We start from the raw sequence: 230,686 nt of genomic DNA, 5'->3' as shown, positions 1-230,686 counted from the left end.
TGATTTTAAAGGCCAGCGGGTTGCCGTGCTCGGTGGTGGTAATTCGGCACTCGACAATGCCAAGATGCTGGCAGAGGTCGCCGAACAGGTCACCCTCATCCACCGCCGCGACCAGTTCCGTGGGCACGAGTTAGTGGCCGACCAGCTGCGGGCAATGGATGGCGTTGACATGATGACGCCATTTTTACCGCGCAACCTGGAGGTCAATGATGACCAGTCACTGACCCTCTCGCTAAAGAAGATGCGCAGCGATGAGGAACGGCAACTGACGGTGGATAAATTGGTGGTCAATTATGGCTTTACTTCTAATAACGATGCCCTGAGTAATTGGTCATTGCAGTTAGCCAGTGACCACCACCAGATTAAGGTTGACCAGCAGATGGCGACCAACGTGCCTGGCGTGTACGCGATCGGGGATGCGGTCACCTATCCGGGGCGGACGGCGTTGATTGCCACCGGCTTTGGCGAGGCGCCAATTGCCGTCGCTGCGTTGGCTAAGCGTCTTTACCCGGAGAAGTCGATGGCGATTCACAGTAGTTCGTTGAAGATTAACTAGTTAGGAGGCAAGCAATGGATTCATCACGGGATACAGTTATTGAGTGGGCCATTCGACTGCAAAGCATTGCCCAAAATGGGCTCGCATATTGTTCAAATAAGTATGACCGACAACGTTATGAGGAGTTGCGAAACCTTGCTGCCGAAATGATGGCAGAGAAAAGTAGCGTTTCTCTTCAAAAAGTGAAAGATTTATTCTGTTGTGAGAAGGGCTACCAAACACCGAAAATAGATACCAGAGCAGCGATTGTTAAAAATCAGCGGATTTTATTAGTTGAGCAGGATGGGAAGTGGTCGTTACCAGGTGGTTGGGCTGAAGTAAATCTCTCTGTTGCGGAAAACTGTCTCAAAGAAAACAAAGAAGAAACCGGCTTGGACACGGTGGTGGATAAAGTGGTGGCGCTTCAAGAGTATAATTTGCATAATCAGCCACCGCTCAGCCCGTTCGGGATTTGCAAAATCTTTTTTCTTTGTCATGCAATCGCCGGGCAATTCCATCAGAACATCGAGACACAGGGTTATGATTATTTTTCTTTTGACCAAGTGAGCCGGTTAAACTTGAATACTAGACGTAGTACCCTTGAACAAATTAACATGTGCTTTGCTGCTGCCAAGGACCCTTACTGGTCGACCAAGTGGGATTGATCATGGCAAAACATAACGGGAGACACGTAAACGTGCCTCCCGTTTTCTGCTACTAAATGTCACAGCTGAGTTTAATCATGTCCTTTAGTTGGATGCCGTGTTCGTACAACGGCAATCGATAATTGCGGATGAAAAAGTCGCGGTCAACGTCAACAACGCGGAAACCACACTTTTGGTAGAGGAGGAGGGGTTCAACACTCGTGGAACCCGTTCCGACGACCAGGGAGGTCGCACCATGCAAGCGGGCATACCGCTTGGCAAACTTGACGAGGGCCATCCCGTAGCCGTGGTGTTGGAACTGCGGGTCAATGGAGAGGTTCTTAATCTCGACCGTTTGTTTATCCTGGGGCGTTAAGAGAATGACACCAACTAGCTCGTCATCAACGCGTAATTCGAATGGCGAACACCGCGGCAGGTACTGTCTGACAAGCTTTTCGTCTGGGTCGGCATTTAAGTAAAGCTTGAGGTGTTGTGGGGTCATCTGACCAGTGGGGATAATCATAATGTCGTTGTTCATAATGCGCCTCCCAAGCATTTTCTTTTTTCCATTCTACTACACAAAAGGGCGTGCCAGCCATCGGCGCGCCCCTTGTCGTTAGTTTTTCGAATTGTCCGGGTTGGTAATCTTAATCCGGTTGGAATCCGTTGATTTGTGGTTCTTTTCTGGAGCGTCGGTTGAATAATCATTGACCGTGCTCTGGTTGTTGTTCCGGCTAAAGATGCTGGTCGACTTCTTACCCAGTTTCCGCTCGATTCGTTTCTCCCGTTTTAGTCCGTTGGCGTAGTTGTAGTCAGCCGGGTCAACGGCTTTGAAGCCTTTCGGGTGGTAGAACCGTAGCAGGTTTTTCTGGTTCAGTGAGTCAGACAGGCGCAACTCCTTGTTGACAAGGTGAGCATCATCGGCGACCCGCTTCTTCTGCTTCTTGGTCAACTTAGCTTCCTTGCCGGTAGCGTTATCGTAAATCGTCCCGTTAATACTTGTGTATTTCGGCGTAACGAAGTCTTCGTTGCGGAAGGCTACTACCTGGTCGTGCTGCTTGGAGAAGAGGTCGGTCCCAAACTGGATATAGCGTTTGGAGCTGATTCCTAGCAGGTGTAAGAGGGTTGGCAAAACGTCGATTTCACCACCATAGACGTGGGAAATGTAGCCATGGTTGCCAGCATTGGGGATGACAAACATCATCGGCACCCGCTGCAGCTGGGCGTTGTCAAAGTCGGTCCAGTCGTCCGATGACTTGCCCATTACCGGTGCCAGGTACTTGTTTTCCGTGTTGGAAATCCCGTAGTGGTCCCCGTAGATCATGATTATCGAGTTGTTGTAAACCCCGGTCTTCTTTAAGTAGTTAAAGAATTCTTGCAGTGACTGGTCGAGGTAGTGGGCGGTGACAAAGTAGTTATCGACGGTCGAATCACCAGTATCCGTGGTCTGGAAGTTCGGGTCCTTATCCTCGTCATCGAGGTCGAACGGGAAGTGATTCGTCACCGTCAGGTACTTGACGTAGAACGGCTGCTGGAGGTTTTGCAGGTAGTTGATTGAGTTATCAAAGAGCAGCTTATCCTTCAAGCCGTAGCCCATCGCCTTGTCGCCGGAAGTGTCAAAGTAGCTGGCGTCAAAGAAGTACTGGTAGCCGAGGTTCTTGTAGACGTTGTTCCGGTTCCAGAAGCTGGCCACGTTGCCGTGGAAAACGGCGCTGGTGTAGCCAGCCCGCTGTTTCAGGATTGCTGGTGCACCCTGAAAGGTGTTGTCGGCGCCGAGCGTCGCAAATAACGATCCCTGTGGCAGACCAAAGGTACTAGTTTCCAACATATTTTCGGCATCAGAGGTCTTCCCCTGGCCAACCTGGTGGAAGAAGTTATCAAAGGCGTACGTTTCGTTGCTGTGGTAAAGCGAGTTTAAGAACGGCGTCACTTCTTGACCGTTGACCTTTTTGTCGATGATGAACTGCTGGAAACTTTCCAGGTGAATGATGATGACGTTGCGGCCCTTGGCAATTCCGTACATTTTCTTGTTTGGTGCAGCATAGTGCTTTTCCGTAAAGCGGTGGACAGCGTCGAGTTGCGACCGGGTTGCGCTTTTCCGCATGTTGTGGATGTGCTGGGACTTGACCAAGTCGTAGCCGGTAAAGAAGTCGATCCCCATGTACTTGACGATGTAAGTCCGGTCAAATGTCCGGTCTAACAGTTGCGGGCGACTCATTTCAGCAAACGTCAGGTTTAACCCGCAGATGACCAGTGACACGGAGGTGAAGGCGAAGGCCAAGCGGGAGCCAATTGCCCGCGGGTCGATACGGATTTTTTTAAACAACATCAGGAGCAGGATAACGACCAAATCCGTCCAGTAGAGGAGGTCATGAACGTTAGTCAGGGCTAATGAAGACCCCGATAGCCCCTGGTTAACCTTGGAATAACCGGTCATCGTGGCGATGGTCATGAAGTCGGTGAATTCCCGGAAGTAAATGACGTTGAGGTATAACAAGAGGGTGTTGAGCCCGTCAATCAACAAAATTACCGGATAGAAGAACCGTGATTTCTTGAAGTAAAAGGCAATCCCAAACAGCAACATCGTCGTTCCCAACGGGTTGAACAATAAGATGATGTACTGCCACAGGGTCGTCGCTCCTAGTTTAAAGTCGGTAAAGTAGGCTAAGAGTGTTTTTAGCCAAAAAAAGACTACCAGGAGAGTGAAGAACCCAATCCTCGTGTTTACGAATTTACTGAGTCTTTTCATTGAGACAATGAACCTCGTTTATCTAAATTCTAGTGTTTTGTTAGTGTGGTCGCCGTGTTGACTCGGCAACCTGGCAATATTTCATATCATTTTAGCACAATCGCCCAGGACATTAAATTTTTGGTCCGCGTGAATTAAAACTGGCTCCAGACCCAGTGGGTGGAGCCAGTCAAAAAGATTAACGTGTAGTAATTATTCAATTGCGGTGGCTGGTGTTTTCAGCCAGTCAAAACGGAAAAAGTGCTTCAGCTTCGTGTTGACCGGGATCCAGATGCCTTCGCGCCAAATATCTTTGAGGGACGCAATCATCAATTGGTCATGCTGGTTATTTCTGGTCAGGGGGATTCTGATGTAGCGGCCACGATCGGTGACAACGGTGACCCACTTACTAGACATGCCGACAATCTTCGCTGCGACAACGTTCTGGTTTTCTGATCTGAGAGCCATTAGCAAAGCCCCTTTCTATTATTCAAACACTAGCTTAATCTTAACGTTAGTTTATGAAGAAGTTGTGCTGAAACTGTCATTTACCGGTAAAATAAGGGGGAGGAGGAAAACAAATGGCAAAATTAAATCTGTATTTGGTCCGACACGGTCAAACCTATTTCAATATTTACAACAAACTGCAGGGGTGGAGTAACTCACCGCTGACCGCCAAGGGAAAAGAAAACGCGGTCCACGCTGGTGAGATGCTACAAAAGGTTCACTTTGCAGCGGCTTTTTGCAGCGATACGACACGGGCGCAGGAAACAATCAGCAAGATCCTCGAATTAAACCAGGCGGATTCGGTCAAGGAGGCCGTTTACTCGCCATTTTTCCGGGAAGAATTTTACGGGGTCTTCGAGGGGACAAACATGGATCTGGCATGGAACATGGCCGGGTTGCCACACGGTTACTCGTCATTTAAAGAGATCGTCAAGGCCCACTCGATTGGGGTTGCCAAGGATTACCTCCACGACGCGGACCCCTTCCATCAGGCAGAAAATAACGAGATGTATTGGCAGCGGGTTAATAAGGGGCTGGCGTTGATCAAGCACGCTGACTTGCATGACGGCGACAACGTTTTGTGGGTTACCCACGGCAACACCCTGTTGAGCCTGGCGGAACGGTTTGGTCACGGCAAGTACGATGTGACTGAGCGACCGGCAAATGGTAGCTTGACCAAGCTGTCAATGGACGGTGATCAGGTTGAGATTGTGGCCTACAACCAGACGGAACTACCGGCTGATTAATCAGGGTCGTACACTAGCGCCAATTTCGGTATAATTAACGAAATTTACGCAGAAAGGAAATCGTCAATGAGTTATTATCTCGGTGTTGATGTTGGAACGACCACGACGCGGGCCATCGTTTATGACCAAAATGCCCGTAAAATCCAGGAGGCCAGCCAGACCTACCCCCTGTACCGGCAGGCCGACGGAATGGCCGAACAAGAACCGCAACAGCTAGTCGACGCGGTGATAGATGTTATTAACCAGGCGGTCGACGCTGCGGGAGTTTCCCAAAGTGATTTAACCGCGGTTGGCTTTTCCAGTTCTAACCAGAGCGTGATTTTGCTAGATAAGCGTTACCAACCACTAAGTCGGGTGATCACCTGGGCCGACACCCGGGCCGCCCGGGTGGCTAAACGGGTGCAGCAGTCATTAACGGCCCAGCCGCTTTACTCGCGGACGGGGACCCCGGTCCACCCGATGTCGCCCTTGATCAAGCTGATGTGGCTTCAGGAAGAACACCCGGCTTTGATGACGAAGGCCGCGCATATTGGTGATGTTAAGTCCTTCCTCTTTAACCAGTTATTCGGTTGTTTTAAGGTGGACATTTCGATTGCCAGTTCGACGGGGATGTTCAACATTACCAAGTCGGAGTGGGACAGCGAGGCGTTGAAGATGGCCAAAATCAGCGCGGACCAGCTGCCACAGGTAGTTAACGCCACCGCCCAGCAAGTTGGCCTGTTACCAGCGATGGCAAGCCGGCTGCACCTACCCGCTAACATCCCCTTTATCTTCGGGGCCTATGACGGCGCAATGACCAACATAGGAGTCGGCGCAACGGCTGAAGATACCGTCGCCATTACCATCGGCTCTTCTGCCGGGGTGCGGGTAATCACCGACCACCCGGTCATTGACCCTGAGCAACGGCTATTCTGCTACTGCCTGGACGAGGGCAAGTGGGTAGTTGGTGGCCCCTTAAACAACGGTGGTGCGGTCTTTGACTGGGCCGTTCGCCACATGGTCGATACCAATGCTGTCCGTAATAGTGGTGGTGACCAGTTTGGCGTTGCCAACAGTGTCATCGCCGAAACGCCAGTTGGGGCCCACGGCTTGATTTTCCACCCCTTCCTCGGTGGCGAGCGGGCACCGCTGTGGGATGCTAACGCCCGGGGGAGTTTCTCCGGCCTGACGCCACTCCATACCAGGGCCGATATGCTCCGGTCGGTGATGGAGGGCATTACGATGAACATCGCAACTGTTTTCCAGGTCCTGTGCGAACTGGTTGGCCGGCCAAAGAGCGTCACGGCGACGGGCGGCTTTTCGCGGTCACTCGTGTGGCGGCAGATGCTAGCCGACGTGTTAAATACCAAGGTGAAAGTTCCCCAGCATTTCGCAGCGGCAACCCTGGGGGTAGCAGCAATGGCAATGAAGAGTACCGGACTCATTGATAAAGCGGCGACGGTGGCTAACCACGACATGACGGTGGAAGAATACCAGCCGCAAGTTGCGGCAGTCGATATCTACCAGCAGGTTTTGCCGATCTTCACCCAACTGGAAGGGTTCTTAGCACCATCTTACCAGTCACTGGCGGCGCTGCAGGAGCGGTTAAGCCACTACCAGGAATAGCGATGGCTAACTAGGTAAATAATCACGGCAATGATGACGAGGACTCCACCGTACAGGGCAAACGGTGAGGCAAGCCCGGAGCCACTCAGCGGTTGGCCTATGAGCTGGTTTGCCCAGGCACCAATGGTTGGTGAAAAGAAGGCGCCGAGGTTAAAGCCAACGAGGCAGATGGCAGTCGCCGTTGTTTGCCGGTTAGCTGGCGCGAGGGTCGGTAGGAGGTTGAAGACCAACGGTGACAGTAGCTGGTAAGGAAAACCGATCAGCAGGAGCCCGGCAACCGCAAAGAAAAAGTGGTGACTAGCCAGGCTAAAGAAAAAGTTAGCGAGCGCCATTAAGCCCAAGCCGAGGTAGACGGTCGCGAAGCCGAGCCGGTCGTAAAGCCAGCCGTAGCAGAGGCCACCAATTGTTGCGCCGCCGAGCATCATCGCCAGGAACAGCGGGACACGGTGGCTGGCCTGAAACGCTGCCGCAAGGGAAGCAAAACGGTTTTCCATCCCGACATAATCGATAACGAGAAGAAAGGCCAGGAATGCTAACAAAAAGACGGCGGGACTGATTTTTTGCGGGGCAGCGAGGACTTCCTGGTCGGCAGTCTGGTGACGCAGCGGCTCCTGATGCTGGTGGTCGTCCGGCACCTTGAAGGCAAAGAAAAAGAGGATGGCCAGCGCTAGCAAGTAGACAGCAAACGGGGCGTGCCAGCCAAAGCTGAAGAAGAGCAGTGAGGCTAGCCACACCGTCAACGCCTGGCCAATTTGTTCGGCGGCCGCGTGCCAGCCAATCATCATTGCCTGCTCGCTACCGCAGTACCAGTGAGTAAGAATGGAAATGGCCTGTGAATTGTAAAGGCCGATGCCGGCACCCAGGACTAGCCGAGAACTGATGATCAGCGGGTAGCTAGCAGTGAAGAGCGGGACTGCCCCGGCCAAACCGAGCAGGCTGACGCCGACCATGATCATCTGCTTATCTGAACAATGAAACCAGTTCTGCAATAACGGCGATAAAACGACCATCACCATGACGGCAATGGACGGGGTCGTCACCAGGTATTCGGCTTGCTGCTGGCTGAGGTTTAAGGCGGCCTTGAGTTGTGGTAATGCCCCCTGAATTGCGTAGGCGCTGGTGAGAACCAGTGACACTGAGAGGAAGGCTATTTTCGTCGTTGCATGGTGTGGATTATGCATCTTCAGTTCTCCTTGCAGGGAATTTTTAATTTGGCCGAACATTACAGGATTCCAATGCCCTTGTCAACTTTTTGGTGGGGCGCTTTCACTGACTGCCAGCATTGGCAGCCTTTTTGTTGTTAGTAACCATTCAAAAACGCGTATAATGAACCTTAAATACATATGGAGATGACAGTTCAATGGCAAAGCGCTTATTAGAGACATTTGTTCCAGAAGACTACCTGGTGAAGATCGACATTAACCGACAAGCCAAGACAATTGACGGGCAGGTCACGGTCCAGGGGAAGAGTTTGGTGGATCAGTTTGCTCTCAACCAGAAGTTCTTGACGATTGACAAGGTGACGGTTGATGGTCAGCCAGCTGACTTCCAGGTTGATGATGACCAGGAATTGTTCACTGTTAAGGCCCACCAAGGACAGTTGACGGCGGTGGTTAACTACCACGCCAAGCTGACTGACACGATGATGGGAATTTACCCGTCGTATTACACCGTTAACGGCGAGAAAAAGGAACTGATCGGAACCCAGTTTGAAACGACGGCGGCCCGGCAGGCGTTCCCGTGTGTCGACGAACCGGCAGCCAAGGCCAAGTTCACCCTGGCAATCAAGTTTGACGAACACGAGGGTGAAACAATTATTGCCAACATGCCGGAAGATCACATCGAAGACGGTTACCACTACTTCCAGCAGACCGTCCGGATGTCGTCTTACCTGGTAGCATTTGCCTTTGGTGAAATGCAGTCCAAGCTGACCAAGACGAAGAGCGGTGTTGAAGTCGGCGTCTTTGCCACTAAGGCACACCAAAGCAAGGAACTCGACTTTGCCCTGGACATTGCCAAGCGCTGCATTGAATTCTACGAAGATTACTACCAGACTCCGTACCCGTTGCCACACTCCTACCAGCTGGCTCTGCCAGACTTTTCAGCCGGTGCAATGGAAAACTGGGGACTGGTAACCTACCGCGAAGTTTACCTGATGGTGGATCCAGACAACACCACCCTCGAAAACAAGCAGGTAGTAGCTACTGTCATTACCCACGAACTGGCTCACCAGTGGTTCGGCGACCTGGTCACGATGAAGTGGTGGGACGATTTGTGGTTAAACGAAAGTTTTGCCAACATGATGGAATACGTCTCTGTCGACGCCCTGCAGCCTGACTGGCACATCTGGGAACTCTTCCAGACGACCGAATCGCCAATGGCCCTTCAGCGTGACGCCACTGATGGTGTTCAAGCGGTGCACCAGGCCGTCAACGACCCGGCGGAAATCGACTCCTTGTTCGATGCTGCCATTGTCTACGCCAAGGGGTCACGGATGCTGGTAATGGTCCGCTCCCTGCTTGGTGATGACAACTTGCGGAAGGGATTAAAGCAGTACTTTGCCGACCACCAGTATGGCAACGCCTCTGGTGACGACCTCTGGAAGGCACTGGGAGACGCATCTGGTCTTGATATTGGCAAGATCATGCATTCCTGGCTGGAACAACCGGGGTACCCAGTGGTGAGCGTCAAGGTCAACGACCAGGGACAAGTAGTCCTTCACCAGCAACAATTCTTCATCGGTGAGCACCACGACCAGGGACGCCTGTGGCAGATCCCGCTGAACTGCAACTATGACCAAGCGCCGCAACTTATGACTGACCGTGACCTGGTTATTGGCGATTACCAGCAGCTGCGTCAGGACAATGGCAAGCCACTGCAGCTGAACGTGGGTAACAACTCGCACTTTATCGTGGATTACGATGACCAGTTAGAAAACGACCTGCTGGACCACCGCGACCAGTTGACACCAATTGATGAACTGGCATTGCTCCAGGATGGACGGTTATTAGCTGAAGGTGGACTGCGCTCATACGCCGCTCTGGTGGTACTGATTGCCCGCTTCAAGGACAGCAAGTCAGCCGTGGTTGCCAACGCCTTATACCGGATTGCTAACTACCTGAAGAACTTCGTTACCCCAGGATCGGCAGAAGAAAAGCAGTTGAAGCGGTTCTTTGCCTTGCTGAGCAATAAACAGGAAGAACGTCTTGGCTGGACACCGGTGGCTGGTGAACCCAACGATGATCAGCTCGTGCGGCCATACATCCTCAGTGCCAGTCTTTACGCTGGCAACCCGGATGCCCAATCACAGGCCCACCAGCTCTTTGCCAGTTACCAGGATAAACTGGCGGACTTGCCAGCGGACACCCGGCCATACATTTTGAAGAACGAGGTTCAACAACACCCGAGCCAGGAGTTGTTTGACCAGCTGCTTAACCTGTACCGGGAGACGGCTGATGGTGGACTGAAAGAAGACATCTGCTTTGCCTTGACTAGCTTGCCTGATAAGGACCTGCTGGGACAGTTAGTGCGCCAGTACTTCCAGGATGCATCGACAATCAAGCCGCAGGACTTACGGGCATGGTACCGTGGCGTCCTGGCCAACAATGATGGTCAACAGCTTGCTTGGGACTGGTTGCGTGACAACTGGGATTGGCTCGATAAGACGGTTGGCGGTGATATGGAATTTGCAACTTACATCACCGTCACAGCCGGGGTCTTCCATACGGCTCCGCGGCTGAACGAGTTTAAGGACTTCTTCGAACCGAAGCTGCAAACGCCGGGACTGACCCGTGAAATTGAGATGGACATCAAGATTATCAGCGGGAAGGCCAACCTGGTTGCCAAGGAAGGCGCCGCGGTTAACAAGGCGGTTGCCAATGAAGTGAAGTAATTCATCATTAAGCTAGAAAGGGTGCTAGAAAGCACCCTTTTTGTTTAGCATTAATGTGGTGTTGCCGGTTGGCCAATTTGTTTTCTAGGCCAGAATTATGTTAGCCTCTTTATACTGAACTTTTTTGAGGAGGTATCAATTTTTTGGCTAACTAAGGCCAAAACCCAATGAATTATACGAAAAAAGACTACAAAAAAGCACCATTATCAGCAGTTCACCTTAAGATCTACCTGACGTTAATCCTCGGCCAAATTGCCTGTGGCTATGCCCTCGGGGTAATTGGGACGGGGATGGCCAAGGCCCAGCAAGTAATAACCATTAGTGATTTTTGGGTCGGCTTAGTCGGCGCCGGGAGCCTGCTCGGCTTGGCAGGTAGTGCGCTGGTGGGCAAACTCGCTGACCAGCTTGGCCGCCGGCGAATGTTGATGATGAACATGTACTTATTTAGTATTTTCTCGTTACTACAGTTAGTAACCGCGAACATGTTTCTTCTTTTTATTTTGCGGTTGTTAATCGGGTTGATGGTTGCCATCGACTACACCGTGGGAAATGCCTGGCTGGTCGAATGGCTGCCAGCTAAGCAAAGTGGTAAGCTGCAGAGTCAGTTAATTATCTACTGGACGCTCGGCTTTATCGCTTCTTACCTTGCCGGGACAGTTATTAGCGGGCTGGGGAGTCACACCTGGCAGATCATTCTGGCAACCAGTGCAGTGCCGGGTATCATTACGGCAATCTATCGCTCCTTATTTGGGCTGCCGGCTTCGCCAAGTTGGCTGGCCAGTCAAGGAAAAAACCAGAAAGCACAAAAGGTGATTCAAAAGCACCTCGGCAAACGTTGGGGGCTGTCGCTCAAGCAATTGCGGAGTAAAGCACCGGATGATGTGGGGATTAAAACACTTTTTAGCCCCACTTACCGGCGGCGGACAATTGTTGGCGGTCTCTTCTACGCTTGCCAGGCCTTTTCCTTCTTTGGTGTTTCTATCTTCCTACCAATCTTGTTAACCAGCATGCACCTGGGTAATGATTCCTTGTCAGGGATTATCTACAACGTCTGCGTCTTTGTCGGGGTCCTGCTGGGTATCTGGTTATTCCGGAAGATTAGTCGCCGGGCGTTTCTGATGGGAACCTTTTTCCTGTCAGCTTTGGCAATGGCGCCCTTAGTTACCAGCTGGCAATTGTCATCACTAGTTCAAATTAGCCTGTTCGCGGCCTTTGCTATTATGCTCTCGGCGGGCTTAGTGTTGGACTACCCGTACCCGACCGAGCTCTTTGACATCAAGGTCCGGGCCACCGGGGTCGGTGCCTGCATTACCATCAGCCGGTTTGGCGCGGCCGGCGGGACGTTCTTGTTGCCGGTCCTAACCAACGTTGGTGGGGCCCGGCTAGCGATGGTTGTTTGCCTGGCTGTCCTCCTGATTGGTGGGGTAGTTTGCTTGCTATGGGCGCCAGAAACGTCACCGCGGTTTCGTGACAAAAATTAATAACTGATGAGCAAGGAGAGTGGTTGTTGATGATCACCCGTGAATTTTTAACTAGTTTAGAGAAAGATAGCCGGTTAAATATTGAAAATCTGGTTATTTTAACCTGCGCGATTTTTATTGCTAGTATCGGTTTAAATATGAATTCTACGGCCACCATTATTGGTGCAATGTTAATCTCACCATTGATGTCGCCATTGCTGGCCATCGGGACGGGAATTGCTACGTATCAAACCGACTTAATGAAGACGGGAGCGTTTTCTCTCTTAGCAGAAGTAGCGATCAGCCTAGCAGCCTCAACCACCTATTTTTTCCTGTCACCATTGACTTTCCCCAGTCAGGAAATTCTTGCCCGGACAAGTCCAACAATTTGGGACGTCCTAATTGCCTTTTTTGGGGGAATTGCCGGGATTATTGGTGCTACGAAGAGGGGAGCCAACAACATAGTTCCCGGAGTAGCTATTGCAACGGCGCTGATGCCGCCGCTGTGTGCTGCCGGTTATGGGTTAGGGACTAGCCACCTTCATTTCTTTTTTGGTGCTTTCTACCTCTTTACCATCAATGCCATTTTTATCATGTTAACCGCCTTTGCTGGGGTTAAGGTAATGAGATGGCTTAGTCAGTCGAATACCGACCTTCCCCATCTTTGGCGGCTGCCTGTGTATCAAGTGGTTTTGTTTGTGGCGGCCATGCTGGTACTGATTGTACCCAGTGTTTTTTCTACGCAACAATTGGTTCAGCGGTCAATGGCTGAAAATAATGTTCATCAATTGGTGGCGACCGAATTCCCTAACGATACGATCATTAAGGAAGAAGTTAACAATAGTTCCAAGGTCATTAACCTGACTATTTCAGGATCGCGTGAAACTACCCAGCGGGTTAAACGGCTTAAAAAGCGTTTGGCAGATTACCACCTGACCGGTTATTCGTTGAATGTTATTCAGGTGGCCCGGTTGGATGCCGCAACGGAAGCGCAGTTGAATGCGCGAGTGACTAACATTGTTAACCGGCAGCGGCAAGCGGCTGATGATAAGGAAAAGCGGCGGTTAGCTAAGCAGGAAAAACGCAACAAGAAGATTGCGGCCTTATCAGAGGATATTTCCACGGTGACCGCAGTCAGCAACGACCACCAGCAAGAAACGGTCATTGTGGAGTTGAAAAAACAGTTGAGTCAGCGACAGCAAGTGCAGCTGACGACGCAAATTAAAAAGCATTATCCAGCGATTGACCGGATCGAATACGTCGTCAAGGCGGATTAATCACGATGTGGTCAAAGAGGGCCGGTGAAATAACGTTGCCCATCTGTAAGGGAGGAAGCAGTGAATGGAGAAAAAGCTTGAAAAGATTATTGCGGTGGTGGTTGAGGTAGCTGCCGCCCTGTTAGTCCTCTGGCTGCTCGGGTCGCTGGCCGACCTAGTCCTGAAAGTGGTAGCGGGAACTATTAGTGCAGTCGTCGGTTTCTTTAGTGGTCTTTGGGAAATGATTGAATTTTTCGCCTTTTGCCTGGTCGTTTTTTATGTGGGGCGAATTGTTGCTGGCCGGGGAGTCGGCAACTGGTTCTTTCCGAAGTTTGAAGACCCGAAGAAGAAGTATCATTGGCACCGGCCTGATAGCGGTGACCACGTCCGGGTTAGCCATCGGGCACTCGGTGACGATGGCTACTACCACACGATTACGACCAACCGTGGCGGTGGCGATGCGCGGGACGCACATGGGGCGCGGATCCATTACCACGATCACCGCTTCCACCGGTAAAATGAATCAAAAAGCTGTTGCCCAGTTCAACTGAGCAACTGCTTTTTTGCTTTTTTAATTTTTCAACAGTCCGCCAACTTTATCCGCGATTGCCGGGTAAATCGGCATAACATTTTGCTGCCAAGCGGCGCGGGTGGTTTGCAAGCCGATGACCGGGACGAGGTTGTTGATGTCGTCAGCTGCGGTCGCCCCAATTTCGCTGGCACCGACGAGCTGGTCATCTTCGTTATAAACGAGCGTTAACCGGGCGCCCTTTTCGTTCAGACCAGCATAGAGACTGCTGCCGCCAAGGGACCGTTCCTCAGTTCGGTAGTGGGATTCGTCCGCGGCCACGTCTGGGTTCACCCCAACTTGAGCAATCTCTGGGAAGGCAAAGGCTGCCGTACCAATTGTTGGGTAGTGAATTGGCGCGGTTTGTCCATTCTCAAAGGATTGGTAGAGGTAGTCGGCGTCAAACTCCGCCACCGTGGTTAATTTAGGCACCGGTTGACTAGTAATGTCGCCGATTGCGTAAACGTCAGCATCAGTAGTTTGCAGGTGGTCATCAACGTCGACGCCCTTAGGAGAATAATTAATGCCGGCAACCGACAAATTCAGCTTTTCAATGTTGGGAACCCGGCCACTAGCATCAACGACGTAATCCGTGTTGATGGTGGTGTCCTGGTTAGTAGTAACCTGGTAGGTGTTATCAACTGCTTTGACTTCCGTGGCACTAGTGTGGAAGTGGAAAGTGACACCCTGTTTTTCTAGTGCCTTGACCATTGCCACGGCATACTTACTATAAAAGCCACGGAGGATACGTTCGGAACGAATCAGCATCTCCACTTTTGTCCCAGCAGCTGCCAGGAAGGAGGCCAGTTCAATCGCCACGTAGCCACCACCGATGAAGACGACGCGGTTAGGCCGGTGAGCGAGGGAGAGAACGTCAGTACTGTCGTGCATCAGTTCAGCACCGGGAATAGTCAAGCGGTGTGGCCGGTGAGCGAGGGAGAGAACGTCAGTACTGTCGTGCATCAGTTCAGCACCGGGAATAGTCAAGCGGTGTGGCCGGTGCCCCGTGGCAATAATAATTTTCTTCCCCTGGTATTGATGGCCGTTGACCTCAATCGTGTGGGGGGCAACAAACTGACCGTAACCCACCGCGACGTCACACATTTTTTCGTAAATGGCCTTGGTTTCGCCTGGCCAGGAGTCAAAGCGCGCCTTTTTGGTAGCCATTAACTGGTCCCAGTCAAGTTGGGCGGGCTGACTAATGCCGCGGCCGACTAATTGACGGCTAGCCTGAGCCACGTGGACAGCGCCGGACAAGAAGATCTTCGGTTCACAGCCAACGTTGGGGCAGGTGCCACCAAAGAGGCCGCCTTCGACCGCCAAGAGTGATTTGCCAGTTTTGGCTAAGAGACGCGCCAGTTTATAGCCGGCGGGACCAGTACCGAGGATAATGTAATCGTACTTTTTCATCAGAAAGACCTCCTACCGTTCGAGTTACTTAGTTATTCCTATCATAACGGGAAACGGGAGGGAAGAGAAGTCAAGTGCCTTCGCGTGAGGTTAATAAATAACTACTGGTTCGCCCTTGAATAAAGCATGGTAACCAGCTCCGGCGTTCGATGGCTTCATGTTAATGCAACCGTGTGAGCCACCACCTGTTTCTTTGTAGGCTTTTTGGGACCAATCGTGTCGCCAGCTGGCATCATGAAAGCCACAGCCCGACAGAGTAAAAGGCGACCAGTACTTAACGGGGCTACTATATTTGGACCCATCATCATTATTACCCCGCAGGACTGATGGTGATTGTTGGTACATAATGTACCAGACACCCTTGGGGGTCCGGTTTTGGGAATCATTCGAGCCACTGACGATATTTGTACTTAAGACACACTTACCATGGCGGTAGAACCAGGCATGCTGATTGGTTATCGATACTTCGACATAGCTTTTGCCAATCCCGTCGTTGCTAGTCACGTTATACCCAGTTCCGAGGTGACTGTAGCCTTTCCCGTATGTGTCATTAATAGCGTCCACCTTTTTTTGCTTCTTCACGATGGCGTTAGCTAATGTTTGGCCTGCCTGCTTAGCGCTAATTTTCCAGCCATAACTACCGTGCCTAGCGGTTCTGATAGTTTTTCCGGATGCAGTTTTAAATTGAAAACTTTTTCCCAGAGTGGCTTGGCGAGAGTTAATCTTCTTAATTTTTGGTTTAACTCGTGCAGTGTTGAACACAAAGTGATTCTTGTGGTATGTCGCCTGAGTGATAACAGCATCAGTCTTAAAATGGTAATTGGTGTTTTGGACGTGGTATGTCACGGTCTTATTCAGTAGCTTATCCAGTTGCTTTTTCTCATTACGTACCTCCTTGCTGTTTTTGTCTAGGGGTTTGGCGATCACAGGTTTGATCCGGATCGTGCCATTGACGAATTGCTCGTTAATCGTTTTGTTAATTCCCTGATAGCTAAATTTGGTACCGTAAACTGCTGGCACAATCGTGACCTTACCATTCCGATAAACAGCGTATGCATCATGGGACGCCTTCCTGTGATCATTCAGCTGTTGGATGTGGTTGTCAACGGCAGTAATAATATTGGCGATTGATGACTTATCCAGGCTAGCTGGTTCGACTAGTAAGTTTTCGCGCTGGTGAGAAGGAAAGAGGGTGTACTGCTGATGCAAAGCCTTAGTAATCCGTCCCTTGTCCTGGGTAGTGAATCCAGAGCTAGTGATTGGTCCGCGATAGACTAATTGGTTATTGACATAGATTTTTGATTGGCGGCGAGTTCGTTTCACTTTTTTGTATGCTTGTTCAACATTTAGCCCGCCAACGGGGATGTTATTGATGCTGACATTCTTATTAAAGTGGGTTCGTTGGTAAATATGCATTGATACTAATAACGCTATTATCAATACAAAGCAGACAATGATTATTTTGTGGGTAAAGTTTTTATGCATCCTTAATCATCTACCTTCTCAAATAAAGTAAGCTAATGCTGCTTTTTAAGTTGATATTCGTAGTAGGCTTCTAAGAAAGTGTTGATGGCCAGACATAAGTTCATCAGCAGAAATATTTTTAAGAAGAAATGAAGGCTAATCGGCTTAAGGCTGAAGTGCAAAAGATTATAAAGAAACGTTAGTACAATAAACAATAAGTTGGCACGTAAAATATCCTTTGACCATTTATGTTTAATAATATAATTCCAGCAGCGTTGTAACATTGACTTGACCTCACGAAAAATTTGCGCAAAAGACTGCAACAAGGAAAAAGAAAATAGCGGTTAAATACGAAAGTTTCAGATTGTTTCTCATATGAAGACCTTCTCTTCTTGAAATGCTGACTAGAGAATTTATAATTAGGACGATAATAGCTACCGATCAGTTGGAAAATTCAATGGGAGGGATAGCAAAGTGAAATTAGCGATGCGTAATGGGATCTATGTTGCTATTTGTCTGGTAGTAGCAGCTGCTGGAGTATGGCCTGACCTGCATCACCATCAAGGTACCCGACAAATTGAAGTCGCAAGAGCTAATAATCAGAGTACTGAGAATAATTCCAGGGAGGGCGCTGATAAGCATATGCGCCAGCCCATTAACTGGCGAAAGTCTTCTGAAACGATTCCTTATCCGGACTTAGCTAAGGCCCAACACCTGTGGATTAAGGTTAGTTTGAAAGGAAACCGTACCTACATTTACGATGGTGACAAGCTGATTTATACGATGTATAGCACGGGTGGAATGTACAAGAAGGACCATTCAACGGGTAAGGTAAAGAGCATGACCCCCACGGGGACCTTCTATTCGCAAGCGGAACGTGGCGACAACTTCTATAACCAACAGTTAGGTGAAGGGGCCAACTACTACGTTTCCTGGTTAAACCATGGCGAATATTTGTTCCATAGTGTCCCGACGAAGAGCGATGGCTCATACAACGTGAAAGAAGCCAAAAAATTGGGCAAGTCAACGGGATCGCATGGTTGTATCCGTCTTTCTGTTCCGGATGCTCAGTGGTTCTCATCAAACCTACCGGTTGGCACCAAAATTGAAATTGTTAACTAGTTTGATTATTACTAGACAAGTATCAATGATGACAAACATTAAAATACCAGCGCCTAGCCTGATTCGGTTGACGGGAATTAGCCAGCTGAGTAGGTTGTAGCCTAATAAAGCAAGTAAAAGAATGATATCGGTAACGACAATATGTTTAACAAAATGCGGAGTGATTTGACCTTTCATTATTGTGAACTCCTTATTTGATAACGATACCAGTGCCCTGAGGCAGCTTTTGCAACCAAGCGGCATCCTTTTTCGATAATTCAATCGTGTTTAGGATCCGGTATTTCTTTTTAACCCAGTTGCCCCTAACGGTGTGTTGATTCACTTTTAACGGGGACTCAAGATATCCATCCTGGCCAATACTCGTCCAGGCAACAGCGGAGCTTCCCTGACCATTATTCATATGGAAACTTTTCTCGCCGCGAGCATCATTAACCGCTAATGCCCGTGGAGTAAAGTTAATAAGCGCATGGGCGATATACAGGACACGACGATGGTCGAGCACATAAAGAAGGTTGTTTTGTGGCACGGCAATGACTTTAATGCCTTTTTTGTGCTTTAGCGACGGGTATTTTCCTCTTTCTGATGGTCGACGAATATTGGGAGACCTGAGCCGGTTAAGTGCCATTGTTTGGCTAGCATAGGTTCCCTCACTAATATATAATTGCTTTTTTGAATGAATAATATTGTTGCAAACGACGAGTATTAGTAATAAGCCGATTGCAGTGTAGATCATTACCTTTAATTCTTTATTCATTGCTGTCAATTCCTTAGATTCGGGTGATTTTTGTTTTGAAAAAAGTAATCATTGCTATTATTCTTCAGCTACTTATTGTGGGGGGGTAACGACTCCTGTCAATGCTGATGAGGCAATAAATGCTAAATCAGCGATTATGGTGGATGCCTCGACGGGGCAGATTATTTATGAACAAGACGCTAACCAAAAATTGCCGATTGCTTCCATTAGTAAATTGCTGACGGTTGCAGTTATTCACGATGAGCTGAAAAAGAACGCCATTAGTGCCTATACCAAGGTGAAGGTCACGTCAGATATTAGTGAAATATCCAATGACCCTAACTATTCAAGTATTGGCCTGCAAGAAGGGCAATCTTATTCGGTGATCGAATTATTAAACGCAGCGATGGTTAAGTCAGCGGATGGGGCAACGGCTGCACTAGCCACGGCTGACGGTAGTTCACCCGATGCATTCGTCTTGAGTATGGATAAAAAGGCAAAGGAAATTGGCCTTACTAATGCCAGTATTATTAATCCCACAGGTTTAACTAACGGAGAGATGAAAAACCTTTGTTCAGACAGCGTTAGCGATGACGCCGAAAATGAAATGACGGCAAGAGATGTGGCATTACTGGCAAGGTATTTAATTCATTCATACCCAGCTTTGTTAAAGGTCACGGCGCAGAAAAAGGCCAACTTCTTTATCAGTAAAGGCAATACTAAGTCAGTGAAAAATCTGAATAAGATGTTGCCGGGTTGCTCATACACAGTTCCGGGAGTGACCATTAGCGGACTGAAAACGGGGACGTCTGATAAAGCCGGCGCCTGTTTTGTGAGTGTTGGCAAATATAGGGGTCACCAAATTATCACGGTCGTATTGCATGCCAATGGTGAAAACGATGATAGCCGGTTCATCCAAACCCAGAAGCTTTACCGGATGTTAAAAGATGATTATTGTTTACAAACGGTTGATTTGACGTCGAGCATGAGTAATGTTCAAATTGCTGGTGGCAATCGCAAGACAATTGCCACCAGTCCTAAGCAGTTGACTGTCTGGGGAAAGAAACGATTAAAGTCATATACCATTGCGCAAAGTCTTGAGCATCGATTGGTGAATAAACGGCAACAACTTTGCGATCCAGTCAAAAAAGGCCAACGAATTGGCAGTATTCGTCTGACGAGCAAGCAACTAAGAACCGTTTCTGGTGAGCCGCTAACGTACCCGCTGAAGAGTGATAATGCAGTTGGTAAGGGAACCCTAATAACTAAGTTGTTTAACTAAAAAATAGCGAGACAAAAACTCCTGTTGATGGGTTACTCAAGTAGTAATCTGTCAACAGGAGTTTTGCGTAGAGAAAGAAAAAGTCATCGCTGGTCCCAAACAGGTGAACCAGGATGGCTTCTAGTAACGATTTAATCTGCTTTGCCAATGCTATGTTCTAATCAAACAATGCCCGCGCGGTCCCAGGTGATTGACGACCTCAACTGGCTCCTTGGCAGGCATTATCTGACCCCATAATATTTTCTAATTTTGACTTGGGCGGTAAAGTTAATTTTTCACCAAATGTCGTTTTTTGGACACGACCAATCAACTATATTTGTCGGGTGTCAAAAATGGAATTTCGTAAAAACTCCTGCCACTTCACGGTGGCAGGAGTTAATTACGTTAGGAATCCTTTTTATAGGTTGTCGCCCATTTCGTACTGGTACTTGGAACTCAGTAAGGTCTGACGGATCAGCGAACTGAGCAGCAGGCGGGTGCGGTGGCTAATTTCGTTCCCCGTGGCGATGCTTTCCTTCGTCAGGTAAGCGGTCAGTTCGTCGCCAGACAGATCCTTGGCCTTGGCATCGATGGCATCAATCCGCGAGAGACCGTAGCTTTGGCAACCATCACGGAAGGCGTTTACCTCGTTAATGAACTGGTGGTAACGTGGTTCAACAACGACTTCGAGTAACTTGTGCATCCAGTAAGCGGAGTCGGCAGTTACTTCCTGGCTAGCAACCTTGTAGTTAGCCGGGGTGTCGGTGATGTTAGTGTAGAACGGGACATACGGGCTGTAAGCGTAGAAACCGAAGTTGACCCACTGAATAGCTGAGAATTCAGCTGGGACGTCATTACGCAGCTGGAGAATGCATGACGACTGGTTCCGGTCGAGGGCAATTGAGCGGAACTTCTTTTGCTGCTTTTCATCGCCAGAAGCGAAGGTGTTGAACGGGTCGTATTCGGTCCCGTTGTAGTGGGAGGACAGGAACTTTTCCACGTCTTCGACCGCAATCTTCTTTTCTGGCTGACGGAGCCATGGCATATCCTGGCTGGTCGGGTCTTGTTCAATGCTGGGGTTGAACAGCTTCTGACCATACCATGTCCGGGGGGTGTTGTAGTAGGCATCGGCTTCGCTCTGGGTCCCGAAGATGTTGCGGTAGTTAAAGCTTTCTGGTGTTGGGTTTAGGTGATACTTTTCCACGAAGCTTTGCAGGTTCGGGTCGAACATGAAGTTGTCCGGGTCGTTGAAGTCAATCTCTTCAATGCACATGATGTTTGGGCAGATGGCATAAGAATTGTCCGGAATCCGTTGTGCGGCCCAGTGGTGACCAGCACCCGTTTCCAGGTACCAGATTTCGTCATGGTCGGAGAAGGCGATCCCGTTGCATTCGCCGGTCCCGTACTTTTCAATTAACTTCCCGAGGCGAGCCACCCCTTCGCGGGCACTCTTGATAAATGGCAGGACGACGGACAGCATGGCGTCTTCGTTCAGCCCGTTCTTGACCAGCGGGTCGTGGCCGAGACAGCGGGCATTCGTCCCTTCAGTTTCGGTCGAACTCATGGCGACGTTGTATTCGTTAATCCCCTGTTCACCCCAGATACCTTCGCTGGGATCACCGTTCGGGGTGGCAGTGTAGCGGCAACCGTCACCCTTCAGGTCCATTTCAAAGCCGTTGTACTTGGAAACGAAGTGTTCATCGTAGTGCTTAGCTGGAACAACGGTGAAGGTCTTCGGGTTGACGCCATCATAGCCGTCTTCGTCACGGGCAATGATCGTCGAGCCGTCCATCGTTGCGCCCTTACCAACCAGAATTGCAGTACAGGAAGATAGTTTCTTCTTTGTCATCAATAATCGCTTCTTTCAATCTGTCTTTGCTCATTGCTGTTGTCAACAATTTTATACCAATAAGAAAACGCGGGCAACGTTTCAGAACGCGTCCCCGATAAAAATAGTTATTTCCAGAAATGGTGGTTAGTAATCAAGATGAGGGTAATCAGGCTGAGGATCAGCATGATCAACAGGGTGATTTGCCAGGAATAAGCAAAGTTAGCCAGCGGCAACTTGACGTTTTCACCATAGAACCCGGAGACAATCGTCGGAATGGTCAAGACCACTGAAATGATCGTCAGGAGCTTCATCGTCTGGTTTAGGTTGCTATCGAGGACCTTACTGTAGGCGTTAGACACCCGCTCGGACACGTCGGACGTCATCTGGGCCATCTCCAGCCCCTGCTGGGCTTCGACAATCACGTCGTCGAGGTCGTTTTGCTGCTTTTGGGAAAGGTTCTTTAGCCGCCGTTTCATTTCCTGGAGAAGCGAAACGTTCCCCTTGAGGGAGGTCAGGATGTAGACCAGTCCGGTTTCAATCTCCATGAACTCGGTAATGGCCTTGCGTTCGGTATGACTCTCCAGGTTTTCCTGGATCTGCTGGCGTTGCTGGTCGGCCCGGCGAATCGGCCCAAAGTAGGCGGTCGACAGACGGTAGAGGACCGGCAAGACCAGGTCAATCCGGTCGTTAATTGGCCCCCGTTCTTTAAGCGCCTGGAGCTGTTCGACCATCATTCCGTTGACGAAATTGGTCTGCGCGTTCGTAAAGGTAATGATGTTGTTGGCGGTTAACATGAACCCAACCTGCGCGGTTTGTGCTGACGAAACGGTGTGTGTCGGGACATAAACGTCAAAGATCAGTAAAATGATCCCGGCGTTGGGGTCGACTTCCACCCGCGCCTTTTCATAGGGGTCAATGGCGTAACCCAGCAATTCCGTCGTGACCTCGTACTTATTAACGAGGTCTTCCTGTTCGTTGGGCAGCGGCTCGAAGACGCTAATCCACTGGCTGCGGTGGTTGATTTTTTCGGCACTGAGCATGGCGGCCCCATCCTTTCTTAATTCTCACTACCTATTGAACTATTTAATTTACGAAAAGTAAAGTGACTTCACGACCGTTAACGTAATGAAATAAGGTATAATGACCGTCAGGAAGAGGGGATGAGGATGAAACACTGGCAAATCGTCAACCAGTTAGCAGTGGACCAACAACCGCGACCGTTGCGGGAACTGCTGGAACAACAGTGGTTGCTGCCGCGACGTTTCGTGCACTATTTGCGAACGCGGCGCAATGTCCTCGTGAATGGCCACTACGTACCGGTCAACACGGTGGTAGGGCCTGGTGACCAGGTGACTCTTCGTTTCTGTGGTGATGAGTTTCGGACGGGGGAGTCATCGTACGTGCCGGCCAACAAACCGCACCTGACAGTGTTATTCGAAAACCGTGACCTGCTGGTCGTTAATAAACCAGCAGGGCAGAAGTGTCACCCCAATTATCGTGGCGAAACCGGAACGGTGATGAATGACGCGGCGGGTTACTTAGCTGGAACAGGGAGCCAAGCATTCATGGTCCACCGGATTGACCAGCAGACGAGTGGCGCGTTGATTATCGCCAAAAACCCGGTGGTTGTTCCCATCCTCGACCGGCTGATTAGTGCAAACCAAATTCACCGGACCTACTTGGCGCTGGCAGATGGGCAGGTGACACCGGCTGATGGCAGCTGGCGGTGGTCTATTGGCCGCGACAGCAATGATAAGCGTAAACGGCAGGTAGGTGGGGTGCAGGCGCAGATGGCCTGGACGGATTACCAAACCTTGGCAGGCAACGAGCAGGCTTCGTTGATGAAACTCAGTCTGCATACCGGGCGAACCCACCAGTTACGGGTTCACTTGGCTCATGCTGGTCACCCCATTATTGGTGATCCCCTGTACAATCCGCATCATGATGAACCGCCCCTGCTTCTCCACGGGGCCTGGTTGCGACTGGTAGTGCCATTCTCCGGGGAAACCCAAATTATTCAGGCGCCAATTGCTAACTATTTTCAAGAAAATTTGCTAAAATACCACTTAGGAAAAGTTTAGGAAAACTAAAATGAAGGAAGGGCACTGATTGTCACTTTTAGTTAAGCTTTACGGGCCGTTTTTCAGCTTAGAGAATTGGCAAAACGTCATTACGTCCGGCCAGGATTGGTTGATTATTTTTTCGCTGGTCATGATTGAATGTCTCTTGTCAGTCGACAACGCGATTGTGTTAGCCGCTCAAACACGGGTACTACCGTCGTTAAAGGAGCAGGAAGAATCGCTATTTTACGGCTTGTGGGGTGCTTATATTTTCCGCTTCCTGATTATCGGGATCGGGACGTTTTTAATCCACTTCTGGGAAATTAAGGTAATCGGTGCGGCCTACCTGCTGTACCTGGTTTACCGGTTCTTTCGTTTCAAGTTCGTTGGTAAGCAGCCGATGCGGAAGAGTCATAAAAGAAAGACCCAGTTGACGGGGCGGCGGCTTTTTTGGTTTGTCGTCTTACAAATCGAATTTATGGATATCATCTTCTCGGTTGACTCGGTATTGGCATCACTCGCCATCTCCAATAACCCGGTGATTGTGCTAATCGGGGGGATGATCGGGATCCTGTGTATGCGGGGAATTGCCGAGATCATTATGCAGCTGATGCGCAAGGTGCCTGAACTAGAACCGATGGCCTACGTTCTGATTGCGGTAATTGCCGTCAAGCTCTTCTTGACCATTCCCGCCATCGATATTGAAATCCCGTCGAACTGGTTTGGAATCTTTATCTTAGGTGTCTTTGCCGTGACCATGATTATTCACGTTATTCGGAAGAAGAAAAAGTCGGCAGCGACAAAGGAGGATGCTAATAGTGGCAACGATCGCCAATAATGATAACTTCCAGCAGGCCATCGCTGGACCACTCACGGTTGTTGACTTCTGGGCACCGTGGTGCGGACCATGTAAGATGATGGTACCGACGATGGCTAAATTAGAAGAAAAGTATGGGGATCGGATTAAGTTCGTCAAGTACAATATTGACCAGCAGACAGAGATCCCACAGCAATATAAGGTGTATAGTATTCCATCACTAGTCGTTTTCCGGGACGGTGTCGGCAAAGAGAAAGTGACGGGTGTGTACCCGTTTGAGAAACTAGACCACTACCTGCAGCGGCAGCTGGCCCAGTAGTTAGGTAGCGTGCGGCCAGTTGGCGGTGCGCTATTTTTAATAACAGTTGCTTGCAATCGATTTCAAAACATGTTATGTTAAACTAGAATTAGTACGTAAAACGATTTACAAAGCATTGCTTCGCAGTGGACTTGAAGGAGGAATTTTTAATGAGTAACAAGATTGCGATTCTCGGCAGTATTAACGTTGACACTACTTACCACGTAGAACGTTTCCCGCAACCGGGCGAAACGATCTCTGCGATCAGCAAGAGTTCTGCACCTGGTGGCAAGGGCGCTAACCAGGCGGTTGCCGCAGCTCGTTCTGGCGCCAAGACCTACTTTGTTGGCAAGGTTGGTGACGACAACGAAGGTAAGTTCATGCTGGAAGCACTGAAGGAAGAACACGTTGACACTGACTGCATCGTGATCGACAAGGTTCACGGGACCGGGACGGCTATGGTAACCCTTGATGTTAACGGCCAAAACCACATCATGGTTTACGGTGGTGCTAACCAGGCCTTGCTGAAGGAAGATTTAGAGAACACTGACAAGGTGCTTGATTCTGCCGACTTCTTAATTAGCCAGTTTGAAACGCCACAAGACGTGACGGCAGCTGCCTTCAAGGAAGCAAAGAACCACGGCGTGATTACTTTCCTGAACCCTGCACCTGCTCACGAGATTGACCCTGAAGTACTGAAGTACACGGACATCATTGCACCAAACGAGACAGAAAGTGCCATTTTAACTGGTATTAAGCTGAACGGTGAGGATTCGATGCTGAAGACAGCTGAATACTTTGCTGATAAGGGTGTTGACAACCTGCTGATTACTCTCGGCTCCCGTGGCGTCTTCTATTCCACGCCGAATGGTCACGGCTTAGTTCCGGCCTTTAAGGTCAAGGCGGTTGACACCACTGCTGCTGGTGACACCTTTGTTGGGGCGATGGCTTCCCAGCTCCACACAAACCTCGACAACATTGAAGAAGCACTGGTTTATGGTCAACGCGCTTCTAGCCTGACGGTGCAGAAGATGGGCGCAATGCCATCGATTCCGTTTGGTGACCAAGTTGAGGAAGCATTGAACGAAAACTAATCATTAACAGCCTGACTGCCAACGGGGTGGTCAGGTTTTTGATAACCAAAAGGGGCCGTGACATAATCACCCCTCTCTATACTAAAAGTTAACAAGCGGTACAACAATGGCTCCTAACGTTCTGGCAAAGCCGAACGCTAGGAGCCGCCTATTGTTGCTCGCAGGGGCGGCAGATATCCTAGCTGCGCGTCATGACTACGAAGTCATAAATGACTTCTTTCACGCTCTCAAAGTCCCTGGGAGCATGTTCGACCTTAGCTCTATCTTTAGAGTAACAAAAAAGTTCAGAGCGACTTAAAATCGTTCTGAACTAATCTTAGGTTGTTTAATATTAAATCTGAATTAGTCTTCAGAAACTAATTCGTATTCTTCAGTGGCCGCGTTGAAGCGGAATTCACACCGGCGTTGGTCAGTTTCAACGTAAATCTTGTTGTAAACCGGCTTGAAACCATGCTTTGTCAATTCAACAGTTACCGGGCCGTTTTCGGCAACTTCAACGTAGTAGTCGTTGTATTCACCCTGCTGGTAATTGAAGTCCAGACCATTGTCCTGGTAGTGGGTGGTCGAACCACATTCACCAAAGAGCCGGAAGGTCATGACCTTTTCTGGTTCGTCACTGACGTGCATAACCTTGTTGCCCCATGGCAGGATGGTGTTCTTCTTGACGAAGAGCGGCAGCTTGCTCAGTGGAGCGTCAACCATGATGTACTGCTGGCCGGCATACTCAGCGTTGTTCCAGAAGTCAACCCAGTCGCCAGCTGGCAGGTAAACCAACCGCTTTGTAGCTCCCTGGTTGACGATTGGAGCGACGAGAATGTTGGTGCCAACCATGTATTCGTCATTGAGATTGCGAGTTTGTTCATCGTCAGGGTAGTTCAGAACTAGTGGCCGCATTACCGGCAGACCAGACTGTGTTTCGTGACGGAACTGGTCATACAGGTATGGAATGAAGCGGTAACGCAGGTTCAGGTACTTGCGGTAAATGTCCAGCGTCTGCTTATTAAAGGCCCATGGTTCCTGGTAACGCGACCCCAAAATGGAGTGGTTCCGGAAGAGGGGAATAAACAGTGAGGCTTCAATCCATCGGGTCAACAGTTCCGGAGTAGTGTCCTCCTGGAAACCACCGATATCGGTACCAGCGAAGGCAAATCCACTCAGGCCTAACCCGTTCAGCTGTGGAATAGCGAGCTGCAGGTGTGACCAAACGGCGGTGTTGTCACCAGTCCAGACAGTGGAGTACTTCTGTGTGCCGGCATAAGCGGCCCGGGTAATGATGTACGGCCGCTTGCCAGTAGCGTTCTTCATTCCCTCGTAAGTAGCCTGAGCCTGGAGGTGACCAAAGACGTTGTGCATCTTGGCGTGGGTGCTGATGTTGGTACCATCGTGGAAGACCAGGTCATCTGGCAATTGCCCTTTTGCGCGGAAGTTGGCTGGTTCGTCCATGTCGTTCCAAACACCGCAAGCGCCCATGTCGGCGAAGAACTTAACATGCTTTGCCCACCACTTGCGGACGTCTTCATTACCGAAGTCTGGGAAGACGGAATCGCCTGGCCAAACTGAACCAACGTAGACACTGCCATCAGGGTTAGTAACAAAGTATCCCTTTTCCATCCCTTCCTTGTAGATGTCGTATTGGTCGTCGACCTTGACACCGGCATCGAGGATTGGCATCAGGCGAATGCCGCGCTTTTTCATCTTAGCAACGAAGGCTTTCGGGTCCTTGTACTTGGTGGTGTCCCAGGTGAAGTCGCGGTAGCCGTACATATAGTCAATATCGAGGTGAATAACGTCGATCGGCAGGTTGTGTTTTGCAAAGCCGTCAGCAATGCTCTCCACCCGCGTGTCACTAGTACTGTAGCCCCACCGAGACTGCTGGTAACCCAACATCCACTTTTGCGGCAGTGGAGTAACACCCGTCAGGTAAGTGTAGTTAGCCACCACATCCTTGAGGGTGTGCCCACCGATGACGTAGTAGTCAACGTTGCCACCAACGGCAGAGTAGAAGTAGTAGTTGTCGCTTTCCTTGCCGAGGTCAAAGTGGCTTTTGTAGGTATCATCGAAGAAGAGACCGTACGGGTGACCGTTCTTCAGACCGTACATGACCGGAATTGACTTGTAAAGATGGGTTTCTGTTTCATTGTGGAGAACCGGGACGTCGGTATTCCAGTTATCGTATTCGTAACCGCGCTTGTTCAGGAAGCCGGTTTTCCCGCCCAGGCCGTAGAAGACTTCATCAGGGCTCAGTGACTTAATGATTTCAAAGTTGACGTTATCCGGGTTAGCCTTAGCGTGAACGGCGTGTCCTTCTGACATCACGGTCTTACGGTGTTCGTCGTCCATATCGGTTGGCAACGGCTTGCGCTGACCACGGTAATCCATAACTAGCGGGTTGCCATCACCATCATAAACGTCAATCTTGGCGTCATCGTAGGCTTTGATCAGCAAGCCACTAGTGGTAATTTCCACATGGTCACCCTTGTCGCTGACCGTGTATTTGGTTGTCCGCTTCTTGTCGCCCTCGATGGCGTAGGAGTTGGTTGGGCAGCCGTGGTCCTGGAATACTTCGACAATCTCGCTGGTTAAGATCTTTAATACCAGGTCCTTGCCTTCCGCGAAGTTCAAGATGATCTGTTGGTCGTTATCCTGGTAGCCAGTTAGCTGATTACTCATAGTGAGAAACTTCCTTTCAGTGAATACGAAGTTACGTAATCTTATTACACTACTTACTTTATCACTTTCCGTAAACGTTTACAATAAGATTCCGACGTTGGTGTAAACGCTTGCGTTAGGGCAGAAAAATTAGCTATAATAATGCTGATGTTAAACGGGAAAGAGTGATGTACATGAAGGCAACAATCAAGGATGTCGCCAAAGCGGCCCACGTCTCCACTGCCACGGTTTCACGGGTCCTCGCCAATAAGGTGGGAACCTACAGTGAAAAGACAGCCAAAAAAGTTCGGAAAGCTGCCGCGACAATGGGATATCGGCGTAATATTTCCGCGGCACAATTAGCGGCCAGGGAAGCGACCACCATTGCGATTATCATTAACGATACGAAAACCAACTTCTGGCAAGAGGTCCTTGATGGGATCCAGGAAGCAATTGAAGAGCAGCACCGTGATTCGATTATTTTTTACGCGGGTAATAATGAACCAGCAAAACTAACAGCGGCGATTAATTCAGCTTTAGCGCGACCAATTGCTGGTCTCTTGTTAGTTGCGGCCAAGGCCAATGCCCAGCAACGCCGATTACTGGATGCTTCGGGGTTGCCATACCGTTTCGTGTCGATTTATGGCAGCAATGACGAGACAGAAAAGTTTACCAGTTCTAACAACATTGAAATTGGCCAGTTAGCGACCCGTTACTTGATTGATCGTGGACACACGCGGATTGGTCTTGCCGGGATTGATAAGTCGACGACTGGTCTGCAACGATTGCTGGGGTACCAAAAAGTAATGACGGCCGCCAACTTGGTGGTTGAGCCGGGCTGGGTCCAATACGGTGATTACAGTTTTACCAACGGGCAACAGCTCTTTCAGCAACTTTATGACCAGCACCTGACGGCAATTATAGCGGCCAGCGATATGACCGCTGCGGGGTTGGTGAAGGCGGCTCACCAGGCGGGGTTAACACTGCCAACTGACCTGTCAATTATCAGTATTGACGGGACTTTTATTTGTGACATCACCGCCCCGCAACTAACAAGTGTATCCCAGGACTTTCATTTGATGGGGAAACGCAGTGTTGCCAACTTGCTGGACGACGATGATCCGGTCTTTATTCCGGTTAAGATTGTCGAGCGGGAAAGTGTTCAACAATTGTAGAAAAAAGCTGCGAGATCACGCGACCTCGTAGCTTTTTGCGTCATTACTTATCTAATAAGTGGTGGCTGACAAGGTAGTGGTGAGCAACCTTGGCAGCACTCTTCTTTTTGACCGTCACTTCGTAGTTCATTTCCTGCATATCTTCAGTGGTGATCTTCCCGGCTAACTTATTCAAGGCTCTCACAATGCGGGGGTTCTTTTTGGCAAAGGATTCTTTCATGAGTGGTGCTCCTTGGTAAGGCGGAAAGAAGTGCTTGTCGTCTTTAAGCATGACGAGGCCGTATTGTGGAATTTGCGGGTCGGTGGTGTAGCCGTCAACCACGTTTACCCGGTTATTGGCAATGGCCTTGTAACGAATGGACGGGGCCATTGTTTTGATATCCTTAAAGTGGTAGCCGTATGGTTTCTTGAGCCCCGGGTAACCGTCGTGAAGCTGGTAAAAGTCAGGGTCAAACCCGGCGGTAATCTCATCGTTATAATTAGCTAGTTGGCTCATCGTCGTTATCTGGTGTTCTTTGGCAAATTGTGAGCTGACGGCCAGGGCATAGCCGTTTTGGTACTTCATCGGTTTGAGGTATCGCATCTGGTAGCGTTTAGCGAGCTGGTCCTTAGCAAGCTGATAGGTTTTTTGCGGGTTGCTGCCAGTTTTTACCTTTGACTTGATAATTTGCTGGTTGACGGTCCCGGTAAACTCCGGGTAGATATCGATTTGACCACTTTGCAGGGCTTTGAAGAGGAAGGTCGTTCCACCAAAGTTGGGTTTCAGCGTGACTTCGGCGTGAGGGTCCGCTTCTTTAATTAGGTCTTTGTACATGTGAATGAGGATGTCAGGTTCACTCCCCATTTTGCCAGCGATAACCACCTTCGTCGGTGCCGGGCGTACTGCCTGATAGAGCTTGGTTCCACCCAAACCAACGAGGAAGACGGCAATAATGCCGAGACTGACTTTGAACCGCCGTCCATTTTGACTGATAAACTTGAGCAACCAACTGAAAAAGAAGGCCAGGGCCGCCGACAAAACCGCCCCGATAATAACGTCAGCGTTGTTATTCGACTGGATCCCGGTCAGGATAAAGGTCCCGAGACCGCCGCCACCGATGAGGGCGGCCAGAGTGGCCGTTCCAATGATCATTACCAGCGAGATACGGATTCCGGAGAGGATCATCGGCATCGCTAACGGAAGCTCGAGACGTTGCAGCTTTTTCCACTTGGTAAGACCAAAGGCGGTAGCCGCTTCTTCGAGGTTGGTGGGGATGTCGGTTAACCCGGCATAGGTGTTTTGAAAAATCGGCATGATCGCGTAAAGAACAAGAGCGATGATTGCCGGAACCGTCCCGATCCCAACCAGTGGAATTAGAAGCCCCAGGATAGCCAGACTTGGAATCGTTTGGATGATGCCGGCCACTTGTAAGCATCCCTCGGCAATCTTTTGGTGGTCCTTGAGGAGGATGGCCAAGGGAATAGCGATCGCCATTGCGATGAGCAGCGAAATAAGTGATATTGTGATGTGCTGCTGGGTCGCTTTGAGAATGGCATCTGATTGGCTATGGAAGGTGTCAACGATGGTATTAAGCACGTTCTTCCTCCCTTCGGATTAGGTAGTCCCAAACACTTTGCCGGTCAACCAGGTATGACTGCTGGTCACATTTCACAACGAATTGACGGTCATCATGATCACGGCAGAAGGTTAAGAGGTCTTCAACTTTTTGACAAGTGGCAACTTTCAGGTTGAGTTTCTCGTCCGGGATGACTTGTCCCAGTCCGTCTGTCAAGAGATCACCCAAACTAAAGTGAAAGCCATGGCCGCGGAAAAATTGCCGGACAAAGTCAGTAGCCGGGTGGTTGATGATTTCTTGCGGTGTGCCAACTTGCTGGAGAACACCGCTTTTTAAGACGGCGACCTTGGTACCAAGGCGCAGGGCCTCGTGCATGTCATGGGTGACAAACATAATGGTAGTTTGGGTCTGCTTTTGTAGTTTCAGCACCAAGTCCTGGAGCTGTTTGCGAACCACCGGGTCAAGAGCACTGAAGGGTTCGTCCATCAAAATAACGGCTGGTTTGGCAGCCAGCGCACGAATAATCCCAACCCGCTGCTGTTCACCACCAGACAATTCGTCAGGCATCCGGGTGGCATAAGTGGCGGGATCGAGGTCAACGGCCGCTAACAATTCACGGGCTCGTTGGTGACGTTTTTCTTTATTAAGGCCCTGTTGTTCTAGCTGGATAGCAATGTTGTCTTGGATATTCAGGTTAGGGAAAAGACTGCTGTCTTGAAGCACATAACCAGTGGCTAAGCGTAGTTTCTGCAAGTCGTAATCTTTAATCTTTTTTTCCTGGTAATAGACATTGCCGTTTGTCGGAACGGTCAACCGGTTAAACATTTTGAGGAGGGTGGTCTTTCCGCTGCCGCTTGGACCAACGAGGACAACGAGTTCTCCCTGATTAACGGTGAACGAGACGTCCTTGATGACGGGCTCATCGGTGTACGTTTTTGCCACGTGATCGTATTTAATCATTGTTTCCTCCCTGATGTAATTTAATAAGTTACGCTAAGAGTAAATCATTGCCCAAAAATTGTCAATATAAATGCCGTAGCTGTAACTTGATAAATTACAATAGTCGGGGTATATTATAAAACAAAAAGATGGGAGGCAAACAAGTTGAAAATCTCCACCCGTTATAGTGATGCGATTCATATCCTGGCCTATTTAAACATTTATCAGCAGACCAAACTATCTAGTGAAAACATCGCTGCCAGCGTCATGACTTCGCCAGTGGTGGTCCGCCGCATTATGGTTGCGCTTCAGAAAGCAGGCATTATCACGACCGTCCAGGGTTCTCCTAACCCGCATTTATCGAAAAGCCCGGACCAAATCAGCTTGCTAGATGTTTATTACGCGGTTGAAGGAAATAAGAAATTATTTACTGTTGACGACAAAACCAATCCACAATGTATTGTCGGTGGCAACATTCAAAAGGTGCTTAGCAATTACTATCAAGAGGTCCAAAATGCCGCCATGGGACGCTTGGCACGGATTACGTTGGATGACGTCATTAACGACATCTTGGTCGCACATGAAAAGAAGGAGAAAAAACAATGAGATACTTGGTAACTGGTGCTAGTGGTCACCTGGGACAACGGGTGGTCCGGCAATTATCAAACTTGATTGTTGGCGGACAACTACGGGCGGGTGTCCATAGCATAGAAAAAGGCAAGTTATTCGATGGTAAGCAGGTTGAGGTTTCCCACTTGGACTACTTTGACCAGGGTTCCATTGATCACAGTTTAACCGATGTTGATGTTTTAATTTACATTCCCAGCATTACCTATAATTTGGTACGGCGGGTTCAGGAATTTGAGAACGTTTTGGCGGGGGCAAAGCGTAACCACGTCGACAGTTTTATTTTTGTGAGCTTCTTTGCTGACCAGGGCAATAACCCATTCCAAATGTCCCCGTTTTACGCTTATGTTCCCCGACGACTTGCAGGTAGCGGGCTGAATTATGCCTACGTCCGTAATTCACTTTATGCTGATCCGCTCGTACCGTATTTGCCGGAACTTGTCGAACGTGGCAACCTGATTTATCCAGTTGGTGACCACGCACTGAGTTTTATTAGCCGCGAGGACAGTGCGAGGGCGATCGCTAGTTTAGCGGTCCAGCCGATGATGCGCGATCATGGTCAAAGCTACCTTCTTTCAATGACAAGAAATTACAACATGGTGGAGCTAGGAAAACTAATGTCGAAAGTTACCGGGAAGCACATCGGCTATCAACCAGTGACGGTTGAAGAATTTGGAAAACTTTACCCTGATGACGGCGGGGCTAAACTGGCTTCCATGTATGCTGCTGGCGGTATGGGCCTCTTGGCGGAAACGAGTGATGACTACCATCGCTTGACTGGTGAGGAACCGTTGGCAATGGAAGACTATCTCCGTGCCCATTATCACGCTTAAACAATCGCAGAGAAAAAAGGGGCTTGAACCAGTGGCGGTTCAAGCCCTTTCTAATTACTTAGAGATCATTATTTAACTTCGTGCGCTGCGACACCTTCGTGAATCTGGTGAACCGCAACGGCACCGATCAGCATGGAAATGCCAGCGATCAGCATCATCGTTGGTTGGTTCTTGCCAGTCATCGGGAAGATGATAAAACTGAGCAGGGAAGCAACGATTTGTGGCAGGCAGATACCGATGTTGAATAAGCCCATGTAGGCCCCTTCGTTTTCGCCGTTAAGTGAAGATGTCAGCAGGGTGAACGGGATGGTGTGAACGGTAAAGTAGGAAATTCCGAAGAGAATAAAGGCCAAAACAGTCAGTGCTTGGCTGTGAGCCAGGGAAACCATGATCAGGCCGACACCACCAAGGGTTAAGCCCAGTGCGTACCACTGCTTACGTGAGTTGGACTTGGACTTGGAGTAGAGGAAGCCCCAGCAAATACCGGCCACACTGAGAATGGCAGTTAAGACACCGTACCAGTTACCAGCGGCCTGGAAACCAGCGCTCGTTGGGTTAGTGGTGCGCCAAACGTTCTTGGCCAGCGTCCCGGTAGAGTAAGTCCAGACGTACATAACGCCGACCCAACTGAAGAACTGAACCAGACAAATTTCGTAGAAAGCCTTTGGGGCAGTCTTCAGTAAGTGCCACAGGGAGACCGACTTTTTGTTAGCGGCCGGGTCAATCCCGTGGTACTTAGCGTACGTTGCTGGATCGTATTCCTTGACGTTGAAGACGGTCCACATACTAGTTAAGAACAAAACTGCAGCGGCAACGATGTAGGCCCAGATGACAGTGTTCGGGACGACACCCTTCTTGGCGGTGTTGTGCATCCCAAAGGCCGTAAAGATAAACGGCATCAGAGAGGCCAAAATACCACCAGTGTTAAAGAAGATCTGCTGCCATGACCAAGCAAAGTTCTTCTGCTTGTTATTGACCATGTCCCCGACAATCATGCGGAATGGTTGCATACAGATGTTGTTGAACAGGTCCATGAAACAAACGGCAAAGGCGGCAAAGACCATTGCGGCCATTGAACCGTAGCCAAAGCCCAGTGAACCAGAGAATGGCAGCATTAACAGTACTAGGGATGCGATTGGGGCACCAAACAGCAGGTATGGCATCCGCCGACCAAAGCGGTTCCACGTGCGGTCAGAGTATTTCCCAATCAGTGGCTGGACGATCATCCCCATTAATGGTGGGAAAATAAAGAAGAAGCCGAGGGTGTTAGGGTTAGCACCGATAGACTGAAAAATCCGGCTCATTTGGGAACTCTGCAGCGAGAACCCCATGTTAATTCCTAAGAAACCAAAGGTAATGGCAAAAATAACCCGCTTGGACAAATCTGGTAGTCCGGCGTCCAGGTCCACCCGTTTTGTCTGGTGGGACTCAACGTGGGGTTTTTGCTGCCCCTGATGTGACATATCCATAATTACACTCCATCGAATAATAGCAGCTATCTCGTTAGCCAGCAGGAACATCTGGTGGCTAATAAGATCACAAAGAACGTCGCTTTTTGTAAACGTTTACATTTAATACACTTCAAATATTAGCACCTTTTGACAAATTTTCAAGGACTTTTTGTAAACGTTTACGACACTGAATTGTCGCTCATTATTTCACAATAATTATTTTGTGGCTAAGCCAGGTTAGTTAACCTTAAGGGATCAGGGTTGTGAAAGAAGACGCAAGGCCTTGTCCAACAGTTTACTTCGCTAAAATGGTATACTTGAAAATATAAGAGGTGTTTGGAATGGAGAAACAAATAGTAACATTGAGTAATGGCGTCAAAATGCCGAAAGTGGGGCTAGGTGTCTGGAAGTCGACTAACGACGAAGCTCGTCAAATGGTAGAGGATGCCCTGAGTAATGGCTATCGTTTGATCGATACGGCCAAGCAGTACGGTAACGAAATTGGTGTTGGTGAAGGACTTGCCCAGGGGCTGAAGAAGAACGGACTCAAGCGGCAAGACGTCTTTTTGACGACCAAGATTTTCAATGGCGACCAGGGCGACTACAACCGCGTCCGGATGGCCTTTAATGAACAACTGGAACGTCTGCAGACGGACTACGTTGACCTGCTCTTGCTACACTGGCCAGTTTATAACAAGTACAACGAAAGCTGGCGGGCCCTGCAAGCAATCTATGAAGAAGGGCAAGCACGTGCCATCGGGGTTTGCAACTTCGATGTTGAACACATGACGAAGCTGATGGATAAGGCCATTACTGCGCCAATGGTCAACCAGATTGAATTTAACCCGCGGATTCACCAGCCGGAGACGGTGGCTTTTTGCCAAAACCACCAGATCCAGTTAGAAGCATGGTCACCACTGGGTAACGGTAAGTTACTGGACAACCCAGTCATTAAGAAGATCGCTGAGAAGTACAAGAAGACGGTTGCCCAGGTCGAACTTCGGTGGGAACTTCAGCAGGGACTGGTTGTCATCCCGAAGACGACCCACGTTGCCCGGATGAAGGAAAACATGGACATCTTTGACTTTGAACTGAACGCCGATGAGATGGAAGCCATTGCCGAGCTGGACGAAGAAAAGCACGCAATTTGGTACGACAAGTTTAAGTGGTCTGGTAATCCGGACGGGATTGATGATTACATCGCTACTCCTGGTAACTACTAATTATTAGTGATAAGAAAAAACAGCTCCGCATGATTTTTGCGGGGCTGTTTTGTGTCTACTGACTAATCTGCCCATACCTTTTTAGCAACGTTAAATGCCGACCAAGCATTTGGCCAGCCAACGTAAAAGGCGAGCTGAGTGATTATTTCGGCAATCTCTTCCTTGCTAATGCCGTTTTGCTTGGCAGTTTGCATATGGTACGGTAGTTGTTCAAACGCTCCCTTAGTAATCAGCGCGGTGACCGTCAAGAAACTGCGGTCACGCGGGCTGAGTTCTTTTTCCCGTGACCAAACCTGACCGAACAAAACATCGTCGTTTAATTCCGCAAACTTGGGAGCAAAGTCCCCTAGTTGATCGCGGCCCGCAGTTTGTTTCTTTACCATTGTCAAAACCTCCTAGTTGCTTAACTGTGCGTACTCTTCGTCACTAACTTCCTCACACCATTCGCTAGTGCCCTTGGTGATCGCAATGTGGGAAAACCAGGAATCCTTGGTGGCACCGTGCCAGTGCTTAACTCCTTCGTGGATGGCTACCACGTTACCAGGATGCAAGAGTTGGGCCGGTTCGGTTTGCCTTCTTCCTGGTACCAGCCTTCACCGGCGGTTACAAGTAAGATTTGGAAGCCGTTGTGGTGAATATGCCAGTTGTTGCGACAGCCAGGTTCGAAGTTGACGTTGGAAACATTGACGTCAACATTATCGTCCGGCTGAACGAGACCATTCAGGTAACTAGTGCCGGTAAAGTACTTCGCAAAAGCCACGTTTTTGTCACCAAAACCAAACAGATTGTGTTTGACCGATGTTTCGTTGTTTGCCATTGGTTATTCCCCCTTGAGTTTTTCTGTCTTAATTATGGTTAGTTTATTTGATGATGTAAAATACCTATTTCGATTGGTTGCTCATTCAAAAAATGAATTGATATGCGGGGCTTGTCCTTGGGAAAGAACACCGTATAATTAACTAAGCGGAGGAAGATTATTATGAACGAACGCTATAAGAGTGTTTTTGACATTATCGGGCCGATCATGATTGGCCCGTCGAGTTCCCATACAGCCGGGACCGTCCAAATTGGCCGGATGGCGCGGGCGGTCTTTGGCGGAACACCGGCCGAACTAACGGTCCACTATTATGAATCGTTTGCCCATACCCATGCGGGTCACGGCACCGATTATGCCATCGTCGCCGGGGTGATGGGAATGGCGACCGATGACCGACGAGTGCCAATGGCCACCCGGATGGCGCGCACTAGTGGGATGAAGGTTTCCTTTATTGAAGAAAATGTTCCGAGCCCGGTGGGCCATCCGAATACGGCTCGCCTGCTGCTTGCCAACCAGGACCACAGTTTGAACGTGGAAGTAACTGGTTGTTCAATTGGTGGCGGGACAATTGAAATTCGTCACCTGCGCTTTAATGATGTTGAATTTGACCTACCAGGGCAATTACCGGTCATTATTTTTCGTGATACCCGGCAAAACAGCCGCCTTCACACTAGTTTGATGAGGTTGATTGATAAGCTGGCGCCATTCACCAGTCAACAGACAGCGCGGGGCAAGCGGGCGACCGTCTATGCCTTTACCCTGAAAAACCGGTTGACGCCCAAGGTAATGGAGCGGTTAAAAATGGTTGTCCCTGACCTGATTTTTATGCAACCGGAGGATTAACAATGTACCAGTCAATCAAGGAGCTAATTGACACAGCTACCGTCACCAATAAACCAGTGTCGGAGCTGATGATTGAACAAGAAATTGAGACTTCCGGGGCTAGCCGGGAAGTGATTTGGCAAAAGATGGAGCGAAACCTCCGGGTCATGGAGGATGCCGTTGCCCGTGGTAAGAGTGGCGAAGGGGTGCATTCCCCAACGGTGTTGACTGGCGGGGAGGCCGTTAAGATCAAAAACTACGCCGAAAACCACCAGCCGTTAAGCGGTAAAGCGATGATGGGGGCAGTGGCAGATGCGATTGCTACCAACGAAGTCAACGCTGCGATGGGGATTATTTGTGCTACGCCAACGGCCGGCTCGTCAGGAACGATGCCTGGAGTTCTTATGATGCTGGACCACCGGTTGAAACTCACCCACGAGCAAAAGGTTCGTTTCCTCTTTGCGGGTGGGGCGTACGGTCTTATTATTGCTAATAACGCCTGCATTGCGGGTGCCAGCGGTGGCTGTCAGGCGGAAGTGGGGAGTGCCTCGGGGATGGCGGCTGCAGCGGCGGTTGAAATTGCTGGCGGAACCCCTGTTCAGTCGGGTCATGCCTTAGCGATTGCCCTTGCGAACCTACTCGGGTTGGTGTGCGATCCAGTGGCCGGACTGGTGGAAGTGCCATGCGTTAAGCGTAATGCCATTGGGGCGGGCAATGCCCTGATTTCAGCTGACATGGCCCTGGCAGGATGCACCAGCAAAATCCCGGTCGATGAAGTGATCGCTGCCATGAACCGGGTTGGCCGGTCAATGCCGGCGGCCTTGCGGGAAACCGGCTTGGGTGGCATCGCCGGCACACCAACTGGTCAACGGCTGCGGCGAAAGTTGTTTCATGAAGACTAATGTGATATGTGGCAGCTGACCTAGTCGAAGTTGACCTGGTCCAGGCCGAGATACTTGAGGGTCATTGCTTGCTGGAATGGTTGAGAAGTTGCAGGACGAGGCCGATATTATAGTTGGTTTGGACATAAACTCGATAGGCACCGGTTTTCCGCATCGTATGGGTTCCCAGGTAGTCGATACCGAGCAGGTCGCCGGTCTTGTGCATAATTTTGTAGAATTGCTTTTCGGTGATGTGTCGATCGTGATGAGTGGTCGATGGGAAGAGCCGTACAATACCCCTTAGGGTTGACACTTTAAATAATAAAAGTGTCATCTCTAGGGGGTGTTTTGAATAGGAACATATTCAACGACGGAAAAATTAAGGTTACTCAGTAATTACCAAGATTCAGACTACTNCGCTCGGGCGTACAATACCCCTTAGGGTTGACACTTTAAATAATAAAAGTGTCATCTCTAGGGGGTGTTTTGAATAGGAACATATTCAACGACGGAAAAATTAAGGTTACTCAGTAATTACCAAGATTCAGACTACTCACTCGGGGTATACGCGGATTATCACCAGGTGCGGACCTCTAGCCTTAACAGATGGATTAAACAATTTTTAACGGCTGGTTTGGCTGGATTGATTCGCCCTGAACACAATCACAGGTACACACTTCAAACCAAGCGATTAGCCGTTAAAGCTTACCTTTCAGGTACCCTGTCAGGCCAAGCAATTCTCAATAGATATCAAATTCGTAGTCTTTCCCAACTACATCAATGGATTGTCCGGTACAATAGTGGACAATTAAGTGTTGCTTACGCAACAAGAAAGCGAGCTAGGAAAGTGGGCCGAAAAGTTACTTTTGAGGAGAAACGGCAAATTACTCAATGGACAATTGATCACGAGTATAACTATCAAGCCGCGGCAGAAAAATTTAATGTCAGCTATCAACGGGTCTATTCATGGGTACGAAAGTACCAAAGAACTCACGATTGGGAATCCCTTCAGGATAACCGGGGTCGCCATAAAGGCAAAACACCAACCAATGAAGTGGAAAGATTACGACAAGAAGTAAGGCAGCTGAAAGCTAAAGCGAAGGAACGGGAGGTACAGATTGCCTTCGCAAAAAAATTGGTCGAAATACACAATCGGGAGGTGGAACGGCCGGACGATATCAAGCGATTCAGGAAATGAGCCAAAGTGGGTATAAGGTATCTGATCTAGTTAAAGCAGCCGGGGTAAGTCGGCAGGCTTACTACAAGTGGCTTACCCATGAACCGACGGTTCATGATATTCAAGATCAAGAAATTCTAAAGCTCGTTAAACAGTTAGAAGCACAACATAAACACTGCGTTGGTTATGACAAGATGACCCGTTTAATAAAGCGGGAAAGATTATCATACACAGTTAACAAGAAGCGCGTCATGCGCATTATGAAGGAACACAGTATTAAAGCGGACTATCGTCAGCCTAAGAGAAAACGTGTGCAGGAGCAGGAAACTTATGAAGCACAGAATACCCTGANAAACTGAAACTTGAAAGTATGAAGACAGACTGATCCCTTGGTATCACAGGGCATATTTTAATTAATTTAACCATTTAGCTTGCTGTTAACAGCGAAACTAACCGTTTCGGCAAAAATGTGAAGAACTGATTCATCATCTGAATAATTTGGGCTCTTCTTGCATAAACTTCATGATTAATAATCGTTTTTAACGAATTTAGAAGCCATACCAGTGCTTGAGACAACTCAATATCTGGCATGGCTTCGTTCATTATAAAGAATAAATCCCCAATGGTGCGATCATCCTGATTTTGCCGTTCCTGCCAAGCTAATAGGTCATAAGTCATCATGACAATTGCTAAATGGCCACAAAGCCCGTCATAATTTTGAACTTGTGATTTGTCGAGCCGCAAGTATTGCTTGGCAACTTTAAAGTAATTCTCAATTTGCCATCTTCGGGCGTATAGTTGAATGATCGCTTGTGGCTGAAGGCCTAACTGAGTCGTTGCCAGTACTAGGTAGTCATCTTGACGGGCCCGATTAGCCACAAATACCAAGCGAAGCTTGAATTTTTGGTTCCCGACGTGCGCTTCGACAAAGCAGCTGTATTGATAAGCTTGCTTGGGTTGATATTTTGAGGCCTGCAGTCGCTTGTATAATGCTTTAACTGAATATTGCCGTCCGCGATATTGATAGTAAATTTTGCTGGATCGTTTAAGCATGCCCACGCCGTTTAATCCCAACTTGGTTAATTCATAGAACATTTTTGGTGAGCTATACCAGCTATCAAATAACACATAGTCAGCTAGAACGCCATTTGCGAGGGCTTGCTTGACAAGTTGCAATGAAACGAGGTTCATTTTTTGCTGTGCTTGGCGACGTCTCCGGCCAGCAATTGTTCGTTGATCGGTTGTTTTAGCTGATTTTCCAAGGACGTTTTGTGGCTTCTTGGAAGACATTAATGCAAAGTTGATCGGTAAGAATGTATTGGCGTCACTCCAACCCAAAGTTAAAGCCCGGTATCCCTTAATATATAACTGTTTGTCATGGTCAAAGACTCGCGCTAGTAATTCGGTTTGGGTGGCGTACTCACGGGAAAAGAGTGTATCGTCAATGATCAATGCTAACCGCCGCCGGCGGTCAATAAACGGTCGTAAATGCTTGATTAAATGACTCCCAACTTGACAAATCAAGCGTTGCCAATTGATCCGGCCATCGTTCAAATTATTTCTGACGGTGCGACTGGTAAAGTTAGGTGTTTCATGGGCTCGATAAAGCGAGCGTCCCAGGAACTTTGTCGTGAGCAGCCATTCAATGACCTTCATCAAGCTGATTTCTGAATTCCGGCGATAATTCACCAACTTGGTGAGTTTAGATAGACCAATGAGGGAAGTAAATTGATGAACAATATTGTGAAGCTCGTTTTCTGTATTTTTTTGTCTTATAATATTCATGACGTAAGTCTCCTTTGTATCTTGGTTTTGGTCGACTAAAGTATACAACGCAGGAGAGCTTGCGTTTATTTTTTTGCCAAAAAAGCCAATAACCACACGCCTTTGGCGTGATTATTAGCTTTCAAGTTTCAGTTATTTAATGTGTCAACTTGACAGGGTACAGTACCAGCCATCCTGAGTCGATATTTTTGTCTTGCAGCCACTGATAATATTTTTCGAGGTCATCTTTGACGGGCTTTAAGTACAAAGTGTTCTGTTTTTGGGTCTTCTGATCGACGATATAAGCGTTCTTTCTGATGGGATCCATCGTCTAAGTAAATAGATTTGCGTCTGAGAGCCAATAAATCTGATACCTGAAGCAGGGTTGCCTTGCCAACTTGGAAAATTGTGTAATTTCGGCGTCCAAAGCGGAAGTTGTTGAGCAATGTGTTTTCAACTTCATGGAGAATGTTGCTGTCTTTGATTGGCAGGACGAGTTGTTTCATGAGATTTTATCTCCTATAAGAAAGTGTGTGGGCGCAATAGCCCCTGATCTACCTTAAATTGGGGTTATTAGCTCTCCGATTATTGCACTGGATTATTTCCGAAAAAACAATGGACCTAATTAATTACTAGGAAAGCTGTTTTGGAAGCTAGCAGAAATGCCGGCTTTTTTTGTTTTAGAAAAATTTGTGCCACCAGAATTTAATGCCACCATGAAAGCCGCAATCACCACTACAATTAGAAACCAATAATCTTCTAAAAATTCTCCCAAAGAGTATCCCTTATTTTCCTCATTGATTTTTACTATTTCCTTTAGCAGCTTTTTGTTGGAAATATCTTTCTTTCCATTCTCCTTCGGTCAATACCTAGGACTAAATTATCAAGGCTAACATCAAATAGCTCGGCTAGTTTGACAGCAGTGGCTAGGTCAAGTGTGCTGTCACCAGATTCCCATTTGGAAATTGACTGTCGGGTAACGTGAACGGCTTTAGCAACATCTTCTTGTTATAGGCCATCACGATTCCTTAATTGTTTAAGTTGGGTTGAAAATTCCATAAGTTGTTCTCCTCATTTTAGTTTACTTTCATTATGAGATTGCTTAGGGGCGATAATAAAGCAAATATCGCTTATAAAACCGCAACTATTAGCATACATTCATGTTAATTTGAGTTGCATTGTTGATTTGGCGCGGTTTGGAAGGCCTTTGTTTTGAAAGGTGCCATCCTTTCATCACTAACTGATGGATGTACTGGCTATCATTAGGATTAATATTTTTGCCAAGTTCAGTCAATTCAGTAATCCCCCTTTTGGGATGTTTAATCAATTGTGCTTTGCTAAGTGATGTGAGGGCAAAGCTGAGTCGTCTCATGAATGGTTGATATTCATTACCTGTTTTTTGGGACTTTACATATTTCAGTGAATCATTAGGAATAGCATCTATATTAGTTACTAGATACTCTGCTAGTTGAGGACGCGTCATTGATTGTTTCTTTTGCTGTAAGCTAAGCATTTGAGGATTTTCACTTCCAGGAAGTCTTCTTCTTTGTAGTTAGTTAGCTTTGTGTATTCGCGCATAATATGCTCCTTAATTAAGGGCGATAATTAATCAATTGAAAGAAATGACCCCTATATTCTGATTGTAGGATACAGGGGCTTGGTATATCAAGGTTGCTTTGGAGTTATTTAATAGAAATAGACCTTGTTTCTAAATAATTATTAATAAGTTGGCTCACATTTGATTCTCTACACATCTGCTCAATATGAGAACTTTGCATTTCAGGATCATCATTTTTGAAATCCATTGAGAGCGCACCTTTACATAAGTTCAGTTGTTCGTCTGTTGGTGTACACATTTGCTTAATAGTTTTATAATGCTGATTCAAATCTGCTGTAACTTTATTGAGATGTTCATAATCTTGAAAAATTACAATTCGTTTCAATAACTGCATTCTACTTCCGTAATCGGGGGAGATTGCTGGTTTATGCATTTTTAAGATTAGTTTTTCAACAGCGAAATCCAATGATCCTGCTAAATAATATTGGAATGTAAGCGAATAATTAGAGAATTTATCTATAGAGTTTAAGGCGGGAGTAACTGTCATAAAACGACCACCATCCATAGCTACCACAAGTAGCTCCTTGATAGTCCTATCTCGATATTTAAGTGTTAGTGTATACCAAGACATATTCATTCGAACTTGTCCTAAGGCATATGACTCTACTTTATACCTAGGAAAATCATCCTTTGTAAGGTACATACAATAATCTGGATCTACATCATATATAAACCCAGTTTTATCCATCTCAAAATATTCCCAGTTGTTTACATCTGCTAATTTAATCTTATATTGTTCCTGAACTGGAAGGTCTAATCCAAATCTTTTCTTCCAAAGGCGTTCAACTTGGTAATCACTTGCCGAGGCGCTAATAGCTGTATTTGTGTCATTTTCTCGTGTAAATATTTGTCCAGCATGTATAGGACGGTTAGCTTTTTTGGGGCGTTTATCCTCATCAAGATAGACAGGAACATCTAACGTATCTTTGATTGTAATTACATCTACTGTATGTTGCCCCATTTGGATAGGAGTAACGATCACTTTTGGCGTATGCGAGTTCGCGATGGGTAATGAATGCAGGAAATCAGTTAAATTTTGTGTATTCAACCTATTATCATCGTTCTCTACACCACTAACATTGTGATTGTCGTCCACACCGATGATTAAGTAGCAGTCTTTATGATGGGCAGTATTAACGAAGCTAAAAATATCCTTTATTAATTCTGTTTTCTTATTTGGTGCATACCATTGCTGCTTAAAATCATGATATTCGTCTTCAGGGGCGGATAATAAATCTTCTAGTGGGATCATATAAGTCCTCCTATAATTATTCTGTTATACTTAGTAAGTCATTCGTCACCCTTTGGATATATGGGAAGGAGGGTGTGAATGTTGCGCTTTCAAGACTATTTCTTTCAGCTGGTTAATGCATTACTTGTAACCTACTTTGGTTGGTGGCTGAACAACCACAAGAAGCATTAATTCAGTAATCGAACGGCAATTTCGCCCACAAATAAAAGCCTCTCACTACTTGCACTAGTGGGGGGCTTTTGTGGTTGAAGTACGTTTGCACTTCGACTATTTCTTTCTATAAGTATTATAGCACGTTTGCCTTGGAATACTAATATTACGTTTGCCTAGTAGATGCCTGCTATTTTTACTAGCACTTTTTATTTTTCCTACCATTCATGCTATACTTTGTTCGAGCAATATGCGAACAAACGTTCGAAAAGGATGAATTGAATGGTGAGATATTTTCGTTTACGTAATATGCAAAACCAGCGTTATTTTGGTATTCGCAACACTGATGTTTTTGAGACGGAACGCAAACACGCCCTCATTTATCGTGAGAGCGTGGCAGATTGGTTATTAAGTTATGCTAATCGGATTGGTGAACAGATGGCGCAAAGTCGCGGCGAAGAATTTACCGGCTATGTGCTGGAGCCTGCGTCATTGAGCGAGATTAACTTCAGCAATCAAGAACGAGACCGGGTTAATTACTTAGCGCGTAATCCCGAAGTGACCTATACGGACGCGATTTCGCAAGTCCAGCAGGAAATTGCCGACCAATACGAGGACTGGGCGACGTATAAGCCGTATGTGTGAGAGAGCTATTCTCTTGCCTTTTTCTTGTTTATGTATGCTATGACCGTAGAAATAGTCGTAGCGATGATACATAGAATAGCAGTAACGATAAAGAGCGTATATTCCAGGTAATTAATCGCTTTATCTAATTGTTTCCCAGTATAGAAATAGAGTGCGGTAAATATAATTAAAGTACATATTAAGAATATAGTTACTATTTTTGGAATTAGCTTTTTAAGAAGACGATTATCTGATATATATGTACTAAAGCGACTTGCCACAAGGGTAATTAAACCATTCAAGATTAAAATAGCAATAGTAAGTGGCGCAACCATTGGTTTGTTAAAAGCAGTGGTGTCGGCAATAAGCATAATTAGTAATACGACAAGTAATCCAAAAATTGATAGTAGGCTACTTAAGATATCAAATTTCTTTTGTACAGTATCGCGTTCAAGTGACTTTTTCAATTCCTGGTCCTCCCTTAGTAAAGAGTCGATTGAAACGTGATAGAAATCGCTGATTTTAATCAGTGTACTTAGGTCAGGGTAGCTTTTACCTTTTTCCCAGTTCGAAATCGTTTGTCGAGTGGTAAATAGTTTTTTAGCTACATCGGCCTGAGTAAGTTGCAGCTGATTTCGTTGTTCCTTAATGCGTTCTCCGAAGATCACGTTTCTCATCTCTTTTCGTTGGGATTAGCGTATGATATCAGGGGTCATAAGTCTAGCAAAGGTTCTTTGCATTGTTGATATGAAGGCATTTATAACCTGTCGAGAAAAAAACTCTCACAAGAAAAATGTGAGGTTTTTTTGCATTGGATTAATCAATCTTTTTGCGCAAATCGTCCATCATATGATGAAGGTCTTGATGTCCTTTATCATCTTCAACGTAGAATTTTACCCCGTACAGTTTTACGTTGTCAGTTTCGCCGAGGATAACAACATTTTCTGGATTGATCCGACTGAGTAGTTCTTCTTTCCATTTATCTTTTTCGAGAAGCTGCTGCCCTTTCGGTTCCAGATAAATTTGGTAAATGTAGTCTTTGTTGTCGAGGTAAAGGACAAAGTCGGGCATGTAGCCTTCATAACGATAAACCTCTTCACCAAAATCATGAAGTTTAAAGTCAGTATTGCGTTCGTCAATTCGTAATAAGTAGGCGTTCTTGAATTTTTCTTTGATGTGTGGAATTTCTGCACCGATTTTGTCAATAAAGTTCTTCTCTAAAATGTCGACAATTGCGTAATCGTAAACGAACCAGTCTTTGCCTTTCATCGGGTTTGGACCAATTTGTGCCGTGTGAGGATCGTTAAAAGCATCACGAACCCGCTTAGTGTAATCTTTAATGACTTCGTGAACGGCTACTGGTTGGAATTCATCAGTCCCTTTTGAACGTTGGAAATTATGAACGAGGGCATTGTTGACCCGTGTTAGATATTTCTCAACTGCCCGTAAGCGTAACTGTGGAGTGATTTTTGCTCCGACGGCAACCCGGGCTTGCACAACTGCATGTCCCAGCCACTTATCACTCGTCAATAGTTCTCGAACACTAGTTAGTGTTGGACATTGCTTTTTCAGCTTATCAAATCTGAAGAAATCATTGAATGAGATAGCAGTATTAATCAGGGCTCTATCGGATGGGTTAATAAATGAAGCCACGTTGACTAATTCTGTCGAAGCTTGATCGTTCCGATCAGCGCCAGTATTAATTTGTCGTTCTGACGTTGTATTAATCAAATCAATCGGCTCGGTCGTGGAGGGATCGAAGCCGTATTTTTGAATACAATCGTAATGCGATGCTGGTACGGTTTCTACCTTGTTGTAATAGATATTACCGTGACGATATGTAGCAGTGCGTTTGAATGACTTTTTGACGTTGGCAGTATAAAGCTTAAACTTAGTATCTTCATTAACCGGTAAATCAATGGCATCTAGGGACTTCCGCAGGTTTTCAAGGTACTGTGGATTGTTAATGGTGTGGTAGTAAAGCCGCTCCAGAAGCTGAATTTCAGGTTTCCGGTCGTCAAAGCGGCGAACATAAGACTTCTTCCCCTGGTAAATAAAAGGATTATAGCGGGCACCACGGCCAATTAACTGGGCTTCGGCATTAGTGTCTTTTGGCTTAATATTTTTTTCGCCAATTCGGACAATGTCGTATAGGTTCAGAACGTCCCAACCTTCACTTAACTTGGCAACGGCGAAGACTGAGCGAACTGGATTATCTGGGTTTTCCAGATTATTTAACTTGGTGGCGACGTTAGAATGATAAAGCAGTCCCTTAGATCCTGGGTCGTTGGCGTTGACTGTCGTCAGTTCACGGAAGTCATGCTTTAACTCCGCCACTGTTTCACCAAAGCCCTGCTTAAGCCAGTAATCATAGGCCATACTGAGGGCTTCACTCTGGGTAGATTGGTTTTGAGACTGAATAAATTCTTGCAAAGACTCAGCAGATAAGCTGTCAATCATCGTGAGGAATTGTTCATTAACTGACTTAGATTGGGCAATTGTGTTTGATTTAAACAAAATAACCGGCTTAAAGTCAGGAATACCCATGTTCTGAGCAATTCGCTTCCGATATTGTGATAATAAAACAGCGTTGAGCATTTTATCCTTGTCACTATTGTTGGCCTGCAATCGGTAAACTTGCTTGGAATACCCATCGTTAATGAAGCGGCTGAGATCATACTGGGCGATTATCTTGTTCTGATATTTGTGATAGATATCAGGGTTATGTAGGTCGATTGTTGCCGTAAATTCCAATTGCTGGTTTTGTGGATTTAGTCCCCGAATTTCATCGAGTAGTGATTCCCAGCTCTTGCTTTCAGCATTAGCTTTCTTACTCCGTGTACCAACGTTAAAGTGGTGTGCTTCATCGGCTAAAATCACCAGTTTATGGCGACTGAGGGAATCTCGTGTAATACCATTCTCTCGTGGTACATTGAAGTCGTTTGATAACTGTTGAATACCGGAAAACTTGATATAGATCGTATTCTGTTCCAAAGTTACTGGAAAATCATTGGTTTGCTTAATCGTTACCCGTTGACCGTCGATGGTTAACGGATCTTGGTATAGGTACTTGGGAGAAGCATTGTTGGTCAGATTATCGATGGTTTTGCTGACAACGGCTGTGGTGTTTGTAGTAAATAAGAAACATCGATACCCCCAAACATGATACATGTACAAGATAATTGCAGCCATGATATCAGTCTTTCCCGACCCAGTGGCCATGTAAAACATGAGCTGATTATAGTTGCTATCATTACCAAACCGTCTTTTAACGGCGTCTAGGTTATGGATGGCAGAAAACTGGTAGTCACGGAGTTTGTGCTTGAGGTTTTGACTGATATACAGCGGTAACCGTAGCATACCTTCATCTTGGCTAAAAAACGACGTATCATTTAGCCAATTTAATAGTTTGAGGTCGATTTTTTCTTGCGGGATCGATTTCTTGCGAGCCATTATTCTGACTCCTTCCCGTAGAAACTCTTATTGAATTGATAATCACTATTGGAAATCAGATCGCGGACATCAGCATCATCAATGTTGGCTTCATTGTAATAAAGCTGGTTTTTGTCCAGCAGCTTAATGAGTAATTTCTTTTGGCCCTCAAAGGATAGTTTTCTCCGATCAGGATCATCTTCAAATTTAGCCAGGTCAACCCGGAAATCAAAGTCGGCACCGGCTTTCATACGTTGGAAAATAGCGTCTAATTCATCGAAAGTCGTGGCTTTCTGTAGATCTTTCAAGTATCCCTGATTCTTCTCCATCAATTCAGCGTAGACGAAGGAACCACCGCCTTGCCAGTTTACTTTTTTTGAAATTCCTTCTTGGCTACCCTTTATAACCTTTTGTAGGCGAGGAACCGAAATGGTATTAATATAATTCATTTGCTCAATACCAATAAAACGTCGCTTCATTTTCATTGCAACAGCTTGTGTTGTTGCGGATCCCATGAAGGAATCTAGAACTAAGTCATTTTCTTTCGTTGTGGCCCCTATAATCCGTGCTAATAGTCTTTCAGGCTTTTGAGAGTTAAATCCCATCCTTTCTGGGTCTTTTTGTTGCAAGATCGATATATTCCAGACATCATCTGGTGTAATTAAATCGTTTTCATAATACTTATATATTTTACCTGCTGATTTAATTGAATAGTAAACCCTCCCATCCTCATCGACATTCCTTTTCATATTATTTCGCTTTTTAGTTCCTCTTTTTTCGCCAACCATTTTATTATCAGGAAAGTACTTATAATTTGATGTTTTAGAATACCAGAAAATAGTATCATGCTTCTTAGCAAATGAATTTTTATAACTACCACCGGAACCATAGTGCCAAATAATTTCATTAATAAGATTATCTTTCCCAAAAATTTCGTCCAATAAAATTCTTAAGTAAGCATCCTCATGCCAATCAATATGTACGAAAATGCTACCAGTATTTGTTAACAAGTTTTTTGCGATTCTTAACCTATTTTGAAGAAAAGTAAGCCACGTTGATCTATTATATTTATCATTATATGGGAAGTCGTTACTTGTATTAAAAGGTACATCAAAATAAATTAAATTAACTTTACTGGAGTATTTTTCTTTTAAGCTATGTAATGCAACAAGATTGTTTCCCTTGATAATCAAGTTATCTTGATCATCAAAACTATTTGCCTCATGTTCACCATCTTTATCATAGCGCTTGGCGTTGATTAAAACTTTTGGTTCCAAGAGCTCACTAATTTCCGCATGAGCTAATGTTTCATTCAGGAATGGTTCATCAGCCCCAACCTCGGGATCAGCGTCTTCCTTATCCATGCCAGCTTTGAGGACAGTATCTTTATAAGGAAAATCGAGGACGACATCAGACGAATCTGAGATGAATTTGCCTCCGCTAGCTAGACCGATTTTGTCGGTATATTTAGTGAAGCTATCCTCCCAGAAATCCTTATATTCAAACATCTCGATAAACTTGTTTAGCTTGAAGATTTCGGTGCCGGCGATCATCTCGGTGTAATTATCATGAATGAGCGGATTGGCTAAGAGAGCAGCCATTAATTCACGATCATACTGATCGAGGTCATTAATGACGTTACTACGCTTCAACTCGCCTGATTCCGTAAGATATTTAGTGCCAAATTGCTTTAAGACAGACTTAACTTGCTCAATAATTTTGGGTTCGACTTTCATTTTTACTTCTCTTTCTTTTCAAACATTTCCAACCACAGCTTATACGACCGCATCTCATCCGTGCTCAGTGACCGCAGCACACGATCAATCGCCTGGTCAACAGTTTCATCTTGTGTTTTGATGCTCAAAGCATTTTCCGGTGCATTAATCTCCAAAAAAGTTTTTTTGCAGACGAACCGTCTGGTAGGTTTAACGCTTGCTTTTAGGTCGACCTACCCGGCGTTTTTTGTTTTCCATTCAGAAGCATAAATTTTTATAGATTAAAGCGGCTTATTCTTAAAGAGGCCTTTGAATCTATGTTTATCAATTCCTCTAGCGTATCTATGATAATATGTACGCATTTTTATTGTAAATATCTTTTTAAGATTAAACTTAATTGTGATGGAAAAAGTTAGTAGGGAATTGATGCATACTAGGTTTTGTATTTAGGAATATAAAAAAGGAGAGGTGACTACGTTAAGATCCAGATACTTGTTTATCAAATCAGAGTATATAATTTGATAACACAGTAACTGTATCATGAATTTCTTAAGACATAAATTGTTGAACGAGCAACAAAAATACGGACTTGCTTCCTTAACGAAACAAGCCCGTATTTTTAGTCCTCAAAAAAGTCATATAGCTGGTCAAGGGTCAATTGTTGCTTTTCTTTACCGGCAAAGTCAGCCACAATCTGACCGGCCTTTAAAACAATCAACCGGTTGCCATAGGTCAGGGCGTCCTCCATCCGGTGGGTAATCATCAGAGCCGTTAAGTGGTCCTCGGTAATCCGCTGGTTGGTGGCGTGAAGGAGCGACTGACTGGTATGGGGATCGAGGGCGGCGGTGTGTTCGTCCAGCAATAAGATATCTGGTCGTTTGATCGTTGCCATCAGGAAACTGAGTGCCTGTCGCTGACCGCCGGAAAGGTTGCCAGTAGCGGTGTTAAGGCGCTGTTCCAGCCCGTTGTTCATCGAGGCGGCGAGCTGTTTGAGTTCCGGCAGGCGCTGTTTGAGGTGTCGCGGAATAAGGTGACGTTTTTCGCCCCGCTTAGCCGCTAACAGCAGATTTTCGGCCACGGTCATCCGCGGGGCCGTCCCCATTTTGGGGTCTTGGAAGACGCGGCTGAGGAAACTAGTCCGCTGTTCTACGCTCATTGTGGTAATGTCGACACCCTGGTGAAACAGTTGTCCACTAGCAACCGGCAAACTGCCGGCAATCACGTTAAAGAGGGTGGACTTCCCAGCCCCGTTGGTCCCAATGATGGAGATGAAGTCACCATCGTTGATCGTCAGGTTAATCTTCTTCAAGATCGTGGTTTGGTTGGGCGTTCCCGCGTTGACCACCGTGGAAACGTCTTTTAGCTGTAACATTGGTTCGCGATTATTTGTCATGACTAAGACCTCCCTTGACGAATGGTTCTTTGATGTGCAGGACGTTGTTTAGTCGTGGCAGCATCATGCATAGCGCCAGAACAATTGAAGAAATCAGGTTCAAGTCGTTGGTGGAGAAACCAAGCTGGAGGACGGCTAAGAGGATCAGCCGGTAGATGATACTCCCGAGGGTGACGGCGACTAACCGCTGGTTGAGGGTAAGGTCACCGAAAGCCACTTCCCCAATAATGATTGAGGCGAGGGCGATGACGATCGTCCCAATTCCCATGTTAATGTCGGCGTAACCGTTGCTCTGCGCAATTAAAGCGCCGCAAAGGCCAACCAGGGCGTTGGAGAGCATTAGGCCAATGATGACCATTGAGTCGGTTTTAATCCCGAGCGACCTGGCCATGACCGGGTTGTCACCAGTAGCGATAAAGGCCTGGCCAAAGTCGGTTTGGAGGAAGAAAATCAGACCGGCCGTAATAATCAGAATGACGATCAGCCCCAGAAAAACGCTGTCAAAGTATTGGGGAAGATTCCGGAGCGGCGTCAGCAGGGTTTGCTTACCGAGCAGGGAAACGTTGGATTTCCCCATGATCCGCAAGTTGACGGAATAAGCAGCGGTCATGGTTAAGATTCCCGCCAGCAGGCTGTCAATTTTCGCCTTGGTGCACAGTAAACCGGTAATCAGCCCGGCAGCCATTCCGGCAAGGGCGGCGAGAACCGTTGCCCCTAGTGGCGAGATACCGTGAGTGATGGCGGTTACCGCGACGGCAGCCCCGAGGGGGAAGGTTCCTTCAACCGTCATGTCGGCAAAGTTGAGAATGCGGAAGGTCAGGTAAAGACCAATTCCCAGCAGGGCCCATAATAATCCCTGCCCGATTGCTGAAGTAATTAAGTTCATTATTTAAACACCTGCCCTTTCGTTTCTGCTTCGTGTTCAAAGTGCTTTGGTACCGTCAGACCCAACTTATGAGCTTGTTTGAGGTTCAAAACTGGTTCACCGTGCCGCGAAAAGTCAATCGGCATCTTCGCGGGGTTCTCCCCTTTCAAAATTTTACCGGTCATCCGGCCGCCACGGACACCAAGGTCGTACTGGTTGATACTGTAGGTGGCAACCCCGCCTTGTTTAACCATCTGGGCGACTGCCGGGAAGATTGGCTTGTTAACAGCGTTAGCGTTTTTAACTAGGGTCTGCATTGCGCCGGCAATGGTGTTATCAGTCGGGACGATTAAGGCATCGTTATTATTTAGCGCCGTTTGGGAAACCTGGTTGAGGTCGTTGCTATTAGCAATGGTGTACGACTTCAGGTTGACGTGTTGCCGCTTGGCTTCCTTAACAAAGAGGGCGTGTTCGGTTGATGCGGAGTTATCGCTGGAGGTATAGATGATTCCGATGCTTTTGGCATGGGGAAGAAACTCTTTGACCAGCGCCAGTTGCTGAGCTACCGGTGCTTGGTCGGAAACCCCGGTAATGTTGCCGCCAGGGTGGTGGTTATTTTTAACCAGCCCAGCCCCCTGCGGATTGGTTACGGCCCCGAGGATGATCGGTATCTTAGTTGTTGAGTTGGCAACCGACTGGGCTGCCGGGGTGGTGATGGCAAAGATGGCGTTGTCGTGCTCGTTGACTAGCTTATTGGCCATCGTCTTGAGGGTACTTTGATCACCCTGCGCGTTCTGGTAGTCGATTGTTAGGTTCTTTCCTTCATGAAACCCTTCGTCTGCCAAACCAGCAATAAAGCCGTGATGAATTTGGTCGAGCGAGGGGTGGTGCATTAATTGCAATATCCCGACGGTGGGGTGCTTACTTTGAGACACACCGTTGTTTTCCCGAAAGAAGGCCACACCGAGGAAGACAAATAAAACGGTGATGAGGGTATACATTCTTTTCATTGACATTTCCTCCCAGTAGTTAGCAAAAAGAAAAAGGAGCCCGCTACACGGACCCCTTCTCTTCAGGATGCCCGCAATGATCTTGCTTCACATGCGGGCACTAAGTATTAATTGGATGCCAGCACGGAATTAACCCGAATTGTGTCAGGCTGATTCCGACCGGAGTCAACCCGAGCTACTGGCTTTGCCAACGACGCATCATCTGTAATTGTTGGATAAAGTTTTTGCTCATGATTGACACTCCCTTCGTTGATTTGTCTGTAAGTATACCGGCAGGACCAACGACTGTCAATAAAACATTAAAAAAATCTCATAAATAGTTAAGCGGAAGTACTGGAGGCGTCAAAGCTTTTGCCCAGCTCAAAGGCCATCTGGGGATAAAACCGCAAGTGGTCGGTACTGGTTTTCGCTGCCAACACTTGGCCGGCGTAAGTCCAACCCATGTGGTCAACGATTGCTTTAAACTCGGATTTTAGCGGGTCAAAGTCATCATTTTGCGACGTTGCGAGTAGAATTGCTTGTTTGTCGCCATGAAGTTCTTCATCACGTTCTGCCATGTGGTCGACAACGGCCTTAAGCTGAGCAGACATCCCAAAGTAGTGCATAGGGGTAGCGAAGGCCAAAATGTCAGCGCTCACCATCTTATCCAGTAAACCTTCAACACGATCATCTCCGGGCAGGAGTTGGTTATCAGCGTTGAAAGCGAGCGGTGAAACCGGGTGGAGACCAGCGTCGAACATCTCGACGGTATTTCCCGCTTCTTTGGCACCCTTAGCCAGTTGCTCAGCAAGCTGCGTCGAAGCGCCTGGCTGATGGGCACTTCCGGTAATTACCAAAAATTTCATTATAATAAAGGCCTCCCAGTTTATCTGCACATGTTGCATTAATAATTATAACACAATTATGAACTAAGAGGTTGCTAGAAGGCTGGCAGTATGTTTTCAACCTATAAATAAGTCAATGTAAATTGACACCATTACTTGTGAGATTTTTTGTTGGAATACAGCTGGTGCTGATGAAGTTGGTGGTGAAGAGCTGATAAGTGCGGTGCTTCTTTAACTTTTAATGTCGGATAGTTATGCATCATCCGCCGTTCGTTCCAGGTCGGGTGGACTAACTGAACCAACCGGGCACGCCGCTGGTGCTGGTTGAGCCGGTGCTGATCCATTGCGTCAAGCAGCTGAACGTGCAGCCGTTGGTTTTCTGCGTGAATCCGTTGTTCCCAAATGGCAGCGTGTTCCTTAAACTGAACGGTGTCAAGGATGGTCATGACCGCGTCAGTGCTCATCACTAGCGCGACAGCGATGGCTGCCCAGTGAGCTGTCTCATACTCGACAAAGTTAATGAACTTCAGGACGGCAGGTTGGACGTCACGAACGAGAAAAACCGTCCCAACGCCCCAAAAAAGCGAGATGGCTGGCGCAACCCGCCCCTGGAGGTTACCCCAGTGGTTGGAATAGTCCCAGAGTTTCATGTGGAACGCCTTTTCAAGCAACAGGCTGGCAAAAAACTCGAAAATGGTGGCTACCAAACAGCCCATGAAGAAAAGGGCGATGAGGTTATTATTAAAGTTGTCAGTGCAGAGAATGATCGTGACAATAGCAAAGCCATAAACGGGACAGTAGGGGCCGATTAAAAATCCCCGGTACTGGAGAGCTCGTTGCCTCAGGGAACAGTAGATCGTCTCCCAGAGCCAGCCGATGAACGAGTAGCAGAAAAACATCAGAATGATGTCATCAATGGTGAATCTCATTTGTTATTCCTCCACCCGGACGCCCTGGTCGTCGATGGCTAACTGCCAGAGTGGGGCAGTGAGACCATGCAACCGCAATGTCCGACTAAAGAGATCGGTTCCGTTATGCGGGATCAGGGTCATCACCGTTGGACCAGCGCCACTGAGGTAGGTTGCCAGCGCCCCGCAGCGGTGACTGAGCCGGCGAATAGTGTGTAATTCTGGTACCAGCTGTGCCCGGTACGGTTCGTGAAACAGGTCAGCTTCCATCATTTTTCCGACTACCGGATAGTTGCGGGCAAAGAGGGCGGCCACCAGAGTATTGGCAATTGCGCTAGCGTGAGTTGCTCGCGGATAGAGCATTGTGGCTGGCAAAGCTGCCCGCGAATCCGCGGTCGCAAGGTTATAGCGGGGAATGTATGCCGCAAGGGCGTATGGCGGTTCAGGTGCTTTGACGGCATAGAACTGTTCGTCGATACTCGTGCCGACCACAATTCCACCCATAATGGCAGGAACAACGTTATCCGGGTGTCCTTCCAAACGAGCCGCTGCCTGGACCTTTTGTTCGTCGGTTAAATTCAGCTGGTTGAGCTGGTTAGCGAGTTCGACTCCGGCAACATTGGCACTGGAGGAACTGCCCAGCCCGTGCGACAGTGGAATATTGCTAACGACGGTCAACCGGTGGGGAACCAGGGGCGTCGGGCTAGTTTTAATTGCTGCCTGAACAATCATGTTGCGCTCGTCATGAGGGATGTTGGGCAGGTCGTGATCAACTTGCCACCGGTCTGTTTCTTCGCCCACCGTCATTGTCAGGTAGCGGTTGACGGCGACACCAATGGAGTCGAATCCCGGCCCCAGGTTAGCACTGGAAGCCGGCACAATAATTCTCATCATTAATTCCTCCTTACTTATCTAAGACCTTGTAGGCCGCCTTCAGTTGCAGAGAATGGTGGGGTGATTTATCAATCGCGGCCTGGAGGTCAAGCAACTGGCGACGCGTCATTGAGTGGGTGACAATTGCCAGTTTGGCCAACCCTGCAGTAGATGATGATTGAACGATGGTTAGGAAACTAGCGTTGATGTCCGCAAAAATCTTCGTTAAACGAAGCATCTCACCAGGAACGTCCTTCATCGTCAGTGAGAGGTAGTAACGGTAACAAATATCATCCAGCGAGGTTGATTGGTAGTGCTGACGGTAATTATTGAACTGGTGACCGGTGGTGCCGGTCGCAATGTTTTGGGTGACGGCAATAATGTCACTTAAAACCGAGTTAGCCGTTGGCAGTCCACCAGCGCCGGGACCGTAAAAGAGGACGTCGCCGACAGCCTGGCCGGTCACCATCACGGCGTTGCGTTCGTTATTAACGGTGGCCAGTGGGGTCCCCTTTGGAACGAGGACGGGAGCCACTTCGGCAAAGACCGATTCTTTCACCCGCCGGGCAATCCCGATGAGTTTAATGATGTAACCAAAGGCGTCTGCTTGCTTGATGTCCTCCCGGTTAATGTTTTCAATTCCCTCAACATGCAGGTCATCAATGGTTAAGCGCGTGCCAAATGAGAATTGGCTAAGGATAATCATCTTGTAGGCCGCGTCAAAACCGGCAACGTCATTTGTTGGGTCGGCCTCAGCAAATCCCAGGTCCTGAGCCTGCTTGAGGGCTTTTTCGTAACTGAGGTGGTCGGCATTCATCTTGGTCAGAATGTAGTTGGTGGTACCGTTGACAATCCCGCGAACTTCCAGAATCTTATCAGCCGGGAAACTATTGGCAATCGTCCGTAAGATTGGGATCCCGCCAGCCACACTTGCTTCGTAGACGAGGTCAACGCCGTTATCTGCCGCCAACTTCGTTAACTCGGGCCCGTCAGTAGCAATTAAATTCTTGTTAGCAGTGACCACGTGCTTTTTGGCCTTGAGGAGCGCCGCAATCCGTTCTTTGGCCGGATGAATGCCGCCCATCACCTCAACAACAATTGGAATCTCCGGATCGTTGAGCAATTCATCAAAGTTGTTAGTCAGGTAGGTATCCCACAGCGGGACTTGCCGCCGTTTGCTCGTGTTGTGAACGACAATCGTTTTGACGTGCAACCGGCAACCGGTTATATTCAGGATCTTTCCTTCGTTATCCTGAATCATCTTTAAAACACCGGAACCAACCGTTCCCAGGCCAATCATTCCGATCTGGATTTCTCTCATCTATGACGCGCTCCTTCCAAAGATTAGGTTTTCTCTCATTATTCTATCATAATCCAGTTAAAGTGCGGTATAATGGGCGCATCAAATCTTCTTAAGGAGGGCCTATCATGCAATACCGGAGTACTCGGGGAACTGTCGCCAACGCCAAAAACGCCGCAGAAGCGGTGATTCAGGGACTTGCTCCTGACGGCGGCCTTTACGTCCCCGTTGACTTTCCTCACCCAGAATTTTCACTGGAACAATTGAGTGGCATTACACTTCAGCAGGCATCGTCGCTGGTGTTGTCCTGGCTGATGGACGACTGGTCAGCTGAGCAGCGGACGGCTAGCATTCACCGTGCTTACTGTAGTCAGTGGGATGATCCGGCAATTACCCCGCTGACCAAGAAAGTAGGTGGCAATTACTTCCTGGAGCTCTTCCACGGACCAACTTTGGCCTTTAAGGATGTTGCTCTTCAATTGTTACCACAGCTGATGACGCGGGCGGTCAAACTGATGGGGCTCGATCGCAAAATCGTCATTCTAACGGCAACCTCTGGCGATACCGGTGGCGCTTCGATGGATGGGTTTAGCAACGTGGACGGGACCCAGGTGGTTGTCTTTTACCCGCACCATGGGGTGAGCCCTGTTCAGCTCCACCAGATGCGAAGTCTGCCCGGTGATAACCTAACTCCGGTAGCGGTCGATGGTAACTTTGACGATGCCCAGCAAAACGTTAAGCAAATTTTTAATGACCCGCAATTACGGGCTGAATTAGCGGCTCACCAACTGCAATTCTCTTCGGCTAACTCGATGAATATCGGGCGGCTAATTCCCCAGATTGCTTATTACTTTTATGCTTATGGACAGCTGCTGGCCCGCCACGACATAAGTGCCGGAGACCAGGTCAACTTTACGGTACCAACTGGCAACTTTGGCGATATCCTTGCCGGTTATTACGCACAAAAACTGGGACTACCCGTTCACCGTCTGGTTTGTGCCTCAGACCAAAATAACGTCTTAACTGATTTCTTTACGACTGGTAAGTATGACCGCCGCCGTGATTTTACGGTTACCAATTCACCATCGATGGACATCTTGGTTTCCAGCAACCTGGAGCGGCTATTATTTGACACTGCCAACGGCGATGACCAGCGAGTAGCTGCATTAATGTCCCAGCTGCAACGGCGAGGCTTCTACCAGGTTAGTGATAGTGAAAAAGATTTCTTGGACAGTCATTTTGCGGCTGGCTACGCGGATGAGCAGCTGGTTAGAGACGAAATTCACCGTTCATACCATCAGGATCACTACGCCATTGACCCGCATACTGCCGTGGCGTCGGCGGTCGCTCGCCAGTACCAGGAAGATAGTGGTGATGAAACCCCAATGGTCATCATTTCGACGGCTAGCCCGTTTAAGTTCCCGGAGACGGTTTACTACTCCATTACTAGTAAAGCAGTGGATGAGCCGGGACTGCCAGCTATCCGTCAACTACAACAGTTGCTGGGCGGTTCGCTGCCCCGTGGTGTGGCCAACCTCTTTAATCGCCAGGACCGGCCGCAGCGCGTTGTTGATCCGGCAGCCATGAGCGGCTTGTTGGAGACGATCCTTTTCTAGGATAATTAATTTGCCCTTCGTACTTGGTTTTGGCCGAGAACGAGGGGCTTTTTATTGTTCAACAGCAGGGATGTTTCGAAATTAACGGGTGGATTATGCTACTATTAGTGGTGGTATAAAGGAGCGAAACAAATGAGTTTATTAGAAGTCAGCGGGCTGACAATGAGCTACGCCGATAAGGAACTATATAACGATGCCAGCTTCCGGCTGGAAAAGCACGAGCACATGGGGATTATTGGGCAAAACGGTGCCGGGAAGAGTACCCTCATCAAGATCTTAATCGGCCAGGTCCTGCCAGTTGCTGGAACCGTTAGCTGGCAGCCGGGAACAACCCGCGGTTACCTTGACCAGTACGTGGACATTCCCCAGGATGAGACTCTCTTACAGTTTTTACACAGTGCGTTTGCCAAGTTGTACCAAACGCAGGACAAACTTACTAAGTTATATGCCGACCCTCGCGCCATGACCGATCCGAAACAACTGGAGAAGGCTGGCCAAATGCAGGATTACTTGGAGTCGCACGGGTTTTACGACATTGACACCAAGGTGGCTGAAGTAATGTCTGGTCTGGGATTAACGGAACTGGGCGAGGACCGCCTGGTAGGCAAGATGAGTGGTGGTCAGCGGTCAAAACTGATCCTGGCTAAGCTCCTGCTGCAAAATCCTGACGTGATCTTATTGGATGAACCCACTAACTACCTGGATACGGCGCACATTGCCTGGCTGGTTGACTACCTCAACGACTTTGACGGGGCGGCCATGATTATTTCTCACGACTACGACTTCCTGGAAAAGGTGACGGCCACCATCTGTGACGTCAGTTTTGGCAAGATTACCAAGTACCGTGGCAGTTTCCAGCAGGCGATGCGGCAGAAAGCTGAACGCCAGGAAGCTCAAGAGCGGAAATACGAAAAGCAGCAGGAAGTAATTGAAAAGGCGACCCGTTTTATCCGGAAGAATAAGGCCGGTCGGAATTCCAACATGGCCAAGTCCCGGGAGAAGATGCTGGCCCGGATGACAAAAGTGGAGCCGCCGTCGACGAACCTCAAGGCGACGTTCCATTTTCCGTACGAAGAAAGCGGGTCGGCCAACGCGCTGCGGGTTGACCACCTCAGCGTGGGCTATAACCGACCGTTGCTCAAACCAGTTACTTTCTCGCTGACAATGGGCGAGAAGATGCTCTTTAGTGGGTTTAACGGGGTGGGGAAAACGACGCTGATTCGGACCATCCTCGGCGAACTCCCGGCTAAGGGCGGCACGGCAACGTTATCTCCGTCGGCCAAGGTCAACTACTTTGACCAGAACCTGACCTGGGATAACCCCAGCCTCACGCCGTTGCAGACGATCCAAAACCTGTTTCCGACGATGCAGCCCAAGACGATTAGAACCAAGCTAGCGCGGGCAGGGATTAACGCTGCCAATGCGGCCAAACCACTTCACCAGCTTTCTGGGGGCGAGCAGACCAAGGTTAAAATCGCGGTGCTCGAACTGACACCGTGCAATTTCCTGATCATGGACGAACCGACTAACCACCTGGATGACGAGACGAAGGAGGGCCTGAAGCGGGCTCTGCAGGAGTTCCCGGGGAACCTTTTGCTGGTGAGCCACGAAGAAAGCTTTACAAGCGGTTGGCTCGATAAGGTCCTGAACGTTGAAAAGCTTAGTTTGCGCAAGTAGTGAGGAATGACTATCATGGCAAAACAATTAATCAAGGTATTTTCGCACAACGACCTCGACGGTTTCGGCGGTCCAATGCTATTGCAGAGCGTCCAGCCAACCGTCTTTTCCAGCGTTGAATTTGACGTCGAACATATCGGGGCGGGACAAATTGACGCTACCCTGGACCACTGGTTTAACTCGCCGTCGTTAAATAATTACAGTGACGTTTACATCATGGATATGACGCCGGACTCGGAGAATACCTTTAAGGAGCTAAACCAGCACTTCGCTAACCACTGGCTGGTCTTTGACCACCACGAATCCGAAGAAGACCAGCGGCGGCGTTATGCTGCCAATACGGTTGCTCCCCATGGCGAGATGGTTCACGCTAGTGCTACTAGCATCGTGTGGGACTGGCTCCAGCAACAACCGGGGATGGATCAGCTGGACAGTCAGCGGCGACAGCAGTTAGCTCAGTTAGCAGAGCTAATCCGGGCATACGATACCTGGGACTGGCAAAATGATCCCGAATTACCGACGTCAGTGAGTGAGGGCGCTGACCAGCTCAACGAATTGTTCTGGTTTTACCCGAAAAAACGGGCCGGAGAGTTCATGGACCACGTCTTTGCAGCCGGCTGGGATGCTTACTGGCAGGATAACGAACTCCTGGTCCATACCCTGATGGAGCGGCGGGCAGCGTACATCAAGCATCACCTGAAGGATGTTTTGGAGACGACAGTTAATGGGCACCGCTTGGGTGTCGTTTACGCGAGCGACTACCAGTCACAGTTGGCCCATGACCTCCTGAAAGACCAGCCAGAACTTGATGCGGCCTTGGTGATCGGCGCCATGCGGATTTCGCTGCGGAGTAATGATAAAATGGATGTAGCTAAGTTTGCTGAGCAGTATTATCAGGGTGGTGGTCATGCCAATGCCGCTGGTGGCCGGCTGACGATCAACCCGGTGAAAATTGGGGAGCAGGCGGTTATTGACCAACTGGTAAGTGCGACCAAGGCGGTCCACGAAGAAAAGCAGGATAGCGAACATACACTTGCTGATGACCTAGACCCAGAAGTAGCCGGTAAACTGGCAGCATTGTTGAAGCAACAGCCTGATGAGGAGAACAAGAATGGCAATTAAAAACTTCATTTTTGATATTGATGGGACAATGATTGACACTTTTGACGTTTATATGCCGGTGCTGTTCGAGGTCCTAGCTGATTTTGGTTATCACTACACCCCGGAAGAAGAGCAACGTTACAGCAAAGAGGTTTTTGGGATTCCGGGAACTGAATCGCTGGAGTACATTGGCATTAAAAAGGAAGATTTTCAGGCGGTTTCCGATGCCTGGGACGAGGCTGCCAGCAAGCGGCAAAAGGATGCGACCGTCATTGACGGCGTGCCGGAGATGCTCGCTGAATTGTCAGCCCGGCCGGATGTCCAGCTGGGAATTGTCACTTCCAAGGTCCGTGACGAGTATGAGCAGTACTTCCGCCAGGCATTTCCTATTGCTAAGTACTTCTCCTTTGCGATCACCGCGACTGACACTGTCCGTCACAAGCCATATGGCGACCCGTTGGTCAAGGCGATGGAAGACCATGGCTTGAAAGCAGAAGAAACGATTTACGTTGGTGACACCATCAACGACCTGAAAGCTGCCGCTGACGCTCACACGCACTTTGCGGGGGCGGTTTATGAGTCGGCAATGCCAGAAAAGCTGAAAGATAGCGAGTTTCTGTTAAAGCGTCCAGCGGACTTGTTGAACGTTCACTAAACAGGATAAAAATTAAAAATAACGAACCGGTAAGAAGCTTGATGATGAGCTCCTTGCCGGTTTTCTTTATGCAATAAAAATTATATTACTCTCATTTTCTGACCGTCACTGACGATTTTGTTCACTCAGAGCATTGACAATCAAGCATTCTCGCTGTTTAATGATTATTAAAATCTAATGAGAGAAGGGGTTAGCGATGCGAATTGGGATTAGTGCAGACGCGGATTTGGAGCCAACGGAGATTATTAATCTGCAGTTAGCACACTTTGCACCAAAGCCGTTAGTCGACGTGTTAGTGAAACACCAGGTGGTGCCGGTGATCCTGCCGATCGTTCCTGGTGAGATGGCATTAGCGTCTCTTCAGGGATTAGATGGTTTGATTATTCCTGGCGGCCATGACATTGCACCAGAATACCTGTCAGCAAACCCGAGCAGGTTCATTGGACCGACTTATTCACCCCGGGACGCCTTCGAGTTTCCCCTGGTAAAGGCGGCGGTCAAACTACACCTACCCTTGTTTGGGATTTGTCGCGGCATTCAGGTAATTAACGCGGCACTTGGCGGTTCAGTCTACCAGGACCTGCCAAGCGAGTATGAGGCAGATAACCTGCTACCCCACTCACAACGGAGTCGCGGTGACTTGCCAACCCACCGCGTCAAAATTGATGGTGATAGCCAGCTGGGGCACGCCGTTGGTGAAACCGCCCTGGTGAACTCCCGCCACCACCAGGCGGTTAAAGACGTTGCGCCGGGATTACACGTTGTGGCAACGGCTCCTGACGGGGTGGTTGAAGCAGTAGAAAACGATGACGCATCAATTCAAGCAGTTCAGTGGCATCCGGAAAATCTTTGGCAAAACAGCGAACAGCAAGAACGCATTTTTACCGCGTTCTTTGACCGCGTAGCAAAGGGGGAAGACTAAATGGAAGAAGCTAATAAACAAAAGATGGGAATGGGGAGTGTCATCCTCTTCGGAATCAACGGAATTATCGGGACGGGGATTTTTCTGTTACCGAGTTCTGGAATGAAATTATTTGGTCCGGCTAGTTTGCTCTCGCTAGCGTTCGACGGCCTCCTGGTATTCTTGATTGCACTTTGCTTTGCTGAGTGTGCTGGCTTGTACGGAACGAATGGGGGGCCTTACCTATATGCCCGGGGAGCCTTCGGCAACTTTGTCGGCTACGAAGTTGGATTTATGACCTGGGTAGTACGGATGATTGCCGAAGCCACCTTATACGTCGGTTTTGCCACGGCGGTTGGCGGGATTTTTCCGGCGCTGAACACCCCCTTTATCAAAAACGCGATGGTAACCGTGTTAGGTATTTTCCTGATGCTGCTCAACATTGCAGGGGTCCGGTTAACCACGAGGCTAAACGATATTATGACTGTTGCCAAGCTGGTTCCGTTGCTGCTGGTAGCGTTGTTGGGGTTGTTCTTTCTGCATCCAGCCAACTTCCACCCGTTCTTTGTGCCAGGCAAGGCTTCAACTGCCAACTTTGCCCAGACAACTCTGACCCTCTTCTACGTGTTCAGTGGTTTTGAGGGACTAGTTGTGGCTGCTGGGGAAATGCGTAACCCGAAACGCAATCTTCCCAAGTCACTGCTGATTTCGCTGAGTGCTGTTGTTGCGATTTACATGTTGATCATGGTTGCCTGCATTGGTGTCTTAGGGACTGGCCTGATGAAGTCGACTGTCCCGGTTCAGGATGCCCTGCAGCGAATGGTCGGCGAATGGGGGAGCGTCCTGGTTGCTGCAGGAACGCTTTGCTCCATTGGTGGAATTTGCGTGGCTTCCTCCTTCATCACCCCGCGTTCCGGGGAAGCACTGGCAGAACACCAGATGATGCCAGCAGTGCTCGCCAAGAAAAATCGCTGGGGTGCACCTTACGTGGCCATTATCGTCTCAACTGTCGTCGGCTTGTTGTTGGCCTACACGGGAAGTTTTGCTAAGCTAGCGATGATCTCGGCCATTTCCCGTTTTGTTCAATACATCCCAACCTGTTTGGCTGTTATTGTCTTCCGGCGGACTAAGCCGGAGGCAGTGCGGAGCTTTAAGGTGCCATTTGGCCCGCTGATCCCCCTGCTCGCCTTAGCGGTTTCTGGCTGGTTATTGTTCCACACGCCAGCAGAAAACCTTCTCTGGGGCTTTGGAGCATTGCTGATTGCGGTACCATTCTACTTCATCACTGGCCGCCATGCCGACGCTGAATTTAGTTAATGATGAAATTCAATAAGAAAGAAGGCAACGTTCATTCATGAGCGTTGCCTTCTTTATTTGTACTCTGATTAAGCGTTGAAGCGGTCTTCTTCGACTTCCTTAATGAAGTCGGCCACGTGCTTGTAGAAGACACCAGGGTTATCAGTCATCTGGTGGTGACCAGCACCAGGCGTCGTTACGAACCGCGCGTGGGGGATCAGTTCGGCCATCTTCTTACCAGTCGGAATTGGCATCGATTCATGACCACCGTAAGTGATTAACGTTGGCATGGTGATGTTCTTCAGGTGGTCGCGGAAGTGCCAGCTAGCTAATTTACCGGTAATGACGAACTCGTTATCACCCTGGAAAGTGTTGTAGATTGTCGGGTCGGTTAAGTCCTGGAGGTGTTCCAGCTTGCTTGGCTGCCGCCGATCAATGTAGCCCTTGTTAAGGACGTCGACGCATTTTCGGTAGCGGTCGTTGTTGTAGTCGTTGTTGGCTTCACATTCCTTCATGAAGGCCACGTCGTCAGCCGGCAGGACCGTTTCCCGGATGTGGTTAATACTCTTAACGTAGTCGTCAATGTCGTCAACCATCCCGGAAATGATGGCCCCTTTAAGGTGTTGACCATACTTTTCGGCGTAGAGTTGGACGAGCAGGCCGCCCCAGCTTTGCCCCATCAGGTAGAAGTGGTCAATTCCCAGCTTTTGGCGGACTTCTTCAACTTCATCGAGGAAGTAATCGTAAGTCAGGACCTCATCGCGAACTGCCGGGTCGGAAAAGTCCGGCGTGTCAGAGTACAGTGAGCCCAGTTGGTCGTACATGTGAACCTGGACATTTAGTCCCTGCTTGGCGAGTTGCGTTGCGGTGTCTTCCCAGTATTCGTGGTTGGCCCCAGGACCACCGTGAAGGCAAAGCAGGTGGATGTTGCCTTCACCCTGGGTGTTGGTCCAGAGGTGGTAGCCATTGTGCAGTGTAATAATGGTTGTTCCTTTTTTCATCAAAATCCCTCCGTTAACTTGTTTTAGTGATATTGATATTCTAACGCGTTTCTCATTCTTCTCCAAGAAAAATTATAGGGCACTCATGTCCGGGATGACCAGTGAACTGCGACCGAGGTCGACCTGGTATGTCAGGTCCTCGTTTCCCCGCAGGGTCATCCCAAAGTCAGTACTGAAGATTACCAAGCCAAGCTGGTGGCCGGCTAACAGGTGGTGGAAGACTGGCTGCAAGAGCAAGCGGACGTTTTCAAAGCGGTTGGGCCGGAGGCGGTTAACGTTTCCGGCTCCCTTGATATTTTGCAGGTTAATGTGTCCGTATGAAATGACCTTAAATGGTGTCGGCTGTTTAGCCAGCTTGAATTCCCGCAAATCGTCATATTTCCAGTGGTAGCCGAGCGGGAGACCACCCTTGTTAATTAACTGCGGACTAGTGGTTAGGCGACGGTCTTGACCAAAGTCAACCAGCTGAGCAGAAATCATTCCGTGGTCACGATCGACAGCCACCCGTAAGTTGACCTGCGGTGTTCCTCGCAAAAGCCACTCGTTACTTGCCGGCTCGCTCAGCAGGCGGAGACTGAAGTCGTTGTCGTCCGCCAGCATTGCATGCTGCCAGCGGGTTGGTTGTTGGCACCACTGCTTAAACGTCTTCTCGTCCTGGCGGTCATTGAAAGTGGCGAGGCTGCTTTGGCCAATGTTACTGGTTGACAGGATTTTGCTGCTGAGGTAGTAGGTCCGTTTATTCCCCGTGCTCCAGTTACGGTGAGCGTGCCAGGTCTCTGGCTGGGCGTTATCCTGGACTAACACGTGGGGGATGGCCAAGTCGGCATTATTATCAAGCCCCCAGAGCTTATTAGCAAACCAGAGGTTGATCATCTCGGAAAAATCCAGTGACTGGAAGGCATTGATGTAAATGTGCTGACCCTGGTGTAGGATCAGGTGGCTAGCAACCGGCAGTCCCTGGACTGCATCAAATAAGCGTTTAACATTGACTGGTTTAACGTTCCAGTCATTGAGACCGTGAACCATCATCACGTCAGCCCGGATGTTGTCAAAGTGACGCCGGTAGTTGCGGGCTATCCAAAACTGGTTATAGTTCCCGGTTTGCCGATCCTGAGCGACGGTCATCTTTTCCAGGTAGTCACGGTTGGTTTCTTCAATTCGCCGGTAGTCCGCCGGGTTCTTGGTGCGGCTAAATGTTTCCGCTGCCAGGACATCGGCGTCTTCCCCCTGGAAGCCGCCGGGAGCCATGACGAGTCCACCCTCGCGGTAGTAGTCGTACCAGCTAGAGATGGCCGCTTCACTGACGATGGCCTTGAGGCCGGCAACGCCAGTGGTAGCGACAGCAGTTGCCAGGGTGCCTAAGTAGGAGCGGCCCGTCATCGCGACATTACCATTACACCACCAGGCGTGAATTTCGATGCCGCTGGTCCGGTCAGTGAAGGCTTTTCGGTCACCATGGAGCCATTCAACGACCGCCTTCATCGAGTCGGTTTGTTCTGGTGAGCCACACGTTTGCAGCCCGTCTGAATCTTTAGTACCGATGCCGGCAGCGTAAACGATGGCGTAGCCGCGGACGGCCAGGTAGTCGTTGAGGGTGTAAGTACTAGTTTCACTAAAAGTTTGCGTCGCCTTCGTGGCGTGGCCGTTTACCTGCTGGTGATAACGGGGCGCAGAGAAGGTCGCTTCTGCTGGTGACTTGACACGGCCAGTCTTCTTAGCAACTAGTGGCTGGTTGACGTCGTGGGTGATCTTCTCTCCCCATTGATCGTTTGTCCCCTGGTTGTACGGACTGGCAGTAAAGACAGCGGGAACCTTTAAGCCGTCATTGGTGTCGGCTGGGCGGATGATTTCGGCTTTGACCAGGTCGGCGTAACCGTCGGCATCGGTATCGAGGTCAGTTTCGATGTAAACAACCTCGCGAATTAACTTCGCCGGATCAAAACAGGCCACTGACTTGCCGTTGAACCACAGCGGCTTGTCCTGGGCCGGCAGGTCGTAGGTCCAGGCAAACAGTCCCTGGCTGGTCAGGTAGTCAAGGTAATTTTGACCGTTCTTGTTCCTGGTCACCATTAACCGGTACCAGGAATCGATGACGTCCTCACTCGTCCATTGCTGGTAAAACTTGTGCGGCAGGTGAATCTTCGTCACAGCTCTCAGGGGATCATCCAGCTGAAAGTCAAGTGCGGGTTCGAATTGCAAAAGCTGGAGCGCCACTAGGTAAAAGACCTCGTCGGTTAGCTCTTGTCCGGAATCCAGCCAAGCGGCCAGGTCTTCATCGGGGGTGGCTAACAGCTGGTGGAAGTTATAAGTGATGGTGGCTGGGTCGTGACCGTTAGTCATCGTGGTGGTCAGTAGCTTCCTAAAGAGGTCGACTGGCGCAAGCTTGGTGTCCCCATCATCGAGGAGGTGAAGAGATACTAGTTCGGCGACCTCTTGCTTGAATTTGACGTCAACAATACTGAATTGGTTGTCAATCATGGTATGAAACCGTTCCTTTCGTCTGACTTAGTGAATAACTTTATTTTACCATTAAACAAAAAAGACCCCGTCACGAGTTAGTGACAGGGAAATTATGACAGTGATGTTAGTCACGGTCTTGGTTTAACTTGCTGTGGCGGTAGCCGTAAAGGGCATAGATCAAGAGTCCCAGGCCAAACCAAATACCGGCACCGAGATAGGTTTCTTTCGACAGGAGGGTCATCATCCACAGGCAGGCAAGACCAGAAATAATCGGTAAGACGGGATAGAGGGGAACTTTGAACCCACCCTTGTTACCAATGTCATGACGTTTACGCAGTGGAATAATCCCGAAGGAAACAAAGGTAAAGGCCAGCAGCGTCCCGATGTTAACCAGGTTGGTGAGTTGATCCAGTGACACCAGACCACCAAGGATCGCAATGATGAGGCCGACAACCCAGATGGCGTGTTGCGGAAGACCTTGCTTATCCAACTTGCTGAGCTGTGATGGCAACAGACCGTCACGGCCGACGGAGTAAACTAGTCGGGAACTGGAGTAGGTCATTGTGACCATCATGGTGAACATCCCGACCAGCGCCCCAATGGATAAGAGGCCAGCCATCCAGTCCTGGTGGACAACCTGGAGGGCAAAGGAGACGGGGTTGGCAACATCTAACTTAGTGTAAGGGACCATCCCGGTTAAGACGACGGAAACGCCCATGTAAAGAATGGTGGCGATGATTAAGGTGCCAATGATCCCGAGCGGCATATTTCGTGACGGGTTCTTAACCTCGGCGGCCGAACTAGAAACGGCATCGAACCCGAGGTAAGCGAAGAAGACAACCGTCGCGCCGCGGAAGACCCCGTGAAGGTGGTAGGGTAAAAACGGGTGATAATTCGTTGGCTTGATAAAGAAGATACCGATGCCTAAGAAGAGGAGAATAATGGCGATCTTTAAGACGACGGCGATGTTGTTAATCCGCATGGAAGTCTGCATCCCGTGAGAAAGCAACGCCACGACGACCAGGACGATCAGGACCGCCACCAAGTTAATGTACGTACCATGCGCCGGGTCAAAGGGACCAGAAATTGCTTTGGGGATGGTAATCCCGAACCCTTGCAGGAGTGACTGAAAATAGGCTGCCCAGCCAGTCGAAACAGAAGCAACGGCCAGCATGTATTCAAGAATTAGCGCCCAGCCAAGGATCCAGCCAAAAATTTCGCCAAAGACGACGTTACCATAGGAGTAGGCACTTCCGGCGACCGGCAGGGCCGAGGAAAATTCGGCGTAGCACATGGCCGAGAGGGCACAGACGATGGCTGACAGGAGAAAAGAGAGCGTGACCCCCGGGCCGGCGGTTTTGGCCGCAACAGTCCCGGGCAAGATAAAAATCCCCGTCCCAATAACTGCACCAACGCCCATTGCAACGAGGTCGAAGGCTGTCAGGGACTTGACAAATTTCTTGTCCGCACCAAGATAACGGTCGAGGCTCTCTTTTCGAAAAATATTTCCACTCATTTAGTCAACCACCTTTGTTATACTATATTGGTTAACGTCCATCATATGGGGCAAACGATTAGAAGTCAATGAGAAAAATTAAAAAATAGGGAGGAACCTTCTTCATGGCAACAGAAATTACTAGCGGAGCGGTTGTTTACCGTTATAATCAGCAGCATCAACTAGAGTACTTATTACTTGAAAGCCAAAACAAGGGCCACTTTTGGGGATTTCCTAAGGGCCACGTTGAGGACGGTGAAGATCTGGTCCAAACTGCTCAGCGGGAAATTCGGGAAGAGACTAGTCTGAACCTGCCGATTGACACTAGCTTTGCCGTCAAAACCGGCTACGACTTGCCAAATGGTAATTACAAGGAAATGACCCTTTACCTGGCAGAAGTGACCGCTGAACACCAACTTCAACTGCAGGCTGAAGAAATCAAGAATGCTGGCTGGTTCACTTATGAGGCGGCGCGTCAGCGGCTCACTTACGATAATTTAAAGCAGTTGCTCGACCAGGCTAACGAGTACTTAACGAAATAAGATGGGACAAGAAAGAGTTTATGTTATCACTGGCCCCGCGGGAGCGGGCAAGACGACGGTGGCTAATTACCTGTGCCGCCACTTCGGTTTGCACCGGGTGGTGACCCACACGACGAGACCACCACGGCCCGGTGAGCGTGACGGAGTGGACTACTACTTTGAAACGCCGACGAGCATGGCTAAGCTGACCTTGCTAGAACAGGTAACCTATGACCATCACCAGTACGGTTCGTCCATGGAGGGGCTCGTTGCCGGTTGGCAAACTGGACATAATAACGTGATCGTCCTCGACACTATCGGGGCGGTTACCTATAAACAAAAGTTGGGCGACCAGGCAGTGGTGATTTACTTAACGGTCTCGGTACTGGATGCTTTGGCAAAGCGCATTCAGGCACGTGGTGACCGTCGTCATGCGATCAAGTCACGGCTCAGGAGTCAGGAAAACCAGCGAGATATTAGTTTGCCTGACAAGTTGCGCCAAACTGCCTACGTGGTAGTTAACGATTACTGGCCAAAGACGGAGCGCCGTCTGAACCGGTTGCTGACCGCTTTTGGCGAATCACAGACGAACTTATAACTTACTTAACTTGTCGTGGGAACAATTTGCGGTATGATTAGTAAACAGTGAAAAGGAGTGTGTCTAAATATGGCATCAAAAACGCCGCCGTTCGTGACGCCGTTTGCTCTCGTGTCCATTGTTCTGGCACTCGGCGCAACTAACGTCGTGGTCAACAAGACCACCCATACCAACGAAGGAGCACGGGTTTCTACCGTCTCCCGCCGTGATTCGTCAACGACTAGCTCTGAAGTCCATAGTAGCAGTTCGTCAGAAAACAACGACGATAACAGCGAGTCTTCGAGTTCAAGTCAACGTGACAACCAGCAAGCAAACGACGACCAAGAAACGAACGATACGCAGGAAAGTACAACTAACAAGAAGCAAACTACTAATAATAACAATAACAACAATACGACTAACGGGAACCAAACCAACAATAATACTAATAATAACCAGACAAATGCTGGCAACACTCAGGGAACTGTACAGCAATAAAAGGGGGGGCTGACAATTGTTTAGTTTCTTGGACTTAATTAACCAATCGCTGAGTTACTTTAACATCAATACCCGCTTGAAGAACCGGGTATATACCTTGGTAGCCCTGCTGGGGGATGGTTATCTCATCTACGTGACTGCTCGTCTTTTGGCTAATCACGTTTGGCTACGGGGATTGCTTTACTGTTTAGCCGTGATCTTTGTTACTTACTTTGCCTACCTTAACATTATCTTTTTCTTCTTAGGGCGCACCTCGAAGTTTGACTTTTTGTCACCGTACATTCGGCCACTGGTGGTTGACGATGACGGTCAGCCGACTCGCCGCCAAGCTGGACAACCACGTCCGGCAGCGTCCAACGGAATTTATCACAACACGGAGACAATTCCGGCTCACTTTGAAGCCGACCCGTTGGAACAACGGAACCTAAACAAGGTTGTCCGTCGGCTATTGGATGCGGAGTTGGTAACGGCAAACTTCAACGGCATGTCCGGAAAAGAAGTAATTGCCCAGTACGAAAAAACAGGGCAGCCTGTTCACGCCATCGATGATAACCAGGTGCCGCCTTACTTTGAATTGATCCATGACCAGGGAAAACACCGGATGGAAATCAGCATCGGGGTGAACCAGATGGAACGGCTGGCCGTGGGTCACATTACCCAGGTGGGATTAACTGATATCCACACGGCTCATGATAAGTACAAGCTGTACCTCGCTAACGTCACGATTGTCGGCGGTCCTTACAAAATTCCGGGACGAAATGGTTCCACGATCATGATGAATGGTGACTACCGGTTGGCAGTGCAAGTTGCTTACCGGGACCGTCAAGAGAATAACTGACAAAGTACCTCCAGCTGCCGGAAAATCCGGCGGCTGGTTTTTGTGTGGTGTAACTAATATAATGGTATTAATCAGACATGACAGGGGGAATGCAAGTGGCAAGGGTGAACCGCACCGTGCGGGACTTTGAAAACGGGCTGATCTCACTACTGGAAAAAGTACCATTTGACCGGATCACAGTAGACCAGATTTGCCAGGAAGCGATGCTACACCGGAGCAGTTTTTACCGTTATTTTCACGATAAGTATGACTTGCTGGCCCAAACTATTGATGGACAGCTGAATAAGCTGATTAGTAACCAGCAGACGACTGACGGTATCGTGGACGCGATATTAAATTATGTTGACCATCACCAAGAATTGTTCCACCACCTGGTGGCCACGAAGGATCGGCCGGGCATTCATGCAGAAATTTTGCAAATTATCAGCGACCTGATCCTCCATCGCAGTCAGCGTGATAATAATGACCTGGTCCTGCAGGCCGTTTCCCAATCTGACCAGCCAGAGTTAATGTCTTACATGATCGGTGGGTCAATTAATGGCGCCTTTATGTGGTGGCAGAAACATAATTATGACGTGTCACGAGAGGAAGTTGCTAAGTTCTGTAAACAGCAGATTCATAATATCTCGAATAGTGGCCGGTTAGTTTAGCTGATTTCGTGCTTGTCATGATTAATTTGGGTACAATGTTGGTAGTGTGAGTTATGAAAAGATAAAGGAGCGTACGCCAATGAAGATTATTATGTATAACGTTCGTCAAGATACGGAAGGACGTTTTGTTCGTGAATGGGCAAAAGAAACGGGCAATGAAGTCAAGGTTGTTCATGAACCGTTAAGCGCCGACAACGTTAACCTAATGAAGGGCTGCGACGGCCTCGATATTCTGCAGACGATGCCCATTGGTGACGAAGCAGTTTACAAACAGATTGCCGACATGGGAATTAGGCAGATTACTTGTCGGATGGTCGGGATCAACATGATTGACCTGGCTGCCTGCAAGAAATACAACCTCAAGGTAACCCACGTGCCGGTTTACTCGCCACGGGCAATTGCCGAAATGGGGGTCGCACACGCAATGTACCTCCTGCGTCGGATTGGCGAATACCGTTACGAAATGGACCATAACGCCGACTTTAGCTGGCCTGCTAACCTGATGAGCAACGAAATCTTCAACCTGACTGTTGGTTTGATCGGGCTGGGAAACATTGGGTCGGCAACCGCCCAGATTTACAAGGCCTTGGGTGCAAAGGTGATTGCCTTCGACCCGTCGTATAACCCGGCAGATGAACCATTTGTGACCTACGTTGACAGTGCCGATGAAGTGATTAAGAACGCCGACATTTTGAGTCTTCACGTTCCGCTGCTGCCAAGTACTAAGGGAATGATTGGCGCAGAACAATTGAAGATGATGAAAAACTCGGCTTACCTGATTAACATGTCGCGGGGTGGCTTGGTTGATACTGAGGCCTTGATTCAGGCACTGAAGAACCACGAAATCGCCGGTGCCGGCCTGGATACTCTGGCTGACGAAACGACCTACTTTGGTAAGAAGGTTACGCCAGCGGATGTTCCAGCAGACTACAAGGAACTGGCAGCAATGCCTAACGTCACCATTACACCGCACTCGGCCTTTTTTACCGAAACCGCGGTTCGCAACATGGTGCGGATTGGTTTGAATGACGTAGTCACCATCGTTAACGGCGGCCGCAGCCGTAACGAGGTCTTTCTCGGTTAAAAAAAGAGAACAAATAATCTAAAAACACCACCTGTGAAGTGAACCCTGTAAGTTGGACACTTTAATTTAGGCAACTTTTTCTAAGGCAAGATTTCGATATTCAATCGGAGTCTTGCCTTTTAATATGTGCTTGATTCGATTCCGATTATAGTATTCTATCCACTCCTCCNTGTGAAGTGAACCCTGTAAGTTGGACACTTTAATTTAGGCAACTTTTTCTAAGGCAAGATTTCGATATTCAATCGGAGTCTTGCCTTTTAATATGTGCTTGATTCGATTCCGATTATAGTATTCTATCCACTCCTCCATGGCTTTAATCAATTCCTGCTTGGTTTGATAATGATGTCCATAATACATTTCAACCTTCATCGTGTGAAAGAAACTTTCCATTGGCGCATTGTCTAAACAGGTCGCCCGGCGTGACATGCTTTGAAAAATATGGTTTTTCTTTAGTGTTTGACGCCAGGCATTCGTTTGATATTGGATTCCTTGGTCACTATGGACGGTCATGCGGTAGTTAAGCTTAGGTCGCTTATTAATTAGCTCGATTAGCGGTTTCATCACGAAATCAGTAGTAGGGTGGTCGCCAATATTGTAACTAACAATTTCACCAGAACATAAATCTTTAATCGGTGAAAGGTAAACTCGCTCATCCTGGCTCATATTGTCATAGCGGTATTCGCTCACATCAGTCGCCATTTTTTGATATGGACGCTCAGTTTTAAAACGGCGATGAAGACGATTCTTGGCTTTCTTACCTTGAGGACCAATCGACGAATCATATTTCCGAGTTTGACGATTATACATCTGTGACGATAAACCATTCTCACGCATTAGACGGCTAACTCTTTTATGATTAACCTTAATTCCACGACGATGTAGCTCATCTGTGACAGGTCGATATCCGTAGCCAGGATTCTGTTGCTTGATATCTTTAATGAGTCGAAGCAGTTCTTTATCATCTGCGGCTTCGTGGCGATGGGCTTGATAATAGAATGTACTTCGCTTAATGGTGGTGTATGATAGAATCTCCGTTAAGCTAAATCCGAATTCTTGCCTTAGTTCTTGGATGATTTGGTATTCTTCTTTGACTGTCCGCGGTGTTGAACTAAGGCGTCGAGTTTTTTTAAGTATTCGTTCTCTACTTTCAAAGCCCGATTCTCTGCTTTCAACTGTTCTAACTCTGATAGTTGTTTACTAGCTTGGTGATTATTATTAGTAGTCATGTGCTTTGCCCGTCCTCTTCTGGTAAACAAATCCTCAGTTCCATGCTCCTTAAGTTTCTTTTGCCAGTTAGCGATTGTCCCTGGATTACTAATATCAAATTGAAGTGCTGTTCGTCGGTACGAGGCTTTGTGTTGTTTTTTCCAGTTTAAGACTTTCAGCTTAAAATCACCATCATAATCATACTTTGACGAACGAATTTCTAGGCCTTGAACACCATATTTTCGATAGCGAGCTATCCATACTAACACGTTACCTTTACTTCTTATACCCAATCGTCGGGCGATAGTCGTTGAACCCATTCCCGATAAATACATTTGAACTGCTTTCAGTTTAATTTCTAAACTAAACTTAGTCATAGTAAAACCCCCATAGTTGGAATTCCTTGTCCAACTATGGGGGTTCACTTCACCTGTCATTTTGTTAGCAGGTGGTGTTTTTTTCAGGTTCTACACTATTCGGTACTGATGGAATTTTCCATCGGTACCGTTTTTCGTTTATGATGACAATAAAAAAAACGGACAATCACCCCAAAGCCTAAATCGTGGTGATTGTCCTCCAGAAAGGAAATTAATCCTCATGACTAATGATATCAACTTTTTAACCGGAATCCAAGACCCAGGGCTTCAGCTGGATAAAGANACAATAAAAAAAACGGACAATCACCCCAAAGCCTAAATCGTGGTGATTGTCCTCCAGAAAGGAAATTAATCCTCATGACTAATGATATCAACTTTTTAACCGGAATCCAAGACCCAGGGCTTCAGCTGGATAAAGAAGGGGCTGAGACTATTGATGACCAAACCAAAATCATTCATTTGGTCAAGACTGGTGAATGTCGTTGTCCTGTTTGTGGACGCCCGATGTTGAAGAATGGTTTTCGTCATCGCCCAGTAGTCATTACCGCCCTGTCGGTCGCTGGTGTAAAGACCATTCTCATGATTAAAAAACAGCAGTATATCTGTAAGCCGTCCACTAAATGTCCGCAAACCGTGACGAAAATCGCCACGATTAAAGGCATTAGCCGCGGCTGTCGGATTGCTAATAACGTGAAGCAATTCATTATCAAAGACCTTCACCGTAATATTTCACAGAAAGAGTTAGCCCATAACTATTACGTGTCTGCTAGTACCGTTGCCAGAACCATCGATACGCTAGAAAACACCTTTGTTCCTGAGAAAGATTGGCTGCCGGCAACGATTGCTTTTGATGACTTCAAGTCAGGCCAATTCGCTGATAGTGGGATGAGCATGCTCTTAATGAATCCGACTAATCATCGCACCATCGATATTATTAAATCCCGGAACTCGCGTTTTTTAAAGCAATACTTTTATCGTCACTTTACCCGGCGGGCCCGATGTGCTGTCCGTTTGATTGTCGTCGACCTTTATCAACCTTACCGGAGCTTAATCAAGGAACTCTTTCCTCATGCCCGAATTATTGCCGATCATTTTCATATCGTTGCCCAGGCGTATCGGGCACTTCAAGCGGTGCGGATTAAAGTAATGAATCGTTATGGTCATGGCACCCACGAGTATCGCGTTTTAAAGCGTTTCTGGAAGTTACTTTTACAAAAAATCGCTCATTTAGATAATATTCACCACTATCCACGGCGCAACTTTCGTGGCGCCTGGTTGTCTGATAGTGAGGTCATTGATCGGCTTTTGTCCATGTCACCCGAATTGCAAATAGCTTATGACTACTACCAAACTTTGATAGAGGCAGTGGATCAAGGTCAAGCAGCAGAGTTAACGGCACTCTTACAACGCAAACTCACTAATCTGCCTAAACAATTACAAAAAGTCCAGCGGACTTTACGGCAACACCAGGAAGAAATCATCAGGAGCTTTCAATACCAGTTAACTAATGGTCCCATTGAGGGTACTAATAACAAAATCAAAGTAATCAAACGGACGGCTTATGGTTTTCGCAACTTTTTCCGGTTCCGGATTCGCATACTAATAGCATTAAAAAATTCGCACATCATGGTTCAGGCACCCATAATCACAAGAAAAACCAGCCCAAGCAAACTAGTTGCTTGAACTGGTCAAAATTAGCTATCAGTACCGATTGACAAAGAGCCTGTTTTCAGTTAACGGGAAGTGGGTCATTAATCCACGACATATTGTTGGTAACGTTGGAAGTCCTCTCGTGGCAGCTCTAATTGCAACTCGGTCCCGTCACTAACGTACTTAGTAGACAAGATGTTGGCGTGCTCGTTGAGGTAGGAGACCACCTGACCCGCGTTAAAAGGAACCAGCATAGTCGCTGTTACGTAGTCTTTGAAGAGGTGCTTTTCAATCGTCTTCATTAACAGCTCTATTGATGAGTCATCAAAGGATGAGATGACCAGGCGGTCATCACCTTCCATCGTCGGGTAATCAAAGTCGGTTTTATCCGCCTTGTTAAAGACGTAGAGCAACGGTTTATCCTTGATTCCAATTTGGGCCAGTGTCCTCTCAGTTGTTTTCATCATTTCCTGGTAGTGGGGGTCGGAGTAGTCGATGACTTCCACCAGCAAGTCGGCGTTTGCTACTTCTGCTAGTGTCGACTTAAATGCTTCAACCAGATGAGTCGGCAGCTTGCTAACAAACCCGACGGTATCACTAAGCAGACAACGCTTATTTCCGGGGAAATTAAGTTGGCGCACACTGGTGTCCAGGGTGGCAAAGAGCATGTTTTTGGTGAAGACCTGTTTGTGCTCTGCTAGCCCGTACTGGGAAACAAGCCGGTTCATGATAGTGGACTTACCAGCGTTGGTGTAGCCAACTAGGGCGGCGGTTGGGATCCCCGTCTTGTCACGCTGCTTGCGCTTGGTCTGTTCCCCCTTGGCAATTTCGTTTAATTCGTGCCGCAGGTGGGCGATTTGTTTGGTAATTACTCGCCGGTCCATTTCCAGCTTGGTTTCACCGGCACCACGGTTAGCCAGGCCGCCACCACCACTTTGCTGGTCGAGGACCACGTTATCAGCAGTTTGAAGGCGTGGTAACTGGTACTGGAGCTTAGCGATCTGGACCTGGATCTTTGCTTCCCGTGACTGAGCCCGGTTAGCAAAAATTTCAATGATTAATGCGGTCCGGTCGATGACACGGGTGTTTGTCTGGGAGGCAAGGTTGCTGAGCTGGCTAGGTGATAATTCGTCATTGGCAACGACCACTTGAACATCTTCGGCTGCCGCGACTTGCCTCAGCTCGTCGACCTTGCCACTACCGAAGTACGTAGCCGAATTTGGCCGGTCAAGTGACTGATCTAGTCGTTTGGCAACGGTCATGTTGTTGGCTTCGACGAGTTCGGCGAGCTCACGCATTGAGTATTCATAGTTTTCTTGGCCGGTGTTTAAACCGATAATAATCACCGGTATCTGCTGTGGCTGTTCACTATTATCCATTTAAAGAAGTTTGTCCCCCTTAATCATCTGCTGGTAGGCTATGACGGTTATAAAACTTAACGGTTGGTTGACTATTATTGATTTCCATTAACTGGATTGTACCGTTTTCCGGAGCGTGACCCGGATCATAGAGCCCCGGGGCCGCAAATTCTTCCATGAGGGAACGGATCACTAACCCGTGACTAACGAGTAGAACGGTACTGCCATCAGGCAATTCACTGAGCTGCTTGATCCCCATGTTAATCCGGTGGAGGAAATCGTGGTTGTTTTCCGCGATGTGGTGCGGGTCCTGGGCCGCCATCAGGTCACGGACCTTGCTCATCGGCATGGTCTTGGCAAATTCGCCAAAGGAAGCAAACGGTTTGCCGGTAATGATTTCGGCAGCGTGGCCCCCGTCTTCGCCTTCCAGGTAGCCCATCGATTGTTCACGAAAGAGCGTACTAATTCGTAAAACTGGGCGTTGGCCTGTCGTTAATTGGTCCAGCACTAATTCGGCAGTCCGCTTAGCTCGGGACAAGTCACTAGAGTAAGCATAGTCAAAGTGGATGTCAGCCAGGGCTTTCCCTGCCGCGGTAGCATCATCCATCCCGGCAACGGTAAGTGGTGCATCACACCAGCCCTGCATCCGGTTGTATAGGTTAAGAATGGTTTGCCCGTGACGGACGATATAAACTTTAATGCTCATTACTCTGCTTTCCTCCTATTAATACCACCAGTTTATCATAAAATCGACTTTTCATATGCCTATAACCATTCTTTCGTTAAGACCGGCAGTTACCAACGAGCCTGCAGGAAGGCAAAGGATTCTCTCTCCAGTAGCCTTTATGCTATAATGTTTAATCAACCTTTTGTGAAGTAGGGAGGAAACGCTAGTGGCTGACAAGGTGTTGAGTGAGGAACAACGTCACCTGCAAATGGTGATAGACAAGATTGAACAAGCAATGGCCAAGATGGAAGATAAGGCCAACAAGGCGAAGGGCGAGGCTCATCAGCTCGACCAGGGCTTTGACAATATCCACATTAACACAACGACTTATTCCGGAATGATGGATACAGCCGTTTCCGTGCGCGCTCAGCAGCAAATGCTGGACGAACGACAGAATTCGTGGCAGCACGCTGCCCAGCAACTGTCGACCCTTAAGCGCCTGCATGCCAAACCATATTTTGCGCGAATTGATTTTCAGGAACAGGGAGCCAAGTGTCCTGAAACCATCTACATTGGACTATCATCATTTAACGACCGCCCCGATAACTTTTTGGTTTATGACTGGCGGGCACCAATTTCGTCAATTTATTACGATGGCGGTTTGGGTAAAGTATCGTACCAAACACCTGACGGCCCCCAGGAAGTGGAGGTTTCGCTTAAACGGCAGTTCCAGATTGCCGACGGGGTGATTGTCACCCTTTACGATACGGATGAAGCGGTCACTGACCAGATGTTGCTGTCGGCATTGAGCAACCACTCCGGGACGAAGATGAAGTCCATCGTCAGCACCATCCAGCAGACGCAAAACCAAATTATCCGGGATACTAAGTCTGACCTGCTCTTTGTCCAGGGGGCAGCTGGTTCTGGGAAAACGGCAGTGGTCCTTCAGCGGGTCGCATGGTTGCTTTACCGTTACCGGGGAAAACTAACCAGCTCACAAGTCATCATGTTCTCCCCTAACCAGCTGTTTAACGACTACGTGGATTCCGTTTTGCCTGAACTTGGCGAACATAACATGGTCCAAATGACCTACTTTCAGTTCGTTAACCGACGGGTACCACGCTACCAGGTGGCAACCCTCCAGCAGCGCTTTGAGGCGACACAGGATGAAACGGCCCGGAAGATTAACGACTTATTGACGAGCCGCCGCTACTTTGATGTTGTGACCCGCTATGCTAAGAGCCTGGGCCACGCGCACCTCCACTTCCGTAATATCATGTTCCACCACAAACCATTTGTGACTAAGGAACGCTTGGGCGAGCTCTATTACTCATTTAACAATAACTACAACCTGGGGAACCGTCTGGACGGGACCAAGGAAGAGTTGATTAAGTACCTCAACCGGCGGGTTGGCAGTGAGATGCGTAGCAAGTGGGTCGAATCACGATTGCAGTCGCTGAGTCCGGAAGACATCAATGACCTCTTCCGCAACCGTCCGCGGGAGTTTGAAAATGAAGATGAAGAACGGCGCTTTTTTGCCCGGCAAATTGTGATGAAGGAGTTGCAGCCGGTCAAACGGATCATCGACCACAACAACTGGATCAACATCAACGCCCAGTACGTCCACCTGCTCCGCCACACACCACAGCTGGTGGACTTGGCTAAGCTGGGAATTAGCCAGCAGGACTGGCAAGACTTTGTTGATCAAACTGTTACTAGGATGCGGGAACGCCGGCTGTCCGCAGCGGGAGTCAGCATTTATATCTACCTGTACGACCTGCTGACTGGCCGGTTGGGTGACCGCCGGATGCGCTACGTCTTTATCGATGAAGTACAAGATTACGATGCTTTCCAGCTGGCTTACCTGAAGTATTCTTTCCCCGAAGCAAGGTTTACCATGCTGGGGGACTTGAACCAGGCCATTTTTACCGATAATAACAGCCACAGTCTCTTGAGTCAGCTGGGGACCATGTTTGAACGCGATAAGACCCGGGTCCTCCAGCTAACGAAAACTTACCGGTCGACTAAGCAGATTACTGATTTTACCCGTCACTTGCTGAAAGACGGGGAAGCAATCGAGCCGTTTGATCGGCAGGGCAAATTGCCCCGGTTAGTCGTCAGGACGGATGAACAGTCAGCTGTTGAGGCAGTAGTCAGCACCTTGAAGGCCTACCAGCAAGAACACGACACCACTGCGATCATTGGTAAAACGCTGGCAGATAGTCAACGGATTGCCGACCTGTTAAAACAGCGGGGGGTTAAGACGACCCTCATCAAGGGCGAAAACCAGCGGCTGGTAGCTGGGACGATCGTTGTGCCGTCATACCTAGCCAAGGGGCTTGAGTTTGATGCCACCATTGTCTGGAACGCCAACGATCATCAGTACGGCAGTGATGACCAGCGACGGCTCTTGTACACAATTTGTTCGCGGGCAATGCACGAGTTAACGCTGGTATCAATCGGCCAGCCAACACCGTTAATCGACAAGGTCCCACAAGACGAGTACACTGTTGACGATTAATGAATAGGCTCACTAAAGTTGAAGAATTAGTGAACATTAGTCAAAATCAGTCTTAATTTTATTGAAGATTGCGGACTTTATTGTATGATTATGGGGTTGATTCTTTTTTGGAGGAAAAGCTATGAAATCAGCGTTGAAAAAACTGCGGGCTAGCCTCAATACTAAGCTCGGTTTTTTCCTGCTCACGGTTCTCTTGTTTGCCATCAAGAGCTACTGGGCATACACAACAAAGTTTAATTTGGGGGTCAAGGGTAGCGTTCAGCACTTCTTGTTGGCCTTTAATACTATCCCCGGAGCGTTGATCTTTATTGGGATTGCGCTTTACTTTCGGGGACGGTTGTCATACTGGCTGATGAGCGTCATCAACTTCCTGCTCTCAACCTGGCTGTTTGCTAACATTTTGTATTACCGTGAATTTTCGGACTTTATTACCTTTAACCTAATTAAGGGGTCCGGCGCCACCTCGAACAACTTGGGAAAGAGCCTGTTAGGGATCATTAAGCCGACGGACTTCCTGGTGTACGCAGACGTGGTCATTTTGATTATTGTGTTGCTGTGCCACTGGATTCGGGTGGACATGCGCTACTTCAAGACCCGCTACGCCTTAACGATCACTGCGCTCGGTTTTGTCCTCTTCGGGGTGAACCTGGGGATGGCTGAGAGTAACCGGCCGCAATTGCTGACACGGACCTTTGATAATAACTACATTGTCAAGTACCTGGGCCTGCAGGCGTACACCATCTATGACGGGATTAAGACCCAGCACAACGACGCAATCAAGTCGCGGGCCGACTCAAACGACCTCAAGCCGGTGCTGAAGTTCCTGCACAGCAACTATGCGGCCCCGAATGTGCAATATTACGGGACGGCAAAGGGTAAGAACGTCTTTATCATTCACCTGGAAAGTTTCCAGCAGTTCCTGATCGATTATAAGGTTAACGGGCAGGAGGTCACGCCGACGCTGAACAAGCTGTATCACAGTGACAACACCCTGGCGTTTGATAACTTCTTTCACCAAGTTGCCCAAGGGAAGACTTCTGATGCCGAAATGATGCTGGAAAATTCTCTCTTCGGCTTGCCGGAGGGGTCGGCGATGGTTAGTGATGGGGGAACCAACACTTTCCAGTCAATGCCAGCGCTGCTGGACCAGCGGGGATATACGACGGCTTCCTTCCACGGTGACGTCCCAAGTTTCTGGAACCGGGATAATGCTTACAAGTCGTTTGGCTACCAGTACTTCTTCAGTAAGGAATTCTTCCCGAAGACGCCAAACTATGATGCCGGTTACGGTATCAAGGATAAGATCTTCATGAAGGATTCGGCCTACTACTTGGAACAACTGCCGCAACCGTTCTACGCCAAGATGATTACGGTCACGAACCACTACCCGTACATCCTGGACAAGAAGAATAAGTCGATTGATCCGTTAACAACGGGTGATAAGACGGTTGACCCGTACGTTCAAACGGCTCACTACCTCGACCAGTCAATTCAGGAATTCCTGAACTACCTGGACGCTAGCGGGTTACGGAAGAATAGTGTCCTGATTCTTTACGGGGATCACTACGGGATTTCTAATAACCACCCGACCGCAATTAACAAGATCTTGAAGGTTAAGAAGGCTGATAACTACCAACTGGCAATGTTCCAGAAGGTACCGTTCATGATTAACATGGAAGGCCTCAAGGGTGGGATTGACCACACTTATGGCGGTGAAATTGACGTTTTGCCGACACTGGAAGATCTGCTGGGGATTAGCTCGAAGAACTACATTCAGTTTGGTCAAGACCTGTTGTCACCAGAGCGCAACCAGATTGTTTCCTTCCGAAATGGCGACTTTGTTACTCCGGAGTACACGAAATACAATGGTGATGTTTACTACACCAAGACGGGGAAGCAGATTAAGCACCAGACAGCAAAGCAAAAGAAAGAAATTGACAAGATCCAGCGTTACGTAACGACCGAACTTGGTCTCTCCGATAAGGTCATGAACGGTGACCTGTTACGCTTCTACAACCTGAAGGGCTTCAAGAAGGTTAACAAGAAGGAATACACTTACAACTTGAAGAAGTCACTCAAGCAGCTGAAGAAGGCACAGAAAAAGAAGAAGACCAGTGTGAAGGCCGAAAATAATAACCAGAGTACCTTTGATGAATACTCGACGGACGCACCGGAATTAAAGGAAAACCCGAAACTGGAGTTTCCCAAGTAGACTTGTTGATGGATAATTAAGTAAAGGGGTGTGGCAGTCACTGTCGCGCCCTTTTCTTCAGATGAAAGGGTGGGCGTGTTGAATAAAGACAGTAATTACGACCATTTTGATCGGCAGACCTGGCACAGTTTTTTCCCCAGCGATTCCGTTTCGCTGACCCAGGAAAACCTGGACGAAATCAAGTCGCTCAACGACCAAATTTCCATTAAGGACGTTAATGATGTGTACTTGCCGCTGATCAAGCTGATCCAGTTGAAATATCAGAACTACCTGCAATGGCAACTACAAAAGCGGACCTTCATCCAGCAGCCAACTGCCCGGGTGCCATATATTATTGGAATCGCCGGGTCGGTGGCCGTCGGCAAAAGTACGACGGCCCGGCTGCTCCAAATCCTCTTACACCGACTGATGCCAGACCAACGGGTAGCATTAGTCACGACTGACGGGTTCCTTTATCCCAACGCCGAGTTAAAAAAGCGGGGGCTGATGGAACGGAAAGGTTTTCCTGAATCTTACGATATGGAGGGTCTTCTCAACTTTTTAAACGCGGTCAAGGGTGGTCAAGAGCAGATTAAGGTGCCAATTTATTCGCACCAGACTTACGATGTTGACCCGCGCAACTACCAACTGCTGGAGCGGCCCAATATTTTGATCGTCGAAGGGATCAACACCCTTCAGCTGCCGAGCAACCAGCAACTCTACATCAGTGACTTTTTTGACCTGTCATTGTACGTGGATGCGGCAGCTAAGCTTGCTGAGCAGTGGTACTTGGAGCGGTTTGGGATGCTACTAGAGACAGCCTTTACCGACCCGACTAACTATTACTACCCGCTCTCGCACGAAGACCGCGAGCACGCCTTTGCGGTCGCACGGAAGGTGTGGCAAGATATTAACCTGCCCAACCTAACACAGTACATCCTGCCAACGCGTAACCGGGCGGAGATTATTCTTCATAAGACGAACCACCACTATATTGACCAGGTTTATCTTCGCAAGTGATGGGTCTGCAGTTAACAATGATTAAAAGGAGCTAAGTGAGACCGATGGGTTTCACTTAACTCCTTTTTTGGTATCCAGTTGGAGCTGGTAACAGTAGTTAGTCAACAGGTTATGAACGGTTTGCTGCATTTTGTCCGGGGCCCCGGCGGATAGGAAAGGTAGATGCGGCGGTGAAACCCATATTTGCCGATGCGGAGCAGGGTCAGGCGGTCTTGGTGATCAGTGGTGACCACGACAGGCGGGGAACGAGACAAGCACCATAACCCGCCTCTGCTAAATGAAGCAGGAGACTGCGGTTGCCAGAACGTAAAAGATAATGGGGATGGACGTCCTGGGTGGCTAAGTAATGATCAACGAGGTTGACAAAGGGCGATTCGTCTAAGCGGAGGAGCGGAATATTACTGAGGTCGTGTTGGGCAATCGCAGTGCGTCGAGTAGTTCCTTTCTTTACCGCCAGGCAAACTTCCTCCTCTAGCAACAGGTCATTGGCCTGGTTAGTAACTGGCGCGGGTATCAGCTGAAAATCGAAGTGCTGGGCGCCATTTTTAAACTGCTTTGCAGAATTCTGAGCCTGACCCGGGTACTTTTTTCTTGAGTAATTTGACCAATGGAACAAGCAGGGGAGTGGTTTACTGCATTTTAATGGTGATTTGTTGATCGTCTGTTGGACGAATCTTTTGGATATTTTTTAGCCGCAGTCAGTTGCTCTAAAATTTGCTCAACTGCTGAGTGAAAAAAGCTGCCCTGGTCGGTCAAAGCAAGTTTGCGTCCTTGCCGGGTGAAGAGCTTGACCCCGAGTTCGTTCTCTAAGTCATGGAGGCTCCGTGAAATAGCTGGCTGGGACACGTGTAATTACCGTGCACTAGCGGAGATATTGAGGCTTCGACTCACAGCAGCAAAGTACTGAAGTTGTGTTAAGTTCACCTTTACAACCCCTTTCATAAGTGTTGGTTATGGACCATACCGAAAATGGTATTGGCAATTGGGATGAAATTAGAATACTCTAATGATAATCTAATTAATTATAAGGAGTGAGCAAATGACCGTAAATGATTATCTCCAACAAAACCAGCAAAGATTTATTAACTACCTTGCTGAGCTGATTAGTACACGTTCGCTGAGTGAAACTGGTGAGGGAATTGACGAGACCATCGAGTACCTGACTACTCTGCTGCAAGATTTACTGCAAGCTGAGGTTCAAGTTATTGCCACAGAGGGGCATCCGGTTATTTTAGCCACCCTTTCACCGGGAAAGGCACAAAGTTACTTATTTTATGGTCACTATGATGTTCAGTCGGTTGGCAACACGGCGGCGTGGAATACTGCGCCGTTTTCGCTGACTGAAGCAGCCGGGCGTTTTTATGGTCGCGGTTGTGGTGATAATAAGGGACAGTTGTTAGCTCAAATCCTGGGAATTTACACCTACCGTCAACTTTATGGTGAACTGCCATTTACCCTTCACCTCTTTATTGAAGGTGAGGAAGAAATCGGTAGTCCCCATTTAAAGCCGACAGTCCACGCCCTTCGCCAACAAGTTTTAGCGGATGTTGATGACGTGTTTGTGATGGACGGCTCATTTAGCCAATCTGGCAAGCATGTTCTCCGGTTAGGAAACCGGGGTGTTCTGGCTTTTCGCTTAAGTACTCGCGTTGCCGATCATGATCTCCATTCGGGAAACTTTGGTAATGTCAACCGTGACGCGGCGACGGAGCTGGTGGCGCTGTTGAACCGGCTAGTTGATCCGACTAGTTACCGGGTTAAGATTCCCGGCTTTTACGACCAGGTTCAAAACCCTAGTCCCGCTGAAGAACGATGGTTATCTCAGTTGCCAGCACCACAAAATGTTCCGTCACCATTATTTAGTAGCCAACAGGATTATTACCAACGGTTGATGTTTACGCCGACGTTGACCATTAATGGTTTAAGCAGTGGGTACGAAGGTAAGCAAAGTAAAACGATTATTCCGCACCAGGCGACGGCGGTGGTAGATTGTCGGCTCGTCGCTGGGCAAAATTGTCAGAGGGTGAAGGAGCAGATCAAAACCGTTTTAGCAGACGAGTTGAAGAATGGCCGGGCACAAATTGAATTTCTGGCAGAACTCAACCCGACGAAGATGGACTCCAGTCTGCCGTTGATTGACAGGGTCCGGCAAGCAATCAAGCGGGGAACTGGTGACTGCCTGGTGGAACCGGTGATGCCCGGCAGTGTACCAAATTATATCTGGGTCGATGAGCTGCACGTTCCGGTCTTTACGATCCCGCTAGCTAATTATGACCAGCATAATCACGCACCCAACGAAAACCTGACCAAGACGGCATTTTGGGAGGGCATTAGCTTAATTGCCCACCTGTGTGATGAATTAGGAAAAGCAACCAAAGAAAGAGGGTAATTATCATGGAAGAAGTTAATCCAACTACCAGTAAACCAAAATCATATCGTTCGCTAGCACTTGTCTTTACTGGCTTTATTATCTGTTTTATTGACCGTTCTGCTATGAATATTGCCCTCGCGTATGTGGGTAAAACATTCACCCTTACTCCGGCGCAACTAGGGGTTGTTGGTTCAGCCTTCTTCTTCAGTTATTCACTGATGCAAATCCCTGGTGGGTGGCTAGTCGACCGCTTTGGTACTAAGTGGATGACGGTAGTTTCTTTGGTTGCTTGGTCGTTCTTTACGATTATGACTGGCTTTGCCTGGTCACTGACCTCGCTGATCGTCATCCGGGTCCTCTTCGGGATCGGTGAAGGTTCTTACCCTTCAGCGGCGATGAAGCAGGTACGGTTAGCCTTTCCAAAAGACAAACGGGGTCAGGCATCCAGTGTGGCAATCTCTTCGAACTACATTGGTAACGCCATTGCACCATTTGTGGTGGCACCATTAATCGCAGCATTATCCTGGCGGGGTGCCTTCCACTTTGTCGGTTTCTTGGGCCTCGTTTACGTCCTTGTTTATTTCCTGCTTGAAAGGCCACTTGGTCAAGAGGTGACAGACTATGAAACTGGTTCTCGCCAGGAAAAGGGGAAGTTTGACTGGCGCGTGCCGAGAACATCGCGGCGGCAACACTTCCAGGCTATACCTTGCCGAATGATATTGCGGCGTCGACGCGTTACTATGATCGCGATATCATCAAACCAACGGTCGAACTGGATGGTACCTATGTGGATACCCCGCATCAGCCGGGGATGGGTTTTGAAATTGACTGGGACAACATGAAACGATTTACCGTTGCAACCACCACGGTTAAATAAAACAAGCTCAACCAGCGTCGATCGTTGGTTGGGCTTGTTTAATAACTGCACATCTATTAACTTTTCAACGTAACGGTAAAGCTAATTTGACCATCCTGGTAGTTGGCATTAATTTGACCGTGAAAATCACTGACGATTTGCTTAGCCATCGACAAGCCGATACCGAAACCGCCCTTGGCTTGGTGAGCGGTATCTTCGCGGTAGAAGCGCTCAAAGAATTTCGTGTAATCGACGTCCGCACCAGCTGCGTAGGAGTTGCTGACGATGAGGGCCGGATGGCGTTGATCTTTGAGCGTCAAGCTGACAGTTCCTCCCTGGTCACAGTATTTCTGGGCGTTATCCAGCAGAATATGGACGAGTTCAGGGTAGTAATTATGGTCAACCTGGGCGAAGACATTATTCTGGATATTTACTTGGTACTGGAGCTTGCTTTGCTTCATGACGTTCATAAAGTTGTGGCTAGCTTGCTGGGTTAACCGACTAATATTGGTTTTAGCAATATTGAGGTTGGGTCGTTCGCCAAGCCTGGTAAGTGAAATCAGGTTGTTGATCAACCGGGTCAAGCGGCTAATTTGGTCCTTATTACTGTTAGTCCATTCATTTTCCCCGGTAGTCAGCTCCTGCATTTCGTTATTTGCAGCGATGACGGCCAGTGGTGTTTTCAGTTCATGACCGGCGTTGCTAATAAACTCCCGTTGCCGTTTTTCAGCAATGATCAGCGGGCGAATGGCATACTTGGATAAGCCGACCAGAATAAGGGTGTATAGCAGCATTGATACCAGGCCAATCAAAATAGCAATTTGTAGCAAATCGTAGCTGTTAGCAAGAAGAATCGATTTATCGAGAAAGACGATAAGCGTTTGGTTATTAATTTTTTTCTTCTTATAGGCGTAGGCGGTTTGGTTGTAATAGATGGTTCCTTGATTGCGATGCTGGCGAAAGGCGGTGTGCGAGAGCCGTTTAATAGCATTATCGGGGACCGTTTCAATTTGCCGGTCATCGATCGCGGTAATTTGTCCATTGCCACTAACACGGGTGCTGAAAAAACGGTACTGGAAGATCCGTTCCCGGTTGCGCTGTGGCGACGTTAAAACCGACGGCACCTGTTTAACGTTCGTTGAGCGGCTGATCTGGCCGTTGTTTTCAACCAACGTGTCTAAAACTGAATCAACCTCCTGGTTGTTGCGGTAAAAAGAAGCAAAACTAATACTGCCAATAATGGTCACCAGTACCAGTAAGATTGCAACCGTGGAGATGACAATGAACTTGCGGCGCAGTGTTTTAATCATTGCCTGCCTCCTGAGCGGTTAATTGGTAAGGGCCACCCTTGGGGCCGCTTAAATTAACCCGTGCGTTGACCGCTAGCAGTTTTTGACGCAGGTAAGAAATATTGATCCAGACGTCTTCCGTATCTGCTTGTTCATCGTCGTCATCCCAAGTATGGTTAAGCAGGTCGTCAGCACTGAGGTCCTTGCCAGCGTTTAAGATTAAGTATTGGAGGAGGCGGCTTTCCTTGCTCGACAAGCTAATCGAGTTATCGCTTGTCAGCACTTGTTCGTTACTATCCAGCGTGATGTTACTAAAGTGGAGAACATCGTCGTCCATGTTATCAAAGCGACGCTCTAATGAACGTAAACGCGCCAGCAGTTCTTTCAGTGAAAATGGCTTGGTTAAGTAGTCGTCGGCGCCAGCATCAAGCCCGTTAACTTTATCGTCAACTTCGGAAAGAGCCGTTAGCATGATGACGTAGGTCCGGTCACCGGTAGCACGAATTTCTTTTAGTGCTGCCAACCCGTCCTTGACTGGCATCATGATATCGAGAATCATCACGTCATACGGGTTTTGTTTGGCATGCTCTACGGCCTCTTGACCGTTTTCTACCGCGTCAATGGTGTAGTTGGCCGTGTGTAGTGCAGCGACTAGGACGTGGCGTAATTGCTGGTTATCTTCTGCAATTAAGACTCTCATTGTGGGTCCTCCTCATCATTTTCGTGGATCAGTTGGCGAATCGTCTGCATTTGAATGTCACAGGAAGCAAGCTGATTGGCACACTTTTTCAACTCCTTGCCAATTCGTTGCGTATCTGAGATGTTGTGCTTATATTTGAGTTCGTGTTCCAAACTAGCCCAGGAGTCCATCGCGATAGTCCGCAGTTGGATTTCGACATAATAGTGGCCAGGGAGTTGGTTATCAATATCGCGTTCACCAGTTACCAAATCAATGATGACGTGATAGCTGCGATAACCATTCGGTTTGGCGTGGGTGACGTAGTCCTTTTCTTCCACGATGTTGCACCAGTCAGCTTGACGCAGTGCTTTGAGGTTCCGGTAAATATCGTCAATAAAGTTGCAGACAATGCGGAAACCAATAGCGTCATGGCACCTGCGCAACGCGGATTCGGTATTAACCGGGTAGCCTTTCCGTTGGCATTTTTCAATCATGCTCTGGTTGTCCTTGATGCGGCTGTTAAGGTGCTCGTATAGTTTTGGTTGCCCCTCATCGATGGCCTGAGCATTTAGTTGTTTTAATTGTTCAGTCAGTTGTTGCTGGATTTGGTATAGCGAATGGTCATACCTGCCATAAATATTCATAAGCTGTCTCCTTTGGATTACATACATTATTATAGCTAGTCCTTGTTATCCAGCAAAGAGGAGTAATTTTAAGAATTACTTTAGCGGTCAAAATGCAGTGTTGACCAGCTTTTCTCAAGCACGTACAATAGGACTAGTTTAGCTATCATAAAAGGAGTGTGAAACCAGTGGCCAACGTCAATTTAGACGCCTTCGATAAGATCATTGTCTTGGACTTTGGTAGCCAGTACAACCAGCTGATTACCAGACGGATTCGGGACTTTGGTGTGTATTCTGAACTACTGAGTCACAAGAAGACTGCTCAAGAAATTGCCGCCATGCACCCAAAGGGAATTATTTTCTCTGGTGGACCGAACAGTGTTTACGATCCGAACGCTTTTAAAGTCGACCCTGAGATTTTTAAGCTTGGGATTCCAATTCTGGGGATCTGTTACGGGATGCAGCTGATGAGTTACGATCTTGGTGGCAAAGTCGAAAGCGCCGACGATTCAGAATATGGGCGTGCTGACATCACCGTCACTGACAAGGACAACGTGATGTTTGCCGGCTTGCCGGAGAAACAATATGTTTGGATGAGCCATGGTGACCGGGTCACTGAAGTACCAGCCGGTTTCCACGTGGTTGCTACCAGCAAGAACTGCCCGATCGCGGCAATGGCTGATGACCAGCGGAAGTTCTATGCTCTCCAGTTCCACCCGGAAGTGCGAAACAGTGAGTATGGACTAGACATTCTCAAGCACTTTACCTTTGATGTTTGTGGAGCACAAAAGAACTGGACGATGGATGACTTCATCGACTTGCAAGTCGATGCCATTCGGAAGGAAGTCGGCAACAAGAAGGTCATTTTAGGCCTTTCTGGTGGGGTTGACTCGAGTGTTACTGCGGTCCTCTTGCATCGCGCAATTGGCAACCAACTGACTTGTATCTTCGTTGACCACGGTTTGCTGCGAAAGAACGAAGCACAGCAAGTGATGGACGCCTTGAACCGTGACCTCGGCGTCAACATTATTAAGGTCGACGCTGCCGACCGCTTCTTAGGTAAACTCAAGGGTGTTGATGACCCCGAAAAGAAGCGGAAGATCATCGGCAACGAGTTTATCCAGGTCTTTAACGAAGAAGCCCAAAAGTTGCATGACGTTGACTTCCTGGCCCAGGGGACGTTGTATACCGACGTAATCGAGTCCGGGACGGATACAGCTCAGACAATTAAGTCACACCACAACGTTGGTGGTCTGCCGAAAGACATGCACTTCAAGCTGATCGAGCCACTGCGTAGCCTCTTTAAGGATGAAACACGGGAACTCGGTGAGAAACTGGGGATTCCGCACGACCTAGTATGGCGGCAGCCCTTCCCTGGCCCTGGTTTAGGAATTCGGGTCCTTGGTGAAATTACACCAGAAAAACTCGAGATTGTCCGAGAATCCGACGCGATCTTACGTGAAGAAATTAAGAAGGCTGGATTGCAGGAAAAGATTTGGCAGTACTTTACCGTCGTTCCAGGAATCCGCAGTGTCGGTGTTATGGGTGATCAGCGAACCTATGACTATGCTGTCGGCATCCGGGCGGTAACATCCATCGACGGGATGACCGCCGACTTTGCCCGCATCCCGTGGGACGTTCTGCAAAAGATTTCGGTACGGATCGTCAACGAGGTCGATCACGTTAACCGCATTCTTTACGACGTGACGAGCAAGCCGCCTTCGACAATCGAATGGGAATGAAATATTTGCAACCATTAATGATGGCCTGATTAATATCAGTCATTAAGACGGTTTGGACGCTAAGCACTCGGGTGAAAGCCCGGGTGCTTTTTATTGCCATGAAGAATTAAAACTAATGTTATAATATTTATATTGAGAAATAAGTTAATATATGATTAGTAGCTGGTAAATGATATTGCCTTGCAGTAACAAACAACTATTGGGTTTGATAACTATTGAGGAGCGAATAAAAGGATATGGTTTCGAAAAACAATCTTGAATATAAAAAGCGACAAAGTGCTCAGCAACTCCCGCATTATGGACTGCGGCGATTGAGCGTCGGTGTTGCTTCTGTACTGTTGGGGACCTCCCTGTACTTAGGGGTCAATAATTCAGTGGCTAACGCTGATACAGTTACTCCTGGGGAAACGGATAAACCAACAGTGGCGACTAACGCGTCAGCCATTGTCGCTAACCAGCAATCTTCAGTTGTACCACTAAAAACGGCTGGGAATTCTCAGCAAACGGCGGCCGCAGAAACTGATCAGCAGCTTAATAACCAGTTAGCCGCCAATCAGTCGGCGGAAGCACAAACGACAGTGCACCTCACTGGCGACAATGATTCGGCTACCCTTGACGTTGCCAACGCGAATGCGGGCGATACCTATAAGGTTGTTTTCCGGGCTGACCCGCACTTGACCATTGATTACACACCAGGTCCACTTACTCAACAAGGGGTAATGGACTCAACGCAGACAGTTGATGCGGATGGGACCAAAACGTATTCAGGTAAATTTCTCAAGTCCGCAACGATTAACCAGCCATTTATCGTGAAAAATGGGTACCGGCAAGATATCTTGAATACTCCGGGGACGTATTACAATTACGCCGATTTGTACTTCAATGGTAAGCTAATCAACACCATTAAATTTGCCGTTGAAATTCCTCGTCAAGCGGTCAACGCACGTTGGGATTCCGTGGATGAGCATGGCAATCCCGTTCCAGAAGGTATTTCCAAGTTTAAATACCATGAGGACCATGAAGGCTACTGGTTAATTCCTGGTGATGATCAGCAGTATCAATATTCACTGACTGTCGATGGCTTGCCAGCTTCATTTGACCACCAGGGAGTTAACGTGAACATTGGCGTGCCCCAGGAGTTTGTTGTCGACGGAGTGACTGGGCAGAGAGTTAGCGGGACAAAACACGATGAGAAATTAACGAAGGATAAGGATTTTGCCTTTTCTCAGGATGCTAGCGGCGTCCATATTACCCTCCGCAAAGGCCTCGATGATTATTCTGCTGTTAATCCGCAATTTAAGTTTGTTTTGATTGGCCATTACCACATGGCTAAACCAGACCAAGCAATAACCCTGACACCAGCAAATGGTTCAACGGTTAGTGGTAACGACGGGGCCGGCGCGCTCAGTGCCCAGTGGGCAGGAATTCAAGCTCCCATTATGGGAAAGAATTCTTGGCAGGGTTATAGTTTTGGCGATTTGGTAACGCCCCGTTTGGATGTTAATCCTGATGATGTCAACGTTCAGTTAGCCAACGGCAAAACAGTGGCCAATGCCTATTGGTAATGCCTATTGGTTGAACCAGAGTCATGCTGACAAGGCCTGGTTTACCGCTTCCTTTACCAACTCCACGTTAGTCGATGCTCCAGCTGGTGCCGTTACTTTCTATATGCCTGACCACTACGAACTTACGAGTCTGAAAGCTGACAACCTGAATGCATTGACTGATGTTACCTACCACTATGCCGATGGTTCGACGAGTACAACGTTAGATAGTAAGAAACATGTCACTGCTATTTCTGGCACTATCAAATTAGCTAATTCCCAAAGTGGCAATAATAAGCTTACTGTGGATTTTGTGGGACATTTGGATCCCAACCACCAGTTCCAGCAAGAAGAAAACTTAGTTGCTAGCATTGGTGCAGATGGCGATAGTACCTATCTGCCGGGGGTGCTGACGACGGTCGATTTCGTCAAACGTCCCCAGCCGTCTTATGATTCCGCAACGATTCAAAACCAAATTGCCTCGACCGTTCTGGGCACGAATGCATCGGCAGGAGAAATCTGGGCGGCAATTCATCGCTGGCAAAACCTGGATCATTCGACTGCGCGGTTTACCGTTACTATTCCAAAGAACACTGTTGTTGATTCCATTTCTCAAAATGGTAATTACTGGCAGGACCCGGTTTACACCACTACTGCTAATGGTCAGCAACAGCTTATCTTTAAATTACGGCCTAACCTGACCAATGCACAATTGGCAAACATTAAGCAAACACCAGTTGTCAGTTTGCGGTCAACTTCCATTTATATTCCAGCAATCAAATCAGAAGATGGTTCTGCTGAAATCGTTATGAACGGTGATGAGCAAGATCATTCAAACTTTGCCGTTTCTCTCATCGCCGCCACTGCTGACTATCTGCTCACTACTGCCCAAGGAAACTTAAATGCCGCTGCGTTGGCTCAGGCAACCAATGACGACAAGAAAACCGCTCAGGTAACATTAAATTATGACTTTGTGAATGGTAACCCCAATACCAACCTTACTGGGCTAACCCTTTTAGGTAATTTACCACAAAAACAAGATGGCAAGTCCCAAGTGGATCTTCAACTGACGGGCCCTGTTCATTTAGTAGACTATTTAACTGGGCAAACGATTGATAGTGATGCTGTCATTTCATATTCAACTAGCTATTATCAGCCTGGGTCCGTTAATAAGGCGGATTTAACAAATTTTGTTTCCGCCGATCAAGTCCACGACTGGTCTCAAATCAAGAGCTTTAGGGTGGACTTGAAACAACCACTAACTGGCGGCAGCGTTTGCCAAATTCAGGCCCCCGCACGAGTTGTGAACCAGGTTAATAATGTTAATAAGGTGGCATACCTTTCCGGGGCGGTCTTTGGTGACGGGATTATGCCTTACCGCTTAGTGCCTGTGGGAAACGGCAGTGCCCAGATTAAGATTCAAGGGGTCTCAACAATTCATCAAAAGATACACTATGTTGATGCCGCGGGTCACGACCAGTACCTGGACTTAGGGAAGAGTCATGATATTCAGTTGACCGATAATGTGGACCAACTGACAATTAATGGGTTCCCGGCTGACGCTGAGGGTGTTCTTCCGCAGTACTACCACTGGGATCAAAAAGCTCCTCAGATTGAAAACAACACCAATGCTGACTATCCGGACGGTTTAGCCAACAAAACTGCCCAATTCAATACCACTTCTCAGTACTACTTTGATAGTGATACCATCGTGTGGAATCTAGTGGCTGACCAACAAGAGCAGGTGACAGTTGACCAGTTGATCAGGTATCATTACTACGGTTCTAATAAGCAGGCCGCTCCAGACTATACGAAGTCGGTGTTGGCAACTGTCTACCTTAACCCGTTTACCAGGGCGGTTGATGGAATTGAATTACAGCAAGAGTTGCCGGCAGTGATATCACCTGATATTAAGAATTACCGTGCGATTTATGGCAAGTTTAATGCTTGGCAGGCGCAGCACCAATACAAAGCCAATACCGCTCTTATTTTGGATTTGGAACATCACGCGGCACATATTCGAAACGATGACTATTACGTCAGCGCGGCTGCTCAGCTAGTCGTTGTTGATCCAAACACTCATATGGCGAAAAAGGTCGATTTGGCTTACGATGATGGTTCCCATCAGATTAAATTCGCGGATACTGATGACAGTCTGAAGCTTGCTGGCTACCAAATGCACGTTTATTACCTGAATACAGATGGGATGCCAGTTTATAATGACGATCTTCATCGGGGCTACCCATGCTTTAACCTGAAGACCGACCCGTTAATTTACCCGCACGCAATTGATGAAAATTCGGGTACCGAGATTTCCCCGCAGCAAAGCAACTATTTGCGCTTCGATAATTCTTTCCCGGGCTACGATTCACTAACGGCAGCGATGGGTGCTAAGGACGACGAAGGCAAGTCTCAAGATAGGTATGATGATCAAATCGACATCTCGGAAGATAGTGATGGACGAGTAACGTTGACACCGACACAGCTATTCTTTGTGTTCTACACACCGGTCAAGCAAGAACTGCAGGAACAGTTTTTGATTACCGCTGATAACGACCCACTGGCCAATTCGAAGTCTGATTTCTTGAAGCACCTGGCCATTCCGCAGACGCAGGCGGAGGCAGCAAAATCTGACCTTTACCAAAGTACGGGGAAAGCCGGGACGGTCATTTTTCCGAAAGCTGATGGTACCAACGGTGTGCAGTTGCCGCTACCGACTGATCCTTACATGGGTGGGATGATTGACCTTAATTCACCACAGTATTCTAGGTTTAAACAGTGGTTGATTGATAACGGTTATTCGACAGCAGAAGACATTGAATCGACTGGGGTAAACTTCAATAACAGTATGCGTCCCGGTTACGTGATTGACCGCGCAGATTACCAGTTTACCAATGATGCAGGGGTTACCAACACCTACAGCATCCAAATGCACACTACTAAGGAACTGTCGGCACTCATCAAGGAGCAGCCACACGCGAAAGTGGTTCTTTCCGAAGGCAGCACCACCCTGAGCTATAAGACGAATATGACCGGGGATGCTGAAAACGGCTTCCAGGGTGATGACCTCTTTGATCAGTATGTCCCAACCTACAGTGACTTCCGCAAAGTCAGTGCCCACCACTATATTCTGGACGTTTATAACACCGTCTCTTACTCTGATAACCAGCCAGCCATCCCTGTCCTGCTGTCGATGAAAATCTTTAACCCCAATGGACAGAATTACAGTCCAAGCATGCTCTTTGACCAAACCGCCCACGAGGCTGGAACACCAGACCCGCACCCGCAAGTACTGAATGTTCACTTTAAGAAACTGGGTGCGACGGATATGTTTAATATGAACGGGAACATTGAAGTCCATTACCAGGATGTCTCCGATTTGAACCCCAACCAGAATGGTAAATATGTTTACGGTGGCGGATATGATGCTAATGGGCACTTTAGTCAAGGGATAAATTATGATGCTGATAAGTTGACTAATGCTGCCAGTCAAGACCCGGCCATTGGCAGTCTGGTGAACGGTCAGTCCGGCCCTTCTGGGGCAAGTAAAACCTATCAAGTGGGACCAGGCAGTAATGGTGGTAGTGGAGTAGTTATTTCATTTACTCACGCTGGGGATCCATCCGGAATGACTGATCAGCAAGATAAAGCTGCCCAGTGGAAGCATTACGATATCAGCGCCGTGAATAACTATGTTGCTAATGATGATCAATACGTCATTGTGCAAGAAGACCCGCAGGCCCAAAATGGTGATCATACCTGGGAACTGTTAAACGCAGCGGGGTACGCCAGCGAGGAGGACCCGACAGGTGAAAAGACCTTAGTAAAGCACATGCTGGAGGCGGGTGGTGATTGGTCAATGTTTGGACAGTCTTACCCGCAGGTTTACTATGTTTACCTGAAGCGAAAGCAAAAGATTAATTACCGGGTATTGGTTGAAGATAAGGACGGCCAGGTGGTTAAAACGTTAACGCCAGAAACATTGCTTGGTGTTGGCGGTTCAAATGAGCCAGTCGCGACGACCAAATTAAACGGGGCAATGAGCTCTGATCCAACTACTCTTGGCGATCGCTACCAATCAATCCTCAGTCAGTTGGCTGACCGTGGATTCCAAGCCGTCACCGCGACTAATGGTCAGCTCAAGGTTAGTGATTCACTATCACAGTTAACCTTTGATAATGATGCCACCAAGGACCAATTGCTGACTATCTACGTTACCCAACCGAAAGTCGTCCAGGTTCACTACATTGACGTTGATGGTTCGGCTAAGTCCGGCAATTATACCGTGAACGACGGGACTGATATTCTGAACCATATGCAAGCTATCTCGGGACTGGCCGGGAGTGACTACCACAATCAGCTGTGGAACTGGGAGGCGGACGGGTATGCCTTAGCTACTGATGCCCACCAGATTGATCCGGAGACTACTCAAGGTTCCTTTAAATTAACTGACCCATCATCGCGGGCTTTCTATATTTACCTGAAGCATGGTAAGCAGGCGGTTAATGACCACGAGGTAGTTAAACAGGAAACCATTCACTACGTTTACGCTGATGGCCGCCAAGCGTTGCCAGATTACCACGCACCAGCGATTACTTTTAACCGGACTGGTGTCAAGGACCTGGTGACTAATGAAACTGCCTGGAACCCGTGGACAACTGATAATGATACTTTCGCCGCAGTCACTAGTCCGGCAATCGAAGGTTACACGCCGGACAAGCACTCATTGTCAGCGCAAACGGTAAGTCCAGCAGATAATGACATTGACTTAACTGTTACCTACGCCGCTGATCCTCAAAAGATAACAGTCAACTACATTGATGACGTTACCGGCAGAACGCTGAAGACTGACAAGCTGACGGGCTGGTCGGATAAAAATAGCGGTTATAGTACTAACCAGACTATTGGCGAGTACTTAGAACAGCATTATCAATTGGTCAGTGATGACAGCCAGGGTCAAGAACTGGTTTACGATCATGACTCGGTAGCGGACCAAGTTTATAATGTTCACCTGACCCACGCTACGCAACCAGTAAGTGACGTGGTCGACAAACATGAAACTATTCACTACGTTTACACCGATGGCCGCCAAGCATTGCCTGATTATCAGGCACCAGTACTGATTTTTAACCGGACTGGTGTCAAGGATCTGGTGACTAACGATATCACTTGGAATCCGTGGACGACTGATAATGATACTTTCGCGGCAGTTACTAGCCCAACAGTTGCTGGCTACCTGCCTGATATCGACCAGGTTGACGCCGTTAAGATGGCTGCGGAGAATGATGACGTTGAAAAGACGGTCACCTATACGGCAGCTCCAAACGGCAATCGACCGGGTCAGCCGGGAGTTCCTGGCAACAATCAGCCGGTCGCTGGAAACCAGGAGGACGCATCATTTAGCAACCACACTGCGCAACAGCGAAACCAGCAATTGCCACAAACTGGTAACACTGGCAATCGCTGGGCCGTAGTCGGGATGGCGCTGTCTTCGATGATGGGTTTGATCGGCTTAGGGAAGCACCATAAGCAAGATTAATCGACTAGTTTTGGTTGTTGAAACTAATAAGACAGGCACCTACCACTTCAAACGGGAGGTGTTTTTTTGCTCGCTAAAAAGCTGTTGATAATAAAGTGGCCGTTAGCTCCGGTAATGGAGACTAACGGCTTTGCTTATTTAATGGGTGATGGATCAGGTCCCTTGCTGGCAACAGAATTATTGGCAGTATCCTGCTGTTTTTTCAGGGTATCAGCGATTTCCTTGAGGTATTGCACCTCAGCACTGGGAGCTTCTTCTTGAGGTTCTTCTTTCTTACTGAAGTGGTTGACTGCTTTGACGAGAATGAAGACCACGAAAGAGATAATGAGGAAGTTGATTACCGCGTTTAAGAATGAACCAACCTTGAACTGGGCGGCCCCAACAGTGAAAACAATGTTGGACAAGTCGATCTTACCAACGAACAGCCCGATTAGCGGGTTGATCAGGTAAGCGACCAGGTCCTTAACGATAGTGGTGAAAGCAGAACCCACAATAATCCCGACTGCCATGTCCATGACGTTGCCACGGGCGATAAATTTTTTGAATTCTTTTAACATCTGTCTCCTCCTTATCAACTTTTACTAATTTAATTTTACCAAACAACCATTTTGCGGCCAAAACGAAACCTTTGGGGGACTGCTAGCTTGAAGATTTCTTAAGAATTGAGTAGACCATTATTCGAAGAGATTTAGCAAGTAATTATCTAGCAGCCCAGCTGAGTTAATTTATCAACCGAAATAGTAAAAGTATGCAATGAATAATTTGCTTTGCAATATAAAGATTTATAATAAAGATATAAGCTTTAATTAATGATCGAGCAACAGATGATAGTGAGGAGACGACACGTAATGCTGTCAAAAAACAATCGGCAATTAATCAATCAGATGAATGCTCAGCAACGTCAGCGGTTTGGCTTGCGAAAATTCACGGTCGGGGTAGCTTCTGTCTTATTTGGGACAACGTTTTTCCTGAGTGGAGTGGCCAACGCGGACACTGTTTCGGCCCAGGGCAATCCCACCACACCGACAACCGATCAGTCGATAGTTACTAATGAAACAACCAATGCTACCAATAACAGTCACCAGGATCAGCGGGCTGCGGGGGGACATGAGCAGGCAACCACTGATAACCAGTCTGCTGCGACCGGAAAAGTGAGTGAACAAAGTGTGAGCGCCGTTCCTGCTGCCCAGCGTTCGACGGCTAACGACGCTGACGTCAGCAACTTAACCTTTACCGGTTCCGTCAACGGTTTTAAAAATACAACGGCGGGGAAAGCAGCTATGGATACCACCTTTAAGGCGGGTAATACGGCCGACTTAACCTACACCATGCGTGGTGCCGGTGATACCAGCAAGTTACAAAATCAATACTGGCCGGTCACGAGCCACTATTTAGCAATGCTGCCGGCTGGCTTTGAGTTGGCTAACGGGAACAACTCATGGGTCACGGATTTTCCTGCTAGTGATTATCAGATCACTGCACTAGGAGAAGTGGGGCCTAATGGCGAATATGTTTACCTGATTACTCTCGATAAGACGCCATACTATGGTGTACCGGTCTCCTTCACTGCCCATATGGTGGCCACGAGTAATTTGGCGACTGCCGGGGGACATGACTATCAAGGATTTCCGGTTCCGGGACTACTGATGGCGCTTAATGATAACGGGCTCTTTGATGGCAGTCACAATATCACCCTCGGTAGCCAAACCTACCAGGTCAGCAATTGCAGTGCGTTTCTTCATGGTAATAATTTAGGGGCAGAGATTAAGTACACCCTGGTTCCAGGCGTTAACCAATTATCGACCAATAATTACCAAGTTACTAACCTGACGTCGGCAAAGCAGGACGTTACGGGGGTCGGTAACGCTGGTTACGAAGAAATCACCCCAACGATCAAGCTGACCGGGGATGTTCATGCTGGTGACTACATTGACTTCCACCTTGGCATTCCATATACGGATAGTCAAAATAACCAGTTGGCGTATGAACTTTATGATAATCACCTTGCTGCCAACTTTGCGGTGGCCAACATCGGGATGGTTTACAACATGGGCGATTACTACCGGCTAGTCTTTAACGATTCGGTAGAATCACTAAACCACCCGACCTTTGACCTTAACTTACGGTGGGGTTCATCGAACAACCAGGCATCCTTGAACAATGACGGGGCGATTTATGTTTACCGGGCGACGAGCGATCCGAATAAGGACCGGACAACCTTTACCTACCGGCCAACCAATGATGTGACCATCAATGGTCAGACCATGGCAAGCGGTTTGAGCGTTAAGGGCGAATATGTATATATTGCGCAGCCGATTGCGACTGGTAACCAGCACGTTGGAGCAATTTCTGTTCCGTCAGTTAATCGGACCTGGAACCAACAGGGAGATGTTTCAGTTGACACTCACTGGTCCAGCACTCAGGGTGTCGCGCTGTCGACAGCAGATAGTGGTAATGAGTTCGACCTCAAGGTGACGATTACGAAAGATCCGCATGGGTTGGTTAACTATGCCTTTACGACGGCAGACGGAATGAAACAGGCAATTGAGAAGAGTATTGCAACCATCGATACGCACCAGCTAACTAATGGCGTCCAAAACGATAGCGGGACCTTTGTGAAATTAGATACAACGAATGGTCAAAAGCCGGCGGTTAATGTTAGCGTAACGATGACGACCACGGCAGACAGCAGTGACCCGAATAAAATTACGGCTGTTTGGCATGTTAAGCTCGCTAATGCTGATCCGTCATCGACTGCCAAAATCCAGTTAACGGGATCAGTGGCGACGGTTGTTGCTAGTGCTGATAATTTCACGATGCCAACGGGGATTACGTCTTACCAGCAAGATATTGACAATGAGGTCCACACAGCCAATTACAGCGGTGCCAAGACTGGCAACGAAGCGCTGATGAACGTCTTAAAGGACCTTCCTGTCGCTTTGACGCAGGTTGTTTCCTACAAGGATGGGCAGCCGAGTGAAGCGTCGGGTGTCTTTGGTGGACCGTGGACTGGTAGTATCAATTATATTGGTGATGCTAAGGTTCAAGGTGGTGGTTCCGCAAGTGATCTGATTACAGCGACTATCACGATTAAGGACCAGGCCGGTCATGTTTTGACGCCAACAGCATTGACTTATCAGGGCGCTACTGGGACAACGATCAAGTTTGCGGGCCTGCAAAACGTCTACAATGGTCTGTCTGGCTTCCACTTCGTCAAGGCAGTCAGTGTGAAGAATGGGGTCGAAACACCGTTGACCAACTTGGACTTGACGAAACTGGACAGCGATAGTTTTGGCACGGCCAACAAGAATAACCCAACGGAGTTTGTGATTTATCTGCAGAGAGACCAGTCTCAGCAGACGGCGGCCCTTAATTTTGTCGACGATACCGACACAACGAATAACCTGGGCAGTCACAACCTTAGCGCGCAGGGGAACGAGGGCAGTGTCATTAGCTTTTCTCACCTGGAGCCAACGTTAAGGACTTTGACTGACCAACATTATGTTTTGGTCAAGGTTACCAACGTTGCTGGTGAAACAATTAGCGGGAGTGATCCGCAAAACGTTGATTGGTCCACTATCTTTGGACAGTATGGCAACAGCGCTGCTAGCTTTACCATTCACTTGAAACACGGAACTCATGCTATTCATGATGCTAAGACGGTTAGTGAAACGGTTCATTATGTGGCAACAGATGGTTCAACCGTTCCAGCTGACCATATGTCAAAGGTTGACTTTGCCCGTGATGGTTACAACGATGAAGTCACCGGGGACGATCACTGGAACGCATGGCAGCCAAGTGACAGTCACCAATTTGTGGCAGTGACAACACCGGTTAAGGCTGGTTATACACCAGACCAGCAGTTCGTTGCAGCACAGACAGTGACGCCAAAGTCCCAAGACCTTAGGTTTACGGTGACCTACACGCCTGATGCCCAGCATCTGACGGTTAAGTTCATCGATGATACAGATAACGGCAAGACTCTTAAGACCGTTACGAAGAATGGTGATAGCGGGGCAGATACAGGATACAATACTAAGCAGGACATTAAGAACTTCCTGGCTGAGCATTATGAGTTAGTTAGCGATAGTACGAATGGTCAGCCCCTGAAGTTTGATGATGACGATGAGTCTGACCAACAGTACGAGGTCCACTTGAAGCACGCCATGGAGGCAACGAGTGACTCTAAGAACGTTACTGATACCATCCACTATGTTTATGCGAATAATAGCAAGGCAGCTGATGACTACACTGCTAGTGTTGACTTTAAGCGAACCGGGACTAAGGACCTGGTTACTAACAAGATTAACTGGAATGCTTGGACTCCGACAGCTACCCATCAGTTCGTGTTAGTTCAGTCACCACAAATTAGTGGTTACACGCCAAGCGACTCAACTATTCAGGCGATGACGGTATCACCGACTAGCGATAATATTGTTCGAACCGTGACCTACAATGCTGATGCGCAAAAGATTACGGTAACCTTTATTGACGATACTGATAACGGCAAGATCCTTAAGACTGTTACTAAGACTGGGGTCACCAACGCTGCTGCAGGATATAGTACTGCAACTGACATCCAGAATTATGAAGGCCAGCACTACGTATTGGTAAGCGACAATACTAATGGTCAAGCCCTGAAGTTTGATAACAATGACAGTGTTGATCAGCAGTATGAAGTTCACTTCAAGCATGCCACTCAACCAACCAGTGACTTCAAGATAGTCACTGAAACCATTCACTATGTTTATGCTGATGGGAGGCCAGCAGCTGCCGATCACACCGCGAGTGTAAAATTTGACCGTACGGGGACGACTGATCTTGTCACTAACCAGACTACCTGGAATTCCTGGACTCCAGCAGGTAATCGATTTGCTAGTGTGCAGTCACCACAAATTAACGGCTACACGGCGGACCAGTTAGTGGTGGATGCAAGGGCGGTTACGCCGCAGAATGATAATGTTGAAAAGACGGTTATTTACACAGCTAACCCGGTGCCCGTTGAATCAACTACTCCAGAGCAAACTGGTAGTAGCACGACCATGGAGGGTCGAGATTCGAACCAGTTGGTCAGCGGCACTATCCAGGAAACAGTAGCCACACAGCGGCAGAATCCGCAACAGTTGCCCCAAACTGGAAATCACGATTCTACGTCCCTGGTGGTGCTTGGCTTGGCCAGCTTTCTCAGTCTCTTTGGCTTTGGGAAGAGCTTACACAAGCGGCGCTAGGAGTTTTCAGTTAAATTGAACAAACTTAAAAATGGTCGTCAACGTTCCGGATAAGTAGGACGTTGGCGGCCATTGCTGTTTTTTGCCTGAAGATTAGCTGCAATCAGACAGATGAAACATTGTGTGGAAAATGTCATGCGGTGTTTGTTTACCTATTGTTATTTTTTTGTTGTTTCAGTCTTACACCGAGCATCATCACCAGGCTAAGGCTGGCTAAGCCGATGAGGGCAGCGAGGTTTTGCTTGTTGCCTGTTTGCGGTAAAGCAATGACGGAATATTTAGTAGTTGTTTGCTCTCCTGGGGTAGAAATTATCGTGTTCACTATGGTTGAATCGTTAACAACAGGATTACTGCCATTAGGGTTGGCGGAAGTACCACCTGTACCGTGGCTGGAATCATTCCCCGGCTCTGTTAGAGCAACTGGCCTTTCCACGGGTTGGTAGGTTATGTTGAGCGTTACGTCAGCCGTCTGATCGGTGACAACTTCACTAGGAATTTGGCTACTGATGTCAGGTGAACCATCGACCAGCATGGTGTATCCAGAAATGACAGGGATGCTGAATTCATTCCAGCTGTGATTGCCATTTGCCAAGCTGATCCAGGAACCAGGATCGTCAGGGTCATTACCGGTAAGAACCTTCCATTCCGGTTGGCTAAGTTCAGTACCCGAGATGCCATCATAATATACGAACTTTTGTAAATGAACGACCTGCTTGGTGGTTGTTGTCTGGCCATCAAGAGCTGTCACGTTAATCGTTCGTGTTGGGTGGACCTCTTCACCAATTTTACCGTAACGCCGGTATATTACGGCAATGTTGTAGGTCAGACCATCAGGCGAGCTAATAGCGTCACTAAAGACGGGGTAATCGGCAACACCGTTAATTTGGTGGAATGTATCATCAGGACCAAAGTAACCATAAACTTGAAAAGCACTATCTGGTTCATCATAAACTAAGACGATATATTGATTAAGGTATTTTTCGGCATCGGCATAAATCTGGTTAGCAGATAATGCCTGCCCATATTCAACCTGGGCGACGTTCTTGTAGACCGCTGCGGAGTTTGGATATTCAGCGCCATAAGCATTGTAGATGTTGCCATCGAGGTTCTTAAAGACAAAACTAATTGGTGCGTTGAAAGTAATCTTTTCACCGATACTTACCAAGCCGGTAATATTTTGACTATTGTACGCTCCATGGTAAGTAAAAGTGCTTCCATTATTGTTTAAAGTAATTGTAGCGCCAGTCAAATAGTAATGACCGTCACGTTTAATCACGTTGTCTGGACCCGGAAATTTCATCTGTGGATGATAGGCTGACGGAATACCGTTATTGGTAATTTCAATTTCTGGAATCGTAATGGGGGTGCCATTGTCAATTAAGGCGTAAGCATGGCTTAGCGTGTTAGACCCACTGGCGTTTTGAATCGTCACGTTCCGGACAAAGTAGTTGACGGTAAAGTGCTGGTTAGCAGCTTCGGTGAGAAAACCAGCATCAAAGTGAATTGGCTGCACCTGCATTCCATCAGCAAATGTTCCCTCCGGTGGTAACCAATCCAGTGCCTCCCAGCGGTCGTTAACCGCCATTTGAATAATTTGTTTGTTAATTATCCGGCCGCTAACACCACCGTCAAGGTGATAGTGTTCGTAGTAGTAAATATTAATTACCCGTTCATAATTGTTATTCCAGTCAGCAGGATGGTCAGAGGAAGAGTGATCATTGTTATGAATCACTGGCTGTTGGGTGGCTATCCCCTCTTCAATCGCTGTTTCGTTCTCTGCTGGCACAGCTTGTGGTTGGTTAACAGTATTGTTATGAGCATTCTGGTTAGTTCCAGGAGTGCGCAATGACAGATCGCCCTGGTGTTGGGCAATCTGATCAGCAGAATGCTGCTGTGATGCTGATTCAGTATTGGCCATTCGCGGCTGATCAGCGTTTGGGGCGGTATGGGGATCGTCCGCAAAAGCTGTTGACACTCCCACTAAAATTGGCAAAAGTAGTGAGGAACAGCCGATTACCCATTGTTTTTGATATTTATAAATTTGATATCGTTGTACTTTTTTCAAAATTGGCTTCCCTCCAGGGATTATTCGGGTCGTTCAATAACGATAATAAATCGTCTACAGCAATTTAATAATGTTTGCTCTTGAAAGAATTATTATTTCTAGCGCTACTGTTTCGTTCTTGAGTAAGTTAGGGATCAGGGCTGATTCAGTGGACAAATATTGCAAGAAAGTGTCATTTCCATATACAGTAAACCGTTTTTCGCTTGAAGTTTTAGAAGCAAGTAATTAAATAATTTTAGGAATGCTTTGGGAAACGCATTTCACGCCGCAGAGCAGCGTAGATTGGCTGACCGCCAAGGAGGTTACTGGTGACGTAAGCGACAAATGTCAGGACGACCATTGGCAGAGCTTGGTCAACGGTTCCAACCATTTCACAAAGTAAGGTGACGGCCGTGAAGGGAGCTTCTTCAATAGCGCCAAAATATGCCGCCATCGTAATAACAACCATGTTGACATAGCAAGCGGCCGGGAGTAAGTGCTGGTGGATAAGGAGAACCGCGACGAAGGCGCCTATTAGTGCGCCGAGAGCGAGGATGGGCATGAAAATGCCTCCAGGGACAGATGCTCCGTAACTAACCATGGAAAAGACAAAGCGGATAACAAAGAAGAGACCCAACATAAAGAGGAGGTTGCTCCAATCAAGCTTTGGCGACATATTAGCAATATCGTTAATGAAGACGTGGCTACCACCGAGAATGTGGGCGTTCCATAAACCAATTGGGATGACTAAGATCAGCGGAATCGCTGAGTGATAGATAGCCGGTAAAGCGGGAACCTTACTGTACAGCCAGCGTAAGCTCAAGAGGCAGTATTGGTAAGCAAAGGCTAGGACACCGATAATGATACCAAGCGGGATCAACCAAGCATAACTGCGTTTTGGCAGGTTGACCATGATGGGAAGGTAGAGACACGGCTTTGTGCCGAAAAAGATCAACGTCACAAAGTCAGAAGCACACGCTGCGGCCAGTGCGGTCACCCAACTGCGAGGCTTGAAATTAAAGGTGATTTCTTCGAGTAAAAAGAGAACACCAGCCAACGGTGCACTGAAAGCGGCCGAAAGACCAGCAGCTACCCCGCATCCTAGAAGGAAGTGACGGTCCTCTTCTGGCGTATGGCACAAGTCGGCCACTTCTTGACCGACACAGGCACCCATTTGAATACAGGGACCTTCCCGTCCTAAAAAGAGGCCGGTGCAAATTGCGAGCAAGCCACCAATAAATTTCCGCCATAAGGTCTGCATGGCGTTCATGGAATGCTGCCCCAGTAGAATGGCCTCAATCTGGGGAACACCAGAACCAACGAGGTCAGTGAGGTGTCCCTTCAAGATTTTGCCAAGAACGAAAATAATAATAATGGTTAGTGCCAGGTAAGGGATTAAGAGTAACCAGTTGGCCGCCATCAGGGGGTAGATGATGGTTAATAATTTGAGCGTCTGGTCAATAATCCATCGAAAAATGCTGACAATCAGTCCGGTTACCAATCCAACGATGATTCCCTGGATAATGAGTGGTAATAGGTTTGATGAAAAGGGTGCAGCGAGCACGTCACGTGCCCGCACCACGGTATTTTGGTAGTGTTTCAACGTCTTCTCCTAATGATTCGCAACATGAAGTCTTTATGATTACATCTTCATTATAGCTGATTTCAGGTGACTATTTAGGACTCTTTCTAATTTGGTAGTTACGTTTTGTCAAATTTGGACTGACCGCTTACAATAGACTTAATACCAAAGTAAGGAATGATTTTTGTGAAGCTCATTAGTTGGAATATTGATTCGCTGAATGCGGCACTAACGGGGACGTCAACACGAGCAGAAGAAACCCGGGCACTATTTCACCAAATTGCTGACCTGGATCCCGATATTATTGCTTTTCAGGAAACGAAGCTACGAAAAGACCCAACTAAAAAACACCGGGATGTGTTAGCAGAAATCTTTCCGGGATACACCGCGGTGTGGCGAAGCTCGGTGGAACCTGCTCGCAAGTCATATGCCGGGACAATGTATCTTTACCGCGATTCGTACTCACCAGTGGTGACACGGCCAGTTATTGGCGCTCCTTCCACAATGGACCAGGAAGGACGAATTCTGACGTTAGAATTTCCGCACTTTTTCGTGACGGAAGTCTACACGCCTAACTCTGGTAATGGCCTTAAACGACTCGCTGACCGGCAGATATGGGATGACCGTTATCGGGAATATCTTCAACGGCTAGCGGCCGACAAACCGGTGATTGCTAGTGGCGACTTTAACGTGGCCCACCAGGAGATTGACTTGGCTCACCCGGATAATAATCACCACTCAGCCGGCTTTACTGACGAGGAACGGGAGCATTTTACGCAGCTACTCGACGCCGGTTTTACCGACACGTTCCGTCACCTTAATCCGCAGGCTACCGGTATTTATTCCTGGTTTGCTCAGCGAGTGCGGACCAGCAAGAAGAACAATTCTGGCTGGAGAATTGACTACTGGTTGGTCAGCAACCAATTGGCTGACAAGGTCCAGGAATCGAAGATGCTGGATACGGGCGAACGGCGTGACCACCTGCCGATTGAATTGGATATTGACCTGATTATTTAACAATATATTGAGGGGTTGTGACATAATTCCTCTTATTCACACTAAAAGTTAACCGGCGGTACAACAATGGCCTCTAACGATCTGGTAAAACCGAACGCTGGAGGCCTTTTGTTGCTCGCTGGGGCGGCAGATAGCCTAGCTGCGCGTCGTGACGACGCAGCCATAAATGACTTCCGCGTTAGCACCGTTCAAAAACTAAATCATTCTGATTTCTGTTTCACGGTTTGTCACGCTCCCTTAATCATTACATTACGTTTTTTGCAAATAATAATGCGTTACACTAGTCAACTGCCTTAAAGAAGTGTAGGGTGAAGAAAATTTATCAGGATGGGGAGGAGATTACAGATGCGCCGAGCCTGGTTAATTATCAAAAAAATGCTTGTTTTAGTCGTGCTTATTGGCTGCGGTTGGTACCTGCTAAATAACAGCCAAGCTCAATCACGGGTAACATTAGCGTTATATAACCTGCATACCAGAATCGCCCAGTTGACTGGTCAGCGGCAGGCATCCAGCAAGGTAGCAGCAGTTGACCAGTCCTCGGCGGTAAAGGGCCGCTGGGCGCAGCGCAGTGCAACCGTGTATGTTGACACGGGAAATGCGATCCTTAATGCCGCGACCGTTTCGGCGATGAACCAGTGGAACCGGACGGGGGCTTTCAGTTTTCACCAAACGACTGACGCCAAAAAAGCCCAGATTATAGTGAAAACAATGGATAGTGATGACGCGGCCGCGGGAAAAACGCAAACGGTAACAATGACGATGACCGGGCAGATTGCCCACGCGACCGTCCTCTTAAACCGCCACTACCTCCTCAATCCCGCTTACGGGTATAGTGAACAGCGGATTGTCAATACGGTCGAACACGAACTGGGGCACGCGATTGGCCTCAACCATACGAATAAGGTCTCGGTGATGCAACCGGCCGGGTCGTTTTATACGATTCAACCGGGAGACGTGAGCCGGGTTAATCAACTGTATTCATCAAAGTAAAAAGCTTCGAACCGCAATGATTCGAAGCTTTTTTAGTAACGATAATAAGCTACATTGTCATTCCCATCTTCTTATAGGAATCCATGCCGCCTAACCACAGCTCATCCATTGAAACACCACGTTCTTCGGCGAATGCCTTCATGAGGGTCATGTGGTTCATCAGGTGATATTCCTTGTGGGGATCTGCCGGGTCAATGACCTTGATTTGAGCCATCATCCCACCGTCCTCGTGTTCGATGATGTGACAGTGGTACATAAAGATGCCAGGAACGTTAAACCAAACCTTAATCCGGACGTGCTCTTTCGGGTTAATGACCACGGTATCCTTGAGCCCTAATTCATTCGGGTATGGTTCGTGACCGTTGCGTGATAAGACGGTAAAACCACAACCATGCATGTGGTAAGGATGGATCATACCGGGCTTATCATTGGTGTTTTCAATGTCCCAGATCTGAACATCGCCCATCTTCATTTGGTAATCAATCCGGTCCATTTGGAACTTCTGGCCATTCATCGCGACTGACTCGTCCATGCCGTCTAAGGTAACATGGTGGACTGGTAGACCTGGAGTGACTGCTGGATCTGGAGTTTCAAAGAGAGTGTCCGGGATGGTGATATTGTCACGCTTAAAGTCGTGAATCCGGAACTTAACAAGGGGAACATCATCGCTGAAGAGGGTGACAACGTCGCCTTCATGGTAGTCGCTAAAGTCAACGATAATTTCGTCCCGTTCTGCGCAGGCAATCATCAATTTGGACATCTCAACCGGGTGCGGTAGCAAACTGAGGTCACCAGCAATCTGTGTAAATGGCAGGTCATTGGAGAAGTGGAGCCGCCATTCCCGGCGGTTAGCGCCATCGAGGATCCGTAAACGGACTTTTTTGGTGGTGACATCAAAGTAAGGGTTGATGGTTCCGTTAATCATGGCAGTTGGACCTGCTACCCCGTCTGGGTCGTAATCCGCCCGGTAGTCCCACTGGTTATCTTCGTGGAAGCGCCGGTCTTGGAGAATTAGCGGAATGTCGTCAACGCCATAATTGTGTGGTAGTGGTAACTCCGCTTCGTGTTCATCTTTAACGATGGCTAATCCTGCCAGTCCGTGCCAAACTTGCTCGGCAGTCGATGGACACGGGTGAGCGTGGAGCCAAACAGTCGCTGCCGGCTGATTGATGGTAAATTCAACGTCACGGCTTTCGCCAGGATAAACTGGGGCATGACAGCCACCATCAGGAATGGGACCAGGAATAGCCAGCCCGTGCCAGTGGAAAGTAGTCACTTCCGGCAGGTGGTTTTCCAGGTGTAAGTGAATGCGCTTGCCCTTCTTGAAGATCACCGTTTGCCCAAGCAGAGGACCGTTATAACCCCACGTCTTCGTCTTCTTACCAGGCATGAGCTGCACTTCACCAGTTTCGGCGGTGATCGTGTAGTACATGTCGGTTGCCGTTTCCTTGTCTGGTTTGAGAATTGCCGGGATGTTCAGCGGTTTTTCCGGAGCATCCGCGACTTCTAGCGGGACGTATCCACGGTCGTGATAGTCGTAGGCTGGTTCATCAAAAAAGTAATGGTCTATTATTTGCTTATCCATAACAAGAAGCCTCCATTTATCTTGATACGTTCATGGTATACCCGCCAGCAGGAATTGACCAGGAAATTCTCATCGACAGGGATTAGCTAACTTTGTGAAAGATAATGCAAGAATACTTACTTTTAATAAGGGGCACTATTAGCTATACTGGATAATAGTAAGAGACGAAACGGGAAGAAAAGGAGTCAATATCATGACAAAACAAGTATTAATTTTGGGGGCTAGTGGTCAGATTGCTAGCCACGCTATTCATTTTCTGTTAAACGAGACGGATGACCATTTGCTCTTATTCGTTCGTCACCCGGAAAAGTTATCGAATGTTGACGAACAACGGGAAACTGTCATCACCGGTGACGTTTTAGTAGCTAGCGACCTTGATTCTGCGATCGCTCAGGCGGATGCGGTTTATGCCAATCTTCGCAACCCGCAGATTGAACAGCAAGCAAAAAATATTGTTGCTGCGATGGACACACATGGTGTTAAGCAGTTGGTTTGGATTTCGTCGATTGGGATCTACGATGAAGTACCAGGCAAGTTCGGCCAATGGAATAATGAGCAGCTGGGTGGCGGAAAGAAGGATAGCTACCTGGGAACTTACCGGGCAGCTGCTGACGTGATCAGTGCGTCTGGCCTGGATTACACCATCATTCGGCCTGCTTGGCTGACTAATAAGGACGAAGTCGACTTTGAAACGACTCGCCGTGGCGAGCAATTTAAGGGGACGGAAGTATCTCGCCAGTCGATTGGGAAGCTGGTAGCTCAGGTCATTGAGCAGCCGCAAAAGTTTGCCCGTATCGATTTGGGGGTTAATAAGCCCGGGACCGATGGTGACAAACCAGCCTGGTATTAATCGGTGTTAAAATCAAGGAAAGATTTATTGGAGGAATGAACATGAAGACAGTTGTATTGCTTTTTCACCCGCACTTGGACCAGTCGAGGGTCAATAAGACGCTTGCTGCAGCTGCTGAGAACGCTGCTAATGTGACCGTTCGCAATATGTACGACCTCTATCCGAATTTTCAAATTGACGTGGCGGCGGAACAAGAAGTACTGAAGAAAGCTGACCGGGTTGTTTTTCAGTTTCCAACTTACTGGTACAGCACCCCAGCTTTGATGAAACAGTGGGAAGATGACGTGCTCACTCATGGTTGGGCTTACGGTTCGCAGGGCAAGGCGTTAGCTGGCAAGGAATTTGTCGTTGCCACCTCAACCGGTGCTGACGCGGAAAACTATACCCGTGGTGGTGATGACAACTACTGGTTAGCTGAGTTTTACCGCAACTTACAAGACACCGCCAAATTAATTAACATGAAGTATGTTCGACCATTCTTCACTTTTGACGCGGAACACATTACGGATGATGCTTTGGCTCGTCAAGCCAAACGTTATGCTGCCTACATTAGCCAGGACTCACCGCTGAAGATTCTTGGCCCACTGCAAACGGAAGCGGACTACGCGTTGCCAGAACTGTAATAGTTGATAAACAAGAAAGACACCAACGTCCATTTGCGGCCGCTGGTGTCTTTTTTCGATTGGTTATTATTTATCTGTAACATAAGTTCCCATGTCGTCAGCAACCACAATCCGACCGGCGTAATGCTGCCCATCAGCAATGGTCAAACCAACCTTGTTGCAAGCAAAGGTGACGGTGGCTGTGGCCTTGACTGCCACAGCCATTACTTTGCCAGTATCGGTATTGATCCCCGAAGGCATATCAACGGCAACGACCGGGGAGGGGGGTTGTTGATCGCGGTGATGGCTTTGGCATAAGCTCCGGTGACTGGGCGGTCAATACCAATACCGAAGAGGGCATCGACTACTAGACTGGCATGAGCCAAGGGCGTCAACTGAGTAGTTTGGGGAAGCCGGTAATATTGACAAATCCTGTCCTGTGTTTGGTGTTCTACCGAGGCGTGATCAGGGTTGCCGACATTAATAATTGAAACGCCAGCACCTGCAATGTGAAGCAGCCGGGCGATCGCCAGGCCATCACCACCGTTGTTGCTACTGCCGGCAACAACGACAACGTGGTCCAGTTAATCCGCAAAGTGGTGAAGAATGTGGTCGCGGACGGCCAGTGCGGCTCGTTCCATGAGTACCAGTGAAGGGATCCCAATGGTGTTAATGGTGTATGAATCATAATGCTTCATCTGCTCTGCAGTAATTGGTTTTGTCGTCATTAAATCGTTCTCCTTTTATAATTCCACTTTCCTGTTTCCGTTTTTTTGTTAAACAGGAGCTGGTAAGAGCTAATATTTCCTGGGCAATATTCAGTTGCTTCATCACCACTAATGATTAGCTAGCGACTTGTCAAGCAGCTCTTTAAGGATCACCGCTTGGTTGTGCTGTTCATCCTTGGCGCCGTAGAGCAGGATGACGTTTTGCTTTTGCAGGATGACGGAAACTTTGTCCTTTAATTCAGCGAATGCGGGATTGTCGGCCAATTCTGCCAGGTAGCGCTGCTTAAACTCCGCAAACTTAGCGGGATCGTGACCAAACCATTTCCGAAGTTCATTGCTGGGACCGACTTGTTTAGCCCACCAGTCAAGATGAGCATTGATCTTTGAAATGCCACGTGGCCAGAGACGGTCTACCAGGATACGGTAACCATTGAGGTCTGCTGGCTTAGCGTAAATGCGTTCAACCGTTAATTTCATCATAATCATTCCTTTCGTCCTTAGCGTATTACATTGGAGTAAAAATGCAAGTTGTGCATTGACAGGTGACGGTTGCTCATTGTGACGTGCAATTTTATGTTGTACCCGGTATAATGATGAGCAGTATTTTACGTCGAAAGGAGCTTCAAGAGCGTGACACAACCAGTTCTCAGTATTATGGTTCCCTGTTATAATTCTGCCGATTACCTTCAACGCTGCGTCGACCCTGTTTTACCATATGGTGACCAGGTTGAATTACTGCTAGTTGATGACGGGTCAACAGATCAGACACCACAACTAGCTGATGAATTGGCGGCTAGCCATTCCTTTATCCAGGCCATCCACCAACCAAATGGTGGTCATGGACAGGCAATTAATACCGGGATGGCCCATGCTCATGGCAACTACTTTAAAGTGGTCGATAGTGACGACTGGCTAGATCAGGAAAAGTTAGCCCAGGCACTCGCCTTCCTCAGCAAAACGATTGCTGACCAGCAACCGGTTGATATGCTGATTGCCAATTTCATTTTTGACCGCGTGGGCTCTCACCACCAGAAAGTAATGGATTATCCGCAGCTACCAGTTCGGCAGCGTTTTGGCTGGGACCAGGTTCATTTTCCATTTGGTAAGTACTTGCTGATGCATTCGGTAATCTACCGGACGAAACTGCTGACTGAAGAAGCGCACCTGCAGCTGCCACGTCATACCTTTTACGTTGACAATATCTATGTCTTTGAACCGCTCGTCTACGTCAAGACAATGTACTACTTGGATATTGATTTGTATCACTACTTTCTGGGCCGAGATGACCAGTCAGTTAACGATGCGGTGATGATTACCCGTGCCGATCAGCAGTTACGAGTGAACCGGATCATGCTGGATTTCTATGTCCGACACCAGGACATTAACCCTAAACTTCAGTCTTATCTGCGGAAGTATCTGCAAATTATTACCACCATTACCTCAGTTTTGCTGATTAAACAGAACACGAAAGGTAGTTTGGCGGCTAAAAAGCAACTGTGGAAAGAGATTAAGGACGGCGACAAACACCTCTACCGCCAATTTCGACGGAACTCCTTTGGGATCGTGGTTAACCTCCCCGGTAGAGTGGGACGGAAGATGACGGTGGCAACTTATAATATTGCTGAAAAGTTATATGGGTTTAGCTAACGACAAAAGGCGCATGATGAAGAATTTTCTTCGTCATGCGTCTTTAATTTTGAGTTCATGTTTGATTACTAACCAGCCGCGGTGAATCAGCCAGGCAGAGTTGACAGATAATAACCAGGTCAGGCCCCAGGTCGCCAGCAGGACCAGCAACGGGTGACTGGCAGCATACCGGTGCATCTGAAGACCTCGCCAGCACAACTGTTCCCAGAACAAATTGGACAGGAAAGCCCGGTGAGCATAGGTGGCGACAAAGTGCATGATGTATATTCGCCGAGAGTTGTGGGTGCGGCAGTCGACAATAAAGCTAACGCTGATTAAAGCGATGATAACCAGACAATAGGCAGTCATTGAGGGCTTGTAATAAGTCGCGTTATACAAAGAAACGGGAAAGCCGAACCCGAATAGTTCCCGGTTAGTCCAAACGAGGATGGCGAAGAAGGCGACAATTATTACTGGCAACAATCGCACTACCCACCGTTGATAAAGGTCACGAAATTGCCACGCCAGCATTCCGTAGACGGCATAAATTAAAAATGAAACGAAGAGACGGTCGAGCAGGTACCAGTCGTGCATGTGCGGACCGTGAAAGACGTAATAGTCATAATAAGCCAGCCAGGCAAGATAAGCGAGAAGGGTTACGATGGCGACTAAAAGTCCGCGCCACCGGTTGTGGCCGACCCAACGGCTCATCACCCAAAAGACGGGTACCAGGATGATGTATTGAAGCATCATTGAGTTATACCAGAGGTGCGGGGCCGCGTTACCATTAATAAACTGCCAGCAAAAAGTTGAGAAGTTATGCCAGTGGCTAACCTGCTGCAACCAGGGCATGAAGAGCAAATAGATCATTGTCCACCAGATGGACGGAACAAATAGTAATGACCAGGTATGGCGATAGTACTGACGGAGGTCAAACAGCAGATGGTCGTGAGTTCTTATCATGGAATAGAGAATACCAAAGATGAAAGCAGGCGCAGTGTACTTAACTAAGTCGTAGAGCAGGCCGATGACTAGCTGACTCTGGTGAGTAGTGCTGGCGTTCAGCAGTGAAGCCATAATCGGCTGGGAAACGACGGCAGTAAAGGCGAAGACCTTACAATAGTCACCGATATCAGCCGCCGTTGATTGTGACTTATTCAATCTCATCACTCCCCGTTTTTCAATACACCCATTATAAACCGCGACACAAAAAAGCCGCACTCTTGGTGCGGATTTAGTTTGTACTTGTTTTGGTCTGCTGATCAAAGAGGACGGTTAACCGGAACCAGTGGTGCTGATTTTTAACCGTCATGGTTCCACCGTATTTTTCGGCAATTCGGCGAATACTGCGGAGCCCAAACCCGTGTCGCTGCTTATCCTCCTTGGTCGTTTGTGGGAGGTCAGCAAAGTCAGCCGGATTATCAGTGTAATTTTCCACCTGGTAGATTACCAGTTGCCCCTTATTTACAATTCGGAGATTAATGAGCCGCTTTTCGGGATCTGCCAGTTGCTCCACTGACTCGATAGCGTTATCCAGCGAGTTGCCAAGCAGACTGCAGAGGTCCATCGTGTTAATCATGTTCATCAGGGCGCCGTTAGCAATGCAGGTAAAGGTAATGTGGTGCTGGCGACAGTAGGCGTTTTTCCGTGTCAGGATAACATCGGCGATTTTATTTCCCGTTTTGACACCAACATTGTAGAGGTTGATGTCAGTATTAATTTCATCTAAATATTGCTGCCGTTTCTGACTATCGTTTTCCATGGCGAGGGTCACCAGCTGGTGTTTCAAGTCGTGAAAATGCTGGTTAACTAGCTCGCTACTTTGCTTGTATTCCTGGTATTGCTGGTATTGCGACTGCATCATTGCATCCATCGCCTGCAGGTCGCTTTGTAGTTCACTGACTGCTCGGTAATTATCCTGAATAATGATGATCAGGGTCCCACACAGGTCGACGATTACCCGGACGGTAAAGACTTCCGGTGAGCCACCAAAGAAAGATTGGGTTGCACTACTGATGAACCCCACATTAGAAATGGCAAAAATCATCATTGCAGTCAAGGCGGCAGTCACAGCCTCACGCTTGCTAATTTGGCGGAGGGCAAAGGCACGCTGAAGATAGAAGAAGGCCACAAACAGGATAGCGTACACGACTAGTACAAAGGTAAATTGATAGCGTAGCCGCAAGTGAAGTTGGAATAAGAACCAGCAATTGAGCAGCCAGGCGACTGACGCCCACAATTCTGCCAGGACGAAGGCCCGGCAGACACTATAAGCCAGCAGACGGAGCTGTGCTTCAGGGACAATTAACCAGATGGTATAAAACATCCATAAGATGTTAATCAGGATTCCGGGAATCCAGAGGGGTAGCAGCCAGGTGCCACACCACATTTGCAGGAGTACTTGGCCGGCAAGGCATCCCAGAAGGATCAAGCCTTTTACTAGTTGGGGCTGACGGTGGTGGAGCATCAGGATAACTTCAAGACAGGCCAGCCACTCGGCAACACCGGTAACAACCCGTGGAATATCGGGCCAAACAATATCTTGATTCATCATAGTTCGGCCGTCCCCAGGTAGTTGGCCAGGGCAGCCATAAAGTCCTTCTTGCGTGAGCGACTGATCTGCAGGTCAAAAGGACCAACGTGGACAGTATTATTCGAAACGCCAGTAACCAGCGCTAAATTGACCAAGTAGCCATAATTACAGCGAAAGAAGTGGTTATTGGTCAGTTCTTTGCCAGCGTTTTTTAAGCTGCCAATGGTTTTATAAACCTGATTTCTTGTGTGGTAGTTCAGGTAATGGCCTGCGCTTTCAATATAGTAGAGGTCACGGAGACTAATCTTATCAATTTGGTCACCATGTTTGACAGTCACAAAACGGTCGTTATTATCGATTCGGGCGCGGAGCTTGTCAAAGTGGGAGCTGAAGCTAAACTCAGTGACCGGCTTGAGCAAAAAATCAGCGGCTTGAACTTCGTAACCATCGATGGCGTACTGGACGTAGTTAGTTAAAAAGACAATCAGTACCCGGGGGTCGTGTTGGCGGATTTTCTTAGCGGCGGTCATCCCATCCATCACCGGCATTTGGACGTCAAAGTAAATAACGTCAAGATCGTCCGGGTAGGAACTGATGATTTGAACACCGTCGTTAAATTGCAGAATATCAATCGTCAACTGGTGCTTGGCCGCGTAATGCTGGATGCATTTCTTTAACTGATTAGCCGCTTGGGGGTCGTCTTCCACAATTGCGATCCGCATTGGTCTAGCTCCTTTCTTCGCTTAAAATGATTGCGCATACATTTTACCACAAAGAATATCGACTTATGCTGGTCAAGCAACCAGCTATGCGGTCCGTTCATAAAAACGGTTACATCTGCGTTAAACTAATGATGTTGAAAATTTTGTGAGGAGTGGGGAATAAAGATGCTGAAAAATCAACGAATTATCGATCAGCTGACACTAGAACAAAAAGCGGCTCTGATGTCCGGTAAGACAGAGTGGCAGACGGCAGCTGTGCCCGGCAAGGTGCCAGCAATGTTTATGTCTGATGGCCCCCATGGTTTACGGAAACAGGAAGGCGAAGGCGATCACCTGGGACTCAATGCCAGTGTGTTAGCTACCTGTTTTCCGACGGCGGCGACACTGGCTAATAGCTGGGACCCGCAGGTAACCCAGTCAGTCGGCAGAGCGTTAGGGCAAGAAGCTAAAGCTCACGATGTTCAAGTAGTGCTGGGACCGGGGATGAATATCAAACGTAATCCGAAGTGTGGCCGTAACTTTGAATACTTCAGTGAAGATCCCTACCTCGCCGGTAAAATGGGCGCGGGGCTGGTTAAGGGAATTCAGGAAAACGGTACAAAAGCCTGCCTGAAGCACTTTGCTGCTAACAGCCAGGAATATCGGCGGATGGCTTCTAACTCGGTGGTCGATGAGCGAACGTTCCGGGAAATTTACACGACTAATTTTGAAATTACGGTGAAGGAAGGGCACCCGGGAGCAGTGATGTCTTCTTATAACGAGGTCAACGGCACCTATGCTAACGAAAACCATCACTTACTGACTGACATCCTTCGTAAAGAATGGGGGTTTGATGGTTATGTTGTCACTGACTGGGGTGGTGACAATAACCATGTTGCCGGTCTTCAGGCTGGCAGCAACCTCGCAATGCCGGCACAGGGTGTCAACGGTCCCCTTGAATTAGTGGCGGCGGTCAGGTCTGGCAAGCTGGACGAAAAAGTGCTGGACCAGCGGGTTGATGAACTCCTTTCAGCCATTTTAAGTTCCACGGCCACTAGCAATGACCGGCCAACAATTGACTGGGATCACCAGCACGAGGTTGCCCGCCAGGCAGCCGAAAAGAGCATTGTTTTGCTAAAAAACCAGGATGGGTTGTTGCCGTTGACCAACCAAAAGGTAGCAGTCATTGGTGACTTTGCCCAAACGCCGCGTTACCAGGGCGCTGGCTCATCACTAGTAAACAGCAAACAGCTTGAATCGCTTGTTGACCAGTTGCCGGCCAGTGGGCTGAACGTTGTTGGTTACGCTCAGGGATACAAGCGGAACAGTCCGGCAAACGAAACACTTGTTGATGAAGCTCTCAAACTCGCTAAGCAAGCAGACGTAGTGCTCTTCTGCGGGGGACTAGATGAAATTGCCGAGTCAGAAGGTTTGGACCGTGACAGTCTGGATATGCCTCGCAATCAAAACGCGTTGATTCAGCAGTTGACAGCGGTTGGCAAACCAATTGTTGTGGTCCTCAGTGTCGGTTCAGCGGTTACCATGCCATGGCTGGACAAGGTCAGCGCAGTAGTTGATGGCTACCTTGGTGGCGAAGCCGGTGCTAGCGCCATGCTGAACGTTCTCATGGGGAAGGTTAACCCCGCGGGTAAACTTGCCGAAACGTACCCATTGTCTTACGACGACGTGCCGTTTGGCGATGATTACCCGGCAACGGAGCGAAATTCCTACTACAAGGAAGGTCCGTTTGTTGGGTATCGCTACTATGAAACCGCACAAGTTCCGGTTCGCTTCCCGTTTGGTTTTGGACTGTCTTACACCACTTTCCACTACGATAATTTGACGGTTGACGCAGATGGGGTCGAATTTGATCTGACCAACACGGGCAAAGTTGCTGGTGATGAAATTACTCAACTATACGTTGGCAAGTCAAACTCAGCATTGATCCGTCCAGCACGCGAATTAAAGGGTTTTGCCCGTGTTCACCTTGCCGCTGGGAAAACCAAACACGTCGCCATCGCCTTTGATGACAAGACGTTCCGTTACTATGACGTGGCAAGTCAATCATGGCAAATCGAAGGAGGAACCTACCAGGTAATGGTCGGTAGTAGTTCAGCAGATATTCAGCTGCAGAGCAGTATTAAACAACAGGGAACCGCCAACCCTCAGCGCAATCCTCAGTTGAAAGATTACTATGATTGCCGACTGGACCAGGTAGATGACGCGGCCTTTGACATTCTTTACGGTCAGGCTGTACCACCTAATAAGCAACGCCAGCAGGGTGCAGAGTTGCAGTTAAACGACCCACTGAGCGACTTACGGACAGCCAAAAGCTGGGTGGGCCGTCGGGTCTATGCTGTCCTGAAGAAAAAACTAGCTGCCAGTCAGGCTGCTGGTAAGCCGGATTTGAATATTCTTTTCTTATACAATATGCCGTTCCGTGCGATTGCGAAGATGACCGGTGGAGCCGTTGATCAGGCGATGGTTGATGACATCCTAATGGGAGTCAATGGTCATTTCTGGTACGGTATTGGCCGCTTGGTTCGTGACTATTTCCGGAATAACTCGCGCAACAAACATACTGATTTGGGGGTTAAGTAACAATGGCACAATCAAAAGCTCAAGCGTCTGGTGGAATGATGGGCGCTATCAAACGTTTTCAGAATGAACACCCAGATATTTGGCAGTTCATCATGTTTAACATTTTCAGTAACGTCGCGACAATTACCAACTTCGTGGTTCTGTGGATTTCAATGGCATTCCTGAAAAACCTTAGTTCTCCTTTTTCCTGGTGGATTTTCCACTATTCCAGCAAGCAAGGGGGGCTCGGCGGGTTCATTGCCTTCTTGCTGGCCTATGTTGCGGCACAAATTGTTAACTTCTTTGTTCAGCGAAAGGTCGTCTTTGGGTCACATGTTCAAATCAGAAAAGTGATTTTCTGGTATATTTTGACTGTAACTGTTGCTGGGATTATTTCTGTTTGGCTACCACCTTATGTCATTTCCGTCACCAAGCCGTATATTGGTGGTTGGGCGGCAACAGTAGCCAATATTGTCAACATTGTCGTCCAAGTGGTGATTAACTGGCCGATGATGAAATTCGTTATCATGAAGTAGTTTAATGGTCTAGCCAATCAGTGCCGTGCAAAATGATTAACGCACGGCACTTTGTTTAAAGCTGAACATAATTGGTTTAGAGAAATATGAAGCCGCTTCCATTTATGCTTGTCAAATAACCACTTATGCGCCAAAACGTATACCATTTTTTGAAAGCGCTATATTTAAAGGCGTAAGCAATTATTTATTTTTATGAGGGGAGTAAATTCTGATGCACAATAGTAAAAGCAAACTCCGCAGTTTGTGGATTACGCTGGGTGTCATCTTTGGGGTAATTGTTGTTATTGCCCTGGTGGCCTGGCTAGTCATCAGTAGTTTAATGAAGCAGGGGATCGTTTCAATTAACGACATCACTTCGACGGTTAACTTAGCAGGGAAGTATTTTATTCCTGCCGGAGTCCTGTTAGTGCTGATTATTATCGGCCTAATTGTTTTCCGCAACCGCAGTGACCGTTTTAACTTCTGGTTTAAGTGGGAATCATTCCTGGCTTTCATCGGGGTCCTGATCTTAACGATTAATATCGTCATGGTGGGACCAATGGCGGCCCTGCTGAGTGTTCAGCAAGCCAAGCTCGCGCCAGTTAGCTCACAGACACTGAAAAAGTCTTCGGCAACTGATGAGGATATTGCTGGTGAAGGTGCTGTCCTGCTGAAGAACGATGATAATGTTCTGCCGTTTGACGGAAAGAAAAACGTCAATATTTTTGGTTGGGCATCTACTAACCCGCTGTATGGTGGGACCGGTTCTGGTGGTGTGGGGGCCATTAAACAAACTTCCCTTTACGAAGGCATGCAAAATGCCGGTTTTAAGCCGAACATGCAACTGTTTAACTTCTACCGTCATTACCGGAAAGACCGGCCGCAGATTTCGATGATGAAGCAGGATTGGACTCTACCAGAACCGAAGGTCAGCACCTACTCGACTAAGATGATGAACCACGCCAAGAATTATTCCGACAACGCAGTGGTAGTTATCAGTCGTTCTGGTGGTGAAGGTGCCGACTTACCAAAGGACATGACGGACCTGCCAAAGGGTGCCGTTTACCACGGTAATAAGGGTGATTTCAAGAAGGGCCAGTCCTACCTCGAATTGGACCAAACAGAAAAAGACATGTTGGCCAAGGTCAACAAGAACTTTAAGAACGTGGTCGTTGTTATCAACTCGGCTAACCCAATGCAGCTGGGCTTTTTAAACCAGTACAACCACGTTAAGGGTGCTATCTGGATGGCTGGTCCTGGTCAGCGCGGTTTCAACTCCCTCGGTAAGATTATGCGCGGGACGACCAACCCATCAGGCCGCTTAGTTGATACTTATCTTTACAACGATAAAGATTCGCCATCGAACAATAACTTTGGTGACTTCCACTATGCTAATGATCCGAAGATGACCTTTGCCAACTACACCGAAGGCATCTACGTCGGGTACAAGTACTTCGAAACTCGTTATGGTGACAACCAGGGCCAGTACAATAAACTGGTTCAGTACCCGTTCGGTTATGGTCTGTCGTACACCAATTTTGAGCAAAAGATGAGTAGTCTTCACCAGGGTAAGAATGGGCAGCTATCATACTCAGTGACTGTTCGTAATACTGGTAAGCGTGCTGGTAAAGACGTTGTTCAGACTTACTACACGGCGCCATACACTAACGGGGGAATTGAAAAATCTTCAACCAACCTGTTACGGTTTGCCAAGACAAAGACGCTGCAGCCAGGTCAATCACAAACCATTCACTTTACTGCTAACCAGTCAGACATGGCTTCTTTTGACCAGCAAAGCGGGAAGTACGTGCTGGACTCCGGTAATTACCAGATTCAGCTGAAGAACAACTCACATGACGTTGTGGACACCCAGCAGTTTAACTTGCCAAACAAGGTTGTTTACCAAAAACTGCCTGGTGACAAGAAGAACACCAAGAGTCAGTTTAAGAACGCTGCCGGCCACGATATTACTTACCTAAGTCGGAAAGATAACTTTGCTAATGCTGACAAGGCATTGGCTGCCCCACGCAAGGACACTAAGGCAACTCAACACACGCTGAAAAACGCAACTGTTCCACAAAACTACAGGATGCCTAAGGCCAGTGGCAAGATGCCGACAACTGGGGCCCACAACGGTCTCAAGCTTTCACAGCTTCGTGGCAAGTCCTATGATGACCCAATGTGGAATAAACTGCTTGATCAGATGAGTGTTAAGGACATGCAAAAGCTGGTCACTTATGGTGGTTACCAAACCGTGCCGATCAAGTCCATTGGCAAGGTTCAGACTTACGACTTCGATGGTCCGTCCGGCTTGAGCAGTATGATTGTTAAGGGGCTGAAGACGACGACCTTCCCGGCTGCTGACCTGACTGCTGCTACCTGGAATTCTCAGATGGCCCAGGATAAGGGACAACAAGTAGGGAAGGAAGGACGGACTGCAGGTATTTCCGGCTGGTATGGTCCAGCAATGAACATCCACCGGAACCCATTTGGCGGCCGGACTTTCGAATACTACTCTGAAGATCCGCAGCTTGCTGGGACGATGGCCGCTAACGAAATTAGTGGGGCCAAGAAGTTCGGCGTCTACTCCTACATGAAGCACTTTGCCATGAACAACCAGGAAACTAACCGGATGAACAGCCTTAACGAGTGGGCCAACGAACAGTCAATTCGTGAAACTTACTTAAAGCCGTTCCGGATGGCCGTCCAAGATGGTCACGTCATGGCAACGATGAACGCCTTTAACTTTATCGGTGACCGTTGGTGTGGTGCTAACAGCAACCTGTTAAACAACGTTCTCCGTGGTGAATGGGGTTACCATGGCCTCGTTGAAACCGACTACTTCGTTGGGTTATTCATGAACTCGAATGCCGGACTGGCCAACGGGACTGACCTCATGCTCTCGACTAACGGGGCAATGGGTGCTAAGCCGCAAGGTACGAAGAACCCAACAGTGGTTCGACAGATGCGGACAGCTTCGCATAACATCCTTTACACGACGGTTAACAGCAATGCTTACCGCAAGGATGCTGTTAAGAGTGCCAATGCCGTAACGCTTCCGTGGAAGAAACGGTTGTACGCAATTGACGTTGCCTTAGTTGTGGTTCTCATCCTGCTGGAATGCCTGGTTGCATACCTCGACAAGCGGAAGTTCCGTGACTAATTTGATATCACTTTAAGCCAAAAACACTGTAGCTAGCGTGATGCCGGCTACGGTGTTTTGCGTTAAAAAGATTTACTTAGTTAAGTCACCATTGACTATCTGGTCGAGGGTGTCCTTTGACGGAATAAAGAAGAGCTGCCCAGAGAGAATCTTGGAGAAGCTTAAGAGGTAGTCGTGCCCCTTAATCATGCTTTCCAGCATGGCCTTAGTAACCTGCCAGTGGCGGGCATAACCGATAAAGTAAGTTCCCGTGATCCCGGTAGCTGGATCGGAGTAAGGGACGTTCATCCGGACGATGTTTTGCGAAACACCGTTAAATTCAACCTGGGAGACCACATTATGGGCGTTCTTAAACTTTTCGCCGTCTGGCAATTCCAGGTCATCAAACTTTTTGCGACCAACCGCTTTTTCCTGGGTTTCGGTACTCAGCGTATGCCAGATATCCATTTCGTGGCGCCATTTCTGGGCAAAAGCGTAGGAACCATTTTCAAAGAGCGGGTCCTCTGAACCAACAACTGCGTAGTCCTTTGCTTCATCGACGTCCGGATTTTCCGTTCCGTCAATAAAACCGATAATGGCACGACCCTCAAAGTAGCGGAAGCCGTGCGTTTCATCAACGACGGTCGTCACATCACCGATGAACAGCATTACCTGGCGCATAAATTCGTAAACCGTGGCCCCATCATTAGCCCGGACGTGAAGGAAGATGTCGCCAGGGGTAGCCGGCATCTCGTACTTATCGCCCTTTATTCCTTCGTAGGTCGCAAGTTCCTTCGGCTTCGGGGCATTAGGGAAGAGGTAATCCCACGCAGCGTTACTGAAACCGACGGCTACCTTGAGATTGCTTTCCTGAGCGCGAATCCGCAGAGAACGGGTAATTGCCTGAAAACGGTCAATAAATTCTCTGACGGCTGCTAATTCCTTAGCTTGGTCCTGACGCTTTAATGCCAAGACGGTGAACTGCACTTCTTTACCGGCGTCTTTCCACACGTCCTGAACCTTGGCAGGGTTGAATGACATTAATAACTCCTCCTCGTTAATTGTGATATCGAAATCATTATACCATTTTTGAAAAATGGTCTAGTGAAGCAAACGGTAAACACCTCTTCGTCAGGAATGATAACTAACCCGTTTACACCAAAATAGGCCCCGCTAATGGTTGGAATTTATTCTGGAAGATCAAAATTACAAATCTCCTTGATAGCAATGGTTTAGTGGTGTTAGCTAGCTCGTTAATTGCAATTTAAATTAAAAAAATAATTGACAGCTGAAAAAATCGGAGTAATATTCTACCCAACATTTAAGGAAAGGAGCCATTATCATGAAAACACGTTATGAACAAAAGCGTTGGCAGGCATGGTACACTTTTGATCGCATCTAGTGTTTTTTGCACGGGTACGGTCATTTTTGGGGGTCTCTCAAAGCGTACCTGTGTTGGCTCGATAAATATCATTGACCACACAGTAAGCACAACTGTGTGGTTTTTTAATTCTTCCAAACCATTTACGCGGGGAGACGGTTGCTAGTCAGTCAATATGATTTGGAGGATTTTATATGTCTGGAGTTATCTCTTTAACGATCTTACTAGTAATTTATGCTGCTAGTGAATACGTTGCCCGCCGGACTAACGGCATTATTGATACTGTCTTGACGATTTCTGTCTTGGGCCTCATCGGTTTCTGGAGCGGGGTGTTACCCAAGAACTTGTTTTCTAATAGCGGGGTTGAAGAATTTGGGATGGCGATTGTCGGTTTGATGCTGACTTCGCTAGGGACGACGATTAACCTGAGTGAGCTCAAGCGGCAGTGGTGCCCATAGTTCTGACGAAAGAGCAAGTGCTGAATCAGTACTCAAGCGGGTAATCCTCATTGCGAATTTCATTGCTCAACAAGACTTATTAGATTGAAAAGACGGGGTTGTGACATAATATTCCTTATCTATACTAAAAGTTAACAAGCGGTACAATAATGGCCTCTAACGTTCTGGTAAAGCCGAACGCTAGAGGCCTATTGTTGCTCGCTGAGGCGGCAGATAGCCTAGCTGCGCGTTGTGGCTTAACTTCCGCGTTAGAACCGTTCAAAAACGAAATCATTCTGATTTCTGTTTCACGGTTTGTCACGTTCCCGTCTTTAATAAATTGTTCAACTAACGTGATTATAATAGAAAAAAGGAGGATCTTCATGACTGACAAGAAATTTCAAAGCAGACGGGTGGACAGACGTTCGCAAGTATTTATTAGCAAGAAGATGTCCTATGCCCTACGACATAATCCTGCTAAGTATGGGTTGACACTGGATAAATACGGCTATGTCGACCTCCACCAATTCTTAGCCGCCATGAACCGGATTCACCATTTTCATCCCCGGCTGACGGAAATGACTATCCGGGAGATAATGCATGGCGCCAAGAAACAGCGCTTCAAGATTAAAAATGGTCAAATCTGCGCGCTTTATGGTCACAGCATCCCCGGAATCATCAGGCATCCCGAAAAAGTGCCGCCAGCCGTCCTTTACCACGGGACGGCACACCGGTTCCTGACCAATATTCGGAAAAAGGGGCTGTTGCCGATGGGCCGCCAGTATGTTCACCTTTCAGCTGACCAAGAAACTGCCCGTCAAGTTGGTCAACGTCGGGATCCGGCTCCCGCAATTTTAGTGATTGACGCCGCGGCAGCTTACCGGGACGGAATTAAATTTTACCATGCCAATGACCAGGTTTGGTTGGTTGACCAACTGCCTGCGAAATACTTACGTTTATCATCATCGCTGCGGTAGCTTATCTTTCCAGTCAAGACTGACACGGTAGAGCCAGTAACCTAAGAGGCAAGTTAGGGCATCGCTGACAGCTTGTGACCAGACGATCCCGTTGTAGCCAAAACTATGTTTGAGGGTTTCTAACACCAGCCAGTAAATGATCCCTTGTCTTGAAATGGACATGATCAAAGCGCCGCGGGCATTGCCAATGGATTGAAAAACGGTTGTGTAAACCATGATCAAGCCCACCAGTGGAGTAGTGACGAGGGTGGCAATTAGCATGTAGCTGGCAGCGTGGATAATTACTGACTGGTCCATAAACAAGGCAGCGACGGGACGGGCAAAGATGATCAGTAACCCGCCAGCAATGACGGCATAGACTGCTTCTACTAAGAAGTCAAAACGAAGAATTTCGCGGAGCCGTTGCCATTGCTTGGCACCATAGTTAAAGCCGATGAGGGGTTGGGCCCCGAAGGCAAAGCCGACAATAACCAGGATTACGACACCGTAAATTTTTTGGGTAATACCCATGGCTGCTACTGTGGAAGCTCCGTAAACGGCCAGGGACGAGTTGAGGAGCGCCATCCCGAACGTCAGGGCAAAATTTGTAATTGAACCGGGAATACCAATGGCAACCACTTCGCCAATTTCGCGTTTGTGAATTCGGCTTTGATGAATATTCAGGCTAATATAGCGGGCTTTCTTGACCACCATCCAGACTAGCAAGAGGTCGGTGAAAAAGTAACCGATGACGTTCGCAAGTGCCACCCCGGCGGTTCCCCAATGGAAAATAAATAAGAAGATTGGATCCAGAATGATCGCTAATACGGTGCCGACGATGGTGGCAACCATTGCCTGACTAGCTAATCCCTCGGTTCGAATCAAATTTTGCGGGACGATGGAGAAAATAACAAAGACAGCACCAAGGCTGAGCACCCGGTAAAAGGCAGCTGCTTCCTGGTAGGTTGCTGGTTTAGCACCTAGCAAGTGGAGGATGGGGTGTTCAAAGATGATCAACAAGCCGGTTAAAACGAGTCCGGTAATGACACTTGCGTAAAGGCAAAAACTGCTGACCCGTTTAGCAAGTGCATGACGCTGTTCGCCGAGGAGTCGGGAGACGACTGAACTACCCCCGAGACCAAAAATATCAGCTACGGCTAGCAGGAAGGTGAACAAGGGACCACCAATGGTGACCCCTGCTACCAGGTCGGGACGGCCAGTTTTGGCCACAAACATTGTGTCAGCCAGGTTATAAATCATGGTGGTGATCATGCCCATGACAACCGGAAGTGCCAGCTTGAAGTAAGCCTTCCTCACTGGTGTCTTGGAAAAAAGTTCGTCCATTAAAATGCTCCTTTTCAACACAAAACGACCAGCAAGCGAGGAAAGTTATTAAGTCATCCTCACGAAACGCCTGCTGGTCGCTTATGTTACTGAATTTAATTTGTACTGGTTATTTTAACGGGATGAACGGACAGATGCAAGCTGGTTTTACGTGGGCGGCTTGATTTAACGATACCGCCTTCGCTATACTACTAGTGCCACCTTAGCTCAGCTAGGTAGAGCACATCCATGGTAAGGATGAGGTCGGCGGTTCGAGTCCGCCAGGCGGCTTTAAAAATGACAAGATAATCAGGCTGAGCAAGAGCGGTTAATCGTTGACCAATCCTGTTTTTTATTGGAAAAGTCCGGGAAGGGGTGGTTCTTTGCCACTAATACCGGTACAATGAACACAAATATTATTTTGGAGGTGCACAATGACTTTTTTTGCCACGCTGGCCTTTATTTTGCTGGTAACTCAGCTGGTCAGCCATTTTTGTGTGCGGATTGAAGTGCCTGATGTGATCGGGCAGATTATTGTCGGCATTATTATTGGCCCCGCTATCCTTAACTGGGTCAAGTTGACCCCAATGATTGACCAGTTTCAGGAGCTGGGGGTCGTCATTTTAATGTTCATCGCTGGACTAGAATCGGACCTATCTCTGCTCAAAAAGTACCTTAAGCCGGCCGTGATTACCGCCATTATGGGGGTGTTTTTCCCGGTTGCCTTTATGGGCGGCGCCTCATTGTTGTTTGGCTTTAACCACTTGGAATCACTCTTTATCGGGGTGATCTTTTCCGCGACGTCTGTCAGCATTTCAGTCGCCGTCATGCGTGAATTCCACGTGTTAGACTCCAAGGAAGGGGCAACCATTCTGGGTGCGGCGGTAGCCGACGACATTATCGGGGTCATCCTGCTGAGTTTAATGATCGGGATGATTGACGCCTCTGGTGGTCACGCTCAGTCGCACGGGACGAGCAATATTTTCCTTGCCTTAACCCTGCAGGTGCTCTTCTTCGTGGTAGCCTACCTGCTAGTTCGCTGGTTAGCACCAATTCTGATGCGGTTAAGTGAACACCTGCTGACGATGGCTTCAAACTCTGTCATGGCAATGATTATCTGTTTAACGATGGCAGGGGCTGCCGAAGGAGTCGGCTTAAGTGGTGCCGTGGGAGCCTTCTTTGCCGGGTTGGCCATTGCGAACACCCATCACCAGGAAATCATCAACCACTCCTTTATTCCCATTGGCTACTCACTATTCATCCCGGTCTTCTTCGTAAGCATCGGGTTGAACATGCGTTTTGACCGGATGAAGGAATCGTTGCTGTTCGTTATCGTGATGACCATTTTGGCAGTCTTGACCAAGCTTTTTGGCTGTGGTCTGGGTGCCAGGATGGCCGGCTTACAGTGGCCAGGTGACTACGTCGTGGGTAGCGGGATGGTTGCACGTGGTGAAATGTCATTGATTACCGCCCAGATAGGTTTTTCCGCCCATCTCTTATCCGAAACCTACTACTCTGACGTTATTGCGGTAATTGTGCTGGCGACCGTAATTGCTCCCTTCTTGTTGAAACACTCGATCCAGTCGAGTGACCATTTGATGGAACAAATGAATAGTCATCAACCTAACTGATATAAAAACGACCTTCCGCTTTTGAAGTGGAAGGCCGTTTCTTTATTCTATTAGCAATTGGTCATTAGTTGAGTTGGTAATTACCCGGGCAGGCTGCCCAATACTAATGAGGGTTAATTCATGCATCGCTCGGCTAGCCATTGTGTAAATTATTCCGGTCGCGCGAGCGGGGGCAATCGCCTTTTGGGAAACATCCGCGATGACGGCATCAAACTCTAGTCCCTTGGCCAAATAAATTGGCAGAACCGCGACACCAGTAGATGGCAATTGACTATCCTTGCTCGTCATCAAGTGAGCATCGATGCCAGCATGATTGAGCTGCTGGTTGATAGCGGCTGCTTTGTCGGCAGTGGCTGTCAGAACAGCAACCGTTTGTGGCTTTTCAAGCATTCTTGTGAGTTCGTTGATCAACTCTTGACGAGCCTCTTGCTGGTTGGCGGTCTTGATAAGCCGTGGGCGAGCACCATGTCGGTTGAAGGGGATGATTTGGTCGCCATCGGGTAATAGCCGTCGTGCAAAATCTGTGATTTCGCTAGTAGACCGGTAGGCACGCCGCAATGTGACTAATCGTGGACGTTGCGCTTGGAGGGCGTCTTTGAGGCTAGCTAAGAGCTCTTCTGGTAGCTGCAGGGGATGGAAGAGTGCCTGCTCGGCGTCGCCCAGAATTGTAAACTTTGCTGCCGGGAAAGCGTGTCGCAGGTAAATGAGCATTGCAAGCGAATAGTCTTGCATTTCGTCAATAAAGACATACTGCATGGCCCGGTTTTGACCGCCACCCGTGAGCAAGTCACGTAAAAGCATTAATGGTGCGGTATGGATAAAGGAGAGCCGGTGGTACTCTAACTGGGTATTAAATTGGCTAACGAATTCTTGCCACTGTTCGGTACTAATTCCTGTCGGGCGGGGACACTGGGCTAAGAAGTCGGCATATTGCTCATTGATGTCAAAAAAGTAGTTGTTATAGATGGCATCGGCGACAACCCGTAACTGCTTTTTCGCCCATCGCCGGGCAAGGTGTTTTTGGAGGGCCTGCTCATCTTTAAAGTCATCAGGGGTATGCCGGCCATAGAGGGCGTGCAGCTGTTGGAGGTCGAGGGTGTCAAGGTCGGCAGCCACCCACTCACTTTTAGCTTCTTCCCGGGCACGCCGCTGGGTTTCTCTGATGAGGGCGTTTTTTAAGCGGACGACCCGGTCAGCTAGTGGCAAGGTTGTCGGTAAAGTATCAAAGATTGCGGCAATGTGTTCAGCGTCAAAAAAGATCTCGTCGCGGAAATGAATGGGCATAAAGCGAAGAGCAGCCTGGCCATTTTGCAGCCGGTCGCGATATTTAACGACCTCGTTCATGATCGCTGGCTGATTAAAGAAGTCATTGATTGGCTGCGGAATTTTCGATTGTTGCTCGTAGGTATCAAACAGGGTTTGAACATTGAGCCCTTCAAAGCGGTGTTTGAGAAAACCATCAAGGGTTACCTGCCGCATGTTTCGTTCGCCCAGGCTGGGCAAGACATCGGCAATGTAGTGGGAGAAAAGGAGGTTAGGACTGAACAAGACAATTTGATCGGCGTTCAATGACTCCCGCGAATGGTAAAGGAGGTAGGCAATTCGCTGCAGAATAGCGGAGGTTTTTCCAGAACCAGCGACCCCCTGAACGAGGAGCAGGTCGCTATCAGTATTGCGGATGATCGTATTTTGTTCCCGTTGGATGGTTGCAACGATATTGTGCATCTGGCGGTCGTCATGTTCGCCTAACGCCTGTTGGAGCAGTTTGTCGCCGACGACTTCATTTGTGTCGAACATATGGGTGATTTTTCCGTGAACAATGGTAAACTGCCGCTTCTTCACCAGAGTGGTAGTTCGTTGACCAGCGGGTGTTTGATAGGTAACCGGTCCAAGGTTGCCGTTGTAGTAAATTGCTGAAACCGGTGCCCGCCAGTCGTAAACTAAGAAGGATGACTGGTCAGCATTCATCAGCGATGCTGTCCCGATGTAGAGAGTCTCAACGTTTTTGTCGCCTTCGTCTTGAATGTCAATTCTGCCAAAGTAAGGCTGGTCGCGCAGCTGACGGAGAGTAGCCAGCTGGCCTTTGAGAATATCTTCGGTGGTTGCTGCTTGGTTAACCAGGCGCCGTTGTTGTTCGATCATCGCCCGGCTTTCGGCAATGTCGTCAACTTCGTAGCGGTTAATCGAGGCGTTTTCACCATAATTTTTCTCGACAGCGCGGGTTTCCTTGTGAGCATCTGCTAAGTCCTGCTTAGTTTGTGCAATTTGAGCATCGATGCTGGCAATCACTTGGTTGACGCGGGCTTGTTCTTTCGCCAATTCGGTACTTTCAGCTACCATCAGATCTCCTCCTTATATTAGGTTAATTATTGTATCACGGCTGATGGTGAAAAACTTCTTTGGTGGTCTGGAAAGGTGGAAAGCATTTTTTGGCGAAGCCGCTCGCTTTTCCAGTGTTTGTTGAACTTGAAAATGGTAAGATAAATAACGAGTAAAATAATCAAGAATCAGCATCGCGGAGGTGAGAAAAATGACCAACCTCGCAATTGTTGACCTGGGATCAAATTCTGCGCGGATGGCAATCAACGAAATTTTGCCAGACGGCCGCTTCCGTGAAATCCGACGGGTAAAGGAAAATAGTCGCCTTTCGGAGGGAATGAGCCGGGAGAAAGTGCTTAAAGAACTGGCAATGCGCCGGACAATCAAAGCCCTACAACGGTTCAAACGAATTTATCAGGAATATCCCGATATTGAAGTGCGGGCGATTACAACGGCAGCGGTTCGGCAGGCACGTAACCGGCAGGAATTTTTATCGCGGGTCAAAAAAGAGACTGGCATCGAACTGCAAGTGCTCTCGGGCAATAAAGAGGCATATTATGACTACTTGGGCGTTGTGAGGACGCTGAAACTAAACCACTGCCTTATTCTTGATGTTGGCGGCGCCAGCAGCGAGATGATTTTGGTGGAACACCGGCGGGCAACCCATTTGATTTCCATCCCCATTGGGGCGGTTAACCTGTCCGAACAGTTCCGCTTAGGGGGCTACGTCCAAGCGCGCGACCTGTTTCGGGCGGAAGTGGCGGTTAATGAGCGTTTCCGCAAGATTCCCTGGTTGCGTTATGCTTCCCGGGTACCCATTGTTCTGTTAGGTGGCGCCAACCGGACGCTGGCGCGGATGAGCATGGCGCACCGTCACCAGTGGTCGCGATCAATTCATGGCTACCACTTAAATTCCCGGGTGGTGTTTGCGACGTACCGTGAGTTATTGAGCCGTAACCTTCACCAGCGTAAACAAATGCCAGGACTCGAGCCGGACCGGGCAGACATCATCCTCGGGGGGATGCTGCCATTAGTTGCATTGTTAATGAGAAATCGCGATGGCCGCGTAATCTTTTCGGAAAGCGGCGTTCGCGACGGCATTATTACGGAGTATATTCAACTAAATCATCATGACAACTAATCATAACCAAAAATTTTACGAAAAAACGCCGGATGAGCGCCGGCAGTTATTAGGGAAACAATTCGGTTTAAGCAAAACTGAGTTAGCCGCATTAGCTGCTGATGCTTCCCCGGCTGGGAACCAGACGATTGAAAACTACCTGACTGACTACCGTATTCCGGAAGGAGTCGTGACGGGGTTGGTCGTCAACGGCAAGGAGTATACCGTTCCGATGGCCATTGAAGAACCGTCAGTTATTGCAGCTGCCTGCAACGGGGCGAAGATGACCGCCTATTCTGGGGGAGTGGCAGCGCCAGAACAGGACCGATTAATGATCGGCCAGGTGGTTTTGAAAAACGTTGCTAACCCTTACCTGTTCAAGAATCGCTTGCTCAAGCAAGAGGACGAGATCCTCAAAGTAGCCAATGAAGCCTACCCCTCCATTCAACAATATGGTGGCGGGGCTACCGGGATCAGGGTTCGTTGTCCGGAAGACTTTGTGATTATTGACTTGCTAGTTGATGTCGTTGACGCGATGGGGGCTAACATGGTCAACACCATGGCTGAAGCAGTGGGTCACTGGTTATCCGCAAAGGGGCAGACGGTTGTGGCGGCGATTTTGAGCAACTACGCGACGGATAGTCTACAAAGCGTTTCCTGCACCCTTGATTTTGCTGATATCGCCACTGACCAACTGAGCGGTGCTGATGTTGCGTCCCGGATTGCCGACTTGAGCTTCCTGGCACAAGTTGACCCCTACCGTGCTACCACCCATAACAAGGGAATCATGAACGGGATTGACGCGGTGATGCTCGCTGCCGGCAATGACTGGCGCGCCATCGAAAGCGGCGCCCATGCCTATGCAGCCATGGAAGGACAGTATCGTGGTCTAGCAACGTGGCACGTGGTCGGCGACAAGTTAGTCGGCAAGATGACTTTACCGATGGCTGTTGGTACTGTTGGCGGGTCAATTGGTACTCGTCAGTTGACGGCCACCAATGCCAAGATTAGCCAGATTAAGTCAGCTCCTGAATTAGCAGCGGTTGCTGCTAGTGTTGGCTTGGTTCAAAATCTAGCGGCCTTGCGAGCACTAGCGACGTCTGGTATCCAAGCGGGTCACATGAAACTGCAGTACCGGGTAGTAGCGATGCGGGCCGGGGCAACGGCGGAAGAAGCCGGACTATTGGCTAAGCGGTTAGCGGGTCTCGATCACGTTGACGAGCAAGTTGCTCAGCAAGAATTATCGAAGATGCGAAAGGAGCAGGCACATGACTGAAGAATTAAAGTTAAATAAGGCAAACCAGGACCTGCTCGACGAAGTTAACGACCTTTTCCCTCGTGGCTCAGTGTTTGTGCAGTTTCACGGGGAGAAGAGCGGCTTTGTTCGTCATGATCAGGCGGAGACGACTAGCTTGCCAGGGGGCCTGGTAATTACGGTGACTGACCTGACGGAGCCAAACTACACCGCTTCCCACGAGTTGTTGCACCTTTTGATGACTTTGCGGGGTTTTCCACAGATCTTTTTTGAGTTATCACTTGGTGACAAACAACTGGACGAGCAAATGATGATCATGGCTACCGACCTCTTCAATACGGTGGCTCACCAAATCGTGGTTGACCAACAACGTCAGCACGGCCTCATTAACGAACAAATTGAACAAGAATACTTTAAGGGTATTACTGCCACTTTGACTGACGAAGGCGATCAGGACGATGGTGAACGGACCCTACGCCTGCTGACCCTGCTGGATGCCCTGGTGTTCTATGCCGGCGGTCACATGACAAAGCAGCAGGAAGAAGAGTTGCAACGACGGTATCCGGTAGCGTGGGCCTCGGCGCAGTTCTTGTACGGGCAGGCAATGGAAAAACCAGTGAAATCGCCGTTTGAAATGCGGCGGACAGTGGTCAAATTATTCCGGCTCTTTGACACCCAGTTGCAGCAGTGGGGTCTTCCTGCACTGCATAATAACCAGTTTACGAGTTTGTCACCTGTGTTAAGCAAGCGGCAGCTGCGACTGGAAGTGGACCAGGTCTATGATATTTACCATTCTGAAATGACAGAACGGGATAGCAAGCGTCGGGCGTACGTTGTCCTGGGCAAAAACGACCAGCAAAACGCCTTTGTTTTACCAGCTCCAAAGGATGAATACTCTTCGGATCAAATGCTGAAGTTTTACCACCAGCCGGTAGAAGACTTATTGAAGTCACAGAACGTGCCATTTATTTTGAGGAAGTGATGCCAATGGCACTGGCAACTCAACACTACTTTGATGATGCCAATCACATTGTCTTTTTAACCGGGGCAGGGGTTTCGACTGCTTCGGGAATTCCGGATTTTCGGTCTGCCAATGGTCTTTATACGAAGAACAAGCGGGCAGAGTATTATCTCAGTCACCGCTACTTTGCGACTGACCCGGACGGATTTTATCAGTATTGCAAGGAAAACCTCTATTTTCCCGATGCTAAGCCTAACGTTATCCACCAAAAGCAAGCAGCTTTAACTCGTCAGGATCGGGCAACGGTGATTACCCAAAATATTGATAACTTGTACGAAGAAGCGGGAGCTAAGCACCTGATTGACTTTCATGGTAACCTTTATCACGTTTACTGTGAGAAGTGTGGTCAAACGGTTGACTGGCACGAATACTTGAAGAGTCGTCTTCACCAAATAGACAACGGGCCACTGAGACCCGACGTCGTACTTTATGATGAAGGGATTAAGGCGGCAGACATCGAGAATTCGGTACGGGCGATGCAGGAGGCGGACCTCGTGGTGATCGTTGGTACCTCAATGAAGGTATACCCGTTTGCTGGCCTGTTGGAGTACCGTAACCCAACCGCACCGGTGATTGCGATTAACCAGCAACGGCTGAGTTTTTCTTTCCCATTCACAATGGTTCAAGACGATGCAGTGAAGTATTTTGAAGAATTACAAGTCGGTGGGGAGGCTTAAGAATGTCAGGAGAATCAGGGGCAACGCTTTCTCTGCCATCGATGATGAAGGCGTGGACCATCACTACCCCGGGGCCGCTGGATGGTCCGGTTGCACCAATTAAGTTGGTGGATAAGAAAGTACCGGTTCCCCAGCGTGGTGAAATGTTGGTAAAGGTGTTGACCTGCGGTGTTTGCCACACTGACCTTCACGTTACTGAGGGTGACCTGCCGGTTCATCGTGAACACTTGACACCGGGACACGAAATTGTCGGTAAAGTGGTTGCTTTCGGATCAGAAACATCACGCTTTCAGTTGGGTGACCGAATTGGTGTACCGTGGTTTCGGCATGCTTGCGGTGTTTGTGAGTATTGTCGCAGCGGACACGAAAACCTGTGCCCGCACTCGGTTTATACTGGTTGGGATCACGATGGTGGCTATGCTCAGTATGTTACTGTTCCGGAAGGATTTGCTTACCGGCTGCCAGCAGAGTTTGATTCACTGACAGCGGCGCCACTGCTGTGTGCCGGGATTATTGGCTACCGTTCGTTTTTACGGGCTAACGTTCCAGCTGGCGGGACGTTAGGAATCTACGGTTTTGGTGGGTCGGCTCATTTGACGGCACAGTTGGCACTTGCCCAGGGGATTGCAGTTCATGTCTTTACTCGTGGAAAAGATGCCCAACGATTTGCGCTCCAACTTGGTTGTGCTTCGGCGCAGGGAGTAGATGCTAAAACACCGGTGCCGCTTGATTCGGCTATTACTTATGCGCCAGTGGGAACGATTGTGCCGCGGGCTCTTGCTAACCTCAAACCGGGTGGGACCTTGGCTTGCGCCGGTATCCACATGACTGATATTCCTCAACTGAGCTACCAGGAAGCCATTTTCCATGAGAAAAACCTGACAAGTGTCGAAAGTAACACGCGGCGTGACGGAGAAGAGTTCCTGACTTTGGCGGCTCGCTTGCATATTGCGCCGACGACTCATGAGTACCCGTTTGCCAAGGCCCTTGAAGCTATGCGGCGGGTCAAAGAAGGAGATATTGAAGGTGCTTGTGTCCTCCGTGTCGCTAATGACTAGACAATTACGAAAAAACCGGTTATAGTTAAAAAGATATGTCAATAAGGAGCTGCGGGAATGTGCCGCGCAGCCCCTTATTTTGTTACAATTTTTTATTAATTATTTTTTGGAGGCAAAAATGACCAAACAAGTACGACGAATTATTTACATCGTGCTCTTTTGCGAATTTTTAATTTGTTTAGGGATGAGTTTAATTTTCCCCGTTGAACCGTTTATCAAGAGTGAATACCACTTTTCGGCGTTTGACATGGGAATGATGTCGTCTCTCTTTGCGTTCGTTCAGTTTCTGGCATCACCAGTAGTGGGCCGAATTTCCGATACGATTGGCCGTAAGCCCTTGTTAGTGTGGGGATTAATCATCTTCTCTCTCGCCGAATTTGTCTTTGCGGCAGCTAACCATCTCTGGTTATTTAACATTTCACGGGCAGTGGACGGGTTGTCAGCGGCAATGTTTGTACCGACTTCGATGGCTCTCGCTGCAGATATAACCACCAGAGAATACCGGGCAAAGGTAATTGGCTGGCTGTCGGCGGCCTTTTCTGGCGGGTTAATGCTGGGGCCCGGAATAGGTGGTATCTTAGCGGGGATCTCATTCAAGGCACCGTTCTGGGTAGCCGGCTTCTTGGGAGTGATTGCTTCGGTAATTGCGATTGTGGCCCTGCCAGCGGACAAAACAATCGAAAACGCTGAACCGGTTAAGCACCCGCGTAAACGGGAAGGATCGACTGGCTGGTCAGCAGTGAAGAAAATGCTGACGCCGTCAATGACGATCTTATTTTTGATGATCCTCGTTTCAGCATTTGGTCTTGCCGGGTTCGAAAGTATTTACTCGATTTACGTAAATGAAGTCCATGGTTTTTCATTAGCTGAAATTGCCCTGGTCTTAACAGTGAACGGGGTACTGTCACTGCTGTTACAGCTCTTCCTCTTTGACTGGCTGGTAGTTCACTTATCCGAGGTTGTTATTACTCGCTGGTCGTTCTTCTTTGCGGTCATTGGGACAATCATTATTATCTACGACCACACTAACTGGCATATTTTCCTGGCAACTCTGCTGGTTTACGAGTCGTTTGACCTCCTGCGGCCAGCGATTACCACCTTGTTAACCAAACTGACTGAAGAAAACCAGGGGCTGCTTAACGGTATTAACATGTCACTGACCAGCGTTGGTAACGTTATTGGTCCCTTAATGGCTGGTGCATTGCTTGATGTGAACTATCAGTACCCATTCTGGCTGGTTTCTCTTTTCCTGATGGTCTCCTTCTTTATTACGATGGGAATGGGACACTTGAAAAAGATTAGCGGGCGTGACTATCATAGCTAATGTTAGGAGCCGCGCTAAGGAGGTGGCAGGATGAAGGTAACTTTGGGAACAACCACCTGGACGGAACACCCCGTATTAATTGACGGGGCAAGTCGACCAGTGACCCTCGCAGAGTATGCAGCATACTTCCCTGTTGTTGAAGTTGACACTTTTTTCTACGCAATTCCGAATACGGCGACGGTTGCCCAGTGGTTGACCAACGTTCCTGCGAGCTTTCAATTCCTAATCAAAGCTAACCGGGTGATGACTAGGCACCAGGGGCCTAATGATGACTTGCCACTGGAGGAAGCATTTGCCCGTTACCGCGACGCAGTTGCCCCCTTAGTCGCGACAGGTCAGTTGAAGGCAGTGCTCTTTCAGTTTCCGCCATATTTTACGGCCATTCCAGAGAACATCGACTACCTCCAGACGGTTCGTCACCTCATGGGCGGCTTGCCAGTGGCGGTTGAATTTCGCCACGCTAGTTGGTTGGCACCAGGGGTTGCAAAGTCGACGGCAGACTTTTGCGCGGACCTGGGGCTGACACTGGTTGCGGCTGATGAACCGAACCAGCTAACTACCAGTGTTCCTTTTTACCTGGCTACGACGACGCCGTCACTAGCTATCTTGCGGCTTCATGGCCGAAATAAGGCGGGATGGAATCATCCCGGGCCCAACTGGCGGCGCGAACGAACTAATTATCGTTACTCGGTGGATGAACTGAAGCAGTTTCAAGTTGCAATTGAGCAGTTAACGCCGGCCCCCGCAGAAGTCTGTGTTATTTTTAACAACAACTCTAACCGGGATGCCGCGCCAAACGCGCTTCAATTACAGAAGCTCATGGGGATCCATTTCTCTGGATTAAATCCCCAGCCGCCAAAACAGCTGAGCTTATTTTAAAAAACAACGAGTGAGCGTGACCAACCGTGAAACAGAAATCAGAATGATTTCGTTTTTGAACGGTTCTAACGCGGAAGTCATTTATGACTTCGTCGTCACGACGCGCAGCTAGGCTATCTGCCGCCCCTGCGAGCAACAATAGGCCTCTAGCGTTCGGTTTTACCAGAACGTTAGAGGCCATTGTTGTACCGCCGGTTAACTTTTAGTGTGAATAAGGGGTGTTATGTCACAACCCTTTTTTCGTTTAATAGACAAAGTTGGCCGAAAACGGTTACCAGTTTCACCTCAACGCAGTATCTTTGCTATAATGGCAAGTACGATAATGAAAGAAAAAGAAGGTTCCTCCATGACTAAACAAAAACCAACATTTTATATTACAACTCCAATTTATTACCCGTCGGGTCGCCTTCACATCGGCAACTCGTATACAACGGTGGCCTGTGATGCGATGGCTCGCTACAAACGGCTAATGGGCTTTGATGTCTTCTTCTTAACCGGGACCGATGAACACGGCCTTAAAATTGAACAAAAGGCAGAAAAACTCGGCATGAAGCCGCAAGAGTACGTTGACCAGATGGCAGCGGGCATTAAAAAGCTGTGGAAAACACTGGATATTACTAACGACAAATTTATCCGGACGACCGATGAATACCATGAAAAGGCCGTTCAGAAAATCTTTGAAAAACTGTTGAAACAGGGTGATATTTATAAGGGCAAGTACACTGGCTGGTACTCTGTTGATGACGAGGAGTACTTTACCGACAGTCAGTTGGCCGAAGTCTACCGTGATGATAATGGGAAGGTAATTGGCGGGAAAGCCCCGTCAGGCCACGAAGTGCAACTGGTTGAAGAAGAATCTTACTTCTTTAAAATGAGCAAGTACGCTGACTGGTTGATGAATTACTACAAGGAACATCCAGAATTTATCGAACCACATTCACGGATGAATGAAATGGTGAATAATTTCCTCAAACCAGGACTAGAAGACCTGTCTGTTTCCCGGACGTCCTTTAATTGGGGGGTTAAGGTGCCAAGTGACCCGAAGCACGTCGTTTATGTCTGGATCGACGCACTGAGCAACTATATTACTGCTCTGGGCTATGGTTCCGATGATGATCGTCTCTTTAAGAAGTTCTGGCCGGCTGACATCCACATGGTGGGGAAAGAAATTGTTCGTTTCCACACGATCTACTGGCCAATCATTCTCCACGCCCTGGGATTGCCCCTGCCGAAGCACGTTATCGGCCACGGCTGGTTAACGATGAAGGATGGCAAAATGTCCAAGTCGCGGGGAAACGTTATTTACCCTGAAACTTTGGTTGACCGTTATGGGCTAGACGCCACCCGGTACTACTTGTTGAAGTCAATGCCGTTTGGCAACGACGGGGTCTTCAGTCCAGAAGACTTTGTTGATAAGGTCAACTTTGACCTCGCTAACGACCTTGGTAACCTTTTGAACCGGACGGTCGCCATGGTTAACAAGTACCAAGGCGGTCAGCTCGACGGCCAGCCAACTGCTACGACGGATTTTGATGCCGACCTGGCTGACACAGCTGCCCGGGCAATTGATACCTTTAAGGTGGAGATGGACGCTACTCACTTCCAAGACGCCTTGTCTGCTGTCTGGGAGTTGGTTGCCCGTGCGAACAAGTACATCGACGAGACTGAACCATGGGTTTTGGCAAAGGATGAGAGCAAGAGTGCCGAACTAAGTGACGTCATGACCCAGCTAGCGAAGTCACTGCGGGTTATTGCCGCATTGTTGCAGCCAATGATGCCAAAAGCCCCAGCGGAAATTTGCCGTCAATTGGGCCTGCCAGCTGAACAAATTGAGTTAGCGGATCTCTCTTTCGCGGACTTCCCAGCTTCTGCAAAGGTAGTTGCCAAGGGTCAGCCAATTTTCCCACGGCGCGACGTTAACGAAGAAGTGAAGTTCTTGAAGAGCCAGATGACTAAGAATACTAAGCAGAAGGGGAGAAAAGCAATGGAAGAGGCCAAGCAAAAGGCTACTGCCGGCAAGAAAGAAATCCGGATCGATGTCTTCGACAAGGTAGAGTTGAAGGTTGGTAAGATTACTGCTGCCGACCACGTTGAGGGTGCTGATAAGCTGCTGAAGTTTGCCATTGACGATGGTGCTGATGGCCGGCAGATCCTTTCCGGAATCGCTAAGTGGTACCCAGACCCGTCAGTTCTGGTTGGTAAGAAGGTTGTCTTTGTTGCTAATTTAAAACCGCGGAAGATGCGTGGTGAACTGAGCCAGGGGATGTTGTTGTCATCTGAACATAACGGCCAAGTGCAGTTATTGACGTTGCCAGACAGCATGGTTCCTGGTTCACCAGTTGAATAAGGTGACATTGTGAGTAAAAAAAAGAAAGACCCAACTTTAGTCGACGCTAACATTCCAGCAATGCGGGTCTACGACTCCCATACCCACCTCAACGATGACGCCTTTTATGATGACGTTCCAAAGTGGCTACAGAAAGCCGCGGACCTCGGTGTGGTGGAGATGAACATTGTTGGTTCTAATAAAAAGTTGAACGACCGGGCGCTGAAACTAGCTGAACAATATCATCAGCTGCACGCCATCGTCGGCTGGCACCCGGAAGATGCGAAAAATTATGACCAGGCGGCCGAGGATGAATTAGTGACCAACTTGCAGAACCCGTTAGTTGTCGGCCTGGGTGAAATCGGACTGGACTATCACTGGGACACCTCGCCTCGTGACGTTCAGCGGAAGGTATTTGCCCGCCAGCTGGAAATCGCTGCTGACTTACATGTGCCGGTTAGCATTCACTGCCGGGACGCCTTTGCCGATGCCTACCCGTTATTAAAGGCAGCCCACGTTGGCGACTTTGGCGGGGTGATGCATAGTTTTAACGGTGATCCTGAATGGTTGAACAAGTTCTTGGACCTCGGAATGGAAATTTCTTATTCGGGAGTTGCTAGCTTTAAGAATGCCAAGGAAGTTCATGAATCGGTTAAACAAACGCCACTCGACCACCTGCTGGTGGAAACCGATGCCCCTTATTTGACGCCTGAGCCGCACCGGGGTGAACAGAACCAGCCAGCATATTCACGCTTTGTAGTGATGGCAGTGGCTAAGTGGAAGGAAATTGACCCGGTAGAAGTAGCTAAGACTACTTATGCTAATGCCCAGCGACTTTTCCCGGTAAAGAATTCATGAAAAAAATAAAAGAAGTGATTGTCGTCGAGGGCAAAGACGATACTAAGCAGCTAGCGAAGGCCGTCGTTGCTGATACTTATGAAACCAACGGCTCGGCCCTGGATGAAGATGACCTATCACGGCTAGCAATCTTGCAAAAAAAGCGCGGGTTGATTATTTTGACTGACCCTGATTATAACGGTGAACGGCTCCGTAAGATCATCAGTCAGCGGATTCCGGGCGTTAAACAAGCCTTTATTACTCGCGCTCAGGGTGTTCCCGGGACGACAACTGGCAGTCTGGGTGTTGAGCACGCGGATCCAGCGGTAATTAGAGCTGCTTTAGCGCACCTTTACACGACTACCACTGATCAGCACACCAGCTGGCAACAGGGTGATCTGACCCGGGCGGGCTTGGTCGGTTCTTCCCGTGCTAAGTACCGTCGGGAACGGCTGGGCCAGTTGCTCAATATCGGCTACGGCAACGGCAAGCAACTGCTGAAGCGGTTAAATATGTTTCAGGTGAGCCGTGCTGCCTTTGACCAGGCACTGAAGACGATCGAAGAGGAGGAAACTCGTGAGTAAACAGACAGCGATCGGCAGTTTAGGCCGGACCCAGGAAATCTTAAAGAAATATGGTATCCGTGCCAAGAAGAGTTACGGTCAAAACTTCCTCACCGACGTCAACGTACTGAAAAAAATCGTTGCGGCAGCAGATATTAATCGCGACGATAATGTGATTGAAATCGGTCCGGGCATTGGGGCGTTGACTGAACAACTGGCACTGGCTGCCGGACAAGTGTTGGCTTTGGAAATTGACCAAAGTCTGCTACCAGTCCTTGATGATGTTTTAGCACCATACGATAATGTGACGGTGGTTAACCAGGACGTACTTAAGGCTGATTTGCCGTCATTAATCAAGCAGCACTTTTCTGATCTACAAAAGCCAGTGAAAGTGGTTGCGAACCTGCCATATTACATTACCAGTCCCATCCTAATGGGGCTGCTAGCTAGTCCAGTTAGTTTTGATTGTATTTGCGTCATGATGCAAAAGGAAGTTGCCGAACGGTTGGCTGCTAAGCCGGGGACCAAACAATACGGTGCGCTGACACTGGCAATTCAGTACCATGGCCAAGCTCAGCTGGCGTTTGGTGTTTCCCGTCATTCGTTTGTGCCGGCACCAAATGTGGATTCCGCAATTGTGACGATTTCTCCCCGAAAAGCGCCACTAGCCCGGCTGCCCTTTAGCCAGCAGGCATTATTCAAGGTCATTCGTGGCTGTTTTGCTCACCGGCGAAAGAGTTTGCGTAATAACTTAAAGCGCTTCGTCGGGAAGGACGCGACAGTGCTGTCAAAATCAGTGGCGGTACTGGATCAGCTGGGCATTGATCCGCAGCTCCGACCAGAAAAGCTGACCTTATTGCAGTTTATCGACCTCACTAATGGCCTTCATGAGGCGCATTTAATTAGCTAGTTTGTAATAACATATGTTCAAATTGACAGCTTTGTGAAACGCGCGTATAATGTTTCACACGAGGTGAATTACGTGCCGAACACAATTGATGGCATTAAAGAACGGATTGATGCAGAGAAGGGCCAAGCAGTGCTGGTAACTGCCCAGCTAGGCCGCAACAGGGTGAAAAAACAGCGTGGTGTAATTGCCGAAACGTATCCCGCTGTTTTTGTGATTAAACTATCTCCTGAATCAGCAATCGGGACGATGGACCACGTTTCCTACACCTATACCGATATTTTGACTAAGGAAATTGCGGTAGATTTTCCTGCCGCTGAAATTGAAGAGTAAGAAGTCGTGGGAAATCCACGGCTTCTTTTTTCGTTATTGTTGAAAGGATGTACCGGTCATCGGTATAATTTAGGAGAGAAAATCCGAACGGGGGTGAGTCTTCATGAAATTGCAGGAAAAAGCGCCAGCGAAAATCAACCTGGCGCTCGACACGCCGATGCGCTATTTTGATGGCTTGCCCCGGTGGGACATGGTTATGACGTCAGTCGACCTCGCGGATTATGTCACTGTGGAGACTCACCAGCAGCCAGGAACTATTCGCGTCTTCACTGATAGTTGTTACCTGCCTAATGACCAACGCAACCTTGCCTTTCAGGCAGCTCATATCCTGCATAGCCGTTTTCATCGTACTGATGGGGTGACAATCCGGATTAAAAAGAAGATACCAGTGGCGGCAGGACTCGGCGGTGGCTCTAGTGACGCTGCGGCGGTTTTGAGGGCGCTTAATAAAATTTGGCAGTTAGGCCTTAGTCAGGGCGAGCTGGCCCGGCTTTCTTTAAGCATTGATTCTGATGTCCCTTACTGTATTTATAGTCAGACGGCTCACGTTACCGGCCACGGGGAGCAGGTTGATTTGTTACCGGCCTTTCCGCACTACTGGGCAGTCATTGCCAAGCAAAAGATCAGTGTGTCGACCCCGGCCATTTTGCGGCAAATCAACTATGAGCAGATTAAACACCTGCAGGTAGATAAGCTGATTGAAAGAATTAAAGTGGGTGAGTGGGCGGATACCTTTCAGTATATGGGTAACGTCTTAGAACCAGTGACGGCTGCTCAGTATCCACAAATTACCAAAATTAAAGACCGGATGCTCCGCCTGGGTGCTGACGCCGCGCAAATGAGTGGTACAGGCCCGACGGTCTTCGCTCTCTGCCATAATGAATCCCGCGCACGGCGGGTCGAAAATGGGTTGCGGGGATTTTGTCGTGAAGTTTACCGGGTGATGCTGTTATAGGAATAATGGGGGAAACGTTGCAGTGTTGGAACGACTAATGAAGGACCACTTTGTGCGTGGTGTTGCAGGACTAACTGTTTTTTTAGCGGTTATTTTATGTTTAATGATTACTGACTGGCGACCGACTTTTCACCGGCAAAAACCGGTAAGGGTGGTTACCAGTCTTGGCGTTTATGGTGATGTTGCCCGGGAGGTGGCTGGCCCTCACGGGCAAGTAACAACGCTCATCAATAGCACGGCAGTGGATCCGCATGATTTTCAGCCATCAACATCTCAGGCCGAAACCGTTTCCCGGGCAAACGTCGTGGTGGTTAACGGTCTGGGATACGATTACTGGCTTAATAAACTAGTGGCTAGTAATAACCGTCAGCTAGCAATGATTAATGTGGCACGGCAAGTTGCTAACAAGCATGCCGGCGATAATGAGCACGTGTGGTATCTGCCGTCAACTTTGCCACGTTTAGCTGATCGACTTGCTCAGCAGTATTCTAAAATCGACCCTGACCATGCGGACGACTACCACGCCAATGCCCGTCGTTTTAAGAAACAACTAACTCCGCTTCAGCAAACTATTGCTACTGCCAAGAAGAATGCACAGCGGTCAGCAAATAAGCGGGTAGCAGTTACAGAGCCGGTGTTTGACTATGCTTTGGACTACCTGGGTTATTCAATCAGCGATCCGCATTTTGCGAAGGCTGTTGAGGATGGGAGTGATCCCTCACCGGCCGACGTTCGCTATCTGCAGGACGACCTTGTTAATCACCGCGTCGCATTTTTGGTGGAAAATACCCAGAGTAGCGGGAAGACGATTAAGAATTTGGTTCAGTTAGCGAACAAGGAAAACGTTCCAGTTTTAAAGGTTACTGAGACCAAACCAAAAAACATTAGTGACGTCAACTGGCTATTAAACGAATACCAGCAGTTGATTCGGATTCAGGAGAAGGAGGGATCGTCATCGCATTAATTTCAGCTGATCATTTGACTCTTGGCTACGGAAAGCACGTGGTTGTCCATGACTTGAGCTTTGCCGTTAACCAGGGCGACTTCCTGGTTGTCATCGGGGAAAATGGTGTGGGAAAAACGACGCTGATTCGGTCTTTGTTGGGCTTTTTGACGCCCCAGGAAGGGACCATTAATAAGCAAGCAGGGCTACGAATTGGCTATGTCCCCCAGTTTCGCAACCTTGACGCCGAGTATCCCCTGTCAATCCGCGACTTTGTGGCGCTCAACTTTCCTAACACAATCCGTCCATGGTTATCACGGGATGAGAGACACCGTTTGCAACAGATTCTAGAACAAACTAAATTAGCGGAGACTGCTGAACGGCCGTTAGGGTTGGCCTCTGGTGGGGAAAAACAACGGGCCTACCTGGCCCAAGCACTGTTGGCCGCTCCGCAATTATTGATTATGGATGAATCTACGGCTAGTTTGGATAACGAGATGAAATTTGAATTGCTCGACCTTGTCAGCCGCTTTCAGCAACAGGGACTCTCGGTGCTCTTTATCACTCACGACTGGGAATTGGCCAAACACTATGGCACTCGTTACCTACATTTAATGCCGCAAGAATATGAACAGGGACCAATCAATGAGCTGCCCGCAAGCAGCGAGGAGGGTGACGAATAATGTTTCAACTGAGTTTTATGCGTCACGCCTTTGCGGCCGCCACTATTATCGCGGTGGTCAGCGGGATGATCGGTGTTTTTGTTGTTGCTCGCAATATGTCATTTTTGACCCATACGCTGTCAGAAATTGGTTTTTCGGGAGCGGCGTTTGCCGTCTTTATGCAGTGGCCTGCTTTATTGGGGATGCTATTGTTTACGACCCTGAGTTCGGTTATCGTCGGCCAGCTGAGCAGCGATGAAACACGGCGCGAATCGGTCATTAGTGCGGTCTCTGCGCTCTTTTTGGGACTAGGTATTCTGTTTTTATCATTGAGCAACAAGACAGCCAGTTCGGCTACTAGCATCCTTTTCGGGAGCGTTGTGGGCATTAGTTTGCCCGAGGTGTGGCAGCTGGTGATCCTGTCGGTGGTGGTATTTGCCGTCTTACTTCTTTGTTATAGAATGATGAAGTTTGATTCATTTGACGATGTTGGCGCACGGGCTAACGGGTTGCCGCAACGTCTCCTGGCAATTGTCTTTTTAATCCTAGTAGCAGTAGCGGTCAGTGTCGCCTCCCAAATTGTCGGTTCCCTGCTGATTTTTATTCTCCTGACGCTTCCCGCAGCTAGTGCTAAGTACTACACTCACGGGGTGGCTAAGATGATACTGCTTGCCGTGTTGTTTTCACTGGTGGGAACCTGGCTTGGCTTGTACTTGGCATACTTAAGCAACTGGCCGGTGAGCTTTTTTATTGCCACGATTGAAGTGCTAATTTATGGTAGCGCCCTGGTATATCGGTGGCGGGTTAATAATTAGCGGTCAGGCGAAGCTTTTTGGCAAAAAAGCAGGACGAAAAGCCGAACATTATGGTATGATTTGATGGTAATTTGTTTTATTTGTCCGGAAAAGGAAAGGTTAAACGATGAAAGTTAGACGGAGCAATCGTTTAGTTGATATGACGCATTACTTCATGGAGCACCCGCGGGAGCTGGTGTCCCTGAAGTTTTTTGGTGAACGTTACGGCGCTGCTAAGTCCTCAATCAGTGAGGATTTAAGCATTGTTCGCAAAACGTTTCATACGATGGGGGTAGGTAAACTGGCCACACTGCCTGGTGCGGCTGGTGGAGCGGAATTCACTCCCTGCTATTCTCAGCAGCGGGCAAGCGAACTGCTGAGCTCGCTTGAAGAAGCGGTTGATGATAAGAGTCGTCTGTTGCCAGGGGGGTATGTTTACTTATCTGACTTACTAGGCCGACCTGATATTTTACGGTCAGTGGGCCAGTTAATTGCGACCCAGTACGTCGATACCCAGGTTGACGTTGTGATGACGGTAGAAACGAAGGGGATTCCAATTGCCCAGAGTGTGGCCATGTACTTGAACAAGCCGTTTGTCATTGTCCGCAATAGCTCACACATCACAGAAGGTTCGACGGTCAGTGTCAACTATGTTTCTGGGTCATCAAACCGGATCAAGAAGATGGAATTATCACGGCGGACGCTTTCAGCGGGCGCACACGTCGTGGTTGTTGATGACTTTATTAAGGGTGGCGGAACGATTAACGGGATGTACTCGCTGATTAAGGAGTTTGGTGCCCACCTGGTTGGTGCAACGGTTTTTGCCGAAGGTCAGTTTAACGGCGACCGCTTGGTTAAGAACTGTACTTCGCTGATTAAGGTGCACGCGACGGATGCAGCCAACTCCGCAATTGAAGTTGGTCCTGGTAACTACATGGAAAATGTTTTTAACCAAAAGGAGCAATAGAAATGACTGAACGAAACGCAATTATTTTGGCAGCAGGCAAAGGGACACGGATGAAGTCCAAACTGTACAAGGTTTTACATCAGGTTTGCGGTAAATCAATGGTCGAACACGTCTTAGAACAATTACAGCAGGCAAAGATCGAAAACATTGTCACCGTTGTCGGGTTTGGCGCTGAAACAGTGAAGGAGGCGCTGGGTGATCGGACCCACTTTGCCCTCCAAAAGCAGCAACTAGGAACCGGTCACGCCGTAATGCAGACGGAAGACCTGCTCCATGACTCTACTGGTGAAACGATTATTGTTAGCGGGGATACACCTTTGCTGACTGCTGCAACCTTCCGGAAACTGTGTGAATACCATGAGCAGCGTCATTCAGCAGCTACTATTCTCACTTCTAATGCTCCTGATCCGACAGGCTACGGGCGGATTGTTCGTAACGACGTTGGCATTGTCGAACGGATAGTGGAACAAAAAGATGCCACGAAGGAAGAACGAGCTATTCACGAAATCAACACTGGCGTTTATTGTTTCGATAACCAGAAACTATTTGCGGCACTGAAGTTGATTAATAACAACAATGCCCAGGGTGAATACTACCTGACAGACGTCATTGGCATCCTCAAGCATGAGGGCGAGATTGTGACGGCTTACCGTGATGACGATTTTAACGAAACGATGGGCGTCAACGACCGCATTGCCCTCGCCCGGGCAAACGAACTGATGCGTCAGCGAATCAACACCAAGCTGATGAGTGAAGGGGTATCAATGATTGATCCTGACCATACTTACATTGATGCCGGTGTTAAAGTTGGGCGCGATACAGTGATTGAAGGCGGGGTAGTGATTAAGGGGCAGACCGTCATCGGTAGTGACTGCTTGATCGGTGCCCACTCGCGGATTACAGATTCTGTGATCCATGATGATGTCAAGGTGATTTCATCGACGCTGGAAGAGGCAGAAATGCACACCGGCAGCAACATCGGCCCTAACAGCCACTTGCGCCCGCAAGCTGAGATCGGCAAAAACGTTCACATTGGTAATTTCTGTGAGATTAAGAAAGCTTACATTGGCGACGGCACGAAGGTCGGTCACCTGACCTACATTGGCGATGCGACACTGGGTACGAACATCAACGTTGGTTGTGGGGTGGTCTTTGTTAACTACGACGGCGCTAAGAAGCACCACACCAACGTTGGAGACCACGCCTTTATCGGCAGCAACTCTAACCTGGTTGCGCCAGTTAACATTGCGGCGGACTCTTTTATTGCCGCTGGTTCGACGATTACTGATGATACGGACCGTTTTGACATGGCCATTGCCCGTTCACGTCAGACAAATAAAAAGGACTACGCGAAAAAATTACCGTGGTAAGCAGTTGCGCTTTACGTAAAAACTACTTATGATGTAAGCGTATGCGTATTGTTTGAATTGGAGGATCCGATGAAAGAACGTTATTTTGATGATCGGTTAAAGATCTTTGCACTCAACTCTAACCGACCACTGGCCCAAAAGATTGCCGATTATGTCGGGGTTGACCTGGGTAAGTTGTCCGTCGACCGTTTTTCTGATGGTGAAATTCAGATTAACATTGAAGAAAGTATTCGTGGAGATAATGTTTACGTTATCCAGTCAACTTCCGCTCCGGTTAATGACAACTTGATGGAATTGTTGATCATGATTGACGCCTTACGTCGGGCATCAGCTAACACGATCAACGTCGTATTGCCGTACTATGGCTATGCTCGTCAGGATCGCAAGACCCGCTCGCGGGAGCCAATCACGGCTAAGCTCGTCGCTAACATGATCGAGCATGCTGGCGCTGACCGCGTACTGGCGCTGGACCTGCATGCTGCCCAGATTCAGGGATTCTTTGACATTCCGGTAGACCACTTGATGGGTGCACCATTATTGGCTGACTACTTTATTGCTAACGGAGTGGCAGAATATGCCGTTGTGATTTCACCGGATCACGGTGGGGTTACCCGTGCTCGCGCGCTTGCCGAGTTTTTGAAGGCACCGATTGCCATTATTGATAAACGACGTCCACGCGCTAACGTGGCACAGATTATGAACATTATCGGGGACGTTCGCGGCAAGAAGTGTATCATGCTTGATGATATGATCGATACGGCGGGGACGATTACCCTGGGTTCCAAGGCTTTGATGGAACAGGGAGCAACGGAAGTCTATGCTGCTGCGACCCACGCTGTCTTGTCCGGCCCAGCAATTGAACGACTGGAAAAGTCACCACTAAAAGAGGTAGTGGTGACTGACTCCATCAAACTGACACCAGAAAAGCAAATCGATAAGATTAAGCAGGTATCAGTGGCGCCACTAATCGGGTCAGCTATTAAGCGGATCAACGAAAACCGGCCAGTCAGTCCGCTGTTTAATAACCGCTTTACTGAGATGGACGACGAAAACGAACAATAAAATACCGAGAAAAAGTAAGTTTGTTGTTGACATCGGCTGAAGATGCCATTAAAATACAAACTAACGAAAAGAAAGGAGACGAATCACATGCTAAACTTTGAGCTGTCAGCTGAACTTTGCGCTACTTGTTGTCTTTGTTGCAACAAGCTATTTGACATGCCCAAAGTTCAGTAATTCGTACTCCAATTAGTCGGTAAAATAACGGGATGGTTTCCCGGACTAATTAGACCTGCGAAGTCTGATAAGGGCTTGCAGGTCTTTTTTTAGGCGCTTTTACTTACTAAAAATAAGAAAGAGGAGGGAATAGTCATGGATTGGAGTGTCATCTCACAAAGCCTGCCAAATTTTGTTGCCGGTTTTAAACTGACCCTCTGGTTATCATTTGTCGGTATTGGTGGTGCAATTATCGTCGGGATTATTAGCAGCCTGCTTCAATACTTCCGAGTACCAGTAATTAGCCGGATAATAACGGCCTACGTCGAATTAGCACGTAACACCCCGTTGTTAATTCAGTTATTCTTCTTGTACTACGCCTTTCCGGTGATTGGTTGGAAAATGTCGGCAGATACTGCGGGGATTATCGGGTTGATTTTTCTCGGTGGTGCTTACATGTCTGAAGGTTTTCTTGGCGGCTTTAACGGGGTTTCGAAGTCACAAATTGAAAGCGGGAAAGCGCTGGGAATGAATAAGCTTCAGTTAGCCCGTTATGTGGTCTTCCGGCAGGGACTGGCTTTGAGCATGCCGGCCCTGGCAGCCAACGTTATTTTCTTGATTAAGGAAACGTCGATTTTTTCGGTAATTGCTATTCCGGAGCTGACGAACACGGCGCTTGATCTAATTGGCATGTACTACCGCTCCAATGAATACCTCTTCGTTCTGGTGGTTGCGTACGCCATCATCTTGATTCCGTTGATTATCTTCTTCGATTGGTTGGAAAGGAGGGTCCGTTATGGCACATTCGGGGATTAACGTTTTGTTTGAGGGCACTAACTTTGCTCGACTGATGGGCGGCCTGTGGACGTCTGTCTGGATTGCGGCTCTTTCACTAGTCATTGGTTTAGTACTGGGGACGCTGCTGGGACTGCTAAGAACAAGGCAAAACCGCTTTGTTCGGTTGCTCTTGCTACTGTACCTTGAATTTTTCCGAATTGTTCCGACGGTGGTTCTCCTTTTCCTTGTTTACTACATCTTACCGCGGCAGTTCCACGTGAACCTGCCTGCAACATGGATGGCAGTTCTTGCTTTTTCCCTGTGGGTATCAGCGGAGTTCAGCGATATTGTTCGCGGTGCTCTCGAGTCGGTACCAGTACACCAGCGGGAAACGGGATTGGCACTGGGGATGAATGAGTGGCAGTTATTCCGCTACGTATTACTACCACAGGCGTTTCGATTAGAGTTGCCGGCAACGATTAACCTGGCAACGCGGGTGGTGAAGACGACTTCTCTCTTGATGATGATTAGCATTATGGACGTGATCAATGTCGGTCAACAAATTATTGAGGCCAACAACCAGACCTATCCCACCGGTGTCTTCTGGGTTTACGGTTTGATTTTCTTCCTCTACTTCATCGTTGACTATCCGTTGTCGCGGTTGTCAAAGCGGCTAACGAACAATCATTAAACTAGGAAAGCAGGTGGCAAAATGGCAGAAGAAGTATTACGGGTTGAACACCTCAACAAATTTTATGGGGACTGGCAAGTCCTTTATGATATCAACTTTAAGATTAACCGCGGCGAGGTGGTCACCTTGCTGGGACCGTCTGGTTCCGGAAAAAGTACCCTTTTAAGAACGCTGAATGGGCTGGAAGACTTTCAAGACGGTAGTATCTACTTCCACAACAAGAAAGTTGAGCCAACTCATCAGCAGTGGTTGGCACTCCGGCAGAAAATTGGGATGGTGTTCCAGAGCTACGACCTTTTTCCTAACTTAACGGTGATGGAAAATATCCTCCTGGCACCAGTAAAGGTGCAGCACCGGGCAGAAGAAACGGTGAAAAAAGAGGCCAATGAATTACTGGAGCGCGTGGGTTTAGCTGACCAGGCTAATTCATATCCTCGTCAACTCTCTGGAGGACAGAAACAACGGATCGCGATTGTGCGGGCGTTGGCGATGCACCCAGAATTGATGCTCTTTGATGAGGTGACGGCTTCGCTTGACCCCGAGATGGTGCGTGGTGTCCTCAACATCATTAAGGAGTTAGCGGATCGTGACCACATGACGATGATTATCGTGACCCACGAAATGAACTTTGCGGCGCAAATTGCGGACAGAGTATTATTTTTGGAAAATGGCAAGATTTTAGAAGAAACGCTAGGCAAGCAGTTCTTTGACCACCCACAAACAAAGCGGGCGGCGGAGTTCCTTGGTAGTATGGATTATTAAGAGAAAGGGAGTACTAAAATGACAATTAACTGGAAAAAGATCGTTAAAGCGGCCCTGACTGTCGCTAGCATCGCTGCCTTGACACTGAGTGTGGTGAACCTCAAACCAACTAACGTGAACGCTGCAGATAAGGATAGTTCCGTTGCGGCCATTAAAAAACGGGGCGTGTTGCGAGTAGCAACGTTTGGTGACTTACCGCCATACGGTTGGGTCAACAAGGATGGTAAACGAGTTGGTTATGACGTAGCTCTTGCGCGCCAGATGGCTAAGGACATGGGCGTTAAAGTAAAGTTTGTGCAGGTTAACGCTAATAACCGTGTTGATACGTTGAACTCCAACAAGGCTGATATTGTTCTGGCCAACTTTACCGAAACGCCAGAAAGAAAACAGGCAGTTGACTTCGCTAAGCCGTACATGAAGGTCTCAGTGGGGGTCGTTTCGCCAAAGAGCAAGAAGATTACCAAAGTGAGCCAGTTAAAGGGTAAGAAACTGATTGTGACGAAGGGAACAACGGCAGAAAACTACTTTACGTCCAAACAAAAGGGTGTTTCCCTGCTGAAGTTTGATTCCAAGACGCAACAGTTTAACGCGCTGAAAAACGGCCGGGCAGCAGCGTTGGCAGACGACAACTCCTACCTTTACGCCTGGGTCAAAAAGAACCCGAAGTACACAGTGGGGATTAAGAGTGTGGGCCCTCACCAATACATTGCCCCGGCAGTTAAGAAGGGCAATAGTTCACTGTTGAACTGGACCAACAAGGAAATCAGCAAGCTGAACAAGCAAGGCTTCTTTACTAAGGACTTCAACCAGGAACTAAAACCGTACTTTGGTAGTGAAGTTAAGCCAAGCGATATCGTTTTAAAGCAAGGTAAATAAGACCAGTTGATGATCCGACATGTGGGTACGGCAAAATTGGTCTAGTCAAAACAACGACCAGGGAGTAGAACTTGAACGCTCCCTGGTTGTTTTTGGTCTAATTAACTAAGGAATTCTTAAGAAAGTTAATCCCTGGTCGTGGTGAAGGGATTAACTGGTAAAATAAGGGTGAAGAACAAGGGAGGAGTCATTATGAAAAAGATTAATCGTCGACTTGCTAGCGGCGCGGTTGTTTTACTGATGGGGACAATGCTGGTTGGCTGTGGTAGCCACCAAGCAACGAGTACGTCCAGCAGTAGCTCATCATCGCAGCAAACATTGAGTCCTTCCGCCAAGGCGATCAAGGACGCAAAGAAATTTATTAAAGAAGGTCGTTACCAGACGGCACTGGACCGCTTGGACGATGTTCATTCACCATCACAAAAGGTTAAAGAACTTAAGGCTGACTTGAGGAACTATCTGCAGGCTCAGGATGCTTACTCCAATCAGCAGTACAGCCAGGCTGCAGAATCCACCAAGTCTACCCAGTCGAATAACAGTCGTCTGGAATCCGCAACTAAGGCCTTACACGCCCGTGCTGTTCAACAGCAGACTGGTGGACCAACTCAGTCCCAGGCTAATTCTAACCGCCAAGCTAACGACAAGGCAGTCATCGCTTTTGCTAACCAGATGGGATTTAACGATAGCCACTACCAGATCATTACCCAAAGCCACACTAATGGTGTTTACCGTTATGAGGTACGCAAGGACAACGATGACCACACCGTCTCCAACTTGGTCGGCATTTTCGACTACAACCCACAAACGATGACGGTTAAAAAGGTTAATGATTAATGACTTTTAAGTATAATTGGAAGCAGTGTGCCGGCATTTCCGCTGGGACACTGCTTTTTGGTTGCCATTAACTTCTTCGCCTTTCAATCAGGGGGGTATAAAAATTAACCACCATGGACGGTCAATGCACGCTCATGGTGGATAATCATTTTTCAGTTATTAATGCTAGCAGACATGGTTATTTTTAATATGACTTTGGAACTCCTCATAATATGGCGTGAACAGTTCGAGATCATTCGACTGGGAGAGCATTTCTTTGGGAAAGAAGAACCGTTGGTCGCCGGCCTCCTTGCCGGAAACACTTTTGACCAGTGTTGAGACGGTGGACAACTCCACTAACTCACCATCGGGTTGAATAAGCTCAATCTGGGTTTGCGGTTGAGAAACTTGTGGCCGGTAGGTATCATAAGGCAGCTTGTACGAAGCGTTAGTTGCCGTGTAATAATCACTATTAAACCCGGATGCCTGGATAATTTTACGAAGTTTCGGCAATAGTTTAGCAGTTTGATCATTGTATTCAGCTGACTTTAATGGCAGCCGGTCAAGAAAACGGTGGGCGAGGTCGGCCAGAATTTCGTCACGCGAATTCTTCCACTGGGTAAAGTAGGTGGTCAGTGTACCATCATCTAGTGCCAGGTAGTCGCTGAGAGTGAACTTTCCACGGAAGAACGGCATTAGTAGTTCTGGGCTGAATGCTTCCCGTTGCTGGTCGGGATGGTTATAAAGCCAGTGGGCGCGCTTGAGCAGGTGGTCCAAGATGACTTCTAGCGACCGGGTTACCGGGTGAAAGTACACTTGCAAGTACATTTGCAGGCGGCTAATGATGTAATCTTCAACTGCGTGCATTCCTGACATCTTAAAGGCGATTCCGTCTTTTGTCGGCTGCATTACTCGTAAAACCCGGTCTAAGTCGAATTTCCCATAATTAGTTCCCGTGTAGTAGGCGTCACGTTGAAGGTAGTCCATTCGGTCAGCATCTACTTGGCTGGAAATCATGGATACGACCTGTGGGTTAGGGTACTCATGACTGATAACACTCGCTACTTGCACTGGGAAATCGTCACTGACCCTCTTAAGAATCCGGTTAACGTTGGTTGACGGGTCGGTAATCAACCGGCGAGTAATTTGCTCGTGGTCAGTGTTAAAAATGTGCTCAAAGGTGTGGGAAAACGGGCCGTGACCAAGGTCGTGCAGGAGGGCCGCACAGAGGGCGACGGGGCGTTCGTTATCATTCCAGAGGCCATCACCATCGACTTCACTGGGGTAGTTGCGGTGAAACTGGTCGCAGAGGCGGCGGGTAATCTCATAAACGCCGAGGCAGTGACCAAAACGTGAATGTTCCGCACCATGAAACACCAGACTAGTCGTTCCAAGCTGTTTAACCCTGCGCAACCGTTGAAATTCGGGAGTGTTAATTAGGTCGAGGATAATCTGGTTATCGATGGTAATGGTTCCGTGAATGGGGTCACGAAAGACTTTTTCGTGTTGCAGTTGTTCTTCATTGAAGCTCATGAAATTCCTCCATTAAGTAAGAATGTATTACCAATATTATAAGCAAAGCGGGCGAAAAGACCAACTTGAATCGGCGAACTTGACAGCGGCAATTACCCTTTGGCAAGATAAGGACGGTAAAAGGAGGGCGTTTCATGAAAAAGGTTGTTCCAGTGAAGGTAAAAATGGAGTCAAAAATGAACCAGGACGGTCAGCAAGCTCGCTTTTCGTTTGAAGAAGATGGTCAGCTGGCGACGGTCGGTGGCAAGCACTATCTTCGTTATACTGAACACCAGCAGGGGGTAGCCACGCCAGTTCAATTCCGGTTGGATGACGACCAGGTACACCTCCTTCGTTCCGGTGACGTCCAAACCCGTTTTATTTTTGATCAGGAACAGGAAACTACTAGTCGTTACCAGACTGCTTACGGACCGATTGAACTGCGGGTGGTGACCAGACAATTATCGTCGACGGTTGACTGGGACGATTGCCAGGGCCAATTGGAAATAGAATATGAACTTCATTCGGCAGGAATGCTTGTTGGTTCCTACCATGTTTCATTGCAATTTCACCGTTAATCATGTAAGATGTAAGTTAGACTTTTTTGAAGGGATGTGCACCATTTTGGATCTGAAGGTTTTTGACGGTCAAGATAAGTCCGAACTGTCGATGGTTGAAGTGGCCCATGCTATTCTTGCACAGCATGGCGAAGGAATGTCATTCGTTGACCTAACTAACGAGGTCCAGCAGTACATGGGAAAGAGCGACGAAGAAATTCGTGAACGGCTCTCCCAGTTCTACACCGACTTGAACATCGACGGGAGCTTCATTTCCCTTGGTGACAACACGTGGGGGCTCCGCTCCTGGTACCCATTTGAGTCGATCGATGAAGCAACGATCGGCGATGACGAGGGTGAAGAAGAGCGACCAAAGAAGAAGCGCCGTAAGGTCAACGCCTTTTTGGCCGGAGCCGATGACGATGATGATGTGATCGACTACGACAATGACGATCCAGAAGATGATGATCTGGACGATACTGATGATGACACCACCAGTGACGACGACTTTGATGAAGACAATCCCGACACTGACGATGATCTTCCCGATGCCGGCTTAGAAGACCAGTTATCCGAGTTGAACGATGAAGACCTGGATGACGATGATGATGAATAAATTTAACTTTTATCTTGACTAAATTGCGGATGCCCTGTACTATCTTTCTTGGGCGCCTGAGATTAATCAGGCTTAAATCTCGTCATAAAAGCTCCCTGTTTCATTAGAAATGGGGAGCTTTTTCCTTATTGTCAGCGTGCAAGTGAGAAAAGGAGATTCAAGATGACCAAGTATATTTTTGTTACTGGCGGTGTTGTTTCGTCACTGGGGAAAGGGATTGTTGCGGCATCCCTTGGCCGGCTACTGAAAAATCGTGGCCTGAAGGTGGCAATTCAGAAGTTTGACCCATACATTAACGTGGACCCGGGAACGATGAGTCCTTACCAGCACGGTGAAGTCTTTGTCACTAACGATGGGACGGAAACCGACCTGGACCTTGGCCATTATGAACGGTTTATTGACAATGATTTAAACAAGTACTCTAACGTTACAACCGGGAAAATTTATTCTGAAGTTCTGAAAAAGGAACGGCGTGGTGACTATCTGGGTCATACTGTCCAGGTTATTCCGCACATTACCAATGCGATCAAGGATAAGATTATGCGTGCCGGCGAGAGTACCGATGCTGAGGTAGTTATTACTGAAATTGGGGGGACAGTTGGTGATATTGAATCACAGCCGTTCATGGAAGCAATCCGGCAAATGAAGAAAGAGGCCGGTGCTGACAATGTCCTGTACATTCACGCTACCCTGGTACCATACCTGCGGGCAGCCGGTGAAATGAAAACAAAGCCAACTCAGCATTCTGTGCGGGAACTGCGTGGACTGGGAATTCAACCGAACATCTTGGTTGTCCGGACCGAAAAGCCGATTACGGATGCAATGCGTAAGAAGATTGCCCTCTTCTGTGATGTGGACCCGAAGGCGGTTATTGAATCGCTGGACGTCAACACCCTCTACGAGATTCCGCTTAACCTGCAAAAACAGGGCTTTGACCAGCTAGTGTGTGATCACTTTAACATTGACGCCCCAGAAGCAGATATGCGTTCCTGGACGGAAATGGTGCACCACATTGAACACGACCTCAACAAGACGGTTAAGATTGCCATGGTTGGTAAGTATACTAACCTGCAGGATGCTTACATTTCGGTCAATGAAGCTCTTCGCCATGCTGGTTATCCTGTTGATGCCAAGGTTAAAATTGACCACTTTAACTCAGAAACCATTAATGAAGACAATGTTGTCGAGAAACTAGGGGCATATGATGGGATTCTGGTTCCCGGTGGCTTTGGCTCTCGTGGTGTCGAGGGAATGATTACGGCTATCAAATACGCTCGTGAAAACAACATACCGTTCCTGGGAATTTGCCTGGGGATGCAGACTGCTTGCATTGAATTTGCGCGGGACGTCCTTGGCTACCAGGATGCAAATTCGACTGAATTCAACCCGAACACGAAGCACAATATCATTGACCTGATGTCCGACCAGGAAGACGTGGAAGACATGGGTGGCACTCAACGGTTAGGGGCTTACCCGTGCAAGCTGGTTCCGGGAACTGTTGCAGCGGCAGCTTATGATAACCAGTCGATGATCAGTGAACGTCACCGTCACCGTTACGAATTCAATAACAAGTTCCGCCAAGAAATTGAAGATCACGGACTAGTAATTTCTGGGATCAACCCGGATCGGAACCTGGTGGAAGTCGTTGAACTGCCAAAGAAGAAGTTCTTCGTGGCTGCTCAGTACCACCCTGAATTCCTATCACGGCCTAACCGTCCGGAAGGATTATTCAAAGCCTTCGTCAAGGCGGCAGCAGAAGGTAAATAGTTTCCTAATTTTTGCGATTGATTGCCAGAATTAGTTGTAATTGCAGTGGTTTTTTCTTATGATATTTATTGACTGTTTTTCCAGTCTACATAAGCGTTAAAATGATTTACTAAAATTGAAACGAGGATATCAGCAATGAAAAAGATGATCATTAAGGGAGGAAACCGCCTGTCGGGTGAAGTGACAATCGGTGGGGCTAAGAACAGCACCGTTGCGCTAATTCCCGCCGCTATTTTAGCCGACACGCCAGTGCGTTTCGATACCGTACCGGATATTTCAGACGTCCATAACCTGATGATCATTCTGCAATCAATGAACGTGACGTCATCATTTTCTCACGGCGTGTTGGATATTGACCCAACGCAAATTGTTGAGGCAGAATTACCGAGCAAGGCGATTAAATCGTTGCGGGCTTCTTACTACTTTATGGGGGCTCTGCTGGGCCGCTTCCACCGGGCAACATTAACCTTCCCGGGTGGGGATGATATTGGCCCGCGGCCAATTGACCAGCACCTGAAGGCCTTTCGCGCACTTGGTGCCACGGTTGACGAAGACCACGGGACGGTCCACCTGGATGCTCCTGATGGTCTTCACGGCAACCGGATCTTTCTCGACGTGGTTTCAGTGGGGGCAACTATTAATGCTATTCTGGCGGCTGTCCGTGCTGAGGGAACAACAGTAATTGAAAACGCCGCCCGGGAACCAGAAATCGTTGACCTCACCACCTTTTTGAACAACATGGGTGCACAGATCCGCGGTGCGGGTACCGATGAAATCCGGATTCACGGGGTGGCAACTCTCCAGTCGATGAACACCCACACGGTAATCGCCGACCGGATTGAGACGGGGACCTACCTTTCACTTGCGGCAGCGATGGGTGATGGTGTAATGCTTAATAACGTTATTCCAGAACACCTGGAGTCATTCACCAGTAAGATGATCGAAATGGGCGTTGATTTGCAGATTGACATCGATAAGATTTATGTTCCGCGGACCGACCACTTGCACGGCGTCCACGTCAAAACCATGCCTTACCCGGGTTTTGCGACTGACCTTCAGCAGCCGTTGAGTCCGCTGATGTCATTGGCCAGCGGCAAGAGCACGATTGAGGATACCATTTACCCTGAACGAGTAGGACATATCCCGCAACTGCAGAAAATGGGGATGAACATCCGCAACCAGGACGGTTTGATTACGGTCGAGCACACCGCCAACCTTCATGGTGCTGAAGTGCAGGCCGGTGAAATCCGGGCAGGTGCCGCCTTAACGATTGCCGGTTTAATGGCAACGGGGACGACGGTGATCCACGGCGCGGGTAACATCCTGCGTGGCTATGACCGGATTGTGTGGAAGCTCAACCGGTTGAACGCTGATGTGACGATTGTTGACGACGATGCGGATTAGTGTGAAAATCACCCTTGGTGGTTGCAACATTGGTCAAACTATGATATTCTACAAAAGTTGACTAACGACAAACTATGTTTCAAAATGATTCATGGCAAAGGAGAAATATATTATGAAAAAAGGAATTCATCCAGATTACCACATGGTAGTTTTTGAAGACTCATCAACTGGCTACAAGTTCTTATCCGGTTCTACTGCTACTTCCAGTGAAACGGTTAAGTGGGAAGACGGTAACGAATACCCACTGATCCGGGTTGAAGTTTCTTCAGATTCTCACCCGTTCTACACTGGTAAGCAGAAGTTTAACAAGGCCGACGGTGCCGTTGAACGTTTCAACAAGAAGTACGGCCTGAAGAACAACTAAATCCTATCTTGAGACGCTCATTGAGTGTGTCTATGAAAATAATAAAACGTCCGTTGGTTAACCGACGGGCGTTTTCTGCTAATGAGGTGGAGACATGAAGAAGAAAAAAGGCTGGTTGCGCTGGGCCGCCGTAGTGATCCTCTTGTTAGTGAGTTTGGTATTAATCTTTAACCAGCAGATTAAGTATTACCTGGTTGGATCATATCGGCCGCAACTGACATCAGCGACAATTAAGAAGAACAGCAGTAAAAAGGCTTCCTACGATTTTAGCAACGTCAAGGATCTTGACCTGCAGTCGGCAGCGCAAGCTCGTGCCAGCAGACAAAAGGTTAACATCATTGGTGTTGTTGCCGTGCCGGCAATTAAGATGTCGGTACCCATTGCAAAGGGGGTTGACAATACTACCCTGGCACTGGCTGCCGGTACAATGCGTCCGGATATGAAAATGGGTGAAGGAAATTACGCCTTAGCGGGACACAATATGGCCAATGGTAGCAAGATTCTTTTTTCGCCACTGTACTACCATGCAAAGGTCGGTCAAAAGGTTTACTTAACCGATCTTGACCGGGTTTATGAATACAAAATTTATGAGCGGAAGTTTATTCCAGCAACGGATGTTCAGGTGGTGGATAATACTCCGGAGAAGATTATTACGATGGTTACCTGTGACGCAACGGGAGCCAACCGCTTACTTATTCGGGGGAACTACGTCAAGTCTGAGAAGTTTAAGCAGGCACCACGGAGTGTCCAAAAGGTTCTAAGTGAAAAATACACTAATGGTCGTTAAGCAAAACATGACCCGTCCATGTGCTGTGAGCAATAGACGGGCCCTGTTTTGTTTAATGCTTAACTTCTTGTTGTAGTTTGGACAACCAGGTCGGTAAAGCGATCGCAAGACTATCGTAAGTGTCTTCGAAACGGTGGGTGTACCAAGGGTCTGGAATGGATTCACCTTTCCGACCCGGCACGAGGTCAAAAATACCGCATAGCTGTGCGTGATGACCTTGCGGTGCCCGGTCAAGAATGTCTTCCATGTTCATCTCGTCCATCCCGACAATATAGTCGGCGGAAAAGTAGTCGTCACGGTTTAGCGGTCGAGAAACCAGTCCGTCAGCGCTAATGTTGTGCCGTGCTAGGCAGCGACGGGCACCAGGGTGGGGGCCATTTCCCTCTTCCTCGTTACTGGTTCCTGCTGAATCGACTTGAATTTGGTCACTGAGTCCGGCGTCTTCAACCATCTGGCGAAACATCGCCTCTGCCATCGCTGACCGGCAAATATTGCCGAGGCAGACAAATAATATTTTCATGAAATCACACTTCGCTTTCTACACTTTTATATCTTTATTGTACACGATCTGGTGTTTTGCCACATTAATCAGCGATAAATCGTGTGTTTCACTGGCAAACCTGGTAAAATGTCATATTGAGACGAAAAGATATGTAATCCTAAGGAGGAGAGACTGAAATGAGTACAGGATGGATTATTGCTATCATCGTTGTTGCCGTCATCGTTATTTGGTATGTCATGACCTACAACGGCCTAGTAGCGATGCGCACTCATGTCCAGGAATCATGGAGCCAGATTGATGTTCAGTTAACCCGGCGAAACGACTTAATCCCTAACCTACTTGCAACTGTTAAGGGATACTCAAAGTACGAACAAGGCGTCTTCGACAAGGTTACCAAGCTGCGCTCTGAATTAGCGGGGATTCCTGAAGAAAACCACCAGGAAAAAATGACAGTGGCTAACCAATTAACAGGTGCTTTGCACTCGTTAGTTGCTGTTGCGGAAAATTATCCAGACCTCAAGGCCAGCACCGAATATGCCAAGTTGATGGAGGAGCTGACTAATACCGAAAACAAGATTGCTTACTCTCGTCAGTTATACAACAGCACGGCAGCAGCCCTGAACGCGAAAATTCAGCAGTTCCCGTCAAAGATCGTCGCCTCACTGGCGCACTTTACCGCAATTGACTACTTAAAGGCGCCAGAAAAGGCCCAAGAAGTACCAAAGATTTCGTTTGACGACTAATTAAAAATAAAGGAGAATGTGGCTTTATGCTGTATCAGCAAATCGCCAGAAACAAACGTAAAACGGTCCTTGTGGTTGCCGTTTTCTTTTTGCTTTTAGCACTGGTTGGCGCGGCAATTGGTTATGTTTTTGCCGGCACAGCAACTGGTGGGGTCATCGTTGCCGCCATCTTGGCACTCATCTATTTGTCGGTGGTAGGCGGCCAGTCCGCTGACATGGTGATGCGGATGAATAATGCCCAGGAGCTTCGTGATGCTAGTCAGGCTCCAGAATTCTACCACGTAGTCGAAGACATGGCGCTGGCCGCTAACGTTCCTATGCCGCGGGTGTTTATTATTGATGATCCCAGTCCCAACGCTTTTGCAACGGGTAGCGACCCACAACATGCTGCTGTGGCAGCGACAACGGGTCTTTTGTCCCAGATGAACAGAGAAGAGTTGGAAGGTGTGATGGGACACGAAATGAGTCACGTCAGGAACTATGATATTCGTTTGCAGACTGTTGCCATGGCGTTAGCTGGCGCCATTACCTTTTTAGCTAACTTCGCTACCCATGCGTGGTGGTTTGGTGGCAGTCGCGATAACGATGATGATGGTGGCGGCGTCTTGGTAGCTGTCGGCGCCATTTTGTTGATTTTCCTGGCACCACTGGCAGCAACACTTGTTCAGTTAGCACTGTCTCGTAACCGGGAGTATCTGGCGGATGCCGGCTCTGTTGAACTGACACGTAACCCCCAGGGGCTAATTGCGGCGTTAACCAAGTTGAAAGAGGCACAGCCGATGAAGCAGAGTAGTGCCGAGTGTGCCTCGCTTTACATCAGTTCTCCACACCTGAACGCGGCGCACGGTCGTGGGCTGAGCGCGCTTTTTGATACCCACCCGCCGCTAGATGCACGAATTGCTCGTTTAGAAAAAATGTAAGATTGTTTGAAAGAGGATTTAACGATGAAAATGAAGATTCGGGAAATTGCCAAGGCACTCCAAGTGCGAAATGACGTTTCCCAATGGGAAGATATTACTGTCAGCAGCGTCGCCTTTGACAGTCGACAGATGGCCCCGGGCGCATTGTTTGTGCCACTGAAAGGCAATAACGACGGACACCGGTTTGTTGGTAGTGCCTTTGAACACGGGGCAGTGGCTACGCTGTGGGCAGCTGATCACCAGCCGGTTCCTGCTGACCATCCAGTGCTGGTTGTCGATGACCCACTGGCAGCACTGCAAAAGCTGAGTAAGTATTACGTTCACAAGATCAACCCGATTGTCGTTGCGGTAACCGGAAGCAACGGTAAGACGACAACAAAGGACTTAACCGCTTCGATTCTGTCCACCCAGTATAATGTTATTAAAACGCACGCCAACTTTAATAATGAAATTGGTGTTCCCGTGACGTTATTGAACATGAACGCGAACACTGAAGTAGTGGTTGTTGAAATGGGAATGGATCGGTTCCAGCAGTTGGACCAGCTGAGCAAGCTAGCTAATCCAGATGTTGCGGTCATTACGATGATTGGTGAAGCCCATATTGAATTCTTTGGGACCCGTGACCGGATTGCTGATGCGAAGATGGAAATTACCCATGGCCTCAAGGAAGACGGCCTACTGATTTATAACGGCGATGAACCATTGTTACGTGAACGAACCAAGGACCTTAAACAGGGTACTTATACCTTTGGTCGGGAGTTAGGCAACAATCTTTACGCCACGGCGGTAACGGTTGGCACTAACCAGTTGACTTTTACTACTAACGTCTGGCCTGATGAGGAATTTACAGTTCCGTTAACTGGTGAGTACAATGTCAGCAACGCCCTGGCAGCGTTAGCCGTTGCCAATAGGCTGCATATTCGACCAGCTAATATGAAGAAGGGCCTGGCTAACCCGGACCTCACAGCTAACCGAGCAGAGTGGTTAACGGGGGCGGCCGGTGAAAAAATCTTATCTGACGTCTATAACTCTAACCCAACGGCTGCCCGTGACGTTCTGGAGACCTTGCAGAATGTTCCCGTTAGCGACGAGGGACGGCGAATTGCTGTTCTTGGCGACATGCTGGAGTTAGGTGAAGCATCACCAAAGCTGCACGCGAGTCTGGCCGAGGTTATTAATCCGGCCACACTTCAGGAAGTTTACTTAGTCGGTTCTGAAATGGCCGCTCTCCGTGATCAGTTAGCCAAAGACGGTTACCCGGTAAGTGCCATCCACTACTATGGTGCTGATCAGTTGGCACCATTGGTGACTGACCTTAACCATGACTTACAAGAAAATGACGTTATTTTATTAAAGGGAAGTCACGGGATTCACCTGGAACAGGTCCTGGCGAAGATTTTACCGTCGACTACCGAATAAGCGTAAAGGAGACGACCATCGCCGTCTTTTACAAGGAGGAATTTTTTGAAATTTAGTGAACTGGGCTTGTCAACAAGCCTGTTAAAGGCTGTTAAGCGCAGCGGTTATGAAGAAGCAACGCCCATCCAGGAACAGACGATTCCGATGGTCTTGGCCGGGGACGATGTTATTGGTCAAGCACAAACGGGGACGGGGAAAACTGCCGCATTCGGCTTGCCCATTATTGAACATGTTGATACTAAGGACCCCCACCTTCAGGCGTTAATCATTTCGCCAACCCGTGAGTTAGCGATTCAAACGCAAGAAGAGTTATTCCGTCTGGGGCGTGATAGCCACGTTAAGGTTCAAGTGGTGTACGGCGGGGCAGATATTCGCCGACAAATCCGTAGTCTCAAGAGTCATCCGCAGATTGTGGTGGGTACTCCGGGCCGAATTCGCGACCACCTACGTCGCCATACCTTGAAATTAGGGACGATTAAGACGTTGGTATTGGACGAAGCGGATGACATGCTCGACATGGGTTTTCTGGAAGATATCAAGGCCATTATTGCCGAAACGCCGGCTAACCGACAAACACTGCTCTTTTCTGCAACGATGCCAGATTCCATCAAGAAGATTGGTGTGCAGTTTATGAAGGACCCGAAGATGGTCAAGATTAAGGCCAAGGAATTGACCACAGACTTAGTCGACCAGTACTATGTTCGGGCACGTGAACACGAGAAGTTCGACATTATGACCCGGCTGATTGACGTGCAAGATCCGGATTTAACGATCGTCTTTGGCCGTACAAAGCGGCGGGTTGATGAGTTGTCGCGTGGGTTGATTATGCGGGGCTATAATGCCGCGGGTATTCATGGCGACCTGACTCAGGAACGACGAACGAAGATTATGCGTCGTTTTAAAGCCGGCAAGATTGATATCTTAGTGGCGACGGACGTTGCTGCGCGGGGATTAGACATTTCTGGTGTAACCCACGTTTATAATTATGATATTCCGTCTGATCCGGATAGTTACGTTCACCGCATTGGCCGGACGGGCCGGGCAGGACATCACGGTGTTTCATTGACCTTTGTTACGCCAAACGAAATGGACTACCTCCACGAAATTGAAAAGCTGACGAAGGTTCGGATGCTGCCATTGAAGCCGCCAACGGCTGAAGAAGCTTTCCGGGGACAAGTTGCTTCAGCGTTCAACGATATCGATGAGTTGATTGCTCAGCCAACTAATGAGCGTTATGAGGAAGCAGCACACAAATTATTGGAAACCCATGACGCCGTCGACTTGGTGGCAGCACTGTTGAATACCATTACCAAGGACGATGCAAGTCAGGTGCCGGTTAAGATTACGCCAGAAAAGCCGTTACCGCGTCGTCATCGTGGGCACAATAACTATCGCCATCGTAATAACCATCGTGGTCAGTACCGTGGTCATTCTCACCATGGGTACCACCGTAATGATAACCGTCGGGATGGCGGCCGTCATAAGAAGCACCGCTTTAATATGCGACGGAAAGAAAAATAGATTATTTTAAGTAAAACACCGCTAGCGACCGGATAGTTGCTAGTGAAGTGAACCCTGTAAGTTGGACACTTTAATTTAGGCAACTTTTTCTAAGGCAAGATTTCGATATTCAATCGGAGTCTTGCCTTTTAATATGTGCTTGATTCGATTCCGATTATAGTATTCTATCCACTCCTCCATGGCTTTAATCAATTCCTGCTTGGTTTGATAATGATGTCCATAATACATTTCAACCTTCATCGTGTGAAAGAAACTTTCCATTGGCGCATTGTCTAAACAGGTCGCCCGGCGTGACATGCTTTGAAAAATATGGTTTTTCTTTAGTGTTTGACGCCAGGCATTCGTTTGATATTGGATTCCTTGGTCACTATGGACGGTCATGCGGTAGTTAAGCTTAGGTCGCTTATTAATTAGCTCGATTAGCGGTTTCATCACGAAATCAGTAGTAGGGTGGTCGCCAATATTGTAACTAACAATTTCACCAGAACATAAATCTTTAATCGGTGAAAGGTAAACTCGCTCATCCTGGCTCATATTGTCATAGCGGTATTCGCTCACATCAGTCGCCATTTTTTGATATGGACGCTCAGTTTTAAAACGGCGATGAAGACGATTCTTGGCTTTCTTACCTTGAGGACCAATCGACGAATCATATTTCCGAGTTTGACGATTATACATCTGTGACGATAAACCATTCTCACGCATTAGACGGCTAACTCTTTTATGATTAACCTTAATTCCACGACGATGTAGCTCATCTGTGACAGGTCGATATCCGTAGCCAGGATTCTGTTGCTTGATATCTTTAATGAGTCGAAGCAGTTCTTTATCATCTGCGGCTTCGTGGCGATGGGCTTGATAATAGAATGTACTTCGCTTAATGGTGGTGTATGATAGAATCTCCGTTAAGCTAAATCCGAATTCTTGCCTTAGTTCTTGGATGATTTGGTATTCTTCTTTGACTGTCCGCGGTGTTGAACTAAGGCGTCGAGTTTTTTTAAGTATTCGTTCTCTACTTTCAAAGCCCGATTCTCTGCTTTCAACTGTTCTAACTCTGATAGTTGTTTACTAGCTTGGTGATTATTATTAGTAGTCATGTGCTTTGCCCGTCCTCTTCTGGTAAACAAATCCTCAGTTCCATGCTCCTTAAGTTTCTTTTGCCAGTTAGCGATTGTCCCTGGATTACTAATATCAAATTGAAGTGCTGTTCGTCGGTACGAGGCTTTGTGTTGTTTTTTCCAGTTTAAGACTTTCAGCTTAAAATCACCATCATAATCATACTTTGACGAACGAATTTCTAGGCCTTGAACACCATATTTTCGATAGCGAGCTATCCATACTAACACGTTACCTTTACTTCTTATACCCAATCGTCGGGCGATAGTCGTTGAACCCATTCCCGATAAATACATTTGAACTGCTTTCAGTTTAATTTCTAAACTAAACTTAGTCATAGTAAAACCCCCATAGTTGGAATTCCTTGTCCAACTATGGGGGTTCACTTCATAGCGGTATTTCTTATAAACGTCATCATTCAGCTAAGAGGTGTTCAAATTCTTGCTTCAGTAGTGATGCCTCAAAGTCATAGTGGTGTAACATTTGCTGATATTTTTCTGGGTCATCAGTGACGTTCAGTGACAATTGGGGGTTGGTAGCTAACTGCTTTGTGTGAAGACCAGTGAGGACCAATTTCATGGCTGTCTGGGCTTGTGCTCCGCCATGGCCACCGAACGTTACCATTGCGACTGGCTTATCAGTCCATTCAGCGGCTAAGTAGTCGATAGCATTCTTTAAGACTGCCGGGTATCCCCAGTTATATTGTGGAAAGAGGAGGATGACACCATCATATTCGTTGATTGTTGCTTGCCATTTTTTCGTGTGTTCTTGTTGATACTTACCAGTTGCGGGAATATTTTGTTCGTCTAAGAATGGCAAGTTAACGTCGCGAAGGTCGATAGTTGAAAAATGAACGCTTTTACTGCGGGACAGTTGCGAAGACAACCACGCAGCTACTTCGGGACTTCGCCGCCCGGGACGGGTTGATCCGATGATAATTGCAACTTTTTTCATTATTGGTCACTCCTTGAATAGTCTTCTTGGTACAACACTTTTCACTTACAAATAATAAGTCGAAACTAACTGCTTCGTCAAGGAGTAATTACCGAAGGGAAAGTTGTCATTGCAAAGTTGATTGTTTATACTTGAGCTTACGATAAATGCAGGAATAGCCATGATAAGGGGCGAGAAAATGATTCGCGGGATAGGAATTGACCTGACAGAGTTAGGAAGAATTCAACGAGTTGTAAAACGACAGCCAGGTTTTATTGACCGGGTTTTAACTGCTGCTGAAAAGTCACAGTACAACAAGTTCGCTGGTCAACGGGCAATTGAATACCTGGGTGGTCGGTGGTCACTGAAGGAATCGTTTGGCAAGGCCATGCACACCGGTATCGGGGCGGCGGTTGGCTTTCAGGACCTCGAGATTTTGGATAATGGTGATGGTGCGCCGGTGGTGACACGTTCACCATTTCACGGTAACGTTCAAGTATCAGTGAGTCACACGGCTGAGTTGGTAATGACGGAAGTAATTTTAGAGGAGGACGCGGAAAAATGACAATTGGCAGGATGCGTGATGCACAGTTGACGATTAACCTGTCGGCCATTAAGGACAATATTGCGTCGCAAAAGGCGTCTCTTTCCGCTGGCAGTCACGTTTTTGCGGTTGTTAAGGCGAATGCGTACGGTTGTGGACTGATTCCGGTAGCGTCAGCCGCGATCCAGGCGGGGGTTGACGGTTTTTGCGTCGCAATCCTGGATGAAGGGCTGGCATTGCGTGAAGCTGGTATCAATCAGACTACCCTTGTCCTGGGGATCACCCCGGTGAAATACGCGGCGGCAGCAGCTGACCAGGAAATTTCCTTAGCAGTGGGGTCGGTAGAGTGGCTGGATGCGTATCGGCGGATGGCTCACCAGCAACACATCGACAATCCATTGAAGGTCCACCTGGCACTGGACACTGGGATGGGACGGATTGGTTTTACCACCCGCGAAGAGTTTCGTCAGGCGCTTGCCATTGTCCAGGGACCCGAGTTTGACTTTGAAGGAATTTTCACTCACTTTGCCACAGCGGATGGTAGCGATGAGCAGTACTTTCGGCGTCAGTTCCGTCGTTGGCAACAGTTTATGACTGTAGTTAAACACCGGCCGCGTTATTGTCACGTGGCTAACTCGTCGGTCGGTATGTGGCACCATGATGTTATTATCGGCAACACTGTGCGGATGGGAATCAGTATGTATGGAGAAAGTCCAGCGGGTCGGGCAATGTCGCCGACAATCAACTTGAAACCGGCAATGGAAATGTCTGCCAACCTAACCTACGTTAAGTTACTGCAAGCTGGTGATTCAGTTGGCTATGGTAAGACCTACACTGCTCAGCAAAACGAATGGATCGGAACTCTGCCGGTGGGGTATGCGGATGGCTATCCCCGGCGAATGCAGGGCTTTCGCGTCCTTATCGCTGGGCAGGAGTGTGAAATCGTGGGCCGGGTCTGTATGGACCAGTTAATGGTCAGATTACCAAAGAAGCTGCCGGTAGGAACACGGGCGGTCTTTATCGGCCAGTCGGGGGATCAGAAGATTACGCTTGATGACATAGCAGACTATGCCGGAACGATTAACTACGAAATTATGACCATGATGGGCGAACGGCTGAAACGAGTTTATCGCCATTAAAAATATCCCACGTTGGCAAATTTGTCGACGTGGGCATTTTTTGCGAAGCTGAATTGTTGGTTTCTCTTAGCTGGTGTGCCACAATCAAATTATTAGCTTTCTGTGAGGAGGAATAAGATGCTGATTGATTACCCACCAAAACCTGTCGCCCAAATCAAACAACAGTTATCTGGGCATCGGCTAGAAGGTTTTGTTCCAGGTGGCGGACCGAAGAGACCATTCATCGCCCTTGTTGGCGAAGCACCGGGACGTCAGGAAGTAAAAGAGGGACAGCCGTTTGTTGGCAGTTCGGGTCAGGAACTAACGAAAATGATGAAATTGGCGGGTCTGAATCGAGATGACGTTTATATCACAAGCGTTGTCAGAAGCCGACCATTTGCTGTTCGGAAAGTAAAAGATAAGCGGACCGGTCAACTAGTGGAAAAACACCCGAACAGAACCCCGACCAAGAAAGAGGTCCTGGCTTACGCCCCGTTATTTGACTGGGAAATTCAAACAGTCAAACCATATGTGATTGTGGCGCTTGGTAATACCAGTTTGCAACGTTTGCTGGGGTCACACTTAACGGTGGGTGAGTATCACGGAAAATTATTGCGCAGTCCCATCCAAGAAATAAGTGTTGATCATCGTGGCTATCAAAAAAGCACCCAGCAATACTGGGTGCTGCCAATGTACCATCCTGCTGCTTATCTATATGCGCGGCGCCTTGAACCGGTCGTAAAAGGCGATTGGCGACACTTTGGTCAGTGGTTGAAGCAACAGACGCGAGACTAGTTAAAATTTGTTGGGTGCAAGTCTTCTATTTTAGCAACGGTGAAACCATGACGGTGGAGCCGTTTTTTAATGCGGTCAACGGTTTTGGCGGAGACTCCCGCCTCAAGGGTAAAAAGAATTACTTTTGGCGACCGGTCTGGCGCCGGAATATCTAGTGAAATGACGTTGCTAATAGAACAAAAATGGCTAATTTCCTTAGCGGATTCAACTAAGTTGCCGCGTTCGTCACGGTCACTAGTAACCGTCAGGACGTATGAGCCGGTTTTAACGTTCCAGCCCTTCGCCAACATTCGCAGAAGACGGGTGTGGGTAAGGATGCCATAAAAGTGGTTATTACTATCAAGGACGGCGATGTATGGCAAGTCTTTCAAAGTGAAGAAAACTTTGAAAAAGGCATCATTGATGGAAATAAACTTGGTGGCGTTCTTGAGCAGCACCGTTACTGGGAGGTTCATGTTACCGTGACGCGATTTATGACGGTAAATGTGAAGTTTATAAATATTACCCCGGAAGATAGTCCCGCTGGGATCCAGGATCGGCACACAACGGTAGCCAGTTTCTTCAAGTACCTGTAAAGCATCGTTGATTGTTGCCGTTTCTGGCAAAGTTGTGAGTTCTTTTTTTGGTTTGATGAGTGAATTAAAAATCATTTATTTCGCCCCGTATAACAAATTGCGCAGGTTTAACATCCATTTTTTGCCACTCCATCATATCATATTTTAATAAGTTTGTGAGAATTAGATGATAAAAAATGTGTAAGCCTTTTCTGTAGCAATATCTTTGGCTTTTTTCATCGTTAAGGTATAATGAGACTTGACTAGCTGGACGGGGGTCGTGCCCTGTGCGGCCTTTTTGCGTTTACTAATAAAGGAGATTAATGAAGATGAAAATGATTGTTGGACTGGGTAACATTGGTAGTCGCTATGCTGGGACTCGTCACAACACGGGCTTTATGGTGGTTGAACAACTAGCACGTGATTACCACATGGGGGCTTTCACCCACGATAAAAGCGAATCGGTTTCAGTCGCTAGCTTTATTGACGGCGAAAAAGTGATGCTGGTCAAGCCAACGACTTACATGAATGACTCGGGACGGGCGGTTAAACCACTAGTTGACTACTTCGACCTCGACTTAAAGGACCTAGTGATTGTTAATGATGATCTTGACATGCCCGTTGGGAAGATGCGCTTGAAGACGCACGGTGCTTCTGGTGGTCATAACGGCTTAAAGAGCATTATTAGCGCCCTCGGCACCAAGAATTTTAACCGGATTAAGCTGGGTATTGACCATCCACAACACGGGACGGTTGTGTCTCATGTTCTGGGACGCTTTACCAAGGAAGAACAAGAGAAGATGGATATGACGATTGCCCAAGCCGAGTATGCCCTCTTGGATTGGATTCGTGGGGATGATTTTGCGGAATTGATGAATAACTATAACTAACAATCACAGTTAAAGGAGGGTGCTATGAATCTCACAGAGTTGTTAACAAAGAGTAGTGAGTTTCAACAAATTGATGCAGCTGTTAAGCCAGGAAAACGCCAACTGGTAACCGGAGTAGTCGGATCGGGAATGACTCTGCTGTTAGCAGCACTATTCAGTAACCACCGTCACTGCCAACTAGTAGTAGTTGATAGCCTGTTTCACATGGAAGACCTGGCGATGGACCTCACTAACTTGTTGCCAGAAGAACGGGTTTATCAGTTTCCGGTAGAAGAGGATATTCCAACGGAAATTGCTACGAGCTCACCTAATTACCGTGCTCAGCGGGTGCTAGCGCTCAACGCCCTTCTTCATGACGAACACGCCATTGTTATTACTACTGCGGCGGGGTTGCGGAGAAACCTGGCGAACCCTGATGTTTTTAAAGAGGGAACACTGACCATCAAGGCGGGCGGCGAAGTAGACCCCCAAAAATTACGTCAGCAGCTCTTTGCCATGGGATACACCAATCAGAAGATGGTGCTGCGTCCCGGCGACTTTGCTATCCGTGGCTCAATTATCGACATTTATGCACTCAATACCGATAACCCGGTCAGAATTGACCTCTTTGATACAGAAGTGGATTCTATGCGGTACTTTGATGCCAGTTCCCAGCGTAGTATCAGTAACTTGGAAGAGATTACGGTCCTACCGGCCACCGATTTTTTGGTCTCGCCCGACCGCCTGCCGGCGATTATCAAACAGCTTGGGATTAATCGTGACCAGCTGATAGCGGCAATTAATACCAAAAATGGCCAGCAACGAGACGCTATTGCCGGGAAGTATAACCAACTATTAAGTGAACTGAAAAAGCAGCAGGTACCGACAGAGCTGTTGGCGTACACGAACCTGGTTTATCCAGACTATCACAGTTTGATCGACTACCTGGGTAAAGAGGGGACGATCTATGTTGCGGACTGGGACCGGATCAAGGAAAGCCTCAAGCGGTTAGCGGACAGTGAAGAACGGTGGATTAATAGCCAGGTGAAGGCACACCAGCGAGTTGATAAGGAGCCGTTAGGCAATGATGTGAAGTCACTGGTTAAGTATTCAACCCAGGCGCTAGTATTTCTGGCACTTTTAAAGAAAGGGATGGGCGGTTTCCGGCTTGACCAGCTAACTGAACTGACCTCCCGGACGATGCAACGGTTCTTTGGCCAGATGCCGCTACTAAAGGCCGAACTGAACCGGTGGCACGATCAGGGGCAGACAGTCGTTTTGATGGCTAATAGCCCGGAACGGCGCAAACAAGTGGCTCAAACCCTTGATGAATTCCATATTCCGGTGGTTGAAGCGGCTAGCAACCAGTTGCAAGAGCATCAAACACAACTGGTTGATGCCAGTCTTGCTAACGGCTTTGAAATGCCGGCCGCTAAGCTGGTTGTTCTCACCGAGGGGGAAATGTTTAAACAGGTGAAGAAACGGCCCCCCCGCCGTCAGCAGCTAGCTAACGCGGAACGGATCAAGTCATACACCGACTTGAAACCCGGTGACTACGTTGTTCACGTCAACCATGGTATTGGGCTTTTTGCCGGAATTAAGACCCTCGAAGTTGATGGCGTTCATCAAGACTATATCGTGATTGATTATCGCAACCACGACCAGGTATTTGTCCCAGTAACTCAGCTGCACCTGGTACAGAAGTACGTTGGTGGAAGTGAAGACCGTCACCCCCGTTTAAATAAACTGGGTGGCAGTGAATGGGCCAAGACGAAGCGGCGTGTGGCTGCTAAGATTGAAAATATTGCTGGTGAATTGGTTGACTTATACGCGAAACGACGGTTGGAGAAAGGTTATGCCTTCCCGAAGGATGACTACCTCCAAGACCGCTTTGATCAGGACTTCCCTTACATGGAAACGCCCGACCAAAACCGTAGTATTAAAGAAATTAAAGAAGATATGGAAACGACCAAGCCGATGGACCGGCTGCTGGTTGGGGATGTTGGTTACGGTAAGACCGAGGTGGCGATGCGCGCTGCCTTTAAGGCGGTCACTGGTGGTAAACAGGTCGCCATGCTGGTTCCCACGACAGTTCTCGCCCAGCAACACTACGATACCTTCTCGGCACGTTTTGCTGGGTTTCCGGTAAAAATTGAAATGTTATCGCGGTTTAAGACCCGGCAGGAAACCAAGCTAATTGAGCGCGATATTGCTGACGGCAAGGTGGACATTGTTATCGGGACTCACCGTCTACTGAGCAAAGACATCCATTTTAACGATCTGGGATTGCTCATCGTTGATGAAGAACAGCGTTTTGGCGTTAAGCATAAGGAGCGATTGAAGCAGCTGAAGGCCAACGTGGACGTTCTGACGTTGACCGCCACACCAATTCCGCGAACTTTGCATATGTCTTTGCTAGGAGTTCGGGACCTCTCCGTTTTGGAAACACCGCCGGCTGGACGTTACCCGATTCAGACCTACGTAATGGAACAGAATGCTGGTGCCATTCGTGACGGGATCGTGAGAGAAATTCAGCGCGGTGGACAGGTTTACTACTTGCATAACCGGGTTAGCGATATTGAAAAAGTTGTCGCTAACCTGCAACAGCTGGTTCCCGAAGCACGGATTGCCTATATTCATGGCCAAATGACCGAAAACCAGCTAGAAAGTGTTCTATATGACTTTGTTCGTGGTGAATCAGATGTCCTGGTTACTACTTCCATCATTGAAACCGGCGTTGATATCCCAAACGTTAATACACTCTTTGTGGAAAATGCCGAGCGCCTGGGGTTGTCCCAGCTTTACCAGATCCGGGGACGGATTGGGCGGAGCAACCGGGTCGCTTATGCCTACTTTATGTACCAGCCGAATAAGGTTTTGACAGAGCAGGGTGAAAAGCGGCTGGCGGCAATTCGCGACTTTACGGAACTGGGAAGTGGATTTAAGATTGCCATGCGCGACCTTTCAATTCGTGGTGCTGGTAATTTGCTGGGCAAACAGCAGCATGGCTTCATTGATTCCGTTGGTTACGATCTTTACTCTGAAATGCTTGCCGATGCGGTGGCTAAAAAACGGGGTGAAAAGCGCATAGAGAAGACGAACGCTGAAGTTGAGCTGGGCGTCGAAGCGTACTTGCCAGACGACTACGTTAGCGATCAGCGGCAGAAGATTGAGCTTTATAAGAATATTCGTAAAGCTCAAAGTGACGATGATTTGCTTAACCTTCAGGGAGATTTACTTGACCGCTTTGGCGATTATGGACCAGCAGTGGATAACCTGTTGAAAATTGGCAAGCTGAAGATGCATGCTGATTTGGCAATGCTAGATAAGATCACACGCCGTCGTGACCAGATAACATTGCAGTTCTCTAAAGAAGCTAGCCAGACTTTGACTGGTAAGCAAGTTTTGTCCCAATTAGCTAAGACGAAGTTTAAGGCCACCCTTGACCAAGACGATAACGGGCGCTTAAGTTTGCGACTCGTTATTCAGCCGTGGATGAAGGAAGCTGATTGGCTCGACCAGCTCCAACTACTTGTTAGCGGTTTGGCCACACTTATGCAAGGAGAAAGCAATGAAAGCAAACCAACACCTGCATCAGATAATTAATGGAACGCTGGTGCTTTCCGTTGCCGGGTTATTAGCAAAAGTCTTAGGTGCAATTTACCGGGTTCCTTTCCAAAACCTGGTGGGAGACACCGGGTATTACGCTTACCAGCAGATTTATCCGTTTTACGGAATTGAAGTAACACTAGCACTCACTGGCTTACCGGTGTTTATTTCTCGCTTGGTGGCCGAACAAGATAACCGTCAGGATCAGTTAGCGGTTGCGCGTTTATGCCGACGGTTGCTATGCGTGGCCGGCCTGTTGATTTTTGCTGTCTTAACGTTAGGGAGCCAGCTAATTTCGAAGATGATGGGTGATACTCATTTGCAAGCCGTTATCCTTGGGCTAGCTCCCATCTTCTTACTGATGCCATGGCTCGCAGTTGGCCGTGGTGTTCAACAGGGAATGCTGAACATGTACCCGACGGCGATTTCACAAGTTGGCGAGCAAGTGGTCCGGGTGACTTGGATTATCGGTGTTGCAGTTATTGCAACTACGCAACGCTGGAACAGCTACCGGATGGCTAGCTGGGCGATGGTTAGCGCGCTTGTGGCCGGCCTAGTGGCGTTTATGATTTTGATTTATACCAACCTTCCACTATGGAAAAACCAGCAGCGTCATCCCTCGCCGTTAACGAAGAGACAACTAACCAGACGGTTGCTGACCGAGGGTGTTTTGCTGTGTTGGCTGGCTTCAATTACGGTCATTTTACAATTAGTGGACTCGTTTACCGTCAAGCGGGCACTGGTGGTAGCTGGTGGGGTGAGCGAAGCTGCCGCTCACGCAAGCAAGGGCGTTTTTGATCGTGGTCAGCCGCTCCTTCAACTGGGATTAGTGATTGCGACCTCTTTGTCGGCTACTTTGCTGCCGTCGCTATCAGAGAAGTGGCACCAGGGTGACCGGCAGACTTTCGTCCATACCTACCGGGTCCTTTTTCATGTTTGTATAATGATGGCAACGATGGCAGCTTTTGGGATGATGATCCTCATGCCACTCATCAATACTTTCTTGTTTAAAAATAGTAGGGGGAGTGGTGCCCTCATGGTGTTGATGCTGGCAATTCCCCTCGCAGCATTAGTATCAGCTTTTTGTGCGGTTCTTCAAAGTATCCACAGTTTGAAACCAATGGCTGGCGGACTCTTTGCTGGTTTGATAGTGAAATGCTGTATTAACTACCCACTAACACGAAAATGGGGAATTGATGGTGCCGCCTGGGGAACTGTGTTGAGCCTGTTAGTAACCATGATCATCGTTTGGCAGGCCCTGCCACAGTTGTTGCGCCGACATCGTCACGGCGGGAAGTTTGTTGGAAAATTACTGACAATTACAGCGTTCATGACGGTACTGGCTGGCGGCAGTGCATCACTGATGAAGTGTTATTTTGGTGGTGGGCGGCTTCAGGCAGCACTAGTGTTACTGGTAGCAATTACTATTGGTGCTGCTAGTGCCGGTTGGCTAGTGATCCGCTGGCACCTGTTGGATGATGAGGAATTAATTGCCTTGCCAGGTGGAAAACGGCTAGTAACAATGATGACGAAAGATAATAAGGAGAACGATAGTAATGAGACTCGATAAATTCTTGAAGGTGTCGCGGATTATTAAGCGGCGGACAGTTGCCAAGTCAATCGCTGACCAGGGACGAATCCTGATTAATAATAAGCAGGCAAAGTCATCCAGTTCGGTTAAAGCTGGGGATGTGTTGACAATTAAGTTTGGCAATAAAACAGAGAAAGTGAAGATCAACCAAATTGTGGAAACAACCAAGAAGGCGGAAGCCGAAAACATGTACACAATTATTGACGAAAGCTTTAAGGAGGACTTCTCCAATCCCTTTTAACTCCGACTGTCAATGAGCTGACAGTCACTAGAGAAATTGAAAGCGTGTTCTTTCCCGTTGACAAGGTCTTTTTTCTCCTTATCATTAGACAAAGATTATGTGAGCTTGTTATAATTAACTTCAGTTATATTTATGGAGGGGTTGGAATGTCTTTTTCGCATGACCGGGTTACCGCGATCAATACACCATATTCAAGGCAACAGAACGCCCAATTGCGGGCAAATCAGCACTACATCAAGAAGGTTCATGCGAAACGACGGCGCGTTATCTTGTTGGTGACAGGTTGTTTGACATTGCTGTTCGGTGTTCAAATTTTAGTAAACCACCACGCCTTATCAAAGGTAAATGCACAGATTGTCGGCACTAAAACCGAATTGGCAGCAAAAAAGAAAACCAATCGTCAACTGAAGGCTGAGGTTAAATCGCTGCACGATCCAGCCTATATTCAGCAAATTCTCCGGCAAAAGTACAACTACTCTAAGAGTGGCGAAACAATTTATAACTTTGCCAACTAATAATTAATGAACTAATAGTTGTGGTTAGCGTAGGTCCTAACCACAACTTTTTTCTTAATTAAAGACGACAAAGCAGCAATGTCATATGTTATACTCAATATTATTAAGATAAGTAAATTAGGAGGGCCATTAGGTTCATGGCAATTGAAGTTGGCGACAAGGTCGTCGGTAAAGTTTCTGGGATTACAAATTTTGGCGCATTCGTTGATTTAGATGACAACCAAACAGGTCTGGTTCACATCAGTCAAATTTCTGATAGCTTTGTGAAGGATATTCACGATGTTCTGTCGGTTGGTGACTCGGTAACGGTAAAGGTAATGAAGATTGGTGACGACGGTAAGATTGCTCTCTCAATGAAAGAAGCACTGCCAGAATCAGAACGCCATCACGAGGACCATGGCCACGGTGGTAATCGTCACTTCCAACGTGATCACCACGAAAATAACTTTCATCGCAATCATGAAGGCCACGGTGGCGGCTTCCACGGCCGTCCTAATGGTGGCGGCCACGGCGGTTTCAGTAACCACCATTCTCACCACCAGAGCGAAGACTTCAATGACATGTTGGCCGACTACATGAAGGAAAGCGAGTCGCGCCTTTCAACGCTTAAGCGTCAGACTGACGGCAAGCGTGGGGGCCGTGGTGGGCGGCGTCGTTAATGAGCAGCTCATTATATGAACAATTTAAGCGGCACCTCCACGAGGACCGCTTTTTTAATACCGCCAAAACGTTAGTTGTTGCTGTGTCAACGGGTGTTGACTCGATGGTGCTTCTTGAACTGCTGCAGCGGCTCCCCTACCACCCGCGCATTGTTGTTGCTCACGTTAACCATGAATTACGGCAACAGAGCTGGGAAGAAGAAAAATACCTCCAGCGTTATTGTCAGCATCGAGATCTTGAGCTGCACGTTATTCATTGGCGAAAGGATGAGCATCCGACTAGTGGAATTGAAGCAGCTGGTCGCCAAGTTCGTTACCACTTCTTTCGTCAGCTGAAAGATGAAGTGGGTGCCGAAGTAGTCATGACTGCGCACCACGGTGATGACTTAGCAGAAACGATGTTGATGAAGCTAGTACGTGGTGGTCAGTTGGGACAGTTAGTCGGAATTGAAGCTGACCGACCTTTTTATGGGGCCACCCTCATCCGGCCACTATTGCCGTTTGTGAAATCTCAGCTGTATGACTATGCTCGCCAACACCATGTTAAGTGGTACGAAGACGTTACAAATCGCGATTTAGGGATTGAACGCAATAGGTTTCGCCACCAGATCCTTCCTTCCCTTGTAAAAGAAAACCCAGCTGTCAAACGGCATCTTTATGAATACCACCATGATCTCGCCGACCTGTTGGCCTTTCGCAACCAGCAAGCAGATATTATCCTAGGACGGATTAGTACTGGAGCGTCATTGCGGGTGAACGATTTTCAGCAATTGACACCGCCAGCAAGACACCAAGTGTTAACAAGGTGGCTAAACCGACAAGGGTTAGTGGACTTTAACCGCGAGCAGCTTCGTCAATTGGAACAGTTGCTGATGAATAAGCATCGACCACAGGCAGAACTCGCTTTGACTAACGGCCTCCTGTTCAAAAAATCCTACCGGTACGCACACTTGGTAATGGCTAAGGCAAATCAGCGTTCGCAAGCTTGCCGGGCTGTGGTAAAATTAGGCCACTGGTTAGCAGTCAACGACCATTATCAGGTGGCAGTCTTACCGATAACAGCGTTGACCAGCGATAAGGCAAATGCGGTTGGCGTTATTTGGCTACCGCCGCGAAAGTTGCCGTTAACGTGGCGAACCTGGCGTAGTGGTGATCAACTTCGCTTAAAGGGCGGGGGACACCAGAGTGTGGAGCGGGTTATGATAAACAATAAAGTTCCGCAAGCACAGCGCCGGAGTCAGCTGGTTCTCGTCGATGCCGATGATGAGGTTTTGTGGGTGGTCGGTTATAAGACGACCTGGCGAAAACGCCCGGCAAGGCTACCAGCTGACTGGCAGGCAGTTCAATTGGTTGAGCAAAGACAGAAGACGGAGGGATCACATTGACAATGAACAACGATATCGAGCGGGTTATCTACAGCCGAGAAGACATTGTTCAGCGCGAAGCAGAGTTGGCACGGCAGATCTGTGAAGATTATCGTGATAAAAAGCCGATTATTGTGTCGGTGTTAACCGGAGCTATCCTGTTTTCCATTGATATGCTGGAGCGGATGGACATTTATGCCCAAATGGACTTCGTTGATATTTCTAGTTTTGAAGGTGGCGTCAAGTCAACGGGCAAGATCAAACTGATCCATGATTTGAAAAACGACATTAAGGGACGTAACGTTCTGGTAATGGAAGATATTGTTGATAGTGGTCGAACATTGAAGTTCCTAATGGAATTATTAGCAGACCGTGGTGCTAAGAGTATCAAGGTTTGTTCTCTACTTGATAAACCTGAGGGCAGGATGGTAGACATCCGTGCTGATTACGTTGGCTTCAATGTTCCTAACGAGTTTTTGGTGGGTTATGGACTAGACTACAAGGGCTTTTACCGTAACCTCCCATACGTTGGGGTTTTAAAGCCGAGTGTCTACGAAAACTAGGCTAGATAAAATATTGGTCAAAGATAGTCAAGTATGATATTATGACCAACGTTAATAGTAATCAGACGGTATTACCGTCAGATAGGAGTTATGTATGAACAATCGCCGAAATAATGGTTTTGGGCATAACATACTCTTTTACTCCGTAATCTTCTTGTGTTTGATGGGGATTGCCTACTTCTTCTTCGGTGGAAATAACGGTAATGGCGGCCAAACAAAGACCGTTTCCCAAACCGAGTTTATTTCGGAATTAAAGAGTGACAAAATCAAGAATTTCCAGGTTCAGCCTAATGGTGGTGTTTACAAAATCACCGGGACTTACCGGCATCCACAAAAGACGGACAGCAGTTCTAACAATGGCTTGAGCATTCTGGGTTCCCAGTCCGGAAAAGCTGCCAACTTCCAGAGCTCTGTTCTGCAAAGCGATGTTACAGTAAGTCAGCTGCAAAAGTATGCTGACCGGGAAAACGTTAAAATTACTACTCATGCGGAAGAGTCCAATAGCTTTTGGATGAACCTGCTGTTGACGGTCCTGCCGCTAGTCATCATGATTTTCTTCTTCTACATGATGATGGGACAGGCTGGTCAAGGTGGCGGTCGTGGTGGAGTGATGAACTTCGGCAAGACCCACATTAAGCCTTCTAACAGCAAGAAAAACAAGGTACGCTTCTCCGATGTTGCAGGGGAAGAGGAAGAAAAGCAGGAACTGGTCGAAGTTGTCGAGTTCCTGAAGAATCCGCAGAAGTTCTCCCGCTTAGGTGCACGGATTCCGTCGGGGGTTTTGCTAGAGGGGCCTCCGGGTACCGGGAAAACGTTGCTTGCCAAGGCGGTTGCCGGTGAAGCAGGTGTCCCGTTCTTCTCTATTTCCGGCTCTGACTTCGTTGAAATGTTTGTTGGGGTTGGTGCTAGCCGTGTGCGGGACCTGTTCGAACAAGCGAAGAAGTCAGCGCCAGCGATTATCTTTATCGATGAAATCGATGCCGTTGGTCGGCGGCGTGGTTCAGGTGTTGGTGGCGGTCACGATGAACGTGAACAGACTCTTAACCAGTTGCTGGTCGAAATGGATGGTTTCCAGGGCGATGAAGGGGTCATTGTGATGGCCGCAACGAACCGTTCTGACGTTCTTGACCCAGCGCTGCTGCGCCCAGGCCGGTTTGACCGGAAGATTCTCGTGGGCCGTCCTGACGTAAAGGGTCGTGAGGCTATTCTGCGTGTTCACGCTAAGAACAAGCCATTGGCACCTGATGTTGACTTGAAAGAAATTGCCAAGCAGACACCAGGCTTTGTTGGTGCTGACTTGGAGAACCTGCTTAACGAAGCTGCCTTGCTGGCTGCACGTCGCAATAAAGACCAAATCGATGCTGCCGACCTTGATGAAGCTGAAGACCGGGTTATCGCCGGCCCAGCAAAGCATGATAAGGTTGTCAGTCCGCAAGAACGGAAGACGGTTGCCTTCCACGAAGCGGGTCACACTATTGTTGGCCTGGTCCTGAATGACGCGCGGGTTGTTCACAAGGTTACTATCGTGCCACGTGGTCGCGCTGGTGGTTATGCTATTATGCTGCCACGAGAAGACCAGATGCTGATGAGCAAGAAGAACGCCAAGGAACAGATTGCCGGTTTAATGGGTGGTCGTGCGGCTGAAGAGATTATCTTCAACTCACAATCATCCGGTGCTTCTAATGACTTTGAGCAGGCAACGCAGATTGCGCGGGCAATGGTTACCCAGTACGGGATGAGTGACAAGATTGGGCCAGTAGAGCTAGTTACTAGCGGTGGAATGACACCAGGCCAGTCTTATGGTCAACAACCATACTCTGAACATACTCAGGCCATTGTTGACGAAGAAGTCAAGCGTTTACTCAACGAAGGTCACGCAACTGCTCACAAGATCATTGAAGAACACCGTGAGCAGCATAAGCTGATTGCCGAGGCGTTGTTGAAGTATGAAACGCTGGATGAAAAGCAGATTCTTTCGCTGTACAAGACTGGTAAGATGCCGGCTAAGGATGCCGCTGAGCAGTCGGATGAACAACGAGCTGCAACTTTTGAAGAATCCAAGAGCGAACTTGAACGGCGCGAAAACGAGCGTCATGATCAAATAGCTGAACAACAGTCTTCTGATGATCACGACGATTCAGATAAGTTGTAATAACAATAGAAGCAGTTGGTGGTCAAACCAGCTGCTTCTTTTCTTAGGAGGACATAATGAGATCAACAGATTATTTAGTAAAAGCAATAAGCAAAGATGGTCAGTTCCGTGCTTATGCGGTTAACGCAACTCAGCTGGTTCAACACGCCCACAAAGTCCATGATACCTGGAATACAGCGTCGGCTGCATTTGGCCGGGCACTAATTGGCACCTTGCTGTTGGCAACCTCTGGATTAGACGAAACTCAAGCGATGACGGTTAAAATCCAGGGCAACGGGCCAGTAGGGGCGATTATTTGTGACGGGACTGCGAACGGGGTAGTGAAGGGCTACCTCCAGAACCCACACGTTAGTCTGCCAGAAAATGCGCAGGGAAAGCTAGACGTTAGTGGGGCTGTTGGCGAACAAGGCACACTGACTGTGACTAAGATGAGCCCTAGTGATAAGGAACCTTATTCCGGAGAAGTCAAGCTTGTCTCTGGTGAATTGGGTGATGATTTTACTTATTACTTAGCTCAATCAGAACAAATTCCATCAGCAGTGGGTTTGTCAGTCTTTGTGAATGAAAAGGATGATGTTACGGCTGCGGGCGGATTCCTTATCCAGGTACTTCCGGGCGCAAGTGAAGACAACATTTCACGGGTAGAGGCTTCATTAAAGAAGCTACCGCTGGTTTCCCACCTGTTGAGGGAAGGATCTACGCCTGAACAGATCTTGACAAAGATCTTTGGTAAGGGCCAACTGAAGTTCTTGGAGACAATGCCGGTTTCCTACCGGTGTGATTGTAGTAAGGAACGGTTTTCACGGGCTATCGAAGGGTTGCCAGCAGACCAGCTGGAGACGCTGATCAATGAAGACCATCATGCCGAAGCCGTTTGCCGTTTTTGCAAGAAAAAGTATGAATTCAGCGAGGAAGAATTAAAGAAACTGCTCGATCAGAAAAAGTTGAAGAAATAAAATCAAAAAGATTTCGTTCGGAAAGGCCGCTTTGATCAACGCTTTAAAGTGGTCTTTTTGTTTTGCTTTAAAACGATAAACGAACAATTAGCATTTGCATCGCTTTATCTGGAGACTAAAGACGATTGTTGCTCTCTGAATAGGTCTTTTTTTATTGTTGACTTCTGGATGCTTTGTCTGTATATTAAATATCGTTGTTGAGGCAGTTAGCTAAAACAACACAGCTCATTAAAGCTTTTAAAAAGTTGTTGACTTTACTTGAATGAGTTGGTATAATTCTTAACTGTTGTCACGATAAGTGATAGCAAGGTAGACCTTTGAAAACTGAACAAAGTTTCGACGAACACAAATGTGCAGGGTCCTTGATCTTATGATCGAGGCAAAACATTTGCGAAGTCAATTCGCTTAACTAATAATTTGAGAGCTATTTCAAAAGCTCATATCTAATATGAGAGTTTGATCCTGGCTCAGGATGAACGCCGGCGGTGTGCCTAATACATGCAAGTCGAACGCACTGGCCCAACTGAGATGACGTGCTTGCACTGATTTGACGATGGATTACCAGTGAGTGGCGGACGGGTGAGTAACACGTAGGCAACCTGCCCAAGAGCGGGGGATAACATTTGGAAACAAGTGCTAATACCGCATAAGATTGATGACCACATGGTCATCAATTTAAAGATGGCTTCGGCTATCACTCTTGGATGGGCCTGCGGTGCATTAGCTAGTTGGTAAGGTAACGGCTTACCAAGGCAGTGATGCATAGCCGAGTTGAGAGACTGATCGGCCACAATGGGACTGAGACACGGCCCATACTCCTACGGGAGGCAGCAGTAGGGAATCTTCCACAATGGGCGCAAGCCTGATGGAGCGACACCGCGTGAGTGAAGAAGGGTTTCGGCTCGTAAAGCTCTGTTGTTGAAGAAGAACGTGCGTGAGAGTAACTGTTCACGCAGTGACGGTATTCAACCAGAAAGTCACGGCTAACTACGTGCCAGCAGCCGCGGTAATACGTAGGTGGCAAGCGTTATCCGGATTTATTGGGCGTAAAGCGAGCGCAGGCGGTTTTCTAAGTCTGATGTGAAAGCCTTCGGCTTAACCGAAGAAGGGCATCGGAAACTGGATGACTTGAGTGCAGAAGAGGGCAGTGGAACTCCATGTGTAGCGGTGGAATGCGTAGATATATGGAAGAACACCAGTGGCGAAGGCGGCTGCCTAGTCTGCAACTGACGCTGAGGCTCGAAAGCATGGGTAGCGAACAGGATTAGATACCCTGGTAGTCCATGCCGTAAACGATGAGTGCTAGGTGTTGGAGGGTTTCCGCCCTTCAGTGCCGCAGCTAACGCAATAAGCACTCCGCCTGGGGAGTACGACCGCAAGGTTGAAACTCAAAGGAATTGACGGGGGCCCGCACAAGCGGTGGAGCATGTGGTTTAATTCGAAGCTACGCGAAGAACCTTACCAGGTCTTGACATCTTGCGCTAACCTAAGAGATTAGGCGTTCCCTTCGGGGACGCAATGACAGGTGGTGCATGGTCGTCGTCAGCTCGTGTCGTGAGATGTTGGGTTAAGTCCCGCAACGAGCGCAACCCTTGTTACTAGTTGCCAGCATTCAGTTGGGCACTCTAGTGAGACTGCCGGTGACAAACCGGAGGAAGGTGGGGACGACGTCAGATCATCATGCCCCTTATGACCTGGGCTACACACGTGCTACAATGGACGGTACAACGAGCAGCGAACTCGCGAGGGCAAGCAAATCTCTTAAAACCGTTCTCAGTTCGGACTGTAGGCTGCAACTCGCCTACACGAAGTCGGAATCGCTAGTAATCGCGGATCAGCATGCCGCGGTGAATACGTTCCCGGGCCTTGTACACACCGCCCGTCACACCATGGAAGTTTGCAATGCCCAAAGTCGGTGGGCTAACCTTCGGGGAGCAGCCGCCTAAGGCAGGGCAGATGACTGGGGTGAAGTCGTAACAAGGTAGCCGTAGGAGAACCTGCGGCTGGATCACCTCCTTTCTAAGGAATTAATCGGAAACCTGCACAGCGTTGATAACTTTGTTCAGTTTTGAGGGGTTTACCCTCAGACTTGTACTTTGAAAACTAAACAAGATCTAAATTTTCTTTATTCACAAATAAACCGAGAACACCGCGTTATTTGAGTTGTTTAACGAAAAAATCGCATTACTCAATTAACTGTGGTGAACAACGGAAGTTGTTCATCAAGGTTAAGTTATGAAGGGCGCATGGTGAATGCCTTGGTACTAGGAGCCGATGAAGGACGGGACTAACACCGATATGCTTCGGGGAGTGGTAAGTACACTTTGATCCGGAGATTTCCGAATGGGGAAACCCAATCAACTTAGTCGTTGATTACTTGACCAGTGAATCTATAGCTGGCAAGGGGAAGACGCAGTGAACTGAAACATCTAAGTAGCTGCAGGAAGAGAAAGAAATTCGATTCCCTCAGTAGCGGCGAGCGAACGGGGAAGAGCCCAAACCAACGAGCTTGCTTGTTGGGGTTGTAGGACTGAACATTTGAGTGAGCAAAGTTCGACGTAGTCGAAGCAGTTGGGAAACTGCGCCAGAGCGGGTGAGAGCCCCATAGGCGAAACGTCAAACTCTCAGTTCAGGATCCTGAGTACGGCGGAACACGTGTAACTCCGTCGGAAACCGCGAGGACCATCTCGCAAGGCTAAATACTACCTAGTGACCGATAGTGAACCAGTACCGTGAGGGAAAGGTGAAAAGCACCCCGGGAGGGGAGTGAAATAGTTCCTGAAACCATGTGCCTACAAGCTGTCGGAGCCCGTTAATGGGTGACGGCGTGCCTCTCGCAGAATGAACCGGCGAGTTATGATCACGTGCAAGGTTAAGGCGGAAAAGCCGGAGCCGTAGCGAAAGCGAGTCTGAAATGGGCGTACGAAGTACGTGGTTATATACCCGAAACCAGGTGATCTAACCATGACCAGGTTGAAGGTGCGGTAAAACGCACTGGAGGACCGAACCCGTATCTGTTGCAAAAGGTTGGGATGAGTTGTGGTTAGCGGTGAAATTCCAAACGAACTTGGAGATAGCTGGTTCTCTCCGAAATCTCTTTAGGGGGAGCCTTGGACAAAGAATCTTGGAGGTAGAGCTACTGTTTGGACTAGGGGCCCGTCATGGGTTACTGACTTCAGATAAACTCCGAATGCCAATGATTCATATCCAGGAGTCACACGATGAGCGATAAGGTCCACCGTGGAAAGGGGAACAGCCCAGATCACCAGTTAAGGTCCCAAAATATATGCTAAGTGGAAAAGGATGTGGAGTTGCATAGACAACTAGGATGTTGGCTCAGAAGCAGCCACCATTTAAAGAGTGCGTAATAGCTCACTAGTCGAGTGATCCTGCGCCGAAAATGTACCGGGGCTAAGCATATTACCGAAACTGTGGATGTGCACTACGTGCACGTGATAGGAGAGCGTTCTAAGGGCGGCGAAGTCAGACCGTGAGGACTGGTGGAGCGCTTAGAAGTGAGAATGCCGGTATGAGTAACGAAAGACAGGTGAGAATCCTGTCCACCGAATGACTGAGGTTTCCTGGGGAAGGTTCGTCCTCCCAGGGTTAGTCGGGACCTAAGCTGAGGCCGAAAGGCGTAGGCGATGGATAACAGGTTGAGATTCCTGTACCAGTTGATTGCGTTCGAGCGAAGGAGGGACGCAGGAGGCTAAGCAATCCGGACGGATGGAAAGGTCCGGCCAAGCAGCAAGTTAGGAGTTGAGTCAAATGCTTAACTTCGGGTTAACAAGCTGTGATGGGGAGTGAAATTAAGTAACGAAGTTGCCAACGTCACACTGCCGAGAAAAGCTTCTAGCAAGTAATCAACTGCCCGTACCGCAAACCGACACAGGTAGTCGAGGAGAGTATCCTAAGGTGAGCGAGTGAACTCTCGTTAAGGAACTCGGCAAAATGACCCCGTAACTTCGGGAGAAGGGGTGCTGACCGGAAGGTCAGCCGCAGTGAAGAGGCCCAGACGACTGTTTATTAAAAACACAGGTTTCTGCAAAATCGTAAGATGAAGTATAGGGGCTGACGCCTGCCCGGTGCTGGAAGGTTAAAAGGAAGAGTTAGCTTCGGCGAAGCTCTGAATTGAAGCCCCAGTAAACGGCGGCCGTAACTATAACGGTCCTAAGGTAGCGAAATTCCTTGTCGGGTAAGTTCCGACCCGCACGAAAGGCGTAACGATCTGGGCGCTGTCTCAACGAGAGACTCGGTGAAATTGAAATGCCTGTGAAGATGCAGGCTACCCGCGACAGGACGGAAAGACCCCATGGAGCTTTACTGTAGCTTGATATTGAGTGTTTGTACTGCTTGTACAGGATAGGTAGGAGCCGTAGAAGTCGGAACGCTAGTTTCGACGGAGGCGTTGGTGGGATACTACCCTTGCAATATGACCACTCTAACCCGCGTCACTGAACGTGACGGGAGACAGTGTCAGGTGGGCAGTTTGACTGGGGCGGTCGCCTCCTAAAAGGTAACAGAGGCGCCCAAAGGTTCGCTCAGAATGGTTGGAAATCATTCGCAGAGTGTAAAGGCACAAGCGAGCTTGACTGCGAGACAGACAGGTCGAGCAGGGACGAAAGTCGGGCTTAGTGATCCGGTGGTTCCGCATGGAAGGGCCATCGCTCAACGGATAAAAGCTACCCTGGGGATAACAGGCTTATCTCCCCCAAGAGTTCACATCGACGGGGAGGTTTGGCACCTCGATGTCGGCTCATCGCATCCTGGGGCTGTAGTCGGTCCCAAGGGTTGGGCTGTTCGCCCATTAAAGCGGTACGCGAGCTGGGTTAAGAACGTCGTGAGACAGTTCGGTCCCTATCCGTCGTGGGCGCAGGAAATTTGAGAGGAGCTGTCCTTAGTACGAGAGGACCGGGATGGACATACCGCTGGTGTACCAGTTGTTCCGCCAGGAGCACCGCTGGGTAGCTATGTATGGATGAGATAAACGCTGAAAGCATCTAAGTGTGAAACTCGCCTCAAGATGAGATTTCCCATTCCATTAGGAAGTAAGACCCCTTAGAGATGATGAGGTAGATAGGGTGGAAGTAGAAGCGCCGTGAGGCGTGGAGCGGACCACTACTAATCGGTCGAGGACTTAACCAAGTGAGAAGCGGTTAGGTTCTGGTTGAAAGTGAAAAAGAAGAAAAAGATCTTGCTTAGTTTTGAGAGCGCAAGTTCTCAAGAGTGTGGTGGCAATAGCATGAAGGATACACCTGTTCCCATGCCGAACACAGTAGTTAAGCTTCAGCGCGCCAAAAGTAGTTGGGGGATCGCTCCCTGCGAGGATAGGGCGTCGCCACGCGTTATTCCGGCATAGCTCAGTCGGTAGAGCACCTGACTGTTAATCAGGCTGTCGCCAGTTCGAGTCTGGCTGCCGGAGTTATTACGGAACAGATGTTGACACGCGTCGACATCTGTTTCTGTGTTTATGCCGACATAGCTCAGTTGGTAGAGCAGCGCCTTCGTAAGGCGAAGGTCGGAGGTTCGAGTCCTCTTGTCGGCACTAATTGGGATTAGGTTCGTTAACAAACCTTGGTAAATCAACATTTTCTGTTGTGTTACTGGGGTTTGTTTTTGTTTTATTAAATGTCTGCACACCTAAATGTACAATTAACGTGACCTGCGCATATGAATTATTAAGGAAAGTAGTGCTGTCATTGCTGTAAAGCTGTTTAATGTATATCCTCTATGTACATAAGCAGCTATTTCACAAGTAAGAAAAGAACGGTTACGATTCTTACATTTCACATTCAGAAAGACAATAAATGGCCTCAACCCTTCTGAGATGTTATTTATACAGATAATATTCATTAATTCAATGATTATCTTTGCTGGCGAGGCATTTTTAAAGCTCTTTCACTGTGAATAACGACAGGTTTATGAAATAATTCCTTATTTTTGTTAGTGGAAAATGAGAAAAGCTCTCAAAATTGCCTGATTTTTCCATCAGAAGCGAGTATAATAGCACCTGATGTACTTATAAATATAAAGGAAGCGTACTTAATGGAAAATAAGCAAAACGAGAAGATTAAGTTAGGTGCTTTTATTCTGATGATTTTCTCGTCTATCTTTGGGTTTAGTAACTCAATTACCGCCTTTTATCAAATGGGCTATGCCAGCATCATTTGGTATGTGGTAACGGCAATTCTCTTTTTCTTGCCATCAGCAATGATGTTCGCTGAATACGGGGCCACATTTAAGGCGGCCAAAGGTGGGATCTTCTCCTGGTTACGAGGTTCGATTGGTGAAAAGAATGCCTTTATTGGAACCTTTATTTGGTTGGCAGCGTGGGTAGTCTGGTTGGTTTCATCTACCCAGTTTTTCTTCATTTCCGTTTCCACCGTTATCTATGGTGAAGACCGAACGCAGACATGGCGTTTGTTTGGGCTTTCTGCCAACAAGACGCTCGGGATTATGGAAGTGATTTTTCTCGCAGTTGTTACCTTTATGGCTTCACGGGGAATTAACAAGATTACGAAGGTTGCCTCAGTCGGTGGGATTTTCGTCTTTGCTGTTTCTGCAATGTTTGTTCTTGCCAGCATTGTGGTATTAGTTGCTAACCACGGACAATTAGCGACGCCGTTGACTGGTTCGTCTTTGATTCACTCGCCAAACAAGGCCTTTGTTTCTCCAGTCGCAGTCGTTTCCTTCATTGTTTACGCTTTGTTTGCTTACGGTGGTATGGAAACGATGGCGGGGGTTACTGACTCGCTTGATAAGCCTGCTAAAACATTCCCACGTGGGATCATTATCTCAATGGTGATTATGACGACGCTCTACATTGTCTGCATCCTACTGAGTGGGATCGCCGCCAACTGGTACGGCGTTCTCGGTGGCAAGCACGTTAACGTTGGTAATTGTGAATATGTCTTAGTTAATAACCTAGGAATTCGGATGGGCCAAAGCTTCGGGATGAGTCATGGTGGTGCGCTTGCCATGGGACACGTTTTCTCCCGGTTTACAGCGCTGAGCGACGTTCTCGGTGGTCTAGGTGCTGCCTTTGTTATGGTGTACTCACCAATTAAGTCCTTTATCGAGGGTTGTGATCCGCGATTACTGCCAAAGAAGTTGACGAAGTTGAACGATGAAGAGATGCCAGCGTTCGCAATGTGGGTTCAGATGATCATCGTTTCATTGATTATTATTTTTGTTTCCTTCGGGGGCAACGCAGCTAGCCGTTTTTACACGATCTTGATGGATATGATGAATGTTTCATCTTCTGCACCATATTTATTCTTGATTGGGGCCTTTCCATTCTTTAAGCAAAAGAAGAACCTAGACCGGCCATTTATCTTTTATAAGACGCAAAAGAGCGCAACGGTTACGACCATTATTGTGTGGTTAGTCATTGCGATTGGGATCATCTTTACTTGTATCGAACCGTGTCTGTCGGGTGACTATATGACAGCCTTCTGGACAGCATTTGGGCCAGTCTTTTTCGGAATCATTGCTTGGTGTTTCTACACCTATGAAGAACGCCACCACGTCCTTGATGACTAACGTGGTATTATATAAGTAACTCTGACGGGGGTTGAGACTATGTGTCTCAGACCCTCTTTTTGAATATTGTTTGTGGAAAGGTTGTTGACGATGAAAGTTAAACAGTATCGGTATGACAATGGCGACTTTGACCTGGCAGACTTGCCGACAACACCGGATCAGAAGGTGGGAGATGAAGGCGAGATAAAAAAGCAACTGACTAAGAATAGTAAGCAGTTAAAAGAATTGCAGAAGAAACTGGTCGCCACCCGCGAACAGGGATTAGTGTTGGTCTTGCAGGGAATGGATGCGGCCGGTAAGGATAGCTTGGTAGCGCACGTCTTTGCAGGGGTTAACCCTGCCGGCTTTCAAGTTGCTAGTTTTAAACAACCAAGTAGCGAAGAATTGGCCCACGACTTTTTATGGCGGATTAACCAGAAACTTCCGGAGCGGGGAATGATTGGTATTTTCAATCGTTCATACTATGAAGATGTGCTCATTTCCCGGGTACACCCGCAGATTTTACTGGACGAAAACCTGCCAGGAGTTCATAGTCTTGATGACATCGATGATAACTTCTTCAACCACCGCTATAACGATATTCAACATTACGAAGAGTATCTTAACCATTGTGGGTACCAAGTGATTAAGTTTTTCCTTCACCTGTCAAAACAAGAACAGAAGCGCCGGTTTGCGGCACGAATTGAACGGCCGGAGAAGAACTGGAAATTTTCCGCGGCCGATATCCATGAACGTCGGTATTGGGATTCTTATCAGGAAGCCTACCAGGTAGCATTGAGCAAGACGGCAACAAAGAAAAATCCGTGGTACATTATCCCGGGGGACGATAAAGGTTTTGAGCGTTTAGTAGCATCTAATATCTTGCTAGAGCGGTTAAAGCAGATGAAGCTGGCATTTCCTAAGATGAGTGCAGCTGCCTCGGCTGAGTTAGTTAAGGCGATGGCAGAGTTAAATCAGGAAAAATAAGTTATTAAAACAAAGCGGTCATCTAAGTGGGGGGGGTGACCGCTTTATTAGTGCTTATCTAATAACTATGCCGATAATCCGCGATTTTCTGCTAATAACAATGATTAATGAAATGGAATAATTTATTCAATCAATAAGGACCATCAACCATAAAGAGTGCTATATTAGATAAGCTGATTAATTATGGAAGAAGTTATTGTTACTATGCGATAAATTTGCATTGGTAAGATTTCTTATAATTAAAGTAATGGGAGACCTTAATATGCTATCGAAAAATAATCATGATAAGGACTACGGGGCACTTCACCGGCATTATGCATTACGCAAGTTAAGTATTGGCGTGGCCTCGGTTCTTCTTTCGACGACTATTTACCTGGGAGTAAGCCAATCGACTGCTGCGGCTGATGTAACGACTCAACCAACAGCTAATCAGGAGGCGCCGGAGGAGACACCAGTAACAGTAAAAACTGTGTCACTGGCTGCTCAGCCGGCGATAACGCAGACCGATCATGCACAACAAGCAATAACCGATGCGGACGTTCCGACGGTGCAGAAGAATGTTGGTAACTTAATAACAGATGATAACGTTAACGATTTAAGGGTTAAGAACCAGCAAGGCAGCAAACTGGCCAACCAGCCAATTCAGCCGGGATCGACTCAGCTCAGTTTTAACTTTACTCTGGGAAGGGACCAGGCCAAAAACCTCAGGGCTGGTGACTACTTTGATATCAAAATGGGGTTGCCATACACTGTGTCGGCTAATGGACAAACAGAGCGTTTGGGGTACGGACAAGTAGTGGATAAAAATACGCCGATTGCGGTTGCCTCCGAGGGCCACGTGGTTGGTTACATTGTGCCGGTTAACAGTGGCAATTCTTACATTGCGTCTGTCGACCATCAGGCTATTTTAAAAAACAATGTTAATGCAACGACTGACCTTGGCGGGACCAACGGCTACTACCGGTTAGTGTTCATCGATGAAGCTAGCCGCTATGGTGCCATTAATGGGTTACACGTTACCATTCGTTTGCTGAACTGGTATAACCATTTACAAACTGTCGATGCTGATAAGGCACCACTAGACTCAGATAGCTTTCAGCTTTACTCTACGGATCGGTCAATAAATGAACTTCGTCCCCAAAACGACATTCGTATTGGGAACTATACCGGCACCAGCGGTGTCACTATTAAGGTCAAGCACAGTGGGCAAACGCAGTTAAATGAACATTTGCAGGTAACCACTGCTACCAAGACAGCCGCTCACTGGTGGTACCAGCGGCAGGATGGTACCTGGGTGCTGGGTTATAATTCGTTGAACGCCCCCTCGCAAAGTGAAGGGATCGTCCTTACCAGGGACGCTGGCAATAACTTCACCATGACGGTCACAAAACCAGCTGATAATGCCAAAGTGAAATACTTCTTTGCGGACGCTGACCGGGTACAGGAAGATATTCAGCGAGAGATTGTTGGACGATCGACTACTAGTGGCGTGGACCCGGTAAACGGGCAGGTATACCTCGGTGTACAGGACCAAGTAACAAGGCCAAAGGTTACTGTAACCCGAACGGGCAGCGGTAATACAGTCAGCTACCATGTGCACATTGATGGGGATTATGCCGGCTTTGCACATGAGTTGTTGGATGGTGCAGCAACATCGATTCCGTCAGCAGTTATCCTGATGAGCTGGCAGCCAGTTAACCCTACAGACCTCCTGCCACCAGCTGGCGAGGACATTACCGATTTGAGTCTGATAAGCCTGACGCCATTCAGAACAAGTACCCAGCAGATAACCATGTTGGCGGGGTGATGGTTGATCCCGGATTGATCAAGGCATTGCAGGATAACCCGTGGAAAGTTACCTTGACCAAGCAGGGTGATAGTAAAAACTTACTGCCCCACCTTGGTGCTAACAACGAAGCAGGTTATCAGTTTGTCAAGAACCCGCGCTTTGTCATTGGGGTGCCGAATAACTTTGGTTCAGTTGTTGGCCATTATACGATGCCGGAAACGAAGACGGTCAAACAGGTTATTCGTTATTGGTATGACCGGGTTGGCGGACGACAAGCCGCGCCTGACGTGGTTAGGGCGGGACAGTTTGTGTCCGTTAACGATGATCAAGGACCATGGCTGAATGTTAACCCTGAGGCAGGACATGGAAACGAAATGGCTTGGTATGACGTTGATTCACCAGCCATTGCCGGTTATCATCCCGATAAAACGAAGGCTGGTTTTCAGGGCTACTTTACTTGGAACGATTGGCAGACTCATGACGCGAAGATGGTTGGACGTTATGACGACAAGCAAGATGCCCAGGTAATTGACGTAGTATACACAGTTGAACCTCAACGGTTGAATTACCAAGTGATCCTGGAAAATAGTGATGGCCAGTATGTCAAGACGTTAGTTTCCCCAACCCAACTAGCTACAGGGCCATCCGACTCAGCCGTGGCAAATGATGTTAAGCAAACGTGGCAGAATTACCTTAATCAAAGGTATAAGACCATTTCATATCGCGGACAGACTTATCAAGTAGTTGTCAACAACCATAACAACGGTAAACTGAAGGTTTCTGATATGTCGTTACCACAGACTTTTGATCACAATTCTTCAGTCGACCAATTGGTAACGATCTACCTGGCGTCTGCTCCTGCTAAGCAACAGGCTGGCGTTAATTACCAGGTTGTATTGGAAAATGAGCAAGGCCAGCCTGTTCACACTGTTGTGGAAAAGGAGTTCGGCAAGGGTGAAGCCAACACTAAGTTATCTCAGGAAACCCGGGATAAATGGGCCGATCTAATAGGACAGTGGAAAAACAAATCTTTCTCTTACCAGGGACAGGACTACAAGTTTGTCTCTGCAAATGATTCGCGTAAGATTTCTAAGACCAATGAAATTCCGGCTAATGCCACTTATGACAATCAGACTTATACCATCTACCTGGTTAAGGACCACGAGTCGCTTCCGCGGACACCGGTGACGCCATCTCAACCAATACCGCAGCCGATACCTTGTCAGCCAACTAATCGGCCAACGACATCGAGTCAGTCGACTAATGACCAACCAACGAGACCGAATAACAACTCGGTTAGACCACAAGTTCAACAGCCAGTGGATGCTGCTAAGTTGCCGCAGACTGGTAATGACCACAAAGTTGGAATCGTTGGCCTCGGCATGACGGCACTACTAATGGGCTTAGGATTTGCTGGTCGACAACGACGCCACGATGACTAATCACTAGTAACAAAATAAGCACCTGTTAACCGTTGACGGCAAGCAGGTGCTTTTTACTATTTCTTACATGACATTATCCTGGCCATATTGACATATCGTTAGCAAAGGACACTTCGTGCATTTAGGGTTACGGGAAGTACATTGGTAACGACCCCAGAAGATCATGCTATGGTGGGCAGCTAGCCAGTTTTTCTGCGGCACAGCGGCCATCAGTCGTTTTTCAATCTGGAGGATGGTTGCTTTGGGTGGGACCATGGCCAACCTCCGGGCAACGCGGCTGACGTGAGTGTCCACTGGAAAGGCAGGAATCTGGAAACATTCTGCCGTGACCACGTTGGCCACTTTCCGGCCGACTCCTGGAAGAGTCATCAATTCTTTGCGTTCTTTGGTCACTTGACCATGATAATCGCTGACCAGTTTGCGGGCACAGCCAACTAAGAACTTGGCCTTATTATGAAACAGTCCCAGCGACTGGATATACGGCTCAATTTCACTAGGTTCGGCCCCTGCTAGTGATTGTGGTGTCGGGTAGGCCGCAAACAAAGGTGGAGTAACTAGATTAACTGACTTGTCAGTGGACTGGGCACTTAAAATGGTGGCCAAGAGAAAATGAAAAGTATTGTCTGCCTTGAGGGTTGTTCCCGCCTCTGGGAAAGTTTTTCGCATGACTTGAATAGCGGTATTTATTTCCTCGTCGTTAAGCATTTGTCACACTCCCTTAAATAACTGGTATTATTATACCGTGAAATCAATTTGTGAGGTTAACTATGGATGAAGTAAGAGCAAGTGCGCCGTGGCCAATTCCGGTGGGGACAAAGCGGATTAACGAAGAAAAGGACCACTATCGGCAAATTAAATACGTTTGGCATGATCATGGCTGGCGCTATGAGGCCCGCTGGCACACTCCGGTTCCGGGAGCACGGATTGTTGATTATCCGTCGTGGCGGCTTGATCGGGTGAAGGACGGCAAAGGTTTTGGCGAAGATCACGCGTCTCGGCTGAGCGAAACGCGGGTTGGCGACCGGTGGGTACCAACGAAGGAAGTACGCTATGCTGCCAAACATGTGCAGAATGGGATTGCTTCAATTGACGAGGTGAATTTGATTCGCCAGGCGCACTGGCAGGATAAAGACTAAAACACTTTGCAGAATTTTTAAGTCGCTGAATACGTTTCTCAAGACTGGGGTGGTCCGCAAACAAGTTGACGATGAAGTGAGACAATAAAGGGGTGAACTTTTGACCATCATGTCGCGACTACGGTGTGTCTGGGGCATATGCTGCAACTTGGTTAACGCTGATAGTAGCCCACTTGGCTCACGGGTTAGTTCTACCGAGCCGGCATGGTAAGGTATTCACGTATAACATGAGCCATTCCTCCCCAAATTAGTGTCTTTCAGTATAGCGCACTTAGTGAGAAAAGAACTCTTTAGTAAAAGCGCTGCGAGTTATGACATTACTGGGATATAATGATTTTATGTGAATTATTTAAAGGAAATTCGTTATTCATGTGTGGAGGATGAATATTTGTGGCAGAAGAAAACGGAAAGATTAAGCATACGCTTCACTCACGCCACCTGACGATGATCGCGCTCGGCGGCACAATTGGGACGGGGCTGTTTATCGCTAGTGGTTCGGCGATCACCACGGCCGGACCTGGTGGCAGCCTGGTGGCCTACGCTGTGATGGGGATTATGGTGTATTTCTTAATGACCTCATTGGCAGAAATGGCAACCTATAACCCGCGCAGTGGTTCCTTTACTGAATATGCTACCCGGTACGTTGACCCGGCATTGGGCTTTGCAATGGGATGGAACTATTGGTTTGGCGGGGCGATCACGGTAGCACTTGAACTATCAACCGTGGGGATCGTCATGAATTTCTGGTTTCCACACGTTCCCTCATGGATTTTTAGTTTAGCTGCTTTTGTCATCATCTTTATTATTAATTACTTATCCGTCCGCACCTATGGGGAGACGGAGTTTTGGTTATCGTTGCTAAAGGTGGCAGCGGTTTTGATCTTTTTGGTTGTCGGTGTGTTAGTTATTCTTGGCGTTTTAGGTCCACACCAGGCAATCGGCTTACGTAACTTTACTTACCGACAAGCGCCCTTCGTTCATGGGATTCCCGGAGTCATTAGCGCTTTTGTTGTTTCGGGATTCTCATTTCAGGGGACTGAAATGGTGGGAATTGCTGCCGGCGAATCAAAAGACCCTTCAACTAGTGTGCCGCGCGCCATAAAAGCAACCTTTTGGCGGATTTTGCTCTTTTATATTCTGACGATTTTCGTCATCACTTGTATTCTCCCCTATACTAATAAACACCTCCTTAGTTCCGACGTTCAGGATATTGTTACCAGTCCCTTTACCCTGATTTTTGAGGATGCGGGGTTACGCTATGCTGCGGGAATAATGAACTTTGTCATTCTGATTGCCGTGTTGTCCTCGGCTAATTCATGGCTGTACGCAATTTCGCGAATTATTTACTCACAATCAGTAGACGGCTTTTTGTGGCGCGGGTTTCGGAAGGTAAACCAACGGGGAGTGCCGATTGCCAGCTTTTTGATAATGGCTGCTCTTTCGCTTGCAATATGGGGCTTACAGTTTATCGGCCCGGATGTTTACAATTATTTAATTGGGGCATCAAGCCTGGGTGGCTTTATGGAATGGCTAGGAATTGCGATTGCCCACTACCGCTTTCGACGAGGTTTTATCAAGCAAGGTCATTCACTTGATGAGCTTAATTATCATGCCGGATTCTTCCCGCTCGGACCGATTTTTGCTTTTGTCCTCTGTCTGGTTGTTATTTTGGGACAAGACATCTCTGCCTTTACCCACCTGGATTGGTCCAATCTTTTGATTACTTACATGAGTGTGCCGACTTTTATTATTTTCTACCTGGCTTATAAAATCACTCACCACACTCACTTAGTGCCACTCGACCAGATGAAGCTTAAGTAGGTGGATGGAGAGTAGAAAAGTAATTCTGGCGGTTTGAACCAACCCTGATGATAAACATGAAAGGATGATAAAGATGAAGCAAAAAGAACAATTACAAGCGGTTAAGGAGTATGCTAGGAAAAAGCTTGGCCAGGATCAGACCGGCCATGGCATGGATCACCTAGAACGTGTTGTCAGGATGGCACGTCGATTGGCTATTAGTGAGGGTGTTGACCCCTTTTTGCCAATGGTAGGGGGCTATCTTCATGACACAATTGACGAAAAACTAGTGGATAGCGTTGATCAGGCAAAGGGTGAATTGGCAAGCTTTTTGCAGGGTATGGGCTTTGAACAGCAACAGGTTGAACAACTGGTAAATGTTTTGGGAAATATTTCCTTTGCGCGGACATTAGAAGATAAGCCGATAGATTTACCACTACTAGGTAAAATCATCCGCGATGCCGACTGGCTAGATGCCATCGGGGCACTAGGTATTTCCCGGGCAATATATTACGGTGGCGCCCACCACGAAAAGATCTATGATCCGGCTGTGAAACCGCGTCATAATATGTCGCGGGAAGAATATCGCAATCTGGATGATGAAACAATTATTAACCATTTTTCGGAAAAGTTATTGCACTTAGAAGCAATGATGTCAACTGCAAGTGCAAAGAAGATTGCGGCACACCGGCAGCAGGTAATGCTAGACTTCCTTACTGAGTTTCATGCCGAGTGGGATGCAGAAAAATAAGGCATTAAATTAGGGATCGTGACAAACCGTGAAACAGAAATCAGAATGATTTCGTTTTTGAACGGTGCTAACGCGGAAGTCATTTATGACTTCGTCGTCACGACGTGTAGCTAGGCTATCTGCCGCCCCTGCGAGCAAACAGTAGGCTCCTAGCGTTCGGCTTTTCCAGAACGTTAGGAGCCATTGTTGTACCGCTTGTTAACTTTTAGGGTAGAGAAGGGATATTATGTTCCAACCCTTCATTGCTAGTTTTTGAAGGAATGAATAGGGGCGGGAATCGTTCCCCCACGGTTAATCATCGTTGCTGCCGATCCATGGCCGACATCCATGACGGGAGCATGTCCCAACAAGCCACCAAAGTTAACGTCATCACCGACTTCTTTACCAGGAACAGGAATGACACGAACAGCCGTTGTCTTGTTGTTGATCATTCCAATAGCCGCTTCGTCGGCAATCATTCCAGAAATGACGGCGGCGGGAGTGTCACCTGGAACGGCAATCATATCAAGTCCCACCGAACAAACCGCGGTCATCGCTTCGAGTTTATCAAAGCTTAACTGGTTGCTTTCGACGGCACGGATCATCCCAGCGTCTTCGGACACGGGGATGAAGGCGCCGGACAGGCCCCCAACGTGACTGCAGGCCATGATACCACCCTTTTTCACGGCATCATTCAGCATGGCAAGGGCGGCGGTAGTACCATGCGTGCCAACGGTTGAGAGACCGATTTCTTCCAGCACTTCGGCGACAGAGTCACCAGCGGCAGCTGTCGGGGCAAGTGAGAGGTCGACGATGCCAAAGCGGGTCTTTAAACGATCAGCCGCAGTTGAACCAATCAGCTGACCGAGACGGGTGATCTTAAAGGCAGTCTTTTTGATCGTTTCGGCCACAACATCCATTGACTGTCCAGCAACTTTCTGGAGAGCAGCCTTGACTACGCCGGGACCGGATACACCGCAATTAATTACCGTGTCCGGTTCGCCAACGCCAAGAAAACCACCGGCCATGAACGGGTTGTCGTCAACGGCGTTGCAGAAAATAACCAGTTTTGCATTGGTTATGTAGTCACGTTGGCTGGCATCGACTACTACTTGTCCCATTTCCTTGATGGCGTCCATATTTAATCCGGCCTTCGTTGAGCCGATATTGACTGATGAGCAGACCAAGTCAGTTTTCGCTAACGCTTCTGGCAACGACCTGATCAACACCCGGTCGCCGTTGCTATAGCCCTTTTGAACTAAGGCCGAAAAACCACCAATGAAGTCGACGCCGATGGTGTGGGCTGCTTTATCGAGTGTTTTAGCGTATTTGACGTAGTCGTGATCGCCAGACGCTGCCGCAATCATCGCAATGGGAGTTACTTCGACTCGTTTGTTGGCGATTGTAATCCCATACTCGGCTTCCAGTTCTTGGCCGACCTTGACAAGGTTCTGCGCTTTGGTTGTAATCTTGTCGTAGATTTTCTGACAGGCCCGGTCACCATCACTGTCAATGCAGTCAAAGAGCGAGATGCCCATCGTAATCGTCCGGAGATCCAACCGCTCAGAGTTGATCATCCGTAGAGTTTCTTTAATCTGCTCTTTTTCCATCTGTTTCCTCCTTACAGTTGTTGCATGGCGCGGTATAGTTCTTCGTTACGTAGGTCAATGGTGACGGATAGTCTTTTGCCTAACTGGTGGAGTTCATTCAATAGCTGCTGAAAATTAGTTTGGTCGTTAACTGATACCTGCATCATCATCGTGAAGTTATCGTCCATGATTGTCTGCGAAATATCCAAAATATTGATATCATTAGAGGCAAGGTACTGGCTAACTCCGGCAACGATCCCGGGACGGTCTTTTCCAATGGTTGTTAAAATGGCTTTCATGTGGTCCTCCTTTAATCGGTCGACAACGAGTTGCCTTATTTTAACATGGGCCCGGGTGGAGCAAAAGAGCTGGTCACGGGAGGAATCATTTTGGAAAAGAATCAACATCGCTATCACTGCCAGGTATTGACTTTTGTGGCGGTTGCTTTTTTGCTCGGCTGCAACGAATTTCTGGTGGTGGGGGTTACTTCTAACATTGCGCAGACTTACCAGGCCTCTTTATCGGCGGTTGGGACACTGGTTACAGTTTTTGCTTTAACTTATGTCCTGGCCACACCGCTCATCACTACCTTAACCAGCCGCTGGCCCCGGTTTCGAGTACTAATAGCTGCCATGGTAGTGTTCCTGGTAGGTAACACGATGACAGCCTTCGCCCCTTCTTTGCCGTGGCTTTTTGTCAGCCGGGTTATTACCGCAATGGTTGCCGGGGTAATTATTTCACTAATCCTCGTCTACGGCAGTATTGTGGCGCCGCCAGCCAAGCGCCCCATGCTAGTGGCAATTACTTATTCTGGATATAACATTGCGACAATTGTGGGGGTGCCGTTGGGAACAATGATTACTAACTTGTCTAATTGGCAGGTTAGTTTCATCATTATTAGTATTTTAACCGTCTTAGTAACTGTGGCATTGTTTGCAGTCTTGCCGCACCACACTCCGCAAAGCCGTAGCTCAGTGGGGCACCAACTAACTCTGTTATCGGATTGGCGGGTAATTTGCGGCGTGGTGATTGTGGTTGCGACCTACGCGGCCCAGTACAGTTTCTACACCTTCATTCGGCCGCTGTTGGTTAATACACTGGGCTTTTCTCGTTCGGAGTTCAACTGGATTCTAAGTGTCATCGGAATCATGTTTATTATCGGTAACTTTTGTGCCGGTTGGGTTGCTGGCCGCTATCAGACCCAAAAAATGCCAGTGATTGAAACAGCAACGCTGGTGCTCCTGTTGCTGATGACACCTAGTTTTCAGCAACCATGGCTAGGAGTCGTTGTTATTTCGCTGGTTTGCCTCTTGCTGGGGATGCCTAGTTCCATTCTCCAGGTGATGTTTTTGAACGTGGCGACCGGTGAATACCCATCCGCACTAAACCTTGCGTCATCACTGGACCCTCTTTGTACGAACGTTGGGGTGATGGTAGGGTCGTTAACCATTTCTTTTGCTGTCTAGTTTGTTCCGCTGAAGATGGTGGGGATGGTTGGGGCCATCTTTGCCTGCTTGGGGACAATTGCGGCGATTATGCTTCGCCGAGACTCTTTAAGAAACAGTTCCCGTTAAAATCACGTCAATAGTTATTTGGTGGACTGACAAATTCTCTTTAGCTGGAAAAAATGGTGCCTAACCGTTACACTAACTTGGGAAGGGGAAGGAGTTAAACCGTGCAGTTAACATTAACCACGCTTTATCAAAAAATGTTAGATGAGATGGGCCCGTCCGGCTGGTGGCCGGGAGATTCTCGCGAGGAAATAATTGTTGGCGCTGTTTTGATTCAAAATACCAACTGGCGCAATGCCGACCAGGCCATGACACTGTTTCGCAAGACAACTGCCTTTGATCCGGATTGCTTGCTGGCGTTGTCAACGGATCAACTACAAACATTGGTGCGGCCAGCTGGCTTTTACCGCAATAAGAGCCGGGCACTAGTGAGTGTCTTTTCTTGGCTGAGGGAGTGGCATTATGACTATGTGGCTATCCGGCAACATTACGGGTCACAATTGCGTCAACGGCTGCTGAAACTCCGCGGCGTTGGGCAAGAAACCGCCGATGTTTTGCTGACATATATTTTTGATGTGCCAACTTTTATTGCTGATAAGTACGCACGGACACTTTTTACCCAGTTGGGAGTCGCTAACCTGACAAATTATCAGAGTTTGGCCCGACTTTGTCAGTTGCCAGCAGGTTTTGCAATTGATATGGCGAAGGATTTTCACGGCCAGATTGACGAATTTGGGAAAGTTTATTTTCACCCACTCACTAAGTTTCAAGATAGTTTTTTAGCTGGCGACCGGTTAATCCTGCCGCCAACGAAAGGAGTAATTTCATGACACTACCATTTAAGGCTGTTGCTTTTGACATGGATGGAACATTCTTGCGTGATGATAAGCATTTTGATCAGCAACGTTTTGCCAACTTGCTGGATCAACTAACAACCCAGGGAATTCGGGTGATTGTCGCCAGCGGTGACCAGTACGAAAACCTCGCAAAGTACTTTACACCGGCGATGATTAACCAGTTGATCTTTGTTTGTGAAAACGGGGCCTACGTACGTCAAGGTGAGCAGCCACTATTGGTCAAAACACTCGATTCGCAAATGGTTGCCGAGTTAGTTCCCTTTATGATCAAGGAACTAGGGATCACCCCGTTGATGGCGGGGGTCAAGGCTGGTTACCTGTCCCGCAATCTGTCACCTGAAATGATGAAGTGGATGAAGTTTTACTTTCCTAAGCACGTGGTGGTGGATAACTTTGACCAGCTGCCAGACGATCAGTTTTTCCAGATTTCCTTCACGATTGATGATGAGGAAGAGGTCAAACGATTATTGGCACAAATCGAAAGTCGTTTCCCGGGAAAAGTTAAGGCGACGCCAAGTGGTAATGGGTCAGTTGATCTCACCATTCCCGGGGTTGATAAGGCCTTCGCACTGCGTTACCTGCTTGATAAGTGGGGATTATCAAATAGCGACCTGATGGTCTTTGGCGACGGTGGCAATGATGTCACCATGCTGCAGTTAGCTGATACTAGCTGGGCCATGCCAAACGGTGGGGCGGCAGCACAGTCCGTGGCCAACCACCAGGTTCCAGTAGACAATAACCACGACGGGGTTTTGGTTGTCCTGGACGATTACCTCCGGAAGAACTGAAAGCGTGTTATTATATAAATAATGGTCAATTTAACCAAGTATATTACGGGACAGGCCGGAAGGTGGTCGTCCCGTTTTTTGGGGTGAATGAAATGAGCGGGATACTGGCCAACTTTTTTGGCGTGGTTATCGGGACTACTGTCGGCTGCTTGATCAATGACGGCATCAAGAAAAAATACGAGCAGGCTCTTTTCGTGGTGATGGGGCTTTCCGCCCTGGGTATTGGGATGGAGAGTTTAGTAAATAACATGCCAAAGAGCCACTACCAGGTCATGTTTATTGTCAGTTTGTCTCTCGGCGCGGTTCTTGGTACCTGGTGGGACCTTGATGGTAAAGTTAATCGCCTTACTAAGCGGATTGGTGGTGGTGGGCGAGAAGGGCTGAGCGAGGGATTGACGACGGCCATTCTACTCTACTGTGTTGGCGCTCTTTCAATTGTTGGCCCGGTAATGTCAGCGGTCGAGGGGAATAACACCATGCTATATACTAACGCGATGATGGCTTTGATCACCGCGATGGTCCTCGGCGCCAGTTTTGGCTGGGGGATGATGTGGTCGGCTCCCGTAGTCCTGGTGTGGCAGGGAACGATCTACCTAGTCGCTAAGTACTTATCAGCCTCATTTTTTAATGGCGAGCTAGTAACTGAGGTCGCCATTGTCGGTGGTTTTCTGATTGCCGCCACGGGGCTGTCAATGCTCAAAATTCGTCATTTTAAAATACTTAATTTTCTGCCAGCACTTCTTGTGCCGGTAATCTTTTTCCTTATTAAGGACTTGCTAGGAATGCTATAAGACAACAAAACGGATGCCGCGACAACGACATCCGTTTTTTAGTATGGGAAATCTTACCTATTTTTTCAAAAAGTCTGGATCCTGGAATTCCGGGTTCGGATAGTGGTAGAAGCCTTGGCCTGCTTCCACCCCGGTGTGACCAGCATCGATCATTTTCTTGAGCTTATCAGCAATCTTTTTTGCCCGCGGGTCCTTAGTCTGCTGGTACTGATTGTTGACGATTTCGTAGGCGGTCCGTAGTCCTACGACGTCGAGGATCATGAATGGGCCCATCGGAGAACCATTGGAGATCATCCAGTCCTTATCGATGGTGTGTGGGTCAGCGATGCCGTTAGCCCACAAGTTTTGCGCGGCGTTGAGCAATGGGATGAGCAGGGCGTTCATCACGTAGCCATGGTTTTCCTTCTTCAAGACCACCGGAACCATGTCAATTGCGCGGGTAAAGTCGATCACGGCTTCCTTAGCGGCAGGGGCTGTTTCAGCAGTCCCGACGATTTCGGCTACGTTGTGCTTCCAAATGTGGTTGGCAAAGTGCATATGGAGGAAGCGGGATGGGAAGTTAGTAAACTTAACCAGTTCGCTTGGGACGAAAGTGGACGAGTTGCTAGCAACAATGGTGTCTGCCGGCAGCACTTTGCCAAGATCCTCATAGAAGGTCTTTTTAATGGCAAGTGATTCTGAAACAGATTCGATTACCAGGTCGGCATCGGCAACGGTCTTGGCTAGGTCGTTGCTGATGTCGACAATGTGGTCCATGGCCTGCTGATAATCTTGTTCACTCGCTTGCATATCCTTCATAAATGGGGCTTTGATAGCAGCTAACCGCCGTTCTGCGCGGTCGACATGGCGGTTCCAGATTTTAACCTGGAACCCGAAACGGGCGGCCTGAAAAGCAATTTGGCTGCCAAGAACACCGGCGCCGGCGACAACAACGTTCTTAATTTTCATAGAAAATGCCTCCCCAAAAGTGAGTAGTGTTTAACAACACGTCCATTATACTATGATGCCACCTGACAAAGCTAATGATGAGCAGTGTACGGTGGCGGGAACGCGGTGGTAAAATAAGACTAATCGTAAGGGAGTGATTAAGGTGACAGCAAAGAAGCTTTTATTGTTAACAACTGGCGGGACGATCGCGTCTGAAACTTCCAGTACCGGTTTAAAGCCGCAGGAAAAAGGGGCGTCATTGATCAAACAGTTGGGACCCGTGCCGTACAAGATTGATGTTGAAGACATCCTCGAGCTAGATTCTTCGAACATCCAACCAGAAGAGTGGCAACTAATGGCTAAGAAAGTCTTTTGCTATCGGACTAAGTATGACGGAATCGTCATCTCTCATGGTACAGATACAATGGCATATACTTCGTCGATACTGTCATTCATGCTTCAAAACATTGATATCCCAGTGGTGTTGACGGGCAGTCAGGTGCCAATTAACGAGGTGCTGACTGATGCAATTGATAACCTCCGGCTAGCCTTTGCTGCTGCCGCAAATTGTCCACCAGCCATTTATTTGGCCTTTAACCGGAAGATCATGCTCGGCTCCCGGGCGGTGAAAGTACGGACGACTAACTTTGACGCCTTTGAGAGTGTGAAGGTGCCGCCAATTGCTAACGTTACTTCCGACGGGATTGTTTATACGGGCTGGAAGCCGGTGTCGCCAACTAAGCCTTGCCGCCTGCAAGACCAGTTGGAGACTCACGTTGCCCTAGTTAAGCTCTTCCCCGGGTTTGATCCGCAACTACTTTATGCGATGGTCGACAATGGTTGCCGGGGGATTGTGATCGAAGCTTACGGGCTTGGCGGCATGAACTTTATTCGGCGTAACCTGGTAGCCGTGATTGGCGATTTGATCCACCGGGGAATTCCGGTAATCGCCACTAGTCAGTGTCTCTACGAGCGCAGCGACCTGACCCGTTATGAAGTCGGTCGTCTGGCACTACTGGAAGGAGCTATTTCTTCCCACGACATGACCGCCGAAAGCGCAATTACTAAGCTGATGTGGGGGCTTGGTCAGGGGTTGGATGTTGACGGCATTACAAAGTTGTTTAACGAAAACCTCGTTGGTGAAGTCACGTTGACACCGGGCGATGCCGTTAAATTGTAAGCTGATATTAGCTAAATGAAAGGCTTTCGTGTTCAATCACGAAAGCCTTATTTGCTACCTAAGTTTTAAAATTTGCCTTGCTTTGGCAACTACTCCCTTCTTCCACTGGTAAACTGTTTGGCGGCTAACACCATAGTATTGAGCGATTTCGCTATCGGTCAGGTGGCGGACTACTACTGATAAGAGATAGTTTCGCTGCTTGGTCGTACAATCATTAGCTAAGCGCGCAAACAAGTCGTTCTTCGCCGTGACGGCTAGCGGCGAATTGCTTGCGGGGTCGAGGAAGAGGAGCTCTTTCTGCGTTGGGCTGAGCGCCGGGCTATCCAGGGAACATTCGCAGTGACTTGCCTGCCATGATGCTCGTTGGCGCTGGTCAAGCAGTCGCCAGCGGATCCTTTGGTAAGCAAAGTGCATTAGGTAGTTTTCGTGTTCATTAACTTCTTGGGGAAAGTCACAGTAAGCCTGGGCAAAGAGCAGGCATCCTTCCTGGAAACAATCCTGGTAATCGTCATCACTCTGTCGGAGGTAGAGGCTTTTTAAGACCCCGTGGATGAGCTTAGTCCGCTCGTTTGCGAGCAGAAAACTTAAGCCTTCAGTCATCGTTCGTTTACTCATGTTTTCACCTTATCATTGTGATTTCCCTGGCCAAGGTTGAATACAGTTTAGGAAAAATCTTTTCTTAAGAAAACACAGTAAGAAAGTGCTTTTTATGGGTAAAGCTTATTGACAACCAGTCATTATTTCTGTAATCTCATTAATTGGCGTGGGAGAAAGCGCTTTTGCTGGTCAAAGACGCTTTTCCCCTGCTTGACAAATTATCTTTACCGGGGTGCTTACATGGCTGGTCAATGCCTATCAATTAACATCACGACTTTTCCTCTTCAACAGGTGGACTACGTTGTTGCTGCCTATCACGTTACCTGGGACTCGGTTGTCTTATTAACTGGTCGCGACTATCACGAACAGCCAGCTACCCTCGTAGTTGATCGGGCTGGAAAGACGTTGTTGATTCGCCGACCGCTGACCATGGTACTGCGGCAGTTTTTTACCGAAAACTGTATTAGCGAAGCGGATAACCGGGTGTGCTACCGAATGTTGGGGATGCCCCGGGTAACCAGGGCAGCGGTGGCAGGAAAATACCAGTTGGTACCGACATGCGGCACGGCTAACGAGGAAGTTGTTTGGGTGATGACGCATCACTTGGTCCATGCTGAAATTGCCGACAGAAAAAATAATAACCTCTGTTTGCAATTTACTAGTGCTCACAACCATGCCCCTTTACTGGTGACGGTCCAGTGGTGTGCGAAGTCTTTTTTGAATAACATGCAGGCGGCAGACCAGGTAGCACACCTCCAACTCGAATTAGCTGACTTTCGCCAGTACTGTCATGGCTTGGCGGGATCGAAGGTCGAGTTTTCGGATTTCCAGCGTCGCCGGCGGCTCCAACACCAGCTCGTTGAGTACAACCAGCTGTTGTGCATTCACCAGCACGAACTGGTAATGAAACGCGCATTTGAGCAAAAAACACTGACGCCAGCAGAACGGGCAGCAATTAGCCAGCTGGGCTTTAAGCCATTTACTCCTTATACTGGCTAGGCCATGGCAATCATTCTCGTTGTTTGACAACGAGTTTTTTTAATGTATTTGTGTTGACATTTGTAAACGATAGAGTAAAATGATAATTGATTAATGATTACAAATGTAAACAGATGCTGAAAGGGGTCTTGAAAATGGGGACAACACAAATCATTGCGGTCGTGGTTACAGCTATTTTGGCGGGAGTGATTGGCTGGTGGTTCCTTGGAAAACACGAGGAGGCTGCTGAATTAGCCACTGGTAGTGATAATCAACAGTCAGCAACAGTGGTTGTCAAAGGTGGTTATTCGCCAAGCACAATTGTTCTCAAAAAGGGAGTTCCAGCGAAGTTAAACTTTGATATGCAAGACAGTACTGCCTGTCTGTCGCACGTCGTTTTTGACCGGCTGGGGGTTAATGAGGACTTGACAAAACGGGATGTGACAACAATTGACATTCCAACGGATAAGACCGGGACAATTGACTTTGCTTGCGGAATGAATATGTTTCACGGAAAGGTGGTTGTTAAGTGATGAAGCTATCTGAAACCAAGCGGTTCTGGATTTCATTTGTCCTGTCATTGCCACTCCTGATTCAGATGTTGGCAATGCCCTTTCACTGGATGATGCCTGGCTATAACTGGGTGGCTTTTGTGACCACTACGTTGATTATGCTGGTGGCAGCTTTACCTTACTGGTCAAGCGCCTGGGCAGCTGCCAAACACCATGATGCTAATATGAATACCTTGGTTGCTATTGGCACGACGGTGGCCTACTTTTACAGTGTCTTCGCCTTGTTTACTGGCCGGAGCGTTTACTTCGAAAGTGCCGCTTTCATTGCCGTTTTCGTCACGCTGGGCGACGCAATGGAAGAACGGGTTCACCAGAATGCTGAAGGAGCGATCAGTAAACTTCTCCAACTGCAGGCCAAGTCAGCGGTTGTGAAGCGCGATGGTCAGTGGGTAACCGTTCCGCTTAATGACGTTCAGGTCGGTGATGAAGTGCGCGTCAAGCCAGGAGAAAAGGTTCCAGTTGATGGGACAGTTATTAGTGGCAAATCGGCTGTTGATGAATCAATGGTCACTGGTGAAAGCATGCCAGTAGAAAAGGCTGCTGGCGACGCGGTTGTTGGTTCGACGATCAACCAGACCGGGACATTCGTTTTTCAAGCGACCAAGGTGGGGAGCCAGACGATGTTGGCTCAGATCGTTGAAATGGTGAAGAAGGCCCAAACTAGCCGCGCGCCGATTCAAGATTTTACTAACGTTGTCGCTCACTACTTTGTACCAGTAGTGATGATTATTGCCCTGGCAACCTTTGCCATTTGGTATGCACTACTAGGGGCCACTTTTATCCAGTCACTACTCTTTGCTGTGAGCGTCATCGTGATTGCCTGCCCATGTGCTTTAGGCTTAGCAACACCAACTGCTTTGATGGTTGGTACTGAACGGTCAGCTAAAATGGGTGTCCTGATTAAGGATGGTCAGACACTTCAGGCCGTTAGTTCGTTGACAACGGTAGTTTTTGATAAGACTGGGACGATTACCACGGGCCACCCGCAAGTAACGGATGTTGTTGGCAATGATCAACAGCGGGTTTTAATGGTGGCGGCTAGTTTGGAAAACTTGTCAGAACACCCGTTGGCCAAAGCCGTTGACGACCGGGCGCAGCAAGACGACTTAACACTGTCGGCTGTTGATGATTTTGCAGTTGTTGAAGGGCAGGGCGTGAGTGGTGTTATTGATGGCCACCAGGTTGCCGTCGGTAGTGAACGACTGGTTGACGGTTGGCAACTGGACGATGAATTAGCTCAGCAGGCGGTCGCGTTGCGCAAAGCAGCGAAAACGGTGGTCTATGTTGGCGAAAACAAGCGAATTATCGGCTTGTTGGCCATCCAGGACGTTTCCCGTCCGGAAGCGGCCGCAACGATGGCGGCGCTTCACCAGCGGGGACTGACTACCGTGATGATTACCGGGGATAATGAAGAAGTCGCTAAGCAGATTGCCCGCCAAGTTGGGATTGACCTGGTAATCGCCGGGGTCTTGCCTAACCAGAAGGCTGAACAAGTTAAGCTCCTCCAACAACAGGGAGCAAAGGTAGCTTTTGTTGGTGACGGGATTAACGATGCGCCGGCACTGTCGACGGCCGAAGTCGGGATCGCCATGGGTGGTGGAACTGACATTGCTATTGAAGCAGGCGGAATCGTTCTGGTTAAAAATGATCTGCGCGGCGTTGTTAATGCACTCTCACTTGCTAAGACAACATTCCGGCGGATCAAACTTAACTTATTCTGGGCACTGATTTACAACTTGATTGGGATCCCAATTGCTGCCGGTCTCTTTGTGGGTCTCGGGCTTCAGTTAACACCAGAAATTGCCGCTCTAGCAATGGCCTTTTCATCAGTGTCCGTCGTTACTTCGTCGTTGCTGCTTAACTGGGTGCACATCGACCGGGTTAACCTAAATCAACCTGCAACAGCGGCCAAGAACGTGGTATAGTCATAGTAACGAAACGATGAAAGAGGTTATGGCGATGAAAAAGTACCAAGTTGAATTAACGGAAGAAGAAGTCCAAATGATTAAGGACTGTCACTCCAAGAACCCTTCGTTAATGAAGGCGATGGAAAATGCCAAGGAAGTTAAGTAGCTTTCATGAAAAAAGCAGCGGCCAGCTAATGGTCGCTGCTTTTTTGTCTTTAGTGGTGGTCAATTGCGTCGTTTAGTCGTTTGCGCCAGATGAGGTAGACAACCAGCATTAACGGTAAGAGGGCGAGTTGGACCAGGTAAAAATCATGGATGGGGAAGATTGTATCAATGATTCCGCCGATAATAGGTCCCAGGGTCATCCCAATATCGAGGCCGAGGTAGAAGGTGGCGCTGGCTAAGCCTTGTTCTTCCATTGGCGCCAGCAGCATCGCCGTTGCCTGAAGAACAGAATAGATGACACCATAGCCAACCGCCATCCCGGCAGCTGCCAAGAACATCAGCCAATTATTGGTCATTGCTGCTAACAAGTAGACGTAAAGCCCGGTAGCTACCCAGCTGACCCAAAACCAGACACCGAAGCGGACCGTGTCAAAGGCGGATTTAAAGACTATTCGGATGACTAAGAGGATTACGGCGTAGATAAGGAAATAACTGCCGATGGCGACACTCACATGCCGCTGTTCGACGTAGGAGACAATGTCGGCCTGGGTAGTAAAGTAGGGGATGGCAAAGAGGGTGGTTAAAATCGCCACGGGGAGGACATTTGGCTGGATGATTTGAAATGTTGTATGTGCGCGGGGACGGGTTAACTGAACAGGTTTACCGTGGTCACCAACAAACTGGACACAGATAATCATCAATAATGCCGCGACCGCTGCCAACATGATCGACTTACGGTAACCGATGAGCCGGTAGAGGTTAATAGAGACTGCCGGGGCCACGGCCATGGCGAGAGCATTCATTAACCCGTAAAAGCCCATTGCTTCGCCGACGTGCTGGCGAGGGACCAGCAGTGCAAGCCAGGTCGTCATACAGACAGTGGCAAGGACAAACCCGGTCCCATTAAGTAAGCGAAAGACCAGCAATAATTCACTATTGGGGGTCAGAGTATAGCCAAGAATACCCAAAAAGATTAGGACACCGCCGATAGTTGCCAGTAAGTACTTGGAGAAATGATCGGTGAGGTTTCCGGCGACTGGCCGTAAAAACATTGACGCGAGGCTCATAATACCGACGATAAGCCCGGCAAAGACGGCCGTCGATCCCAGTTCCTTGGCGTAACCGTTGATTAACGGGTTGATAAACATTGTACTGAACATGAAGAAAAACGAAGCCATCATGACGAGTACAACGTCTTTGGTATAAAAGGATTCTTTTTTCTGCAAATTAGTTCCTCCTTGCTGTTGATTGAACTATTTGGTACGCGGTGAGCAATAAAAGAAAGACCCGTCACGTTCGAGCAGGTGGGAACGTGCGGGTCCATCGCTTGCAAAACTAGTTGCGATTAATCTTTAGCGTTCTTCGCGGCGTCAGCATCGTGCGGCGTCTTGTCTAATCCCCAACGGTGAAGGTAGACTGCCGTTGCTAAGATTAGAACAACTGCACCGACAATCACGGAAATCCGTGTATCAGGGTTGATAAACATGAAGATGACAATGACCACCAACATAATGAACGCAAAGTAGTTAGAAAGTGGGTACAGTGGCAACTTGAACGGGTGGTGAGCCATCACTTCAGGGTTGTTCTTGCGGAAACGCAGCTCAGCTAGCAGAATCACGAACCATGGAATCATTCCTGGCAAAACAGACGAACTAAAGACAACGACGAACATGTTAGAAGCTGACTTGTTCATGGCTGTGGCAATCATGTCCAGGATAAAGCCGATCAGGATGCCACCGGAAATTCCGTAGATCGCGTGGTTTGGTACCACCCGGTTGGAAATGTGGCGGAAGTACTTGGGAGCGTCCCCTTCCTCGGACAGCTTCCATAGCATCCGTGATGAGGAGTAAATCCCCGAGTTAGCTCCGGATAAGGCAGCCGTTAAGACGACGAAGTTGATGATTGACGCTGCAGCGGTAATCCCAATTTTGGCGAAGGTTTCCACAAACGGTGACCCGATCATGCCGATCTTGTTCCACGGATAGATGGTGACGATTACGAAAATAGCACCGATGTAGAAGATAAGAATCCGGAAGAGGACGGACTTAACTGACTTCACGATCGCCTTTTGCGGGTTGGCAACTTCACCGGCAGAGATCCCCAACAGTTCGATTCCTTCGTACGAACCGACGACAATGGAGAGGGAGAAGAAGAAGCCTTTGACTCCGCCAGTAAAGAAACCGCCATGTGCCCACAAGTTGGAGATCCCTGTTGGGTGGCCGTGATTACCGAAGCCGAAGAAGATTACCCCAAAACCGAGGACAATCATTAAAATGATGGTAACAACCTTAATCATAGCAAACCAGAACTCCAGTGACCCGTAAGCTTTTGCCGAAGCCAGGTTGGCGATGGTGAGGAAAAAGATGATTACGATACCGGCTATCCAGGTCGGGGTATGTGGCCACCAGTACTGGAGATACTCAGTAGCGGCAATTACTTCGGACATCCCGACGACGATGTATTCAAAGACGTTTGCCCATTTGGCAATGTAGCCGAAAATCGGGTGAACGTATTCTGTGGCGTAGTCGGCAAAGGACCCCGTCCCTGGGTTAATGTAGATCATTTCACCGAGGGCCCGCATGACAATGTATAAAATGACACCGACCAGGGCGTAGGAGAGCATAACTGAAGGGCCAGTCCATTTAATGGTTGACTGGGACCCCATGAAGAGACCGACACCGATGGCCCCACCCAGGGAAATCATTTCCATCTGGCCGGCGGTCATTGAACGTTTCAGTTCTGACTTGTTTTGTGACTGGCTCATAATTACTTCCTTCCTATTAAATACGATTTTCTCATCGTTATCTAATTAAAACTATAAATACTTTATCGACCAACGCGCCAGAATGCAATAGTTAATTTGAGAGATTTTCTCAGAAAACGGTTTTACGGTCAAAAAAGTGAGGAGGGTTATCTTGACCTCAAGTTGACTTGAGGAACTACGATAAAGACGTAGCTAAATTTTTGTGTAAATGGGACACTTAAAAATGAAGAAAGCAATGTTTGTCAAAGCTGGTCAAATGGCGGTTAAAGATGCTGAAATACCGAAAATCCAGGCTGATGACGACGTGATTTTAAAAGTTATTCGTGCCAGTGTTTGTGGTTCTGATTTATGGTCTTTCCGCGGTCTAGACGCGAAGGAAGCCAACTCTGAGAACACCGGTCACGAAGCATTAGGGATCGTTGAGGAAGTCGGCGATGCAATCACAACCTTTAAGAAGGGGGACTTTGTTATTGCCCCGTTTACCCACGGTTGTGGTCACTGTGTTTCCTGCCGGAAGGGTTACGAAGGCTACTGCCTCAGTCACAGTGATAACTTCTCCAGTGGCTACCAGGCGGAATATATTCGCTACCAGCACGGTCAGTGGGCGCTTGTACGTATTCCTGGTCAGCCAGCAGACTATAGTGACAAGATGCTGGCAAGTCTGCAAGCTCTCTCTGATGTTATGCCAACCGGTTATCATGCTGCTCGCTGCGCCAATGTTCAACCTGGCGATACCGCGGCAGTGATTGGTGACGGCGCGGTTGGTCTGTGCGGAGTTATTGCGGCTAAGTTACGCGGGGCCAAACGGATTATTCTGATGAGCCGCCATGAAGACCGTCAATCTCTCGGCTGCGAGTTTGGCGCAACGGACATCGTTGAGGAACGTGGTGACGATGCCGTCAAGAAAGTAATGGAGTTAACCAACGGGGAGGGAGCTGACGCAGTCCTCGAATGTGTTGGTACCCGGCAGTCAACGGCCGAAGCTCTTCAGATGGGTCGTCCCGGTGCTCACGTTGGCCGGGTTGGTGTCCCATACGATGAGTCCTTTGACCTGGGTGAGTTATTCTTCCGCAACGTGGTCATTGCTGGTGGTCCGGCATCCGTAGCTTACTATGACAAGAAGTTGCTCTTGAAAGCAGTGCTTGATGGTGTGATTAACCCAGGTAAGATTTTTACGCGGGTTTACTCCCTTGATGATATTCAGCAGGCCTACCAGGATATGGCCGCCCGTAAGACAATCAAGTCCTTGTTGAAAGTTTCCTATTAATAAGTTATTAAAAATAGTTTAAGACAAAACTTCTAAATTGTCTTATCAACACCGGCTTGCTATACTAAGATCACAAAATAAATGTTGTCCCAACTCGTCGAATAGAAAGGACGTGCTGAGATATGCTTCACTGGATTTGGACGTTAATTATTGGTGGTTTAATCGGGATGGCCGCGGGGGCAATTGTTCACCGTGGTGGTGCCATGGGTTGGATCTCTAACATCATCGCCGGTCTGATCGGAGCCAGTGTTGGCCAATGGATTTTTGGAGATTGGGGTCCACAGTTAGCCGGGATGGCGTTAATCCCGTCACTAATTGGTGCAGTGATTGTGGTCTTGGTTGTTTCCCTCTTGCTGGGATTCTGGCCAAAGGATAAGGCAGATGCCGCGTAAATAAAATGTAATCAGTAATGTGGTGCCGAGAAATTCGGCACCTTTTTTGTTTCACATCAGTGTTATAATGGGTTTAATTGTTGAAAGGGGACGTTAGCGTGGCAAATGCATATTTGATTCACGGAACATCAACGCGGGATGATGATTGGTTCCCGTGGCTGGAGAAAGCTGCCCGCCCGTCGATTACGGTTAATCGGCTGGCGATGCCGGAGGCTTTCGCACCGCACCTGGATACCTGGCAACACTTTTTAGACCAACAGCTGCCGACTGAACCGGGGTTGACATTGGTTGCCCACAGTTTAGGCTGCGTGACGGCAATGAAGTTCATCCAACGGCATCCAGAATTACGGGATGTTAACCTGGTTCTGGTTGCCCCGTTTGACCGCCCCCTGAAAGGCAGCCCGTCACTCGATGAATTTGTCAAAGTCCCGGTGGATTACCAGCAAGTTGCTCCACGATTACATAAGGCCGTGGTGATTACCGCCAAGAACGACTGGATTGCACCATTTGAAAACGCGGAACAGATTGCTCACGGCTTAGGGGCTAAACTTATTGTGAACCTGATGGGCGGTCACTATCTTGCTGGTGACGGCTTTGAGGAATTTCCACAAGTGCTGGATGAATTGAAGTGGACGCTGGCCGACTAACTATATATGTCGTGTCGCAAAATGAAGGAGAGATAACTAATGCCATGTACAACTATTTTGGCCGGGAAAAAGGCCACGGCGGATGGGTCAACGCTGATTGCCCGTAATGAAGACTTTAGTACGGCTTTTAACCCCAAACGTTTCGTTGTCGTTGCCCCGGACACGCAACCAAAGAACTACCAATCAGTTACCAGCAAATGTAAAGTTGACTTGCCGGCAAACCCGCTACGTTATACGGCGTTGCCACAAGCCAATATCAAGACGATGGGGATTTGGGCTGAAGGCGGCATTAACGCTGCTAACGTTTGCATGTCCGCAACGGAAACTAGTACGACCAACCCGCGGGTATTAGGCATCGATCCGATGGTTAAAGCAGGGATTGGTGAAGAAGACTTTGTTACGATCATTCTGCCATACATTCATAGTGCCCGCGAAGGGGTTCAGCTGCTCGGTTCCATGCTGGAGAAGTACGGGACTTACGAATCAAACGGGGTGGCCTTCTCTGATAAGGACGAAGTATGGTACATGGAAACGATCGGCGGACACCATTGGGCAGCCAAGCGCGTGCCAGACGACTGCTACGTTGCTGCGCCAAATTGGTTTAGCATTACTGACTTTGATTTTAATAGGGATGACACGCTAGCATCAGCTGACCTGGAAGAGTTGATCGAGCAGTATCACCTGAACACCGATGGTGGCAATACTTACAACTTCCGGCACATTTTTGGCAGCCATAACGATTCCGATTATGGGTACAATATTCCGCGGCAATGGTACATTCAACGGTTATTCAACCCGAGTGATCTCCAGTCACCAGATAATCCTGACCTGCCATTTGCTAAGAAGCCGGAACACCTTTTGACGATTGAAGACTTTAAGTATGCACTGAGTTCTCGTTACCAGCACACACCTTACGACCCGTATGGCCGTGGTAGCGAGGGTGAAAAACATGCTTTTCGGCCAATTGGCTTCCAGCGTAACCAGGAAGTTCACGTCCTCCAGGTTCGCAACGATGTCCCTGCTGATTTCGCAGCTGTCTGCTGGCTGGCGTACGGGCCGAACGCCTTTAACGGGTTGGCACCGTTTTACACTAACGTCATGGATACGCCCGCTCCTTACCGTGATTCAAAGGAGAAGGACTTTGACATTAACAACATGTACTGGCTGACTCATGCCATTGCCACGATTGTTGACGAACATCCAAAGCGTTATAGTGCTAATATCGAGGCCCTTAAGCAGAATACCTTGGCAACTGGCCGTCATATTTTGCTGGAGACTGACCAACAGGCAGCTAAACTGTCCGGTAAGACATTGCAGGATAAGTTGCAGGCGGCTAATGACCAGACAGCCAAGGCTGCTCACGATTTGGCAATGAAGTGTCTTGGCGATATCGTCAAGGTGGGTGCCCTGAAGATCAAGTTGAATTACTAGTTATCATAGAAATAGCAAACGACCTGGACGGATTGCTTTCGTCCAGGTCGTTTTTTAAATTTTATTGGTTTTGCATCTGGCGTTTCAGCTGGTCCATCTGGTGGGTAACCAACGTTTCCAAGAGACAAAGAATGCAGGAGATCAGCAACAAGTAGTTATCTGGCAGAATGAAGAGGGCTAAAATCAGCACCCAGGAAAAGAGGTTCCACTGGTTTTCCATCCTCATGACTTTGTGCCAGCGTTGACGGAGATCTTCATCATTGATTTCCTGGTAGTGACTACGGAGGTAACCATTTAACCGAAACTCAAAGAATGAAATCACGATGAACAGGAAGGTGGTTATCCCAGAAAACAAGGTTAAGTTTTCGTTGACGCTCATCATCATGCCTCCTAGAAGGTTGGCTTAATTTCCAGGGATTCTTGCTGGCTGAAGTCGTCATTTGGATACTTGTTGTGCAGGGCGGTCAGCAGCATCTTTTTAGCGATTTCACCGTTTCGCGTCAAAATTGGTCCGTGGAAATACGAGCAATAGGTGGACTTGTAAATGGCCCCTTCGGTTTTATCTTCACCGTTGTTCCCGTGACCACTAAGGACCGTTCCCAATGGTCGTTCAGACTTGCCAATAAAAGTTCGGCCGTTGTGGTTTTCAAAGCCATGTAGCTTCCCTAGTTCAGGGTTTTCAATAACAATATCACCGATGAACCGGTGGTGGTCCTGGGAGAGGGTGTAGTGGTCCAGTGCGCCAATTCCAGGGATCTTTTCCCCGTCAGCCCCGATATAGTAGTGACCGAGCAGTTGGTAACCACCACAAATGGCAATTAGCGGCTTGTCATTTTCGATAAATTTAACCAACTCTGCTCTTTTACCCTGGATATCCTTTGAAATAACCATCTGTTCATAATCCTGGCCGCCGCCAAAAAGGGCAAGGTCAAAGTCATTGGCAATAAAGTCATCGCCCATGCTGATGACTTTAGCATCAATTTCAGTATCCATTTGTTTTGCATAGTACTTCAACGCCGTAATATTGCCGATATCGCCATAGGTGTTCATCAAATCCCCGTAAAGGTGGGCGAGTTGTAAGTGGTACTGAGCCATTAGTCCATTCCTCCCTTAACAACGCCTTTTTCGGCGAGTTCTTTTCTTAGTTGCAAGACAGCTGTGTAGGTGGCTAAAACATAGACCTGCTTAGTTGGCAACTGCTTAATCTTATTAATCACCTTGGTGAGGTCCTTTTCGTGCCAAACGTTGTCGATTCCGGCCATCATCAAACGGGTGCTGATGTCGCGGTAGCGCTCACCACCAGTCATGAACTGCGGGATTTGGTAGTCTTTCAGCTTTTCAAAGTTGCCGTCCCAAATCCAGCTGGTATCGATCCCGTCTGCGTAGTTTGCGTTGAGCAGGAAGACAAAGGAGAACGGGCGTTTGTCTGTTGTGATCATGTCGAGCACCTGGTTCAGTCCTACGGGGTTCTTGACCAGGATGAGGGTGACGGTCTTGTCGCCTAGCTGGAATTCTTCTTGACGGCCGAAAACCCGTTCGTCAGCGTTAAAGGCCCGACTGATTTGGGCAGGTTGAACACCAAGGAAGCGGCCCAGTGAATAGGCGGCTAGGGCGTTATAGATGTTGTAGGTCCCACCGATAGCAATGTGGGCGGGGTGACCATCGATAGCAAAGTCGGAGCTATTCGGCGTTTGATTATTGACGGCGGTGACCGCATGGGTCAGCTTTGGCCGGTGAAAACCACAGTGAGGGCAGAAGTAATTACCCAGGTTACTGTAGGTCCGCAGGTGGTAGTGTAGGATGTGCTGACACTTGGGACACAGCAAGCCGTCTGTATTAGCAGGGGCACGGAGATCATCTTGATAACCGTTGTCAAAGCCGTAGTAGATTACCGGGTTAGGCAGGTCGACACTGTTGAAGAGTTGCTCGTCACCATTAGCGATGATCGTCGCCTGTGGAACCATCCGGATTCCCTTGAGGATCTTCTTATAGGTCGTGTAGATTTCACCATAGCGGTCCATCTGGTCACGGAAAATATTGGTCAGGATAAAGGCTCGTGGCTTGATATAGGAACAAACCATTGCGACGTTAGCTTCGTCGACTTCCAAGATGGCTAGCCCTTTTTTATTTAAGCGCGGAGCAGTCAAAAAAGTGGTGACAATGCCCTGCTTCATGTTAGAGCCAGTCGGGTTGGTCAGTACATGGTTAAACTTTTGACGAGCTACCCGGACGGATAGGGCAGTCGTGAGGGTTTTCCCGTTGGTTCCGGTGACAATTACCAGATCATATTTTTTTGCAAAGGCGGTCAGCACGTCAGGGTCAATCCGTAATGCTAGTTTTCCCGGCAGTGAACTACCACCGTGGAAAAAGGTATGGAGAAACCAGTAGCTGCTCTTGCCGACAGCCGTGGCGAATGAACTTTTGACAGTCATTTTCAATTCCTTCCGTAAATCATTTTATCGCGTTAATTTTAAACGTTCTGCCGATAAAAGAAAAGTAGTTGATCGCCGCCCTGGTCAAGACCGCCGCAATCGACTATAATTAATCTGCTATGCAATGAAGAGGGGGAGAGTAGATTGGCCCAGCTGTTTTTTAAGTATGGTGCGATGAATTCTGGCAAGTCGATCGATATCTTAAAGGTTGCCCATAATTATGAGGAACAGGGAAAGCCGGTAGAATTGCTGACGAGCGGGGTCGATACCCGGTCGGGGCGGGGAATCATCGCCAGCCGGATTGGGTTGACCCGCAAGGTCACTCCGGTGATGCATGACACCAATATCTACCAAATGGTTAAGCAGTTGGATCACCGGGTCTACTGCGTCCTGATTGACGAAGCCCAGTTTTTGACCAAGGAACACGTCTTGCAGCTGACGCGAATAGTTGACGAACTCAACATTCCGGTGATGACCTTTGGCTTGAAAAACGACTTTAAAAACGAGCTTTTTGAAGGATCCAAGTACCTCTTAATCTATGCCGATAAAATCGAAGAAATGAAAACAATTTGCTGGTTCTGCCCCCACAAGGCGACGATGAACTTGCGAATTCATGATGACCGACCGGTGTACGAGGGCGAACAGGTGCAAATTGGTGGCAACGAGTCGTATTATCCGGTTTGCCGGAAGCACTACTTTCACCCATTGCTGAAAGGACTGGAAAAATAAATGGAAATGGACAAGATTTTTGATAAGCTCCAGGCGGTTGTTGACCGCTATGATGAGCTGAACGAAATGATTTCCGACCCGGAAGTCATTGCCGATACTCCGCGGTTCATGAAGCTGTCAAAGGAAGAAGGCCAGCTGCGGGAAACGGTTGAAAAATATAAGCAGTACCAAAAGACAGTCAAGACTATCAAGGACGATACCGACCTTTTGAACGAGACCGATGACGAGGACCTCCGCGACCTGACGAAGGAAGAATTGACCGACGCACAGGAAGAGAAGGAAAAACTAGAGCAGGAACTGCTTGTCCTTGTTTTGCCGAAGGACCCGAACGATGATAAGAACATCATCATGGAAATTCGTGGGGCTGCTGGTGGGGATGAAGCATCATTATTTGCAGCCGATTTGTACAACATGTACTTACACTACGCCGAAAGCCAGGGCTGGCACGTATCAGTCGTTGACGAAAGCCCAACCGAAGTGGGTGGTTTTAAGGAAATTGTCCTGATGATCACCGGTGATAAAGTCTACTCAAAGCTGAAGTTTGAAAATGGTGCCCACCGGGTTCAACGGGTACCAGTAACTGAATCGGCGGGCCGGGTCCACACTTCCACGGCAACGGTCGGTGTCATGCCGGAAGCCGAAGACGTTGATATTACTCTGGATCCCAAGGATATCCGGGTGGACGTTTACCGCTCATCTGGTGCTGGTGGTCAGCACGTTAACAAGACCAGTTCGGCAGTACGGATGACTCACGAGCCAACCGGTATTGTCGTTGCCATGCAGGATGAACGTTCCCAGCAGCAGAACCGGGCGAAGGCGATGCGAATTCTGAAGGCGCGGGTTTACGACTACTACCAACAAAAAGAAGAGAACGCCTATAACCAACAGCGAAAGGACGCCATCGGGACTGGTGATCGCTCGGAGCGGATCCGGACGTACAACTACCCGCAAAACCGGGTGACTGACCACCGGATTGGCCTGACCTTAAACAAGTTGGACCGGATCATGGCCGGGGAGCTTGATGAAATTATCGACGCATTGATCATCGCCGACCAGACGAAGAAATTAGAGCAGCTGCGCAATGAATAGCGAGCTGACTTATTTCCAGGCTCAGCGGGGAGCGAAGAGAATGCTGGAAGAGCGGCGGATTGATCCGGATGCGGTCAATTTCGTCCTGGAAATGATGCATGATTGGACCCCGGCAGACCGGTTATCCCACAACCGCGAAATCATGAGTAAAGATGAGCTGAAGAGGTTTCGGATGGCCATCGACCGGGTTGCTAGTTACGAGCCACCGCAGTACGTTGTCGGCCGGGCACCCTTTTACGGGCGGACCTTTATTGTGTCGCGCAGTGTTCTCATCCCGGAAAGCGAGACCGAGGAACTAGTGGACTGGGTTTTGCACGATAATCCAGCTGACCAGCAGCTGTCAGTCTTAGACTTAGGGACTGGCAGCGGGGTGATTGGCATTACCCTGGCGAATGAACGGCCAAATTGGCAGTTGACGATGAGCGATATTTCACCGGACGCGCTGCGGGTGGCCAAGGCCAATCAGGTGCTCCACGGTGCTAGCGGTCGCTTAGTAGTTAGCGACTTATTTGACGGTCTCGGCAATCAAAAATTTGACTTGATTGTTACTAACCCGCCCTACGTGGCAACAACTGCCGTTGATGAACTGGACGAAGCAGTTCGTGATTATGAACCCAGTCTGGCGCTGTTTGCTGGCAGTGACGGTCTCGGTTTTTACCGGCGACTCTTTGATGAACTGTCACCCCACCTCAAACCTGGTGGTAAACTTTATGGTGAAACTGGCTACGACCAGGAAAAAGCGATTACGAAACTGGCTAAAGACAAGCTGCCCCAAAAACGGCTGACTACCAAGCACGATATTGCGGACCGGATGAGGATGATTAGAATATGTGGTTAATGAGGAGACCTAAATTGCAACACTTTGATACCCGAATTTTCCAGTTAGATGAAATTGACGCCGCGGCGCAGGAAATCCAGCAGGGACACCTGGTATCTTTTCCGACGGAGACTGTCTATGGCCTGGGTGCTGACGCTACTAACGAACAAGCGGTTAAGCAGGTTTACCTGGCTAAGGGACGGCCAAGCGACAACCCGCTGATCGTTCACATTGCTTCACGGGAAATGGCCGAGAAGTACGCGGCCCATATCCCGGATAAGGCCTACAAGCTGATGGATCATTTCTGGCCTGGTTCGTTAACGATGATTTTTAAAATTAAGCCGCATTCGCTTTCTAAAACGGTTACTGGCGGCCTAAAGACGGCGGCCTTTCGTTTTCCTGACTGCCAACCGACGCTCGACTTGATTAAGCGGGCAGGAGTGCCGTTGGTGGGACCGTCTGCCAACACGTCGGGAAAGCCGAGCCCGACGACGGCTCAACATGTTTATCATGACCTTCACGGCAAAATTGCCGGGATCCTCGATAATGGCCCAACGCGGGTTGGGGTGGAATCGACTGTTTTGGACATGTCGGGTGACCATCCTGTGATTTTACGACCAGGGGCAGTGACTAAGGAACAGATCGAAGCGGTCATCGGTTCGATTGACCTTAACCACCACCATGTTGGTAAAAACGAAACGCCCAAGGCACCGGGAATGAAGTATAAGCACTACGCACCAGCTGCGCAGGTTTACATCGTTGATTCGGGGACAGACTGGGGCCAGGTGATCGAGTGGGTTCAACAACAGCCATTTGACGTTGGTATAATGGCGGAAGAAAAAGTCCTGCAAAATGCTAGCCTGCCGATGAATGCTAGCCAGTTCTCGCTGGGAAATGGTGTTAAGGACGCTAGTGCCCGCCTCTTTGATGGTCTGCGGGAGTTCGATGACGAGCAGAACGTGAAGGCCATTGTCTGCCAGGCTTTCCCTGCCGAGGGACTGGGGGAGGCCTACATGAACCGACTTAATAAGTCAGCTGGTGGGGTCCACTTTTTGGCGGTTGACAAGTCCTAATTAATAAATAGTTAGTAATGAAGACAGGTAGTGGGATCATTCCACTGCCTGTCTCTTTGTCTGTGATAAAATGTTGGTAATAAGTTGTCTGGCAACAAAGGAGGTCCTTTCGATGAACTATGCTGGTAAAGACCCGCAGCTTTGGCGGGCAATCGCGGGCGAAGAAGAGCGGCAGCAAGAAACAATTGAGTTGATCGCGTCTGAAAACATTGTCTCAAAGGCGGTCCGAGAAGCTCAGGGGTCAGTACTGACCAATAAGTACGCTGAAGGCTATCCCGGACACCGTTACTACGGTGGTTGTCGGGAAGTGGACCAGGTGGAGCAATTAGCCATCGACCACGCGAAGAAGCTGTTTGGCGCAACTTACGTGAACGTTCAACCGCACTCTGGGTCGCAGGCTAACATGGCGGTTTATGCTGCTTTACTGAAACCTGGAGACACGATCATGGGGATGGGGATGTCTGCTGGCGGGCACCTGTCACATGGTTCGACGGTCAACTTCAGTGGCAAGCTTTACCACTCGGTTGGTTATGGGTTGGATCCAAAAAGTGAACAGCTTAACTATCAAGCAATTCGTGAGCAGGCTCGGCGGGTTAAACCACAACTAATTGTGGCCGGGGCCTCGGCTTATAGCCAGGAGATTGACTGGCAGCAGTTTCGGAATATTGCTGATGAAGTTGGGGCCTATTTAATGGTTGATATGGCCCATATTGCGGGACTGGTTGCTACCGGCTACCACCCCAACCCTGTGCCAGTTGCCGACGTGGTTACTACCACTACTCATAAGACGCTCCGCGGGCCACGTGGGGGAATGATCCTTTCCCGCGATTCACGGCTGGGAAAGAAGATCAATTCGACAGTTTTCCCCGGAATACAGGGCGGGCCGCTTGAACACGTGATTGCGGCTAAGGCGCAGGCGTTGTATGAAGATCTTCAGCCAGCTTTTCATACCTACATTGGTCAGGTGGTCACCAACGCATCGGCAATGGCTGACGTGTTTGCTGCTGATGACCAAGTCCGCATCGTTTCTGGCGGGACGGTTAACCACCTGCTGGTGTTGGACCTGACCGCGACTGGTTTGACGGGCAAAGATGCCCAGTCATTGCTGGACTCCATTAATATCACCACTAATAAAGAGGGGATTGCTAATGACCCGCAGAGTCCTTTTGTGACCAGTGGGTTGCGATTAGGCACTCCGGCGATCACTAGTCGTGGCTTTACTGCAGAAGATAGCCGCCAGGTGGCCCGCATCATCTGCCAAGCATTGCGCCACCCGCTGGATGATGAGCTACTAGCGGAGTTGAGGTGTGAAGTTCAGCAACTGACGAGAAAACATCCACTTGACTAGTTGCACGGCGGGGCAGTTAATGGCTATAATAGGAACGATTTAAATAGGGAAGGACGAAGATTGCGATGGGTAAATTTGAAGTTTTGGATCACCCACTGATCCAGCATAAGTTGACAATGATCCGTGATAAGCACGTGGGTACCAAGTTTTTCCGGGAAACCGTCCGGGAAATCGCCACGCTGATGGCTTACGAAGTTTCACGTGACATGCCGGTGAAGGATGTTGAAATCGAAACACCGATGGGTAAGACAACCCAAAAGGAACTGGCTGGCAAGAAGGTCGCCATTGTACCAATCCTGCGTGCTGGTTTGGGAATGGTTGATGGCATTACCGACCTCATTCCGGCAGCAAAGATCGGCTTCATCGGGATGTACCGTGACGAAGAGACTCTGCAGCCTCACGAATACTTTGTCAAGCTGCCCAATGATATTACTGAGCGGCAGATTTTCATCGTGGACCCAATGTTGGCTACCGGTGGTTCCGCGATTGATGCAGTCGGCGCCCTGGTTAAACGCGGGTGCGAGCCAAAGAATATGAAGTTTGCCTGCCTTGTTTCCGCACCAGAAGGTGTTAAGGCCTTTCGGGACGCTTACCCGGATGTTGACCTCTACACATGTGCCCTTGATGACCACCTGAACAAGGATGGTTACATCGTTCCTGGACTGGGTGACGCGGGTGACCGTCTCTTCGGTACCAAGTAAATTTGAAACCATTCAACGACCGTGACAGTTGTCGCGGTTTTTTCTTTTAATTAAGCGAGGTGAGTAAAGCATGAAGTTAAAGGGATATCAATGGTGGTTGTGGCTAGGCGTGATGTTGCTGGTTGGGATGGGACTCTTCTTATTTACCAAGTATGACGCTTGGCTCTATTCACGACCAGTCGCAGTCGTTGCTAAGGTGGATACAACCAGCCGGCAACGCCAACGGGATCAGTTTAAAAATACCGACTACCTAGTTGCTCAGCGTTTAACGGTCCGGCTGCTTAACACAAAACACCGCGGACGCACGTTGGTGGTGCGTAACCACTACACCGTCTCTCAAACAATGTCGTTACGTTATCAACGGGGCAACCAGGTGTTTTTGAGTCAGCTAGCGGGCAAAAGGGGCCGATTGTCGGCCATGGTGAGCGGAATGAAACGTGACGTGGTGATTGTGATGCTGGTGTGGTTGGTTGTGACCATGCTGGTATTGATGATGGGGTCTGCTGGCTTACGAGCCCTGGCCAGTTTGGTTGCTAATACGGCACTGTTCATATTGGCAATCAACTTTGATCTGAAATGGCAGGGGCGTGGTGTCTTACTGCTCTTTAGTTTGTTAGCAGGGACCTTCACGGTGATTAGTCTGCTGCTCATAATGGGCCCGACTCGCAAAATGTTGGCTGCCTTTTTAGCAACGTTGGCTGCCACCACTGTGGCTGTCAGTCTGTCCTGGCTTCTCATTACCATTACTCGTGAACGCGGCTTGTACTTTGAGTCGATGATGTACGTGACTCAGGTCCAACGACCGCTCTTTATTGCCGAAACTATTCTTGGCTCGTTGGGAGCGGTAATGGACGTTAGCAGCGATATTGTGGCCACTCTCTTTGAAGTTAAACGGCTGCAGCCAGCTGCGACCCGTCACCAGCTATTAGGAGCAGGGCGACAGGTTGGCAAGCAGGTCATGGGCCCACTAGCCAACGTTTTGATGCTAATTTTTGCCGCAGAAATGCTCACCAGCAGCGTCTTATTTCTGTGCAATGGCAATTCCTGGGGCTACACTTTTTCGATGACCATGAGTCTGGGGATCACGCAGAGCCTCGTTTGTGGGATTGGGATTATTCTGGCGATCCCGTTGACCAGCTGGTTGATGGCGGCGATGATTGGTGAAGGAGGTTGGCTGAATGAGCACGATTAGTTTGCTAACATTGGTCTTGCTGGCACTGATGGTGATCGTTGGTGGACGACAAGGATGGAGTGCTTTTTGGAGTCTCTTATTAAATTTCTGCTGCCTTTTCTTTGCGATTGTCCTGGTTTCCTGGGGACTATCGCCGCTGTGGATCACCTTGCTGGCAGGGACGCTGATTCTGGCTCAGACCATCTGGCTGGGTGTCAGTGATAGCTTTGTTGCTGGCAGGTCATTTCTATCATCCATCATTGTCTTTCTGGTTTTGTTCGGCTTAATTATCCTCGTTGAACATGCAGCGCATGTCCCGGGGTTTGGTGTTGAGGATACCGACGCGTTAGAAGGAATGTCGCTGGCAATCGGGGTCTCATACTCACAAGTGGCTGTCATGGTCGCTGGCTTATGTTCACTGGGGGCAATTGCCGAGGCCGCTATTTCTGTCGCGGCAGGAATGGCGACTATCCTTGACGAACAATTACCGGCCAAGCAGAATTCACTTTTTCAAGCCGGCCTCCACATTGGTCGGCAAATAATTGGTACCGCCTTAAATACATTATTTTTTGGTTTTTTTGGTGGTTTTCTAGCTTTATTCATCTGGTTTGCAGGACTAGGTTACCCGTTTTTAACGGTAATTAATGATAAGGTTTTCGTGGGTGAAATAATCATTGTTTTGGTGTCTTTTATCGGGGTTTTATTGGCCGTACCGGTAACTGCCTGGCTGATTTCGTGGCGGGAACGTTCGTAGCGAGAAAAGCGTCCGCCGATTGTATAAATATAAGCAAATGTCCTATTTGTAAACGCTTAAATATTTTTGGATCAGCGCTTTATCCCGCGTCAGTTCTATGGTATATTATTATGCGTAACTGGGAAGACAGGTCTTTGCTGGTCCCAAATTACAAACCAACTATTATTGTTATGAAGAAAAGAGGTGGAATGTAAATGGGCGGTGATGCTTATACCTTTAAGCTTTTTGGCCTAAATTTCAACTGGACAAACGTCATTTCCTGTATCGTTGTCTGCGTGGTCGTCTTCTTCTTGATGTTTGCACTAT

General features: G+C 48.2%; 200 protein-coding genes, 3 tRNA genes, 3 rRNA genes and 6 pseudogenes (2 of these 212 running past the window's edge). 137 read left to right on the top strand and 75 right to left on the bottom strand.

The annotated features are described in order from the left end of the window. Both C1710_RS02815 and C1710_RS02810 read left to right on the top strand, forming a co-directional pair. Positions 1–556, top strand: the 3' portion of a protein-coding gene (locus tag C1710_RS02815; RefSeq protein WP_102279802.1) for an NAD(P)/FAD-dependent oxidoreductase. It extends 440 nt beyond the left edge of the window; 556 of the gene's 996 nt are visible here — the last part of the coding sequence; its start codon lies off the left edge, out of view; the stop codon is at positions 554–556. Positions 557–570: 14 nt separating this feature from the next. Further along, a complete protein-coding gene (locus C1710_RS02810; protein ID WP_102279799.1) occupies positions 571–1,200 on the top strand; it encodes an NUDIX hydrolase in 630 nt (209 codons plus the stop codon). Positions 1,201–1,252: 52 nt separating this feature from the next. On the opposite strand, the gene C1710_RS02805 is transcribed toward C1710_RS02810, so the two are convergent. The 3 genes from C1710_RS02805 to C1710_RS02795 all read right to left on the bottom strand — a co-directional run bounded on the left by C1710_RS02805 (position 1,253) and on the right by C1710_RS02795 (position 4,375). After that, positions 1,253–1,717: a GNAT family N-acetyltransferase gene (locus C1710_RS02805; protein ID WP_180961285.1), complete on the bottom strand. Its 465-nt coding sequence runs from the start codon at positions 1,715–1,717 to the stop codon at positions 1,253–1,255. A gap of 78 nt (positions 1,718–1,795) precedes the next feature. After that, on the bottom strand, positions 1,796–3,928 hold the full coding sequence (locus C1710_RS02800) for an LTA synthase family protein (protein WP_102279793.1): 2,133 nt from the start codon (positions 3,926–3,928) through the stop codon (positions 1,796–1,798). A 192-nt stretch (positions 3,929–4,120) separates the two neighbouring features. Then, positions 4,121–4,375: a hypothetical protein gene (locus tag C1710_RS02795; protein WP_102279791.1), complete on the bottom strand. Its 255-nt coding sequence runs from the start codon at positions 4,373–4,375 to the stop codon at positions 4,121–4,123. 113 nt (positions 4,376–4,488) lie between these two features. Here C1710_RS02795 and C1710_RS02790 point away from each other — a divergent pair, with 113 nt between their 5' ends. Both C1710_RS02790 and C1710_RS02785 read left to right on the top strand, forming a co-directional pair. Next, positions 4,489–5,160 carry a histidine phosphatase family protein gene (locus C1710_RS02790; protein WP_102279789.1) on the top strand — a complete coding sequence of 224 codons (672 nt, stop codon included), beginning with the start codon at positions 4,489–4,491 and terminating at the stop codon, positions 5,158–5,160. 66 nt (positions 5,161–5,226) lie between these two features. After that, entirely contained in the window at positions 5,227–6,765 is a 1,539-nt protein-coding gene (locus C1710_RS02785) for a gluconokinase (protein WP_102279787.1), read from the top strand. On the opposite strand, the gene C1710_RS02780 is transcribed toward C1710_RS02785, so the two are convergent. Then, on the bottom strand, positions 6,753–7,946 hold the full coding sequence (locus C1710_RS02780) for an MFS transporter (RefSeq protein WP_102279785.1): 1,194 nt from the start codon (positions 7,944–7,946) through the stop codon (positions 6,753–6,755). The genes C1710_RS02785 and C1710_RS02780 overlap by 13 nt on opposite strands. Positions 7,947–8,125: 179 nt before the next feature. Here C1710_RS02780 and C1710_RS02775 point away from each other — a divergent pair, with 179 nt between their 5' ends. The 4 genes from C1710_RS02775 (at position 8,126) to C1710_RS02760 (ending at position 13,890) form a co-directional block, all read left to right on the top strand. Further along, positions 8,126–10,657: a M1 family metallopeptidase gene (locus tag C1710_RS02775; protein WP_102279782.1), complete on the top strand. Its 2,532-nt coding sequence runs from the start codon at positions 8,126–8,128 to the stop codon at positions 10,655–10,657. 167 nt (positions 10,658–10,824) lie between these two features. Beyond that, on the top strand, positions 10,825–12,138 hold the full coding sequence (locus tag C1710_RS02770) for an MFS transporter (RefSeq protein ID WP_102279779.1): 1,314 nt from the start codon (positions 10,825–10,827) through the stop codon (positions 12,136–12,138). A 29-nt stretch (positions 12,139–12,167) separates the two neighbouring features. Continuing rightward, complete coding sequence (locus C1710_RS02765; RefSeq protein ID WP_102279776.1) at positions 12,168–13,394, top strand: TIGR00341 family protein; 1,227 nt, start codon at positions 12,168–12,170, stop codon at positions 13,392–13,394. A gap of 64 nt (positions 13,395–13,458) precedes the next feature. After that, the gene (locus C1710_RS02760; RefSeq protein ID WP_102279773.1) at positions 13,459–13,890 is read left to right on the top strand and encodes a hypothetical protein; all 432 of its coding nucleotides are present in this window, start codon (positions 13,459–13,461) and stop codon (positions 13,888–13,890) included. Positions 13,891–13,944: 54 nt separating this feature from the next. Here the strand turns inward: C1710_RS02760 and C1710_RS02755 are convergent, their stop codons facing one another. Continuing rightward, positions 13,945–15,351 (bottom strand): dihydrolipoyl dehydrogenase family protein, encoded by a 1,407-nt coding sequence (locus C1710_RS02755; protein ID WP_102279771.1) that lies wholly within the window; start codon positions 15,349–15,351, stop codon positions 13,945–13,947. A gap of 90 nt (positions 15,352–15,441) precedes the next feature. Continuing rightward, positions 15,442–16,836: a L,D-transpeptidase gene (locus C1710_RS02750; protein WP_235857957.1), complete on the bottom strand. Its 1,395-nt coding sequence runs from the start codon at positions 16,834–16,836 to the stop codon at positions 15,442–15,444. A 453-nt stretch (positions 16,837–17,289) separates the two neighbouring features. Here C1710_RS02750 and C1710_RS02740 point away from each other — a divergent pair, with 453 nt between their 5' ends. Continuing rightward, complete coding sequence (locus tag C1710_RS02740) at positions 17,290–17,937, top strand: L,D-transpeptidase family protein (protein ID WP_180961284.1); 648 nt, start codon at positions 17,290–17,292, stop codon at positions 17,935–17,937. Here the strand turns inward: C1710_RS02740 and C1710_RS02735 are convergent. Next, on the bottom strand, positions 17,902–18,114 hold the full coding sequence (locus C1710_RS02735) for a hypothetical protein (protein ID WP_102279767.1): 213 nt from the start codon (positions 18,112–18,114) through the stop codon (positions 17,902–17,904). The two genes, C1710_RS02740 and C1710_RS02735, sit on opposite strands and share 36 nt — an antisense overlap. 13 nt (positions 18,115–18,127) lie before the next feature. Beyond that, entirely contained in the window at positions 18,128–18,691 is a 564-nt protein-coding gene (locus C1710_RS02730) for a hypothetical protein (protein ID WP_102279765.1), read from the bottom strand. 136 nt (positions 18,692–18,827) lie between these two features. On the opposite strand from C1710_RS02730, the gene C1710_RS02725 reads away from it, so the two are divergent. Continuing rightward, the gene (locus tag C1710_RS02725; RefSeq protein WP_408065691.1) at positions 18,828–19,952 is read left to right on the top strand and encodes a D-alanyl-D-alanine carboxypeptidase family protein; all 1,125 of its coding nucleotides are present in this window, start codon (positions 18,828–18,830) and stop codon (positions 19,950–19,952) included. Here C1710_RS02725 and C1710_RS08250 read toward each other — a convergent pair. The 3 genes from C1710_RS08250 to C1710_RS02715 all read right to left on the bottom strand — a co-directional run bounded on the left by C1710_RS08250 (position 19,945) and on the right by C1710_RS02715 (position 22,802). Further along, positions 19,945–20,100: a hypothetical protein gene (locus C1710_RS08250; protein WP_180961283.1), complete on the bottom strand. Its 156-nt coding sequence runs from the start codon at positions 20,098–20,100 to the stop codon at positions 19,945–19,947. The two genes, C1710_RS02725 and C1710_RS08250, sit on opposite strands and share 8 nt — an antisense overlap. Before the next feature lie 249 nt (positions 20,101–20,349). Further along, entirely contained in the window at positions 20,350–21,780 is a 1,431-nt protein-coding gene (locus C1710_RS02720) for a C69 family dipeptidase (RefSeq protein ID WP_102279763.1), read from the bottom strand. 107 nt (positions 21,781–21,887) lie between these two features. Further along, a complete protein-coding gene (locus tag C1710_RS02715) occupies positions 21,888–22,802 on the bottom strand; it encodes a magnesium transporter CorA family protein (RefSeq protein WP_102279761.1) in 915 nt (304 codons plus the stop codon). A gap of 120 nt (positions 22,803–22,922) precedes the next feature. On the opposite strand from C1710_RS02715, the gene C1710_RS02710 reads away from it, so the two are divergent. The 4 genes from C1710_RS02710 (at position 22,923) to rbsK (ending at position 26,031) form a co-directional block, all read left to right on the top strand. Next, positions 22,923–23,843 carry a pseudouridine synthase gene (locus C1710_RS02710; protein WP_408065690.1) on the top strand — a complete coding sequence of 307 codons (921 nt, stop codon included), beginning with the start codon at positions 22,923–22,925 and terminating at the stop codon, positions 23,841–23,843. Between the two features lie 28 nt (positions 23,844–23,871). After that, positions 23,872–24,660, top strand: coding sequence for a TerC family protein (locus tag C1710_RS02705; protein ID WP_102279757.1), 789 nt, complete (start codon positions 23,872–23,874; stop codon positions 24,658–24,660). Continuing rightward, positions 24,641–24,958: a thioredoxin gene (gene trxA / locus C1710_RS02700; RefSeq protein ID WP_408065689.1), complete on the top strand. Its 318-nt coding sequence runs from the start codon at positions 24,641–24,643 to the stop codon at positions 24,956–24,958. The genes C1710_RS02705 and trxA overlap by 20 nt, the downstream gene beginning before the upstream one ends. Before the next feature lie 149 nt (positions 24,959–25,107). Next, positions 25,108–26,031, top strand: a complete 924-nt coding sequence (gene rbsK / locus C1710_RS02695; RefSeq protein WP_102279752.1) for a ribokinase — start codon at positions 25,108–25,110, stop codon at positions 26,029–26,031. 342 nt (positions 26,032–26,373) lie between these two features. Here rbsK and C1710_RS02690 read toward each other — a convergent pair whose 3' ends face one another. Then, positions 26,374–28,701: a glycoside hydrolase family 31 protein gene (locus tag C1710_RS02690; RefSeq protein ID WP_102279750.1), complete on the bottom strand. Its 2,328-nt coding sequence runs from the start codon at positions 28,699–28,701 to the stop codon at positions 26,374–26,376. Positions 28,702–28,874: 173 nt separating this feature from the next. Here C1710_RS02690 and C1710_RS02685 point away from each other — a divergent pair, with 173 nt between their 5' ends. Beyond that, positions 28,875–29,855 (top strand): LacI family DNA-binding transcriptional regulator, encoded by a 981-nt coding sequence (locus C1710_RS02685; protein WP_102279747.1) that lies wholly within the window; start codon positions 28,875–28,877, stop codon positions 29,853–29,855. Between the two features lie 43 nt (positions 29,856–29,898). On the opposite strand, the gene C1710_RS02680 is transcribed toward C1710_RS02685, so the two are convergent. Both C1710_RS02680 and C1710_RS02675 read right to left on the bottom strand, forming a co-directional pair. After that, positions 29,899–31,431: an ABC transporter permease/substrate-binding protein gene (locus C1710_RS02680; RefSeq protein WP_408065688.1), complete on the bottom strand. Its 1,533-nt coding sequence runs from the start codon at positions 31,429–31,431 to the stop codon at positions 29,899–29,901. Then, entirely contained in the window at positions 31,424–32,371 is a 948-nt protein-coding gene (locus C1710_RS02675; protein ID WP_102279745.1) for an ATP-binding cassette domain-containing protein, read from the bottom strand. The genes C1710_RS02680 and C1710_RS02675 overlap by 8 nt, the downstream gene beginning before the upstream one ends. Before the next feature lie 144 nt (positions 32,372–32,515). Between C1710_RS02675 and C1710_RS02670 the strand changes: the two genes are divergently transcribed. Together C1710_RS02670 and C1710_RS02665 are read left to right on the top strand one after the other, a co-directional pair. Then, positions 32,516–32,956 (top strand): Rrf2 family transcriptional regulator, encoded by a 441-nt coding sequence (locus C1710_RS02670; protein WP_102279743.1) that lies wholly within the window; start codon positions 32,516–32,518, stop codon positions 32,954–32,956. Next, positions 32,953–33,810, top strand: coding sequence for an NmrA family NAD(P)-binding protein (locus C1710_RS02665; RefSeq protein WP_102279741.1), 858 nt, complete (start codon positions 32,953–32,955; stop codon positions 33,808–33,810). The genes C1710_RS02670 and C1710_RS02665 overlap by 4 nt, the downstream gene beginning before the upstream one ends. 68 nt (positions 33,811–33,878) lie before the next feature. Here the strand turns inward: C1710_RS02665 and C1710_RS02660 are convergent, their stop codons facing one another. Then, entirely contained in the window at positions 33,879–35,273 is a 1,395-nt protein-coding gene (locus tag C1710_RS02660; RefSeq protein ID WP_102281725.1) for an SLC45 family MFS transporter, read from the bottom strand. 329 nt (positions 35,274–35,602) lie between these two features. Between C1710_RS02660 and C1710_RS02655 the strand changes: the two genes are divergently transcribed. Beyond that, positions 35,603–36,484 (top strand): aldo/keto reductase, encoded by an 882-nt coding sequence (locus C1710_RS02655; RefSeq protein WP_102279738.1) that lies wholly within the window; start codon positions 35,603–35,605, stop codon positions 36,482–36,484. 62 nt (positions 36,485–36,546) lie between these two features. On the opposite strand, the gene C1710_RS02650 is transcribed toward C1710_RS02655, so the two are convergent. Then, positions 36,547–36,867, bottom strand: a complete 321-nt coding sequence (locus C1710_RS02650; RefSeq protein ID WP_102279735.1) for a carboxymuconolactone decarboxylase family protein — start codon at positions 36,865–36,867, stop codon at positions 36,547–36,549. Between the two features lie 12 nt (positions 36,868–36,879). Beyond that, positions 36,880–37,301: pseudogene (locus C1710_RS02645) on the bottom strand (cupin domain-containing protein). 162 nt (positions 37,302–37,463) lie between these two features. Between C1710_RS02645 and C1710_RS02640 the strand changes: the two are divergent. Further along, entirely contained in the window at positions 37,464–38,144 is a 681-nt protein-coding gene (locus tag C1710_RS02640) for a serine dehydratase beta chain (protein WP_102279733.1), read from the top strand. Between the two features lie 2 nt (positions 38,145–38,146). After that, positions 38,147–39,025: an L-serine ammonia-lyase, iron-sulfur-dependent, subunit alpha gene (gene sdaAA / locus C1710_RS02635; protein ID WP_102279730.1), complete on the top strand. Its 879-nt coding sequence runs from the start codon at positions 38,147–38,149 to the stop codon at positions 39,023–39,025. A 20-nt stretch (positions 39,026–39,045) separates the two neighbouring features. On the opposite strand, the pseudogene C1710_RS02630 reads toward sdaAA, so the two are convergent. Next, positions 39,046–39,290, bottom strand: a pseudogene (locus tag C1710_RS02630) (tyrosine-type recombinase/integrase); the annotation flags it as partial. A 297-nt stretch (positions 39,291–39,587) separates the two neighbouring features. On the opposite strand from C1710_RS02630, the gene C1710_RS02625 reads away from it, so the two are divergent. Further along, a complete protein-coding gene (locus C1710_RS02625) occupies positions 39,588–40,202 on the top strand; it encodes a helix-turn-helix domain-containing protein (RefSeq protein WP_102279073.1) in 615 nt (204 codons plus the stop codon). Then, a pseudogene (locus C1710_RS02620) lies at positions 40,199–40,531 on the top strand (IS3 family transposase); the annotation flags it as partial. The gene C1710_RS02625 and the pseudogene C1710_RS02620, both read left to right, overlap by 4 nt. A 76-nt stretch (positions 40,532–40,607) precedes the next feature. Here C1710_RS02620 and C1710_RS02615 read toward each other — a convergent pair. The 6 genes and pseudogenes from C1710_RS02615 to C1710_RS02595 form a co-directional block, all read right to left on the bottom strand. Continuing rightward, positions 40,608–41,966: an IS4 family transposase gene (locus tag C1710_RS02615; RefSeq protein ID WP_042513950.1), complete on the bottom strand. Its 1,359-nt coding sequence runs from the start codon at positions 41,964–41,966 to the stop codon at positions 40,608–40,610. Positions 41,967–42,132: 166 nt separating this feature from the next. Further along, a pseudogene (locus C1710_RS02610) lies at positions 42,133–42,451 on the bottom strand (hypothetical protein); the annotation flags it as partial. Between the two features lie 119 nt (positions 42,452–42,570). Beyond that, entirely contained in the window at positions 42,571–42,720 is a 150-nt protein-coding gene (locus tag C1710_RS08245; protein WP_180961282.1) for a hypothetical protein, read from the bottom strand. 41 nt (positions 42,721–42,761) lie between these two features. Then, on the bottom strand, positions 42,762–42,911 hold the full coding sequence (locus tag C1710_RS08315; RefSeq protein WP_235857998.1) for a helix-turn-helix domain-containing protein: 150 nt from the start codon (positions 42,909–42,911) through the stop codon (positions 42,762–42,764). Positions 42,912–43,092: 181 nt separating this feature from the next. After that, positions 43,093–43,458, bottom strand: a complete 366-nt coding sequence (locus tag C1710_RS02600; RefSeq protein ID WP_102279728.1) for a winged helix-turn-helix domain-containing protein — start codon at positions 43,456–43,458, stop codon at positions 43,093–43,095. 169 nt (positions 43,459–43,627) lie between these two features. Continuing rightward, positions 43,628–44,815 carry an AlbA family DNA-binding domain-containing protein gene (locus tag C1710_RS02595; RefSeq protein WP_102279726.1) on the bottom strand — a complete coding sequence of 396 codons (1,188 nt, stop codon included), beginning with the start codon at positions 44,813–44,815 and terminating at the stop codon, positions 43,628–43,630. 432 nt (positions 44,816–45,247) lie between these two features. On the opposite strand from C1710_RS02595, the gene C1710_RS02590 reads away from it, so the two are divergent. Next, complete coding sequence (locus tag C1710_RS02590; RefSeq protein ID WP_146002360.1) at positions 45,248–45,610, top strand: hypothetical protein; 363 nt, start codon at positions 45,248–45,250, stop codon at positions 45,608–45,610. Between the two features lie 5 nt (positions 45,611–45,615). Here C1710_RS02590 and C1710_RS02585 read toward each other — a convergent pair whose 3' ends face one another. From C1710_RS02585 to C1710_RS02535, 11 genes are all read right to left on the bottom strand, one after another. Next, the gene (locus C1710_RS02585) at positions 45,616–46,257 is read right to left on the bottom strand and encodes a helix-turn-helix domain-containing protein (protein ID WP_102279721.1); all 642 of its coding nucleotides are present in this window, start codon (positions 46,255–46,257) and stop codon (positions 45,616–45,618) included. Positions 46,258–46,405: 148 nt separating this feature from the next. Next, positions 46,406–49,042, bottom strand: coding sequence for a DEAD/DEAH box helicase family protein (locus C1710_RS02580; RefSeq protein ID WP_102279719.1), 2,637 nt, complete (start codon positions 49,040–49,042; stop codon positions 46,406–46,408). Further along, positions 49,042–50,757, bottom strand: coding sequence for a site-specific DNA-methyltransferase (locus C1710_RS02575; protein ID WP_102279717.1), 1,716 nt, complete (start codon positions 50,755–50,757; stop codon positions 49,042–49,044). The genes C1710_RS02580 and C1710_RS02575 overlap by 1 nt, the downstream gene beginning before the upstream one ends. A gap of 2 nt (positions 50,758–50,759) precedes the next feature. Further along, positions 50,760–50,885: a hypothetical protein gene (locus tag C1710_RS08425; RefSeq protein ID WP_268874808.1), complete on the bottom strand. Its 126-nt coding sequence runs from the start codon at positions 50,883–50,885 to the stop codon at positions 50,760–50,762. Positions 50,886–51,355: 470 nt separating this feature from the next. Next, positions 51,356–52,129, bottom strand: coding sequence for an ABC transporter ATP-binding protein (locus tag C1710_RS02565; RefSeq protein ID WP_102279715.1), 774 nt, complete (start codon positions 52,127–52,129; stop codon positions 51,356–51,358). After that, positions 52,119–53,015: an ABC transporter permease gene (locus C1710_RS02560; protein ID WP_102279713.1), complete on the bottom strand. Its 897-nt coding sequence runs from the start codon at positions 53,013–53,015 to the stop codon at positions 52,119–52,121. Before C1710_RS02560 ends, C1710_RS02565 begins: the two co-directional genes overlap by 11 nt. Next, on the bottom strand, positions 53,015–54,004 hold the full coding sequence (gene trpX / locus C1710_RS02555) for a tryptophan ABC transporter substrate-binding protein (RefSeq protein ID WP_102279711.1): 990 nt from the start codon (positions 54,002–54,004) through the stop codon (positions 53,015–53,017). The genes C1710_RS02560 and trpX overlap by 1 nt, the downstream gene beginning before the upstream one ends. A 320-nt stretch (positions 54,005–54,324) precedes the next feature. Beyond that, the gene (locus C1710_RS02550) at positions 54,325–54,849 is read right to left on the bottom strand and encodes a flavodoxin family protein (protein WP_180961281.1); all 525 of its coding nucleotides are present in this window, start codon (positions 54,847–54,849) and stop codon (positions 54,325–54,327) included. A gap of 131 nt (positions 54,850–54,980) precedes the next feature. Further along, positions 54,981–55,757 (bottom strand): putative ABC transporter permease, encoded by a 777-nt coding sequence (locus tag C1710_RS02545; RefSeq protein WP_102279706.1) that lies wholly within the window; start codon positions 55,755–55,757, stop codon positions 54,981–54,983. A gap of 3 nt (positions 55,758–55,760) precedes the next feature. Then, complete coding sequence (gene thrB, locus C1710_RS02540; RefSeq protein ID WP_102279702.1) at positions 55,761–56,627, bottom strand: homoserine kinase; 867 nt, start codon at positions 56,625–56,627, stop codon at positions 55,761–55,763. A 13-nt stretch (positions 56,628–56,640) separates the two neighbouring features. Beyond that, entirely contained in the window at positions 56,641–57,930 is a 1,290-nt protein-coding gene (locus C1710_RS02535) for a homoserine dehydrogenase (protein WP_102279700.1), read from the bottom strand. A 107-nt stretch (positions 57,931–58,037) separates the two neighbouring features. On the opposite strand from C1710_RS02535, the gene thrC reads away from it, so the two are divergent. From thrC to C1710_RS02505, 6 genes are all read left to right on the top strand, one after another. Next, entirely contained in the window at positions 58,038–59,525 is a 1,488-nt protein-coding gene (gene thrC, locus C1710_RS02530) for a threonine synthase (protein WP_102279697.1), read from the top strand. A gap of 132 nt (positions 59,526–59,657) precedes the next feature. Continuing rightward, positions 59,658–61,202, top strand: coding sequence for an ABC-F family ATP-binding cassette domain-containing protein (locus C1710_RS02525; protein WP_102279695.1), 1,545 nt, complete (start codon positions 59,658–59,660; stop codon positions 61,200–61,202). A 15-nt stretch (positions 61,203–61,217) separates the two neighbouring features. Then, on the top strand, positions 61,218–62,324 hold the full coding sequence (locus C1710_RS02520) for a DHHA1 domain-containing protein (RefSeq protein ID WP_102279693.1): 1,107 nt from the start codon (positions 61,218–61,220) through the stop codon (positions 62,322–62,324). Continuing rightward, positions 62,314–62,958: an HAD family hydrolase gene (locus C1710_RS02515; protein WP_180961280.1), complete on the top strand. Its 645-nt coding sequence runs from the start codon at positions 62,314–62,316 to the stop codon at positions 62,956–62,958. Before C1710_RS02520 ends, C1710_RS02515 begins: the two co-directional genes overlap by 11 nt. Positions 62,959–63,154: 196 nt before the next feature. Beyond that, positions 63,155–63,880: a gamma-glutamyl-gamma-aminobutyrate hydrolase family protein gene (locus tag C1710_RS02510; RefSeq protein ID WP_102279689.1), complete on the top strand. Its 726-nt coding sequence runs from the start codon at positions 63,155–63,157 to the stop codon at positions 63,878–63,880. Continuing rightward, positions 63,881–65,176 (top strand): APC family permease, encoded by a 1,296-nt coding sequence (locus C1710_RS02505; protein ID WP_102279687.1) that lies wholly within the window; start codon positions 63,881–63,883, stop codon positions 65,174–65,176. A gap of 68 nt (positions 65,177–65,244) precedes the next feature. On the opposite strand, the gene C1710_RS02500 is transcribed toward C1710_RS02505, so the two are convergent. The 3 genes from C1710_RS02500 to C1710_RS02490 form a co-directional block, all read right to left on the bottom strand. Further along, entirely contained in the window at positions 65,245–66,156 is a 912-nt protein-coding gene (locus C1710_RS02500; RefSeq protein ID WP_102279685.1) for a proline iminopeptidase-family hydrolase, read from the bottom strand. A 72-nt stretch (positions 66,157–66,228) separates the two neighbouring features. Next, complete coding sequence (locus tag C1710_RS02495) at positions 66,229–68,634, bottom strand: Xaa-Pro dipeptidyl-peptidase (protein WP_102279684.1); 2,406 nt, start codon at positions 68,632–68,634, stop codon at positions 66,229–66,231. 106 nt (positions 68,635–68,740) lie between these two features. Next, positions 68,741–70,132, bottom strand: a complete 1,392-nt coding sequence (locus C1710_RS02490; RefSeq protein ID WP_102279682.1) for an APC family permease — start codon at positions 70,130–70,132, stop codon at positions 68,741–68,743. A 104-nt stretch (positions 70,133–70,236) separates the two neighbouring features. Here C1710_RS02490 and C1710_RS02485 point away from each other — a divergent pair, with 104 nt between their 5' ends. The 6 genes from C1710_RS02485 (at position 70,237) to C1710_RS02460 (ending at position 74,279) form a co-directional block, all read left to right on the top strand. Beyond that, on the top strand, positions 70,237–70,653 hold the full coding sequence (locus C1710_RS02485) for a bis(5'-nucleosyl)-tetraphosphatase (RefSeq protein ID WP_102279680.1): 417 nt from the start codon (positions 70,237–70,239) through the stop codon (positions 70,651–70,653). Between the two features lies 1 nt (position 70,654). Beyond that, positions 70,655–71,230 carry a guanylate kinase gene (locus tag C1710_RS02480; protein ID WP_102279678.1) on the top strand — a complete coding sequence of 192 codons (576 nt, stop codon included), beginning with the start codon at positions 70,655–70,657 and terminating at the stop codon, positions 71,228–71,230. Positions 71,231–71,299: 69 nt separating this feature from the next. After that, positions 71,300–71,707, top strand: a complete 408-nt coding sequence (locus C1710_RS02475) for a hypothetical protein (protein WP_102279676.1) — start codon at positions 71,300–71,302, stop codon at positions 71,705–71,707. Between the two features lie 16 nt (positions 71,708–71,723). Next, positions 71,724–72,545 carry a DUF6681 family protein gene (locus tag C1710_RS02470; protein ID WP_102279673.1) on the top strand — a complete coding sequence of 274 codons (822 nt, stop codon included), beginning with the start codon at positions 71,724–71,726 and terminating at the stop codon, positions 72,543–72,545. A gap of 95 nt (positions 72,546–72,640) precedes the next feature. Then, positions 72,641–73,195 carry a TetR/AcrR family transcriptional regulator gene (locus tag C1710_RS02465; protein WP_235857955.1) on the top strand — a complete coding sequence of 185 codons (555 nt, stop codon included), beginning with the start codon at positions 72,641–72,643 and terminating at the stop codon, positions 73,193–73,195. Between the two features lie 79 nt (positions 73,196–73,274). Then, positions 73,275–74,279, top strand: a complete 1,005-nt coding sequence (locus C1710_RS02460) for a D-2-hydroxyacid dehydrogenase (protein ID WP_102279668.1) — start codon at positions 73,275–73,277, stop codon at positions 74,277–74,279. Between the two features lie 66 nt (positions 74,280–74,345). Here the strand turns inward: C1710_RS02460 and C1710_RS08310 are convergent. After that, positions 74,346–75,413: pseudogene (locus tag C1710_RS08310) on the bottom strand (IS3 family transposase). Beyond that, a complete protein-coding gene (locus C1710_RS08305; protein WP_102278970.1) occupies positions 75,338–75,862 on the bottom strand; it encodes a helix-turn-helix domain-containing protein in 525 nt (174 codons plus the stop codon). Before C1710_RS08305 ends, C1710_RS08310 begins: the two are co-directional and overlap by 76 nt. 357 nt (positions 75,863–76,219) lie before the next feature. On the opposite strand from C1710_RS08305, the gene C1710_RS02440 reads away from it, so the two are divergent. After that, a complete protein-coding gene (locus tag C1710_RS02440) occupies positions 76,220–77,545 on the top strand; it encodes an ISL3 family transposase (protein ID WP_102279662.1) in 1,326 nt (441 codons plus the stop codon). Positions 77,546–77,613: 68 nt separating this feature from the next. Here the strand turns inward: C1710_RS02440 and hflX are convergent, their stop codons facing one another. Both hflX and C1710_RS02430 read right to left on the bottom strand, forming a co-directional pair. Beyond that, on the bottom strand, positions 77,614–78,891 hold the full coding sequence (hflX, locus tag C1710_RS02435) for a GTPase HflX (protein ID WP_102279660.1): 1,278 nt from the start codon (positions 78,889–78,891) through the stop codon (positions 77,614–77,616). 19 nt (positions 78,892–78,910) lie between these two features. After that, a complete protein-coding gene (locus C1710_RS02430; protein WP_102279658.1) occupies positions 78,911–79,576 on the bottom strand; it encodes a histidine phosphatase family protein in 666 nt (221 codons plus the stop codon). Positions 79,577–79,763: 187 nt separating this feature from the next. On the opposite strand from C1710_RS02430, the gene helD (C1710_RS02425) reads away from it, so the two are divergent. From helD (C1710_RS02425) to coaA, 3 genes are all read left to right on the top strand, one after another. Then, positions 79,764–82,058, top strand: coding sequence for an RNA polymerase recycling motor HelD (gene helD / locus C1710_RS02425; RefSeq protein WP_328587339.1), 2,295 nt, complete (start codon positions 79,764–79,766; stop codon positions 82,056–82,058). Positions 82,059–82,179: 121 nt separating this feature from the next. After that, positions 82,180–84,270, top strand: coding sequence for an LTA synthase family protein (locus C1710_RS02420; RefSeq protein ID WP_102279656.1), 2,091 nt, complete (start codon positions 82,180–82,182; stop codon positions 84,268–84,270). A gap of 78 nt (positions 84,271–84,348) precedes the next feature. Beyond that, entirely contained in the window at positions 84,349–85,269 is a 921-nt protein-coding gene (gene coaA / locus C1710_RS02415; RefSeq protein WP_102279653.1) for a type I pantothenate kinase, read from the top strand. Between the two features lie 202 nt (positions 85,270–85,471). Here coaA and C1710_RS02410 read toward each other — a convergent pair whose 3' ends face one another. Together C1710_RS02410 and C1710_RS08510 are read right to left on the bottom strand one after the other, a co-directional pair. Next, a complete protein-coding gene (locus tag C1710_RS02410; RefSeq protein WP_180961278.1) occupies positions 85,472–85,885 on the bottom strand; it encodes a LysR substrate-binding domain-containing protein in 414 nt (137 codons plus the stop codon). 23 nt (positions 85,886–85,908) lie between these two features. Further along, positions 85,909–86,115: a LysR family transcriptional regulator gene (locus tag C1710_RS08510; protein WP_102279649.1), complete on the bottom strand. Its 207-nt coding sequence runs from the start codon at positions 86,113–86,115 to the stop codon at positions 85,909–85,911. 193 nt (positions 86,116–86,308) lie between these two features. Between C1710_RS08510 and C1710_RS02400 the strand changes: the two genes are divergently transcribed. Together C1710_RS02400 and C1710_RS02395 are read left to right on the top strand one after the other, a co-directional pair. Then, entirely contained in the window at positions 86,309–87,658 is a 1,350-nt protein-coding gene (locus tag C1710_RS02400; RefSeq protein WP_102279646.1) for a M20/M25/M40 family metallo-hydrolase, read from the top strand. Between the two features lie 5 nt (positions 87,659–87,663). Beyond that, complete coding sequence (locus C1710_RS02395; RefSeq protein WP_235857954.1) at positions 87,664–88,482, top strand: MFS transporter; 819 nt, start codon at positions 87,664–87,666, stop codon at positions 88,480–88,482. 91 nt (positions 88,483–88,573) lie between these two features. On the opposite strand, the gene C1710_RS02385 is transcribed toward C1710_RS02395, so the two are convergent. The 3 genes from C1710_RS02385 to C1710_RS02375 are packed head-to-tail and all read right to left on the bottom strand — an operon-like array spanning position 88,574 to position 91,108. Then, positions 88,574–89,806, bottom strand: a complete 1,233-nt coding sequence (locus C1710_RS02385; protein ID WP_102279643.1) for a sensor histidine kinase — start codon at positions 89,804–89,806, stop codon at positions 88,574–88,576. Then, a complete protein-coding gene (locus tag C1710_RS02380) occupies positions 89,799–90,485 on the bottom strand; it encodes a response regulator transcription factor (RefSeq protein WP_102279641.1) in 687 nt (228 codons plus the stop codon). Before C1710_RS02380 ends, C1710_RS02385 begins: the two co-directional genes overlap by 8 nt. Further along, positions 90,482–91,108 carry a GTP pyrophosphokinase gene (locus tag C1710_RS02375; protein WP_102279639.1) on the bottom strand — a complete coding sequence of 209 codons (627 nt, stop codon included), beginning with the start codon at positions 91,106–91,108 and terminating at the stop codon, positions 90,482–90,484. The genes C1710_RS02380 and C1710_RS02375 overlap by 4 nt, the downstream gene beginning before the upstream one ends. Positions 91,109–91,275: 167 nt before the next feature. On the opposite strand from C1710_RS02375, the gene guaA reads away from it, so the two are divergent. From guaA to C1710_RS08240, 3 genes are all read left to right on the top strand, one after another. Further along, on the top strand, positions 91,276–92,829 hold the full coding sequence (guaA, locus tag C1710_RS02370; RefSeq protein ID WP_102279637.1) for a glutamine-hydrolyzing GMP synthase: 1,554 nt from the start codon (positions 91,276–91,278) through the stop codon (positions 92,827–92,829). Positions 92,830–93,065: 236 nt separating this feature from the next. Continuing rightward, positions 93,066–94,394, top strand: a complete 1,329-nt coding sequence (locus tag C1710_RS02365) for a YSIRK-type signal peptide-containing protein (protein ID WP_102279634.1) — start codon at positions 93,066–93,068, stop codon at positions 94,392–94,394. After that, on the top strand, positions 94,381–99,912 hold the full coding sequence (locus C1710_RS08240) for a mucin-binding protein (protein ID WP_102279632.1): 5,532 nt from the start codon (positions 94,381–94,383) through the stop codon (positions 99,910–99,912). The genes C1710_RS02365 and C1710_RS08240 overlap by 14 nt, the downstream gene beginning before the upstream one ends. A gap of 134 nt (positions 99,913–100,046) precedes the next feature. On the opposite strand, the gene mscL is transcribed toward C1710_RS08240, so the two are convergent. Then, a complete protein-coding gene (mscL, locus tag C1710_RS02355) occupies positions 100,047–100,469 on the bottom strand; it encodes a large-conductance mechanosensitive channel protein MscL (protein ID WP_102279630.1) in 423 nt (140 codons plus the stop codon). A 291-nt stretch (positions 100,470–100,760) separates the two neighbouring features. On the opposite strand from mscL, the gene C1710_RS02350 reads away from it, so the two are divergent. Further along, a complete protein-coding gene (locus C1710_RS02350) occupies positions 100,761–105,140 on the top strand; it encodes a mucin-binding protein (RefSeq protein WP_180961277.1) in 4,380 nt (1,459 codons plus the stop codon). Positions 105,141–105,288: 148 nt separating this feature from the next. Here the strand turns inward: C1710_RS02350 and C1710_RS02345 are convergent, their stop codons facing one another. Then, positions 105,289–107,205: an LPXTG cell wall anchor domain-containing protein gene (locus tag C1710_RS02345; RefSeq protein ID WP_102279625.1), complete on the bottom strand. Its 1,917-nt coding sequence runs from the start codon at positions 107,203–107,205 to the stop codon at positions 105,289–105,291. A gap of 235 nt (positions 107,206–107,440) precedes the next feature. Further along, positions 107,441–108,787, bottom strand: a complete 1,347-nt coding sequence (locus C1710_RS02340; RefSeq protein WP_102279622.1) for a ClC family H(+)/Cl(-) exchange transporter — start codon at positions 108,785–108,787, stop codon at positions 107,441–107,443. Between the two features lie 165 nt (positions 108,788–108,952). Between C1710_RS02340 and C1710_RS02335 the strand changes: the two genes are divergently transcribed. Further along, entirely contained in the window at positions 108,953–109,783 is an 831-nt protein-coding gene (locus C1710_RS02335) for an exodeoxyribonuclease III (RefSeq protein WP_102279619.1), read from the top strand. Between the two features lie 345 nt (positions 109,784–110,128). Beyond that, complete coding sequence (locus tag C1710_RS02330; protein WP_235857953.1) at positions 110,129–110,773, top strand: matrixin family metalloprotease; 645 nt, start codon at positions 110,129–110,131, stop codon at positions 110,771–110,773. A 49-nt stretch (positions 110,774–110,822) separates the two neighbouring features. Here C1710_RS02330 and C1710_RS02325 read toward each other — a convergent pair whose 3' ends face one another. Then, on the bottom strand, positions 110,823–112,358 hold the full coding sequence (locus C1710_RS02325; RefSeq protein WP_102279615.1) for a multicopper oxidase family protein: 1,536 nt from the start codon (positions 112,356–112,358) through the stop codon (positions 110,823–110,825). A gap of 193 nt (positions 112,359–112,551) precedes the next feature. On the opposite strand from C1710_RS02325, the gene C1710_RS02320 reads away from it, so the two are divergent. Further along, on the top strand, positions 112,552–113,208 hold the full coding sequence (locus C1710_RS02320; protein WP_102279612.1) for an NAD(P)H-binding protein: 657 nt from the start codon (positions 112,552–112,554) through the stop codon (positions 113,206–113,208). A 41-nt stretch (positions 113,209–113,249) separates the two neighbouring features. Then, positions 113,250–113,831: an NAD(P)H-dependent oxidoreductase gene (locus C1710_RS02315; protein WP_102279610.1), complete on the top strand. Its 582-nt coding sequence runs from the start codon at positions 113,250–113,252 to the stop codon at positions 113,829–113,831. Between the two features lie 66 nt (positions 113,832–113,897). Here the strand turns inward: C1710_RS02315 and C1710_RS02310 are convergent. Together C1710_RS02310 and C1710_RS02305 are read right to left on the bottom strand one after the other, a co-directional pair. Further along, positions 113,898–114,538: pseudogene (locus C1710_RS02310) on the bottom strand (NAD(P)H-hydrate epimerase). 108 nt (positions 114,539–114,646) lie between these two features. Further along, positions 114,647–115,018, bottom strand: a complete 372-nt coding sequence (locus tag C1710_RS02305) for a DUF488 domain-containing protein (RefSeq protein WP_102279608.1) — start codon at positions 115,016–115,018, stop codon at positions 114,647–114,649. Between the two features lie 174 nt (positions 115,019–115,192). On the opposite strand from C1710_RS02305, the gene C1710_RS02300 reads away from it, so the two are divergent. Next, positions 115,193–116,185 (top strand): glycosyltransferase family 2 protein, encoded by a 993-nt coding sequence (locus tag C1710_RS02300; RefSeq protein WP_102281723.1) that lies wholly within the window; start codon positions 115,193–115,195, stop codon positions 116,183–116,185. 33 nt (positions 116,186–116,218) lie between these two features. On the opposite strand, the gene C1710_RS02295 is transcribed toward C1710_RS02300, so the two are convergent. The 3 genes from C1710_RS02295 to C1710_RS02285 form a co-directional block, all read right to left on the bottom strand. After that, positions 116,219–117,331, bottom strand: coding sequence for a hypothetical protein (locus C1710_RS02295; protein WP_102279605.1), 1,113 nt, complete (start codon positions 117,329–117,331; stop codon positions 116,219–116,221). A gap of 67 nt (positions 117,332–117,398) precedes the next feature. Next, complete coding sequence (locus C1710_RS02290; protein ID WP_102279602.1) at positions 117,399–118,718, bottom strand: ATP-binding protein; 1,320 nt, start codon at positions 118,716–118,718, stop codon at positions 117,399–117,401. Then, positions 118,715–119,419 carry a LytR/AlgR family response regulator transcription factor gene (locus C1710_RS02285; protein ID WP_102279600.1) on the bottom strand — a complete coding sequence of 235 codons (705 nt, stop codon included), beginning with the start codon at positions 119,417–119,419 and terminating at the stop codon, positions 118,715–118,717. The genes C1710_RS02290 and C1710_RS02285 overlap by 4 nt, the downstream gene beginning before the upstream one ends. A gap of 165 nt (positions 119,420–119,584) precedes the next feature. On the opposite strand from C1710_RS02285, the gene C1710_RS02280 reads away from it, so the two are divergent. From C1710_RS02280 to C1710_RS02270, 3 genes are all read left to right on the top strand, one after another. Then, positions 119,585–121,999 (top strand): glycoside hydrolase family 3 C-terminal domain-containing protein, encoded by a 2,415-nt coding sequence (locus tag C1710_RS02280; RefSeq protein ID WP_180961276.1) that lies wholly within the window; start codon positions 119,585–119,587, stop codon positions 121,997–121,999. 2 nt (positions 122,000–122,001) lie between these two features. After that, positions 122,002–122,514, top strand: coding sequence for a hypothetical protein (locus C1710_RS02275; protein ID WP_102279598.1), 513 nt, complete (start codon positions 122,002–122,004; stop codon positions 122,512–122,514). 211 nt (positions 122,515–122,725) lie between these two features. Next, a complete protein-coding gene (locus C1710_RS02270; RefSeq protein WP_102279595.1) occupies positions 122,726–125,656 on the top strand; it encodes a glycoside hydrolase family 3 C-terminal domain-containing protein in 2,931 nt (976 codons plus the stop codon). Between the two features lie 72 nt (positions 125,657–125,728). On the opposite strand, the gene C1710_RS02265 is transcribed toward C1710_RS02270, so the two are convergent. Continuing rightward, positions 125,729–126,676 carry a Dyp-type peroxidase gene (locus tag C1710_RS02265; RefSeq protein WP_102279592.1) on the bottom strand — a complete coding sequence of 316 codons (948 nt, stop codon included), beginning with the start codon at positions 126,674–126,676 and terminating at the stop codon, positions 125,729–125,731. A gap of 534 nt (positions 126,677–127,210) precedes the next feature. Between C1710_RS02265 and C1710_RS02260 the strand changes: the two genes are divergently transcribed. Together C1710_RS02260 and C1710_RS02255 are read left to right on the top strand one after the other, a co-directional pair. Next, positions 127,211–127,474: a hypothetical protein gene (locus C1710_RS02260; protein WP_180961275.1), complete on the top strand. Its 264-nt coding sequence runs from the start codon at positions 127,211–127,213 to the stop codon at positions 127,472–127,474. Positions 127,475–127,836: 362 nt separating this feature from the next. After that, positions 127,837–128,430 carry an RNA 2'-phosphotransferase gene (locus tag C1710_RS02255; RefSeq protein ID WP_102279590.1) on the top strand — a complete coding sequence of 198 codons (594 nt, stop codon included), beginning with the start codon at positions 127,837–127,839 and terminating at the stop codon, positions 128,428–128,430. On the opposite strand, the gene C1710_RS02250 is transcribed toward C1710_RS02255, so the two are convergent. Next, positions 128,416–129,753 carry an MATE family efflux transporter gene (locus C1710_RS02250; RefSeq protein WP_102279588.1) on the bottom strand — a complete coding sequence of 446 codons (1,338 nt, stop codon included), beginning with the start codon at positions 129,751–129,753 and terminating at the stop codon, positions 128,416–128,418. The genes C1710_RS02255 and C1710_RS02250 overlap by 15 nt on opposite strands. Positions 129,754–129,949: 196 nt before the next feature. Here C1710_RS02250 and C1710_RS02245 point away from each other — a divergent pair. Next, positions 129,950–130,023, top strand: a tRNA-Thr gene (locus C1710_RS02245). A 143-nt stretch (positions 130,024–130,166) separates the two neighbouring features. Beyond that, complete coding sequence (locus C1710_RS02240) at positions 130,167–131,363, top strand: cation:proton antiporter (RefSeq protein WP_102279586.1); 1,197 nt, start codon at positions 130,167–130,169, stop codon at positions 131,361–131,363. Positions 131,364–131,405: 42 nt separating this feature from the next. Here C1710_RS02240 and helD (C1710_RS02235) read toward each other — a convergent pair whose 3' ends face one another. Next, positions 131,406–133,703 (bottom strand): RNA polymerase recycling motor HelD, encoded by a 2,298-nt coding sequence (gene helD, locus C1710_RS02235; RefSeq protein WP_102279582.1) that lies wholly within the window; start codon positions 133,701–133,703, stop codon positions 131,406–131,408. Positions 133,704–133,893: 190 nt separating this feature from the next. Here helD (C1710_RS02235) and C1710_RS02230 point away from each other — a divergent pair, with 190 nt between their 5' ends. From C1710_RS02230 to C1710_RS02115, 24 genes are all read left to right on the top strand, one after another. Next, the gene (locus C1710_RS02230) at positions 133,894–134,823 is read left to right on the top strand and encodes a Ppx/GppA family phosphatase (protein WP_102279579.1); all 930 of its coding nucleotides are present in this window, start codon (positions 133,894–133,896) and stop codon (positions 134,821–134,823) included. After that, positions 134,813–136,078, top strand: coding sequence for a hydroxymethylglutaryl-CoA reductase, degradative (locus C1710_RS02225; RefSeq protein WP_102279577.1), 1,266 nt, complete (start codon positions 134,813–134,815; stop codon positions 136,076–136,078). Before C1710_RS02230 ends, C1710_RS02225 begins: the two co-directional genes overlap by 11 nt. Then, a complete protein-coding gene (locus C1710_RS02220; RefSeq protein ID WP_102279574.1) occupies positions 136,071–137,039 on the top strand; it encodes an IpaB/EvcA family protein in 969 nt (322 codons plus the stop codon). Before C1710_RS02225 ends, C1710_RS02220 begins: the two co-directional genes overlap by 8 nt. A 5-nt stretch (positions 137,040–137,044) precedes the next feature. Next, positions 137,045–137,755, top strand: a complete 711-nt coding sequence (locus tag C1710_RS02215; protein ID WP_102279571.1) for an NAD-dependent protein deacylase — start codon at positions 137,045–137,047, stop codon at positions 137,753–137,755. 2 nt (positions 137,756–137,757) lie between these two features. After that, positions 137,758–138,813, top strand: coding sequence for a zinc-dependent alcohol dehydrogenase family protein (locus tag C1710_RS02210; protein WP_102279568.1), 1,056 nt, complete (start codon positions 137,758–137,760; stop codon positions 138,811–138,813). A gap of 79 nt (positions 138,814–138,892) precedes the next feature. Continuing rightward, positions 138,893–140,137: an MFS transporter gene (locus tag C1710_RS02205; RefSeq protein WP_102279565.1), complete on the top strand. Its 1,245-nt coding sequence runs from the start codon at positions 138,893–138,895 to the stop codon at positions 140,135–140,137. 30 nt (positions 140,138–140,167) lie between these two features. Beyond that, the gene (locus C1710_RS02200; protein ID WP_102279562.1) at positions 140,168–141,016 is read left to right on the top strand and encodes a DUF72 domain-containing protein; all 849 of its coding nucleotides are present in this window, start codon (positions 140,168–140,170) and stop codon (positions 141,014–141,016) included. A gap of 346 nt (positions 141,017–141,362) precedes the next feature. After that, a complete protein-coding gene (gene metG, locus C1710_RS02195) occupies positions 141,363–143,363 on the top strand; it encodes a methionine--tRNA ligase (RefSeq protein WP_102279560.1) in 2,001 nt (666 codons plus the stop codon). Between the two features lie 60 nt (positions 143,364–143,423). Continuing rightward, positions 143,424–144,200 carry a TatD family hydrolase gene (locus tag C1710_RS02190; RefSeq protein ID WP_102281721.1) on the top strand — a complete coding sequence of 259 codons (777 nt, stop codon included), beginning with the start codon at positions 143,424–143,426 and terminating at the stop codon, positions 144,198–144,200. Continuing rightward, positions 144,197–144,763: a ribonuclease M5 gene (gene rnmV, locus C1710_RS02185; RefSeq protein WP_102279558.1), complete on the top strand. Its 567-nt coding sequence runs from the start codon at positions 144,197–144,199 to the stop codon at positions 144,761–144,763. Before C1710_RS02190 ends, rnmV begins: the two co-directional genes overlap by 4 nt. Continuing rightward, positions 144,756–145,652, top strand: coding sequence for a 16S rRNA (adenine(1518)-N(6)/adenine(1519)-N(6))-dimethyltransferase RsmA (gene rsmA, locus C1710_RS02180; RefSeq protein ID WP_102279555.1), 897 nt, complete (start codon positions 144,756–144,758; stop codon positions 145,650–145,652). The genes rnmV and rsmA overlap by 8 nt, the downstream gene beginning before the upstream one ends. A gap of 72 nt (positions 145,653–145,724) precedes the next feature. Then, positions 145,725–145,982 (top strand): Veg family protein, encoded by a 258-nt coding sequence (locus C1710_RS02175; RefSeq protein ID WP_102279553.1) that lies wholly within the window; start codon positions 145,725–145,727, stop codon positions 145,980–145,982. Positions 145,983–146,085: 103 nt separating this feature from the next. Beyond that, positions 146,086–146,937 (top strand): 4-(cytidine 5'-diphospho)-2-C-methyl-D-erythritol kinase, encoded by an 852-nt coding sequence (gene ispE, locus C1710_RS02170; protein WP_102279550.1) that lies wholly within the window; start codon positions 146,086–146,088, stop codon positions 146,935–146,937. 37 nt (positions 146,938–146,974) lie between these two features. Further along, on the top strand, positions 146,975–147,901 hold the full coding sequence (locus C1710_RS02165) for a metal ABC transporter solute-binding protein, Zn/Mn family (RefSeq protein ID WP_102281719.1): 927 nt from the start codon (positions 146,975–146,977) through the stop codon (positions 147,899–147,901). Beyond that, complete coding sequence (locus tag C1710_RS02160) at positions 147,892–148,563, top strand: ATP-binding cassette domain-containing protein (protein ID WP_102279548.1); 672 nt, start codon at positions 147,892–147,894, stop codon at positions 148,561–148,563. Before C1710_RS02165 ends, C1710_RS02160 begins: the two co-directional genes overlap by 10 nt. Further along, positions 148,563–149,357, top strand: coding sequence for a metal ABC transporter permease (locus tag C1710_RS02155; protein ID WP_102279546.1), 795 nt, complete (start codon positions 148,563–148,565; stop codon positions 149,355–149,357). Before C1710_RS02160 ends, C1710_RS02155 begins: the two co-directional genes overlap by 1 nt. Positions 149,358–149,463: 106 nt before the next feature. After that, positions 149,464–150,303, top strand: a complete 840-nt coding sequence (purR, locus tag C1710_RS02150; protein WP_102279544.1) for a pur operon repressor — start codon at positions 149,464–149,466, stop codon at positions 150,301–150,303. Between the two features lie 2 nt (positions 150,304–150,305). After that, the gene (glmU, locus tag C1710_RS02145; protein ID WP_102279541.1) at positions 150,306–151,673 is read left to right on the top strand and encodes a bifunctional UDP-N-acetylglucosamine diphosphorylase/glucosamine-1-phosphate N-acetyltransferase GlmU; all 1,368 of its coding nucleotides are present in this window, start codon (positions 150,306–150,308) and stop codon (positions 151,671–151,673) included. Positions 151,674–151,742: 69 nt separating this feature from the next. After that, positions 151,743–152,735, top strand: a complete 993-nt coding sequence (locus tag C1710_RS02140) for a ribose-phosphate diphosphokinase (RefSeq protein WP_102279538.1) — start codon at positions 151,743–151,745, stop codon at positions 152,733–152,735. A gap of 309 nt (positions 152,736–153,044) precedes the next feature. Then, positions 153,045–153,704: an amino acid ABC transporter permease gene (locus tag C1710_RS02135; protein WP_102279535.1), complete on the top strand. Its 660-nt coding sequence runs from the start codon at positions 153,045–153,047 to the stop codon at positions 153,702–153,704. After that, positions 153,685–154,356 (top strand): amino acid ABC transporter permease, encoded by a 672-nt coding sequence (locus C1710_RS02130; protein ID WP_102279532.1) that lies wholly within the window; start codon positions 153,685–153,687, stop codon positions 154,354–154,356. The genes C1710_RS02135 and C1710_RS02130 overlap by 20 nt, the downstream gene beginning before the upstream one ends. A gap of 21 nt (positions 154,357–154,377) precedes the next feature. Continuing rightward, a complete protein-coding gene (locus C1710_RS02125; protein ID WP_102279529.1) occupies positions 154,378–155,118 on the top strand; it encodes an amino acid ABC transporter ATP-binding protein in 741 nt (246 codons plus the stop codon). An 18-nt stretch (positions 155,119–155,136) separates the two neighbouring features. After that, positions 155,137–155,994, top strand: a complete 858-nt coding sequence (locus C1710_RS02120; protein ID WP_102279527.1) for a transporter substrate-binding domain-containing protein — start codon at positions 155,137–155,139, stop codon at positions 155,992–155,994. Between the two features lie 192 nt (positions 155,995–156,186). Next, positions 156,187–156,828 carry a hypothetical protein gene (locus tag C1710_RS02115; protein WP_102279524.1) on the top strand — a complete coding sequence of 214 codons (642 nt, stop codon included), beginning with the start codon at positions 156,187–156,189 and terminating at the stop codon, positions 156,826–156,828. A 165-nt stretch (positions 156,829–156,993) separates the two neighbouring features. On the opposite strand, the gene C1710_RS02110 is transcribed toward C1710_RS02115, so the two are convergent. Continuing rightward, complete coding sequence (locus tag C1710_RS02110) at positions 156,994–158,340, bottom strand: HD domain-containing protein (RefSeq protein WP_102279521.1); 1,347 nt, start codon at positions 158,338–158,340, stop codon at positions 156,994–156,996. Between the two features lie 134 nt (positions 158,341–158,474). Here C1710_RS02110 and C1710_RS02105 point away from each other — a divergent pair, with 134 nt between their 5' ends. The 6 genes from C1710_RS02105 (at position 158,475) to C1710_RS02080 (ending at position 163,814) form a co-directional block, all read left to right on the top strand. After that, the gene (locus tag C1710_RS02105; RefSeq protein ID WP_235857951.1) at positions 158,475–158,897 is read left to right on the top strand and encodes a DUF1934 domain-containing protein; all 423 of its coding nucleotides are present in this window, start codon (positions 158,475–158,477) and stop codon (positions 158,895–158,897) included. A gap of 46 nt (positions 158,898–158,943) precedes the next feature. Further along, entirely contained in the window at positions 158,944–159,492 is a 549-nt protein-coding gene (gene rpoE / locus C1710_RS02100) for a DNA-directed RNA polymerase subunit delta (protein WP_180961274.1), read from the top strand. A 162-nt stretch (positions 159,493–159,654) separates the two neighbouring features. Beyond that, positions 159,655–161,259, top strand: a complete 1,605-nt coding sequence (locus tag C1710_RS02095; RefSeq protein WP_102279517.1) for a CTP synthase — start codon at positions 159,655–159,657, stop codon at positions 161,257–161,259. A gap of 135 nt (positions 161,260–161,394) precedes the next feature. Further along, entirely contained in the window at positions 161,395–162,663 is a 1,269-nt protein-coding gene (locus C1710_RS02090) for a UDP-N-acetylglucosamine 1-carboxyvinyltransferase (RefSeq protein ID WP_102279515.1), read from the top strand. A 112-nt stretch (positions 162,664–162,775) separates the two neighbouring features. Next, positions 162,776–163,027, top strand: a complete 252-nt coding sequence (locus C1710_RS02085; RefSeq protein ID WP_102279513.1) for a type B 50S ribosomal protein L31 — start codon at positions 162,776–162,778, stop codon at positions 163,025–163,027. A gap of 94 nt (positions 163,028–163,121) precedes the next feature. Beyond that, on the top strand, positions 163,122–163,814 hold the full coding sequence (locus C1710_RS02080) for a class A sortase (protein WP_102279510.1): 693 nt from the start codon (positions 163,122–163,124) through the stop codon (positions 163,812–163,814). 52 nt (positions 163,815–163,866) lie between these two features. Here C1710_RS02080 and C1710_RS02075 read toward each other — a convergent pair whose 3' ends face one another. After that, positions 163,867–164,334, bottom strand: a complete 468-nt coding sequence (locus tag C1710_RS02075) for a low molecular weight protein-tyrosine-phosphatase (protein WP_102279508.1) — start codon at positions 164,332–164,334, stop codon at positions 163,867–163,869. A 158-nt stretch (positions 164,335–164,492) separates the two neighbouring features. Between C1710_RS02075 and C1710_RS02070 the strand changes: the two genes are divergently transcribed. Genes C1710_RS02070 through C1710_RS02055 form a run of 4 tightly spaced genes read left to right on the top strand, consistent with a single transcriptional unit; the run spans position 164,493 to position 168,919 of the window. After that, complete coding sequence (locus C1710_RS02070; protein ID WP_102279506.1) at positions 164,493–165,059, top strand: LemA family protein; 567 nt, start codon at positions 164,493–164,495, stop codon at positions 165,057–165,059. A 26-nt stretch (positions 165,060–165,085) separates the two neighbouring features. Further along, on the top strand, positions 165,086–165,979 hold the full coding sequence (gene htpX / locus C1710_RS02065; protein ID WP_102279504.1) for a zinc metalloprotease HtpX: 894 nt from the start codon (positions 165,086–165,088) through the stop codon (positions 165,977–165,979). A 24-nt stretch (positions 165,980–166,003) separates the two neighbouring features. Further along, positions 166,004–167,398, top strand: coding sequence for a UDP-N-acetylmuramoyl-tripeptide--D-alanyl-D-alanine ligase (locus C1710_RS02060; protein WP_102279501.1), 1,395 nt, complete (start codon positions 166,004–166,006; stop codon positions 167,396–167,398). Between the two features lie 45 nt (positions 167,399–167,443). Beyond that, entirely contained in the window at positions 167,444–168,919 is a 1,476-nt protein-coding gene (locus C1710_RS02055; RefSeq protein ID WP_102279499.1) for a DEAD/DEAH box helicase, read from the top strand. Positions 168,920–168,994: 75 nt separating this feature from the next. Here C1710_RS02055 and C1710_RS08190 read toward each other — a convergent pair whose 3' ends face one another. The 3 genes from C1710_RS08190 to C1710_RS02040 all read right to left on the bottom strand — a co-directional run bounded on the left by C1710_RS08190 (position 168,995) and on the right by C1710_RS02040 (position 170,989). After that, on the bottom strand, positions 168,995–169,924 hold the full coding sequence (locus tag C1710_RS08190) for an IS3 family transposase (RefSeq protein ID WP_235857997.1): 930 nt from the start codon (positions 169,922–169,924) through the stop codon (positions 168,995–168,997). Further along, on the bottom strand, positions 169,849–170,373 hold the full coding sequence (locus tag C1710_RS08300) for a helix-turn-helix domain-containing protein (RefSeq protein ID WP_102278970.1): 525 nt from the start codon (positions 170,371–170,373) through the stop codon (positions 169,849–169,851). The genes C1710_RS08190 and C1710_RS08300 overlap by 76 nt, the downstream gene beginning before the upstream one ends. A gap of 76 nt (positions 170,374–170,449) precedes the next feature. Further along, complete coding sequence (locus tag C1710_RS02040) at positions 170,450–170,989, bottom strand: NADPH-dependent FMN reductase (RefSeq protein ID WP_102279496.1); 540 nt, start codon at positions 170,987–170,989, stop codon at positions 170,450–170,452. 178 nt (positions 170,990–171,167) lie between these two features. Here C1710_RS02040 and acpS point away from each other — a divergent pair, with 178 nt between their 5' ends. The 3 genes from acpS (at position 171,168) to C1710_RS02025 (ending at position 173,425) form a co-directional block, all read left to right on the top strand. Beyond that, the gene (gene acpS / locus C1710_RS02035; RefSeq protein ID WP_102279493.1) at positions 171,168–171,533 is read left to right on the top strand and encodes a holo-ACP synthase; all 366 of its coding nucleotides are present in this window, start codon (positions 171,168–171,170) and stop codon (positions 171,531–171,533) included. Further along, the gene (gene alr, locus C1710_RS02030; protein WP_102279491.1) at positions 171,530–172,651 is read left to right on the top strand and encodes an alanine racemase; all 1,122 of its coding nucleotides are present in this window, start codon (positions 171,530–171,532) and stop codon (positions 172,649–172,651) included. The genes acpS and alr overlap by 4 nt, the downstream gene beginning before the upstream one ends. Positions 172,652–172,768: 117 nt before the next feature. After that, the gene (locus C1710_RS02025) at positions 172,769–173,425 is read left to right on the top strand and encodes a uracil-DNA glycosylase (protein WP_102279489.1); all 657 of its coding nucleotides are present in this window, start codon (positions 172,769–172,771) and stop codon (positions 173,423–173,425) included. Here the strand turns inward: C1710_RS02025 and cbpA are convergent. Further along, a complete protein-coding gene (cbpA, locus tag C1710_RS02020) occupies positions 173,422–174,075 on the bottom strand; it encodes a cyclic di-AMP binding protein CbpA (protein WP_102279487.1) in 654 nt (217 codons plus the stop codon). The genes C1710_RS02025 and cbpA overlap by 4 nt on opposite strands. 233 nt (positions 174,076–174,308) lie before the next feature. Here cbpA and pth point away from each other — a divergent pair, with 233 nt between their 5' ends. The 19 genes from pth to C1710_RS01925 all read left to right on the top strand — a co-directional run bounded on the left by pth (position 174,309) and on the right by C1710_RS01925 (position 198,237). After that, entirely contained in the window at positions 174,309–174,869 is a 561-nt protein-coding gene (pth, locus tag C1710_RS02015; protein WP_102279484.1) for an aminoacyl-tRNA hydrolase, read from the top strand. Between the two features lie 24 nt (positions 174,870–174,893). Continuing rightward, positions 174,894–178,454, top strand: a complete 3,561-nt coding sequence (gene mfd / locus C1710_RS02010) for a transcription-repair coupling factor (RefSeq protein ID WP_102279482.1) — start codon at positions 174,894–174,896, stop codon at positions 178,452–178,454. Next, on the top strand, positions 178,420–180,027 hold the full coding sequence (locus tag C1710_RS02005; protein ID WP_102279479.1) for a putative polysaccharide biosynthesis protein: 1,608 nt from the start codon (positions 178,420–178,422) through the stop codon (positions 180,025–180,027). The genes mfd and C1710_RS02005 overlap by 35 nt, the downstream gene beginning before the upstream one ends. Further along, on the top strand, positions 180,014–180,289 hold the full coding sequence (locus C1710_RS02000; RefSeq protein WP_102279477.1) for an RNA-binding S4 domain-containing protein: 276 nt from the start codon (positions 180,014–180,016) through the stop codon (positions 180,287–180,289). Before C1710_RS02005 ends, C1710_RS02000 begins: the two co-directional genes overlap by 14 nt. Before the next feature lie 146 nt (positions 180,290–180,435). Then, positions 180,436–180,804 (top strand): FtsB family cell division protein, encoded by a 369-nt coding sequence (locus C1710_RS01995; RefSeq protein WP_102279475.1) that lies wholly within the window; start codon positions 180,436–180,438, stop codon positions 180,802–180,804. A gap of 137 nt (positions 180,805–180,941) precedes the next feature. Continuing rightward, positions 180,942–181,463: a S1 domain-containing RNA-binding protein gene (locus tag C1710_RS01990; RefSeq protein WP_102279473.1), complete on the top strand. Its 522-nt coding sequence runs from the start codon at positions 180,942–180,944 to the stop codon at positions 181,461–181,463. Then, the gene (gene tilS, locus C1710_RS01985; RefSeq protein ID WP_102279471.1) at positions 181,463–182,848 is read left to right on the top strand and encodes a tRNA lysidine(34) synthetase TilS; all 1,386 of its coding nucleotides are present in this window, start codon (positions 181,463–181,465) and stop codon (positions 182,846–182,848) included. The genes C1710_RS01990 and tilS overlap by 1 nt, the downstream gene beginning before the upstream one ends. Before the next feature lie 2 nt (positions 182,849–182,850). After that, a complete protein-coding gene (hpt, locus tag C1710_RS01980; RefSeq protein ID WP_102279468.1) occupies positions 182,851–183,390 on the top strand; it encodes a hypoxanthine phosphoribosyltransferase in 540 nt (179 codons plus the stop codon). A gap of 94 nt (positions 183,391–183,484) precedes the next feature. Continuing rightward, on the top strand, positions 183,485–185,542 hold the full coding sequence (gene ftsH / locus C1710_RS01975; RefSeq protein WP_102279466.1) for an ATP-dependent zinc metalloprotease FtsH: 2,058 nt from the start codon (positions 183,485–183,487) through the stop codon (positions 185,540–185,542). A gap of 56 nt (positions 185,543–185,598) precedes the next feature. Beyond that, positions 185,599–186,498 carry an Hsp33 family molecular chaperone HslO gene (gene hslO / locus C1710_RS01970; protein ID WP_102279464.1) on the top strand — a complete coding sequence of 300 codons (900 nt, stop codon included), beginning with the start codon at positions 185,599–185,601 and terminating at the stop codon, positions 186,496–186,498. A 444-nt stretch (positions 186,499–186,942) separates the two neighbouring features. After that, positions 186,943–188,517: ribosomal RNA gene (locus tag C1710_RS01965) — 16S ribosomal RNA — on the top strand. A 207-nt stretch (positions 188,518–188,724) separates the two neighbouring features. Then, a 23S ribosomal RNA gene (locus C1710_RS01960) occupies positions 188,725–191,643 on the top strand. Positions 191,644–191,725: 82 nt separating this feature from the next. After that, positions 191,726–191,842 (top strand): 5S ribosomal RNA (rrf, locus tag C1710_RS01955). The 16S, 23S and 5S rRNA genes sit together here with 2 tRNA genes alongside, the layout of an rRNA operon. A 5-nt stretch (positions 191,843–191,847) precedes the next feature. Then, a tRNA-Asn gene (locus C1710_RS01950) sits at positions 191,848–191,920 on the top strand. A gap of 50 nt (positions 191,921–191,970) precedes the next feature. Continuing rightward, a tRNA-Thr gene (locus C1710_RS01945) sits at positions 191,971–192,043 on the top strand. Positions 192,044–192,543: 500 nt separating this feature from the next. After that, positions 192,544–194,040, top strand: a complete 1,497-nt coding sequence (yjeM, locus tag C1710_RS01940) for a glutamate/gamma-aminobutyrate family transporter YjeM (protein WP_102279462.1) — start codon at positions 192,544–192,546, stop codon at positions 194,038–194,040. A 90-nt stretch (positions 194,041–194,130) separates the two neighbouring features. Then, positions 194,131–195,006 carry a PPK2 family polyphosphate kinase gene (locus C1710_RS01935; RefSeq protein WP_102279460.1) on the top strand — a complete coding sequence of 292 codons (876 nt, stop codon included), beginning with the start codon at positions 194,131–194,133 and terminating at the stop codon, positions 195,004–195,006. Positions 195,007–195,268: 262 nt separating this feature from the next. Beyond that, positions 195,269–196,813, top strand: coding sequence for a YSIRK-type signal peptide-containing protein (locus C1710_RS01930; protein WP_180961273.1), 1,545 nt, complete (start codon positions 195,269–195,271; stop codon positions 196,811–196,813). After that, a complete protein-coding gene (locus C1710_RS01925; RefSeq protein ID WP_102279455.1) occupies positions 196,813–198,237 on the top strand; it encodes an LPXTG cell wall anchor domain-containing protein in 1,425 nt (474 codons plus the stop codon). The genes C1710_RS01930 and C1710_RS01925 overlap by 1 nt, the downstream gene beginning before the upstream one ends. 63 nt (positions 198,238–198,300) lie before the next feature. Here the strand turns inward: C1710_RS01925 and nth are convergent, their stop codons facing one another. Beyond that, positions 198,301–198,942 carry an endonuclease III gene (nth, locus tag C1710_RS01920; protein ID WP_102279453.1) on the bottom strand — a complete coding sequence of 214 codons (642 nt, stop codon included), beginning with the start codon at positions 198,940–198,942 and terminating at the stop codon, positions 198,301–198,303. Positions 198,943–199,004: 62 nt separating this feature from the next. Between nth and C1710_RS01915 the strand changes: the two genes are divergently transcribed. From C1710_RS01915 to C1710_RS01905, 3 genes are all read left to right on the top strand, one after another. After that, a complete protein-coding gene (locus C1710_RS01915; protein WP_102279451.1) occupies positions 199,005–199,373 on the top strand; it encodes a hypothetical protein in 369 nt (122 codons plus the stop codon). Between the two features lie 444 nt (positions 199,374–199,817). After that, complete coding sequence (locus tag C1710_RS01910; protein WP_102281714.1) at positions 199,818–201,194, top strand: amino acid permease; 1,377 nt, start codon at positions 199,818–199,820, stop codon at positions 201,192–201,194. A gap of 73 nt (positions 201,195–201,267) precedes the next feature. After that, entirely contained in the window at positions 201,268–201,924 is a 657-nt protein-coding gene (locus C1710_RS01905; protein ID WP_102279449.1) for an HD domain-containing protein, read from the top strand. A gap of 245 nt (positions 201,925–202,169) precedes the next feature. On the opposite strand, the gene C1710_RS01900 is transcribed toward C1710_RS01905, so the two are convergent. Both C1710_RS01900 and C1710_RS01895 read right to left on the bottom strand, forming a co-directional pair. After that, positions 202,170–203,513 (bottom strand): PFL family protein, encoded by a 1,344-nt coding sequence (locus C1710_RS01900; RefSeq protein ID WP_102279446.1) that lies wholly within the window; start codon positions 203,511–203,513, stop codon positions 202,170–202,172. 11 nt (positions 203,514–203,524) lie between these two features. Further along, the gene (locus tag C1710_RS01895) at positions 203,525–203,791 is read right to left on the bottom strand and encodes an ACT domain-containing protein (RefSeq protein ID WP_102279443.1); all 267 of its coding nucleotides are present in this window, start codon (positions 203,789–203,791) and stop codon (positions 203,525–203,527) included. A 90-nt stretch (positions 203,792–203,881) separates the two neighbouring features. Between C1710_RS01895 and C1710_RS01890 the strand changes: the two genes are divergently transcribed. The 4 genes from C1710_RS01890 to C1710_RS01875 all read left to right on the top strand — a co-directional run bounded on the left by C1710_RS01890 (position 203,882) and on the right by C1710_RS01875 (position 207,439). Further along, complete coding sequence (locus tag C1710_RS01890; protein ID WP_235857949.1) at positions 203,882–204,958, top strand: MFS transporter; 1,077 nt, start codon at positions 203,882–203,884, stop codon at positions 204,956–204,958. A 209-nt stretch (positions 204,959–205,167) separates the two neighbouring features. Next, positions 205,168–205,833: an endonuclease III domain-containing protein gene (locus tag C1710_RS01885; RefSeq protein WP_102279440.1), complete on the top strand. Its 666-nt coding sequence runs from the start codon at positions 205,168–205,170 to the stop codon at positions 205,831–205,833. After that, positions 205,830–206,648, top strand: a complete 819-nt coding sequence (locus C1710_RS01880) for a Cof-type HAD-IIB family hydrolase (RefSeq protein ID WP_102279437.1) — start codon at positions 205,830–205,832, stop codon at positions 206,646–206,648. Before C1710_RS01885 ends, C1710_RS01880 begins: the two co-directional genes overlap by 4 nt. 92 nt (positions 206,649–206,740) lie before the next feature. Beyond that, the gene (locus C1710_RS01875; RefSeq protein WP_102279435.1) at positions 206,741–207,439 is read left to right on the top strand and encodes a DUF554 domain-containing protein; all 699 of its coding nucleotides are present in this window, start codon (positions 206,741–206,743) and stop codon (positions 207,437–207,439) included. A gap of 57 nt (positions 207,440–207,496) precedes the next feature. Here the strand turns inward: C1710_RS01875 and C1710_RS01870 are convergent, their stop codons facing one another. Then, positions 207,497–208,387: a 3-hydroxyacyl-CoA dehydrogenase gene (locus C1710_RS01870; protein ID WP_102279433.1), complete on the bottom strand. Its 891-nt coding sequence runs from the start codon at positions 208,385–208,387 to the stop codon at positions 207,497–207,499. A gap of 142 nt (positions 208,388–208,529) precedes the next feature. On the opposite strand from C1710_RS01870, the gene C1710_RS01865 reads away from it, so the two are divergent. Next, positions 208,530–209,546 (top strand): asparaginase, encoded by a 1,017-nt coding sequence (locus C1710_RS01865; protein WP_102279431.1) that lies wholly within the window; start codon positions 208,530–208,532, stop codon positions 209,544–209,546. Between the two features lie 54 nt (positions 209,547–209,600). On the opposite strand, the gene C1710_RS01860 is transcribed toward C1710_RS01865, so the two are convergent. After that, a complete protein-coding gene (locus tag C1710_RS01860) occupies positions 209,601–210,161 on the bottom strand; it encodes a sigma-70 family RNA polymerase sigma factor (RefSeq protein WP_102279428.1) in 561 nt (186 codons plus the stop codon). 222 nt (positions 210,162–210,383) lie between these two features. Here C1710_RS01860 and C1710_RS01855 point away from each other — a divergent pair, with 222 nt between their 5' ends. The 3 genes from C1710_RS01855 to C1710_RS01845 all read left to right on the top strand — a co-directional run bounded on the left by C1710_RS01855 (position 210,384) and on the right by C1710_RS01845 (position 213,618). Then, on the top strand, positions 210,384–211,142 hold the full coding sequence (locus C1710_RS01855) for a hypothetical protein (RefSeq protein WP_102279425.1): 759 nt from the start codon (positions 210,384–210,386) through the stop codon (positions 211,140–211,142). Positions 211,143–211,276: 134 nt separating this feature from the next. Then, on the top strand, positions 211,277–211,654 hold the full coding sequence (locus C1710_RS01850) for a cupredoxin domain-containing protein (protein ID WP_102279423.1): 378 nt from the start codon (positions 211,277–211,279) through the stop codon (positions 211,652–211,654). Beyond that, positions 211,654–213,618 carry a copper-translocating P-type ATPase gene (locus C1710_RS01845; RefSeq protein ID WP_102279420.1) on the top strand — a complete coding sequence of 655 codons (1,965 nt, stop codon included), beginning with the start codon at positions 211,654–211,656 and terminating at the stop codon, positions 213,616–213,618. The genes C1710_RS01850 and C1710_RS01845 overlap by 1 nt, the downstream gene beginning before the upstream one ends. Positions 213,619–213,815: 197 nt before the next feature. Here the strand turns inward: C1710_RS01845 and C1710_RS01840 are convergent, their stop codons facing one another. Together C1710_RS01840 and C1710_RS01835 are read right to left on the bottom strand one after the other, a co-directional pair. Beyond that, positions 213,816–214,946 (bottom strand): MFS transporter, encoded by a 1,131-nt coding sequence (locus tag C1710_RS01840; protein ID WP_408065704.1) that lies wholly within the window; start codon positions 214,944–214,946, stop codon positions 213,816–213,818. 164 nt (positions 214,947–215,110) lie between these two features. Continuing rightward, positions 215,111–216,529 (bottom strand): amino acid permease, encoded by a 1,419-nt coding sequence (locus C1710_RS01835; protein WP_102279416.1) that lies wholly within the window; start codon positions 216,527–216,529, stop codon positions 215,111–215,113. A 223-nt stretch (positions 216,530–216,752) separates the two neighbouring features. Between C1710_RS01835 and C1710_RS01830 the strand changes: the two genes are divergently transcribed. The 4 genes from C1710_RS01830 (at position 216,753) to C1710_RS01815 (ending at position 220,266) form a co-directional block, all read left to right on the top strand. Continuing rightward, positions 216,753–217,796, top strand: a complete 1,044-nt coding sequence (locus tag C1710_RS01830) for a zinc-binding dehydrogenase (RefSeq protein ID WP_102281712.1) — start codon at positions 216,753–216,755, stop codon at positions 217,794–217,796. Between the two features lie 122 nt (positions 217,797–217,918). Further along, the gene (locus tag C1710_RS01825) at positions 217,919–218,188 is read left to right on the top strand and encodes a GlsB/YeaQ/YmgE family stress response membrane protein (protein WP_102279414.1); all 270 of its coding nucleotides are present in this window, start codon (positions 217,919–217,921) and stop codon (positions 218,186–218,188) included. A gap of 98 nt (positions 218,189–218,286) precedes the next feature. Next, the gene (locus C1710_RS01820; protein ID WP_102279412.1) at positions 218,287–218,835 is read left to right on the top strand and encodes an RBBP9/YdeN family alpha/beta hydrolase; all 549 of its coding nucleotides are present in this window, start codon (positions 218,287–218,289) and stop codon (positions 218,833–218,835) included. A gap of 39 nt (positions 218,836–218,874) precedes the next feature. Next, on the top strand, positions 218,875–220,266 hold the full coding sequence (locus C1710_RS01815) for a C69 family dipeptidase (RefSeq protein ID WP_102279409.1): 1,392 nt from the start codon (positions 218,875–218,877) through the stop codon (positions 220,264–220,266). Positions 220,267–220,327: 61 nt separating this feature from the next. Here C1710_RS01815 and C1710_RS01810 read toward each other — a convergent pair whose 3' ends face one another. From C1710_RS01810 to C1710_RS01800, 3 genes are read right to left on the bottom strand one after another with little or no spacing between them, the layout of a single operon-like run. Beyond that, positions 220,328–220,645: a hypothetical protein gene (locus C1710_RS01810; RefSeq protein WP_102279407.1), complete on the bottom strand. Its 318-nt coding sequence runs from the start codon at positions 220,643–220,645 to the stop codon at positions 220,328–220,330. Between the two features lie 11 nt (positions 220,646–220,656). Next, entirely contained in the window at positions 220,657–221,361 is a 705-nt protein-coding gene (locus C1710_RS01805; protein WP_102279404.1) for a type 1 glutamine amidotransferase, read from the bottom strand. After that, the gene (locus C1710_RS01800) at positions 221,361–222,698 is read right to left on the bottom strand and encodes a Mur ligase family protein (RefSeq protein ID WP_102279402.1); all 1,338 of its coding nucleotides are present in this window, start codon (positions 222,696–222,698) and stop codon (positions 221,361–221,363) included. Before C1710_RS01800 ends, C1710_RS01805 begins: the two co-directional genes overlap by 1 nt. A gap of 144 nt (positions 222,699–222,842) precedes the next feature. Between C1710_RS01800 and C1710_RS01795 the strand changes: the two genes are divergently transcribed. From C1710_RS01795 to atpB, 9 genes are all read left to right on the top strand, one after another. Continuing rightward, positions 222,843–223,427 (top strand): thymidine kinase, encoded by a 585-nt coding sequence (locus C1710_RS01795; protein ID WP_102279400.1) that lies wholly within the window; start codon positions 222,843–222,845, stop codon positions 223,425–223,427. 6 nt (positions 223,428–223,433) lie between these two features. Then, a complete protein-coding gene (prfA, locus tag C1710_RS01790) occupies positions 223,434–224,516 on the top strand; it encodes a peptide chain release factor 1 (protein ID WP_180961272.1) in 1,083 nt (360 codons plus the stop codon). After that, the gene (gene prmC / locus C1710_RS01785; RefSeq protein ID WP_102279396.1) at positions 224,509–225,354 is read left to right on the top strand and encodes a peptide chain release factor N(5)-glutamine methyltransferase; all 846 of its coding nucleotides are present in this window, start codon (positions 224,509–224,511) and stop codon (positions 225,352–225,354) included. The genes prfA and prmC overlap by 8 nt, the downstream gene beginning before the upstream one ends. A gap of 14 nt (positions 225,355–225,368) precedes the next feature. Continuing rightward, entirely contained in the window at positions 225,369–226,406 is a 1,038-nt protein-coding gene (locus tag C1710_RS01780) for an L-threonylcarbamoyladenylate synthase (RefSeq protein ID WP_235857948.1), read from the top strand. A 112-nt stretch (positions 226,407–226,518) separates the two neighbouring features. Continuing rightward, positions 226,519–227,754, top strand: a complete 1,236-nt coding sequence (gene glyA, locus C1710_RS01775) for a serine hydroxymethyltransferase (protein ID WP_102279393.1) — start codon at positions 226,519–226,521, stop codon at positions 227,752–227,754. A 65-nt stretch (positions 227,755–227,819) separates the two neighbouring features. Beyond that, the gene (gene upp / locus C1710_RS01770; RefSeq protein ID WP_102279391.1) at positions 227,820–228,455 is read left to right on the top strand and encodes a uracil phosphoribosyltransferase; all 636 of its coding nucleotides are present in this window, start codon (positions 227,820–227,822) and stop codon (positions 228,453–228,455) included. A 70-nt stretch (positions 228,456–228,525) separates the two neighbouring features. Continuing rightward, positions 228,526–229,647 (top strand): YibE/F family protein, encoded by a 1,122-nt coding sequence (locus C1710_RS01765; protein WP_102279389.1) that lies wholly within the window; start codon positions 228,526–228,528, stop codon positions 229,645–229,647. After that, positions 229,634–230,380, top strand: coding sequence for a YibE/F family protein (locus C1710_RS01760; protein ID WP_102279387.1), 747 nt, complete (start codon positions 229,634–229,636; stop codon positions 230,378–230,380). Before C1710_RS01765 ends, C1710_RS01760 begins: the two co-directional genes overlap by 14 nt. Positions 230,381–230,574: 194 nt before the next feature. Beyond that, positions 230,575–230,686, top strand: the beginning of a protein-coding gene (gene atpB, locus C1710_RS01755) for a F0F1 ATP synthase subunit A (RefSeq protein ID WP_102279385.1). It continues 599 nt past the right edge of the window; 112 of the gene's 711 nt are visible here — the first part of the coding sequence; it begins with the start codon at positions 230,575–230,577; the stop codon falls past the right edge of the window.

It is taken from the genome of [Lactobacillus] timonensis (assembly GCF_900240275.1).
GTDB lineage: Bacteria > Bacillota > Bacilli > Lactobacillales > Lactobacillaceae > Limosilactobacillus > Limosilactobacillus timonensis.
The sequence above is the reverse complement of the archived record's forward strand: the minus strand, read 5'-3'. Positions and strand labels throughout refer to the sequence as shown.

Coding starts and splice junctions, on each gene's coding strand:
- C1710_RS02810 (WP_102279799.1), top strand. CDS start 571: ATGGATTCATCACGGGATACAGTTATTGAGTGGGCCATTCGACTGCAA.
- C1710_RS02805 (WP_180961285.1), bottom strand. CDS start 1,717: ATGAACAACGACATTATGATTATCCCCACTGGTCAGATGACCCCACAA.
- C1710_RS02800 (WP_102279793.1), bottom strand. CDS start 3,928: ATGAAAAGACTCAGTAAATTCGTAAACACGAGGATTGGGTTCTTCACT.
- C1710_RS02795 (WP_102279791.1), bottom strand. CDS start 4,375: ATGGCTCTCAGATCAGAAAACCAGAACGTTGTCGCAGCGAAGATTGTC.
- C1710_RS02790 (WP_102279789.1), top strand. CDS start 4,489: ATGGCAAAATTAAATCTGTATTTGGTCCGACACGGTCAAACCTATTTC.
- C1710_RS02785 (WP_102279787.1), top strand. CDS start 5,227: ATGAGTTATTATCTCGGTGTTGATGTTGGAACGACCACGACGCGGGCC.
- C1710_RS02780 (WP_102279785.1), bottom strand. CDS start 7,946: ATGCATAATCCACACCATGCAACGACGAAAATAGCCTTCCTCTCAGTG.
- C1710_RS02775 (WP_102279782.1), top strand. CDS start 8,126: ATGGCAAAGCGCTTATTAGAGACATTTGTTCCAGAAGACTACCTGGTG.
- C1710_RS02770 (WP_102279779.1), top strand. CDS start 10,825: ATGAATTATACGAAAAAAGACTACAAAAAAGCACCATTATCAGCAGTT.
- C1710_RS02765 (WP_102279776.1), top strand. CDS start 12,168: ATGATCACCCGTGAATTTTTAACTAGTTTAGAGAAAGATAGCCGGTTA.
- C1710_RS02760 (WP_102279773.1), top strand. CDS start 13,459: ATGGAGAAAAAGCTTGAAAAGATTATTGCGGTGGTGGTTGAGGTAGCT.
- C1710_RS02755 (WP_102279771.1), bottom strand. CDS start 15,351: ATGAAAAAGTACGATTACATTATCCTCGGTACTGGTCCCGCCGGCTAT.
- C1710_RS02750 (WP_235857957.1), bottom strand. CDS start 16,836: ATGCATAAAAACTTTACCCACAAAATAATCATTGTCTGCTTTGTATTG.
- C1710_RS02735 (WP_102279767.1), bottom strand. CDS start 18,114: ATGAAAGGTCAAATCACTCCGCATTTTGTTAAACATATTGTCGTTACC.
- C1710_RS02730 (WP_102279765.1), bottom strand. CDS start 18,691: ATGAATAAAGAATTAAAGGTAATGATCTACACTGCAATCGGCTTATTA.
- C1710_RS02725 (WP_408065691.1), top strand. CDS start 18,828: ATGGTGGATGCCTCGACGGGGCAGATTATTTATGAACAAGACGCTAAC.
- C1710_RS02720 (WP_102279763.1), bottom strand. CDS start 21,780: ATGACAAAGAAGAAACTATCTTCCTGTACTGCAATTCTGGTTGGTAAG.
- C1710_RS02715 (WP_102279761.1), bottom strand. CDS start 22,802: ATGCTCAGTGCCGAAAAAATCAACCACCGCAGCCAGTGGATTAGCGTC.
- C1710_RS02710 (WP_408065690.1), top strand. CDS start 22,923: ATGAGGATGAAACACTGGCAAATCGTCAACCAGTTAGCAGTGGACCAA.
- rbsK (WP_102279752.1), top strand. CDS start 25,108: ATGAGTAACAAGATTGCGATTCTCGGCAGTATTAACGTTGACACTACT.
- C1710_RS02690 (WP_102279750.1), bottom strand. CDS start 28,701: ATGAGTAATCAGCTAACTGGCTACCAGGATAACGACCAACAGATCATC.
- C1710_RS02685 (WP_102279747.1), top strand. CDS start 28,875: ATGAAGGCAACAATCAAGGATGTCGCCAAAGCGGCCCACGTCTCCACT.
- C1710_RS02675 (WP_102279745.1), bottom strand. CDS start 32,371: ATGATTAAATACGATCACGTGGCAAAAACGTACACCGATGAGCCCGTC.
- C1710_RS02665 (WP_102279741.1), top strand. CDS start 32,953: ATGAGATACTTGGTAACTGGTGCTAGTGGTCACCTGGGACAACGGGTG.
- C1710_RS02660 (WP_102281725.1), bottom strand. CDS start 35,273: ATGTCACATCAGGGGCAGCAAAAACCCCACGTTGAGTCCCACCAGACA.
- C1710_RS02655 (WP_102279738.1), top strand. CDS start 35,603: ATGGAGAAACAAATAGTAACATTGAGTAATGGCGTCAAAATGCCGAAA.
- C1710_RS02650 (WP_102279735.1), bottom strand. CDS start 36,867: ATGGTAAAGAAACAAACTGCGGGCCGCGATCAACTAGGGGACTTTGCT.
- C1710_RS02640 (WP_102279733.1), top strand. CDS start 37,464: ATGAACGAACGCTATAAGAGTGTTTTTGACATTATCGGGCCGATCATG.
- sdaAA (WP_102279730.1), top strand. CDS start 38,147: ATGTACCAGTCAATCAAGGAGCTAATTGACACAGCTACCGTCACCAAT.
- C1710_RS02615 (WP_042513950.1), bottom strand. CDS start 41,966: ATGAATATTATAAGACAAAAAAATACAGAAAACGAGCTTCACAATATT.
- C1710_RS02600 (WP_102279728.1), bottom strand. CDS start 43,458: ATGCTTAGCTTACAGCAAAAGAAACAATCAATGACGCGTCCTCAACTA.
- C1710_RS02595 (WP_102279726.1), bottom strand. CDS start 44,815: ATGATCCCACTAGAAGATTTATTATCCGCCCCTGAAGACGAATATCAT.
- C1710_RS02590 (WP_146002360.1), top strand. CDS start 45,248: ATGGTGAGATATTTTCGTTTACGTAATATGCAAAACCAGCGTTATTTT.
- C1710_RS02580 (WP_102279719.1), bottom strand. CDS start 49,042: ATGGCTCGCAAGAAATCGATCCCGCAAGAAAAAATCGACCTCAAACTA.
- C1710_RS02575 (WP_102279717.1), bottom strand. CDS start 50,757: ATGAAAGTCGAACCCAAAATTATTGAGCAAGTTAAGTCTGTCTTAAAG.
- C1710_RS02565 (WP_102279715.1), bottom strand. CDS start 52,129: ATGACAAATAATCGCGAACCAATGTTACAGCTAAAAGACGTTTCCACG.
- C1710_RS02560 (WP_102279713.1), bottom strand. CDS start 53,015: ATGAACTTAATTACTTCAGCAATCGGGCAGGGATTATTATGGGCCCTG.
- trpX (WP_102279711.1), bottom strand. CDS start 54,004: ATGAAAAGAATGTATACCCTCATCACCGTTTTATTTGTCTTCCTCGGT.
- C1710_RS02550 (WP_180961281.1), bottom strand. CDS start 54,849: ATGAAATTTTTGGTAATTACCGGAAGTGCCCATCAGCCAGGCGCTTCG.
- C1710_RS02545 (WP_102279706.1), bottom strand. CDS start 55,757: ATGAGATTCACCATTGATGACATCATTCTGATGTTTTTCTGCTACTCG.
- thrB (WP_102279702.1), bottom strand. CDS start 56,627: ATGAGAATTATTGTGCCGGCTTCCAGTGCTAACCTGGGGCCGGGATTC.
- C1710_RS02535 (WP_102279700.1), bottom strand. CDS start 57,930: ATGAGAGAAATCCAGATCGGAATGATTGGCCTGGGAACGGTTGGTTCC.
- thrC (WP_102279697.1), top strand. CDS start 58,038: ATGCAATACCGGAGTACTCGGGGAACTGTCGCCAACGCCAAAAACGCC.
- C1710_RS02525 (WP_102279695.1), top strand. CDS start 59,658: ATGAGTTTATTAGAAGTCAGCGGGCTGACAATGAGCTACGCCGATAAG.
- C1710_RS02520 (WP_102279693.1), top strand. CDS start 61,218: ATGGCAAAACAATTAATCAAGGTATTTTCGCACAACGACCTCGACGGT.
- C1710_RS02515 (WP_180961280.1), top strand. CDS start 62,314: ATGGCAATTAAAAACTTCATTTTTGATATTGATGGGACAATGATTGAC.
- C1710_RS02510 (WP_102279689.1), top strand. CDS start 63,155: ATGCGAATTGGGATTAGTGCAGACGCGGATTTGGAGCCAACGGAGATT.
- C1710_RS02505 (WP_102279687.1), top strand. CDS start 63,881: ATGGAAGAAGCTAATAAACAAAAGATGGGAATGGGGAGTGTCATCCTC.
- C1710_RS02500 (WP_102279685.1), bottom strand. CDS start 66,156: ATGAAAAAAGGAACAACCATTATTACACTGCACAATGGCTACCACCTC.
- C1710_RS02495 (WP_102279684.1), bottom strand. CDS start 68,634: ATGATTGACAACCAATTCAGTATTGTTGACGTCAAATTCAAGCAAGAG.
- C1710_RS02490 (WP_102279682.1), bottom strand. CDS start 70,132: ATGAGTGGAAATATTTTTCGAAAAGAGAGCCTCGACCGTTATCTTGGT.
- C1710_RS02485 (WP_102279680.1), top strand. CDS start 70,237: ATGGCAACAGAAATTACTAGCGGAGCGGTTGTTTACCGTTATAATCAG.
- C1710_RS02480 (WP_102279678.1), top strand. CDS start 70,655: ATGGGACAAGAAAGAGTTTATGTTATCACTGGCCCCGCGGGAGCGGGC.
- C1710_RS02475 (WP_102279676.1), top strand. CDS start 71,300: ATGGCATCAAAAACGCCGCCGTTCGTGACGCCGTTTGCTCTCGTGTCC.
- C1710_RS02460 (WP_102279668.1), top strand. CDS start 73,275: ATGAAGATTATTATGTATAACGTTCGTCAAGATACGGAAGGACGTTTT.
- C1710_RS08305 (WP_102278970.1), bottom strand. CDS start 75,862: ATGACTAAGTTTAGTTTAGAAATTAAACTGAAAGCAGTTCAAATGTAT.
- C1710_RS02440 (WP_102279662.1), top strand. CDS start 76,220: ATGACTAATGATATCAACTTTTTAACCGGAATCCAAGACCCAGGGCTT.
- hflX (WP_102279660.1), bottom strand. CDS start 78,891: ATGGATAATAGTGAACAGCCACAGCAGATACCGGTGATTATTATCGGT.
- C1710_RS02430 (WP_102279658.1), bottom strand. CDS start 79,576: ATGAGCATTAAAGTTTATATCGTCCGTCACGGGCAAACCATTCTTAAC.
- C1710_RS02420 (WP_102279656.1), top strand. CDS start 82,180: ATGAAATCAGCGTTGAAAAAACTGCGGGCTAGCCTCAATACTAAGCTC.
- C1710_RS02400 (WP_102279646.1), top strand. CDS start 86,309: ATGACCGTAAATGATTATCTCCAACAAAACCAGCAAAGATTTATTAAC.
- C1710_RS02395 (WP_235857954.1), top strand. CDS start 87,664: ATGGAAGAAGTTAATCCAACTACCAGTAAACCAAAATCATATCGTTCG.
- C1710_RS02385 (WP_102279643.1), bottom strand. CDS start 89,806: ATGATTAAAACACTGCGCCGCAAGTTCATTGTCATCTCCACGGTTGCA.
- C1710_RS02380 (WP_102279641.1), bottom strand. CDS start 90,485: ATGAGAGTCTTAATTGCAGAAGATAACCAGCAATTACGCCACGTCCTA.
- C1710_RS02375 (WP_102279639.1), bottom strand. CDS start 91,108: ATGAATATTTATGGCAGGTATGACCATTCGCTATACCAAATCCAGCAA.
- C1710_RS02365 (WP_102279634.1), top strand. CDS start 93,066: ATGGTTTCGAAAAACAATCTTGAATATAAAAAGCGACAAAGTGCTCAG.
- C1710_RS08240 (WP_102279632.1), top strand. CDS start 94,381: ATGCCTATTGGTAATGCCTATTGGTTGAACCAGAGTCATGCTGACAAG.
- mscL (WP_102279630.1), bottom strand. CDS start 100,469: ATGTTAAAAGAATTCAAAAAATTTATCGCCCGTGGCAACGTCATGGAC.
- C1710_RS02350 (WP_180961277.1), top strand. CDS start 100,761: ATGCTGTCAAAAAACAATCGGCAATTAATCAATCAGATGAATGCTCAG.
- C1710_RS02330 (WP_235857953.1), top strand. CDS start 110,129: ATGCGCCGAGCCTGGTTAATTATCAAAAAAATGCTTGTTTTAGTCGTG.
- C1710_RS02325 (WP_102279615.1), bottom strand. CDS start 112,358: ATGGATAAGCAAATAATAGACCATTACTTTTTTGATGAACCAGCCTAC.
- C1710_RS02320 (WP_102279612.1), top strand. CDS start 112,552: ATGACAAAACAAGTATTAATTTTGGGGGCTAGTGGTCAGATTGCTAGC.
- C1710_RS02315 (WP_102279610.1), top strand. CDS start 113,250: ATGAAGACAGTTGTATTGCTTTTTCACCCGCACTTGGACCAGTCGAGG.
- C1710_RS02305 (WP_102279608.1), bottom strand. CDS start 115,018: ATGATGAAATTAACGGTTGAACGCATTTACGCTAAGCCAGCAGACCTC.
- C1710_RS02300 (WP_102281723.1), top strand. CDS start 115,193: ATGGTTCCCTGTTATAATTCTGCCGATTACCTTCAACGCTGCGTCGAC.
- C1710_RS02295 (WP_102279605.1), bottom strand. CDS start 117,331: ATGAGATTGAATAAGTCACAATCAACGGCGGCTGATATCGGTGACTAT.
- C1710_RS02290 (WP_102279602.1), bottom strand. CDS start 118,718: ATGATGAATCAAGATATTGTTTGGCCCGATATTCCACGGGTTGTTACC.
- C1710_RS02285 (WP_102279600.1), bottom strand. CDS start 119,419: ATGCGGATCGCAATTGTGGAAGACGACCCCCAAGCGGCTAATCAGTTA.
- C1710_RS02280 (WP_180961276.1), top strand. CDS start 119,585: ATGCTGAAAAATCAACGAATTATCGATCAGCTGACACTAGAACAAAAA.
- C1710_RS02275 (WP_102279598.1), top strand. CDS start 122,002: ATGGCACAATCAAAAGCTCAAGCGTCTGGTGGAATGATGGGCGCTATC.
- C1710_RS02270 (WP_102279595.1), top strand. CDS start 122,726: ATGCACAATAGTAAAAGCAAACTCCGCAGTTTGTGGATTACGCTGGGT.
- C1710_RS02265 (WP_102279592.1), bottom strand. CDS start 126,676: ATGTCATTCAACCCTGCCAAGGTTCAGGACGTGTGGAAAGACGCCGGT.
- C1710_RS02260 (WP_180961275.1), top strand. CDS start 127,211: ATGTCTGGAGTTATCTCTTTAACGATCTTACTAGTAATTTATGCTGCT.
- C1710_RS02255 (WP_102279590.1), top strand. CDS start 127,837: ATGACTGACAAGAAATTTCAAAGCAGACGGGTGGACAGACGTTCGCAA.
- C1710_RS02250 (WP_102279588.1), bottom strand. CDS start 129,753: ATGGACGAACTTTTTTCCAAGACACCAGTGAGGAAGGCTTACTTCAAG.
- C1710_RS02240 (WP_102279586.1), top strand. CDS start 130,167: ATGACTTTTTTTGCCACGCTGGCCTTTATTTTGCTGGTAACTCAGCTG.
- helD (WP_102279582.1), bottom strand. CDS start 133,703: ATGGTAGCTGAAAGTACCGAATTGGCGAAAGAACAAGCCCGCGTCAAC.
- C1710_RS02230 (WP_102279579.1), top strand. CDS start 133,894: ATGACCAACCTCGCAATTGTTGACCTGGGATCAAATTCTGCGCGGATG.
- C1710_RS02225 (WP_102279577.1), top strand. CDS start 134,813: ATGACAACTAATCATAACCAAAAATTTTACGAAAAAACGCCGGATGAG.
- C1710_RS02220 (WP_102279574.1), top strand. CDS start 136,071: ATGACTGAAGAATTAAAGTTAAATAAGGCAAACCAGGACCTGCTCGAC.
- C1710_RS02215 (WP_102279571.1), top strand. CDS start 137,045: ATGGCACTGGCAACTCAACACTACTTTGATGATGCCAATCACATTGTC.
- C1710_RS02210 (WP_102279568.1), top strand. CDS start 137,758: ATGTCAGGAGAATCAGGGGCAACGCTTTCTCTGCCATCGATGATGAAG.
- C1710_RS02200 (WP_102279562.1), top strand. CDS start 140,168: ATGAAGGTAACTTTGGGAACAACCACCTGGACGGAACACCCCGTATTA.
- metG (WP_102279560.1), top strand. CDS start 141,363: ATGACTAAACAAAAACCAACATTTTATATTACAACTCCAATTTATTAC.
- C1710_RS02190 (WP_102281721.1), top strand. CDS start 143,424: ATGCGGGTCTACGACTCCCATACCCACCTCAACGATGACGCCTTTTAT.
- rnmV (WP_102279558.1), top strand. CDS start 144,197: ATGAAAAAAATAAAAGAAGTGATTGTCGTCGAGGGCAAAGACGATACT.
- ispE (WP_102279550.1), top strand. CDS start 146,086: ATGAAATTGCAGGAAAAAGCGCCAGCGAAAATCAACCTGGCGCTCGAC.
- C1710_RS02165 (WP_102281719.1), top strand. CDS start 146,975: ATGAAGGACCACTTTGTGCGTGGTGTTGCAGGACTAACTGTTTTTTTA.
- C1710_RS02155 (WP_102279546.1), top strand. CDS start 148,563: ATGTTTCAACTGAGTTTTATGCGTCACGCCTTTGCGGCCGCCACTATT.
- purR (WP_102279544.1), top strand. CDS start 149,464: ATGAAAGTTAGACGGAGCAATCGTTTAGTTGATATGACGCATTACTTC.
- glmU (WP_102279541.1), top strand. CDS start 150,306: ATGACTGAACGAAACGCAATTATTTTGGCAGCAGGCAAAGGGACACGG.
- C1710_RS02140 (WP_102279538.1), top strand. CDS start 151,743: ATGAAAGAACGTTATTTTGATGATCGGTTAAAGATCTTTGCACTCAAC.
- C1710_RS02135 (WP_102279535.1), top strand. CDS start 153,045: ATGGATTGGAGTGTCATCTCACAAAGCCTGCCAAATTTTGTTGCCGGT.
- C1710_RS02130 (WP_102279532.1), top strand. CDS start 153,685: ATGGCACATTCGGGGATTAACGTTTTGTTTGAGGGCACTAACTTTGCT.
- C1710_RS02125 (WP_102279529.1), top strand. CDS start 154,378: ATGGCAGAAGAAGTATTACGGGTTGAACACCTCAACAAATTTTATGGG.
- C1710_RS02120 (WP_102279527.1), top strand. CDS start 155,137: ATGACAATTAACTGGAAAAAGATCGTTAAAGCGGCCCTGACTGTCGCT.
- C1710_RS02115 (WP_102279524.1), top strand. CDS start 156,187: ATGAAAAAGATTAATCGTCGACTTGCTAGCGGCGCGGTTGTTTTACTG.
- C1710_RS02110 (WP_102279521.1), bottom strand. CDS start 158,340: ATGAGCTTCAATGAAGAACAACTGCAACACGAAAAAGTCTTTCGTGAC.
- C1710_RS02105 (WP_235857951.1), top strand. CDS start 158,475: ATGAAAAAGGTTGTTCCAGTGAAGGTAAAAATGGAGTCAAAAATGAAC.
- C1710_RS02095 (WP_102279517.1), top strand. CDS start 159,655: ATGACCAAGTATATTTTTGTTACTGGCGGTGTTGTTTCGTCACTGGGG.
- C1710_RS02090 (WP_102279515.1), top strand. CDS start 161,395: ATGAAAAAGATGATCATTAAGGGAGGAAACCGCCTGTCGGGTGAAGTG.
- C1710_RS02085 (WP_102279513.1), top strand. CDS start 162,776: ATGAAAAAAGGAATTCATCCAGATTACCACATGGTAGTTTTTGAAGAC.
- C1710_RS02080 (WP_102279510.1), top strand. CDS start 163,122: ATGAAGAAGAAAAAAGGCTGGTTGCGCTGGGCCGCCGTAGTGATCCTC.
- C1710_RS02075 (WP_102279508.1), bottom strand. CDS start 164,334: ATGAAAATATTATTTGTCTGCCTCGGCAATATTTGCCGGTCAGCGATG.
- C1710_RS02070 (WP_102279506.1), top strand. CDS start 164,493: ATGAGTACAGGATGGATTATTGCTATCATCGTTGTTGCCGTCATCGTT.
- htpX (WP_102279504.1), top strand. CDS start 165,086: ATGCTGTATCAGCAAATCGCCAGAAACAAACGTAAAACGGTCCTTGTG.
- C1710_RS02060 (WP_102279501.1), top strand. CDS start 166,004: ATGAAAATGAAGATTCGGGAAATTGCCAAGGCACTCCAAGTGCGAAAT.
- C1710_RS08300 (WP_102278970.1), bottom strand. CDS start 170,373: ATGACTAAGTTTAGTTTAGAAATTAAACTGAAAGCAGTTCAAATGTAT.
- C1710_RS02040 (WP_102279496.1), bottom strand. CDS start 170,989: ATGAAAAAAGTTGCAATTATCATCGGATCAACCCGTCCCGGGCGGCGA.
- acpS (WP_102279493.1), top strand. CDS start 171,168: ATGATTCGCGGGATAGGAATTGACCTGACAGAGTTAGGAAGAATTCAA.
- alr (WP_102279491.1), top strand. CDS start 171,530: ATGACAATTGGCAGGATGCGTGATGCACAGTTGACGATTAACCTGTCG.
- C1710_RS02025 (WP_102279489.1), top strand. CDS start 172,769: ATGCTGATTGATTACCCACCAAAACCTGTCGCCCAAATCAAACAACAG.
- cbpA (WP_102279487.1), bottom strand. CDS start 174,075: ATGATTTTTAATTCACTCATCAAACCAAAAAAAGAACTCACAACTTTG.
- pth (WP_102279484.1), top strand. CDS start 174,309: ATGAAAATGATTGTTGGACTGGGTAACATTGGTAGTCGCTATGCTGGG.
- mfd (WP_102279482.1), top strand. CDS start 174,894: ATGAATCTCACAGAGTTGTTAACAAAGAGTAGTGAGTTTCAACAAATT.
- C1710_RS02005 (WP_102279479.1), top strand. CDS start 178,420: ATGAAAGCAAACCAACACCTGCATCAGATAATTAATGGAACGCTGGTG.
- C1710_RS02000 (WP_102279477.1), top strand. CDS start 180,014: ATGAGACTCGATAAATTCTTGAAGGTGTCGCGGATTATTAAGCGGCGG.
- C1710_RS01995 (WP_102279475.1), top strand. CDS start 180,436: ATGTCTTTTTCGCATGACCGGGTTACCGCGATCAATACACCATATTCA.
- C1710_RS01990 (WP_102279473.1), top strand. CDS start 180,942: ATGGCAATTGAAGTTGGCGACAAGGTCGTCGGTAAAGTTTCTGGGATT.
- tilS (WP_102279471.1), top strand. CDS start 181,463: ATGAGCAGCTCATTATATGAACAATTTAAGCGGCACCTCCACGAGGAC.
- hpt (WP_102279468.1), top strand. CDS start 182,851: ATGAACAACGATATCGAGCGGGTTATCTACAGCCGAGAAGACATTGTT.
- ftsH (WP_102279466.1), top strand. CDS start 183,485: ATGAACAATCGCCGAAATAATGGTTTTGGGCATAACATACTCTTTTAC.
- hslO (WP_102279464.1), top strand. CDS start 185,599: ATGAGATCAACAGATTATTTAGTAAAAGCAATAAGCAAAGATGGTCAG.
- yjeM (WP_102279462.1), top strand. CDS start 192,544: ATGGAAAATAAGCAAAACGAGAAGATTAAGTTAGGTGCTTTTATTCTG.
- C1710_RS01935 (WP_102279460.1), top strand. CDS start 194,131: ATGAAAGTTAAACAGTATCGGTATGACAATGGCGACTTTGACCTGGCA.
- C1710_RS01930 (WP_180961273.1), top strand. CDS start 195,269: ATGCTATCGAAAAATAATCATGATAAGGACTACGGGGCACTTCACCGG.
- C1710_RS01925 (WP_102279455.1), top strand. CDS start 196,813: ATGGTTGATCCCGGATTGATCAAGGCATTGCAGGATAACCCGTGGAAA.
- nth (WP_102279453.1), bottom strand. CDS start 198,942: ATGCTTAACGACGAGGAAATAAATACCGCTATTCAAGTCATGCGAAAA.
- C1710_RS01915 (WP_102279451.1), top strand. CDS start 199,005: ATGGATGAAGTAAGAGCAAGTGCGCCGTGGCCAATTCCGGTGGGGACA.
- C1710_RS01910 (WP_102281714.1), top strand. CDS start 199,818: ATGATCGCGCTCGGCGGCACAATTGGGACGGGGCTGTTTATCGCTAGT.
- C1710_RS01905 (WP_102279449.1), top strand. CDS start 201,268: ATGAAGCAAAAAGAACAATTACAAGCGGTTAAGGAGTATGCTAGGAAA.
- C1710_RS01900 (WP_102279446.1), bottom strand. CDS start 203,513: ATGGAAAAAGAGCAGATTAAAGAAACTCTACGGATGATCAACTCTGAG.
- C1710_RS01895 (WP_102279443.1), bottom strand. CDS start 203,791: ATGAAAGCCATTTTAACAACCATTGGAAAAGACCGTCCCGGGATCGTT.
- C1710_RS01880 (WP_102279437.1), top strand. CDS start 205,830: ATGACACTACCATTTAAGGCTGTTGCTTTTGACATGGATGGAACATTC.
- C1710_RS01875 (WP_102279435.1), top strand. CDS start 206,741: ATGAGCGGGATACTGGCCAACTTTTTTGGCGTGGTTATCGGGACTACT.
- C1710_RS01870 (WP_102279433.1), bottom strand. CDS start 208,387: ATGAAAATTAAGAACGTTGTTGTCGCCGGCGCCGGTGTTCTTGGCAGC.
- C1710_RS01860 (WP_102279428.1), bottom strand. CDS start 210,161: ATGAGTAAACGAACGATGACTGAAGGCTTAAGTTTTCTGCTCGCAAAC.
- C1710_RS01855 (WP_102279425.1), top strand. CDS start 210,384: ATGGCTGGTCAATGCCTATCAATTAACATCACGACTTTTCCTCTTCAA.
- C1710_RS01850 (WP_102279423.1), top strand. CDS start 211,277: ATGGGGACAACACAAATCATTGCGGTCGTGGTTACAGCTATTTTGGCG.
- C1710_RS01845 (WP_102279420.1), top strand. CDS start 211,654: ATGAAGCTATCTGAAACCAAGCGGTTCTGGATTTCATTTGTCCTGTCA.
- C1710_RS01840 (WP_408065704.1), bottom strand. CDS start 214,946: ATGATGGCTTCGTTTTTCTTCATGTTCAGTACAATGTTTATCAACCCG.
- C1710_RS01835 (WP_102279416.1), bottom strand. CDS start 216,529: ATGAGCCAGTCACAAAACAAGTCAGAACTGAAACGTTCAATGACCGCC.
- C1710_RS01830 (WP_102281712.1), top strand. CDS start 216,753: ATGAAGAAAGCAATGTTTGTCAAAGCTGGTCAAATGGCGGTTAAAGAT.
- C1710_RS01825 (WP_102279414.1), top strand. CDS start 217,919: ATGCTTCACTGGATTTGGACGTTAATTATTGGTGGTTTAATCGGGATG.
- C1710_RS01815 (WP_102279409.1), top strand. CDS start 218,875: ATGCCATGTACAACTATTTTGGCCGGGAAAAAGGCCACGGCGGATGGG.
- C1710_RS01810 (WP_102279407.1), bottom strand. CDS start 220,645: ATGAGCGTCAACGAAAACTTAACCTTGTTTTCTGGGATAACCACCTTC.
- C1710_RS01805 (WP_102279404.1), bottom strand. CDS start 221,361: ATGGCTCAGTACCACTTACAACTCGCCCACCTTTACGGGGATTTGATG.
- C1710_RS01800 (WP_102279402.1), bottom strand. CDS start 222,698: ATGACTGTCAAAAGTTCATTCGCCACGGCTGTCGGCAAGAGCAGCTAC.
- prfA (WP_180961272.1), top strand. CDS start 223,434: ATGGACAAGATTTTTGATAAGCTCCAGGCGGTTGTTGACCGCTATGAT.
- prmC (WP_102279396.1), top strand. CDS start 224,509: ATGAATAGCGAGCTGACTTATTTCCAGGCTCAGCGGGGAGCGAAGAGA.
- glyA (WP_102279393.1), top strand. CDS start 226,519: ATGAACTATGCTGGTAAAGACCCGCAGCTTTGGCGGGCAATCGCGGGC.
- upp (WP_102279391.1), top strand. CDS start 227,820: ATGGGTAAATTTGAAGTTTTGGATCACCCACTGATCCAGCATAAGTTG.
- C1710_RS01765 (WP_102279389.1), top strand. CDS start 228,526: ATGAAGTTAAAGGGATATCAATGGTGGTTGTGGCTAGGCGTGATGTTG.
- C1710_RS01760 (WP_102279387.1), top strand. CDS start 229,634: ATGAGCACGATTAGTTTGCTAACATTGGTCTTGCTGGCACTGATGGTG.